Source organism: Methylomonas sp. 2F7 (genome assembly GCF_057126975.1).
Genome location: NZ_CP195203.1, coordinates 3054412 through 3284124, shown reverse-complemented (window position 1 = coordinate 3284124; position 229713 = coordinate 3054412). Strand labels below are relative to the sequence as shown.

The following is a 229713-nucleotide window of genomic DNA, read 5'->3' as shown; positions in this document are numbered from 1 at the left end:
TTTTGATGCGGCTGGTCAAGCCGGGCTTATCCAAAATCATTTACGAGGGAACAACATGAGTGCAGTTAAAATCATGGCCACGCTATTGATTATTGCCGGGGTATTGGGCCTGATCTACGGTGGTTTCAGCTATACCAAGGAAACGCAGCAGGCCACGTTAGGTCCGTTCGAACTGTCGGTGAACGATACTCAGACTGTCAATGTGCCGGTTTGGGCAGGCATAGCGACCATAGCGGTGGGTAGCGCGTTATTGTTTGCGGCAAGTAGGAAACATTAGGCAAGCGTGGCGGGCTTGCCAAAAGCCGCTAAACGTTAGCCCGGGTCTTCCGCTTTATTGGTAGTCCTAGTCTCGCGATTATGTCGCCGTGCAACAGCAGGTTTGCTTCGCGATTGCTGAAAGCGTTTCCTCAGCCAGGTTATCGGCAAGGCGTTGTATAACGAATGTGCCGAAAGCAGCAGGCTCAGAATAGTGCGTAAATGTGTGCTTGCCGCGACATTGCGATTTTCAGTAGGCTCCGGCAATGGGGCCGTGCGGGGCGGCGTCGGGCATTTACTGAGTTCGCCGGCTATAAATCCTATGCCGCTTGCCAACACCAGGGTGGCGGGCGCGGTCATTTGTTTGTAGATATTTTCCAGCAGGGACGTGGTGCGATGTCCGAGCGACTGGCGACGCTTCAACACTTGCCGTTCCGCAATTTTGATTTGCGCATTCAAAGAGCCGACAGGCTTTATTCGTTGCTTCCAGGCCGGCATCATCAGACGAGGTCCTTAACGGCATAGTCTTTAGACACGGGTTTAAGGCTGTGCTGTGTGGCCGGGAATTGTAGATAGCGGCTACGGCGGCGGATCACGCCAAACAGGATTAATGCCAGCAGTAAATTGCCTGCTACTGCCAGTAATATGGCGCTACTGGCCTGTAGATCATGCTCAATAAGCCACTGTACTCCGGCTGCCATTAAGCCTAACCAGGCGGCACTCAGCAGCAAAGCAAGCATCACAGCGGCCGCGAGCATCGTAGTCAGGCTTTGGCCGGCCCGCCGCGTTTCCAACGCGGCAAGCCGGAAGCGATCATGGCTTAAACCCTGTAAGTCTTCCCACAGCAGTTGAATGTCCGCCAATATGCCGATGTCGCTGGACGGCTCGGCATGCGTGGCGGACTGCCCGGCGCTTTCCTCGGTCCTTGCGGATGCATTCGGGTCCATGGACAACGGGGAGTTAGCGGCTACTCAACAGGCGGCTCAGCAGAAAGCCGCTGGCTACCGCAATCCCCAATGCCGTTACCGGATTGTCGCGGATATAGACCTGGCAGTTTTTCACGATGCGCTGCTCGGCGGTTTTTAGCTGTTCGCTTTTTTGGTCAAGCGATTCAGCGGCTTGGTGAGAGGCACTGGCGATTTTATCGACCGCTTCGTGGGCGAAGTTGGAGGCTTTATCAATGGTTTCCATAATGTTTTCCTAGGTTATTTAAGACGCATATCGTTTTTGACCGACTCTACGCCTTTGACACCGCGAGCAATTTCCACGGCTTTATTGATGTCGGCCTGGCTGCCGACGAAGCCGCTCAATTGCACGACACCTTTAAAAGTTTCCACGTTGATCTGGCCGGATCTCAGGTTGGGTTCGTCGAATAACATTGCTTTCACCTTAGTAGTGATGACGCTGTCGTCGACATATTCGCCGGTGCCTTCGTGTTTATGCGTCGATGCGCAACCGGAGGCAGCGAGTAAAGTGAGGGCCACAATAAATGCGACAAACAATCGGCTGAGGTTTTTCATAGGTAATTCTCCCGGACTAAAAATAAGATGAGGCTGTGCGGCTAATGCTTAGCCGTAATCTGGCGAATACTTGCAAGCGTAAATCGGACGAGTCCGGCGTGGCGGTTTAGGCGACTAACGGATACTCGCGCATGTGCGGCAAGTAAAGGCGGGGCTGAGGTGGTGAAACCTTGAATGAACTATAAGTACAAAGCCAGCCTTAGTCGGTGCGTTAGCGTACATACACCGCTAACGCCGGCCGTTGCAGAAGATGGGATTGGCAGCCGAATAACGCATGCCGGGAAATTTATCTGTTTGCCGCTTATGTGTGCTACCGCACCGACGGAGGGTTGCTGTTGCGAATAAGCTACTTATGAGCTTATTTACAACAATGCCATCCGTTTCGCGCTAGTTCTCCTTGCGGCAACCTGGTGTTAGTTACCCATTTCGATCTTTACCATAAAGGAATAATTATGCTTAACAGACATGTATTGCCGATAGCCGCCTTAGCTGGTCTGGCTATGGTGCCGCAAACCCAAGCCGCTGATCAATCGCAAGATAATCGCTGGTATGTCGCGCCGTTCGCGACGTTTATCAATAGCGGCGGCGACAGACGGGCGAGCGACGGTTGGGGCGGCGGTGTTGGCGTGGGCAAAATCATCGATCAACATTTTAACGTTGAGTTAAAAGGCTTTTATCAAGGTTTTGGCGGCGATAACGGCCCTTGGGATTTGGCCGGTGGTAGTGCCGATGTGCAGTATTATTTATTCCGCGACAAATTCTCGCCATATGCAGTACTAGGCTTGGGCGGTATGAACACCTGTGCATCCGCCAACTGCGGCATCGGTTTCATCGGCGAAGCCGGCGTCGGTGCCACTTACGAGGTGAACGATAATTTATTGATACGTAGCGATGTACGTTACCGCTACAACAATAATTTCAATGCTCATGTGCAGCCGGGTACTGATGAATTTCACGATATGACGGTCAATCTGGGTGTGGTGATTCCGTTTGGCGACAAACCTAAATACGCGGCAAAATCCGACGCTCGCATGGCTCCGCCGCCGATCGTGGCAGCATCTAAACCCGATTGCAGCGTACTGGATGCGGATGCCGACGGCGTTAACGATTGCTTGGATAAATGCCCTGGTACCATCAAAGGCGCCATGGTTGATCCGAAAGGTTGTGCGGTTCGTTTGATACTGAAAGGTCAGCATTTTAAATACGATTCCGCTGAATTGAGTTTAAACGCCAAAGAACTTTTGGATGGCGTCGCCAAAGACTTGATCGCATTCCCGCAGAAAAATGAAATTCAGGTGCAAGGCCACGCCAGCAGCGAAGGCAGCGATTCCTATAATATGAAGCTCTCGCAACGCCGGGCACATTCAGTCGTTGAATATCTGAAATTGAAAGGCGTCTCCAACAAATTGTCCGCAAAAGGCTATGGCGAAACCCAACCCATCGCCGATAACGAGACGGAAGCTGGTAAATCAGAAAATCGCCGGGTCGAGTTGATCTGGATTGAATAAGGATTGCCAATTGCCTAAATTGGGCTTTGTTGCATAACTTAAGTACTCGATAAAAGTTGCAAAGCCCAAATCAAAGGAAGTCAGCAAATTTCAGGGAAGAATTTAAAGGGCAACGGCTGAGAAAATCGAGTCCGTAAAGGAATAGACTTGAGATACTGGCGGATAGTTTTATAGCAAGATAAATTCAGGCAAAAGGAGGGTGTCCTGAATTTTTTTTGTAAACGGGATTTAATTATCGGTAGGGCATCCTGTCGTCAAACTGAATCAAAGCCGCTTTCCAGTCATGCAATGGCATCGTCCATTTTTGACTGATAGTCATCAGGGCCAAATAGAACAATTTCGATAAGGCCTCTGTAGTGGTCAACTCAAAATGGGGGGATTACCGGCAGAGCTCTAACTTGTACTAACTTTTAGACGTTACCATGTCTTTTTTGAGGACCTTACGCATCCTCGATTCGGCTACCATCGCGATGAATCCGGCGTCGTAACTATCAAGCGCCGTCGATTACACTTATCCATTTACGGTAGGACATTCAACCGTTGTTGGCAATAAGCTCTTATAGTGCACTGAAAAGCCGCTCCCGCATCACGACAGAGGCCATGGCGTGTTGCAGTTTCCTTAAATCAGGAATATTTTTTAGTATCGTCTTTATGGGTTTCAGTTGATCGTTTTGACTGGCTTGCCCCTCCCAACTTTCCCGAGCAGTCATTTCAATTTTTCCGAAAATCTAATTTCCATGGGCTGATTAAAGTTATCCCAGGCATTTTTGCATAAATCGATTTTGTCGTCGGCCAACATGTCAGCTAATCGGTCCGGTATGACCAGAGTCAGCTTGGTTGATGATTATCGGCATTGACTCGTTTAATTTCCAACGTTGACTATAATTTCCAGCGATTCCGGTTCTAATTGAAATAGTTTTAGGGTGTGTGGAGCTTCAAGCAATTGCGGCTTTTCTTGCTGTGTGGTGAATCTTTATTGGGAAGGCAAAATTATGGTGAAACGCTTAATGGGGTGTCTATTTGCTGTATTTTTTTCCGGCTGTGCAACGCTTAGCCAACAGGACTGCCAGCGGGGTGATTGGTTTGGTTTGGGGGTTCAAGACGGCCGTTCTGGTGCGACCAGTGATAGGCTAAATGATCACCAGAAAGCATGTTCCGAATACGGCGTCGCGGTGAATGATTCGCAGTATTTTGCTGGCCGCGAACAGGGTATAAGAGAATACTGTCGGATCGATAACGCTTTTGAAGAGGGTTTGCAAGGGCACGATTATCGCCATGTTTGCCCGCCATCTATTGACGGTGTATTTGGCCGGTACCACGCAGCGGCTTACGCTGTGCATAAAGAACGCGCCGAACTGGATAGGATAGATAATGAACTTTCCAGCAAAGAAATCAGCTTGGGGGATAACAAGTTAAACGACAAAGACCGGGCCAGAATTCGTAACGATATAAGTCACTTGAGGCGTAACCGAGATCGCGCGCGGGATGATCTTTACTACCACGAACGACAACTCAACGAGTTTCGCCATGAATCTCAGTCTTATCGCTGAGCCGCTTCTTGGGATTCGGGGGGATTCGTTGCAAGTATCCGGATGAAGCTTCCCCGAATCAAGCACAGATAACTCATGATCAAAACACGGTGTCTGTTACGCAAGACGGTCATTGATGACTTTTGACGTAACTCTGCGTTTAAGTTTCCGGGGATCGTCTCTGCCGCTAAAGCCGGGCTCGTTCAACCTCCAGGCAAACACACTGAAGCACTCGCCTATTCGCCGCGCAGGTATTTGCTAGCCGGCCGCTAAATTACTATCAACTAAGTTCTACTGCTGACAAAATATAAACTTATGACAGTCATACGTATTGCTTTGCGAGTATGTTGACGGAATCAAACTTAGTTGCTGTTAATAGAACAGGCCCTAAATTAACTCATTCCCTCGGTTCTGTTTTGCCGTCGCTCAGTCTTTCTTGCTTGTCTTTCTCGAACTCGTGTTTCACGAAAAACAGGCCCCCCATCAAACCCAACAACATCACGATTTCCAGTATTTCTCTCATCATTTCAGCCACCTTTAATTTAGGAAAAAGCCTTGTTACTTCAATGAGGTGACTAATGATTTTTGGGATGGGCTACAAGAATATGGTTTTTACAACATTAGTTCCCCGCGTCGCACAGATTACCCTGGGAATTTGCATAGTCAATTATTAACACGGTCCTTAAATACCGTTCGCCTTAATGCCCGTGAGGGTACTGAGTTTATCGAAGGGCCACCACCTCAGGCTTCGAGGCGCTCAGCCCGAACGGAACACCGGGGACAAATAGGGCCTGGTTAATAACCTAATCATTCAGCGGTCAATCAAATTAGCGATCCGGGTCCTGATCTACTGCAACAGCGGCAATAAACTCACCATGCCCCAGGCAATACCGCCGGCGGCGGGAATCGTCAAAATCCAGGCCCAAACAATCCGTTCGATCACGGAAAGTTTCAGGGTATAGGGATTTTTGGCAAAACCCACACCCATGATCGCAGTGGAGATGCTATGCGTGGTGGAAACCGGCATGCCGAAATGGGCGGCGGCCAACAGAATGGTTGCCGAGCTGGTTTCTGCCGCGAAGCCGTTTATCGGGTGTAGCTTGACCATTTTGTGGCCAAGGGTCTTGATAATTCGCCAGCCACCCACCGAGGTGCCGAGCGCCATGATCAAGGCACAGCTGAAAACGATCCAGGTGTCTATGTCCTTTTCTCCACCATCCGGACGCAAAAATTCGGCCCAACCCGGTAACTGATCCAGCGTGCCGGCGTTGTTTGCCGTAAAAATGGCTAGCGCGATGATGCCCATGGTTTTTTGTGCATCGTTGCTGCCGTGGGCAAATCCCATATAACCGGCCGATACCAATTGCGCTTTACCGAACAAGGCGTTGATCCATTTCGGCCGCGAAATTTGCCCCAACAGGCCTCCGGCGGCATTCATGCCGCTGATGATCGCCATCAACAAACCCATGATCAAAATGCCCAAGGTAAAGCCGGCAATCGGGGAACTAATCATCGGAATCACCACTTTCCAGAGCAGGCCTTTGTTTTCGGTCCACACTAATGCGGTTTTCGACCATATCAACACATCGGGATTATTGTGTCCCGCCGCCAGAGCTGCGCCGCATAAGCCGCCGATCAAGGCGTGGCTGGAAGAAGAGGGCAGACCCAAGGCCCAGGTAATCAGGTTCCAGATAATCGCCCCGGTCAGCGCGCAGATCAGTACTTCTGAGGTAATCGTCACCATGCCGGTATCGACCAGCCCCGAGGAAATGGTTTTGGCCACGGCGGTACCGGACAAGGCGCCGACCAAATTGGTTACCGCAGCCAGGATTACCGCCTGAGTCGGCGTTAGTACTTTGGTGGCAACCACCGTAGCAATAGAGTTGGCAGTGTCGTGGAAACCGTTGACGAACTCGAATATCAGTGCCGCCAGAATGACCAGCAAAAGCAATGTCAGCATGACGGAGCCACTAAGAATTTTTTAATACGATGTGGTAAACCACATTGCCGGCGTCGCGACAGCGGTCAATGGCTTTTTCCAGGATTTCGAACAAATTGGTTTTCACCAGATAACGGATCGGATCGGTTTCGTTGGCATAGACGTCGCGATACAACTCAAGGATTTGATCGTCGGCTTCCGCTTCAATAGTTTGCAGTTGATCGTTAAGTCTTTTGACTTCGTCCAAATCCATACCTTTACGCAACTGGGCAACCATTTGTTCCAAAACTTGGCAGGCTTGTTCCAGCATGGCAGCGCGGCTGTTGAAATCGACATCGCCGATGCGCTCCGATGCCAGGGTATAACGCTCGGCAAATTTTTCGACGATTTTAGGAATCTTATACAGCGCGCCGTTTAGGGCTTCAATATCTTCGCGGTCCAATACAGTCACGAAGGTATTGACTAACTCCTCGCTGATTTGGCCGAATAAATTCTTTTCCCGGCGCCGCGCCTGTTTAAATTTTTCTAATGACTGCTGGGTGGTGGGCGTGCTTAGCAGTTCTATCAAGGCCTTGGCCGAAGCGTGTGCCGATTCCGCACTAGCTTCAAGCAAGCCATAAAATTTATCGCCTTTGCCAAAGATGGTTTGTAGAGAGAACATGGTGTTCCTTAATTGTGACGGTTTTATTACATATTGTATAACAGCGTGGCGGCATGTGTAGAAGCCGTCAGCAATTTGCCAACCGCATGCTTAGCTGATGTTATCTGGCGCCACACTGCCGGGCGCGGCTTAATCGTGTTTTTGCAAAATGTCCTTAACCGCGCGAATTGCCGATTGGCTCGCGCCGTTGGAGTGGGTATCTTCGGTAAAATCTCCGGCAAAATAGACGCGGCCTTGCGGTTTTCTCAACGACTCGGAAAGGCTATCGAAGCGCGACCGGCCGACGGGCCATGACGCTATCGCGCGCGGATGGTAACGGTAAAAGCTCATCCGTTTGACCGATTGCCGGAAACCCGGCCACTGTTTGTCAAACGCCGCCAGCAAAGCTTCCCGAATCTGGTCCGGATCGCTCATCCGCGAGTTAAACCGCTCCGCGTCCGCACCGCTGACCAATAAATTCAACAGCGCATCTCCGCCGGATTTTGATCCGCCCTCATAAATCACCCCTAAAGGACTGTCGGTCATAATCGGCAATATGCCGTCGCCGTCGCGGGTCCAGAAGCTGCTGGCGGCCTTATCCACCGTGACGTGCGCGGTAAAGTAGGCGCCGGCCGATTGAGTTTGTATCGCCTGTTTTCGCTCGGCGCTCAACGGCGGAGCGAACTGAATGTCGTTGAGCCGGAATAATGGAATCGCAGTGATCAAGTACTTGGCGCGGAATATCTTTTGCCGCAAGCTACCTTGGTCGGACGTAAGCACTTCCACATTATTGTCGGTGGCTGTGATGTGGGTGACCTGCTGGTTCAGCAGGATGCGGTCCCGGCCGATAAAATTGGCCAGCGCTTGCGCGGCTCGTTGATTGCCGCCGACTACATGGCGGGGTGCCAGACCATTGCCGGAAAAATAATGCCATTCGGCAATGCCGTCCAGCGCGCTGATTTTTCGCCAGGAGGTAGCGTATTCCGGTTCGGTTTCAATGCGCACCAACTCTTGGGCTTTGGGCGACAGGCCGCTGGTGCTTTCGATCCAGTCGGCGAAGGAAATTTCTTGCAGCGCCAGCATATCCTCGGACAAGGGCCGCAAATCCAATTGCCGATAAAGCTCGGCCATTTTTGCGTCCCAGCGTTGATAGGCTTGCAATTCGTCGGTATCCAGCACCGATGCCAGAAACTCCGGATTGGTACTTTGCGTAAACGGATACAGCTTGCCCTGGTAATAAAAACTGGAAAAACTGCTGTAAGCCGTTTCCATTGGCACATGCAAATCCCGGAAAATCTCGATAGCCGGGTTATTTTCCCAAAATTCTTCCAGACCCACTTCGGCATGTGTGCCGTCCGGATAAGCAGCGGTGCGGATGCGGCCGCCGATATGCGGACTCATTTCCAGAATCACGGTTGATTTACCGGCTTTTTTTAAATGATACGCGGCGCTTAAACCCGATAGGCCGGCGCCGACGATCAATACATCGGCGGTAAGCGGTTCGGCGGGTAAGGCGGCGGAGGGCAGGATCAGCGACAGGGCCAAAGCAATGAAACAGATGGAACGGTTGAGTTGCTTGAGGGATAGGGTAGTCATCTGCGTCGCCTCTGCGTGTTTATGGGTTGTAAGCCGCTTAGCCATTGGAATCGGCAGCCAATTCTAGCTACGGTACGAGCTAAATATTGCAGGCAAGTGACTCGAACCTAACTGATCGTCTGCTGCCTGCCGCGTCACATAATAGTCACAAACTTGTCGTATTCTCGGATTTTCTCCCATCGTAATCTGCCTGACTGATGAATTATTCCGCAACCGCACAAGGCAAAAGCTTCCATTTTCGCGATTTGCGTGTCTTGTTGGCTAAGGCTACGCCGCGCCGGGCAGCGGATGAATTGGCCGGTTTGGCGGCGGATTCCGAAGTCGAGCGCGCGGTCGCGCAGCAGGTTTTGGCAGAGGTACCCTTGCGGCGATTTATCGAAGAGCCATTGCTAGCCCCGGAGCGAGACGAAGTTTCCCGCTTGATTCTGGAGCGCCATGATCCGCAGCGGTTTGCGCCGATTGCGAATTTAAGCGTGGGCGAATTTCGCGATTGGCTGTTAACCGAGGATAACGATTTGGCGGCAATCTCTGCCGGGCTGACGCCGGAAATGGTGGCCGCGGTCAGCAAAATCATGCGCAACCAGGATTTGATTGCCGTAGCGCGCCGTTGCCGGATCGTTACCCGCTTTCGCAGTACCATTGGCTTGCCGGGCCGCTTGTCCACCCGTTTGCAACCTAACCATCCGACCGACGATCCGCGCGGTATCGCCGCCAGTATTCTGGATGGTTTGCTGTACGGCAGCGGCGATGCGGTGATCGGCATCAATCCCGCCACCGACAATCTACACAATGTCCACACCTTGTTGAGTTTGTTGGACGAGATCATTGCGCAATACCAGATTCCCACCCAGTCTTGCGTACTGGCCCACGTCACCACCAGCATGGAACTGATGCAGCGCGGTGCGCCGGTGGATTTGGTGTTTCAATCCATCGCCGGCACCGAAGCGGCTAATCGCAGTTTCGGTATCGACCTGGCAATGCTGCGCGAAGCGAAAGCCATGGCTGAAGCCTTGGGGCGCGGGAATGCCGGCCGCCAGTTGATGTATTTCGAAACCGGGCAGGGCAGTGCCTTATCCGCCAACGCGCATCACGGCATCGATGCGCAAACCTCTGAGGCACGGGCTTATGCGGTAGCCAGGGAGTTTGATCCGTTGCTGGTCAATACCGTGGTCGGCTTCATCGGCCCGGAGTATTTATACGATGGTAAGCAAATCATCCGCGCCGGTCTGGAAGACCACTTTTGCGGCAAGCTGCTGGGTCTTCCGATGGGCTGCGATATTTGTTACACCAACCATGCCGAGGCCGATCAGAACGATATGGACACCCTGCTGACGCTGTTGGGTGTGGCCGGCTGCAACTTCGTTATGGGCATACCCGGTGCCGACGACGTGATGCTGGCGTACCAAAGTACTTCGTTTCACGATGCCTTGTATCTCCGGCAAGTATTGGGCTTGCGGCCGGCGCCGGAATTCGAGGCCTGGTTGCAGCGAATGGGTATTTTCGACGGTCAAAACCGCTTGGCCGTTGCTCGCAACGCTGCGCCATTGCTGAGCAACTTTCATGGCTTGCCGAGGGCTTAACGATGAACGATCCGTGGATTACCTTGCGGCAATTTACTCAAGCCAGAATTGCGCAAGGTAGGGCAGGGTGCAGTTTGCCGACCAAGGCACTACTGGATTTTCAACTCGCGCATGCCAGCGCTCGCGATGCGGTACAACAAGTCTGGGATGTGACGGCTTTTGCCGGGGAAGTGGAAAATCTGGCGCTGGAACCACTGATGTTGGCGACGCCGGTTGTAAGTCGCGAGCAGTATCTGCAACGTCCCGATCTTGGTCGTTGTTTGACCAAATCCGGCCATGAAATACTTGAAGCGCGGGCAACCCAGTCTATCGACGTGGCTTTGATTGTCAGCAACGGCTTATCCTCGACTGCTGTGGACGAGCATGGCTTGGCCTTGCTTCAAGCCGTGGTGACAGCATATGTCGAACGCGGATTGCGGCTAGGGCCGATCTGTCTGGTGCCTAATGGCCGGGTGGCCTTGGCGGATGAAATTGGGGCGTTGCTGAACGCACGGCTGGCGGTGATTATCGTTGGCGAGCGGCCAGGACTCAGTGCCGCCGATAGTTTGGGGATGTATTTAACCTATGCACCCAAGCCAGGCAATACCGATGCCGAACGCAACTGCATCTCCAACATTCGCCCGCCGACGGGTCTATCTTATAACGCGGCCGCAGCCAAGCTGGCCTATTTGAGCGAACAGGCCTTGCAACGCGGCTTGTCAGGCGTGGCTCTTAAAGATGATATGCCGGAACAATTGCTTACCGAGATTGGTGACGCAATTTTGTTGAAGGAATGAGTGGGTAAAGCATCAGTCATGATGCATCAGTTCGATAAGGGCGAACCCATATAGGCCTTGTCGGAAATCCCGCCCCATGACCTGCTTTTTAAACGGTTTGTATGGCGGACATCTTGGCCATCAATCATGAAAATGCAGTACTCGGCCAGGTTTTTACAATGGTCCCGGCATGATTCAAGAGCGTTCAGTATTTGTAGGACGGTTAATCCCGGTCCGACTTGACGTGGATCCTGATTGATAAAACCTAGTTGGTGCCGGACAGCTTCCCATGTGGCATTCTCGCCGTCGATATTGCTTTTCAGTAGCCTGTGAGCGTTGTTGGCGTCCAGGTTGTTCAGCACATACACCAGATGCTCCAGTGCTATGCGGATGTCATCGCTTATTTTTACAATATCTCTGACCAGTTGCGCATTGGGTACGCCGCTACGGGGTTCATACAAAGCCAGAATCAATTTGCCGATTTTTCGCGTTTCATTCGTTAAATAGAGCAGGGTTCCGGAAATTTTAGAGATAGACAAGACCACTCTCAAGTCCCGAGCCACCGGGTTTTCCTGGGCAAGTAAGTGCATAATGGCTTGATGGATTTGATTCTCGCGTGCGCGAATTTCTTTGTTGAGGGCGATGACCTCAAGCGCTGATTCCAAATTTGCCTCATCCATGGCTTCCATGACCAACTCCCATTGCACCAAAATCAAGCTGAGCATATCCACGCTTGAGTGATGTAGCCGGTCAAGCTCGACATCGACGTGTTTCAGGATATGGGGCATGGCTAAGAGATTATTTTCAGGTGTCATCGTAGGTACCTTATTCGCTGGGCGCGTTTCCGAATATTTCCCTCTCAAGCCTTACCAGCTGATTCGCCGGCGTATTGTTTAAACTACAGAGTGATCTTTTTCAGGGGCGCTAAACCAGGTCATCTTACTGTAACTTTAGAAATATATCTTTAGATAAGCTATGCAAGGACTTTCCGACGCGTTTTGCCATATTCGCCTACATTGCATTAATTCAGTTCATTACGATGTTTTTGCCAGACAAGATGCTAGAAGCAAACGCTAAAGTTGCCGGCCCCCAGTTACAGGCGATGAAAGAGCTGTCCGATGCCGAAACACCATCGGTTCGGCGCTTATTGCATTATGTTGCGCCCGTTGTTACCCAAGAACGCTGTATCGATGTGCTGGACCGTTTTGTTCAGGATAAAGAATTACTGGCCGTTGCGGTTGTCGATCATCAGCGGACCCCGGTTGGCATCGTGGATCGCGGGCTGATCAGTGAAATTTTCCTCAGACCATTTTCCCGCGATTTGTTGCACAACAAACGTGTCGTCGAGATTATGGATGCCAAGCCAATTATCGTGGATATTAACGCGGGCATCGACGATGTCGCGCAGATCATTATCGACGCCGGCATGCGGCATATGGTCAACGGCTTCATCATACTGGAGAACGACGTCTATGTCGGCATGGCAACCGGTCACGCGCTACTGGAAGATATTACGCATCGCCGCCAGCGTGATCTCTACGTACTGGCACATTATGACCAACTGACCGGTTTGCCGAATCGCTTGTTATTTAATGATCGTTTGGAGCAAGGCTGCCGCAATGCGCAGCGTAACCACAAAATGTTGGGCCTGGTTTTTTTTGATCTCGATCGATTTAAATATATCAACGATACGATGGGGCACAGCTTTGGCGATAGGCTATTGCTGGAAGTTGCCGCGCGATTATCGGCAAGCATCCGCCGCAGCGATACCGTCGCCAGATTGGGGGGTGACGAATTTGTGCTTATTTTACAGAATCTCGAAAGCGAAGCTGATGCCATTGTCGTGTTGACCGGGATTGTCGACAAGCTTCGGGAGCCGATGCCCATTTTCGAGCGCGAAATACAAATCACCGCCAGTTTAGGCATGGCTTTTTTCCCGGACCACGATCAAACCATTGATGGCTTGATTCGTAAAGCCGATGCGGCGATGTACGAAGTGAAAGAGCGCGGGCGTAACGCATTCCTGATTTACAACGCCAAAATGGATCATGGCAAAGTCGAACGCATGAGTTTGGAGACTCAACTGCGCATGGCGCTAAACAATGGCGAATTGTCCTTGTCTTATCAACCGCAGATCAAACTGCCCTCGCTGGCGGTGGTGGGTGTGGAAGCCTTGCTACGCTGGCATCATCCGCAATTAGGCGCGGTCCCGCCGAGCACTTTTATTCCGATTGCCGAAGAAACCGGCTTGATTATTTCCATTGGCGAATGGGTGCTCAGGGAAGCTTGCCGTCAGCATTCCAGTTGGATGGAAGAGGGTTTGCCGGCGCTGCGCATGGCTGTGAATATTTCCGGTGTGCAATTCAAGCAGCGGGATTTTTGCACACTGGTAAAGCGCTTGGTTGAAGAGGGCTGCATAGACCCGCAGTATCTGGAATTAGAGTTAACCGAAAGCGTGGTGATGACGCAGGCAGAGCACGCAGTGCAAACTTTAATGGATTTGCGGGCCTTGGGTGTCAAGTTGGCGATTGACGATTTCGGTACGGGGTATTCAAGCCTAAGCTATTTACGCAAATTTCCTTTGGATCGAATCAAAATAGATCAGTCCTTTATTCGACATATCAAAAATACACCGGCCAACGAAGCAATTGTGCGCGCCATTATTGCCTTGGGGGAAAGCCTGGGTCTGGAAACTGTCGCGGAGGGCGTGGAAAATAGCGATGAACTGGAATGTGTTACCAGTCATCACTGTCATGAGGTGCAAGGCTATCATTTTGCCAAGCCTTTGCCGGGGAATGATTTTAGTGTGTGGCACCGGCAATTTATTAGTTCCAACCGGTGTTCAGCCGGGAGTAATGTTTAAGTATCGCGCGCGCTCGGAAAAAATCAGGTTGATGGTTTTGCGTTAAGACCATAGTTTTTGCAGCCGACGTTTGTAGCGAGTGTGGGCTTTTTCAAATAGCCGATTAAGCCGGTCTTTTAGTATTGGAGGGGTGCAGAATCCATTTTGGTTGCAACGATTGCAATTTTGCTCAATTAATCGCCGGATGCTTTCTTGCAAACACCAGGCTTGTTCTACTAATTTTTTTACTGATACTTTCACGTAATATTCTTCTTTGATCAGGAGCTTGGTATGTCGGCGGAAAAAACAAAAGATGATAGAAAAAAAGTTTCTTTGAATAAAGAAACGTGTAAAACATTGAATGCGTTTTCCAGGTTAAACGCAGTAAAGCTGCGCTTGGTTATTGATTCCATGGTTGATATTGTCTTAAGTGATGAATATCTCAGCAGTCGGGTAATAGCACTTGCCTCGGAAAAAGAGACTATGGAAAAAGAATAGCAGAGTCAGAAAATTTAGCCCGAAGTATCGGTAAGCGTTGCGCAAATATACCTGATTCTGCCCCTAAACGTCCGCTAAATACTTGAGAAAATTTACCCGTCATCATCGCGTCATAATCTACCCAAATAATCGGTGGATATTTTTGTTGAATCAATAGCGAGAAAAGTCGTAGATGTTTAGTCGCAGCCGACGACAGTGTTGATATGTGTTGTATTTATTAGCCGGCAATTTGGCCGGTAAAGTCATTTTAAGCGGAACATATGCAAGCTATAGAGATAAGAGCGGAATGGAATAGCGATAAAGCTGCTTGGATCGCCACCAGCGGTCTATTCGACCAGTTTGAAATCGAAGCGGCTACCATCGACGAATTGATCGACTGCCTCAGAGTTCGTATCACGAAGGTTATAGGGCTAGAGCAGATTAGCCGCGCTCCGGCGAGTCACCGAACTTTTATCCTTACCAAAATCTGGCCGGTCAGTAGTCAGGTTTCTCTTATCTAGGATACGGCTTTAGGTTCAATCTCGGCGGATCAACAAATCAAGAATGATAGATCGGCCATGCAACTCTCGCTGCTAACTCTCAACCTGCACACCTATCAGCAGCATCCCCGACATTGCTGTTTCGACACCATGCATCAGCATGAGCGAGAAGTGCATATCATCGCTGAAGCGATAGCTCACTTGGGAATGGATGTCGTATGTTTTCAGGAGGTGGGCGAATATTTGCACGACCCCATCACTCAGCCCTATGGCGAATCGCCTTCCAATATGGCTTTCCGGATTTGTCAGAAATTACGTGGGTGGGGGCATTGGTACAATATTCATCAAGACTGGAGTCATATCGGTTTTCATCGCTGGCGGGAGGGCACCGCCATCATGAGTCGATACCCGATGCGACATAACTATTCGGCCTATGTCTCTGACGATTGGCGTAAAGACAATTACATGTCGCGCAATGTCACCGTTTCTTGCATTGATGTGCCTTGGTTCGGCTTGTTGCATGTCGCCAACGCCCATTTGAGTTGGGCGCATCACGGGTTTTTCCAAGAATATTCCCGACTCAAACAACTAGTCGATTCTCGCCGCTATTTCGGTGTTAGAGCCGATTTAATGGTGGGTGATTTCAATGTGCCGGCGGGAGAGCATGCCTATAACCACATTGTGGGTACCGGCGAATATGTCGATCAATTTTATGAATTACACCCTCAGCGATTTTACCAGCCTAGCTATCACGGCCGGATAGACGGCTGGAAACATAGCCCTCCCAAGCGAATCGACTATATCTTTAAAAGAAACGGGCATCCGCTACGAATCAAATCCATGGATATTATTTTTAATGATGAATTTTATCCTGTCGTTTCCGACCATTTTGGTTATTTTGCCAAATTCGATTTATTTTAAGTGTTGGGTTGCATAAAATTCTTCGGTTAGCCGTGGGGTGTGATTTATTTAATATAGATGAAATATTTTTCATGTTAAATAAAATCACGCTGGCAAAGCCATCTCAAAGCGCGGTTGTTCTATCGAGATGGCGTCTAATAGAGCTGGTGTTTACCAAGTTTTTGACGCAGGCACTGAGTAATTCATATGAAAATACGGTTTTTGGCTATTTTAATGATTATGGTCTTGCCGGCTTGCGGAACCTTAACGGCAAAAGACCCGATTTGGCCGGATGATTTGCCCAGGTATGCTTATTTTTTTAATGAATACCAGCGGGACGTAGTAAATACTAATAGTCAAACACTGGATCAATACTTAACCTGGGTGAAACGCTTTTATCAGGGGTGGGAGCTTTACCCCAGTGGCTGGAATAATATTAAACAAGATTTATTGCTGAGAATTAAAGACCCGGTTTTGGCGGGAGAAGTGAAAGAAAAAATGGATGATTTGGGATTATCCATTTCTCGCGAATGGGCAAAAAATAACGATACCCGCGTTATAAATACCCGGCATGTATCAATCTGGGGTAATGCCTTGCTGAAGTCTTTACAGCAAGGTGAAACCTTGGAAATTATCGAGCGGATTACTGCGGATGTACACGATTTAATTGCCAAGAAGATTTCTGCCGATGTGATCACTGAAAATCGTTTCTATGCAGAGGAAGACATTTTTAAAGATGTCAATTAACATGTCTTATACCGCGAGATGGTTTGCTTATGCCGGTATGGAAGGTGTCAATTCAAGGCGTATCCAACAGACTCTAAGGCATTAAACCCTGAACATTTAACACGTCTTGAAGCGACTCGAAACCGTCTACATGAAATGCCGTGATGCCAAGGTTTTGCGCGCTTTGGACATTGGCGGAACAATCATCGAAAAAATAGACTTCAGAAGGCTCAACCTCACACTGGCTTAAGGCCAATGCAAAGATCTCGGGATCGGGCTTAATAGCGCCGAGCAAATGCGAAAACAAGGTGATATCAAAATCGTCCTTAAGCTCACCAAAGTGTTGCCAATGCAGCGGATTCGAGTTGCTGAGGCAGCCCACCCTGTAGTTTGTACGTAAATCGCTAATGGTTTCGCGCGCGCCTGGAAAAAACTGCCGGGGCCAGGATGCAAACTTTTTCAGAAATATCCGCGGCGTAACCCGTAGCCCCCATTCGGCGATGAATCTCTCCGCAAACTCCTCGGGTGTGCTTTCGCCGCGCTCAAATTGCTGGACCGCTGGCGAATGTAACCAGCGCGTCTTGAGTGCCGAGTTTTCGAGAGGCTTGGGCAGCAGTCGATTCAAATGCTCGAACACGGAGCTTTCTATCAATACTCCGCCCAAGTCGAATAACAACAGTGAAGGAAAACGCATCTAAATCTCCTAGTATCAAACCCAGCTTGATTACGGCTAATTCGTCACCATGCCGCGCGTACATACTAGGAGAAGAATGTGTCTTGATTATTTCAACGAAGGCCTTTGAAAAAATATTGGTAACGACGGCCTGATGCGTCTGTTTTTTAAGCGAACGCTTGGTCTGATTTATTCGAGTTAGGTACTGTATTTTGGTCCCTACAAACTTGCAGATCAGGATCTAATTCGGCAAGGAAAATAACGCATTTTCTGATCTGAAGTTACGTAGTGAGGCTGGTTGCTGTTGTTAAAAAACTGTAACAATTGCCGGGTAAAATTGGCTCCTTGATTAAGCATCACCGCTTCTTTTGGAAGACAAAACTTTAAGTTAAAGCTTTATTGATATGGGGACCTTTAAAAGTTTAGAGATCCCATGAGATAAATCGCTGGTTGTGCCGACTTAATGGTATTGCTGCCAAAGAAAGAGGCTCTTTTAAGCGTAATTAACACAAACTTGATATGACCACCGAAACCCCAACCGTCCCCACTTTAACGATAGGCGATAAAACTCACCCTATCGACAGCCTTAGCGAGATCGCTAAAGCGCAAATCACCAATTTGCAAATCGTGGATGCCGAAATTCAACGGCTTCAGCATCAAATCGGCATTGCCCAAGTCGCCCGTGAGAGCTTTCTGGCCACGTTACAAACCGAATTTGCCAAACTGGGTTAACCCAAGTTTTTGGCCTTACCTGCTGTCACGATACTTACACACGCTCTTTATAAACTTGGCTGGGGTAGCGCGAGTCATGTTGCGCCGATGCTACCCGATAAACCGTCGCAGTCACCTGGCTAAGGTGGCGATGGTCAATAACAAACAAGTTTCTGGAGTAAGTGATGAAGACTATTAAAGCACTCGGCTGCTGTGTGCTGATTTTCGGTACTACGAATTGTGTTATGGCGGATGCGGATAATCGCCATGAGCGCCGGGAAGCGCCGCATGCCGATAAATTTTCCATCGCCTTGATCGGCGACCTGCCGTATTCCCCGGCGCAAGAACCCGAGTTTGTGAATTTGATGGCCGATCTGGATCACGCCAAGATCGCCTTTACGGTGCATGACGGCGATTTTAAAGGCGGCAGCGTGCCTTGTAAGGACGGTCTGTACCAATTGCGCTTGAAACAATTTAATGATTCCAAGCATCCGTTTTTCTACGTGTTCGGCGATAACGAATGGACGGATTGCCATAGAGCTGCTGCCGGCGGTTACAACCCGTTCGAGCGCTTAAGCTATCTGCGCAGCCTGTTTTCGCCTAACGATCAGCGCAGCATGGGGCAAAAACAATTGCCGCTGGAACGCCAAAGCGCCGAATTTCCGGAAAATATCCGCTGGAACTATGGCGGCGTTTTGTTTGTGGGTCTACACGTGCCTGGCAGCAACAACGGCCTGAGCACGCGTGCCGACTTTAAAGCGACCGCCGAGCAAGAGTATGCGCAACGTAATGCTGCCAATCTGCAATGGTTGCAAGACTCTTTCGCCTTGGCCGCCGAACAGCATGCCGCCGGCGTGATGTTGTTTGTCCAGGCTAATATGTGGGACTTTATTCCCGCCGCCAATCTGACCGGCTATGAAGATTTCATCGTGGCCTTAGCAGCCGAAACCAAGGCTTTCGGTAAGCCGGTGGTGCTGGTCAATGGCGACAGCCACTATTTCCGCATCGACAAACCGTTGCCGTCGAAATTGCCGTCTGAAGTTAAAGACAGTGAATTCCCGTTCATCATGCCATGGGAATCCAGCGCGCCAAGACTGCAAAACTTTACCCGTGTCGAAACCTTCGGCAACCCTAATTCGCATTGGGTGAAAGCTAATATCGATAGACACGATCCCAATGTGTTTTCTTTTGAAGAGCGCATTGTTAAGAAAAACATCGCTCCCTAAATGTTAGCTTGGGTCAAAAAGTGCTTGGTAAATAGGCATCGGCACCTTCTGAGCTGCTATCGACAAGGTTGGCGGTAAGTTCCTAAAATCCGGTTGCTTATTCGGTCGCAGAACTTGGCCGCCCAGTAGGTACTTTCTCGACGTTCTCTATGGCTTTTTTGAGTTCGTCGGGATTGGCCTGCGTCAACAAATACAAGCCAGCCCGGAGAATTTCACTTTTCTTCACATGAATTCCAGCCGCTAGGCAGGTTTTTTTCAGTTCCGAAATTTTCCGATAATCGTGTTCCGGGAAAGAAAAGCTATCCCGAATGACTTTGGTTTTTTGAGGTTTGCTTTTTTTAGGCAAAGGCTTTTCTTCGCTACCGATGGTTTCGGCGATCAGTTCGGGTTCGGGATTTATAGTTGATCCTTCAATATTGGCTTCGGTGGGCGTAGATTGACCGGCTTCATTTTTCGACTTCGATTTCTTGGTGTTCATCACGGTTTCCTATCGGGTGAGGGAGGTTAACAGTATAAACCGTATATACCATTTTTATAGAAATCTATTCAACTGAAAGATAAGCACAATTGCGTCCTCAGACTATTTTGGGTCCTTATCGAAGCGCACTTCGTATTTTTGAGGGGTTGCGCCATTCATCAAATTGTCACCAAGCGGTTTTAGACTCCGGAGTTGCCAACTCTGTCACGTTTTTTGTCTTAAATCCTTGGAGACCCTCATGAAATTTAAAGTAGTTCGATTAACCGCCGTCGCGACGCTGGTCGCTTTGGCCGGTAAAGCTCAGGCGGCATTGCCCAACGGCGTGGCCGCCGGCGATGTCAGCCAAGGCTCTGCGGTACTGTGGGGTCGGTCCGATACCATCGGCGATTTAAATTTTCAGTACGCGACCGATAGTGCTTTCACCCAGGTCATCGGTTCCAGTTTTAGAACGGTGAGTGACCCGTTGGCGCCGGTCAAATGGGATGTCTCGGGATTGTCCGCCGATACCACCTATTACTACCGCGCTACTGATAGTGTTGGAGCGGTCGCCAGCGGCCAGTTTAAAACCGCTGCGGCATTGGGAAACACTACCGGTCTGCGTTTTGGTGTATCCGGCGATTGGCGCGGCGAATTGCTGCCTTATCCGGCCGTGAAAAACGCCAGCCAGCGCAATCTGGATTTCTTCGTAGCAATGGGCGATACCATTTATGGCGACGTTGCCTCCAACGCCAACGGCGGTCAACAACAAGCCCAATCCCTGGCCGACTATCGTAACAAGCATGCCGAAGTATACAGCGCCAAGGGTGGCATGAACGGTTTGGCCGATCTGCGTCAATCCACCGCCGTGTTCGCGACGATAGACGACCACGAAGTGACTAACGACTTCGCCGGCGGCGCCGACGTAGCGACCGACGCGCGTTTCAACGCCGATCCGGCCGGTACTCGGATCAATGACAGTACCTTGTACAATAACGGTATCCAGGCTTTTCAGGAATACAATCCGCTTCGCAACGAGACTTACGGTGCCACCGGCGACGCTCGCACTGCCGGCGAAGTAAAGTTGTACCGCAACCAAACTTTCGGCAATGATGCGGCCTTGATGGTGTTGGATGCGCGCTCGTTCCGCGACAAAGAATTGGCTGATGCGAACCCGTTAAGTCAAGCTTCGGTTGGCGGCTTCTTGGCAAATGCGTTTGACCCGAGCCGGACTATGCTGGGCAAGCAGCAAGTCGCCGATTTGAAAGCCGACCTGTTGTCAGCCGAGCAAAATGACGTCACCTGGAAATTCATCGCCGTACCGGAACCGATGCAAAACTTGGGGGTGGTTGGCGCCGGCGACCGCTTTGAAGGGTATGCCGCCGAACGTACCGAGATATTGAAATTTATCGACGACAACAAAATCGATAACGTCGTGTTCCTGTCCGCCGACATCCACGGCACCTTGGTGAATAACCTGACCTACCAAGTCACGCCTTTTAGCGAGCAAAAAGCCACCAACGCCTTCGAAATCACCACCGGCTCTGTAGCCTACGATGCGCCATTTGGTCCAACGGTTGCGCAACTGGCGGCGGTGGTAGGTTTACTGACTCCGCAACAAAAAGCCTTCTACGACGCGTTGCCCAGCATCGCCGCCAAAGACAGTTTCATCAAGTCGGTGACCAATGGTGCCTTGACGCCGCTGGGTTACGACCCGCTGGGCTTGGACGCCAATCTGGCTAGTGCCGACGGCAAAATTCAAGCCGAATTGCTGCAAGGAGATTACGTCGCGACGCACACCTTCGGCTGGACCGAGTTTGAAATCGATCAGGTCACTCAGCAGTTGCTGGTCACCACCTACGGCATTCCAGCCTATAACGTGGGCGATATTGCCAACGATTTGAGCGGCATCGTTAGCCGCACGCCGCAAGTCGTCAGCCAATTCAGAATTACACCGACCTCCGTGCAGCCGGTACCGGTTCCAGGCGCGGCCTGGTTGTTTGGTAGTGCGTTGCTGGGCTTGGTGTTCGGCAAGCGCAAAAAAGCCTAGTTAGACGGTTGGCTGGGTATGTCTATTCGTTAAACGTTTGCGCAGTTCTTTCCCCTCTTTGAAAAAGAGGGGCCAGGGGAGATTTTATAAATAAATCCCCTGGTCCCATTAAAAAGGGCAAGCGCCTTAACTAAACGGAATCGGAGTCCTCCTCAGCCAGCCGATTGAGAAATTTTTAGATCAATAGCCAACTTAATTTAATCCGGAGAAACAATATGAAACTTCGCTATACCCTATCCGCCGTTCTGGCAGCGCTGCTCGGCAACACTGCTCAAGCCGCACCTTTTTCCTTGGACTATATTGGTCAAAACATCGTCGCCAGCGGCACCGTGTTCAACGGCACCACAGTGGGCGGTTTGTCGGGGATCGATTACGACAGTGCCAACGGCAGATATTTGGCGATCAGCGATGATCGCTCGGCATTAAATCCCGCTAGATACTATGATTTGAGCCTGAACCTTGCTCAGTTCAACAAGAATTCGGCGCCGGGCGCGGCCGGCGTGACATTTAATGGTGTCACAAATATTTTGACGCCGAGCGGTAGCACATTTGCGACAAACACCGTCGATCCTGAATCCATGCGTTTGCATAACGGTAGCTTGTTCTGGACCAACGAGGGTCAGCGGGCGACAGCAGGTTTTCAAAACCCCACCGTCCGGGAAATGAATCTGAACGGCAGTTATGTGCGGGATTTCGCCGTGCCAACTTACTACAATCCCAGTGGCAGTGTCAGCGCGCTGAACGCAGGCGATACCGGTATCCGCAACAATCTGGCGTTTGAAAGTCTGACTTTTTCCAACGATGGTAAAACGTTGTACACCGCGACCGAAAACTCGTTGGCTCAAGACGATGCCTTGCCGGCCTCCGTTCTGAACGGCTCCGAGAGCAGAGTATTGGCGTTTGACAGCGTTACCGGCAACGCGGTTGGCGAATACGTTTACACGACCGACGCAGTGGTAGATGTACCAAACCCAATCACCAATTTTGCCACCAACGGTTTAGTCGAGTTACTGAACATACCGGGCTTGAGCGATAGTTTTATTGCCGTCGAACGCTCGTTTTCGGCGGGAATTCCCGGCACCGGCAACAACATCCGTCTGTACCTGACCAGTTTAAGCAACGCCAGCAATCTGATAGGAGTTGACGATCTGGACAACGCGCCGGCCTACACCAGCATGACCAAGGAGTTGTTACTGGATTTGAGCACCCTCACCAACAGAGACGGCTCGGCCTTGGCTTTGGACAACATCGAAGCCATTACCTGGGGTGAAACCTTCAACGGCAATCCAACCTTGATCCTGGCCTCGGACAATAACTTTTCCGCTACTCAATTCACCCAGTTCCTGGGCTTCGAAGTAAAGGCCGTGCCGCTGCCAGCGGCTTTTCCGTTGTTCGGCACTGTGTTGTTGGGCTTGGGCGCCAATGGCTTGCGGAGAAAACGCCGGAAAATGGCGTAAGTTTTTTACCGTAGTCGATCGTTTTAAGGTGTGGAGGATGGATTCGGCTCCACACCTTCCCAAGTTCAGGCTACTTTCAAAAGTTTAGATTTTGAGGAGCCAGTTTTACGAAATTTGCACTCTTCAGGACGAGGCATTCAGGGGTCCTGCTAATAAGCCTAAGACAAACAAAAAATGTGCAAATTCTTCCTCAAGTTTTTCTAAAACTATTTCCGTAACTCAGGCGCCGCTTAAAAGCGGTTTTTGGGTCGACGCCTAACCACTCGCAAGCTTATTGCATCCGAGCATCGCTAGAGTATGTGATTTTATGCAGCAAGTAAGAGTAACAGGATCAGTTCTTAACTTCAGATTTTCGGTTATTGGCGCAATACCGCGATTTTGATAGAACTTGTTATTCTGCTTTTATACATTGGTGAACTAGTACATTTGTACTGGTACAGATGTGGCTTTGAATTTTAGCGAGTATCTGACTTATGATTAGGAAAATACACGTAACTAAAAAAATGCGGTAACCATAATGAACCCCGTTTTTTATCAGGTCTCAAAGATAACCTGGAGTTTGATACGAGGTTTAAAATATTTTTATCAATCTCTGATTAATGAGGTTTTTCAAGAAAAATTTATGCAAAAGTTATTTAATAGGGATTTAAGTTAATGGCTTGTTCATCGATTTGTCTTGAAAAACCGCATTAATCAGCGGTTCTCTAAGGTTCCTTAGAGTGGTTAAGCCTTAAGTTATTTTAATAACACCCAATACCGAAAAACTGATAAGGATAGGAACATGACTAGTCAATATAAAACGCTTGCTGAATATTTGTCAGTAATTTCGCTAATTACGTTACTGTTTGTAAGCTGGAACGTGTCGGCTGAGATGATCATTTCTGACATGAACCCGGAAAAGGCATCGCCTGGGCAGACAGTAAACATAACAGGACAAGGTTTTCCTGAAAAAGACAAACTCGAAATACATTTAAAAAAATCTTCAGGTCCAGACAAAAAACTTACTTTTGACATCAATCCAACGAAGGATATTATCACTGTCAATATACCTAGTGACAATGAAATTGTAGCTGGCACATATAGTCTAGAGCTTAAAGATACAACGAACAATGTTACAACGAAAACCCCAAAGAATTTACTGATTGAGCGCTATGAAGAAATTACAATTTCTGATCTGAAACCAGATAGGGCGCCGCGAGGGGGGGCTATAAAGATAATAGGGAAAGGCTTTCCAACTGATAAAAGTAAAATCAAAGTAAGCTTAAAACTCAGCAGCGGGGACAAAGAGCTTAATGTTGACAGGGTTGATACTTCTTCAAACTCAACGGAACAGATTATTGCTGTCAATATACCAAGCGATAATACGATTATAGCTGGGAAATATTCGCTTTCACTTACTTTCAATGGAGCTGGTGGCGAGTATTCTGTCCCGAAGGATTTAACGGTTTACCCACCAGTAACAGGAGATCGCACGCCGACCATAACCGGAGTGTATCCGACCGTGGTTTATCCAGAGGAAAACACAGGTACGTACTCAATAACTATATCAGGCGAAAATTTCAGCTCATATGGCTTCGATAACAAAATACACCGTTATGACTCATCAGGAAAATCGCTCGGCGAAATACAAGTGGCCTGTTGGAATAATAAAACGAAAGATGGCAAAGTATGCATTGAAGAACAAATAAAGGGAGAAATCGATGGCGACTCGCTCAAAATTTCTAACCTCCCTAAACAAGACAATAATGTGGGCAATCAAATTCAACTAAAGATCGCCGACAAAGAATCGTCACGCTCCACTCAAAAAATTACGTTCGCGTCCCGCAGTAAAGATTTTCCAAAACAAGTTGCAGTTACGGCAGCCATAGTTTTTTTTGCCATTTTACTGTTTGTTTATTTTGTTACCAAAGCAAAAAAAGGCACCCAGATTGCCGGCGAGGATAATAAATCCTCTTTTTTTGGTCGTTTATTTATAGAACCTGAGACCAACACCTATAGCCTATCGCGCATGCAGTTTTATATATGGACTGGGGTTGGAGTCTTTGGCTATGCGTATCTTGCCGGATCGAAGTGGCTGGTACAGGGCTTATGGACGACCCTCGTCGAAGTTCCGCAGAACTTGCCTGGGGTAATTTTAATTAGCACCCTCACTGGGATTGGCGGTTTACATCTGCAGGAGTCGCAAGCCAAGGGCGCCGGCCCTGAAAAACCAAGTCTAGGCGATTTTTTTATGACGGGCGGAGTGATAGCGCCGGAACGAGTGCAGTTCGTTGTCTGGACCGTGGTGGCTGTTATAGGATTTATAACCCAGTTGTTGGCTACCGACCCCGGAATTATTACCGATCTGCCTAAAATCCCCGATGGTTTTTTGGAACTGATGGGAATCAGCTCTTTCGGCTATTTAGGCGGTAGATTCATCCGCAAACCCGGACCGATACTAGAGAAAATAACTTCTTCGTCTAGCGGAAGCGATTTTAAAGTGGTGTTGGAGGGTAAAAATCTTCCGATTCCAGAAAATGCCACCTTCAAATTAGGCAATAAGACTTTGACGATAAAGCCTGATCAGTTCAGCGACCTGAAACCACAAGATCAAGGTTCGAAACTATTGAAGGCGCTGACTATAACAATCAAAAAAGGCGATAAAGACTGGGTTTCAGGAGGCGATTTTACTATCATCAACTCAGATGGTGCGCAAGAATCAACATTAAAACTAAATGTTATCGACATAACAGACATAACGCCGAACTCCGTGTCACAAAATTCGACAACGACTTTAGCCGTCGCAGGGGAGAACTTCTTGGAAGGTATTAAGGCGAGTTTTGAAATGCCTGTGGGCAATGTTGCAAAGGATTTCAAATCAGAAGTTACGTTTACAGATAGCAAGAGTCTAAAGATAAGTCTGACGACTCCGAGCGTTACTAACACAGCAAAAGCGACTTTAATCCTTACCAATCCTGGAGGTTCGGTAGCTAGAAAAGAATTTGAAGTCAAGTAAATCGGTAAGACGGTTTAAGGATGTAAGGATGTAAGGCGGATTCGCCGATAGGCAATCCGCCAGGATTTTAAAACCATATAATCGTTTTATGAATATTAAAATAAGATTTTTTCTATTGATTGGTGTTTTCTATTTTTTCGAAACCCCGAGTTTTGCTCAGGAAAAGCAATATCCAAAAGAAGCGTTGAGCATGATCGTTAGCAACTTTCCGGAACAATTCTGCGAAACTCCACTTGCTAAAAACTGTTTCAAGTTTTCGGGAAGTACTTGTCAGATTGAGGTCAAAACATCGACTGATAACTGTAATTCCAAATTAACGAAACCGTCCCAACTGACCCGCTCGGCGATAATAGCTTTTGGAGAAAACTTGGGTGGCTGTGTTGTACCGGATTTAGCTGAAAAGGGTTGGGCTATTGAAGGATCCTCCTGCAATACGGAGGTAGATAACCTGACTGATTCCAACCATGTTTCGGAATGGGATATTGCGATGATTAAAAAATCGTTGGCCGATGGATGCAAGCAGGGAAGCTCCAAAGGCAGAGATGATCCCAGCGCAGAACAATGTGAGTGCATTTCTCTTGACCTCGATAAATCCATACCCGGAGAAACTTGGGAAAAAATTGCCAAGGCAGTGCGGAAAGGCGCGCCAATAAATACTTTACCTGACTTTATGAGTGCTTTTAAAGAGTCGGTATTGAAATGCCGTCAAACTAATGCTCAATGATTTTTAGGACGACATTTCCGTGTACAAAAATATTTTTACTGAAACTGTTGCTCGCACGCTAGGCATTCCTGGGTCCAATGTTTTACATCTACACAGAGCCTAATATCAATGTCTGAAACTTACGCAGGCATCGTCCTAAACCCTGGCAGCAAATTGAGCCATGAGCGTTACGAAATTTTGGAGTTTTTAGGTGCAGGTTCGATAGGAAATGTTTACAAGGCTTTTGATAAGCAACGCAACCAACGAATTGCAATCAAAATCTTAAAATCTCATTTCACCGGCGATGGGCCGATTCGGCAGAATTTCTTGGATAAAGCGAAACTTAACCAGACTTTAGCGCACCCCTGCATTGTCAAAGTATTCGACGTTGGCGAGGACGGCCCCCTCGCTTTTTACACCATGGAGTTTCTCGAAGGAAAACCCTTGGGGCAATTTTTTCGAAACCTTCGGTCAGAAGGCAAGACTTTGGGGGTTAAAAGCGCGATAGCGCTAATAGAGCAAGCCTGTCAGGCGCTTGAATACGCTCATGGAAAAGGCATCGTACATGGCAGTGCATACATCGAGAATTTATGGCTCGGCAATACCGGCAAAATCAAAATAATGGAATTCGGCTTTGGCGCGCATGCAAGTTTTCTGACCCCGGAACAAAGCTATTGCTTCGATGGCAGTCAAACCAGTGATCAGCGAAATGACCAATTTTTATTGGCATTTGTACTGTGCTTGTTATTGACGGGCAATAAGCCGGCCGCATTGCCTTACTCAGGCTGGCCCAAGAATGTACCTAACAAATTGGGAAGCGTGGTGGAAAAGGCGTTGGCAATGCCTGACGAACGCTTCCAGACTATCCGACAGTTCCGTCTGGCATTGCGTGGTCAGCATGACTTCCAGAGTAGTCGGCTTGGGCGAATGTTCGCCTCGTTCACAAATTCCTGTTTGGGAACCCGGCCTTAAAAGCTCAAGCATTCAGTCGTTTGTTTGAGAAGCAAGAGCTTCCGAGCCGCTAGCGCCTGAGCTGGAGCTTGGGCTTGGGCGCCAGAGAAATGACATTACGGTCTAACAAGGCAGTAAGGCAATGGACTCGCCGATAGGTAATTCGCCAAGGCTAAAAAAAAGCCACACCAATGTATAAATTAATTTAAGAGCCGACTTTTCATGGAGAACAAAACAATGAGCTTTATAAAATACGACAAACATTTGCTTGTGGCCGTTTTGTTGTTTGGGCTAAACAACGCCTTTGCTGCATCATCGGCAACAGCAACTGCCGGTACCGATTCTTCGGGGAACATCAGTTGTTTCGCTGGGGAAGAATGTACCGAAGCGCATGCGATTAGCGGGGCGACGGCTTGGGCCGATGCCTTGGCGATAGCCGGACCCGGTTCGGCAAAAGCCATGGCGAGTGCAACGGCGATCAATACCGGACTTCAAGCAGCCGATGCCAGCGCGATGGTGGAAATTGTCGGAGGCGGAGTGTTGATCAGAGGGGGTGGGGGCATTGGCGATAGAGTAACTGTTAGAGGCAAGGTGGTTGTGGAATCGGCTCTGGACTATGGTTTGTCCGGTATCGCCGGCTCCAATGGCAGTTGTTGTTCAATCAACTCGTTTTTGTCCTTAAGGGTGGCTTTGGAACGAAAAGATCCGGATGTGGGCTATACGGGCGCTGCGGATTTTGAATTCGAGATCGCCGATACTTATGAATCAGTGGCGCCCGCTATCAATGTACCGTTTACCGGTACCCAAGCTGTTTCGATAGTTGAAAACGGCGATGGTGTTTTAAGTCCGAACGCAAAAGGCGCTTACATAAACGCTGACCCAATAACGTTTGCCTTCACGATGGGGTACGACGAAGAATTTCGGATTCGCGTCGGTTTGGAAGTGTCTGCCAAAGCCGACGCCAGCAAAAATCCCGGTTGTGTCATGTACGATCCGGCGTGCGTAATCGACTCCACTCTGGAAGACAATATTGCCTGGATCACGTTGGATGCCGGCCACTCGCTGTATTGGGTTGGTATGGATGCAACGGATGAACAAGGCAATCAGGTCGGTTTTGTTTCAAAAGCCGGTTTCGATTTGTCTCGAAGTTACATTCAACCCGTACCGTTGCCAAGCACTGCAATGTTTTTTATTTCCGGTGTTAGTTTGGTTTTCGGTCGCCGTAGAAAAATAGTAGCGTTATCGCCTTAACTTTTTCTAAGTATTTTGCGGGCTATCAGCCTTTCATCTTGGACTCACGATTTACTATGGATCAATTAACCCGAAATGACTCATATGCGCCGCTTCTGATGAAGTTGTGCTTTCTTTTGTTGTTAGTCACCAGTGCTCCGGCTGAAGCCAGAAGAGGAAGTGTTAGCGTTTGTTTTGGTACGACTGATCATTTTTACGATTTGGGTGAATTAAAAGTCTCGGATCAGCAAGTCAAACAAACGGGTATGCCGGTCGAATGGACTTCAAGTGAGCATCAATTTGGTATTCATTTACAGGATCACTGTCTGGTTGTTCGGACCAGCACAGAAGTAATCGGCTATGCAATCTATAAAAAAAATTCTAGCCAATATTGGGCTTTAGACGACACTACCATTCAAACATTGCAGAAGTTTGGCGTGCTTCCAAACCCCATGCCGCCACTGGAGGTGCCAGTGGATGAAACTGTCGGCGGCGAGTGGCTTTGGGCTCTGGCTATCTTGGCTGGTTTGGTTCTAATTGGCGCCTTGGTGACTTTTGTGTCCGATAAGCAGCAACGTCGTGTCGTCGCTAAAGTTGATAAAGTGTTGGCTGGTAGTTTTGTGCTGCTATTGCGCGAGGTGTTAGTTGATGTTGCGCGGATGGATAGGAGTTTTGATGCCAGTAAACTTCCGGCGATACTTGCTGTTATGCGAAGGCTGGGGGTTGCTGATAATTTGCTCTCTGCGGCTAATTCAGATGCGATTCCTTCAGGAAAATTATCAAGAAAGCTATTGCTCGCTTATATCAAGGCGGTTGCCGGTAATATCAACGATCAGCAAAGGAATATTGTACTAACCGGGATTGCGTCCGTGATTTCGGCGGAAGGTAAATTAGGCAGAAGTAAAAAAGCTGTGTTTCGGCAATATATTATCGCGTTGGGTTTTCCAGAAAATCAGGCGGAAAAGATCATGAAGATGGTACTCAGTGCTTAATTGGATGGCTTGGCCGCGTTCCCAGGCAGATTTAAAGTGGCTAAGGGTAAATTGCCAATCCATGCGGTTTTGAAACTCAATTTACCTAGCGGTTTAGGCAGTGGATTTTATTCTCTTGGGTACAAAAAGCGTGTCCCTTATTCGACGCATGCGCTATTCGGTTAAATTGAATCTACCCAAGCGGCTTTATTTTCGGTGTATCCATAAAAATCGTGAATCGGAGAAATCAAGTGATACCTAAATCCCCCATAACGCATTGTTTGGCTTTGGCTGGCTTGATGTTGGTCGGTTGTCAAAACACGCCCAAACCGTCGGCCGCCGTAACGGAAAAACCGGATGCCGATCTGGTGATGATGTCCGGTGTTGGAGGCCGGCAAGCAGCGGGTTCCGCGTTTGGATTAAAGCCGATGACCTTGGAGGAATTGACAGCGTGCGGCAAGCGCTTGGTCGCGATGAACCAGGAGTCGGCGCAATTGAAAGTACTTATTAAAAAATTGACCGCCAAAAAAGCTGACATTGCACGGCAAGTCGAAGAGCTGGAAGTGGAACGTTCGAAAGTCGATGTGGGTAGCCGGCAAAAAGTCGCCGATTTCAACCGTCGCCTAGAACAAAATCGAGACGTGATTTCCCAATACAATTCACAATCGGAAGATTATAACGGTAAGGTGAACGCGTTGAGCCTTGAAAGCAACCAGTTCAACGCCAATTGTGCCAGCCGAGCCTACCGTGCGTCCGATGCCGAAAAACTGCCCGCAGATTTATTAGCGGCGATGCGGGGTAACTCGCAAGTAACGGATATTCCTTTAATCGATGATGGGTTAAAGTCTGAGAGCCATCCAACTGAGGGAACTCATCTGCCTGGCACTTCATCCAGGCGTTAAAACACTGTGTACCTTTGGTTAAAAAGAAATTTTAGTTTTTACATCTTGGGGCTATTTTACTTTTCGGTTTAATTGCCACGGAAATGCGTTGGTTTCAGAATCTCTTCCAAAAATCGACAAGCTTTTGCTAAATTGGCAGCACAGCGTTCGCTTAATCCGGCGCCCAGTTCAAAAGCTTCGGCATGGATGCTTAATAAGAAGCAAGGGGGCAGGGGCTGTATGCTGACGGCTTGATAAACCGATAACAGCGCGTTAGGACTGAGCGCATGGCTGCTATAGCTGTGGTCTTGCGCGGGGCTGAGCGGGGTATAGGTGAAGCTATCAGGACAGTTTACCGAGGCATCGATAAACACCACTAACTCGCGATCTTGCAAATCCAGCGCGTGTTCGATTTGTAACTGAAAGTCGTTAAGCAGCTCGATAGCGCTCAAGTCGAGATGGTCGGCTAAATAGTCTAATAGCAAGGGGCCAACGGCATCGTCGCCACGGCTGGGGTTGCCGTAGCCGAACACCAGGATGGGTTTGCTCATTCGCTACCGTGAATAAATTCGCCGCTGCTATGCCGAATCAGTTTATCCACCAACTTGCCGTCGGCATCGACCAATTCCAACTGCAATGGCATCTTGCCGACCGCGTGCGTAGCGCAAGACAAACACGGATCGTAGGCGCGGATCGCCACTTCCAGGTTATTCAGCAGGGGCTCGGTCAACTCTCGGCCCGACAGATATTCCGCTGCGACTTGCCGCACAGATTCGTTCATCGCCGTGTTGTTGCTGGTGGTGGAGACGATCAGATTGGCTTTGGTGACGATGTCGTTTTCGTCGATTTGATAATGATGAAACAGCGTACCGCGCGGTGCTTCGATCACGCCTATGCCTTCGTAGCGTTTTTCGCCCTTGGCGACCAGATCGCTGCTCATCAGGTCCGGATCGTCCAGCAAGGTTTGTATGCTCTCCGCGCAATGCAGCAATTCGATCATGCGGGTCCAGTGGAAGGCCAGGGTGCTGTGCACCATGGTTTCTCCGCCATGCTGCTTGAACGCGACGCGGGCGGCTTCCGCCAGCGGTGTGTCAATAAAGTCGCAGTTGTTGACCCGTGCCAACGGTCCCACCCGGTACCAGCCGTCGGCTTTACCCAGCGAAGTCAGGTAAGGAAACTTCATATAAGTCCAGGAGCGGACTTCTTCGCGGATTAGTTCCGGGTAATCGCAGTAATCGTATTGGTCGACCAGCGTTCCACCTTGTTCGTCTTTCACCCGAATCCCACCGTGATAAAGCTCCAGCGCGCCGTTAGGCTTGGTTAGGCTCAGATATTTGCTGCGGATGGTGGCGAAGTCGTCGTAGTAGGGAAGGTGGGATGTGTGGACTTTTGTGACCAGTTGCAAAGCCGCTTGCGCCCAAATCACGATTTGCGCGATGTCTTGTTTTAAATAGTCGCGCTCTTCTTTGCTTAAGGCTTTGTTCATGCCGCCGGGAATGGCGCCGGTGCCGTGGATACGCTTGCCGGAGACCATGCGTATCACTTCCTGGCCGTATTTACGTAGTTTCACCCCTTGCAGGCCAATATCCGGATAATCGGCCAGCACTGCCATTACGTTGCGCTTGCCGATCTCACTTTCAAAACCGAACAACAAATCCGGGCTGGAGAGGTGGAAGAAATGCAAGGCATGGGATTGCAAGACCTGACCGAAATGCAGCAAGCGGCGTAATTTATCCGCTGCTGGCGGCAGATTAGCAGGATCGACGCCGACCAACTGATCGATGGCCTTGGCAGCCGCCAGATGGTGGCTGACCGGGCAGATGCCGCACAAGCGTTGCACCATCACCGGCAGTTCCCAGTAAGGGCGACCCTGGATGAATTTTTCGAAGCCGCGAAATTCGACAATGTGCAGCCGGGCTTGCTGGACTTTATTGTCTTCATCCAACAGTAGGGTCACTTTGCCGTGGCCTTCGACGCGGGAAACCGGGTCGACAGCGACCCGTTTTAACTTGCCGGCTGCCACTAAGGCCGGGTCGGCGGTTTCAAGGTATTCGTACACAGCGGTTCCCTATTAGTCGTAATGGACTAATGCATAAGGTAGAGTCGGGTCGCGGCCTTCGATCAATGCGCTGAGGTAGGTCCAAAACACATCGGCGGACGGCGGACAGCCGGGCATAAAATAATCGATCTTGACGATCTCGTGGACCGGCCGCACCTTATCCAGCAATAAAGGCAATTCCGGATCGTTGGGTATCTGCGGATTGTCCACGCCGATGCCGTCTTGGTAGGCTTCCAGCAGGCAGTCCTCAAGTTTGAAAAAGTTGCGTAGCGCCGGCAGGCCGCCGTTGATGGCACAAGCGCCGACTGCGACCAGAATTTTGCAGTTAGCGCGAAACTCGCGCAGCACGTGCACGTTTTCGGAGTTGCAAACCCCGCCTTCGATCAGACCGATGTCACACGGACCGCAGTGCTCGATGTCGGTCAGCGGCGAGCGGTCGAATTCGACGACGTCTGCCAAGCTCAACAAGCGCTCGTCAATATCCAGGAACGACATATGGCAACCGAAACAACCGGCCAGCGAGGTGGTGGCGATTTTAATCTTAGCGGCCATGTTTGATCTCCGGCGTGGGAGGCATGGTTGCCGCGTAGTGGGAATCGGGCCCTTCATTCTGCCGGGTCGGATCAGTTAGCTTAGCCTGATCGCAACTTGGGTAGCCAGTTGCCGCGCCGGTTTTGTGAACCGCCTTTTCGCAGGCCACTTCGCTGATGGGATGCCGGTCGTAAATGCGTTCGCCGATCGGCGCCAGGTACGCGCTGCGTTTGACCAGGATCGCGCCGGTCGGGCAGACATGGGCGGCCTCGTCGTTGACGCTAATATCGCTGTCTTTCAGCTTGCCGCTGGGGGAGTTGACGATTAGGCGTTTGTGGATGCCGCGCCCGGCGATGCCGAATACCTCTTTGCCGTCTTTTTCCTTGCTGGCGCGCACGCATAGATTGCAGAAAATGCAGCGGTCGTGGTCGATCAAGATATCCGGGTGTGAGGCGTCCAGTTCCCGCTGCGCATAAAAATGCGGGTAGTGGTTATCCAGCATGTTCTGATGGTAGGCCACGGCCTGCAACTGGCAATTGCCGGATTTTTCGCAGGATGGACAGAAATGGTTGCCTTCCACAAACAGCATCTGGGTAATGCGCTGGCGATCGTGTTGCAGGTCAGGGCTGTTGCTGATGACGGTTTGGCCGTCGGCGGCCGGCAGGGTGCAGGCGGTATTGGTGCGGCCATTGACTTTCACCGTACACAGTTTGCAACTGCCGTAAGGGGCGTAACCCGGCCGGTGGCACAGATAAGGAATGTAAACGCCGGCTGTGCGGGCTGCTTCGATAATAGTTTGGCCGTCGCTGAACGGGACGGCGATGCCGTCGATGCATAGAGTGCCGCTCATCTCAATTCTCCACTTGCGATAAATGCGCGTCGTCGTCGTCGCGCTGCGCCATACGGCGGGCCACGGCCAGGGTCGCGTCCAAATCAAAACCCGGTGTGAAACTGCTCTGTTTTAATTGATTCAGATACAGCTCCGGGTGGCTGGCCAGGGTGCTTAAAATCGGATTGGCGGCGGAGTCGCCTAGACCGCAATGACTGTTGTTTTTGACGATCAGGCATAACTCGCTGAGTTCTTCCAGATCGACCGCGGCGCCATTGCCTTCGACAATTTTCTGCAGCTGATTTTTCAAAAGCGTGGTGCCGACCCGGCACGGCGTGCAAAAGCCGCAGCTTTCATGGGCAAAGAAATCGGTAAAGTTCTGGACGATGTCGAAAATACTGCGGCTACTGTTGAACACGATGAACGAACCGGCGGTGGACAGGTCCTCGAAGGCCACACGCCGTTGCAGCTCCCGGTTGGAAATAAAGGTGCCGGACGGTCCGCCCACTTGCACGCCCATAACGTCGTCCGCGCCGCAGTCCCGCAAAATATTCTCGATTGTCGTGCCGAAAGGGTATTCGTAAATGCCGGGCCGTGCACAGTCGCCGCTGATGCTGAGCAGCTTAGTGCCGGTCGATTGCGGGGTGCCGCCCTCGGCAAACCATAGCCCGCCTTGAATAGCGATATGCGTGGCGGCGAAAAAAGTCTCGACGTTATCCACTACAGTTGGTTTGCGTTGATAGCCGCAGATCACCGAGTTGGGCGGTTTAACCCTGGGTATGCCGGGTTTACCTTCCAATGACTCGATTTGCGCGGACGCTTCGCCGCAGATGTAAGCCCCGGCGCCCATGCGAATTTCGATGTCGAAATCAAAACCAGGCCTGCCAAGGATGTTGCGACCCAGCAAACCGCTATCGCGGCGGCGCTTTAAGACACGCTGCAATTGTTCGTAGAGAAATAAATACTCAGCGCGCAGATACAGCAAACCCTGATCGGAGCCGATGATGGCCGCACATAGGGTCATGCCTTCAAACACTTGGTCTGCGTAAAGATCGAGCAGCATCCGGTCTTTAAAGGTACCGGGTTCGCCCTCGTCGGCGTTACAAATCACGTAATGGGGTTTGGCGTTCTGTTGGGCACAGGTGCGCCATTTCAATGCCGTTTTAAAGCCAGCTCCGCCGCGGCCGCGCAGATTGGAACAGTCCACTTCCGCCAGGGTTTCCGCCAAGCCACGGGCAAAAGTGGCCGCTATTGCCGCGCCATTATTGAACGGCTGGTTCAGCAGCAAGCCGGGTTTGCGGATCGGCTCGTCAACCGCAAAAAACTCTACGGGCCAATCGGTCAAAGGGGCTTGTTGTTCGATCAGTTCGGCGATGACATCAATTCTGGCAAAATCCAGACGCGTCAACGCATAGCCGTTAACCAAGCCGGCCGGGCCTTGGTCGCACATGCCGGTGCAAGAAGTGTTATTCAGACTGACCAGACCGTCCGCCCTGACTTGGCCGACTTTGACCTTCAGTTTTTCCGCCAGGTAATTCAACAATTTTTCCTTACCCAGCATTCTATCGGTAATCGAATCGCTGATATGAATGTCGTAACGGCCCTGCGGCGTTAAGTGCAGGAAACTGTAGAATTCCGCGACGGCAATAATCTGGGTGCGGGGGATATGCAGGGCTGCGGCCAATTGTTCGATGGCCGCCTTGGGAATATGCAGGTACTGCGCCTGCACGGCCCTTAGCATCTGCAAGAGCCTTTCGGGTTTATAGTCCGCCTGTGCCAGTACGGACTCAATAAAAGTATTCATCGTCGAGTTACTGGGCAGTTATGTTGAATCGTCGTGTCCCATTGCAATTGAAAAATCATGAGCCACCCCACGCACCATTCTTAAATCGGCGCTAGATTTTTCAAATCGTTCACTGGCAGTCTACCTGGAAGAGCGCCCCACAAGATTAGTTGTGGGAGTCGATACATTCCGCTTGCCAAGCGAAAGTGCCTGCCTTGTCTCTCTATGCGTCAATACACACAACTCAGCAGCGCAATGCCTATCGTTCTCGCTGCGGAAGATGCGCAAATTCGCCGTCATCCATGGCGCAATACTAAACAAATTAGCCGGGTGTGGACAGCAAAATATTGTCCATCAAAACGCGGCAATCGGGACGAAGGGCTTGCGGCGTTGGCAGGGAATACGTTTTTTACCAGACTCCCGGACGCATTCGTGCTTGCGGGTTTGATAACAGAGCACGCAACGGTTTAAGCGGCGCTGGTAACGCCCATAAGCATTGGAGACCAAGCGTTCCAGGCGTTCCAATGCACTGTGGTTGGGAGGGAGCAGGCTGGTTTGTCTGGCGTGTAATGCGGCATAAAGCTGCCGGGCTTGATCGATTAAAATGTCATTGTCCATTGTAATCACCTGACTTAATCGCTGATGAGTCGAAAACCGGCGTTGGCATGTGCGATTGAACATGCCGGGTTGAATTATTGCGTGTGCTTATGTTGATAGCTTTGATTTCAATCAACGCAGCTTAAAATTGTTGGTGACTTTGATATGCCTACGCTAATTAGCTTCCTCGGCATCGGCGGTAAGACACTGCTCGACGACGCGGCGGCTCAGAACCTCATCTTGCAGCATGATATCCACCATAGACGCCACCACCGTGCGGGTCTTTAACCCGTTAAAGCGGGAAAAGTTTTTCAGTTGGTCGTAAGTCGGTTCTTCCACCGCAATTTTCTTTCTGTCGTTTTTCGATTTATCGGCAGCCATGAGAGAGTGTTCCTTTGTAAGGTTAGGTAAAAGAGTCGTTGGGTAAACGCATGTCAATTTTGAATCAATCCGTGCTTGCGGAAATAGAGGGCCACATTGACCAAGGCGATCATCACCGGTACTTCGATCAATGGCCCAATCACAGCGGCAAACGCCGCACCGCTGTCAATGCCAAACACCGCCACCGCTACTGCAATAGCCAACTCAAAATTATTGCTGGCGGCGGTAAAAGCCAGCGTAGTGGTTTTGCCGTAACCGGCACCGATGGCTTTACCCATTAAAAAACTGAGCAAAAACATCACCACAAAGTAAATCAAAAGCGGTATCGCAATGCGCACCACGTCCAGCGGCAATTGCACGATCAAATCGCCTTTTAAGGAGAACATCACCACGATGGTAAACAGCAGTGCGATCAAAGTCAGCGGGCTGATTTTGGGGACGAAAGTTTGCTGATACCAATCTTTGCCCTTGGCTTTGATCAACAGAAAACGCGTGGTGAAGCCCCCAATAAACGGAATACCCAGATAGATGAATACACTCTTGGCTATCTCACCGATGGTGATTTCGACCAGGCTGCCTTGCATACCAAACAAAGGTGGCAACACGGTGATGAACAGCCAGGCGTACACGCTGTAAAACAGCACTTGAAATACGCTGTTAAACGCTACTAGCCCCGCCGCATAGTCGTTATCGCCGTTTGCCAGTTCGTTCCAGACGATGACCATCGCGATGCAACGCGCCAGGCCTATCAAGATCAGGCCGACCATGTAGTCGGGATAATCGCGCAGAAACACGATAGCCAGCACGAACATCAAGACTGGGCCGAGCAGCCAGTTTTGTACCAAGGACACGGCCAATATACGCCAGTTGCGAAATACGTCGCCGAGTTCTTCATAGCGGACTTTGGCCAGCGGCGGATACATCATCACGATCAAGCCGATGGCAATCGGGATGTTGGTGGTGCCGACCGAAACCGCCGCGTTGAAATCAGTTACTTCGGTCGGAAACAGAAAGCCGATGCCGACGCCAAGCGTCATGGCGATGAAAATCCACAGGGTCAGAAAACGGTCCAGAAAGGATAAGCGGGCATTGGGGCATTGTGGGGTGTTCATTGAAATCTCCAAGACAGCTGTTTACTGTTCCGCGCTATCGATTGATGATGGCTTACAGCAACTGCTGGCGGGTGCGAGTTGCACGACTTGATCGTCGCCGAATAAGGGAATGGTCTGCAAGGAATGGAAAGCCTCCCAGGCGATGCCTTGCGGATCGACGGTCCAGTATTTGTCGGACTGGGCATAGCAGCAGTTGGCTTGTTTTTGCGCCGCGACCGGTAACTCGGCGGCAGCCAGGTTTTGCTGGACTGCTTCCAGTTCCGCACCGGACTCGACTTGTATCCCCAAATGATCCAGGCCGGGCTGGCGACCGCGACTGGAAATCGCAAAATTGACGCGCGGATCGTCCAGCAGCCACTTGGCGTAATCGGCTTCGCGGACTGTCGGTGTGCTTTGAAACAATGCGTTATAAAAGTCGATGTTTTTCGCCAGATCATCGACGGCGAGATGGATATGCAGGCGCTTCATCGCGTTTACTCCGAGTGAAAGTGGGTAAAGGTGTACTGTTTTGTTAGCGTTGTTTACTAGTGTTTATTTACTATGGCCACCGGCTAATGCCAACAAGCGTTCGACGCCGGTCGGTTCGTCCTGCAACAATGGCACCAGCGCGTAGCGGCTGGCATGCCGATTGGCGACGGCAGCGATTTCCGGTAATTCATTGGCGGCGCGTTGGCGTAACAGCGACGAATGCACTGTGCTTGCGGCAACGCTATTGTTAATCACCCAGGCCCATGGCTCGATGCCGGCCCGGCGTAAATCGTCTTGCAAATGAGCAGCTTCCAGCACCGGCGTGGTTTCCGCCAGCGTCACTATCAGTACCTTGGTTTGACGCGGGTCCTGCAATTGCATCATCGGCGTGGTGAAATGCGTTTTGGAATCGCCCATTTGCCGCGACACTTCACGATGGTAAGCGCCGGTGGCGTCCAAGAGCAACAAGGTATGGCCGGTCGGCGCGGTATCCATCACCACGAATTTCTTCCCGGCTTCGCGGATGATTCTGGAAAATGCCTGAAACACCGCAATTTCTTCGGTACACGGCGAGCGCAAGTCTTCTTCCAGTAAGGCGCGGCCTTGTGTGTCCAGTTTGGCGCCTTTCGTTGCCAGCACGTGCTCTCGATAGCGTTCGGTTTCCGCATGCGGATCGATTTTGCTGACTGTCAGGTCCGGCAAAGCGCCGTTAAGTGTGTCCGTTAAATTGGCGGCGGGATCGGAGGTGGTGAGATGCACCGGCAAACCGCGTCGCGCCAGTTCCACCGCCAAGGCCGCGGCCAGGGTAGTTTTGCCGACGCCACCTTTACCCATCAGCATCACCAAGCCATGTCCATCGGCGGCAATCTCGTCCACCAATGCGGATAGATTAGGCGCGGGTATGGCCCGCATAACATTATTGTCAGGCATTGCTAGCGGTGCTGAATTGCTAAGCAATTGTCTGAGTGCCGTCAGTCCAACCAGATTGAAGGGCTTTAGTTCAATGCGGTCCATTGGTAAGTTTTTTAACGCTGCCGGTATGTCGGCCAAAGCATGTTGCTCGCGTTGGTAGATGGCGTTGGCTAGCGGGTCTTGTGCGGTGGCGCTTTCCGGCAAGATGCCATTGATGGCCAAATATTGTTGCGATAAGCCGATAGCGTTTAACTCTTCATGGGTGCGCGCCACTTCGTGCAAGGTCGATTGTTGGGGGCGGGCGACCAGGATCAAACGACTGCGTTGCGGATCGGCCAAGGCGTCGACGGCGGCTTTATATTGCGTGCGCTGTTTTTCCAAACCGGCCAAGGGGCCCAGGCAGGACGCGTCGCCTTTGCCTTGCTCTAAAAAGCCGCTCCAGGCACCGGGCAGTTGCAACAGGCGGATGGTGTGGCCGGTCGGTGCGGTGTCGAACACGATGTGATCGTAGTCGGCGGTCAAGGCCGAGTCGGTCAATAGTGCGGTAAATTCGTCGAACGCCGCAATTTCCGTGGTACAGGCTCCGGACAGCTGTTCTTCTATACCTTTGACGACGCTGTCTGGCAATACGCCGCGCACCGGACCGACGATGCGGTCGCGATAGGCTTGCGCAGCCGCTTGCGGGTCGATTTCCAAGGCCGCCAGACAGGGTACAGCAGGAATCGCGGTGATCTGATTGCCAATGACGATGCCAAATACCTGCCCCACATTCGAGGCCGGGTCGGTACTAACCAGCAAAACTTGTCTGCCGGCATCCGCCAATTGCATCGCCGAGGCGCAAGCGATGGAGGTCTTGCCCACGCCGCCTTTGCCGGTAAAAAACAGAAAGCGCGGCGCTTGATCGAGAAATTTGCGGTCGCTGTGCACGGTATCACCCGTAAAACTTAACAACAGCTGCTGCCGCTACAACAGCCCGACGGTGCTTGCTGTTCCGTTACGCTAATTGCCGCCCAACGTGCCAATTCGGCACGATTGGGGTAGCGGCCGGCTAGGGCGACTTCGCCATCGACCAAAATCAACGGCAAGGCATCTGCTCCGGAGCGTTCCAAAAACGCTTTTACCACCGGGTTTTCGGCAAACGCCAACGGGGTTTGCGCCAAATTAAAACGCTCAATGTCGGCGCCGTTTTGCTTAGCCCAATCGACATCGGCGGCAAAGTCCACCAGCTGTTGATCGACTTCCACACCGCAAACGCCAGTGCTGCAACACAGGGCCGGGTCAAACACATGAATACTGGTCATAAGGAAACTCCTTAACAACTAAGGCAACAAGGTGCCGATGCGATCCAACTCGGCTTTCAGACGCTCGGGATCGTGCTTAAATTCGTCCAACGGTAAGGCAAAAAACTGTTCGATGCGATGGCGCAGAATGCGATAAGCGACCATGAAGGCCGCGTCGATTTCCTCATCGGTACCTTCGACATGAACCGGATCTTCGACGCCCCAATGGCTGCGCATGACTGGACCCAGGTAGGCCGGGCAGGTTTCGTTTGCGGCATTGCCGCACACGCTGAGGACGATGTCCGGGGTTACCGGCAGATCGTTCCAGGACTTGCTGTAATAACCTTCGGTGGAGATGCCTTCTCTAGCCAGTAAGGCCAAGGAGCGGGGGTGGATCTTGCCGGTGGGCTTGCTGCCGGCGCTCAGACCATGCCAGCCGGCCGGTGCCAAGTGATTGAAAGTGGCCTCGCCGAGGACGGAGCGGCAGGAATTGCCGGTACACAGAAATAATACGTTCATAATGGATGGTCGGTCGGGGTTGAGGATAGAGAATCAGTGGTATCCGTGCTGTTTCCGGAACAGCCTGAGAGCGACAAGCAGGCATTACCGTTGCAACAGTTTTCGGTCAGGAAAGCCAGCAGTTCGTTCATTGCCGAAAAGTTGGCGGTATAGATCACGAAACGGCTTTCGTTGCGCGAGCTCACCAAGTTGGCGTAAGCCAATTCCTTCAAATGAAACGACAGGGAAGACGGCGCAATGCCGGTGGCTTCGCTGATTTTTCCGGCGGCCAAACCGTCCGGGCCAGCCTGGACCAAGGCGCGGTAAATAGCTAAACGGGATTCTTGGGCCAGTGCGGCCAGGGCGATCACAGCAGTTTTGTTTTTCATATTTCAACAATAATTGAAATATGGAATCGAGTCAATTTTTTTGCTCCTTGCCGTTCGGTTGTGGTGTAACGCTACTGTCACAAAGGCTATTTACCATTCGCAAGACTACCGTTCCGACGATGTCGGTGCGATACAGCTCACAAATCCTTAAATAGTCATCAGGCTCTTCAATATCGTCGCTCCCGCGAAGGCGGGAGCCCAGCGGCCGTGCTGGATTCCCGCCTTCGCGGGAATGACGAATTAAGGGCATGGTAAATAAACACTAAACAACAGTGCCTCAGGAGCATTTTCATGAAACACACTTCAATCGCCGCCGCCATCGCAGCTGTGCTGGCTTCTACCAATGTCAGCGCGGCCGCCGATTTCCAATGGGCGCATCAATGGACTTTTAATCACTCCGCTGCGAATGGTTCAAGTGCCATGGGTTCGGAAATAGTTTCCTACGATGCGGTCAACAATCGCTTGTGGGTAGCCGGAACCGATGCCAATCAGGCCAATGTTGGCCAAGGTGGCATCGACGTACTGGACATGAACGGCAATCTGCTGCAAAGCATCTCCACCAGTGCACTCGGCGGGATTAATAGCGTGGCGGTGAAAAACGGCCAAGCCGCCATTGCCTTGACTGCGCCGACGAAAACCGATGCGGGTTTGGTGCGCTTCTATAATGCGGCTGACTACACCCTGCAACAAAGCGTGACAGTGGGCGCCAATCCCGATGCAGTCACTTACACGCCCGATGGCAGTCGCTTGCTGGTGGCTAACGAAGGCGAACCCAGCAGTTATTTGGTGGGGCCTAGCGGCGATCCTGAAGGCTCGGTCAGTATTATCAACACCAATACCTTTGCAGTGCAAACGGCAGGATTTTCTGCTTACAACGGTGCGGCGGCGGCTTTGAAAGCCAGTGGCGTACGTCTGACCGGCCCGAATGCCACTGTCGCGCAAGATTTGGAACCGGAATACATTGCCGTTAGCCAAGACGGTACAAAAGCCTTTGCCACCCTGCAAGAGGCCAACTCGGTTGCCGTCATCGATATCGCCAGCGCCACTGTCACCGATATTAAAGCAATGGGTTTGAAGGATCATAGCTTGGCTGGAAATGGTCTGGATGCCTCGGACCGCGACGGCGCCGGCACTACGGCGTTAAAAGGCAATATCCGGAACTGGAATGTGATGGGTATGTATATGCCCGACGGCATCGCCAGCTTTAGCAAAGACGGAAATCAATACTACGTGACAGCCAACGAAGGTGACTCTCGCGAAGATTGGCCGGGCGGTGCGGAAGAAGTTCGAGTCGGTGCAGCCACTATTGATTCGGCACTGGACACCGCCATGAAAGCAGCGCACGGTAACGATTGGCAAACCAATAACGACAAACTGAATCGTCTGACCGTCTCAAAAAGCGGTGATACCGACAACGACGGCGACCTGGATCAATTGCAAGTATTCGGTGCACGTTCGTTCTCGATTCTGGATGCTAACGGCGCCATGGTGTTCGATTCCGGCGATAAGTTAGAGCAAACGATAAAAGCGCTGATCGCGGCGAATCCAGGCAATGCGGCTTTCGAAGCGCTGTGGGACGATGGCCGCAGCGACAACAAAGGCCCCGAGCCGGAAAGCGCGGTGGTGGGTAAAGTTGATGGCCGCGATTTGTTGTTCCTGGGTTTGGAGCGCTCCAACGCCATCATGGTGTGGGATTTGACCGACCTAAGTAGTCCTAAATTTTTGGACATGCTATTCACCGGCGGCGATGTCGGTCCGGAAGGTTTGAGTTTCTTCAACAACACCCAGGGCAGTTATCTGGCGGTTGCTAACGAAGTCAGCGAAACTACTTCGCTCTATAAAGTATCTGCCGTGCCGGTACCGGGCGCGGTGTGGTTGTTCGGTTCCGCGCTGCTGGGTTTGATAGGCATGAAACGCGGTCGCAAACACTAATATCCGCACTTTAAGCCAGGTGGGTCGATATTTATCGGCTCACCTGGCTTTTCGCGTTTTTGCGGCGAGAAATCTGATTTTGCCGGTAACACGATTGTCATATTCAAGCGCTAATGTTGCCGCTCCGAACATCGCTCTAGGGGCAACACATGAAAAAAACACATCCACAAAAATTGGCCGCAGTCGCTGTCGGCGCCTTCGGTTTTACCTTATCGGTAGCCGCAGTAGCCCACGATCATGCCGACCGCGATCATCATGGCTATCATAGACCTGCGCAATCCAGCCAAGTACCGACATCCGGCGTAGAGTGGTTCAAAGCCGGCGAAGCTGCGGTATTGGTCAATAAACGAGACGTAGAGCAACTGCGCAAAGCCAAAAATGTCATCTTGTTCGTCGGTGACGGCATGGGTATATCCACTGTCACCGCTGCTAGAATTTTGGAAGGCCAAATGGCCGGACGTGATGGCGAATTCAATCGTCTGGCGTTTGAGAAGTTTAACAATATGGCCCATTCCGTTACGGCCAGCGCGAACCAACAAACCTCGGATTCCGCGCCTACCGCTACAGCCATGGTCGCCGGTATCAAAACCAATGACGGCGCTATTTCCGTTGATCAAACTATCAACCGCACCGAGCCTAGCGCGGAAGTCACTGCTGCGAAAAGTGTGAAAACCATCCTGGAACGTGCCGAAGAACGCGGCATGTCCACCGGCGTAGTCACAACCGCCCGCTTTACCCACGCCACGCCAGCCGTGAATTACGCACATATTTCCAACCGCGATTGGGAAGCCGACAGCAACTTGCCAGCCGGCGCTACCGTAAAAGACATCGCCCGCCAGTTGCTGGAATTCCCTTACGGCGATGGCCTGGAAGTGGCTTTGGGTGGCGGTCGTAGCTACTTTATGCCCAATACTGTTGCCGACCCCGAATACCCAACCCAAAAAGGCCGCCGCGCCGATGGCCGCGATCTAACCTTAGAATGGACCGCGCAATACAATAATTCCGACTACGTCTGGAACAAAGCCCAGTTCGATGCGGTAAATCCAGCGTCTACCGATCATTTGTTGGGTTTATTCGAACGTTCGCACATGCGCTATGAAGCCGACCGCGCGCAAGACGCCGCCGGCGAACCGTCCTTGACCGAGATGACCGAAAAAGCCATCAAAATTCTGGAAAAAAACCGCAAAGGTTATTACTTGATGGTGGAAGCCGGCCGGATCGACCATGCTCACCACGCCGGCAATGCCTACCGGGCGCTAACCGATACCGTGGCGCTGTCGGATGCAGTGAAAAAAGCCAAACAACTGACCCGCGACGAAGATACTTTGATATTGGTTACTGCCGATCATAGCCATGTGTTCACCATCGCCGGCTACCCGTCGCGCGGCAATCCTATCCTGGGTCAAACCGCGGTTGACGGCGTTACCCTGAAGGATTCTTTGGGTTTGCCTTACACCACCTTGTCGTATGCTAACGGTCCGGGTTGGACCGGCGGCTTGCAACGCAAGGAATTTAATCCAGCCAACGAAGGCACCGTGGCCGCTGCTTATGCTGGCAGCAAATTGCGTCCTGATTTGACAGCGGTTGATACCGCCAACCCGAACTACATGCAGGAAGCCACCGTACCGATGAGTGCGGAAACCCACGCCGGTGAAGACGTTGCGATCTATGCCGATGGCCCTGGCGCTTATCTGGTCCGTGGTACGCTGGAACAAAACGTGATTTATCATGTAATGGCTGATGCGCTAGGCATGCGCAAATAGTCCGGGAACCTTTCCCAAAGCCGAATCAGGGACGCTAGCCGTCCCTGATTTTTTTGTAATTATTCACTACGAAGTACAAGAATCCCTCTCCAGCGGGAGAGGGTAGGGTGAGGGGATGAAAACAAAGTATTTTGCTAGTTTAATTCTCCTCTCCCCAACCCTCTCTATCAGGAGAGGGAGCAATTTCTCGGCGATTTACAGAGTTTTGCAATTCACTGAATAGTTACATTTTTTTGAATACCGTTAAAGTGCAGGAACCATGCTCAACACTATTTTCAGATTTCTAAGCAAATTGTTTGCTTTGGGCTTATTGATTGTTTTGGCTGCTTGCAGCCATCTGCCGCCCAAGCAGGCCGCCAACACGCAGATTGTCGAGCTATCTGCGGCAAACTTGCCGGCGGTAGCCGCCGAGTTTGTCACCACCCGCTCGGGTGACGAACATGAGCACGAACACGAAGAACACCAGGCATTGCCACCAGAAGTCAGCTGGCGCTTCTGGCGCGATAGCCAGCAGATCACCATCGAACGGCCGCAACTGGGCTTGGGCGAGTTGTGGCAGCGCGACGGCCAAGAGCTGATTCACCGTAAGCTCTATCACCAAGACCAACGGGCAATCGAGTTTCAAGCCGGCGATTTACGCATGCTGGACATCACCCCGTCCTGGCAAAAACTGGCGCTGTTGCTGGATAGCCAGCTGTTGGACAAACTGACTGCCGAAGAAATCGAATGGACCGACGGCATCCCGACTCGCGAATACCAAGGCACAGTCGCGGATACCCAATGGCATGTGGTGATGCGCCTGGACGTGGCCTTACCGGCGTTGATCGAACGTGAACATGGCGACTTTTCCGAGCGTACCAAATTGCTGAACACTTATCCGTTGAACGCCGCGCCCTGGCAACCTACACCAGTCAATGGCTACGATGTAATCGATTTTGCCGATTTGGGCGACAAGGAATCCGATCCGTTCGTGATTAAAGTGCAAGCCCAAATGGGGCATGAACATCAGCATTAATCCGGTCCTTAAAATCCCTGGATTCGTCATTCTCGCGGAGGCGGGAATCCGCCTGTTCGGCGTCCACCAACCAACGGCATAACCGTCATTCCCGCGCACGCGGGAATCCAATATAGCTGCTAGGCTCCCGACTTCGCAGGCGTGACGATAGTTGGGGGCCGAGTGAATAATCGAGTGTCGATGCCGTTTGCTGCTTGACTGAACAGGCAAAAAAAAGCCCGCTGTATCGCGTACCAGCGGGCCCGAGTAACACTACAGAGCTTACAACTAATCCATAAATCTTACGGAGCCGGCAAAATCCGATTTTGCGGGCCGGGGGCTACCGTACCGTTAACGGTAAAGTAGTTTTCCAACGCATCCAGATCCAGTGCGCCGCCCAAGCGGTTAGTGCCTTGCGTCAACACATAGTATTGGTCTCCACCGTCCGCCATGAAATTATTCACAGTAACTCGATAGCTGGCGGCTGGGTCGACTACGACACCATTGATCTTGATACTGGCTGGATCGACGTTATCGCAAGCCGTGCCTTTTTCTTTCCACTCGTAACTAAAGCCATTAGACACTTGCATGATACGGTTGAACGCTTGGCCCGCAACTGGTGCACCGGCCGGATAGCCGACGGTACAACCGGTGAATTGTTGCTCCAGCAAAGTGTGGATTTGCGTGCCGGTCAAGGTCAGTGTCACTAAGGTGTTGCCGAAGGGTTGTACGGTAAAGGCTTCGGCGTATGTCACTTTGCCGTCGCCTTCCGCAGCAGAGCTGGACGGAAAGGTCAAATCGGCGCGGATGCCGCCGGGGTTCATGAATGACACTACTGCTTCGCCAAATCCGGCATTTTGGGTCGCTAACAATTGCGCATCGGCAATCACATCGCCCAAAGCCGATTCGCCGGCAGCGCTAGCGGTTCTGGTAATCGCCGCGCTGATGCTGCCAATTACCCGATTAGCGATGGGGGTGGACAGCGCTTTGTAATTATCGACGATGGTTTTAATCGCCGCATTCGGTGTGATGGCCGTGTTGCTGCGATCAACGACAATGTTTTCGGCGCTGACGCTGCTGACTTCGCCGTTGGCGGTGCTGATAGCGACATCAATGTCGGTCAACACCCGGCCTTGCGAATTCGCGCTGGTGACTGAAATCAAGCGGCCGGCTTTGTTGGCGATTTGGCAGTTATAGGCTTGGTGTGTGTGGCCGGAGATCACCAAATCCACTTCGTCGTCCAATTGATTGACGATGGTTTTGATTGGGGAGCCGTTCAAGCCGTCATTACAGTTGTTGATGGTAGAGGCACTTTGGGTGACCGGTATCGTGCCGCCTTGGTGAATCATCACCACCACCGCTTCGACGCCGCGCGCGCGCAATTTTGGGATCAAGGCATTCACAGTCGCCGCTTCGTCTTTGAACTCCAGGCCGGCCACGCCGGTTGGGGTGACGATGGTCGGGGTTTCTTTCAAGGTCATGCCGATAAAGCCGACCCGCACGCCGCCGATGACTTTAATCGCGTATTGCGGGAACAAGGTTTTGCCGGAGGCAGTTTCGACCACATTGGCAGCCAGAAATTTGAAATCCGCGCCTTCAAACGGCACCGGCGTGCCAACTGAAGCGCCTTGGCAGGAGTTAGGATCGGTCGGATGACAGCCGCCGTTTTGCATGCGTTTTAATTCAGTCTTGCCTTCGTCGAACTCGTGATTGCCGACCGCGTTGAATTCCAGGCCCAGTCGGTTCATCGTTTCAATGGTCGGTTCGTCGTGAAACAACGCGGAAACCAGCGGCGTGGCGCCGATAATGTCGCCGGCCGAGACCACTACGGTGCTGGGATTTTGGTTTTTCAATTCGTTGATATAGCCGGCCATCCAATCCACGCCGCCGACCGGGATATTGGTGGATGCCGCGCTGGTGGGTGTTTGCCGGAACGTGCCCGGCGATTCCAATTGGCCGTGGAAATCGTTGAACGCGACGATTTTGATTGTGGTGGTGGGGATGGTGGTCACGGCATTGGCCGCGCCCAGTGTGCCCAAGCCCAATGCGATGCCTATGGCTAGTTTGTTTAATTTCATTGGTTTAACCCTTATTTAGTGGATTTGCGGCGACGAGAGACCAAGCCCAGCAGGCCGGCGCCGGCTGCATATAAACCGGCAGCGGCGGGCAGAGGTACTGCGGTTAGGCTGACAGCACCGACGGTGGCGTTAATCTCGGCGGAGGTATCGTCCAGAGCGGATTGGATCAGCAGGCCGCTGATTTGGTAACTGCCGGCACCCAGCAGAAATTCGCCGCGGCTGTAGTCTGAGCTGGCGTAAGCCAAGTCAAAATCGCTGTAAACAGAAGTTGGATAATTGTTAACGGCGGCCGATGTTTCACCGATTACGCTGGCCGTGTTAAAAATCTTGAATCTATCCCCAGCGAAGCCGGCGTCCACTACGCGCAAAATCGCCGAGCCGGTTAAGGTGAATTCAAAGCTTAAAGCATTGTTATCCAGGTCTATCCATTCCAGACCGCCGGAATTAGACACCGAATTGTCTACGTCGAACGCATGCCAAGCGCCGTCGGCATTAAGGGTAATCGCCTCGGCTTGCGTGCAGATTGCCGACAGCAAGGCCACGGCAAGAACAGATTTTTTGATCATTTAGAATGCTCCGATAAAGACAGCGCGTGCGTTTTTGTTATAAGTCACTGGCTGCTCGTTCATTTGGGGTTGAGAAATTTCCATCGCTATGGGTAAAGCAAGTACAGCCTAAGGAAATTTTGTGATGAACTTGTGATTGCTAAATGAAGATTTCGTGAAATGTAATACAAATGTGTTGCCGGCTTTCTAGCGGCGGTGGTTTCAGACTGTTAGGCCTGAATGTGAGCAATAAAATTTGGGGAATGAAGATATTTAAGGGTTGGGTGAATAGGGTCAGTGTCGCTATCGCGACAGGTGTTTTGAAATCGGTTCTCGGACCGACGACCGAGATACTTTCTTTTGCTCCGCCAAAAGAAAGTATCCAAAGAAAAGGCGGCCCGGATGCTGCTTTGATCCTGCGCTCCTCGGGTTTGAACGGGGTTGCCTGAAGGGGCCTCCCAGCCCCTGCATGCAACGCGCCGCATCCCTGCGGCGCCCCTAACGGGCTGATCCGTTCAAACCCTCCGGTGCTCGGCGCGGCATACGGGAGAACCCCCCGCCGCGAAGTTTGAAATCCAGCTAATATTTGTGCAGTTTTGTAGGGCGCATTAGCGATAGCGTAATGCGCCGAATGCTTTAAGGCCAACATGCGGCGCAATACGGCTACGCCTATTGGCGCCCTACGAATTGCGTCTTACGGCCTTGAGCGGATCCCGCCGGGTTGGCGCTTGGCCCGCGAAGCGCATGATGATCTGAACCGGTTCGGGGGCCAAGTGGTAAGCCCTCCGGTGTAGGTCAGCTCGGTCGAGGTGTTAGACTTCACTGCTGTACCAAGCCTGGTACTTGTTGGAAGTTGCAAGCCGCCGCTTGCCTTTGCTCAGGTTGCACGCTTGGCAGAGCAGCTGCAGGTTGGTGACGTCGTTAATCCCGCCTTCTGCCAACGGGATGATGTGGTCGTAGTGCTCTACGCTGCTGACAGAAACCAAACCACTGAGGTCGGTGTTGCAGGATGCGCACATGCCTCTGTCACGAAAGTAGACCGCCCGTCGTGCCCATTCTGGGATGTAGGCGCGAGTGGGTACTCCATCCTTCTGAAGGAGCAGAGCGTCATCGCCTTGAAGTTGATCGCGTCCAATCTCACCAACTACACCAGCGATGTAGCCATTGAGTCTTGCTAGGAGTGTTCGATTGCTGAAGAGAACATAGAACACTTCGTTCGCGAGTTGCGTCATGAGATCATCGAGTTCGCCGGTTAGTCGAAGGTCGGTGTGGTAGTCATGGACATCGTCTTCCGAAGCGTCGGCGAGCGATACGTTGCGCTGTGCAAGCCACTGGCGGAAACCCGGAGCCTCAATACCGTGGTGCTTCAGTGCTCGGTCGACCCATAGTTCAGCCTTTGGGTTGTTAGCCAAGGAGTCGAGAGAAACATCATCTAGAGTTTCGTACATCAGGTCCTCGATAACGTACTCGGAGAAGCTGTGCAGGACACTCCGCTTAGGAAATGGCCGCAAGAATAGCGAGACCTCACGGTCTTCGTGCCAACTGTGGAGGTTGCGGAGAAAGTCGAAGGTATCTCCGAGCACGTTGTGAACGATGTTCGCGTAGTAGTACGTCTCGTAGAACTCCATACGGAGTAGGGATTCGCGCATTTCCTGTGACGCCTAATGTAGAACTAACCGTGCGTGGCCCGGAAAGCTGAATAAACAAAGCCATATTATAACCGCGCTCCGGTTGAGTGCCATGTTAGGCCTAGCCACGGCCTCAAGTTGTGGCTTCGGCAAAATAGAAAGTAATGAAGTAGCGATCATTTTATCGGGAAAAGAGCGCATAGAAGAACAACGAGGAGTAACAGTCGGCTTAGTAGATCAAATATGCGAATTCCCACCACAGCACGCCCCACATAACCATACCAGCGCCGCGAACAATTAAATGCAGATCGCCAATAACAAATCAGTACGAAAAACATAAAAGCAAATTCAAGGACGCCCAAGGGAATTGAAACAGCGGGGTGCAGCTTGTATCCAAATGCAAACAGATTCGCAAACCCCAATTTGCTGCCAATTACCATTGCTAATATCCATGGTAATGCTGCAAGCAGGAGGAATGTAGGTAGAGCTTTTGCTTGGCCTTGCCATGCACTTCGTAGCCAATTCATCATGATATGCGCCTAACGTTGTAGGTAAAGTAGGGTAGGGTGGGCACGGTTTTGGTGCCCACGCGGCATTGAATATGTACATTTGATCGGTGGGCAGAAAAGCGTTGCCCACCCTTATATCTCGATTCTGACCGAAAAAAGCGGCAGAATCCCCGACTGATCATCGGGGGGCGATGGGGAAGACGTGCCCACCCTGAGGCTTGAAAGCCTGCCTTGTAGATAGTTCTCTCCATCGCCCGCACTCACTTTAAAGTTCGAACGGTATTCTAAGGGCTTGGTTCGCCTTGACCCTGTATTCATAAGGCTGAACTTTGCGAGTGTCCATTCTGATCAAGCAGTCTAAGTTTGTCATTTTTACCCAGAGATAGCGCTCATGACTTCTACTATCATCGGCATCGATATTGCCAAGCTCAAATTCGACGTAGCCCGGCTCGCCGAAGGCAAATATAAACATGCCAAGTTCGCCAACAACCTCGAGGGCTTTGCCGCGTTCGCCGCTTGGCTAGACGGTTTTGGCGACACCGACCGGCGCCTTTGCCTGGAAGCCACTGGCGCTTACGGCCTGCCCCTGGCAGAGTTTCTCGCCGACGGTGGCTACTTCGTCAGCGTGGTGAACCCCGCTCAAATTCATGCCTTCGGAAAAAGCGAGCTGAGCCGCGCCAAAACCGATAAGGCCGACGCCAAGCTGATTGCCCGCTATGCCCTGCAAGCCGACTTGGTTGCCTGGAAGCCGCTACCCGCGAATCTGCGCCAGTTGCAAGCCCTCACGCGTCGCTTGGAGCACTTGCTGGAGATGCAGCGCATGGAGCAAAACCGACTGGAGACAGCTGATACCGCTATTGTCCCTTCCATCAACACGGTACTGGCAACATTGGCGGCCGAACTGAAGGCTACCCGTCAAGCCATCCAAGACCATGTCGACAAGGATCCCGATCTCAAGCAGCAAAGCGATCTGCTGACCTCCATTCCGGGTATCGGCCCCGCCACGACCGCCTATTTGCTCGTGGCCTTAAGTCCTCACCATGGCTACGCCAACGCCAAACAAGTCGTGGCCCAAGCCGGCCTCGCACCCGCCATCCGACAGTCAGGACAATGGCAGGGCAAAACGCGTATTGCCAAGACCGGTGACGCTCGGTTGCGCAAAGCGCTTTATCTACCCGCTTTGGTCGCCTGGCAACATAATCCAGCCATTCGCGTCCAATGCCAACGACTAAAAGCTAATGGCAAAAACGGCAAGCTCATTGTCTGCGCCGCCATGCGTAAGCTCATTCATCTGGCTTTCGCTATCTTGAAATCCGGTAAACCTTTTGATCCTAATTTTTCCCTTGCATGAGCGGGTTTAAGACGGTATCTACGTTTTTTGATTTTTCGTTAGATTTCGGGAGTGGATTTTTCCCTTTATTCCGCCCCGAGCATCGGAGCTTTTGGCGAGAATAGCCCGTTAGGGGCGCGGCAGGGATGCCGCGCGTTTTCGGAGGGCCAGGGATGGACCTTCCGAAAACCCTCGGCAAAAGCGAGAAGCACAGGAAATTGGCGGAATGTCGGGTGGCCTTTTCTTTGGATACTTTCTTTTGGCCAAGCAAAAGAAAGTATCGCGGTTGTCGGTCCGCGAACCGACATTAAAATAACCGTCGCGTTAGCGACACAAAACCTTAACCAGATGGTATTCGACAAGCCTGGATTCACCCAGTTTTAACCACGTCTCCGTCGAATCCCCCCCAAACTCACCACCACCCCACTAACAAACATCAATAAAGACGGCGGCAACGGCACTGCGGTGATGTCGACGCCGATGCCGGCATTAATCGCCAACGGACTTTGATTTAAAAAGATCAAACCTTGATTGAGATCATTCAAATCACTGGTAATGGCGATATTCAAAGTTCCCGCTGTGACGGCTTGAAAATGCAAAACCGCTAAGGAGATTAACGAGCCCACTTCATTCAAGCTCAAACCAGGAAACGCCATACCAGCAGCAGCCAAGTTCACGTCATCTTGCGTTGAAATATCGGTGAATAATGAGTTGATAGTGCTTCCCAAAAACTGCGCGGCACCCGCGCCGCCGAGTTGGGTATTAACACCAAAGCCCAACACCAGTTCATCTGAGCTGGCGTTAGCCAACGGTGCGAATGCGAGCAATTCAACATCAAAATAATCACCAATGTGGGTGAGGCCTGAGGTATGTGGCAATGCCAAAAATGCGGGTCCGCTAGCCAACATAATGGCTGACGATGAAATTGATCCCGAATTTATTGGAGTTTGACCCGCTTGGATTTCTATACTGCCTCGAGGCAAAATTTGAATGTCGCCTCCCGCAATACTTGGTGGTTGTTTAGCTCTCAGATCTACCGGGGATTGACCTGTTCGGATCTCTAAATTGCCGCCAGAGAAAACTTGAATATCGCCGGATGTGCTAAGCGTACTCGCCTGGTTGTTACCAGACCAAAATACAACAGCAAGTAATAGGCCGTAACGCCATGTCATATTTTTCATAAAACCTTCTTCAACAAATAAAAATTAATCGGTAATTTATGCGGCGCTTATGGCTTGCTGATAGCCGCGTAGCTATTGAAATAGCCGTACCAAATCCGGTAGTCCGCCATGCTGACGCAACCTGACTTGTCGTAATCCGCTTCCCGGTTAAAGCCAACCCCGCTGCATTTGCCGACCTGAGCTTTGATCAGATTGGCGTCGTTGCTATCGACATCGCCGTCGTTATCCAGGTCGCCGGGCACGAACAGTTTGATTAACAAAGGATCGTGGTCGGATGACCGATAAGCATCGGCCGCGTAGAAACTGCTTACTTGATTCGCCGATTTGAACTCCGTGTTGTAATCCAGGGATCTCGGTTCGTCGGCATTGATATGCCATTCGCTGACGCTTTTGACTTGCGACGCTAGCGAGGCGTTTGCCAGAGCGTGATCCAGATAACCGGCCGCGCCGTCGAACACATAGCTGTATGCGGCTTGATTACCGACAAAGGTTTCCAGCAGATTTTGATAACCGGCGTTTTTCAAGGCGCTGATCGGGTCTTCCTGCGCATAGCTATTCAGGTCGCCGATGATCAAGGCGTTGCTGACACCGTTATGGGTAGGATCGCTGGCCAACCAGCTCGCCAGGGCTTGTGCGGCATCGGTGCGGGTTTGGTTGCAATTGCCTTGGCCGTCACCGGTGTCGGGGTCATTGACATCGTCGCAAGCCGAACCTTTGGATTTAAGGTGGTTCACGGCCACTGTCAGCAGTTTGTTGGAGGCTTTGTCCAAGAAGGTTTGGGCAAGGGCCGGACGATTTTTGGTGTCGATAAACAAGGGATTGACCGAGGAATCCAAAATAGCCACCGAGCCGGACGCCGACACTTTCGCGGGCTTATAAATAATACCCACGGCGATTTCGTCGGTGCCGACTTTGCTCAAGCTGGGATTGATGAAGGCGTAAGTACCGGCGCCGGCCAGTTGATTCAAACCGTTCACCAAATCGGCAATCGCGCTGTTGCTGCCGTAGCCGTCGTTTTCGATTTCCATCAAACCGATGACGTCGGCGTTGAGCGCATGAATGGCCGGAATAATTTTGGCGCGCTGGCGATTAAACTCCGCGAGCGTATCCGCGCCGCGAGAAGTTGGGAAGCCTGCGCCCAGGCCGTTACCGTTAAAGTAGTTCAACACGTTAAAACTAGCGACTTTCAGAGAACCCAAGCTTGATAAGGTCGGAGCCGGGCTGCGGCTGTTGTCGGCGACAAAGGTCAATGGTTGAGTCGGTTGCAGGCGGTACACGCCAAAGTCGTAAGCCAATACACCGGTAGCTCCAACTACTGAGTCGCCGCTGCGCAACGGAGTAGCGGCGCTCAAACCGGTCGGTTGTGGGTAAATCACCGGATCCGGATTTTGTACGTTGATGCCGTCGTCTACCAACAGTTGGTTGGCCAAGTTTTGCGCGGCAACATCGATAGCGGCCTGGCCGGGAGTGGCTACTTGCGTGGGTGTGAATAAGCGGCCGCCGGATGACAGCAAGAATTCGCCGAAACGGCCCAGGTTGAAGTTTTCGGTGACGGTCAGGGTTTGCGGAAGACTGATCAGCATGCCTTCCCAGCGCTCGGGATCATTGCCGGCGCTGTCGAAAGGCAGATTTACTTCAACTGCGGCTGGCAAGGTATTGCCGGAAGAACAGACATCGACCGAGCTGACGGCTTCCATGCGGGTCATAGAGAATGTTTCGGTCACGGTGCCGACGATGTGTACTTTGTCGCCGACATTAACCGGCAGGCTGGACGAGACGAACAAGCCTTCCGAGGTCGCGTCGTTAGCATCCGCACCGCTAACTTGTTGTACGAAAAAACCGTTTAAATTCGTGCTGCCTTGGAAATCGGCGCTAACAACGGCTTCCACATGTTGCACGCTGCCGCTCAAGGGACTAACGCCGCTTGTGCCTTGGATTGCGCTAATTAGCGTTGCGGCTTGGCCGCATTGGGAGACGGGTGGAGGAGGTGGAGGTGTGACGCCACCGAAATTTTGGCCAGTGTTGACAGCACCGAATGAGTTAGCCGAAGCCGTGGCCCAGGTGAAATCTTCGTAGCTGCTGCCACTGCCTTTCAGTTGCAGCGAATGGCCGACGGGTGTTGAATTGGTTTCGGTGACGCCAATGTCCTTACTCGTCATGCCGTTGGCAGGGCCGCCAACAGCTGCAAACGGTGAGGGTTCGTAGCTTAAATACTGAACTACCGTGCTGCCGTTGACTAAGGCTATACCGTCTGGTGATCCATTTTGGATGCCGTTGCTTGGGTAACTGAAACTCAGTGTTCCAAACCCGTTGCCGGTTTGGTCGGTAATGGTGCCGCTGAGGCTTTTGGTATTGTAAACCGCGCCGCCATTGCCGTTATACAGGACAATCGACCATCCGCTTAGGTCAGTGCCGGCTGGGCCGGCAATTTCTATAGCTTCGCCACTGTCGGCGGCACCGCTATCGTCATAGTGGATCTCGTTGATAAACACCGGCGTGGCAGCCTGGGCGTTGCCGAAGAAGCTGAGGGTACTCACTGCCGCCAGCAGCGGGTAGCTGCGGATATGCTTTGCGATCATGGTCGGATGGTCTCTGTGCTTAAAAATCAGTAAACAGGCCTTGGGCCTGAGCTGACTCGCAGAGAAACGCACTCGTCGGCCTAAGGGGGGAAGGCGACGAGCGCGTCATTGGGTAATTTCCCAAAATTCTGCAAGTCCGGTCACATTTTCCGGGATAACAGAGGCGGGAGGGTTAAGATACCGTGACGGTTTAGCGAAGTTTTTGTGACATGTAATACAAACGCCAATCAGGCCAGTCGTGCTAAGGGTTTAGCAATTAGCCGGATGACGGTTTAGCCAAGGTGCGGCAATTCTCCGTCATGCTGCTGCGTTAATTGCGGCGTTTCTTGCGCCAGCCAGCGGATCAATTCCAGTCTGCCGTCCTGATGTTCGACGATGGCCGTGCAACTTTCCACGAAGTCGCCGGTATTGACGTACAAGAAGCCTTCGATTTCCTTGATTTCGGCATGATGAATATGCCCGCAGATTACGCCGTCCAGGCCTTCGTTTTTTAGGGTGCGAACAATACTTTCCTCGTAGTCGGAAATAAATTGCACCACATTCTTGACTTTGAACTTCACAAACGCCGCTAATGAGAAGTGCGATTGCCTACCGAACAGGCGTCTAAACAGCCGCAGGAAACGGTTGATTTCGATCAGCCAGTCGTAGCCCAAGCTGCCGATCTTTGCCAGCCACTGGTGATGTTTGGCGATAGTGTCGTATTCGTCGCCATGCACGATCAGGAAGCGTTTGCCCTTTGCGGTGGTGTGAATATCCGAGTTTTTCACGACGATGTCGCCGAACACGTAATCGTCGTAATCGCGGACGTTTTCGTCGTGGTTACCGGGTACGTAGATAATTTGCGTGCCGTGTCTGGCTTTACGCAGGATTTTTTGAATGATGGTGTTGTGATCGCGCGGCCAGTACATTTTTTTGGACAAGGCCCAAAAATCGATGATGTCGCCGACCAGGTACAGTTTTTCGCTGTCGTTATGTTTTAAAAAATCCAGCAGGGCATCGGCTTGGCATTGGGTCGAGCCAATGTGCAGGTCGGAAATCCAGATGGTGCGATAAAAAGAGGTATTCATAAGCAAACGCCAAATATTGGTATCGGACGTAGGCTATTCTTGTCTGCGTTTATGACAACAGCATGACAGAGTCGGCTTGTCGCTTTTTTGCCGGTGAATGTGGGCGACGGATTTTTTTGGGGGCTTTTTGCAGGCTTTAGACTATGGCTGTTAGAAATATGTTTCTTAAAAACAATAGCTAACGAGCCACGTTTCGCGTGTCTGACAGGGTTATGTCACATTCCTGTAATGTACTTGTTCTAAGGTTTGCTTATTACCGAGACCCTGGCTAAACAAGCAAGAGAACTGACGATGACGAAGCAAACAGACACACCCAATAATGTGCATACCTTACATGCGTATGACACCGATTTGGGGCATATGCACAGTTTGATGCTGGATATGACGGACCTTTTGGTTTATCAGCTGGAGCAGGCGATGCAGGCCCTGGATTACGGCGACGGCGAACTGGCGCAAAAAGTCGTTTCGCGGCATAAAAAGGTCAAACATTTCGAAAGCAAGATTGATGGCGAAGTATTGAACATCATTGCCCGGCATTGTCCGGTGGCAAATGATCTGCGCTATGTGTTGTCAACATCGAAAATCGCGGTGGAGCTGGAGAAAATCGGTGTCGAAATTGTCGAGTTCGCCGAGCTGATTACGGTGTTGTTCGACCCGAACACTAGCGACCCCAATCAAAAGCTGCTGACGGACATAGTAAAAATGGGTGGTTTAATCAAGCTGATTTTGGATAAACTGATGGTGGTTTTCGAAAGTCGGGATTCCAAGCAGGCTTACGCCCTGTTGCAATGCGACAGGGATTGCGAGTCAGAATTGCAGGAGGGTATCAAGCATCAACTAACCTTAGTATTGCACGATGCCCGCATGATCCGCCGAGCTCTGGATGTGATGCAAATGATGAAAGCCATGGAGCGTTGCGGCGAGCATTGCCGGAACATCGCCGAGCACGCGATTTTCATGTTGGACGGTATTGATGTGCGGCATGGCGGTCTAGCGATTAAGGAAAGTTGCATTAACAATCCCAGCTGATTAAGCGGACAAGCCGACCGCTTGGCTTTAGAGGCGATCTTTGACAACGAATCCCGTTACCAAAAACACTTATTTGCAAGACGCCGTGGTCGATGAGGTCCTGAGAGAATTGATGGACATTCGCGCGGAAATGATTGCAGAAACCGCAGGGTGTCAGCAGCGCATCGATCAAGTGGAGGGCAATAACCGGGATAGCGCCCGTAATATGCTGCATTATCTAGCGCTACGCCGCCGCGACCTCAGGCCCTTGCAACTAAAACTGGCTGCCCTGGGGCTGTCGTCGTTGGGGCGAGCGGAATCGCACGTGTTGGCAACCATCGATGCGGTTTTGGAGGTTTTGCATCGCTTAACCGGACAGGATTGGGTGCCGCCTAATCAAGAGACGGTAGTGGTGGATTTTTCTGCCGGCGAGCGATTGCTGGTCGACCATACTCATTGCTTGTTGGGGGAGGCCGCAAATGGCCGTGGTGTGAGGATCATGGTGACCATGCCCAGCGAAGCGGCGGAAGACTATTCGCTAATTCATAATCTGCTTGAGCAAGGCATGGATTGTATGCGCATCAATTGCGCCCATGATGACACGGTGGCATGGATGCAAATGATAGCTCATCTGCGACAAGCCGAGCGTGCGCTGGGCAAAACTTGTCGTGTCGTGATGGATCTGGCCGGTCCCAAGTTGCGGACCGGCCCGCTCGATCCCCGATTAGCGGTGCTGCGAATTCGTCCGACGCACGACGACCACGGTCGACTCATCGCGCCGGCGCGCGTCTGGTTAACAGACATGTCGCAGCCCACTGCTCCGCCTTCACCCGCTAATGCCTGTTTGCTATTGCCAGGCGAATGGCTACGCCGTTTATACCTGGGTGAGCAACTGAAATTCACCGATGCCCGCGGCGCGAAACGAAACCTGACAGTGGTTGACATTACTGAGCAGGGTTATTGGGCGGAGGCGACGCAAAGCGCTTATATCGTTCCCGGCACGGTTTTGAATCACGAGCGTAAGGTGGCTCATGCCGATGATCGCCAAGTGACTATCAATCTGTTACCGCAAGCTGAAAATGCCATTTTGCTAAAACAGGACGATTTGTTGATCTTAACGCGTGACCTGGCGCCCGGTCGGCCGGCAACTTATGACAGTAGCGGCCAGGTGCTGACGCCGGCCATGATCGGTTGCTCCATTCCGGAGATTTTTGACGATGTTCGAGCGGGAGAGCCGATCTGGTTCGATGATGGCAAAATTGGTGGCGTGATCGATAGAGTTGAGTTTGCCCAAGTTCTGGTCAGAATCACCCATGTGCGTGCGCGCGGTGAAAAACTGAGAGGCGATAAGGGAATCAATCTGCCCGAGAGCAGACTAGGGATCAGTGCGTTGACGGCCAAGGATATCGAAGATCTGGGTTTCGTGGTCGAAAATGCCGATGTCATAGAATTGTCTTTCGCCAATAGCGCGCATGATGTCGAGTTACTGCATGAACATATGGCGCGTCTGGGGGATAGACGGCCGGCGATCGTGCTAAAAATTGAAACCAGGCGGGCGTTCGAAAACTTGCCGGCCATGTTGCTGGCCGCTATGCGAGCGCCTTGTTGCGGGGTGATGATTGCCCGTGGCGATTTGGCTGTCGAGTGTGGTTTTGAACGTCTGGCCGAAGTGCAGGAAGAAATATTATGGATCTGCGAAGCTGCCCATGTGCCGGTGATCTGGGCGACGCAGGTTCTGGAAACGCTCGCCAAGGAGGGGATGCCCTCGCGGGCGGAAATTACCGATGCCGCCATGGGCGACCGGGCGGAGTGTGTGATGATCAACAAGGGGCCGCATGTACTTAGCGCGGTGCGCGTTTTGGACGATATTCTCAGGCGTATGCAGCAGCATCAAGCCAAGAAACGCGCGATGCTTCGCGAACTGCGGCTGGCGCATACGTTGAAGCCCCAACAAGCGTCTATCAACGAGTGTAGCTTGACCGAAATCATTATTTAGCGCAGCTAGGGAGTATGGAAATGAGTCAGATGTTGCAGTTCCCGCTGCAAAATTTTGATGCTTACTGTCAAGATTTGCATAAATTGCAGCTTAATCCAGGGTATATCATGTATGCAAACCGGCATGCGGGTAATGATCAACCGGCAGCCCGTTTGATCCCGCCAAATCAACTCGAGGCCGCCTTGGTGCATATCGATGCACCTTCCGATGACACCTTTAAACGGCTGGTGCGGTTGGGTGTGTTATTGGACACGGAATGGGATCGCAGCACCGAAAATTGGGTGATCGTTTCTTTCGAAGGCTGGGAGGTGTTGCACAAGGCCTTTTGTCGGTTGAACATGAGGGTTGAGAAATCGATGATGGAGTTAATCGGGTAAACCCTACGTTCACGCACCGGTTTGTAGTGTCCTTTAAAACAAAAAAGCCAGCATTGCTGGCTTTTTTAATGTTGGTGTTTGCTAAATGGCTATTTGTGAATTTCCAAATGCAAGGCCCGGTATTCTTCGGTCAACTTATGGGTTGGCGCGTAGTGAATCAAAGGCTGAGCATCGCTATGCGACTCGCGGACTTTCACCGAGGTGGATATTTTGGTTTCCAGTACCGGCAAGCCTTCAGCTATCAATTCATCAACCAACTGGCGGGGTAAGTTGGCTTGTTTCTGATATTGATTAACGATGACGCCTTCTACTTCCAGTCTGTCGTTATGATCGGCTTTGACTTCAGCGATGGCGCGCATCAGTGTGTACAGTGCTTCGCGGGCGAAGGTGTCGCAGTCGAAGGGAATCAGACATTTTTCGGCGGCGATTAACGCGGACAGGCTGTAAAAATTCAGGATAGGTGGGGTGTCGATATAGATTTGATCGAAGCCTTCCAGCTTTTCTAGCGCCTCTTTTAATTTGTAAATTTTATGCCGCGATTCCAATCTGCTTTGCAGACCTTCCAAGTCGGAATGGGAAGGCAGCACGTAAAGATTGGGGAAAGGGGTTTCATGAATCAAACCGTCCAAGCCTTCCTTACCGCCACCGAACAGGCCGAGGCCTAGACTGTCTTTAAAAAAGTGGGCGATGGTCTTGTCGGAATCGGCGACCTTGTTGCCCAACAAGTATTGGGTGGAGTTGCCTTGCACATCGAGATCGATCACCAGGGTTTTTTTACCCTCGACGGCGCTGATGGCTGCCAGGTTACAGGTAATGGTAGATTTACCCACGCCGCCTTTCTGATTGAAAATCACCCTGCGCATAATCGCCCTCGATTGTTAAAAAATAAAAGCCCGCATTATAAGGTTAAAGCCTGCAATATCAAACGCGTGAGAAACTGTCGCCTTTGCACTCGGGGCAGGCCGGCATAATACTGGTGGATTTGAAGGCGATTTGTTTGCCGCAGGCATCGCAGACGAAAGTGCCGGGACCGGCTACTTCACCACTTTTATAAGGATGATAGAGCTTGGCTTCCATCTCCAATGCGGCCAGTTTGACCTTGGTTTTGTCGGCTATGTCCATGAATGCGTCCAAGGCAAAGTTTTCGATCAAATCAATGTCAAACTTCAACCACTCGGACAGCGAATTACTGTCGTTTTGTTGCGATGGCGCGGTAGCAACATGCTCGACGTCGCGCATTACATAGTCGGCGATTTTGTTGATTTCTTCTTGCGTATGCCCGCCCAGTGCGCTGGTTTTTTCCTTGGCTATTTCCAAGGCGTCGGCGACGGTGTGCAGCGTATCGTCCAAGGCCTCGTAAAGATGGCCCATCAGATCGTCGTACGCTTTGATCAGTTTGTTTTCGCCCATGGCTGCTCCCGGTGTTGTTTTAATTTTCACGCTTTAGCTTTAAGCGTCTCTAAGGTATTCTAGCGCCTTTTTACAGCAAAAGACGAATAGGATGGAAGAGCATTACAAGCCTTCGGCAATAGAGCAAAAAGTACAGGCCGACTGGGAAAAATCCGGGGTGTTTACTGCCTCTGAAGATACCGGCAAGGAAAAATACTATTGCCTATCGATGTTTCCTTATCCCAGCGGCAAGCTGCACATGGGCCACGTCCGTAACTACACCATCGGCGACGTGATCAGCCGTTTCCAACGGATGCAGGGCAAACATGTGTTGCAACCGATGGGTTGGGACGCCTTTGGTTTGCCTGCAGAAAACGCCGCCATGCAAAACAAGGTGCATCCGGCCGACTGGACCTATTCGAATATCGATTATATGCGTGACCAGCTGAAACGGCTGGGTTTTGGTTACGACTGGAGCCGCGAACTGGCGACTTGCGATCCCAGCTATTACCGTTGGGAGCAATGGTTCTTCCTGCGCTTGCTGGAAAAAGGTCTGGTTTATAAGAAAACCGCCCCGGTCAACTGGTGTCCGCACGACCAAACCGTACTGGCCAACGAACAAGTCATCGACGGCTGCTGCTGGCGCTGCGATACCCAAGTCGAGAAAAAGGAAATTTCCCAGTGGTTTTTGAAAATTACGGCTTATGCCGACGAATTGCTGACCTCGCTGGATAAACTGCCGGGGTGGCCCGAGCAGGTCAGAACCATGCAGGCCAACTGGATCGGCCGTTCCGAAGGCGTGGAAATGGATTTTGCTGTCGACGGCTTTGATGCGCCGATTCGCATCTATACCACTCGCCCCGATACCGTGATGGGCGTGACTTATGTCGCCGTTGCTGCCGAACACCCGTTGGCCTTGAAAGCCGCTGAAAACAATGCCGACATCGCCGCCTTCATCGAATCTTGTAAGCTGATGGAAACCTCCGAAGCGGCGATGGAAACCATGGAAAAGCGCGGCATCGCTTCCGGTTACCAGGCTATTCATCCTTTGACTGGCGAATCCGTGCCGGTGTGGATTGCCAATTTCGTGTTGATGAGTTACGGCACTGGTGCGGTAATGTCGGTACCTGCGCACGATCAGCGCGATTACGAGTTTGCCAAGCGATATGGCATTGCCATCAAGGAAGTCATTGCTTCGACCGATGGCGCCGACGATAGCGTTGCGGAAAAGGCCTTTACCGATAAAGGCGTGCTTAAAAATTCCGGTGAATTTGACGGTTTGACTTTCAAACAAGCCTTCGACGCCATCGCCGCCAAACTAGCTGGTCTCGGCAAAGGCGAGCGTAAAACCAATTTCAGATTGCGGGATTGGGGTGTTTCTCGGCAACGTTACTGGGGCGCGCCGATTCCGGTGATTTATTGCGATGACTGCGGTACCGTGCCGGTGTCGGACGCGCAGTTGCCTGTTACATTGCCGCGCGACGTGGTGCTGGACGGCTCGCAATCGCCGCTGGCCGCCCATCCGACCTTCCCGCATACCACTTGTCCGAAATGCGGCAAACCGGCGCGGCGCGAAACCGATACCTTCGATACCTTCATGGAATCGTCTTGGTATTTCGCCCGTTACGCCAGCCAGGATTGTGACACCGCGATGCTGGATCAACGCGCCAATTATTGGTTGCCGGTTGATCATTATATTGGCGGCATCGAACATGCGATTTTGCATTTGCTGTACGCGCGTTTTTTCACCAAGTTGCTGCGCGACGAAGGCCTGGTGGTTTGCGATGAGCCGTTCAAGAACTTGCTGACGCAAGGCATGGTGATCGCCGAAACCTTCTATCAAATTGACGATCACGGCCATAAGCGCTATTTCAATCTGACCCAGATTGATGTCGAACGCGACGCTAAAGGCAAGATTATCGGCGCCAAGTTATTGGAAGACGGTTCGCCGGTGACAGTTGGTGCAGTGGAAAAAATGTCGAAGTCGAAAAACAACGGCGTCGATCCACAGGTCTTGATCGACAAATATGGCGCCGATACCGTGCGCTTGTACACCATGTTTACTTCGCCGCCGGACCAATCGCTGGAATGGAACGATGCCGGCGTGGAAGGCGCCTTTCGTTTTCTGAAGCGTTTGTGGCGGCAAGTTTATCTGCACATTGAAGCCGGTTTGCCGAATCAGGCCCTGGACAAGGCCGCTTTGAGCGACGATCAGAAAGTGTTGCGTCGGCAGTTGCATCAGGCTTTGCAAAAAGTCAGCGACGACATGGCGCGCCGCCATACTTTCAACACCGCGATTGCCGCCAACATGGAGTTGGTCAACGCGTTGAATAAATTCGAAGACGATAGCGCAAATGGCAGGGCAACCCGTCAGGAAGTGCTGGAGGCCATCGTCTTGATGCTGGCCCCCATTATTCCGCATGCGGCGCAAGAGCTTTGGAACGAGTTGGGACACAACGATGACATCGTGGTTGCCGCTTGGCCGGTGCTTGATGAATCGGCGTTACAACAGGATGCCATCGAGATGGTGGTGCAGGTCAATGGCAAGTTGCGCGGGAAATTATCGGTAGCGGCGACGGCTTCCAAAGAGCAAGTCGAAGCGTTGGCTTTGGCTGACGAGAACGTGCAGCGTTATCTCGAGGGTAAGCCGGTGAAAAAGCTGATTGTAGTGCCGCAAAAACTGGTGAATATCGTTGTTTAAACGCTGGATTTTCGAGAAGCAGATGATTAATCACTTGAGCCGGATGGTCTTGTTTGGAACTTTGGCGCTGCTGCTTGGCTGCGGATACCATCTGCGCGGTTCGATAGAGATGCCGGAAGTGCTGAAAAACATGTATGTGTTTGGCGCTTCCGTGCCCTTACAGGGTGAACTGCAAGCCATCATGAAAGCCTCGAAAGGCAAAATCGTCGGCTCCCCCAACGATGCCGGCGTGGTGGTCAAGGTGCTACGGGAAGACATGCGTAACCGGGTACTGACCATCGGCTCAACCGGTAAATCCAGCGAATCCGAGCTGGAATATTATCTGCGCTTTCAATTTTTCGACAGCAAGGAAAATGCGTTGATGGATGAGCAGGTTATAGAAATTTCCAGGGAGTTTTTCAACGACCAAACTGCGGTGCTGGCGAAGGGCAACGAAGAGCAATTGATTCGTAACGAAATCTATAAGCAAGTGGCGCGGATGATATTAGCCAGAGCCAGGATAGCCGTCGATACGCAGAAAAAATAAGTATGCGCCTAAAGCTTGACCAGTTAACTGCCGCCTTACACAAAGAGCTGGTACCGGTTTATCTGGTTAGTGGTGATGAGCCTTTACAACTTGGCGAAGCAGCGGACGACATTCGGCGCGCGGCGCGCGAGGCTGGTTTTTCCACTCGCGAGGTCATTGCTGTCGATACCGGCAATGAGTGGCCGCAATTGACTCTCGAAGCCGAATCCCTTTCTATTTTTTCCGACAAAAAGCTCATCGATTTGCGCTTGCCTTCCGGCAAGCCGGGTTTGGAAGGCAGTAAAGCCCTAAGCGCGTATTGTCAGCATCCGCCCAACGATACAATATTGCTAATCACGGCCGGTAAGCTGGATAGTGCGGCGCAGAAGTCGCAATGGTTTCAGGCCTTGGATAAAGTTGCGTGCGTCGTGCAGGTCTGGCCGTTACAAGGGCCGGAGTTGTTGCAGTGGTTGCAGCGCCGGGCGGAGCGGAAGGGCATGCATTTGGAAGCGGATGCGCTAAAAAGTCTGGCAGTGCGAGTCGAGGGCAACTTGCTGGCCGCGGCCCAGGAGCTTGAAAAACTGTATATCTTGCATGGGGCTAATCGTATCAACAAACCCATGGTTGAGGACGATGTGGCTGACAGCGCTCGCTTCGACGTGTTTAAATTGATGGATGCTTTGTTGTCGGGCAAGGTGAATCGATCCGTTAAAATTCTTGCCGGGCTCAGAGCTGAAGGCGTCGCGGCACCGGTGGTGCTGTGGGCCATAAGCCGTGAAGCGCGTACGCTGATTAATATCAAGACCGAATTAAAGCGGGGTGGGAATCCAGAAGTCCTCTACAAAAAATATCAGATATGGGACAAGCGCAAGCAGTTGGTGCATGAGGCCTTGCAGAGATTGAAGGTCAAGGAATTGCAGGGTATTTTGCAGGCCAGCGCCAATGCTGATAGCCAGATCAAAGGCCAAATGGCCGGCGACGAATGGGAAGGCTTGTTTGGGATTTGTTTGTTGTTTTCCAAGGGATTACGGCTTTAGACGCCGGTCCGGAATAATTCATCGCCCAAGCGATAGGATAGCTTGGGCGATGAATTGGACGTGCTTTAGATATAGAGTTGTTTAAGCAACGCTGTTTTTGCGTTTGCCGGCACTAATCAAGCCGATCAGACCAGTGCCAAACAGCCATACGGCTGTCGGTACAGGAACTGCTGTCAATTGGATCGAGCCATCCACGGCAGCAAGTACGCCGGTGCTTTTGTTTTGGCCCAAAACGCTATTAATTCCCGACAGTAAAGATGAGTTGTTCAAATTGATCGAAAAAATTGAGTGGCCGCCGGTTATGCCTGGGGTGTAGACGTTGGAGTCGTAGCTACCAAAAATACCGGAAAAATTTAAATCCAGTTGCTCGGCGCCTACGCCTGCTGGCGATATGACCCCGGAACCGCCGGTTACGGTGCCGGATAAAATTGCAGCTCCGTTGTTGAAGCCGCTATCGCCCGTAAAACTGTAATCGGGTGTCGTGTCAAAATACAGGTTAACTGCTCCGCCCGAGAAGTTGAAGGATTGGAAACCTGAGAAATTACTGTAGGTGCCGTTCAGGGTTGCAGCCACAGTCAATTCAAAACCCGAGCCCGCGCCGGAGATATTCAATTCCGGAACATTGATGCCGGCATTATTCAGGAAATGACCATCCACCATGGTTTGGAAATAAGCAGTAAAGGTAGTTGCGCTGGTAAATTGCACCAAGGTAATGCCTGAACCAAAATCGTAAGTATCAAATGGGCCTACTATCGCTTCGTCGCCAGTAGCGCCAGTAGCGGCTGTATAATTCGCCGTTCCGGCCCATGTACTCGCCATTGAAACAGGAGCCACCAAGCTTAATCCCGCAGCCAGAAGCATGGTTTGCTTTAAACGATTTGTGAAAATATTCATATTTATACAACCTCAAAAAATAAAAAATTACTCCCCCTTTGCAGAGGCTTATACCTGTTTTTGTTATTCAATTCAAATAACGATTCTATTACACCGTTTGATCACTGGAAGAATACTGATTACAAGCGGTGTGCCGCAGGTTTTATGCAAATAAACTACTTGAGAGGTGAATAAAAATAGGCCTGCTGCTTGGATAGCTTTTCTAAGAAAGGCCGTCAGCGAATGGTTTTAGAATCCGGCACAATAGGTCGGGTCATTTTTCTTACACAGAGTAACCCCCGTATCCCACAGGAAACCCGCCATGCCCTCTTGGTACTCAGATAATTCCCAGTCGATAGGTCGAACGCCTTTGGTGCGGATCAACCATATCAGCCAAGGATTGAACGCGACGCTGCTGGTGAAAATTGAAGGCCGCAATCCGTCCTATTCGGTGAAATGTCGGGTCGGTGCGTCTATGGTCTGGGCCGCTGAGCGTCAAGGCTTATTAACGGCAGGTACAACTTTACTGGAAGCCACCAGCGGTAATTCCGGTATTGCGTTGGCTGCGGTGGCTGCCGCGCGTGGCATACCCATCACGTTAACGATGCCGGACAACATGAGCCAGGAGCGCCGCACATTATTATTGGCGTATGGCGCGAACCTGCTGCTGACCGATGGCGCGCTGGGTATGCGCGCGGCAGTGGAAAAGGCTGAGGCCATCGCCGCGGCCGACCCTGAGCATTATCTATTGCTGGAACAATTTAAAAACCCGGCTAATCCGGCGATACACGAACAAACTACCGGCCCGGAAATTTGGCGGGACTGCGGTGGTAAGATCGATATATTTGTAGCAGGCGTCGGCACCGGCGGTACGATTACCGGTGTGTCGCGTTATCTGAAAAAACATTGCGGTAGGCCGGTACTCAGTGTCGCTGTCGAGCCGGCCGGTAGTCCGGTATTAAGCCAGACCCGCGCCGGGTTGCCTTTGCAAGCCGTGCCGCATGGCATCCAAGGCATAGGTGCCGGCTTTGTGCCGCAGAATTTGGATTTGTCGTTGATTGACTTGATCGAGCCGGTGGAAGACGCTGAAGCCATCGCCTATACACGACGCCTTGCTAAGGAAGAGGGCATTATGGCCGGTATTTCCAGCGGCGCGGCGCTTGCTGTTGCAGTGCGTCTGGCCAAGCGTCCGGAACATGCCGGCAAGATTATCGTCGCGATGTTGCCGGATTCCGGTGAACGTTATTTGAGCTCGTCGCTGTTCGGCGAGTAAAGAGAATGTCAGGGATAGTCGCTGTTAGCGTGCGCGAGCAATTTTAAAATGAGTGTAAGCAGAGCGATTTTTATCGGCGTTAAAGTGCGGTAACCCTGGTTTGGTATTGCGGTTTCTGATTCAATACCGGATTTTTGGCAAGACTCACGCATGAATTATTTGACGATTTTATCCGCGCTGGCCGGGGGAGCAATGATCGGGCTAGCCGCCGCTTTATTGTTGTTTACCCATAAACATACCGCCGGCATCTCCGGCATCGCGGCAGGCATATTACCGCCTTGGAGCGAGAGCAGTGTCTGGCGTGGCTGGTTTCTGGCCGGCCTGCTGGCCAGCGCGCCCCTGTATCGCTTGAGCGGCGCAGACATTGCGCTGGACTTGGATGCCTCGCCCGGTCTGCTGGCAATTGCCGGCCTATTGGTGGGGTACGGTACGCGGCTTGGCGGCGGTTGCACCAGCGGACATGGTGTTTGCGGTATCGCCCGCCTGTCGGTGCGATCTATCGTGGCGACGCTGACCTTCATGCTGACTGCCGGTATCACAGTATTTATTGTTCGTCACTTGCTCTAAACCGGACTTTCTCGATGAAAAATACAGTTTATTTATTCGCTTATGGCCTGCTGTTTGGTTTGGGTTTGATTGTGGCCGGCATGAGCAATCCGGCCAAAGTGTTGGCGTTTCTGGATGTGGCGGGGGCATGGGATCCTAGTTTGGCGTTGGTGATGGCTAGTGCTTTGTTGACGCTGGGGCTGGCGCGCTATTTGATGCATCGCAATAATGACGCCGCTGATCGCGAGCAAGAACCTTCCGCTAGCGTACCGGCCGGTGTGGATGGCAAACTGATTGCCGGTGCGGCGATATTCGGCGTCGGTTGGGGGCTGTCCGGTTTCTGTCCAGGACCGGCTCTGCTGGGATTAAGCGCCGGGGTGTTGGGTAATTATGCGTTTGTTGCGGCGATGTTTGCCGGGTTTTGGTTGTTTCGCTTGTTGCATCAACGCTAGGTAAGCTGCGGTCTGATAGGGGTATAAAACGCTAGCGGCTGGTTTTGCCGGAGATGCAAAATTGCTCGAATATGCCGGTTTTGGCAAATAATCGGCTTGGCCGGAAAGGTGTTACTATTGGATGGTCAACCGCCCATTCGAATGATCAGGGATGGGGTAGAGTAAAGTAATAATTTTTGGAGATAACGGTGGCGGATAGTGTAAAACCGACATTGAAGGACGGTAAAGTCTTAGCAACTCAGGTAACCGACAAGATTTCCACGAAGATCGAGAAAGGTAATTTGGTAAACGTTCATGCAATTGTCGTTCACCAAACCGGCAGCAAAACATCGGCCTCGTCCTTCAGCAGCTACGAAAATGGAAAAAATGGCGCGCATTTTCTAATCGACGTTGATGGCAGCATTTATCAAACCGCGCGGGTAAATCAAAAATGTTGGCATGTCGGCGAAATTCGCAGCCGTTGTTATCAGTTTGGAAATTGCAGTACTGACGAGCTGAAAAATGTAAAAGCTATTCTTTTCGAGCAAAAGAAGTCTTACGTGGCGCGGGTAAATAAACTCTATCAGCACGAAAAAGCTAAAACGTATCCGGATCGCTATCCAACCAATGAAGATTCCATAGGCATAGAAATCGTATCCGGTTTTTCCGCCGATAAAGGTTATGATTTGGTAAGCGACGAGCAAAATGCATCGCTCAAATGGTTGATAAATACCTTGGAGGAATTGTTGGGGCTGACCGCCAACGACATCTATAAACACTCCGAGGTCGGTTATAAACAACCTAGCGAAGCAAGCTCCGCAAAGTGGTAAATGTGATGTGTTCGGTTCCGACACACACAGTACGCACCGCTTTTTGGGTTTTCGCGGCCATGTTCTCGTTAAATGCCTTTGCGATTGATGGGTTTACGCAGGTGCGGGTGGTAATGGCAGGTACCGACCAGCCTGGGGCGTTCTGCGAGGACTTTAAACTTTCCACGCCGAAAGCAAAAAGCGTTTTGCGCAAAGCCAGACCGATAACATCGGCGGAGTATCTGGACGGCTATCGCTATTTACCCTGTTTTGTGAAAGGAACTGCGAATTTTCACGGACGTCCCAGCAAATGGACGATACGCGCCGGTGGTAATATTTCCGTAACGCAAGACGATGGGCTGGAATTTTATTTGGGGTGCGAATCCTGCGCTAAAAGTTTTGGAATAAGCCGTTAGCGTCTCAGCAAACAGAGGAGTTGGATCGTTAGCCTAAGCCGACAATATAGATGCCAGTTTCGCGGCGGCCGGGTCCACCGGCCAATCGGCGGCATCCACCGAATCCAAGGGTAGATTGCGGATTTCAGCCTGCCACTTATGAATGAACTTCCCGTCTGGATCGTATAACCTGGTTTGTTTTTCCAGATCAAAATGCCGCTGGCCGCGCGGGTCGGTGCCCACCCCGGCTTGATATTGCCAATTACCCCAATTACTGGCCACATCGTAATCCAGCAAATGTTGCTCGAAATAAGCCGCACCAAAGCGCCAATCCACGGCCAATTCGTTGACCAGGCAGCTGGCGACGATTTGCCGACCGCGATTGGACATATAGCCGGTGGCGTTAAGTTGTTTCATGCAGGCGTTGACCAGCGGATAAGGCGTGTAACCGTGACACCATTTTTGAAAGCGTTCCGGATAGAAGCAGGTCAATGGCCGGCGTTGTTTGATGCCGCGAAACGCAAATAGCTGCTTGCCGTACTGGTGGGCGTACCATTGAAAATACTCCCGCCAGAGCAGTTCAAAATACAGCCAATAGGTTGATTCATTGGCGCCGTTCTCTTGTTCATAGCGGCGTAAACTGGAATAGATCTTTCGTACCGACAGATTGCCGTGGGCCAGCCAGGGCGAAAACTTAGTGGAATTTTCCCAACCGTCCAGTTCGTTGCGCTGGTCTTTGTAACGGCTGGGGTAGCTGCTGTGGAAATACGCTTTAAGATGTTTTTTGCCCGCCGTCTCGCCGCCATGAAACGCCATCTCCGTATCCAGCGCAGAACTGGCCGGTAAATACACCGGAAAATTCAGTAGCCAATCGGATTTGGGCTCGGGACTGGGCGGCAGAGCATCGGGCGGCAATAAGGGATGGTCGATGAGCAACTGCTCGACCCTGTCCTTGAATGGGGTAAAGGACTGCGGCAATTGGGCAAAGGGCAGGTCTTTCAGGTTGAACAGGGTTTGTGTGTCCGATTCGACAAAACGCAGGCCCGGCAAAAGCTTTTGCAGGCCCTGCCATTGTTGCCGTTCCTGAAATCCGCAGTGGCGGCTGCGATAAATTACCGAAACGCCGTGTTTTTTGACTAGCGTGCTGATAGACGTTGCGGATGCTTCGTAACAAACCAGTAATTGCTGACCGACTTGCTGGAGATTTCTATCCAGGTCCTGCAAGGCTTCTTTTAAAAACCGCCAACGCTGGGCCGACAGGTTGGCCATACCGTACTGGTTGGGTGCCAGCCAGGCCGGGTCCAGACAATAGACGCAAAGTAACTGGTCGACGACCGCGCTGGCTTGTTGCAGGTTGGGATTGTCATGCACCCGCAAATCATTACCAAACCAGTAAAGCCCTATTCTGCGCATTGTCGTCTCGTCCGAATAAAAAATGCCGGCATACCGCCGGCGAGAGGTGAGGTTTACAACACTATTTAGCGGATAGCAAGGCGCTGATCTTGGAATCCAGCTGTTCCGGCGTCACATCGCTGGGAAAGGCCGCCACGCTATTTCCGCTGCGATCAATCAAGTATTTGTGAAAATTCCAGGCTGGTGCCTGGCCGGTAGCTTTGCTTAATTTTTGGAAAAAGCCGTTAGCCGCCGCCCCCTTCACCTGGCTTTTTTCCAGCATGGGGAAGGTCACGCCGTAATTGATGTAACAGACATTGGCGGTTTTTTCCGCTTCACTAAACTCCTGATTAAAATCGTTGGATGGGAAGCCGACTACAACCAAACCTTGATCCTTATACTTTTGATATAAGGCTTCCAGACCCTTGAATTGGGGGGTGTAGCCACAGTTACTCGCAGTATTGACGGCTAGAATCACCTTGCCTTGAAAGGCCTGGCAAAAATCGATTTGCTCACTGGAGCGAAGCTTGGTCATTTTGTAATTCAACAATTCCGGGCAAGTCTCGGCTCCGGCTACCGACACGGAGCAAGCCCATAAGCTGGCGATTAAAAACGCGGTTTTCATCATTGTTCCTCTTGATCCATTATCCATGAGCATACCAGTACTGGCTAAAAGTCAACCTTGGCTGACTATCGCCATTAATGCGTTTGCAGCATGCCTTGCTTGACAATAAAGTCAGCGACCGCTTCCAAGCCATTGCCGGTTTTGATATTGGTAAACACGAACGGCCGCTCGCCGCGCATCTTTTTCGCATCGCGGTCCATCACTTCCAGCGAGGCGCCGACGTAAGGCGCCAGATCGATTTTATTGATCACCAATAAATCCGAGCGGGTGATGCCGGGGCCGCCCTTGCGCGGAATCTTGTCGCCGGCGGAGACGTCGATTACGTAAATCGTCAGGTCAGCCAGTTCAGGGCTAAAGGTGGCGCTGAGATTGTCGCCGCCGCTTTCCACCATTACAAAATCCAGCTCTGGCCAGCGCTCGCAGAGTTCGTCTACCGCTGCCAGATTCATCGACGCGTCTTCGCGGATGGCGGTATGCGGACAGCCGCCGGTTTCCACGCCAAGAATCCTCTCTTCCGGCAGCGCCTGGCTACGGATCAAAAACTGCTGATCCTCGCGGGTATAAATATCGTTGGTAACTACGCCGATTTCGTAATCGTCGCGCATCTTCTTACACAAGGCGTCCACTAGTGCGGTTTTGCCGGAGCCGACCGGCCCGCCGATGCCTACTCGTAATATTTGTTTATCAGTCATGTTTTCATCCAAGGTATTGAAGGTTGCTCAAACCTCGATTGCATCGAGGCTACGTTATGGTTATTTCACGATCTGAACAGCCGCGAATACTGCATCTCATGGCGGCTGCTGGCTAAGGCCAAGCCAAAACAACTGCCGCCGATCTCGGCGTCGTTTAGGTTTAAAGCACGTTCCACGAAAGACGGTAATTCATCGGCTAGATTTTTTAACAGTTGTTGCCCGGCCACCTGGCCCAACGGCACTAGCTTGACCGCACACAACACCTGATTCTCTAGCCAGCCCCACAAATAACCGGTGACGGCGTCGGCTTTGCCAATGTGCCAGCGTGCCGCCGCTAACGCAAACAAAGTCGCGAGGGTCGCGTCGGGGCGTTTTAGCCAGGCATTGGCCTCGGGCAATTCCAGATTCACCAGCAAACGGGCCAGAGCCTGGCCGGTTTGTTTGTCCTCCGCACGCAACTCGGCGGTTTCCCGGCAGGCGGTCAGGGTTTGGCTCCAATGATCTATGGCGGCCATATCGTTCTCATGCCAGGCATCATAAAGCCGCGCTAAAATCGGCGCATCGACCAAGCCCAAACCGTTTTGCAGCAAGCCGTGCAGCCAGTCGGCCACTTGCTCGGCGCTGGTAAGCCAGCCATCGTCTACCGCCCGCTCCAGCCCTTGCGAATAGCTGTACATGCCAATCGGCAAGCCGGGGCTGACCAGTTGCAACAGCCTTAACAGCGACAAATCAGTGACCATGGCTATGATACGCGCCGCTTTCTGGTTCGAAGGGCAGGGTGTGATGTTCGACCGTCAACCCCAAACCCACCAGCATCTGATCAAGCACATGATCGGCCAGGTAACGCAATTCGTCCGGCAGAATTTGCAGGGCGATATGGCGGTTGCCCAGGTGGTAACAGGCCTTGGCGAACAATAATTGGTCGCTGCATTTGACCACCGATAATTGCTCAGGCGCTGCGTCGATGCGTACTTTAAAGCCTTGGCCGTTGGTGAGGATTGCGCCGTGCTTTAGGGTTTGGCCCCTGGGCAGGAACACGCCGACTTGGATACCGCCTTTGGTGGTCGCCGGTTGCCGGGATTTTTGGCGGGCCTCGAAGGGGAGGGTTAGGGTGTCGTCGGCTTGTTCTTCGGTGTTGGTGGTTTCGGTGAGTTTTAGCATATTTGTTTGGTTAGATTTTGCTTGTCACGCTGGTTCCCAAGCTCCGGCTTGGGAACGATGTCTCGAAAGCTCTAGCTTTCATTGGGTTTGTGTCGCTGTCGCGACGGGTGGTTTATATGTCGGGTCTCGGCCCGACAGCCGAGATACTTTCTTTTGCTTGGCCAAAAGAAAGTATCCAAAGAAAAGGCCACCCGGAATTCCGCCAATTTCCTGCGCTTCTCGCTTTTGGCGAGGGTTTTCGGAAGGGCCATCCCTGGCCCTCCGAAAACGAGCGGCATCCCTGCCGCTCCCCTGCGGGCCGATCTCGCCAAAAGCTGCGATGCTCGGGGCGGAATAACGGGACAAAAACCATCCCAAATTCATAAGTAGATCGTAAAAACGTAGAGGCCGGTAGGTCCGATTAGCGAAGCGTAATCGGACGCATGTTAATCATCTCCATCCACGGTTATATCCAAATCCCCACCCCAATGCGCCGGATAAACGCCCTTTTCAACATAGCGATGAAAACTGGAATACGGCCAATCCTTGACTCGGGTAACTAACCCATGCTTAACCGGATTAACATGCACATAATCGACATGGCTTTCAAAATCTTGCTCGTCACGAATGCAATGCTCCCAAAAGTGCCGCTGCCAGATTCCACGCTCACCCGCCATCTTTCGCACATTCGACCGATACTCCGTTTTCGGCAATGCCCGCGAAAACCCGCTTTTGATCAATCGCCAACGCTTGCTGAAATCCGCATCACCAGGTGGCAACGTCCACACGGTATGCATATGTTCCGGCAACACTACCCACGCGTTGATTTGGAATGGGTAGCGATTTCGTACCGCCCGAACAGTTGCCCGTAACAAATCGATTTCGCGAACCAATAAATCGTTGTTTTTACGCGCCAGCAAATTCACCGTAAAAAACCATGTGCCACCGGGAATAAATGCGCGTCGGTAATTGGGCATGGCTTATTGCGATTTTTAAATATCGTTTGGTTTGACATTCGTCCGATTACGCTTCGCTAATCGGACCTACGCGGGCTCCGTAAATAAGTTTCGCCATTGAAATCTTGACCATAGATGGCTTTGATAGAGTAACTGAGTTGCCGGGTGTCTGTTGCTATAATAAATATTACATCTTCAATGTTGAAAATATGTTTTATTTTTTCCAATAACTCAATTGCAAAGTTTGGTCTGCATCTATCCAACTCATCAATAAATATAAATAAAGGTTTTTGCAATTTTTTATTTGATGGGTTCTCAATTAATGCGGAAATCGATTTTTTGAATTCCGCAATTAAATTTTCAGTTTGTTTGAAGTTTTCTAATAGCTCTTCAGTTAGTTTTCCAGATATATCTGCGATTGTATCTTCAGTATCCTTAGTAGTTTTGGAAAATTCTTCCAATCCATCCTCTCCAATATATTTTCTGAGGATTCCTTTGACTATCATGGGCGATAGTTTTTTTATAATCGCGCTGGACTTTTTTAGGAGGTTTGTTGTTGCTTCCGTTTGCTGACCTTCTTCATTTAAAGAAAGGATTTGACTGATAATGCTTGAGATAAGAGAAATTAACGGGTCGTTGCTGTAATCGTTTTGCCAAGCGTTAAAATAAACAGCCGGATGGTTTATTTTGATGTCTTGAAACCATCTTTCCATGAAAAATGTTTTTCCTGATCCCCATGGGGCAGTAATATTTATTACGCTAGAGCTATTTTTATTTATAAGGTACCTTGTGAGAAATAAAGCATACTTCCTTCTTTGCAGAACATCGCCTTCCCATTCAGTTATATTTTTCATAAGAAAGATTTTTGTTTGCCCTAGGAATTAGAAAATATGTTTATCGGTAGTCCGTAGGCTGGGTAGAGCAACGCGAAACCCAGCGATAAAGCTCAAAGCTGGGTTTCCACTATCGTTCCAACCCAGCCTACCAAATAACCTTTGCTACACAAAATAACCGTTGGAGTGGACTATTCCCGTTATTCCGCCCCGAGCATCGCTGCTTTTGGCGAGATTAGGCCGTAGGGGAGCGGCAGGGATGCCGCTCGTTTTCGGAGGGGCTGGGAAGCCCCTTCCGAAAACCCTCGCCAAAAGTAAGAAGCGCAGGAAACTGGCGGAATGTCGGGTGGCTTTTCTTTTGGTGACTTTTCTTTGGCCAAACAAAGAAAAGTCACTCGGCTGTCGGGCCGAGACCCGACATATAAAACACCCGTCGCGCCAGCGACACAAAAACCCAAAACCTAGCAAAGCTACGTCCACATAAAAGCGTGAAAAACCTCACACTTCTCCAGTCAACAAGTTAACAGAGAACACCCCTCGATTTCCCTAAATTAACACCGTCCCCGCTAATTACGCCGCCAGCAAAACAGCAGCGCAAATGCCGCCGGACATGCTGCCCTTGAATTTCAAAGTAAGCCAATTTTTACCCGAGAAGCAAGTACAGCGTTAATTCATCAACTCTCGTGTTTAATTTACAAAAGGTGAAGGTCATGAAAACAATCAAAAATCTATTCTTAATGCTATCTGTCGTTGCCGCTTCCATGTTCGGTGCCAGTGCTGCCAATGCGGCGAGTTGCAGCGGAGGTTGGACCTATGTATCCGGCGTCTACGAATATAATGTAAACGGTACGACATACGGTTATATCTACACCGTGCCGGAACACAACGTACTGCCAGCCTATACCAACTATTTCGTAACCTATAACAAAGAGGCTTTGATTCAGGCCAAAATGGCGCTGCAAAACCATCAAAGTCTGTATTTGTATGGCGACTCAGGTACTGCTGCCTGCCCAACCACCGGATCTTACCGCTACCTAGGCACTTTAACTTATCTGTACGAATATTAATCGCGGAATCCGATCATGCGGAATCTTTGGTCTGATTCATTCGGCCGAGATTCCGCTCCGAACAAACTCAACCTAGGTCACGATCATGAATAAACTTGTCTCAATACTCGGTGTGGCTAGCGTTTTTGCGAGCGGATATTTTGCCGGTCAGCAATTCCCCGGTCGCGGCGAGAGTCAGCGGGCGGCGTTGCCGGAGAATACCGCTTCAGTTTCCGCGCCTGTCATCGCGGTGGGCGCGAACAGAAAGCTCGATATTCCGCCGGCAAACGCCGCAATGTCTCCGGACACTCGATTACCCCCGCACGAGCGGCAGCGGCTGGCGCTCGCCAATAGCTTGTCGCCCGAGGATGAGGCGGCGCGTAGCGAAGCCAATGCCGATATGATTGCGTCGATGCGAGCCAATCACTTACCGGAAGAGCAGGTTGCACAGATGGAGCAGACTCTGAAAGAACAAGAGTCCGCCGCAGCCGTTCAGCCTGAAGAACCGGTACCCGAACGAACCAGCGCGGAATTGAGTGCTGAGTTGCGCGAAAGCCTAAAGCAATCCGGTGCTCCGCCGGAAATCATCAACGCTATGGCTCAGCAAATCGAAGCCGGCGTTACCACCACGGATGAACCGGTTCTACCGCACAAAAACCATACCCCAGGTTCCTAGTTTCAACTGATGGCAAATGCCGCCATCGCTTCCGCTTCATACAGTTTGTTTTCGGCAGGGCCACGGATGGCTCTACCGAAAACCCTGACCCTTCTCAAAACAAAAAATACCTCTGCGCCATCGGCAACACCACTGCCGGTTCGCAAACCAGCAACTCGCCATCCGCACGCACCTGATAAGTTTGCGGACAAACTTCCATCACCGGCTGGTAGTTGTTCAACTTCAAATCCGCCTTGCCAATGGTTCGGGTGTTCTTCACAGTACCTACCCGTTTTTGTAGCCCCAATTGCTCCGCCAAGCCGGAAGTCACCGCCGCTTGCGGCAAAAAGATCATCGAGGTGCTGGCGGCGGTGCGGCCAAAGCTGCCGAACATCGGCCGGTAATGCACAGGTTGCGGGGTGGGGATGGATGCGTTGGCATCGCCCATCGGCGCGGCAGCAATTAGGCCGCCTTTGATGATCAGGCTGGGTTTGACGCCGAAAAAGGCCGGTTGCCATAACACCATGTCAGCCAGTTTGCCGGCTTCGATGGAACCCACTTCGTGGCTGATACCGTGGCTGATCGCCGGGTTGATGGTGTATTTGGCAATGTAACGCTTGATGCGGAAATTGTCGCTTTGGGCGCTATCGCTGCCTAAACTGCCGCGCTGCGTCTTCATCTTATGCGCGGTCTGCCAGGTACGGATGATCACTTCGCCGACTCGGCCCATGGCTTGCGAATCCGAGGAAATCATCGAAAACGCGCCCAAGTCGTGCAAGATGTCCTCGGCGGCAATGGTTTCGCGGCGGATGCGCGATTCGGCAAACGCCACGTCTTCCGGGATGCTGGGGTCGAGGTGATGGCAAACCATCAACATATCCAAATGCTCGTCGACTGTATTGACCGTGTAAGGCCGGGTCGGGTTAGTCGACGACGGCAGCACATTGTTCAGACCGCAGGCCTTGATGATGTCCGGGGCATGGCCGCCGCCGGCGCCTTCGGTGTGGTAGGTGTGAATGGTACGGCCCTTGAAGGCGGCGAAAGTGTCTTCCACAAACCCCGACTCGTTCAATGTGTCGGTGTGGATAGCCACCTGCACGTCGTAATCGTCGGCCACGCCCAGGCAGCAATCGATGGCCGCCGGTGTGGTGCCCCAGTCTTCGTGCAGTTTCAATCCCATCGCTCCGGCCTGGATTTGTTCTTCCAGAGCGCCCGGTAGACTGGCGTTGCCCTTGCCCAGCAAACCGAAATTCATCGGCAAGCCGTCCAGCGCGGTCAGCATTTGTTGCAGATGCCACGGCCCCGGTGTGCAGGTGGTGGCGTTGGTGCCGGTGGCCGGGCCGGTGCCGCCGCCGATCATGGTGGTGACGCCGGAGCACAGCGCTTCTTCGATTTGTTGCGGGCAGATGAAATGGATATGGGCGTCGATGCCGCCGGCGGTGAGAATCTGGCCTTCGCCGGCGATGACTTCGGTGCCGGGACCGACGATGATGTCCACGCCGGGTTGAATGTCGGGATTACCGGCCTTGCCGATCTTGAAAATCCGCCCTTGCTTGATGCCGACATCGGCTTTGACGATGCCCCAGTAATCGATGATCAGCGCGTTGGTAATCACCAAATCCACGGCCTGATCGTTGCCTAATTGGCTTTGGCCCATGCCGTCGCGGATTACCTTACCGCCGCCGAATTTCACCTCGTCGCCGTAAACGGTGTAATCGGCTTCCACTTCCAAAATCAAATCGGTGTCGGCCAGTCGCAAGCGGTCGCCGGTGGTGGGGCCGAACATGTCGGCATAAGCCGCTCTCGAAATCTTGCTCATGCGGTTTTCTCCAATGCGCCCATTACCTCACCTCTAAAACCATAGACTTTGCGTTCGCCGGCAAAAGCCACCAACTGTACCTCGCGCTGCTGGCCCGGTTCGAAACGCACCGCCGTGCCGGCCGGAATATCCAACCTAAAACCCAAAGCCACGCTGCGCTCGAAATGCAGAGCCGGGTTGGTTTCGTAAAAATGATAGTGCGAGCCAACTTGTATTGGCCGGTCGCCGCTGTTGGCAACCAGGACTTTAACGGTGGCGCGACCGGCATTCAGTTCGATATCGCCGGCGGCAGGGAAGATTTCTCCAGGAATCATGCTTTGCTCCTATACGATGGGGTCGTGTACGGTGACTAATTTGGTGCCGTCCGGGAAGGTCGCCTCCACCTGCACCTCGGTCAACATCTCGGCGATGCCGTCCATCACATCGTCGATGCTTAATAACGTTCGACCATAAGCCATCAACTCGGCCACGGTCTGGCCGTCGCGCGCGCCTTCCATGATCGCGGCGGAGATATACGCCACGGCTTCCGGGTAGTTAAGTTTCAAACCTCTGGCTTTGCGGCGCTCGGCGAGGAGGGCGGCAGTGAAGAGGAGGAGTTTGTCTTTTTCTCTTGGGGTTAATTGCATGGCGTATGTCTTGATTTGGTGTCGCTGCCGCGACGGTTGTTTTTAATGTCGGGTCTCGGCCCGACAGCCGAGATACTTTCTTTTGTTTGGCCAAAAGAAAGTATCCAAAGAAAAAGCCACCCCATGCCGCTTGTATCCTGCGCGCCGAAGGGTTTGAACGGGGTTTTCGGAAGGGCTATCCCTAGCCCTCCGAAAACGCGATGCATCCCTGCATCGCCCCTGCGGGCTGTTCCGTTCAAACCCTTCGGTGCTCGGAGCGGCATCAGGGGAGAAAAACGTCTCGAAATCTTAACTTGTAAAATCTGGATCGGTAGACCTGATTAGCGCCGCGTAATCGGACGGATGTTTTTCTTTTCAATTGATTTACAAATGCCTAATAAAAATTATTTAATTTTCCTATGATTTATAAAATTTAAATAAATTGAGCATCCCATTCGCCCAATTATGGTTCGCTAACTGGGCGAGGCTGGCCAAGGCGACGTGACCGAGTGATAAAATAGGCTATAGTGCTATATAGTTGACTATTATCAGGGAATATTCCGTTTGTATCGAGATACAAGCAACGCCGATTTTTATTACCTTTGTCGTAGTACAAGATTTTTATAGAAGATAAGCCAAATCTGAGTGAGTTGGTACTCTTGTATTCGATAATGTCTTGCCACTCAATTTCAACTCTTGTTAGTAAACCATTAAATTTAAGTGATTTTCCGGTTGCAATAAAACGTGGAGATATTCTACAGGCTTGAGTAATAGAGTAAAAAAATAGGCTGAAATTTAAGACAGAAAATGTGAAAAATATAAATAAAGTCCAATATGAAATGTTTTGATATTTATTGTATGGAATTATTAAAAATATAGAGCTGAATAATGCAATTAAACCTAAAATTAAATAGCCAAAACGTCCCGAATAGCCTATGTGGAATAACAAAGTTTCATTCATAAATTTTTTCAAAATTTAGAGTCTATCCGTTAAGCCGAGTATATATGCCGAATAATGGAAGAGCATCGCCGGAGAGTCGCTATTTTTGCCGAAAGATTTTTTCGGGCATCCTGCTGGAAAAAAATCGGCAAATTCGCGACAGATGCGCCTCCTATCGTCGGCAGCATCCTACAATAGAACTTGATACCCAAAATACAAATTTATCCAACAACCATTCTTCGTGCGACGGGGTCAATCCCCTATGCCGCGCCGAGCACCGGAGGGTTTGGACGGATCAGCCCGCAGGGGAGCGGCAGGGATGCCGCTCGTTTTCGGAGGGCTATGGATAGCCCTTCCGAAAACCCCGTTCAAACCCTTCGGCGCGCAGGATAAAAGCGGCATGGGGTGGCCTTTTCTTTTTTGGCCACGCAAAAGAAAGTATCTCGGCTGTCGGGCCGAGACCCGACTTTAAAACAGCCGTCGCGGTAGCGACACCAAATTTGAAGCCCTCCGCCATCCTTGGCTTCTGGATTCCGGCAATCCATGCCGGAATGACGTGTTCATTAAGACCACTCCAAATCGATAAGACCACACCAGACAAAACAAACATGCTTACGTCGCCCAAATCCTTGGCGCACAAACCTCTTTCCCAACAACATCCCCCCTCACCAATCCCCAAACCCTCTCAAAAAAAACCTTCAACAAATCCGCCCTAAGATCCAAGCCCCGACAAATCAACAAACCCTCAATCAAAGTCGCCCCGCGATTAACCTCATCCCCTATCAATTCCTGCACCGCCGCCAACTGCAAAGCCGTAGCCGGATAAACAAACAGCGTTCCGCACGCCGAATGCACAAACAAACCCCAGCGGGCTTGAAAGGCTTCGGCATCCAGGCGCAAGCGTTCCATGTAAAGTAAGCGCCCGGCGCGGCTGATGTGCCAGTTTAAGCTCGCTGATCCGTTCTCAAAGCCTTCGCCGGCGGCCGGGCGGCCCAAGGCCAATATTTCCCAGCCGATGAAGTGGGCCTGATCGGCCAAATCGATATTCATGCTGGAATTTAAGCGCGCACCTTCGTAAACGATGGTTTCCTGCGGCAGCCATTCCAAACTGGCGTTTTCAGCAACCTTGAGGTTGACGGTTTGCTGCGCTTCGCCGCCACCGCTGCGATAAAACTTGCCGGCGGCAGGGGTGGTGATGAGTGCTTGGGCATCGTTTTCGACCGTCGCTGAGATAGTCAAATGATCGCCTGCCACGACGCCGCCGGGTGGGTGCAGCAAATACACGTGGCAGACGCCGCCTTCCGGATAGAAGGGGCGTTGCACGGTCAACGGGCCGCGGTGGCTGCGGTTGACCAAGGCGGTTTTGGCGCCGCGTTGACTAAAGCCCAGTGTTAATTCGGCTTCCCACACCGTGGTATCAGTTGAGGCCGCGGGATTGGCTGAAGCGACGCAGTTGGCTGGCATGGTGCGATTGGGTTACAAGTTTTTGGTCTTGGGCGCGATGGCCGAGTTTTCCGACAAAGGCGAATGCTGTGGTTTGTTTACGGCACGCTGTCGCATGATGTGCAATATAACCGGGCCGAACACGAATCCCAAAATTAAGATGCTGATCAGCAGGGTCGGTAGGTCCGGGATTTCAAACAAAGGATGCAGTGCGGCGCGGGTCAATTGCAATAGGTTGCCACCACCTTCCATCACAGCTTCGTAACTGGTATGTGCCTCGCTGCGCACTGACCACACCAATAACAAAGCACCCGCCGCCAGCAAAAGTTGTTCGGATTTCATCTTCCTTTCTCCCTGATCCTGCGTTGAATTAACACGATGGGCTATGCCCGTTTTGCAAATCTTCCTTTATGACCTTTAGGTTACTAGCCCCTCTTTTGCAAAGGGGGGAATATTCAGACTGTGAGGTAACGCTTGACCATGTCATCGGCCAACTCGTCCATTGCACCGACCGCCACATGTCGGCCACGGTCCATGATGCAAAACTGATTAGCCACCTTACGGGCGAACGGCAGTTTTTGTTCCACCAACAACACCGTTACCCCCAGTTCTTTATGGATGCGGTCGATGGCTTGATGGATTTCGCCGGTTTCCGGTTTGGGAATCGGTGTCGCCACGCCACGCGATTTGTTCAGACGAATAATCACGTCGCCGATTTCGCTGACGATGTTGGGCTGGATGCCTTCGGTCGGTTCGTCCAGAATCAACAATCTGGGATTTAAGACCAAGGCCCGACCAATCGCCAATTGCTGCTGCTGGCCGCCGGACAGGTCGCCGCCCCGGCGTTTGAGCATTTGTTTCAATACCGGAAAAATCTCGAAAATGCTGTCCGGGACTTTTTTGATACCGTGTTTGTTGGCGGCGCGCAGGCCGGTTTTCAGGTTTTCTTCCACGGTCAATAGCGGAAAGATTTCCCGGCCTTGCGGCACGTAACCGATACCAAGTTCGGCGCGGGATTCGGCTTTGGCTTTGGCCAGTTCCACGCCGTCGAACTGAATGCTGCCCTCGGCTACCGGCAATAGGCCCATGATGGCTTTCAGTAAGGTGGTTTTGCCGACGCCGTTGCGGCCCATCAGGCAGACGCAGGCGCCGGCCGGTACGCTCAAATCCAGGTCCCACAGGGTGTGGCTGGCGCCGTAGTATTGTTGCAATGCGCTGATATTTAACATCATCCCCCCAGGTAAACTTGAATCACGCGAGTATCGTTTTGCACTTCGTCCATGGTGCCCTCGGTGAGCACCGAGCCTTCGTGCAGCACCGTGACTTTGCGGGCGATGCTGCGCACGAATTCCATGTCGTGCTCGACGACGACGATGGAATGCTTGCCTTGCAAGGACAACAACAGTTCCGCGGTACGTTCGACTTCCTGATGGGTCATGCCGGCGATGGGTTCGTCGACCAGCATCACTTTCGGGTCTTGCATCAGCAACATGCCGATTTCCAGCCACTGCTTTTGACCGTGCGACAGCGCGCCGGCCAGTTGCCGTTGTTGGGCGGGCAGGGCGATGGTTTGCAATACATCCTGGATGCGGTCGCGTTGCTCGCCGTTGAGTTTATGAAACAAGGTCGGCCAGGTCCGCTTGTCAGTTTTTAAGGCCAGTTCCAGGTTTTCGAATACGGTCAACGCGTCGAACACGCTGGGCTTTTGAAACTTGCGGCAGATGCCGGCCTGGGCTATGGCCGGTTCGTCCAGTTCCAGCAAATCGATGGTCTGGCCGAAAAACACCGAGCCGCTGTCGGGCTTGGTTTTGCCAGTAATCACGTCCATCAGCGTGGTCTTGCCAGCGCCGTTGGGGCCGATCAGGCAGCGCAGTTCGCCGTCGTCGATGTATAGCGAGAGATGGTTCAGCGCCCGGAAGCCGTCGAAGCTTACGCTGACGTCTTCCATGTACAGAATCGGGCCGTGGCGGGCGTCGACCTCGCCGTCCAGCGGTAGGCTGGCGCCGCCTTCAGTGGTAGTTGCAGCCGAGATCATCATGCCGGTTGTCCTCCGGTAGCGTTAAGAGTAGGTTTGGGTTTGCTGCGACGGCGCAGCAGGCCGACGATGCCGTCGGGCATTAACAAGGTGACCAGGATGAAGGCGCCGCCCAGGCAAAACAGCCAGGCATCAGGCATCAGGCCGGTCAACACTGTTTTGGCGTAGTTGACCAGCACCGCGCCGATGATTGCGCCGTACAAGGTGCCGCGCCCGCCGACCGCCACCCAGATGACGATTTCCAGGGAATTGAGCGGTGAGAATTCGCTGGGGTTGATGATGCCGACCTGCGGCACATACAGCGCGCCGGCCAGTCCGGCCAACATTGCCGCGAACACGAACACCCAGAGCTTGAACAATTCCACCCGATAACCAAGAAAGCGCACCCGCGATTCTTGATCGCGAACCGCCGTGACCACCCGGCCCAGCTTGCTATTCACAATCCAGCGGCACAGCAGTAAAGCGCCGATCAAGCTCAGGCCGGTCATTAGTAACAATACCGAACGGACGGCCTCGGATTGGATATTGAAGCCCAGGATGTCTTTGAAATCGGTGAGGCCATTGTTGCCGCCAAAGCCCATTTCGTTGCGGAAGAAGGCCAGCAGCAGCGCGTAAGTCAATGCTTGGGTAATGATGGACAAATACACGCCGGTCACCCGCGAACGAAACGCCAGCCAGCCGAACACGAAGGCCAGCAAACCGGGGGCGAGGAATACCATCAGCATCGCGAAACCGAAGTTCTCGAAGCCGTACCAGTACCAGGGCAGTTCGGTCCAGTTCAGGAACACCATGAAGTCAGGTAATTCTGCGTTGCCGTAAACACCGCGGGTACCGATCTGCCGCATCAAATACATGCCCATTGCGTAGCCGCCCAGCGCGAAGAATGCGCCTTGGCCGAGAACCAGAATCCCGGCGTAGCCCCAGACCATGTCGAGTGATAGGCCGAGGAGGGCAAAGGTCAGGTATTTGCCGATTAGGGAGACTGAGTAAGCCGAGAAATGCAATGCGGAATCTTCGGGGAAGATTAGGTTGCAGAGGGGGATTAATAGGGTGACGCTTGCTAGGGCGAGTAGCACTGAAGCGTAGGTTTTGTCTTGGTTGAATATGTTCATATCTATTCCGTTAAACCAAATTTTGTGTCGCTATCGCGACGGTTTTTTGTAAGTCGGGTCTCGGCCCGACAGCCGAGATACTTTCTTTTGCTCCGTCAAAAGAAAGTACCCAAAGAAAAGGCGGCCCGGATGCCGCTTTGATCCTGCGCGCCGAAGTTTTTGAATGGGGTTGACGGAAGGGGCTTCCTGCCCCTCCGTCAACGCGATGCATCCCTGCATCGCCCCTGCGGGCTGATCCATTCAAAAACTTCGGTGCTCGGCGCGGCATACGGGGTTAAAACCATCAGCCGCCCGAATTTACGTAGGGTGGGCAACTTTGCCCACCTTTGGCTGTGGGCTCGGCTTGGGCGCTTATATAGTGTCCACCCTACGACTCTTATTCGAAATTACTTAAAATATTATTCAATTCTCTAATTTGTTGTTCAGCCATACCTGACTTGCAATATGTGTAGGATGATGCAACCCATGATGATGAACCTCCATTAATATCTGCCTTTACAGAGCAAAACTGTTCTCGATATTTCATCCAAGTCATTTGAGATACGACTAAATCATCAGCTTGTTTTTTATATGAATCGGACTTAGAAAGAATTTCTAATAACTTTTTATATGCAACATCTAGCTCTTTTTCTGCGGTTTCTAAAGATGATTTAGCATCACAGTCGGACCTTATTCCGCTACCTGTTGGAAGTTCGTCGCATTCATTTGAAAATGCGTTTGACGAAAATAACACTAGAGTAAATTGCAATACGATTAATCTCATTGGAAACCCCGTAACTTGAAATATGTTTCAACAGAGTTTAGGAGTTGTTTCCATGTTTTGTAAATCTTATAAACTTTCGCTTGTTCCAATTCGACGCATACAGGGATTCGCAGTTAGTTAAGCTATCGATCCACTTTAAATCTCGCTACGGGTTAATCCCCTCTGCCGCGCCGAGCACCGGAGGGTTTGAACGGAATAGCCCGTTAGGGGCGTCGCATGGATGCGGCGCGTTGCATGCAGGGGCTGGGAAGCCCCTTCAGGCAACCCCGTTCAAAACCGAGGAGCGCAGGGAATAAGCGGCAGCGGGGTGGCCTTTTCTTTGGATACTTTCTTTTGGCCAAGCAAAAGAAAGTATCGCGGTCGCCGGTCCGCGAACCGGCATTCAAACACCGTCGCGGCAGCGACACAAAAATTAAGATTCCGCCGCCCTCCCTTTCTGTGGAAACAATCCCCTCGGCTTCTTCTGAATAAACAAAATAATAAACACCAACACTAAAATCTTCGCCAACACCGCCCCCGCATAAGGCTCCAACACCTTATTGGCAATGCCCAATGAAAAACCCGCTACCAAAGTACCGAATAAATTCCCGACTCCGCCAAACACCACCACCATGAACGAATCCACGATGTAAGCCTGTCCCAAATTAGGTCCAACGTTGGTGATCTGACTCAAGGCCACGCCAGCCACGCCAGCTATACCGGAACCCAAGCCAAACGTCATCGCATCGACTCTAGCAGTAGGAATACCCATTGCCCTGGCCATACCGCGATTTTGCGCCACGGCGCGGACTTCCAATCCCAATTTTGTGCGTTTCAAGATTTGCAGCAGGGCGGTAAACACCAGCAGGCAGAAGATCAGGATGTAAAAGCGATTCCAGGTCAGCGACAGAAAGTCGTTGATCTGCCAGGAGCCGCTCATCCACTCGGGCGTCGATACGCTGCGATTTAAGGGTGAAAAGATCGAACGCACGGCTTGTTGCAGAAATAAACTCACGCCAAAAGTCGCCAGCAGGGTTTCCAGCGGTCGGCCGTACAAAAAGCGGATGATGCCGCGCTCGATGGCAATACCGACCAAGGCGGCGACGATAAACGCCATTGGGATCGACAAGATCAAGGCCGTGCCCAAATAATTCGGCATGATTTGTTGCATCACGTAAGTGGTGTAAGCGCCCAGCATCATCAGTTCGCCGTGGGCCATATTGATCACGCCCATTACCCCGAAGGTGATGGCCAGACCAATCGCGGACAACACCAGTACCGCGCCCAAACTCAAACCAAAGAACACGGTTTCGGCGACGGCGTAGGCTTGCATGCGTTCGCGGATTTTGATCAAAGCCGCTTCGGCCAGATTGCGCACGTCGCTGTCGGCTTCCAGGAAATTGCCGTCGGCATCTTTCTCGATAACCGCTTGCAGTTTGTTGACCACGTCCTGGCTATCCAGGTCTTTTAAGGCGGCGATAGCGGCGATGCGTTGGTCTTTTTCCGGGCTGTTGATGTCTTGCAATAACAGCATTTTGTTAATCGCGGTTTTGATGTCGGCATCGGTTTCGTTGGCCAGATGATCGCGTAATAAAATCACGGCTTTGTCGTCTATCTCATTGGCCAATGCTTGTACGGCGATCAGGCGCAACACCGGATCTGCGTCGTTCAATTGCAGCAACGCGATGGTTTTGCGCAGCACGCCGCGTAGCTTGTTGTTTAAATTGATTTTACCTACCGCGCCGCGCTCTACTTCCGCCAATGCCGCGCCGCTGAGCGGATCGCTGAGTTGGTAACCGGCGGCGCTTTCCTGCGCAAGGACCAGCTTGCCTTCCGCTTTGAAGTCGAACAGTTTGCCGTCCTGCAGGGCTTGCAATAATTTCAGGTTATTGCTGTCACTGCCTAGGGTTTCGATGGCGAGTTCGCGCTCTGTCATATTACCTGTTCTGAGTTGCTCCAACGCGCTACCCGCTTGTTGGGCGAGGGCTGTGTGCATATTGAGCAGCAGCATCGCCAGCAAGTAGCCGGTAAATTTGAGAAGCTGTTTAAAAACGCCGCCGACTGTTAATCCGGCCTGAGTAGAAGTTTTAGTCATCATGCTCAAGAAGCTGTCCTTGGGGGAACGATAAGCCGGGTGTGAGCCGGGCGGCGTTTTTAAACGGGTTCTAAAACGGGGTGTGTGCATCGTCTGTCCTCTTTTGGGGGGCGAGGCCCGCGGCATCCTGCCGTGAACCTCGCGGGTAACATCCGCTGTTAATAGTTCTGTCCTGAACACTTTTTGGTTTTGGTGTTGTAGTTGCCGCAGCTGATCGGCGCGGTCCAGTCGGCGATGATCGGTTTGCTGTCGGGCAGGAAGTCCGACCAGGCGTCGCCATCGACCAGTTTGTTGGTTTGCCAGACGGTGACGAATTGACCGTCGTCTTGAATCTCGCCAATCAACACCGGTTTGCTGATGTGATGGTTAGGCAGCATTTTCGACATACCGCCGGTCAGGTTGGGGTACTCGACGCCGATCAAAGCTTTTTGTACCGCGTCGGAATCCGTGGTGCCGGCTTTCTCGACCGCTTTCACCCACATGTTAAAGCCTATGTAATGCGCTTCCATCGGGTCGTTGGTCACGCGTTTCGGATTCTTGATGTAGTCCTTCCATTGCTGAATAAAGGCCGCGTTTTTGGTGGTATCCACGCTCATGAAGTAGTTCCATGCCGCCAAGTGGCCGACCAGCGGTTTGGTGTCCATGCCGGATAATTCTTCCTCACCCACCGAGAAAGCGATGACCGGGATTTTTTCCGCAGAGATGCCTTGGTTGCCTAGCTCTTTATAGAAAGGAATGTTGGCGTCGCCGTTGATGGTGGAAACTACAGCGGTTTTCTTGCCGGTAGAGCCGAATTTTTTGATGTCGGCGACGATGCTTTGCCAGTCGGAATGACCGAATGGGGTGTAGTTGATCATGATGTCCGCCGGTTTAACGCCTTTGGATTTTAAGTACGCTTCCAGGATTTTGTTGGTGGTGCGTGGGTAGACGTAATCGGTACCGGCCAATACCCAGCGTTGCACTTTCAGGTCGTTCATCAGGTAATCGACCGCCGGAATCGCTTGCTGGTTAGGCGCGGCGCCAGTATAGAACACGTTTTTAGACGATTCTTCGCCCTCATATTGCACCGGGTAGAACAGGATACTGTTCAACTCTTCGATCACCGGCAATACCGATTTCCGGGAAACGGAAGTCCAGCAGCCGAAGATGGATGCGACTTTGTCCTTAGTGATCAACTCGCGGGCTTTTTCCGCGAACAACGGCCAGTTGGAGGCCGGATCGACGACCACCGCTTCCAGCTTCTTGCCCAGCAAGCCGCCTTTTTTGTTTTGCTCGTCGATCAGCATCAACATGGTGTCTTTTAGCGTGGTTTCGCTGATCGCCATCGTGCCGGACAGGGAGTGCAAAACGCCAACTTTGATGGTGTCTTCGGCGCGGGCGGTCGATGCGCCCAGCAGCAGCGACGATAGCGCGGCGCCCAGTGCCAGTTTACGTAAGGGATTGCTCAGTAAATTCATCGTGATAGTCCTCTGTTATTAGAAAATTAAATTTGCCACTGGAAGCCGACCATGACTTGGCTGGCATTCTCGCCGCTGGCGGTGGATTTGTAGTTCAAGCCTTTGGTCAACAAATCGCCGTATTGGTAGCTGGCAAAAATCTTGGCGTTGTGGCCGTCGATGATGTAGTTGACGCCGCCTTCGTAAACTTCGCGGTTGGGGCTGTTATCCGGCGACACATTCACGTAGCGCAAAAACGGTTGGAATTGGCCGATGCCGATTTTTTGCGGGAACAGATACATGCCGCTGATATCGTAGGCGTTGCCTTCGAACATAGAGAACTGGGCCGGCGCGCCGACAGCGCCCTCTGCATCGCGGATGGCTTGGCTATACGGACCGGTAATGCCGTAGTTTTTGTACTCGCCGTTGAAGGTGACAACGCCGCCGCCCGGCAACACTTTTTCCATCAACACGTCGGCGGTGGTGCCGCGGAAGCTGCCGGGAGAACCCAGCGCACCAGCGCCATCTTCTTGATATTGGTTGGCTACGCCGACGGTCAGAATGTCGCCGCCTTTGCCGTAGTAAGTGCCGGAAGTGTAATAGCCTGGATTTTTCTCGACGTCCCAGAAGTTGTAAGCAAAGCGTTGCGCGTACATGATATTGTCGTCGACGTTGGCTCCGCCGCGCAGGCCACGGAAGAAACCGGCCGCATATTGGAAACGGCCGTCGAACACCGCGCCCCAGAAGGTGGCACCGTCGTCACGGCCGAATGAGCCGGCCGAGGTGCCGTCGGATTTGATGGTCAGGTTGTAGTCGGAAGGCTCGAACGGCGTGCCGGCGGAGAAGATGTTGTACACCGCGCTGTAGAACGGACCGTTCATCTCTCGGCGCTCCGCAGGGACCAGCATCCGGCCTACCCACAAGTTGGCGTAGGGTGTGACTTCGAATTTGCCGATCGCGTCCAGCACCCGCACTTCGCCGCCGTTGCCACAGGTTTGGCAGTCGGTGTTGAATTCTACTTTCAGATATTTATGAATCTGGCCGTTGATGTATAAACGAATATTGTCCAGATTAAAGTCGTTGCTCCATTTGTCGGCGTTCGCGCCAACCGAGCCTTCCTGGGCGCGGAAGCTGGTGCGCAAACCGGCACCGACGCTGACCCATTTGGTGTCGTCGATTTTAAACGTTGCGCCAGCCTGCGCCTCGGGCGCCTGTCCCAGGCCGATGGCGCCCAAGGCCACCCCGCTCAGCAAGCCGATGGTCCGGCTGCTTAATTTTTGTGGGTTAAAACCAGTCATTTGCATTCCCCTTTATCTGGATTAAACAAACCATTGCCGGCGGCGATGGCGATTGAAAACGTCGGGGAGATTGTTGAATTTTGCAGACAGCACCACAATCGGGTAAATGACTCATCAGTCATTTGACGTATGGCTGGGAAATTGGGGTTTACGTAGAGTGCGGCTTAACTTGGGAGATTTACGATGACGAACAAAACATCCAATTTTTATGGTATTGCAGGCTGGTGTGGATTGGCATTGCTGCTGATGCGCCCGGTCTCGGCCGAGCCGGTGGCAGACGCCGTTAAACCGTTGCAGGCGATAGAATTTGTGTTGGCGGAAGACAATTTACGGCAATTTGCCACGCCGATTGACACCGCGCCGATAGCCGAACGAGTGCGCGCGAATCTGACGGAGTGGGAATTCCCGCTAGCAGCCAAAGGCCCTTACAGCCACCGTTTGCAGGCCAAGCTGGGCAAAGTCTCCCACCGCGAAACGCCGGTGGGTTTTTCCTTTTCTAGCGGCAATTCCGATCCGCGTGCGACCGACTTTCAAAAAGCCGATGTGTTGCCGATTACTTGTACTTTGCGCGATGCCGGCAATCAGGCCGTTTTATTAGAGCGCGAATCGACGTTTAGCGCCCATGCCTTGGATAAAGATGTATTGCCGGCGCGGATTGTCGATAAATTGGTCGATCAGATTGGTACCGCCTGTCTGGATGTGTTGGAACATGCGCCGCTACCGAAACAGGCCGGTCGCGTGAAAACCGAGCTGTTTAAACCCAAGTGGATGCCGGATGTGCGGGTGGAAGTGAGGGAAGTGTCGGGTGCGGTTGATGCGAATGGCGTGGCGCAGCCGGCGGCTGTCGGCGACGAGCCGAAGAAGGAGATTATTATTCATAATCAGGGGACGCCGGTGATATTTCAGTTTGGGTATGAGAGGAAGTGATTGGTTGTCGTGCTCGCGGGGATGCGGGCATCTAGGGCCAGGGATGGTTGCTTTTTCTTTGTGTTTTAGAACTTGATGACCGCAATATTGGGAAGGTCTGTTGTTCCTTCTCCCTCAGGGAGAAGGCTAGGATGAGGGGGTACGAAGGTGTCGCTATCGCGACGGCTGGTTTTAATGTCGGGTTCACGAAACACATCCATGTGTTCCGCCCTCCGGGTGCTTCGCATGCAAATCGGCTATCCTGCCGATTTGTCGGCCCGACAGCCGAGATACTTTCTTTTGTTTGGCCAAAAGAAAGTATCCAAAGAAAAGGCCACCCGGAATTCCGCCATAATCCTGTGCTTTTACGAAAACCATCCATGGTTTTCGCCCTCCAGGCCAGCCTATCGGCTGTTCAAATTTGCTCCAGGCAAATTTGTCGCTTTTGGCGAGGGTTTTCGGAAGGGGCTTCCCAGCCCCTCCGAAAACGAGCGGCATCCCTGCCGCTCCCCTGCGGGCTGATCTCGCCAAAAGCTGCGATGTTCGGGGCGGAATAACGGGAATAGTCCACTCCAACGGTTATTGTGTGTAGCTAAGGTTTTTTGGTAGGCTGGGTTGGAACAATAGTGTTAACCCAGCTTCGGCCTATATTGCTGGATTTCGCGAAGCTCCCTGTCTACGGTCTTAATCTAAATACCCGAAAAATTCATGACTAAATTCTATTCCTTCATCGGAAAATACCTCCCTGAAATTATTGCTTTGAGTTCCTCCGCTTTAGCGTTTGTTTCTGGTATTTATCTTGGTAATAATTTCGATATTATGTGGTTGAATAGAGCGGGAGCTCTAATAACCATCGTTGCCATTATGCTGGCTGCATCAAGGTTTCATGACGAAGTTGCAAATGAGTCATTAGAATACTTAAAAAGAAATCATAGCGCTTATAGCCTGCCTGCTTTGGATGAATTCGAAAAAGAAAACGGTGTGGCACTTTCAGACGACGAACATCACATATATGCTCTCAGAATCATAAATATTATTCTTGAAAATTTGAATAACAAACAATGGTGCGTGGATTATGTCAGTTCAATTATCGAACCAGGTAAGCGCCGCATTAAAGTTTTGGAGTTTTATCTGGCTTGCTTCGGTACTTTTTTAAACGGGTTTGGCGATTATTTCCTTAATTTGCTGAAGGAACTAGCATCGTAGGGTGGGCACACGCTTTTTGTGCCCACGCGGGAAAACCACAACCCCCAATTTAATCGTCGAAAATTAACGATCAAAATGTCCCGTTACCGCCGTTCGCAAAATCCCGGTGCAACGTATTTTTTCACGGTGGTGACGTATCGGCGGCAGGCGATTTTATGCGATGAACCGATACGGGAGGCTTTGCGCAAGGCGATTGCAAGCGCTCGCGCGAAACGACCGTTTAACATCGACGCCTGGGTTTTGCTGCCGGATCATTTGCATTGTATTTGGACGTTACCGGTTGACGATGGAGATTTTGCAACCCGATGGAGCGTGATCAAACGGCAGGTGAGCGTGGTTTGTGGCGATGCATACTGGCGGGCCGAATGGATCAATGCATCGAAACAAAAACATAGGGAATCGACATTATGGCAACGCCGGTATTGGGAACATCAAATTCGCGATGAAACCGATTTTACCCGGCATATGGATTACATTCATTACAATCCGGTGAAGCATGGTTATTGCCACCAAGTCAGAGAATGGCCTTATTCAACGTTTCATCGATATGTTAAGGAAGGCGTTTATTCGATGGATTGGGGCGGTGATGGTGTTGATGATTTGGTTGCGGGGGAATGAGCGGTTTGTCCGCGTGGGCACAAAAAGCCGTGCCCACCCTACGCATCGGGATGGTTTTTGTCCCGTATGCCGCGCCGAGCACCGGAGCTTTTGAACGGATCAGCCCATAGGGGCGATGCATGGATGCATCGCGTTGCCGAAGGGGCAGGAAGCCCCTTTCGGCAACCCCGTTCAAAAGCGAGGAGCGCAGGAAACAAGCGGCATTCGGGTGGCTTTTTCTTTGGATACTTTCTTTTGGCCAAGCAAAAGAAAGTATCTCGGCCGTCGGGCCGAGACCCGACTTCAAAAACACCCGTCGCGTTAGCGACACAACATAAATGAAAGCCATCCACCAAAACATCACTAAAATCCGCCGCGACTACAACGCCCTGGTCGCCAACGAAACCCTGGAAGACTACGCGCTACGGTACGCGCCGCGCAGCTTCCGGAAATGGAGCGAGTTCCAGGTGGCTAACACCGCGTTCGGCTCGACTTCATTTCTGGTGCTGGAAGCTATCGGCGGCTTTTTGTCGATCAATTACGGCTTTACCAATGCCTGCTGGGCGATTCTGATCGTCGGCATCGTGATTTTCATCACCAGCTTGCCGATCAGTTATTACGCGGCCCGCTACCATATCGACATCGACCTACTTACTCGTGCGGCCGGTTTTGGCTATATAGGCTCCACCGTTACTTCGCTGATTTACGCCTCATTTACCTTCACGCTGTTCGCGCTGGAGGCTTCTATCATGTCGCTGGCGATTGAATTGTATTTCCAGATTCCGCTGGCCGTTGCGCATGTGGTCAGTGCGGTGATTGTGGTGCCCTTGGTGACTTTTGGTATTACTACCATCAGCCGGATGCAACTGTGGACCCAGCCGATTTGGCTCGCGCTGCTGATTGCACCTTACATAGCCGTGGCGCACGCCGAGCCCGAAGCGCTGATGACCTTAAAGACTTACTTCTGGATCGCCGGCAGCGGCGAAGGATTTGATTGGCTATTGTTCGGAACCGCCACCACCGTGGCATTTTCGATGGTGGCGCAAATCGGTGAGCAGGTGGATTTTCTGCGCTTCATGCCGGATAAAACCAAGGCCAATAAATTCAAGTGGTGGGCGGCGATGCTGGCGGCCGGTCCGGGCTGGATCGTGTTTGGGGTGGTCCGGCAAATCGCCGGCGCCTTGTTGGCGCATCTGGCGATTCGGCACGGCATCAGTCCGCAGCATGCCCACGAGCCGACGCAAATGTATCTGGTGGCGTATAACGAGCTGTTCGAGAATCCGCAATGGGCCTTGGCAACCACGACCTTATTCGTGGTTCTCAGCCAGATCAAGATCAACGTCACCAACGCTTATGCCGGTTCGCTGGCCTGGTCGAATTTTTTCTCAAGGTTGACGCATAGCCATCCGGGGCGGGTGGTGTGGTTGCTGTTTAACGTGCTGATCGCCTTGTTGTTGATGGAATTTGGCGTGTTCGGCGCGCTGGAAAAGGTATTGGGTTTGTTTTCGAATATGTCGATTGCCTGGATCAGCGCGGTGGCGGCTGAGTTGATGATCAATAAGCCTTTGGGACTCAGCCCGAAGGAAATCGAATTCAAGCGCGCGTATTTGTCCGACCTCAATCCGGTAGGGATGGTCGCGACGTTTGTGGCATCGGTGGTGTCGATTCTGGCTTACGTGGGGCTGTTCGGCGAATGGCCCAAGGCTTTTTCGGCGTTTATTGCGCTCGGATTTTCTTTCGTGCTGGTGCCGGTGATCGCAATGTGTTGTGCCGGCAAACATTATCTGGCTCGCGACCGGAAAAAGCATAATCGCAAATCGCATGATAAATGCTCGATTTGCGAGAACGAATTCGAGCACGACGACATGGCCTACTGCCCGGCTTACGCCGGCAGTATTTGTTCGCTGTGTTGCACGCTGGACGCGCGTTGTCTGGATGCCTGCAAGCCGGGTTTTCGCTTTGATGACTATTTGGAGAGTCTCGCCAGGACTTTGATGCCGGATTTTATCGGCATCACTGCGCGTTTGCGCTTGTTGCGCTTTGGCTTGCTGTTTGGTTTTCTGACGATCCTGACCGGGATATTTATCAGCATCATTTATTACCAGGATTTACTGAGCGTCCGACAGAATCAACCGGCCTTTGGCTTGTTGATCAACAACTTCCTGAAAATTTATGCATCCTTGCTGGTGTTTATCGGCCTTTGTACCTGGTGGCTGATTTTGAACGCGGAGAGCCGGCGGGTGGCGCATGAGGAAACCGCCAAGCAAACCCAATTGCTGCTGCAGGAAATCGAACAACACAAGCAAACCGATCTGAAGTTGCAGCAGGCCCGGCGGATGGCCGACGCCGCCAATCAGGCCAAGAGCCGCTTCCTGAGCAATATGAGCCACGAGATCCGCTCGCCGTTGAACAGCATCGTCGGCTACGCTCACATTTTAAATCAGGACCCGAATATCCCGGAAAACCGTCGGCAAGCCGTCGATACCTTAAAGCGCAGTGGTGAGCACTTGAGTGCGCTGATCGAGGATATTCTGGATATTGCCCGCATCGAGGCGCGCAAATTCGATTTCAAATACCAGCCTATCGATTTCCCCGGTTTTATCGAACATCTGGTGCATGTCTTCAAAGCGCAAGCCGAAGATAAGGGCTTGAGTTTTAATTGCCAATTGACCACAGTGCTGCCGCAACGCATCCGCGGCGATGAAAAGCGAGTAGGGCAGATCTTGATGAATTTGCTCGGCAATGCCATCAAATTCACCGGTCAGGGCGGCATTGTATTTCGGATCGGGTACAGCAGCGGCGTAGCCAGCTTTCAGGTGTCCGACACCGGTAGCGGCATTGACGAGCAGCAATTGCAAAATATTTTTCAGCCCTTCACGCGGCTGGATACACCGACCGGCAATGCGGTGTCAGGTAGCGGTTTGGGGCTGACCATCAGCAAAATTCTAACTGAGGTGATGGGCGGCGAGTTGGCGGTGCAAAGCCGAGTGGGCGAGGGTTCTACGTTCAGCGTAAGGCTGTTGTTGCCGAGTTTGGGTGTAGAAAATGAAACCGAATCGCACGGGCCTGTCATTGGCTATCAAGGCGCGCGCCGGCGGATCATGGTGGTGGACGACCAGCGAGAACATCGGGAGTTATTGTTGTCCTTGCTCGAGCCATTGGGGTTTTATCTGGAAGAGGCCGATTCCGGCGAGGCTTGCTTGGAGAAAGTGGTGGAACAGCAACCCGATTTGATCTTGCTGGATATTTCCATGAGCGGTATAGACGGTATAGAAACCGCGATGCGTCTGCGCGAGCGCGGTTTACAGATGCCGATTGTGGTGCTGAGCGCCAATGCCTATCCCGGTGATCGGCTGGCGGTGTTAAATGCCGGCTGCAACGATTTTCTGTCCAAGCCTATTCAGGTGCCGCAGCTGATGAGCAAGCTGAAGCTATATTTGTCACTGGCCTGGATCTATCAAGACGACGCCGCGCCGGCGGTTTCCGAAAAACTACCCGAACCGATGCTGGTGCCGCCGCCGGAATTGTTGCAAGCCTGCGTGGAATATGTACGAATCGGCGACTTGTTGGGCCTGAAGAAAGTACTGGCACAACTCGGTCAAACCGAGCCGCGCTACAGCGCCTTCTTTGCGAAGCTGATGGTTTTAGCCAACCAGTTTCGGGTGGGCGAAATCAGGAAGCTTTTGAATATGCACAAACAGGAGGTGTCCCGATGATGGACGTATCCGCCAGCAATGGCACGGTGTTGATAGTCGACGACACACCCGGCAATTTGGCCCTGTTGTCCGATACGCTGTCCGAAGCCAATTATCGGGTATTGGTGGCTACTGACGGTTGTTCGGCCATCGAACAGATTCAATACGTCAAACCCGACATCATTTTGTTGGATGTGATGATGCCGGGCATAGACGGCTTCGAGACCTGCAGCCGGCTGAAAGCCGATCCGACGACCGCGCCGATTCCGGTGTTGTTCATGACCGGTTTGAGCGAGCTGGACGATTTGCTGCGCGGCTTTGGCGAAGGGGCGTTGGACTACATCGTTAAGCCAATTCGGCCGGCGGAAGTGCTGGCGCGCATTGAAGTACATTTGACGCAAACCCGTAATTTACGGCGGGCCGAGAGCTTGCTGGACCATCACGATTTTGCCGCTATAGCCGCAGACGCACTCGGCCGTATCGTATGGTTGACGCCGGCAGCTAAAGAATGGCTGGATGATTTTTGCGAATTGCAGGGATTGGCTCGGGCTGCGAATGACATGCTCCCGGAGTCGCTGCGGGGCTGGTTTCAACGCTGGTTGCGGCAAAGCGGGCGAAATGATGCGGAAGCCGAATCCGAGGCACATCGTTTGGCGCCGGGTTTTACGCTTAGAGTCAGCGCCTGTCAGAATCCGGATGAATATCTGCTGCTATTGCAACGGGAAGACGCGCAATGGACGCCGGAAACCCTGCGCGACAAACTGAAGCTGACGTTTCGCGAGGCCGAGATTTTGATGTGGATTGCCCGCGGCAAAACCAATAAGGAGATCGGTATCATCCTCACCACCAGTCCCAGAACGGTGAATAAACATCTGGAACATATATTCGAAAAATTGGGTGTTTCCACGCGGGCGGCGGCGGTGGCGATGGTGTTGCAGCGCGGTTAGTTCAAAGCTAACAAAAAGGCCGGCAATCTTATGGATTGCCGGCCTTTTTTGGGTCTGGAGAAACGTTGCCGCCTTTAAGGCATGTACATGCCGCCATTCACATGCAAAGTTTCGCCGGTGATGTAGGAGGCTTGCTCGGAGGCCAGGAAAGACACCGCATGGGCAATTTCTTCCGGCTGACCCAAACGGCCCAGCGCAATCGAACCCAGCAGCGCATTCTTAATGTCTTCCGACAGTTCCTTAGTCATATCGGTATCGATAAATCCGGGTGATACGGTATTTACGGTGATGCCGCGCGAACCGACTTCTTTAGCCATGGATTTAGCAAAGCCGATCATTCCAGCCTTGGCCGCCGCGTAGTTGGCTTGACCGGCATTGCCGGTGGAGCCCACGACAGATGAAATGTTGATGATGCGGCCGTAACGGACTTTCATCATAGCGCGCAACACGGCTTTGCTCATCCGGAAGATCGAGGTCAGGTTGGTGTTGATAATGTCGTCCCATTCCTCGTCTTTCATCCGCATCAACAAGTTGTCGCGGGTGATGCCGGCGTTGTTGACCAATACTGCTGGGGTGCCGTAGGCGTCGCCGGTGGTTTTTATAAAGCTTTCGATGTCGGCGGCGTCGGCGACATTGAGTTTGTAGCCTTTGCCGTTCTCGCCCAGATAAGCGGAAATAGCCTCCGCGCCGCTGTCTGAGGTGGCGGTACCGACGACAAAAAAACCGTCGGCTACTAACTTTTCGGCAATGGCCCGGCCTATGCCGCGGCTGGCGCCGGTAACAATGGCGAGTTTTTTATCCACGGAGTTGCTCCACAACGTTGTTGATGGTTTCGGGGTCGTATAGTGTGTAATGCGCGGCATCCGGCGCTATGCGTTTGTTTAAGCCGACTAATACTTTGCCGGGTCCGCATTCGACAAAGGCGGTAACGCCTTGTTCGTGCATGAATTTGACGCTTTCCACCCAACGTACCGGTTTGAATAATTGTTCTTTCAACGCGTAGCGAATCACTTCCGGCGAACCGTGCGATTTGACGTCGGCGTTGTGGATCAGCGTGCTATTCGGCATCTCGACGTTAAGGCCTTGCAGTATTTCGTTTAGCTTGTCGGACGCGGCTTCCATCAGAGCGCAGTGGGACGGCACACTAACCGGCAACTTTAATGCGCGTTTGGCGCCGAGTGCCTTCAAGGCTTCCATCGCGCGTTCCACCGCAGCGGTTTCGCCGGCGATGACGACTTGGCCAGGCGCGTTGAAATTGGCGGCGGCGACGATGTCGCCATTGGCGACTTCGGCGCAGGTATTGACGACTTGATGATCTTCCAGGCCCAGAATAGCCGCCATCGCGCCTTTTCCTGTCGGTACCGCTTCCTGCATCAGTCGACCGCGCTCGGCCACCAGACGAATGGCGTCTTCATAGCCCAACGCGCCCGAGCAGACCAGGGCGGTGTATTCACCCAAGCTGTGGCCGGCCATCCAGGCGGGTTTGATGTCGGATTTTTCGCACCAGGCCCGCCATACCGCAACGCCGGCCGCCAGCATAGCCGGCTGGGTGTTATGTGTTTGGTTCAAGTCGGTGTCCGGGCCGTTCGCGACCATATTCCACAGATCGAAACCCAGCACGTCGGAAGCTTGTTCGAAAGTTTGCTTGACCAATGGGTTGGCGGCGGCCAGCGTGCCCAGCATGCCGACAGCTTGCGAGCCTTGTCCGGGAAATACGAATGCCAGATTGTAACTTTGTTCTATCGTCGTCATGTTTAGTACCTAATTAATGCGGAACCCCAGGTAAAGCCGGCTCCAAAAGCTTCCATTAATACGGTTTGTCCGCGTTGAATGCGGCCGTCGCGCACACCTTCGTTAAACGCCAATAACACGGAGGCGGAGGAGGTGTTGCCTTGGTTTTCCAGGGTCAGAATCACTTGATCCATGGACATGCCCAGTTTTTTGGCAGTGGCGGCGATAATGCGCGTGTTGGCTTGATGCGGCACCAGCCAATCGATATCGCTTTGCTGCAAGCCGTTGGCTTCCAGGGTTTCATCGACAATCCGGCCCAGCGTGTTGACCGCGACCTTAAATACTTCGTTGCCGCGCATGCTGATGTAAGCCATTTCGTTTTGTTTGGCGACTGCCGCTACCTGCGGATTGGGACAATACAATAAATCTTCGTAGCCGCCGTCGGAATGAATATGCGTGGACAAGATGCCCGGTTTGTCGCCTGAGGTCAGCAAAATTGCGCCAGCGCCGTCGCCGAACAGAATGCAGGTGCCGCGGTCGGTCCAATCGACAATGCGCGAGCAAATTTCCGTGCCCACCACCAGTACGTTTTTGGCAAAACCGGTTTTCAGGTATTGATCGGCGATGCTTAGCCCGTAGACAGAACCGGAGCAAGCGGCTTGAATATCGAAGCCGACACATTGCTTGATGCCCAGGCGTTCCTGCAACAGGCAGGCCGTACTGGGATAGACGCGATCCGGCGTGCCGGTGGCAACGATGATCATATCGATGTCTGTCGCAGCAATGCCGGCCGCCTCAATAGCTTGTCTGGCGGCGATTTCCGCCATGCTGGAAGCGGTTTCGTCGGGGCCGGCTATGCGGCGGCTTTTGATGCCGGTTCTTTCATAGATCCAGCTGTCGGACGTGTCCACCGTGGCGGAAATATCGTCATTGGTGCGTATGGTTTCGGGCAGATAGCCGCCCGTACCGATAACATGAGTCCAGCGTGTCATTCATCAACCTTTTGGGTCAGCGCGAGTTCTAGTTTTTCGCTGATTTTACGAATAACGCCCTGCGCAACTTCCACTTCCGCCAAATGGATGGCGGTTTCGAAAGCCAGTGCGTCGGCGCCGCCGTGGCTTTTGATTACCAGGCCGCGCAGGCCGATGAAACTTGCGCCATTATAGAGACGCGGGTCTATGCTGTCTTTAAAGCGCTTTAAAACCGGATAAGCAATCAGGCCTGCTAATTTGGTCAGCCAGTTTTGCGAAAAACTGTCCTTCAGTTTGCCGCCTATCATTTTTGCCGCGCCTTCTATCGATTTCAGGGCCACGTTACCCACGAAACCGTCGGCGACGATCAAATCGACTTTGACGCTGCCGGCGTTGATCGAGTTGCCTTCGACGTAGCCGATATAATTCAGCCCGGAATTTTCCAGTAATTTCGCGGCGGCTTTGACTTGTTCGTTGCCTTTCATGTCTTCTTCGCCGATGTTTAGCAAGCCGATGCGCGGGCGATCGATGTTTTCCACGGCCTTGACCACTTCTTCGCCCATGACGGCAAACTGGTACAGATGTTCGGCGCTGGAATCGACATTGGCGCCTAAATCCAGCATGTGGGTGTGGCCAAAAGTAGACGGCAGTGTGGAAATAATCGCCGGGCGTTCGATGCCGGGTATCATTTTCAGCACAAAACGGGCTGTTGCCATCAGTGCTCCAGTGTTACCGGCGCTGACGCAGGCATCGGCCTTGCCTTCCTGAACCAGATTAATCGCCACGCGCATGGAAGAATCTTTTTTATTCTTCAAGGCTTTTTGCGGCGCTTCATCCATTTCGACCACTTGCGAGGCGTGTTGAATACTGATCCGACCTTTAAACTCGACCAGCGCTTGGGATAGCAGGTTACCAAGAACCGATTCATCGCCAACCATGATCAGATTTAAGTCCGGATTTTTTCTTAAACAGGCCAGTGAGGCGGGAACGGTAACTTGAGGACCGAAATCCCCACCCATGGCGTCAATTGAGAGAGTTGAGCTCACGCTTAGGACTAACTCCAGTAGTTGAAAGGAGCCAACAGCTGTCCAGCGACGCGTTGGCTTACCCAGAGACTATCAATAAATCAAATATTACTGCCCGTCGTGCTGACGATTGCGCTGGAAAACGCGATACTTGCGGCCGGTCTTGGACTGAGGGCTGCTCGACTCGCCTTGCGAATGGGCAGCGAGTCGGCCTATGGCAGTTTAAAACGATTAATCTTCGTCGTTGCCGGCAATGATTTGACGGCCTTTGAAGAAACCGTCCGGCGTCATGTGGTGACGCAGATGAGTTTCGCCGGTCAATGGATCCTGAGCCAGGGTTTTGCCGACTAATGCGTCGTGTGAACGACGTTGACCGCGTCTGGAACGCGATACTTTGCTCTTTTGTACTGCCATTTCAATCTCCAGTTTTTTTAAGTTTTGCTAAAACAGAAAAAGGGTTGTTAGCCTTAGTCTGACTATCTATTGCGCTGTAATCGGCATCTTCCGAACGGTTGTGCGCGAGACAATCGTGTTCATGCCGAGGGTAGTCGGGCAATGCCAGCAGGATTTCGTCTTCGATCACGGCGTTTAACGATAGAGTGTCGCCGTCCAGTAATAGCGGTTCGCAATCGTCCAGTTGCTTTGCTTCCTGTAGCGAAGAGACAACAGCCAATTTAAAATCGATATCCAGCGGCCAAGTCAGTGCTTGCAAACAAGACTGACACGCCAATTCCACAACACCCTCGATATGGCCGGCAACCACGATGCGTTTGCCTTCCTTACCAAATTCGATCTTGGCGCTAACGCTGCCGCCATGATCGATCACGCTATCAGACAAGCGCTCGAGCGCAGCGATTTTTATATCCCCGGATAGCGCGCCTCGTCTTTCGGCGAACAATAAGGGATCGATATGGTCGGGAAACTTGTCTGACATAACTGTACAATCATACAGATAACTAACTGTTGCGTCAAACGCACACCTACTCAAACCACTAACTACCGATGACCGCCATAGTCCTTGCCTCGAGTTCGAAATACCGCCGCCAATTGTTGGAAAAACTGGGTCTGGATTTCCTTAGTTGCAGCAGCGACATTGACGAGAGCCCGCAATCGGGCGAATCGCCGGACGCTTTGGTACACAGATTATCGCAGGCTAAGGCTGAAGAAGTCGGCAAAACATACCCTAATCATTTAATCATCGGTTCCGATCAGGTTGCCGTGCTAGGCCAAGAGATATTGGGAAAACCCGGCGGGCGCGACGCGGCAATTCAACAACTTGCCAAGCAATCCGGCCGGACGGTGCAATTTTATACTGGTGTCTGTGTTTTGAATAGCGCAACGGGCCGAAGCTTAAGCGATATGGATGTTTGTAGCGTGCATTTCAAAACGCTGACATCGCCGCAGATTGAAAAGTACATCGATATGGATCGGCCCTTCGATTGTGCCGGCAGCTTCAAATCCGAGGGCTTGGGTATCGCGCTATTCAGTAAAATTGTCGGCGAGGACCCCAATGCGCTGGTCGGTTTGCCGTTGATAAAACTGGTGGTGTTATTGGAAGAATTTGATGTCTCTGTTCTTTAGTGGGCGGCGACACGCCGGGCTTGCTTATGCCTTTGTTTAAAGATTTATAGCCAATACCGCTAATGAAACTTCTTAGTCGGGCCAAGTAATTCAAACATCTGCAAAAATTCCTCCTCGACTTGTTCCATCATCGAGATGATTTGCTCTCGGGTTAAACGCACCAGCGTTAACGATTGATTGGAGAATTCCGCAACGGCTAATTCCAGGCCATCGGCTTGTTGGCCGCTATCGACCAAGCGCGCCGCCATATGCAGCAAATGAGCGTCCAATTTGTGCACTTGGGCATCGGCGGGTTCCAGATAGCAGCTTGTGGTTTCGTACAGGGATTCCGGTAAGCCCCAGGTTTTCAGCAATTCCCCGCCGACCTCTGCATGAGTAAAGCCGATCAGTTCTTGTTCGAAGCCGGCCAACAAGGCGCGGTTATGGTTGGCGGCAAGTAATGCTCTAAGATATTGCTCGGGCATTTTTTGACTGAGTAGCAGTGAGCCAATGTCATGCAGTAGACCGGCCAGGAACAGTCTTTCGGTATGCAGCACGGCGCTGGCTTTTGCCAGCAGACGGGCAATGACCGCGCAATGTATGCTGCGCATCCAGAACGAGGTCATGTCGATCAGTTCGTCGGGAATTTTTCCGAAGCGATCAACAACCGTGGTAGCCAATACCAGATTACTCAGGTCGTCGATGCCTATTACGGTAACGGCGCGGGAAATGGTGTCGATTTTGGCTTGAAAACCGTAGAAAGGACTATTCACTACCCGCAACAACCGTGCGCTCAGAGCCGGATCCTTGGCGATAACCTTGCCGATGTCAGCCAGTGAATAACGCGAATCGCGGATCATCTCGCTAAGTTGGAAATAAATGTCGGGTAGGGAAAATAGCTCGGTCGAGCCGGCAATCAATTGCTTGATGGCAGCAGCTTTCAATTAACTCTTCCGATACAGCGCCATGACGTGCTGCACGTAATTGCGGGTTTCGGGATAGGGCGGTACGCTATTATTGTATTTCATCACCGCGCCTTCGCCGGCATTATAACCGGCTACCGCCAAGGTCAGATTGGAGTTGAACATCGCCAGTAAATCTTTCAAGTAACGGGTACCACCGTCGACATTTTGCTCGGCATCGCGCCGGTCGGTGACACCGTAGCGGCGCGCGGTATCCGGCATTAACTGCATCAAACCCACCGCGCCGGCCGACGATACGGCATTGGGGTTATAAGCCGATTCGGCTTGGATCACCGCGTGCAGCAGTTTGGGGTCCATTTGATGTTTGGCCGCAGCCTTGGCAACCAAATCGTTAAATTTGAGTTTATTACCCGACATGAACTTTAGGTCGCGGCTGTATGTGCGCGGCCGGGTGCGGATGATCAAGCGGTAATCGAAGCCTTTTTTCGGCTCATCGGTGTAATACACTCGACCGCTAGGATCGGTGTATTTGAAAATGTCCGCCCCCGCATCGGTGATTAGCGTTATCGATAGTGTGACAATCAGCAGGGGTCTCATCGCGTCACCTTTTACCGATTGAACTCATTCAGTCACGCTAATCAGGCTGGCCGCCCGGACTGCTTTGGCTCGAGCCTCGCTGACGTTGTCGGCCGTGGCGAGTGCTACGCCCATGCGCCTTGACACGAAAGCTTCCGGTTTGCCGAACAGGCGAATGTCGGTATCGGCTATAGCCAATGCTTTTTCCAAGCCCTGATAGGTCACGGCTTTGGCGTCTATGCCGCCCAGAATCACCGCGCTGGCGGCGGTTTTATCCAAAGTGGTGCTGACCGGCAAGCCAAGAATGGCGCGGGCATGTAAATCAAATTCACTTTGCCGTTGGCTGGCCATCGTCACCATGCCGGTGTCGTGCGGTCGGGGACTGACTTCGCTAAACCAGACTTGATCGCCGTCGATGAACAATTCCACGCCGAATAAACCCAAGCCGCCCAAGGCAGTAGTCACTTTGTCGGCGATTTGCTGGGATAAGGTAATAGCCTTTGCGCTCATCGCCTGCGGTTGCCAGCTTTCCCGATAATCGCCGTTTTCTTGGCGGTGGCCTATCGGTTCGCAGAAATAGGTATGTACCTGGCCGTCTCCGTCCAGCGCGCGCACCGTGAGCAAAGTAATTTCAAAATCAAAATCGATCTTGGCTTCGACGATCACTTTACCGGTGTCGGCGCGACCGCCAGCCTTGGCGTAATCCCAGGCGGCTTGCAATTGATCGGCGCTTTTCACCATGGACTGACCCTTACCGGACGACGACATGGTGGGTTTGATAAAGCAGGGGTAGCCAATGCCACTATCGACTGCGGATTTCAGTTGTTCAAAGGTTTCGGCAAACGCGTATTTCGAGGTGGGTAGTCCGAGTTCAGCCGCAGCTAGCTCGCGTATGCCCTCGCGATTCATCGTCAATTGAATCGCTCTGGCGTTGGGTACGACGGTAGTTTGGCCTTGGACTTCAATTTCCGCCAGTGCATCGGTGGCAATTGCTTCGATTTCGGGGATGATGTAATGCGGCTGTTCGCTGGCAATCAGCGTTTTCACTGCATTTGCATCGGTCATGTCTATCACATGGCTGCGATGCGCGACTTGCATGGCCGGCGCACCGGCATAGCGATCAACTGCAATCACTTCCACGCCGTAGCGTTGCAGCGAGATGGCGATTTCTTTGCCCAATTCGCCGCTGCCCAGTAATAAAGCTTTGGTGGCGCTGACGCTGTCAGGGGTGCCTATTTTCATGATTTCGCTAAATAGTTATCGATGTCTTGCTTGGAAAAACCAATTTTTTTCGCCACACGGTCGGCGTGACTGACCCGGGAAATGCCGGCGATCAATTTAAAAGTCGGCAAGTCGTCGGCAAATTCCACTTGTTTGGGGACTGCGATTTTTCTTTTCACAAACTCGTCCACCAGTTGATGGTTATGGGTAATTAAAATGGTGCTGTTGCCTTTGCGGTAAAAACCGTCCAGCACGTCGATAGACGACTGCATCTTCTCTTCAAAGGTAGTGCCTTCCGCCATTTCGTCAAGCACCACCAAGCTTTTTGCGGTGCTGGCCAGGAAAATATCGCGAGTGCGTTTCAATTCTGTGCCGAAACGGCCTTCGCCGTCGTCGAGGTGACTAATCTCTGGGCATTGATAGAAAATCCGGTCGGCGACGCTCAAGCTGGCAGCTTGGGCCGGCACGAAACAGCCGATTTGCGTCAGCAATTGAATTTGGGTGACGGTTTTGCAAAATGCGGTTTTACCGCCGCTATTGGGACCCGTCACGCAAACCAGGCGCTCGTCGTCCATGCTGAAATCGTTGCCGACATAATCTGGGTTTTTTTGGCCCAGTACCGGGTTTTTCGCCGCGACTAATTTGATATTGTGATGTTCGTTGGCGTTCAGTTCCGGCAGCACCATCTCGCTACCGTAATCTTCGGCATACTTAATAAAGGCTAGCAATTCGTCGAGTTGGCCCAGGCCATCCAGCATATCGCCGAGCGCCTGTGAATTACGATAGATGTTGCGTAACGGAATGATGCAGTTGTCTCGATCATAACCGCCGATTACCGGAATATAAGCCAAGGCCAAGGGCAGAAAAAACACCGAAGCGACCGACAAGCCGTCACGGGTGACCTGAAACATATCGGTCGGGAAAATTTGCATCAAGCCCCAGATCGCGGCGATCAGCAAGCCGATCAACATCGGTTTGAACAAGGTGGGCCGGAAGATAGTCGCCGGCGAGAACGAGTTTTTGCGTTCCTCCTTGCTTTGCAGGCCTTTCTCACTGTTGTAGACCGGGCCGACCATCAGCGAGTATTCGTTGCTGTGCGAAAAATTGCCGATCTTCTCGAAGACGCTTTGCAGATAAGGACTTTGCGGCTTGCCGGAGTTGTAGATAGCACCGACCAGACTCAAGACCACGCGTACGCCGCGCACATATTGTTTGTAGCCGTAACCTTCGATTTGATGGTCTTCGCGCGCCGTGCCGAAACCACCGAGAAATTCGCCGAATAACAATAAATAAAGCCGGTTTTCCGCTGAGGCAGCGTTGGCGATAATATTTTCGACGTTGGCGCGCACATCCGGATTGTCTTGAATTTCCCGCACCGCTGCTTGTTTGGCGGCTATCGCATCCAGATCGTTCAAGGGTTGGCTTAGCGAGCGATACAGCACGGTTTTACCGGCTGTAGTGCTGGCGTAGTTGACGTAATCGAACAGTTCGTCCACTTCAATGGTGTTAAACGCGCCTTGATCAATGACGCCTTCACCGGTGGGCAAGGGTTGGCTCGACCGCACTGCCGGCCATTCGTCGTTCCAGCTTTGTAAGATGTTTTGTTGCATATTACCCCCGGTTTTTATGTGCCGCGCTTTATTTAGTGCACGGTTTTGATTAAATCAAGCATCACCTCGACATGTGCATAGCTGTCGTTTAAACACGGAATATAACGATATGTCTCGCCGCCGGCTTCCAGAAAAATCTCCTGGTTGGCGATGGCTATTTCTTCCAGTGTTTCCAGACAGTCTACCGAGAATCCCGGACAAATCACGTCCACGTTTTTGATGCCTAGTTGCGGCAATTCCTGCAACACTTCCACGCAATAAGGTTTCAGCCATTCCGCTTTGCCGAAACGCGATTGAAATACCAATTTCCATTGTTGGTCATTCAGTCCCAATTGCTCGGCGAGCAGGCGACCGGTGGTTTGGCATTGATAGAAATAGGGGTCGCCCCATTCGGTCAGCTTAGCCGGCAAGCCGTGAAATGACAGCAACAGCAATTCAGCTTGGCCATTGGCTTGCCAATGCTGGCGCACCGATTGCGCCAAGGCTTCGATGTAACTGGGGTGTTCATGAAAATCGCTGATGAAATGCAGGCCAGGCATGTGCCGCCAACTGACAAATTCCTCGGCCACCACGTCGAAAATCGAGGCGGTGGTGGTGGAGGAATACTGCGGATACAAGGGCAGAATGACGATCTCGTGGACACCTTGTTTCTGAAAGTTTTGCAGCTTTTCCCGCAAGGCTGGTTTGCCGTAGCGCATCGCGCAATCGATGACTAGATTGGAGCCGTCTACGCCCGCAAAACCTTGCAACTTGGCGGTCAGCATTTCGGTGAATACGATCAACGGCGAGCCTTGTTCGGTCCAGATTGATTGATAGGCATGCGCCGATTTTTTGGGGCGAAATGGCAGCACGAACAGATTCAAAATCAGCCACCATAAGGGTCTGGGCAGATTGACCACGCGTGGGTCGCCGAGAAATTCGCGCAGGAAGCGGCGCACATCGCCGGTTTTAGGGGAGGCGGGCGATCCTAGATTGACCAGTAAGACCCCAACTTTTTTCGCGCTTGTGTCGGTCATGTTTTTCAGCGGTTAATGAGGTTGAGGAATTCGGAACGGGTACTGATTTCTTCTCGAAAAATACCCAGCATCACCGAGGTAGTCATCACCGAGTTTTGTTTTTCCACGCCGCGCATCATCATGCACAAATGCTTCGCTTCGATGACCACCGCTACGCCGCGGGCGTCGATGGCTGTTTCTACCGCCTTGGCGATTTGCCGAGTCAATTGTTCCTGGATTTGCAGGCGGCGACCGTACATATCAACGATCCGTGCCAGTTTGGACAGGCCTAAGACTTTGCCTTTTGGTAGGTATCCGATGTGGCATTTGCCGATGAAAGGCAATAGATGATGCTCGCATAGCGAGTAAAGCTCGATGTCTTTTACGATCACCATATCCTCGGTGTCCGCTTGAAATATCGCGCCGTTCAGTACCTCTTCCAGGGTTTTATCGTAACCGTTATTCAGAAATTTAAAGGCTTTCGCGGCCCGTTTCGGCGTGTCCCGCAAACCTTCCCGATTCACGTCTTCGCCTATTGCCTGAATGATTTTGGAGAAATATTCTTCCATTGCCGCCCCCGAGTAAAAAAATGTCGTGAGTATACAGCATCAAACTGTAAATTCTAAGGCGTCCAAAATCACCTGACTGCCGGCTCCAAAACGAGTAGCGTTTTCGCTGAGATGGCGGCGCCAGGCCCGCGCGCCATCGACACCATGAAATAGTCCTAGCATATGCCGGCTAATGCAATGCACTCTCACGCCTTGTTGTAATTGCTGCTCTATATAAGGTAGCAGGGCTAATACCGTTTCTTGCCGCGATGGGATTGGATGCTCGTCGTTAAACAAGCGTTGGTCTACTTCCGCTAGTAAATACGGATTGTGATAAACCTCCCGGCCCAGCATTACCCCGTCAACTTGCGTCAATAGTTCCAGCGAGCTATCCAAGGATTCGATGCCGCCGTTGATAACTATATTAAGCGCCGGAAAATCTTGCTTCAATTGCAACACCACGTCATAACGCAGTGGCGGTACGTCACGATTTTGCTTGGGTGACAGGCCGGATAGCCAGGCTTTGCGGGCATGCACGATAAACGTCTGGCAACCCGCCGCCGCTACAGTATTTATAAAGTGTGTTAGTTCTGCGTAAGAATCGCGATCATCGATACCGATGCGCGATTTCACCGTTACCGGTATAGACACGGCTTGCCGCATCGCTGCCACGCATTGGGCCACCAAATCGGGTTCGGCCATCAAACAGGCGCCGAAGCGGCCATTTTGCACCCGGTCGCTAGGGCAGCCGACATTTAAATTGATCTCGTCGTAGCCATAGTCGGCGGCAATTTTTGCGCACTCTGCTAAATCCGCTGGATTGCTGCCGCCTAGTTGTAAAGCCAGCGGGTGTTCTGCTGAGCTGAACTGTAAATGCCGATCGCGGTTGCCAAATAATATGGCGCCGGTGGTGACCATTTCGCTGTACAGCAAGGCATGTCGGGATAAGGTTCGATGGAAATACCGACAATGTCGGTCAGTCCAATCCAGCATGGGGGCTACAGAGAATCGGCAGTCTAGGTTTTTGTCAGCTTTGGGCCGGATATGGTCGCGGTCAGCGGTCATCGATGGTTAAAGTGGTTGGGAAGTTCAATGTCATTCTGCGGCCCTATTATACTGCGCCGGGCTGATTAACAATCGCTGTATAAAAGACGGCTGTGATGGAGTAAGAATGAAGCGAAAGGATAGGAGAATATCAGCTGGCTTTATCGTTATAGATTTTGTCCACTAGCTCTTTAAACCAACGCGGCCTGAAAATCACTACGTATAAACCGATGCTGCTGGTAATCGGGATGGGGCCGATGCTAAACAGCATAAACACGATAAAGACAATCGCACATTTGATTCTGGTCAGGCTGGTCGGATGCATATTGGCCCGCTGCTATTCAGAGCAAAAAAATCCTCGGTGGCGTTTTGACACAGCCTTGTCGAGTTGCTTGGGTTCGGGATGACTATTTGGGTTGTCCGCGCGGACATTTCAATACTATACAGATAGCCGATAAACGCTCATTTGTATTGTTTGCTCGCTTTGTTTTCTGTCAGGCTACCGGCGCATTGGCTGTAAGCTTGTTTGGTATGAAAATGATGGAGCGAATTACTGACCGGCTGGACCAAAGGGCGAGTGCCGGGTTTAAGCGGGCGTGAGGCAAGCGCGTTAATTGTATCCATACTGCCCATGCATTGCTTGTGCTTCGGGATGGTGGCGGCGGGGGCGTTTTGGGTGGCCAGAAATACGCCGATAATGATTAGCACGAAGCTTATGCCGCAACGCTTCAGTTCGCGTACGCAGGTTTTCAGTATTTCTTCTGAATTCATAGTGTGTCTCCTTATGTTGGGGTTATAAAAACTTAGCGAGCTGACCTTTTTGATGCGCAAACAGCTGCGCATTTTGTGGGATTCGCGCCAATCGGTTCGCTGCGACCGGCAAAGACGTTGAATAACGACGCTATTTCGCGACCCGGTTGAATGTGGTCCCAAGCCTAACGATAGTTATCGGCAGTCTTTTATTGTGGTGCGGCCAGCCTTATAGCAAGGCAATGCTTAAACCAATCTGAAGTGAATTTTTGCCACGCGATTTTTTGCATGTATTTCTTGGTGCATTTCTAATGCTTCGCTACGCATGTGGTCGCAAAATGCACAGAGGCCTTCGTGGGCGGTATGTGATTTTTCATGGGCTGACAATAAGTCGCCGCACCGTTTGCAACGAGTAATCTGCTGGAGTGTTTTCATGGTGATCGCCTCGTAATCGGAATGTGTGAAAATAATGCGCTATGAGTTTGTTCGGTATCCGGCTCTTTGTAATTGCAGAGCTACGCTACACATCGCAAAACCAATGCCACTAGAAAATCGGGTGCGCCGTAATTATTCTAAGTAATTGTTTATGCATTATTTTATGGGCTGATCATTCTGAAAAATAGTGAAAAAATGCACAAGAAATTGTTGATTTCAGCACTAAATATCGTATCGCTTACGAAATGTCGTACAAGGTATGCGGAAGAGTCAATGATCCAGGGGCGGTAGAGGCTTTTGCAGGTTGTTGCTCAATTAAAAGTCGGTATAAAGCTTTGGGTGTATGGGGATCTCGCCAGCGCCGAAGCGAGGATTTTTAGGCGGCGAGGGTGTAAATGGTGGATGGCTAAATCGCCATCGAACTGGTTTTATTGACTCCGCCCCTAAATATCGCCGCTTCGGCGCTGGCGAGAGCCCCGCGCCTATATGGGATTCTCTGCGTGGTCTAACGGCGTCGCGGGAATGACGATTCCAAGGAATTTACAGGCCGGGTTAATAGAAAATCCAACCGGTCTTTAGTCATGCTGCTCAGGCGTTTTACCGGAGGTTAAGTTTTGACGAAATATCGTCAACCATTCAAAAATATGTGATACATTTCGCTTTAAACGTATCGGGAGGATATTCCCATTTAACTAGGTAGTGTAGGTGTCCTACCGATGAAATGCTTGAGAGTCAGCATGCGGCAACGATACTATCCGTCCATACTCAAAACGCTAAACGGCGCTATCGTTTCTTGTGTCTGCGCACTCGCCAACCTAGTGCCTGTCACAGCTGTTGCCGCGGGCCATATGGGACATATGTCCAGCCATGGCGCCACCGGGCTACCGGGTGACTTATTATTGTTTCCGGCCTTGACCGGTATCGTGCGTTTCGATCAAGAGCCTCAAAAAAAGCTCAGTAATAGCGACGTTATCCCCGAAATTAACGTGTTTTACACCACCGACTATCAGCGCTTTCGGTTTCTCGGCGAATGGCTGGTCAGCACCAAAACCCATAATCTGGAAAGATTCCAATTAGGCATGCACGTCGGGGACGAAGCCACTCTCTGGCTTGGCCGCTTTCACAACCCGATCGGTTACTGGAACATGCAGTTCCACCACGGCGCGTTTCTGCAAACCACTATCAGTAGACCCGGTATTATGGCGTTCGAAACGGCCGGCGGCGTGATACCCAATCATTTGACCGGATTTTTATGGGAAGGCGTTCATGATTTGGGTGAGGGCGGCCTGTATTACACGGTTGGAGCGGGTGCGGGCCCGCAAATTAATAAAGGTTTGGAAGCGTTCAATCTGGTGGAGCCGGGAGGTTCCCGTCGACCCGGTGTGTCGTTTCGGCTGGGCTATCAACCCATCAGCTTCGGTGTCGACGAATTTGGTATTTCCGGAGCGTATAACCAAATTCGCTCCGATGAGCCCGCCGTTAGAAACGTCAGTCAATTCGTCGCCAGTGCCTACGCCAATAAACAAATCCAAGCAGTGCGGCTACTAAGCGAAATTGTCTATGTGAACAATACCTTGGAAAGTCCGTTGGGCGGCAAAACCCACGACGATTTTCTCAGTACTTACGGGCAAGTCGAATGGGACCTCAATCCGGCCTGGACTTTGGTCGGGCGCGTCGAAGGCACTTTTGGCGGCAAGGACGATCCCTACCTGGCGATGTTTCCCAAATATGTCGAGGACAGGTTTCTCGGTGGCATACGCTACAAACTCAACCACACGAATGCCTTAAAGCTTGAAGCCTCGCGCGATCATTTGCGCGACGATCATTTCGGGCAAGTGATGTTTCAATGGAGCGCGGTGTTTCCATGAACTTGCTTCGCGGGCTTTGCATCGTTGGTTTGCTATTGCTGCTTGGAGCGCAGAGCCTATGGGCTATCACTCGCCATTCTCTGGTATTGGCCACCAGCGCCAACTCGTCGATACCGGCTTTAACCGTGCAAGAGGCCAGAAAATTGTTTCTTGGCGTACCGCTGGAAAAGGGCGGTGAACATCCCGTGCCCTTACTGAACATCAGCGATCCGTTAATTTTCGAAGTATTTCTGCAAAAAGTGGCCTTCATGTCGGCGAATGCCTATGAAAGCCAAACCATATCGGTGGTTTTCCGCCTCGGCGGTAAACGTCCGGAGAGTTTTAACGATCTGAAGAGCTTGGTCGATACGCTGCAACAGAATCCGGGCACGGTGACCTATTTGTGGGAAGATCAAGTTCGGTCCAATCAAGGCCTTAAAGCGGTGAATGTGTTATGGCAGGGAGCCCTGGAATGAGTCGATTTTTTCATAGTTTTAACGGCCGAATGATTCTGGCTGTTGTCGGCATTCATTTACTGCTGGTGCCGGTGTTGTTGTTCGGCATTTATCGGGTGATTAAACCCAGTTTGGAAGCGCAGTTTGTCAATTACGTCCGCTCCGATGCCTTGCTGTTCAGTAATCTGGTTACGCCGAGGCTGGAGCATAGCAAGGCCGGCGAATTGCAAGGCTTGTTAGGCGAATTTCTGTTAAATGGCCGTTTGGCGTTTGCGGAAATCGCCACCGAGCGCGGCAATATTCGCGCCGACATCGAACTGAACGCTCAGCAGCAATTTCAGGAAGATTTTTTCTTCGGCGAGCACGACGACGATATTTATTTTCTGGCTGTACCGATTCTAAATCCGGAAGACGGCTCGCTGGCGATGTTAAGGCTGGGCTACGACGAACGGCAGATTCAACGCGACATCGCCACCATCTATCAGCGTAGCGCCTATTTTGTGGCGGTTTACATGGGCTTGACGCTGTTGGTGGTTGGACTGTTCGGGCGCAAACTGGTCATGCCGCTGGAACGCTTGCGCGACGAAGCCGAACAAATCGCTGCCGGCAATCACACCGGGCAATTTAATTCCGGCACCAAGATTACCGAAGTGGCGGCGTTGGCCGAGCATTTGGAAAAAATGCGCCAAGCCTTGCTTTCCGCCCGCGACGCGGCGTTGCAGGCAGCCGGTGCGAAGAGCGAGTTTCTGGCGAATATGAGCCACGAAATCCGCACGCCGATGAACGGTATCATTGGCATGATAGGCTTGGCCTTGCGCACCGAACTCACCCCGCAGCAGCGCGAGTTTCTGGGGATGGCGAACAGCTCGGCGGATGCTTTGCTGCGCATAGTCAACGATATTTTGGATTTCTCCAAGATCGAGGCGCGTAAGCTCGAACTCGATCATGCACCGTTTAAAGTCCGTGAAAGCCTCGGCGACACATTAAAACTGCTGGCCGGCCACGCCCATGAAAAAGACCTGGAACTGATGCTGCGTATCGATCCGGAAACCCCGGACGATTTGCTTGGCGATGTTGGCCGCTTGAATCAGGTAATCATCAATTTGGTCGGCAATGCCATCAAATTTACCCAGCACGGCGAAATCGTGGTGCAGGTCAAGCCTGAATCGGTCGACGAAAATAAAGTTTGTCTGCAGATTGCAGTCAGCGATACGGGCATTGGCATTTCCCCCGATAAACAGCAGTTAATTTTCGAAGCTTTTGCGCAAATAGACGCGTCTTCCACCCGTAAATTCGGCGGTACCGGCTTGGGATTGTCGATTTCTTCGCGCCTGGTCGAGTTGATGGGTGGGCATTTATCGTTGGAAAGCGAGGAACATAAAGGCAGCACTTTTTTCTTTACCGCCGTGTTTGACCGGCACACTAAAAGTGAGTTGGATGCGCCTTTCCAACCGCTGATAGACGTCAAAAACCTGCCGGTGTTGATCGTGGACGACAATGCCATCAATTTACGAGTGTTCTCGGAAATCTTGAATCATTGGGGCATGCGGCCGACTACCGTCGATAGTGGTGAGGCCGCCATCGCCGCATTGCGGAATATGGCGGAAACCGGGGAAGCCTATGCCTTGATTTTGCTCGATGCGATGATGCCGATCATGGACGGTTTTATGGTGGCGCAAGCCATCAGAGAGGATCAACGCTTCGAGCCGGTGACCATCATGATGTTGTCGTCTGCCGACCGTCCGGACGATTGCGAACGTTGCCACGATTTGGGCATTAATCTGTACGTGCGTAAACCGGTCAAACATTCGGAATTGTGGAATGCCATTCAATCGGCGTTGGGTAAATCCGCCAAAGCCTCTGAAGCCTCGCTCACAGTATTGGCCGAGCCGCCTCGTAAATTAAGAATTTTGTTGGCGGAAGATAATCCGGTTAACCAATACATGGCGGTGGTGTTGCTGGAAGAGCGCGGCCATACCGTCAAGGTGGCCAACAACGGCCGGGAAGTGCTGGATATATTGGCTACCGATACTTTGTTCGATCTGATCTTAATGGACGTCCAAATGCCGGTAATGGATGGTTTTCAGGCTACCGAAGCGATTCGGGCCGGCGAGCGCGAGACGGGTAAACATATGCGGATTATCGCGATGACCGCACACGCCCTGAAAGGTGATAAGGAACGCTGTTTAGCCGTTGGCATGGACGATTACATCGCCAAACCGGTGCAGGAGCAGGATTTGTTGGCAATGGTGGAGTGCTGGAATATGGCTGGAACAGAACAAACGGATAACAACAGCGTGGCGTCGGCGCTCTTGGCCGAGCCGGCACTGGATTGGCAACAAGCCTTAAATCGGGTGCGCGGCAGACAGCAGATGTTGTGCAAAATGATGACTTTATTCCAGGAACAGTCGGCGCCGCTTCTGAATGACATGGCCGATGCGATACAACGCCAGGATGCTGATTTATTGAGGCTATCCGCGCATACGCTAAAAAGCTCGGCCAACAGCATCGGCGCCTTCCCGTTCGGCAAGATCGCCCAGCAACTGGAGACGATGGGCCACGAGGCTGCCTTTGCTGATGCGGCCGCCAGTTACGAGTTACTGCAACAAGCCGGCATCCGGCTGGAGCCGGCAATTCAGGACTATTTGCACGAGTTTCAGGAATAATGCTGCCGCCGATGTTTTGGATAGCTTAAGTTAAGGAGATAGGCATGACTCATAAGCGCCAGCGCGATAAACCGTTAATCTTGATGTTGGACGACAATCCGGTCAACTTGGAAGAGTTGGCAGGCTTGGTCGATGAAGCCGGGTTTGACGTGTTGCGCGCGGAAACGGGAGAAATTGCCCTGGTCCAAGCCGTGGCCCAATTGCCCGACCTGATTTTGCTGGATGTGCTGATGCCGGGCATGGACGGCTTTACCGTTTGCCAGACCCTGAAAACCATTCCGACGACGCGCGATATTCCGGTGTTATTCATGACCGCCTTGGCGGATACCGCCGATAAATTAAAAGGTTTTCAAGTCGGGGCGGTCGATTACATCACCAAGCCGTTTCAGTACGAAGAAGTGCTTGCGCGTGTGCAAACCCACCTGACGCTGCAAAAGTTAAAGTTAGAGTTGCAAGAAAAAGAGCAGCGCCTGTCGCGGATTTTCGAGAATGCGATGGATGCGATTCTGACGCTGGATGAAGCCGGGCGGATCACCTTATTCAACAACGCAGCAGAACAGATGTTTCGTTGCAAAGCCGCCGACAACATCGGCCGGGCGGTGGATCGATTTTTGTCGCCCGAGCTTTACAAAACCCTGACTAATTTTCGCAACGGCGTACCGGCGGAGCAGGCGATTTGGGTCTCGGAAGGCATGAGCGCGGTGCGCGCCGATGAGAGCACTTTTCCTATCGAAGCTACCATTTCCCGCGTGGAAGCCATCGGCCAGAAACTGTATATCCTGATTTTGCGCGACATCAACGAACGCAAAGCCCGGCAACAGGCGGAAGCCGAATGCAATACCTTGCGCGGCATCAATCTATATCTACAAGAAGAGGTCTTGGCCAGCCGGGACGGCGAGGAATTGATTGGCAACTCCCCGGCATTGCATCAAGCCATGGATCTGGTCAGGCAGGTAGCTAATACCGACGCAACAGTCTTGATTACCGGAGAGACCGGTACCGGCAAGGAATTGATCGCCCGGGCGATTCACAATCTCAGTGCCCGCAAAGACAAGACTCTGGTGAAATTGAATTGCGCGACAATCCCGGAAAATCTGGCGGAAAGCGAGTTGTTCGGTCACGAGAAAGGCTCGTTTACCGGGGCGATTGCCCGCAAATTGGGACGTTTCGAACTCGCTAACGGCGGTACTTTGTTTCTGGATGAAATCGGCGAATTGCCGTTGGAGATGCAGGCCAAGTTGTTACGGGTTTTGCAAGAAGGCGAGTTCGAGCGGGTCGGTGGCACGCAAACCCTGACTTGTGATGTGCGGGTCATCGCCGCCACTCACCGGGATTTGGCGCAATTTTCTCAGCAAGGTAAATTTCGGGCCGACTTGTATTATCGTCTGAATGTCTTCCCCATCAATTTGCCGCCGCTGCGCGAGCGCAAGGAAGACGTGCCGTTTTTGGTGAAACATTTCATCGATAAGTACGCGGCAAAATTCGGCAAGAAAATCCAATCGATTCCGGAACGGATGATGGCCGATCTGCAAAGCTATTTCTGGCCCGGCAATATTCGCGAACTGCAACACATCATCGAGCGCGCGGTGATTTTAACCAAGGGCAGTCAACTGGCCGCCGTCGATTGCGTGAATGTGATGGGTGCCGGCGCACCGACCGCTGCACCTATCGTCACGCTGGACGAAGCCGAGCGCGCGCATATTTTGAAAGCGCTGGAAGCGACGTCCTGGCGAATTGCCGGAAATCAGGGGGCGGCGAAGATTTTGGGCGTGCCATCCACGACTTTGCGGTCGCGGATGGAAAAGCTGGGGATTAGTAAACCAGCCTGATACTGGTTAGTTTTCGAACACATCCACGCCTTTCGGCGCTTTGAAATTAAACAAGGCATCGTCCAGCTTGGGATTGAGCTGGATGTTGGAAAAATAAATCCGGGTTAATTGTCCGAAATTGTCGCTCAGTTCCATACCGCCCAATTGGTTGCCGTTCAGGCCGATCAAAATGTACTTGAACCCGCTTTCTTCATTCTTGGGCGATAGTTTCACCCAGTTCATCCCGTCGTCTTCTTTGCCTTGTTCCTGTAGGATAAACTTTTCCTCTATATCCACTTCGCCGGTCAACAACAGGGCGGGAGTGGAGCCTAGCGAATCGTCCAACTGTTTGACCGTCACCTGTTCCAAATCGGCATCGTAAAACCAGACTTTGCCGGCATTCGACACAATCTCTTGCACAAAGGGCTTTTGGTAGTTCCAACGAAATTTACCGGGTCGGCTTAGATAAAATTTGCCGAGGCTGTTTTGCGCCGGACGGCCGCTTTTATCGAAGCTGATTTGTTTAAAATCAGCCGATAAGGCAGCGCTACTGGCTAAAAAATTTTTCAGCCGAGTAATCGGCGCATCGTCGGCCCAGGCTGACTGGGCGGTGGCGATCAGGAAAATCAGAGCAAAAATGTGTTTAAGCAACATAGTTAAAAAGGGTTCAGGTTATTAAGCCAGCTTTCGCCGGATTCCGGACTTGCTCCGCAGTCGGCAAATTGGCTGGGTCCGGAGCCATCCACGAACGGCATCAATTTAGCGCCGGGGCAGCCTTCATTGCTGAGCAAGCCGCTGGCAGTATCTATCCAGGTCATCTGTACATTATCAGGCGGTACCAGGCTGACCGGCTTCTTCGACACTTGCCGCATCAGCTCGGACCAGATTTGCAAGGCGCCGGTTCCACCGGTCAAGCCGGTCGGTTTATTGTCGTCGCGGCCAACCCACACCACGGATAGAAAATCGCCGCTAAAACCGGCAAACCAGCTGTCGCGCAATTGATTGGTGGTGCCGGTTTTACCGACCAAGGCCATGTTTTGCGGCATATAGTTATACGCGGAATGGCCGGTGCCGGCGTACATCACTTCTTGCAAAATCGTGTTGGTAATAAAGGTGGCGGCAGGGTCGACCGCTTGACGCACGGTAAAAGGATAACTTTGCAGGGCTTTGCCGTCGGCGGCGTTTACCGCGCGGATCGAGCGCAGCGGCGTGGCAAAACCGTCGCCGGCCAGGGTTTGGTAAAGCTGCGTGACTTCCAGCGGCGTCAAAGGTTGCGCGCCCAACAGGAAGGACGGAAACAAATCCACCGGCCGGCTGACCCCCATGCTTTTTAAGGTGTTGGCGACTTTGGCCAAGCCAATGTCCATGCCAATCCGCACCGTCGCCATATTGTAGGAGTGGGTGAGGGCGCTATGCAGCGGCACGATGCCGTGTTCCTGATTGTCGTAATTGTCCGGCGACCAGGTTTTGCCTCTTTCGGCTGGAATTTCCAGGCGGGTATCGCTGATCGGCGTGGCGATGGTGTAGCGGTCCGGGTATTCCAGTGCGGTCAAATAGACCACCGGTTTGATCAGCGAACCTATCGGCCGTACAGCGTCCAAAGCGCGATTGAATCCGGTGTCCTCGGCGTCGCGGCCACCGGCCAGTGCGACAATTTCGCCGCTATCGCGACGGGTTACAATGGCGGCGGTTTCCAGATCGTTACTTTTCGGGCTTCTCTCTAAATGCTTCAGTTTGCTGGCAATGGATTTTTCCAATGTGTCTTGGATGCGGGTATCCAAGGTGGTGACGATGCGCAGACCTTCCGAGGTCAGATCGTCTTCTTTATATTCCTGTTTCAGTTGGCGTTTCACCAGATCGATAAAACCCGGATAGCGATTGGCGGAGCGATGAATCACTGTCGCGACGCCAATGGGTTGTTTTTTGGCTTCGCTCAGTTGCTGCTCGTCGATAAAACCTTCAGTGTGCATCGCATCCAGCACGATGTTTCGGCGCTCTAAGGTGTGCTCAGGATTGCGGCGTGGATCGTACTCGGACGGTCCGCGTACCAAAGCCACCAAAGTGGCGACTTGATGCAGATTCAGGGTTTTTAAAGATTGACCGAAATAAAATTCGCTAGCCAAGCCAAAGCCATGCACTGCACTGGCGCCGTCCTGGCCCAGGAAAATTTCGTTCAAATAAGCTTCCAGAATTTCGTCCTTACTGTAGCGATATTCCAGAATAAACGACATCAACGCTTCCTTAAGCTTGCGACGCAGCGTACGTTTGGGATTCAGGAAAAAGTTTTTCACCAACTGCTGGGTGATGGTACTGCCGCCTTGCACCATGCCGCCGGCTTTCACGTTCGACCACATGGCGCGGACGATGCCCTTGGGCGAGATGCCGAAATGGTTGTAAAAATCTTTGTCCTCGGTAGACAGCAGGCCTTGCACCAGGGTTTGCGGCGCTTCGTCCAGTTTGATCAGAATCCGGTCTTCCTTGCGGGTCGGGTAAAAACTGCCGATTTGCACCGGGTCCATGCGCACGATAGCTAAGCTCTCGCCGGTGCCGGAGTCGGTAATACTGCCGATGCCGCCACTAGTGAAACTAACGCTGATTTTGCGGCTGTCCTGAGGCGTGTTGCCAAAATTGAAGGCGCGGGTACGGATATTGATCTGGCCGCCCTTGATGTAATACGAGCCTTCGCCAGCCAGTTGATTGTCCTGACGGTAATGCAATTCAAGCAATAAGTCTTCCAGGTTTTTGCTGGAGATTTCATAACCGGCGTACAACTCGACCGGGCTGGCATATACGCGGGCTGGAATGGACCAACGCTTGCCCTCGAATTGCTGACGCACCGTGTAATCTAGGTAGCTGACATACACCGCCAATACGAAAGCCCCAATTAGCACCAGCGAAACCAGCGAGCGTTTCAGCCATGATGCTTGGGGTTGCGATTTTCTGCGTCTAACGGTCGATTTGCTGCTTCTGGGTCGTCTAGGCATTAAGTCGGTATCTGATCTCGCCAGCAGCAGTTAGCGGCGGCTGTGTGAATGGGGCGAAAATGGCACCGGCTGGTTCGGCGCAGTTCATTTAACTTGTTATTATCTAATAAAATGCGTACTTCCGCACAGATTGCTGGAGTTATTGAGGAGGATAGGCGAGTGCTGATACTAAAACTGTTTCCGGAGTGCTTGGCTCAGCTACCGTCGATACTGATGCGTTTCGGTTTGGTGCTGGTGCTTGCGTTGGCAACCATGCCGACTGTCGGCGCGGTCGAAAACCGGGTTGATATTGAAGCCTTTGTGCGTAACGGTTGTCCGCATTGCCAACAAGCCGAACAATTTTTGGCGGACCTGCAAATCGAGCAACCCGATTTAAGAATCGTTATTCGCAATATCTCTGCCGAGCCGGCCGCTTTGGAACGATTGCAACAGATTGCCGAATCCCGGCAAGCCGGGCCAATCAGATTGCCGACATTTCTGGTGCGTGGCGAATATATCGTCGGTTATTCCGCAGAAGCTGGTAGTAGCGGTTTGATTAGGAATGCCTTGCTTGCCGGTGCGCCGCCGAATGAAGCGTCCGATGCGGAGGCCGGTAGCTGCGAAGTACAGGTCAGCGAGTCGTGCGACGTGCCGGTTAGCCAGCCGGCGCCGCCCGAACCGGACGTTTTTGCCGTGAATTTGTTCGGCCGGCGGATCGGTCTTGACGAGGTCGGCTTGCCGGCCTTCACGCTAGCCATGGGCTTGCTGGACGGCTTCAATCCCTGTTCGATATGGGTGTTGATTCTGATGATTTCGATGCTGGCGCCTATGCAAAACCGGCCCAGGATGTTGGCGGTGGCCGGCACGTTCATTGTGGTCGAAGGGTTGGCTTATTTCGTGTTTATGGCCGCCTGGTTGAATCTGTTTTTACTGATAGGCTTATCGCGGGCCTCGGAATTGGCTATTGCCGGCATTGCCGTGTTGGCCGGTGCGATCAATCTGAAAGATTTTTGGGCGTTTGGCGTGGGTGTTTCCCTGTCGATTCCCGCCGCCGCCAAACCCGGCATTTACAACCGGATCCGGCGGATCCTGCAAGCCGACAATTTGGCGGGCGCGATGTTGGGTGCCGTGGTGTTGGCTCTGTTGGTACAGATCGTTGAGTTGCTGTGTACCTCCGGATTTCCAGCCCTTTACACGCGCATACTCACCTTGCGGGAATTGAACGGCTTGGACTATTACGGTTATTTATTGTTGTACAATCTGGCCTATATGCTGGATGACGTCGTTGTGCTGGGTGTGGGGGTCGTGACACTGAGTCAGCGCCGCTTGCAGCAAAAAGAAGGTCGTTGGCTGAAATTGCTTAGCGGCTTGGCGATGGTAAGTTTGGGATTGTATTTAATTATGCGCGGTTTAGGCGAGTAGATGGCAGGTTGGCGCGGGTCGCTAATTATCAGCGGTTGCCTTTATCACTACACTTGCGATAGAACCGAAACGAGATAGGAGAATTCGTGATTGATAACAAGCGCCGGCACCCGCGCCTAAAGCATCGTGCCAAAATTAAAATGACGGTGCCGGCTTCAGCGCAGGGTGTGGTTTTGGATATGCGGGATTTTTCCGAAACAGGCTTGTTTTTACTCTGTGCCAACGAATTGATCCCGCCGATAGGCGCGCTAGTGGAAGTGCAAACCACCGAATTTGACGATGCGCCGATACAAACGGCTATCGTGGTGAGGGTGGAGCCGGACGTAGGCTTCGGTCTGGAGTTTGCGCCGCGTTGATCAGGCGGTCAGGTCGAGGAGTTCGCCGTTACGGCTGGGTTGTTTTTGCGAATTTAACAATTCCCCGCGGGCTTTATTGGCCATAGCCGCAGCCTTGGCGGCGATGCTTTGATCCGGGCCTGATGGACTGGCCGGCGCTAATGCCGCGCGGCGGATAGTTTCCGCTTTACGCAGGGTGGCTTCCGGGTTACCGGAAACCTCCGAGACATCAATACTCACTTCACCGCCGGTAGCGTAACGTTGACCATCCGGCCCCGTCACAAAAGTAAAACGAGCCCCGCTGACGGCGATACCGCCGGCGGCACTTAAATGAGCTTGTTCGTGAGCTCGAACTTCCTGGTCGCGGGCTTTAAGCTCGGCAATTTGGCTTAGCTGTTCCGGACTGTATTGGCCGGATTGGGCGCTTCCGCTTTTCGCGGCTTGGGCGAGGGGTTCGGCAGACGCTTGTGCGCCGGTCGCGGCTAGGCTGCGGCCGGTCAGCCGATATAGCGAGGTTTGATTGGAAGAGGCGGTGACCAGCATGTTTGGCCTCGAGCGGATTCTGTTAGCTGGGTCTAAGAATACACCTTGACTTCATTTGACTTCAAGTAATCAAAGCATGTTTAGCCTGAGTTTTTGCGGTAAGGGGCGGCTATCAGTCTAGTGTGTTAATCTCTCGTACTCGCCATTTCTGGGGTTGTGGGCATCCCGTTTGTTAATTGCACTGGGCTCCTGCTTGTGCTGGAAAGACGATTATGAATTATCAGAAGTTCCCGCTAAATGCTCAGACTGGCCAATTTCTGCAAAGCCCATTGTGTATGCTCGCGGACCATCTCCGAATCGTTACTCAATCTGCCGCTCAATGCCGTCTTAGCCGCGTCGGTTGCTTTGCCATTACCCAGTGCCACGGCGATATTGCGCAGCCAACGCTGATGGCCGATGCGGCGAATGGCCGAGCCTTCGGTTTTTTGCAGAAATTCGGCTTCAGTCCAGCTAAATAATTCAAGCAAAGTCGCCTGATCCAAACGATGCCGGGGTTTGAAATCGCTTTCTGCGCTGAGTTTGGCGAAGCGATTCCACGGGCACACCAACTGGCAATCATCGCAACCGTAAATCCGATTGCCGAGCAAAGGCCGCAATTCCACCGGAATGCTGCCGTGCAATTCGATAGTTAAATAGGATACACAACGGCGGGCATCGACCTGATAGGGGCCGACGATGGCCTGCGTCGGGCAAATATCCAAACAAGCCCTGCATTGTCCGCAGTGGTTGCCGACTGGCTGATCGCTAGGTAAGGCCAAGTCGGTATAAATTTCCCCGAGAAAAAACCAGGAGCCGGCGCGGCGATTGATTAGATTGCTGTGCTTGCCTATCCAGCCCAAGCCGGCTTTCTCGGCGATGGCTTTTTCCAAAACCGGTGCGCTGTCGACAAACGCCCGATAGCCGAACGGACCAATCTCCTCGGCGATTTTGTCCGCCAGTTTTTGCAATCTATTCCGCAGCAGTTTGTGGTAATCGCGCCCCAAGGCATACCGGGATACGAAGGCGGCGGTCGGGTCGTCTAATAATTGCTTGCTGGTTGCCGATGCTTCCGGCAAATAATCCATTCGTGCCGAGATAATACTGCGCGTACCTTCCTGCAACAAAGCCGGCCGACTGCGTTTCAAACCGTGTGCGGCCATGTATTGCATCTCGCCGTTAAAGCCCTTATCCAGCCAGTTGTGCAGATGCTCTTCGGCGGTATTCAAATCCGTATCGCTGATACCAATCTGCTGAAATCCCAATTCCTCGCCCCAGTGCTTGATACGTTGGACAAGTGCTTTAAGATCTTCTGCTGGGGGGGGAGTGTTCAATTAGCAGCGCCTTGGGAAATAGTGGGGGACATTGTCGTGGTCTAATAAGGAAGGGCACCCGAAGAGGTTGATAAGCTAACCTTTTCAACCATGAAGATCAACCGCATCGGCGCTAGTTTTTGCTTATTCACCCGGCCCAGAATTAGGGCCGGGTGAATAATAGTGTGTCGCGCTCCAAGCGCTACATTACTTAAGTCACTTGTAACGAATCCACGTCAGTCACGACAGAGTGTGTAGAAAAACTAAGTTGGCTTGCCGCGCTCGTTTTATTATTGACTGGAAAGGCGTGGTGACATCCGCATCAAGTAAAACTTGGACGACCGACTATGACAATTCTCCTGTACCCGGCTCATATCAGCGCCAGATTGACATTGGTGACGCATAAACTATTGCTGTGCCTGGCAATTTTGCTGCCGCATCATCCAGTGATTGCCGATAATAAACTACCTATCGGCGAGTTCAGCCAGAATCGTCTGGAGGGCTGGGAACATAAAAGCTTTAAAGGCGAAACCCAATACCGATTGCAAACACTCGACGGCGTGACCGCGCTGGTGGCCGATAGCCACGCCGCCGGTTCCGGCCTGTTCAAGGCGCAACGGATCGACCTAACGCAAACGCCATTCCTGAACTGGTCGTGGCGCATCGGTAATCGTTTATCCGGCTTGAACGAACAAAGTAAGGTTGGTGATGATTATGCGGCGCGGGTGTACGTGGTGATCAGAGGCGGTCTGGCGTTTTGGCAAACCAAGGCCATCAATTATGTCTGGACCGGCAACAGCAAAAAGGACAGCGTCTGGCCGAATGCTTTTGCCGGCGATCATGCGATGATGATGGCTTTACGCGATCAGGAAGCACCTTTGAATGTCTGGGAACACGAAAAACGCAATGTCCGGGCCGATTTCAAGCAATTCTTCGGTGAAGACCTGTCCGCCATCGATGCCGTCGCCATCATGACCGATACCGACAACAGCGGCGGCCAAGTCTCCGCCGCTTATGGCGACATCTGGTTTTCCAAGGATTAAGCATGCACGATACGAAATCTTTGCTGGTCAACAGCGATTTCCCGGCTATTTTTCGCAAGCCATTGGAGATTTTGCAAATCAATCTGGGCTATCGATGCAACTTGAGCTGCGTGCATTGCCACGTCAACGCCGGCCCCAAACGTACCGAGATGATGAGTCGAGAGACTATCGATCAAGTGCTGGCGCTGGCCGAAACCGCCAACATTCACACGCTGGATTTAACCGGCGGCGCGCCGGAAATGCATGCCGATTTTCGATACTTGGTAAGAGCCGCGCGTGATCGAGGCATCGAGGTGATTGATCGTTGCAATCTGACCATTCTGGAAGACCCGGAATACGCCGATCTCGCGACGTTTCTGGCCGCGCAGCAGGTCAACATCGTCGCCTCCCTGCCGTGTTATCTGGAAGAAAATGTCGACAAACAACGCGGTAAAGGCGTGTTCAAAGACAGCCTGGCGGCCTTGCAGCGGCTGAATCGGCTGGGTTATGGCCAGCCGGACAGCGGACTGGAATTGAATTTGGTGTTCAACCCGCAAGACGCAGTGTTGCCGCCCGATCAACATAATCTGGAACTGGCCTACAAACAGCACTTGCAGCAACACTACGGTATCGTCTTCAACCGCCTGTTTGCCATCGCCAATATGCCGATTCAGCGTTTCGGTAGCGCCTTGGTCAGTCATGGCCGCTTCGAATCTTATCTGAGTTTATTGAAAAACAGTTTTCGCGCCGAGAACCTTGAAAATTTGATGTGCCTGAATACCCTCAGCATCGACTGGCAAGGCTATGTCTACGATTGCGATTTCAATCAGATGCTGGATTTGCCCTTGGGCGCCGTAACCAAACCCAAAACTCATATCAGCGAGTTGCACCTGCACCCACTGCAAGGCGCCCCCATCGCCACCGCCGCCCATTGTTACGGTTGCACGGCCGGCCAAGGCAGCAGTTGCCGCGGGGCTTTGGCCCGATGAATCATTCCTTTTCGGCAATTGCTTGACACATCGGACGGAACTGGCCGCCAAAGTTTTGAATTGTTGACGTCCAAATACCAGCGAAGCAACAAGATGATCTTGCCCGGATTTCACAGACATCCAGTTAAGAGATTATTCTCTGATCCTGAGGAGTCTTATGAAAACGAACAAACCTGAAACCGAAGCCACCAAACGCAATCGCTATACCCTTCAGTTTAAAGAGCAAGCCATCGATTGGGCGCAACGAGATGGTGTTCCGCAAGCAGCCAAGGATTTAGGCATTGCCCAATCGATGCTGTATGGCTGGCAATCTAAAAGCCGACATACAGGCCAATCCTTCGAAGATCAAAAGCAGCAACAAGCTGAACTTGCGCGACTCAAACGTGACAATGCGCGTCTGGAAGAAGAAGTCGCTTTTTTAAAAAAGGCGGCGGCGTATTTATGCCCTGTGGGTACTTTGCGAAACAGTCCCGGTGAGGTACGCCATGATTCAGCAACACGAACAGGAATTTTCGGTGGGTTTGATGTGCCGACTTTTATCGGTTTCCAGGAGCGGTTATTATCAATGGAAAAAGCGCCCACCGTCGAAACGCCACCAAATTCGCGAGGCATTGGCGGTCGAAGTGAAACGTATTTTTGAGGACGAAAAAAATCGTGTCGGTTCGCCCCGAATCGCCAAGCGATTGAACGACGAAGGGCACCGAGCCAGTCGACATGCTGTCGCCAAGATTATGAGAAGGCATGGCTGGCGAGCCAAAGCCGCTAAAAAATACAAAGCCACCACCAACAGTAATCACAGCTTACCGGTGGCGCCAAACCTATTGGCGCAGAACTTTGAGGCGACGGCTCCCGATCAAAAATGGGTATCCGACATTACCTATATCTGGACTGAGGAAGGCTGGCTGTATTTGGCTGTCGTCCTGGAATTGTATTCACGGCGCGTGATCGGTTGGGCCATTGCCGAACGAATGACCGCAACGCTCGTTTGTGATGCGTTGATCATGGCGCTCTGGCGACGCCATTTGCCCAAGGGCGTTATCGTTCACTCGGATCGCGGAAGTCAGTATTGTTCGGCGGCTTACCAAAAACTGCTCAAGAAACACCAGCTGGTTTGCAGCATGAGCAAGAAAGGCGATTGTTACGACAATGCCGCGATGGAAAGCTGGAACCACAGCTTAAAAGTCGAGGCGGTTCATGGCGAACGCTTTATGACTCGTGCAGAGGCCAAGCAACAGGTCTTCGACTATATCGAAGTGTATTACAATCGAAAACGGCTTCATTCCAAATTGGGCTATCTATCCCCTGAAGCTTTTGAACTTAAAAATGTCGCTTAGCAATGTGTCTGTGAAAAACGGGCGAGATCAATGGGTTACCGCAACCGATTGCATTATTCCAATCTACCCGGAAAACCGGAGTTTTGGAAAAAGAAACTTGCAGATAATCAGAGCAGAGATAGTAGGAATATTATCGACCTTAAGAAACTAGGTTGGAACGCTTTAGTTATTTGGGAGTGTCAAATTGGAGATTTACAGTCGCTGGCTGAAAACTTGCATTCTTACCTGCAAGCCAAAAATGAATAGTCTTTTTGAGAAAATGTAACTACATTTCTACGCCAACCTTCGGGAATGATAAAAAATTCGAATCCTGCAAACGCCTTATCGTGGCTACCATTAGGAGACCAATCAAATGAACATCGCCGACACCATTTACCAACACGTCAAAACCCTACCCCAAGACAGAGCGTTGGAAGTCCTGCATTTTGTCGAGTTTCTGGAATCAAAATCCGATTCAACAATCGAACCCGGCGCAAACGAGGCTGTGTTGAGTTTCCTGCAAAGCCTGCCGGTCGCCCAACGCAGCGACTCGGAAATTGACGCTGAATTTCAGGCCTTACGTGACGAATGGGATAGGCCATGAAGCTGTTTCTGGATGCTTGCAGCATCATTTATTTGATCGAATCTCAGCAAGAACAAGGCCGGAAAACCCGTGTGCTGGTTCATGAAGCACTGAAATCGAACGGACAACTGGTCGTATCGCGTTTGTCTTTTCTGGAATGTCGAGTATTGCCGTTGAAATCAAAAAACTCTGCATTGTTGGATTCTTATGACCGTTTTTTTTGGTTGCCGGGCTTGGAAGTGGTCGAACTTGATGCCAACGTTATCGACGTAGCCACCGAGTTGCGCGCCAATCATCCCGGTTCCTTACGCACACCCGATGCCATTCAACTGGCTTGCGCTATAACGTCCGGCGCCGATCAGTTTCTGACGGGCGATAAAAATTTGGCGGCTATTCAGGAAATTAAAGTCACTGTTGTTTGACCATCACCTAAATGCTGAAAATTTGAGCATAGGTTATCCTTTTAAACTTCAAAGACAACCGACAGCTTTTTGGCGATTTGGGCGGTTTTGACAATGTCCGCATTGCCAAATCAGCATATCCGCACGTTCCAGGTCTCGATCCAGTTCCTCCAAATCCTCCAACAATCCCCGTATTCCGGTACGAAAATCAGTCTGGAGCGGCTGCATAACCGCTGATGCTACTTTGCCGGAAGCACATTACCGCCGCGTTTGGGTGAGCTTTTGAGCCGATTACAGTTCGATGGACACGGCCAAGCTGCTAAGCGATAGCCATGCGTTTCAAATCTTTCCGGGCATAAAGACGTGTGCCGCCCTCGTTACGGTCGGGAGCGGCCAGTTCGCCGATTTTAAGAACATCGCGGTGTTTAGGCGGCAGGCGCATAATGAGCGACAAAATATAAGTAGACGTCGTATCGTGTAGGTATTGCGCCAACCGAATACAAATTCCGGCTCCCGGCAACCATTGCCGGTTGCTTGATCTACCGGATGGCGATGTTTATTAAATCAGGGTAAGTAGCGGTTCTGAGGCTTTTGTCAGGCATTACCGGCAAATGCGACTAACAGGCAAGCGCAATTGTATTTAAGGAACACAGATGTTTAGCCATTCGACATGCAAATACCCAACTAAACCTAGCCTGCCCGGAATCGGTAGTTCAGTATGAAAACCCCCAGAACATTATTATTGCTGGGTATTGCCGTATTGGTGGCGACGTTTTTTGCGCTGGATTTGCAGCATTATCTGACGCTGGAACATTTAAAAGCGCGGCAGACCGGTATCGCTTATTACCGTCAGTCTCACCCGGTACTGGCTATGGCACTGTATGCTGCGTTGTATATCGCGGTCACTGCGCTGTCATTACCGGGGGCGACGATATTGACACTGGCCGGCGGCGCGGTCTTCGGTGTGTTATGGGGAACCTTGATCGTCTCGTTTGCCTCCAGCATCGGCGCTACCCTGGCGTTTCTGGCCGCGCGTTTTATGTTGCGCGACTGGGTCAAATCCCGCTTCGGCAACCGCTTGCAGGCCATCGACGACGGCCTGAGCCGTGATGACGCATTCTATTTATTTACCTTGCGCCTGCTGCCCTTGTTTCCGTTTTTCATGATCAATTTGGTTATGGGGTTGACGCCGATCAAGACCCGCACCTTTTACTGGGTCAGCCAGGTCGGGATGTTGGCCGGCACACTGGTTTATGTCAATGCCGGCACCCAGTTGGCGAAAATCGATTCCCTATCCGGTATTCTCTCTCCTGCTTTGTTGGGTTCGTTTGCCTTGCTCGGTCTGTTTCCATTGGGGGCGAAGAAAATGCTCGAAGTCTTTCAACAACGCAAAGTCTACGCCGGCTGGACTAAACCCGACCGTTTCGACAACAATCTGATCGTGATCGGCGCCGGTGCCGGCGGTTTGGTGTCGGCCTATATTGCCGCCGCCGTCAAAGCTAAAGTGACGTTGATCGAAAAACACAAAATGGGCGGCGACTGCCTGAACACCGGCTGCGTGCCGTCGAAGGCGCTGATTCGCTCGGCAAAGCTGTTGTCGCAAATCAAGCGCGCCAAGGAATTCGGCATCGCCAAAGCCGAAGCCGAGTTTGATTTCGCCGAAGCGATGGAGCGGGTGCAGCGGGTGATAGAAACGATAGCGCCGCACGATTCCGTGGAGCGTTATACCGCGCTGGGCGTGGAAGTGATTGCAGGCAACGCCAAAATCGTCTCGCCCTGGACGGTGGAAGTCACGTCAGCCGACGGCGTCAAAACCATATCCAGCCGCGCTATCGTCATCGCCGTCGGCGCCCGACCGTTTGTGCCGTCGATTCCGGGCTTGGACAAAGTCGATTATCTGACTTCGGATAACGTCTGGAGCTTGCGCGAATTGCCCAAGCGCCTGCTGGTGCTGGGTGGCGGGCCGCTTGGCTGCGAACTGGCGCAAACCTTTAATCGCCTGGGTAGTCAGGTCACGCTGGTGGAAATGGCTCCGCGCCTGATGCTGCGGGAAGATGCGGATGTATCGGACATCGTCCGGGCCCGCTTCCAGGCGGAAGGCGTGGTGGTCAACGTCAATCACACCGCCAGGGAATTCATCGTCGAAAACGGCGAACACATTTTGCTGGCGGAAACTGACGGGCAAATCACCAGAATCCCGTTCGACAAAGTGTTGATCGCCATTGGCCGCACCGCCAATGTGACAGGCTATGGCGTCGACGAACTGGGCCTTGCCTTGTCGCCACGCAAAACCCTGGAAACCAACGCCTTTCAGGAAACTAATTATCCGAATATCTTCGCCGTCGGCGACGTGGCGGGGTCTTATCAATTTACCCACACCGCCGCGCATCAAGCCTGGTATGCGGCGGTCAACGCCTTGTTTGGGCAAGTCAAAAAGTTTCGCACCGATTATTCGGTGATTCCCTGGTCGACCTTTACCGACCCGGAAGTGGCGCGCGTTGGTTTGAACGAACAGGAAGCGCACACACAGAATATCGCTTACGAAGTATCGACCTACGCCATGGCCGATCTGGATCGGGCGATTGCCGACGGCGAAGCCCATGGCTTCGTCAAAGTGTTGACCGTGCCGGGTAAGGACAGGATTCTCGGCGTCACCATCGTCGGCGAACATGCCGGCGATTTGCTGGCGGAATTCGTGCTGGCGATGAAACACGGCATCGGTCTGAATAAGATTTTAGGCACCATACATATTTATCCAACCATGGCGGAAGCCAATAAATACGCGGCGGGCGTCTGGAAGCGCAATCACGCCCCCCAGGGGCTGTTGAAATGGCTGGGCCGTTATCACGCTTGGCGGCGCAAGGTTTAAGCCATGCCCACGCTGTATCCCGATAGCGTACTGTTGATTTTTTGCAAAGCGCCGACTCCCGGCCAAGTCAAAACCCGGCTGCAACCAGCCTTAAATGCCGAACAGGCTGCCGCAGCACACCGACAACTGACTTATATGACCCTGGATCGCGCCTTCCAGCAGCCTTTGTGTGCGGTTGAACTGCACTGCGCGCCGGACGCCAGCCATGATTTTTTTCAGGATTGTGCGCGGCGTTTTCCGCTGACATTGAAGGTGCAACACGGCGCCGACTTGGGTGAACGCATGCACCGTGCCTTTGCTGATGCGTTAGGCAGATACCGCCATGCCTTGCTGATGGGTTGCGACTGTCCCAGTCTTTCTAGTGACGATTTGCTTCGCGCATTGACGGTGTTACGCGAAGGTCATGATGCGGTTATCGCGCCGGCCGACGATGGCGGGTATGTGATGATCGGCTTAAACGCAACACAACCGAGACTGTTCAGCGACATGAGCTGGGGCCATGACCAGGTCATTGCAGCCACCCGCAACCGGGCAAAGGACATCGGTTTGAACCTTTACGAACTGGATAGCCAATGGGATGTGGACACTTACTCCGACTGGCTGCGCTATTCGGCTATGTAAAAATTGCATGACTAGCAAGATCTTCAGCTATGCGTCATACCCGCATGGAAGCCGGTATCCAGTGCCATGTATGGTGGGCTTCGAATCATCCCTGAAGCCTGGATTCCGGCAATCCCTGCCGGAATGACGATCTTTTGGGCACTAGCTAAAATCAGGAAAAATTATGAGCGGAACCCAACTTGATGCGCAATATTGCCGAGCAGGATTTGTCGGCATTCAGGCATAGGCTGCAAAGCGAATTGGCCGCTACTTGATGAGAACGGTTCACTGGCTATCAGATCGCCCAATGTCGTGTAGCAAAACCGACAATTGAACATCTACTGAGCTGTTTCTGGCTGATTTTTAAGGAATTTTTGTTGGCATAACGCTTGCTTTTGGATTTATAGCCTCTGCCGGTCACGCTTTAGTTCCTCTGCAATCGCGCTTTTCCGATAGCTTGGGAGTAATCGGGAGACTGAAAATTGATCGGCCACGATCTTCCATTCAACTGTTAACTTCCGGGACAGAATATGCCAGCCACTTTTCAACTTAAAGCCAACGACGACAATCAGTATTCCTTTTCTTTTGTGAACAGTAAGGGCGAACTGATTCTGATCAGCGGCGATTACGACAACAAAGAAGAAGCTCTCCAGGGCATTAAAGAAGTGCGAACCGGCTCCTTAATGAGCAACCAGATTGCCGCCAGCAAGGTTCCTGAAGGCGATACTTTTTTTGTGATTAAAGATGCGGCCGGCGCCATCATTGTCAAAAGCGTTTTATTCAACTCGAACATGGTATTCGACAATGCGCTGCACACGGTTAAAGACAATGCCTGCGTTGCCGAAATCGTCGATCTGACGCTGTAAACTTGGGCTGAAAGCGCGGCTTTAATTTTTACATAGCGAAAATAGGTAAAGACAATATGGGTGTCGAGCTAAAAATTGTTCGAGAATTGGCCACGGTATGCGTTACTGCAAGCGAACTGGTGGCAATTGAAAATCTGATTAAAGGCGAACTGGCCAAGCCGGCATTCATCGAGCAATTCGACAAAATGGCAAACTCAATCAAGGAGTGTTACGGCGTAAGCACCGCGAGTTTGCAGACTTGGCTGGCGATGACCACCGAAACCGAATTTTGCGAAAAATTCGATGCCGCCTATGCCCACCACAAAGCCACTTACCTCAGTATTACCAACCGGCCACGGGTGGCATCGGAGCGGGCTTACCTAGATTACATGCTGCTCCGGGAATTTAAGGAGACCCAAACCGCTTATCCGCTGCTAAAACTGACCTTCGCACGGCTGGATGAGTTTATCGATAAATGGATAACAAACGATGCCTGGCTGGCGATGTCCATCGAGAATTTGGTAAAAATGCTGTATCGATTTCTGACCGAAGTCGCCGAGCTTAAGCAAAAAGACCCAACCGATGCATTCACTATTTATCAAACGCTGATGGCCGCGTTGCGCCCTTATTGCGCCTTGCTTGAAAATAACTGGAAAGTCCTGGAAGAACCCGTTGCGGAGACAGAAACGGTATAAAGCCATTTCAGAAACGCCGTCACGGGGTAGGGGACGGCTCAAGTGTTTTATATTGAAGGGGCGCGTTGTTATTGGGCAAACAGCTTGCGTATCGTCCGCAGATTAAGGCCCATCGCCACGGTTTCGGCTACAAACGCCGGCCAGGCTTGCCAGATATAATCGTTGCTTATCCATGCCACACTGGAAGCCAACAGTGCAACGCGCATGCGGCGATTATCCAGATAAAACAAAGCCAGTGTGGTGTTGATTACCGCAAAGGCCGGCAGTAAAGAGATCGGGCCTTGCCAAGAGAATGCCGTAAGCCCGCTAAACAAGGCCACGAACCCTGCCGCCGCCCAGCGCTTGTACAAACCTTTCTCCAGACGGTTGGACAGCATGGTGCGCAGGGCGGTACTGGCCATGGTCAAGCCGGCGGTCCAGGCATCCAGCAACAAGTATTGCACGGCCCACAGCACGGCCCCGGCCGCGGACCAGCGCCGAAACGCCAGGCCATCCGGCAGACAATAAGCCCGCCATTCCACCAGAATGCCAATCCCGCCAATCAGGTAAGCGAGATTCAGCAGATTCAAATCTAATTGCAAGTGCTAAGTCTTACCGCTGAGCCTTCTTAGTGGGGAAATTCCATCAATTTGTTACCGCTGCCCCGGCATATTTGCAAGGCAGATACTCGGCTTTCCAGAGATTGGCTTTAACGTAGGCTTCCAGATCAATGCCCACTAAATCCTGCCGCGTCGCGGAGCCGTCTTCCAGGGCTTTAGCCAATACCCGATTAGCCACAAATAAACTGACTTGTTTTAGATCGCCCACCGGCGGGAAGATCAGGCCGGCAGTCAAACAATTCTCCGCGATGTAGTCGGCCAAGGTATAGGCAGACTCCAAGACCATCGCGTCGCTAATCCGGCTGCACTCGCCCAACACCGCGGCAAGGCCCAAGCCGGGAAATATAAAGGCATTATTGCCCTGCCCAATCGGATAACGCCGGCCTTGATATTGTACGTCGGCGAATGGGCTGCCGGTTGCAACCATTGCCGAGCCTTGCGTCCACTCCAAAATGTCTTCCGGCGTGGCTTCGCAATTGGCGGTGGGGTTGGATAAAGGGAAAATAATGGGGTGAGCGTGGTTTGCCGCCATGGTTTTAATCACGGTTTCGGTGAACAATCCCGGCACGCCAGTTAGTCCGAGCAATACGGTGGGCTTGGCATGAGTGACCACTTCCAGCAGGTTGGGTACCCTATCATCGGGAATATCCCAGTCGTGATAACTTTCCTGAGTATGCGACAGCGGCAATTTGTAAGCCTCGGTGGTGGCTTCCTTGACCACCAGACCATGGGCATCGACCACGAAAATCCGCTGCAGAATTTGCTCCATGGTTAAACCTTCGCGCAGCATGCCTTTTTTAATGGTACTGGCCACGCCAAATCCGCCGGCACCGGCGCCTACCACTACCACGGTTTGCTCTGCCAGGGTTTCGCCTTTCTTACGGCAAGCCGACAGCAGGCCAGCCAAGGCCATCGCTCCAGTGCCTTGGATGTCGTCGTTAAAACAGGGCATAACATCTTTGTATTTCGCCAATAAATCGAAGGCCACGTTTTTGGCAAAATCTTCCCATTGGATAATGGCTTTTGGCCAGACTTTCTGTACCGAGTTAACAAATTTATCGACCAATTCGAAATAAGGCTGGTCGTGCAAGCGCTGGGTGTGTGCACCTAAATAAAAAGGATCGTCCAGCAATTCGGCGCGGTTGGTACCCACGTCCAGATTGACCGGCAAGGTTTGAAACGGACACATGCCGCCGCCGACGGTATACAGCCCCAATTTGCCGATGCAAATCGCCAAGCCGCCCATGCCTTGGTCGCCGATACCCAGAATCGACGAGGAATCGGTCACCACAATCATGCGAATATCGTGCAAGGGGTAGTTTTGCAAAATGGTTTCGGCCCGGTCGATATTGGCTGCCGAAAAAGTCAATCCGCGTGTGGTGGTAAAGTTGGAGCTGAACTGCTGCACCGCCAAGCCTATCGTTGGGGTGTAGACTATCGGCACCATTTCGTCCAGATGCCGTTCCAACAGCGCGTAAAACAGTACTTCGGTGCGGTCTTGCAGCGCCCGGAGAAATTGATACTTGGAAATATCATCTGCTTGTTTTTGATAATTGGCGTATAGCCGTTCGAGCTGGTGTTCCATATCCGTCACTTGCGGCGGCAGCAAGCCATCCAAGCCCAGTTCGATGCGTTCCTGCACACTAAACGCTGTGCCTTTATTGGTTGCCGGTAGCCTGAGTAAAGTCACGCCCCGAATCGAAACTTCTACATATTTGTTACCGTCGGCATCTAGCCGGTAGTCGAAATAATCGCTTAGCGTTGTCATTAAGTTTCCTTGAAAATATTTAATCGAAATCCAGGGGCTAACCAGGAGTTCGAATAGCGCAAACTATGGCGCGTGTTCCCTTTATAACAGCCTAATCGGCGATGCGGTAGCCGAAAACATGCTGAATGGGCACTTTTTTTGTCGCTTATAGTTGCCGTGTTTCAAGGCGGTGCATTTACTGAGGGGTTACCGCAAAAATGCCCCAGATTGGCGCTTGTGAGATGATGTTCAACACGCTTTCCAAAGAAACTAACAACACTTTTCCCACGTGAATAAAAAAAAACTGTTTGGTCATCCCATCGGCTTGTTCGTGCTGTTTTTCACCGAAATGTGGGAGCGATTTTCCTATTACGGGATGCGCGCCTTGCTGGTGTTGTACATGACCCAACATTTAATTCAAGCCGCGCAAACCAATACGTTGGTATTCGGATTTGCGCCGCTACAGACGGGTTTGCAGGGATTGTTCGGGCCGTTGTCCACGCAAGCCTTGGCCTCGCAGATTTACGGTTTATATACCGGCTTGGTGTACTTCACCCCGCTGTTCGGCGGGATTTTGGCCGACCGAGTGTGGGGGCCGCGCAAATGTGTGATAGTAGGCAGCGTGTTGATGGCTATCGGTCATTTTTTGATGGCTGCCGAAGCGTTTTTCCTGTTGGCGTTGCTGTTTTTGATTCTGGGTAACGGCTGTTTCAAGCCCAATATTTCGACTCAAGTGGGCAATTTATATCCCCCCGACGATCCGCGCCGTGACGGCGCGTTTACGATTTTTTATATGGGCATCAATCTGGGGGCGTTTTTCTCGCCGTTGATCTGCGGCACCTTGGGCCAGCGCTACGGCTGGCATTACGGCTTCGGCGCCGCCGGCTTCGGGATGCTAATGGGTTTGCTGGTCTATCTGTTTGGGCAAAAATATCTGGGTGCGGATCAATTTGTTAAACCTGCGGCTTACGTGATCAAGCCTGAACCGCTGACTACTAAAGAATGGCAGGCACTAGGCGGATTAATGGCTTTAGCAGTGCTGAATATTCTGTTCTGGGCAGTTTACGAGCAGCAAGGCAACACACTGCAACTGTTCGCCGAACACAACACCGATTGGCATATCCTGGGCTGGGAAATGCCCTCCACATGGTTTCAATCCCTGAATCCGGCCTTCATATTCCTGTTGGTGCCGCTAATCGACCGAATATCCAGGTACCGTGCCAGCCAGGGCCGGCAAAGTTCCAGTGTCGGCAAAATGGCATTCGGCTCGATATTGCTGGGCGCATCGTTCTTGGTGCTGATTTTCGCGATTAGCGATGTGCAATCCGCCGAAAAAATCAGCTTTCTGTGGTTGGCGCTGTGTACCTTGATTTACACGCTTGGCGAACTTTATTTATCGCCGGTCGGTTTGTCGCTGGTCAGCAAAGTCTCGCCGCCGCGTTTGGTAGGGATGTTGATGGGCACGTGGTTTCTGTCGACGTTTTTCGGCAATTATTTGTCGGGCTACATCGGCAGTTTTTACGAGCAAATGCCAAGACAGGATTTCTTTCTGTTATTGGCAGTGATGGGCGGCGCTACCGGCTTGGCGATTTTTGCTTTCAAACCGCTGTTAAAAAAAGCGGTCGGGGCGGATTAACTATTGCGGATCAGTGTTGGTCGGACAGTTGCCATTGACAGGTTTGGGGTCTGGCTGCTTTTAGCCGGTACTTGGCAATTATTTTGATTCTTCTCTATTCTTTATCCAACCGGTTTTGCAACTGTCGGTATAGCGATGCTCGCTTTATTGCGGCAACTCGAGCACATCATCACATGAACACCAATCGCTACCCGTTCGCTCAAACAGAACGGCTTTTCCAAACCCACTGAAACCAGGTCGGTAAAGTTTACTGTTAACCCGGTTCCTGAAGTGCAGCCGACAACAAAAGCTTCAGCTATAACCTGTTGGGCCGCAAAACCGGCGCCAACAAAACCGGCTCCGCCATCGGCTATATCTGTGGCAACGCCGGCGGCAAAATCCTGGCCTATCTGTATGATCCGGCCGATATCCGCTCCCGCACACCTGGCTGGAAGCCACAGCGTTCCGAGTCGCCGCCAGGCACTACACTCTCACTGTTTGATCGGATGAGCCCATCTCAGCAACAGGCGCTGTCAGTCTTGACGGCTTCGCTGCCGGGGCCGGGCGAGCAATTGAATAAGCCGAAATGCCGGGTCTTGTCGCCCAATACTCGGAAGTGTTCGCCATAGCGGCTACCCGCGAGCATGTCGGCGGTGTTACCGCAGACTCTTAACGGCCGGCCGGTTTCGAAATGATGATGATCGTCCAAATCGAAGCTGTGCGGGTGTTGCTCAATAGTGCCCAAATAAGTCGCGACTTGGCCGAAGTCCTCGCAACGATCTTCCAATGGCATTTTAAAGGCGCGCACTGTCACTGAATCGAACTTGATCATGCCGATTTTTGCGAATACTTCCGGGTCGTCGATGCTGATGGGATTTTGTTTGACCTTGCGGACATCGGGGCAGCCTAAGTCTTGCAAAATGCGCCGGAAGTCTTCCCAATACAAAGCGCCACCCAGGCATTCGCCCAATAAAACCGGGTCTTGGCGCAGTCCGAATGGGATGCGGCGGTCGGCAAATACATCGGAAAAATACAGTTCGCCGCCGGGTTTCAATACCCGGAATATTTCCGCCAGCACACTGGGCTTTTCCGGCGATAGATTGATCACGCAGTTGGAGACTACTACGTCGATGCTGTTATCGGCGATACCCACGGTGTGCAGGTTTTCGATGTGACCGTGCAAAAACTCAACATTGGCAAACCCAAAGCGTTCGGCGTGCCAGTTGCGATGACGCACGGCAACTTCCAATTGCTCGGGTGTCATATCCACGCCAATTACCCGTCCTGTCGCGCCGACCAGTTTCGACAGCAGATAGCAGTCGCGGCCGGTGCCGCAGCCCAAATCCAGCACCGTTTTACCAGTCAACGCGGGGGGTAATGGTGATCCGCAGCCGTAAAACCGTTCCAAGATTTCGGGATGCAGGTTGACCACCAAGGCTTTTAAATAGTTCGGCATGGCGTCGATGCTGCAACAGGCGCTAGTTTTTAGATCCTTGCTGGATTGCAAGACCTGGCCGTAGTAATGGCGGACCGATTCGCTGATCTCGATACTGGTAGTCATGAAAAGCCTCGTATTTTTATTATTGAAGATAAGTGCTAGGCGTATGAAATGGCAGCGGAACAGATAGCCATGCAGGGTAAGGTCAGCAGCAAGGATAAGGCAATCGATGCGATCGCTCCAGTATTGGCCTTGCCGCGGCCAAGCCGATACCGAATAAAGAACCCACCGAAACGTGGGGGGAAACCGGCATCCCAAATTTGCTGGTGAAAATTACCAATAATGCGCTGACCAGGTTGGCCGGCAAACCTTGAAGTTGTCATGGTCACCGTTAGCATAGGCGTCTGCCGAGTAAGCTTGTGCGCAAATCGGCGGTATAACCGCTAGATTTTTTATCGACTTTGGAAGACGCGATGGGATGAATTCTCAGCGAGGCCTGGCTTAGCAGATACCCGTCGACGTCTCTCCATCCCGACACCGAACGTCCCCTCGATTCTCTTTAACTTTACCATACAAGCCTATCTAAGGGCACACCCGCCCGGGCTTCGACGAGCTCAGCCTGAACGGAATACTCGTGATAAATAGGGCCGGGTTAATACATAGTTAAACCCCTAAGTCATGAATAGATATGGCCGAGACGAGATGACGGCATTAAAGCCTTGAGCAACTGGATATTGCCGGTACAGCCCAATGCCTCAGCAAACGCTAACCGACTGGGAGCATTGCACCGGTTCAAAATTCCGACATCGCGCGATTTTTATCCCGTTTGCCGGGACTGTGCTTGGTGTAATGCCACGAAGTCGGACATCGCCAGGCTACCGATAACGTTGGCATCGTCGTCCAGTATGTCGTAAAGCACCCCGGTGCCGCGGATGCTGAACAACAGGATGACGTCAATGTCGCCGCCGCCTTCCCGGTGCGGCACGTCGCTGGCCGGGCTGAGGGTGTAGCTGCCGACCGGCCTGATTTCCTTCAATGTGCCGTCGGCGTGGTAGATTCTATGTTCGCCTTGGATGACAAAAATGTGGTTTGGCGCTTTGTGTCGGTGCAGCACTATTTGTTGGCCGGCGGCAAATTTGAACAAGACGTCGGCAATGTTGGCGTCGGCGTCGATGTTCAGAATGAAATAGCGTAAATGCTCAAATCCCTCCAGGGTTTGCCAATCGATACGGCGGTCGTCGAAAAGATATGTGTTCATGGCGATGTTTTCTGTTTGATAGTGGCTGGGTGTGCGACTGATACGCAGGCTGATGTTTGGGCTCTGAATATCGCGAACTGTTGCAGTTTAGGCGAGACGGCGGCTTGGGTAAGCTGATATTTGCCCGAAAAAGTCGGGCAAATTGCCCGCGCTTACGTGGCTGTCGAGCTGCTTGGCCGACATCAAAGGCGGGCAGTTAGCCAACGCTGCGGACTCTGCGCGGCTGGCGATAACGGCATAGGGTTTGGCTGCCAGCGGCTGTTTGTTGTAGGATTTAAGTGTGAACCGGCCAGCCGTTTACGGCAGGCTCCTAAAATGAACGCGTCCATAAGCGTGGCGCAACTCAACTCAACATAGTGAATTATGAAACAGCCGGAGATGAGCATCGATGCTCGCAAGCAGGAATTGGCCCACTATTTGGATAAACAACCTTATATGACGGAGTTGGATGGCATTAACTTGAAGATTGCCAAAAATGTGTTTCCGTCCGATTTTGGACTAACCAGCTCTTTTTTCGGGAATTTCATTCTGCAACAGCCGCCCGCTGAAATGGCTTTGGATATGGGCTGCGGCAGCGGCTATTTCGCGTTTTTGTTAAAAAAAATGGGCTGCGAAAGCGTGATGGGGGTGGACTTTAATCGGGATGCGGTGCATTGCACCTTGGAAAACACGCGTTTGAATCCTGAATTGGCGCCTATCGATTTTCTGCACAGCGATTTATTTGCCGATGTGCCGCACACGCTGTTTGACCTAATTGTTTTTAATTTCAATTATTACCCGTCCGACGGCACCTTCGGGCTGAACGAAGACGGTGGGCGCGATATATTGAAACGGTTTTTCCACCAAGTTAAAGACTACATTACCGAGCACACGCGGATTTATATTCCCTATTCGGAATTTGTCGGCGAGGAGCACGATCCGAAAAATATCGGCCCGGATTTCGGTTTCTCGGTTACCGTGGAAGAAAGCACCGTTAATCATGCCGGCGCGCATCATATTTATAAGGTCATGAAAGCGTGATTCTTTCGTGACATCTGTAATGTCATTTTCGATGGCACGGGGCCAGCATTTAGCCATAGCGGTTTGCTAGGTGCTTTTAGGAATTCCTTTAACGTCTTTTATCTAATGGTGGAACAATGATTGTCGCTAGCTGGAACATCGAAAAGAACGGGCAGGGCTCGGCAATAGAAAAGCAGGCTTTGGTTTCAGGTTTTATCGACAATATGCTCAAACCTGCCATAGTGGATGTGCTTTTTATATGCGAGGTGCATGGGGCTCGGGAAGATGCTTATGTCAATTTCCTCGATAAAGTATACAACCAGACCGATTGGCCCAGTTATTGTGTGCAGTGCTTGCACGGTGGGCATAGCAATAGCTATGTTGTGGCGATTCGTCGTAAACCTGGCCTGGACTTTGGCTTTCAGGGGGATTTTCTAGGCCTGAACCGAGGGTTGTTTTCGGTCCACGCACATGCATTCGCTCACTATAACGGTTACCTTCATTTTGGTCACTTCAAGTCCGGTCAAACCGGATTGACAAAGTATCAATTGAAAACAGCCGCAAGTATGCAGGATGCAACCTGGGCGATCACCGGGGATTTGAATTGGGAAATCGGTAACCACGCGAATTTGGACATTCAGGGATCTCATCCACACGATGTCTGGCAGGGGCAAGGTACGCATAAAGCCAATAGCGGATTGGTTAATACCTTAGACTGGGTTTTGGCTAGCAATTTGGTGCGGATTGAGCCGATTCCGCTCGATCCGAGAGTTTATGATATGGATGCGCCCGATCATCGTCCGTTGCTCTTCAATATAACCTCTGCGGACCAAATTATCTTCTAAAGCACCGGTATCGAAAAATATGCGGCTTGCGGATTCGAGGTGGATAGCTCCCGTTCTCGGCATTAAACATCTTGTGGCCGATTTTTTGAGTGATGCTATGTGGGCGGGGTTAAATGCGGCTCTAAGCCGCGCCGCCTAGCTGTTTGTTTGGCGGCTTTTTGCTCGCGGATGGCCGCCAGTTCCAGCATTTCCGCTTCTATCATCTCGGGGGTTTCCAGGGTGATTTGACCCAAGGTGCCGGCGCGCAGTTCGTTCATTAATAGCTTGGCGGCTTTGTCCAGTTCGACGATGCCGCCGCTACGCAAACAGCCGCGTTTCGCGCCGATGGCTTCTAGTAGTGCAAGTGGTTCTTCGGGCAAGGGTGCCAAACGATAGCGCTGACTTAACTGTTCTGGGTAGGCTGTACGCAGATATTCCAGTGCATAAAGCGCGATGTCGTCGTGTTGGAAAGCAGTATCCTTGATGGCGCCGGTTACCGCCAGACGGTAGCCGCTGTGGCGGTTTTCCACATTGGGCCAGAGTACGCCGGGAGTGTCGGATAGTACGATGTTATTACCCATATTGATGCGTTGCTGCTGCTTGGTGACGGCGGGTTCGTTGCCGGTCTTGGCGATGGTACGCCCGGCCAGCACATTAATAATGGTGGATTTGCCGACGTTAGGGATGCCCATGATCATGGTGCGGATGACCTTGTTGGCGGCGGTTTTCTCCGGCAGCATCTTGGCGCACAAGTCAATAATCTGTTTGATCTTGTCCGGTTGTTGGGTAGTGACGGCCAGGGTTTTGACGGCCTGTTCCCGTTCCAAATAGGCTTGCCATTTTTTAGTCAGTTCAGGATCGGCCAAATCGGTTTTGCTGAGGACGCGGATGGTGGGTTTGTCGCCGCGCAGACTGGCCAGCATGGGGTTTTGGCTGCTGTAAGGAATGCGGGCGTCGAGTATTTCAATCAGCAAATCGATGTCGGGCAAGGCGTGCTTGATCTCCTTGCTGGCCTTGTGCATGTGGCCGGGATACCATTGAATCTGCATGGGTTGTGCTGCGGTAAGTGGAAAGTTGACAGGATTGTACCTTTTATTGAGCCGGCGCTATTGATTACTGGTATTCCGCTCAGGCTTGCCGAAGCCGGATGTTGAGCGGACTTCAACAGCACAGCGCCCACACGAGCTTAAAGATGATGCGGGGTGAATAGTGTGGATTTCTGCCAGCCGCAGCGCGCCGCAGCGGTAGACGTAGAGGGCTGGTTGTTGCTACAATCCAGTCTATTTTTGGTGCTTTTGGCACATCTCGACGCAAGTCTTTCACACTCATCCCGGAGAAAACTCTATGGCAATTAAAGTTGCAATTAACGGTTATGGTCGTATCGGTCGCAATGTCATGCGCGCTTTGTACGAATCAGGTCGCACCAACGAGATCCAAGTTGTCGCTATTAACGATTTGGGCGATTCCAAAACCAACGCACACTTGACCAAATACGATACCGTACATGGTAAATTTCCGTTCGATGTTTCTGTCGACGGCGATTACATCGTGATCAACGGCGATAAAATCCGCGTATTTGCCGAAAGAGATCCCGCAAAACTGCCTTGGGCTGAATTGGGTGTTGACGTCGTTCATGAATGCACCGGTTTCTTTACCAGCAAAGCTAAAGCGTCTGCGCACATTACTGCCGGAGCAAAAAAAGTCATTATCTCCGCTCCTGGCGGCAATGATGTCGATGCAACCATTGTTTACGGTGTTAACCACCAAACCCTGAAAGCATCCGACACCGTTATCTCCAATGCCTCTTGCACCACCAACTGCTTGGCGCCATTAGTCAAGCCTTTGATGGACACCATCGGTGTTGATCACGGTTTGATGACGACTATCCACTCGTATACTAACGACCAAGTGTTGACCGATGTATACCACAGCGACTTGCACCGCGCGCGTTCCGCTACGCAATCCATGATCCCCACCAAAACCGGTGCGGCAGCGGCGGTTGGTTTGGTATTGCCGGAAATGAAAGGCAAACTCGACGGTTTTGCGATGCGCGTACCGACCATCAACGTTTCTGTGGTGGATTTGTGCTTCCAAGCTTCACGTAACACTACCAAAGAAGAAATCGACGGCATTTTGCGCGAAGCGGCTGCAGGTCCATTGAAAGGCATTTTGGCGATCAACGACGAGCCATTGGTGTCTATGGACTTCAACCACAACCCACATTCTTCAATCTACGAAGCGGGTCTGACCAAAGTCACCGGCGGCAATTTCGTGAAAGTCCTGTCCTGGTACGACAACGAATGGGGTTTCTCAAACCGTATGCTCGATACCACGGTTGCTTTGTTCAACGCTAAATAAGGGTTTACATGCTGCTACGAAGAACGAAAATCCTGGCTACGCTGGGACCTGCTACGGACAAGCCCGGTGTACTTGAAGAGTTGTTCGAGGCTGGAATCGATGTTGTAAGGCTTAATTTCTCGCACGGTTCGGCGCAGGATCATATTGATCGCGCCAACCGCGTTCGCGAATTAAGCAAGAAAACCGGCCGTAGGGTCGGTATTCTGGCTGATTTGCAAGGTCCCAAAATCCGTATCGAACGCTTCAAAGACAACAAAGTCTGGCTGGAAGAAGGTCAGGATTTTGCCTTGGATATTAATCTGGGCAAACTTGACGGCGATAATACCCAAGTGGGTATCAGCTACGAACCTTTGGCTCGCGAAGTTAAACCCGGTACTCGTTTGTTGCTGGACGATGGCCGGGTAGTCCTGGATGTGGTCGATGTGATCGACAATACCCGCGTCAACACGAAAGTGGTAGTGGGCGGTGATTTGTCCAACAACAAAGGTATCAACTTGTTGGGCGGCGGCTTGTCCGCAGCGGCCTTGACCGATAAGGACAAGGAAGACATCAAAACCATTGCGGTGATTCAAGCCGATTACGTGGCGATTTCCTTCCCGCGCACGGCAGCTGATATGAACGAAGCCCGTGAGCTATTGCAAGCAGCCGGTTCTTACGCCGGCTTGGTTGCCAAGGTAGAGCGCGCGGAAGCGATGGAAGTCATCGACGAAATCATCTTGGCCTCTGACGCGATCATGGTCGCGCGTGGCGACTTGGGGGTTGAAATCGGCGACGCCAATCTGCCAGCCGCTCAAAAACTGCTGATCAGTCGTTCGCGTGAACTGAACCGGGCCGTGATTACCGCGACACAGATGATGGAATCGATGATCGAGAATCCGATCCCAACCCGTGCGGAAGTATTCGATGTGGCCAACGCTATTGTCGACGGTACCGATGCGATCATGTTGTCCGCGGAAACTGCCTCCGGCAAGCATCCGGTGAAAACCGTGCAAGCCATGGTGCGTATCTGTCTGGAAACGGAAAAGCAACCTAGCGTGACCAAATCCATGCACCGGATGACCGACAAGTTCGAACGGATGGACGAAGCCATTGCGATGTCTGCAATGTATATGGCGAACCATACCAAAATCGCCGGTATTGCGTCTTTGACCGAATCGGGCTCCACGCCGCTATGGATGTCACGGATTAGCTCGGATATTCCTATCTTTGCCTTCAGCAGCCAGGAGCGCACTCTGGGTCGTGTGACTCTTTACAAAGGTGTATTCCCCATTCCGTTTGCCAAGGAAAAGATGGAGTCGGCCAGTGTGACTCAAAGTCTGATCAAAGCCTTGAAAGCGCGTGGTGTTGTGAAACCGGGCGATGCGCTGATTCGTACCAAAGGCGACTTGACCGGCGCCAGCGGCGGCACCAACTCTCTTAAAGTCATCACTGTCACCGACTAATTTTTAGTCGGCTTGCCTTGTTTCGTGGCGTTCGGTTTATCCGAACGCCACGATTTCAACATGCTCTAAACTACGCCGCATCCAGCTTGGCGTAAGCCAGCATCAGCCATTTGATGCCCGCATTGCGGAAATTGATCTGTACCCGCTCTTGTTCGCCTTCTCCTTCCATTTGCAGGACCACGCCCTCGCCAAATTTTTCGTGCCTGACAGGCTGACCCAGTTTGTAAGTACCCTTGCCGCCCAGGCTTGTGGTTTGTGGTGCACTATTGCTGGCCGGTCTGCTGACATTGGCGCGGAGCCTGATTTCTTGAATCGACTCCTGCGGCAGTTCGCGCAAAAATCGAGAGGCGCGCGGATAACTGTCTTTGCCGTACAGGCGCCGGGATTCGGCGTGGGTTAGATACAGCTGTTGCATCGCTCGAGTTATACCTACGTAGCACAGCCGGCGCTCTTCCTGTAAGCGGCCGGCGTCGTCCAGCGCTTGCTGAGAAGGGAATAGGCCTTCTTCCAAGCCCACTAGAAATACCAGCTTGAACTCCAAACCCTTGGCCGAATGTAGCGTCATTAATTGCACGCAATCTTCATCGACCTCGCCTTGCATTTCACCGGCTTCCAATGCGGCGTGTGCTAAAAACATGTCCAGCTCGCCCATGTTCTCGGCGTTTTCGCTGTCGTAATCGAACAATCTCGCGGCGTTGACCAGTTCCTCCAGGTTTTCTACCCGGGCTTCGCCTTTGTCTTGTTTTTCTTTCTTATAAAGTTCGATCAGGCCGCTGGTCTCGACTACTTGTTTGACGGTTTCATGCAGACTCAGCTCTTTCGTCGTTTCGCCGAGCGCAAGAATCAGGTTTAAAAAGCCGCGCAAAGCATTCGCTGCGCGGGCCGGCAACTGATTTTTCTCCAACATCACCAAGGCTGCTTGCCATAGCGACAGCTGTTGTTCGCGGGCCAGAATCCGCATGTCGTCTAGGGTCTTGGCGCCGATGCCTCGGGTTGGCGTATTCACTACCCGTTCAAAGGAAGGATCGTCGTGTGGATTAGTCGACAAACGCAGATAGGCGAGGGCGTTTTTGATTTCCATGCGCTCGAAAAAGCGTAGGCCGCCGTAAACCCGGTAGGGCGTGGCGGTGGTCATCAAGCGTTCTTCGAATTGCCGCGATTGGGCGTTGGAGCGATACAGAATCGCTGTGTCGCTACGCAAGCCGCCATCCTTAACCCATTGCCGAATTTTCTCGACCACGAAATAGGCTTCGTCTTGCTCGTTAAACGCCGAATATAGAGAAATGGCCTGGCCTTCACCGGCATCGGTCCATAATTCCTTTCCCATCCGGTTGTCGTTGTTGGCGATCAAGGTATTGGCGGCTTTCAGGATATGGCCGCTGGAGCGATAGTTCTGCTCCAGGCGGACGATGCCGTGTTCGGGATAATGCTTTTGGAAATTGAAGATGTTTTCGATTTTGGCACCGCGCCAGCCGTAGATCGATTGATCGTCGTCGCCGACCACGAATAGATTGTTGTTGCCTTCGGTGAGTAAGCGCAGCCAGGCGTATTGAATGGTGTTGGTGTCCTGGAATTCGTCGACATGGACTTGTACGAAGCGCTGCCGATAAAACGCCAATAAATCTTCGTTATCGCGCAGCAATTCGTGAGCTCTGAGCAGTAATTCGGCAAAATCCACCAGGCCGGAGCGTTGGCATACTTCTTCGTACGCCAGATAAACTTGCTTCATCTGCCGGTTATAAAAATCGCTGCTGTCCTGCATGTGCTTGGCGCGGATGCCTTCGTCTTTTTGCGCATTGATAAACCATTGCGCTTGCTTGGGCGGCCATTTGCTGTCGTCCAGATTCAGGTTTTTCATCAGCCGTTTGATGATGCGCAATTGGTCGTCGCTGTCCATTACCTGGAAGGTTTCTGGCAGATTGGCTTGCTTGGCGTGTTGCCGCAGTAAACGGTGAGCCAGGCCGTGGAAAGTGCCTATCCACATGGCGCGGGCTGGAGTCTCCAGTAACTCTTCGATACGGTTACGCATTTCGTTGGCGGCTTTGTTGGTAAACGTTACCGCCAGGATGTTATAAGGCGAAATCTGGTTGACCTGGATGTGCCAAGCGATGCGATGGACCAGCACCCGGGTTTTGCCGCTACCGGCGCCGGCCAGTACCAGCATGGCTTGCATCGGGGCAGAAACGGCCAGACGTTGATCGTCGTTTAGAGAGGTGATGATAGAAGAGACGTCCATTTTTTATAACTTGCAGATTTTGAAGAGCTGTGTATATTTGCTTGCCTTTAAGGGAAAGCCGTGCGTCGGGACTAATAACTACAACACAGAGAGGATTGGAAATGAGCTTCGATTATAAACGTTTGATCAAATTTGAGCACAACATCGGCGAGAAAGATAAGAAAGTCCGCATGGTTTCAGGGGTGGTACTGCTGAGCGTTTCGCTGTTTACCGCCAGCATATTGATGTTGTTGGTTGGTTTGGCCTTGGTTGCGACCAGTTATTCAGGCTGGTGCCCGGCATATTCGAGTTTGGATAAAAGTACCTTGGGTAGCAATACGGCTTCCGAGGGCTAATCAGCCTTAGTTGCTGGCTCCGAATCCGCGATTCCGGCGCGGATTCGGATTCAAGAGACTTTGTTAATCTTGTTTGTTGTATTCGCCTTCGATAATAGTCTGCGAATTGCGTGCTTGTTGAAATACCGGGCCCACCTGGGTTTGCAGCAAATGGTGCTCGATGATGTACTGAGCAATCTTTCTGCGTAAGGTCGGGATTAGGCAAGCGAAGCCGAGCATGTCGGTGAAAAATCCCGGTGTCAATAACAGCGCTCCGCCTACCAGCAAAATGGGGCCTTCGATCATTTCATAAGCCGGAATTTCGCCTTGCGCCAACCCGGACTGGAAGCGCTGCCAGGTGGCGAAACCTTGGCGACGCAGCAGCCAAGCGCCCAATACAGCGGTAAACACCACCAGCAAAATAGTGGGGAAAGCGCCGATCAAGCCGCCGACTTGCAGTAGCACGTATATTTCCACAAACGGCACGATCAAAAAAGCGATAAACAGAATTTGCATGGTTTTCATGGTGAGTCCGGTTGCGGTAAAAAGCCGCTAATACTAAGAGCATCTTGGTGCAAATTCCAGGATAATATCGCGATGTATCAATTGATTCTTTGTACCTGTCCGGATGCCGAGGTTGCCGATAAGCTCTCACGAGAGCTGATAAGTCAGAAACTGGCGGCTTGCGTGAACATATTGCCCGGTGTTCGTTCTGTTTATGAATGGCAAGGCGAAATCGAAACCGCTCAGGAACATTTACTGCTCATCAAAAGTCATCAAGACCGCTATGCGGCGATTGAAGCGACGCTGAAAAGCCTGCACCCCTACCAACTCCCGGAAATTATTGCGGTCGCTATAGAAAGCGGCTCGCTGGACTATTTGAAATGGATAGACTCATGCCTTGGCATCGACTGATTTTATTATGTTTGTTGGCTGTTTTTTTGCGAACTGCGGCGGCGCTGGATAGTCAAGATTTTTTGCCGCCGGAGCAGGCTTTCAAGCTAACCGCTACTGCCGAAACTGCCGATAAAGTCGAATTGCACTGGCAGATAGTCGAGGGCTATCACCTGTATCGCGATAAAACCAAGTTCCAGTCGCAAACCGCAGCGATTCAGCTCGGTCAGGCAACGATGCCGGATGGGGCTACCGAGCATGACCCGAGTCTGGGCGAAGTAGTGGTGTATCGGAACGCGCTCGATGTCGAATTACCGTTGATTAATCCAAACCGTGAAACCCAGTTGCAGTTGTTGGTTAAGTATCAAGGTTGCGCGGATGTCGGCGTTTGTTATCCGCCGCAAAAAGTGGTGCTGGATGTGGCCTTGCCTGCAACTCAGCCCGTTGCAAACAGTGGGGCGCTTAACCAATTTGTCAAAGGTCTAAAGGGTTTGACGCCCGGTTTGTTTTCCGAAGAGTTATTGCCGCCGGAGCAAGCGTTCCAGTTTTTTGCCAGTCTGAAAGATCCGCATACCGTGCAAGCGACCTGGCAAATTGCCGAGGGTTATTATCTCTATAAAGATAAGTTGTCAGTCAAAGTGGAGGGTTCTGCCCAGACGCGTCTGACACCGTTACAGCTTCCAGAGGGTGCCGCATACCACGACGCAGAGTTTGGTCAGGTGCAAATCTACCGTAACCAGATCAGCGTTGATATCCCGCTGTTACGAGATAGCACGGCTGCCGAAACCATTAAATTGCTGGCAAAGTTTCAAGGTTGTGCCGACCGTGGCGTTTGCTATCCGCCGATGCAAGCCGAAGTGAGTCTGGACTTGCCGTCTGCGGACGCCCTGCCGCCAGCCAAGCCGACTGCGGTAGTCGAGTTGTCGGAGCAGGACAAAATTGTCAATGCTTTGCGGCATGATAGTTTAGCGTTGACTTTATTCAGTTTTTTTGGATTCGGTTTGTTGTTGGCCTTTACGCCCTGTGTATTTCCGATGATCCCCATTTTATCCGGGATCATCGTCGGTCATGGCGACCAAATCGGTACGCGCAAGGCCTTTTTGCTGTCTTTGAGTTATGTGTTCGCTTCGGCCTTAATGTATACGCTGTTCGGCATCCTGGCGGCTTTGTTCGGCAGCAATCTGCAAGCGACCTTTCAAGAGCCGTGGGTCATCGCAGTGTTTTCGGGCTTGTTCGTGGTGTTATCGCTGTCGATGTTTGGCTTTTATCATTTGGAGCTGCCGAAATCCTTGCAATCCGCTTTGCACCACTCTAGCGATAAACATCGAGATGGCTCTTATTTAGGCGCCGGCATCATGGGGGCGCTATCCTCGCTGATCGTCGGGCCTTGCGTGGCCGCACCGCTGGCAGCGGCATTGATTTATATCGGTCAAACCGGCGATGTGGTGTTGGGCGGCTCGGCATTGTTCGTGATGGGCCTTGGCATGGGCGCACCGTTATTACTGTTGGGCGCATCGGCGGGAAAGCTGCTGCCCAAGGCGGGTGATTGGCTTAATGCCACCAAATCCGTATTCGGCGTGGCGATGTTGGCCGTGGCGGTGTGGATGCTGTCGCGGATTTTGCCGGCAGCGGTGACGATGTTTTTGTGGTCTGTATTATTGGTTATTCCCGCTATCTTTCTTGGTGCGATTGACCCGCTGCCGGCATCGGCCACCGGCTGGCGGAAGCTTTGGAAAGGGCTTGGTATGATCATGTTGGTATTCGGCATATTGCAGTTGATCGGCTTGAGCGCTGGAAACAGCAATCCGCTGCAACCGCTGCAAGGTATGGGGTTGAATGCTCAAGCGCAGCCGGTTGAGGGGCTCGGTTTTCAACGGGTGGGGTCGGTCACGGAACTGGAGCAACGCATCCAGCAAGCATCGGCCAGTGGCAAACCGGTGATGCTGGATTTCTATGCCGACTGGTGTATTTCCTGTAAGGAGATGGAGGCTTATACCTTCACCGATCCGCAGGTAAAGCAGCAATTGGCTAACTTCGTGGTGTTACAGGCTGACGTGACCGCTAACAATGAGGCGGATAAAGCCTTGTTAAAACGTTTCGAACTGGTTGGGCCGCCGGGCATTATATTTTTCGGTGCCGATGGCCGGGAACGGGCCGCGCAGCGGGTGATTGGCTATCAGGATGCCGCTACTTTTCTAAACACTTTGCAACAACTATGAATAAAAAAATCATACTGATCGTCGTCGCCATTGCCTTTATCGCGTTAGCGGCCGGTCTGTTTGCCAGACAATATTTTTCTGCTACCGAGACCAGTCAACCGGCGCTACAATTGAATTTCAGCTTGCCTGACCTGACGGATACGCCGCAGTCGGTCACGCAATGGCAAGGCAAAATATTGATTATCAATTTCTGGGCAACCTGGTGTCCGCCATGCTTGAAGGAAATTCCCGAGTTCATCAAGCTTCAGGACGAGTATAAAGACCAAGGTGTGCAGTTTGTCGGCATAGCCATTGAAGAGAAGCAGCCGGTAGAAGATTACCTGAAGCGCATCAAGATCAATTATCCAGTTTTGATTGGCGGCGAAGGTGCAACGATGTTGGCTCAACAACTGGGTAATGTAATCAATACCGTGCCGTTCACGGTGATCATTAATCAACAAGGGCAAATCGTGCATCATCAGTTAGGCGAATTGACGCGAGAGAAAGTGTTGGAGGTGATTGACCCATTGTTGACGGCAAAATAACTGAAAAGTCGCTAAAACGCGGGCTAATGAAGTGAAAAGCGGTTTATCTGGACAAAAACCTACAAATTAGGCAGAATTCCTATTTATTTAGTATTTTTGTTCAGCATCGGCAATGGCAAACCTCACTGTTCTCAATGGACCCAATTTAAATTTGTTAGGTGTTCGAGAACCAGGGCTATACGGGAATAGAACATTGCAGAGCATTCAGCAGGCAATGGAGCAATTGGCCCAAACGCTTGGGCATCAATTAAGCTTTTTGCAAAGCAATGCAGAGCACGAAATTATTGAACACATACATCAAGCGTATCGGCAGGGTGTTGATTTTATCATTATCAATCCCGCCGCATTTACCCATACCAGCGTGGCGATTCGCGATGCTTTGCTGGCAACCAAGATTGCATTCATAGAAGTACATTTATCGAACGTGCATGCCCGTGAGCCTTTCAGGAAGCATTCGTATTTTTCGGATATCGCCGTTGGCGTTATCTGTGGATTGGGGGCGAACGGTTACGAATTGGCTTTGCAAGCCGCTCATCAGATATTACTAGAGAGAACTCAGAACAATGGATATTAGAAAAATAAAAAAACTGATTGATCTTATCGAGGAATCCGATATTGCTGAAATAGAGATTCGCGAAGGCGAAGAATCAGTGAAAATCAGCCGTTATTCAGCGGCGGCGCCTGTGCAATACGCAGCGCCTGTTGCTGCGCCCGTGGCGGCGGCACCAATTGTCACTGCCGCTCCAGTTGAAGAAAAAGTCAGTGGTCATGTCGTGAAGTCACCCATGGTCGGGACTTTTTACCGATCTGCATCGCCCGGTTCAGCGGCATTTGTCGAGATTGGACAGTCGGTTAGCAACGGTCAAACTTTATGCATTATCGAAGCGATGAAAATTTTGAATCAGATCGAAGCCGATAAAAGCGGCAAAATCAAACAAATTCTGGTTGAAAACGGCCATCCGGTCGAATACGGCCAACCTTTGTTCATCATCGAATAACGGACAAAGGGGCTGGACTAATGTTTGAGAAAATTGTTATCGCCAATCGCGGCGAGATTGCTTTGCGCATTTTGCGGGCATGTCGCGAATTGGGCATTAAAACCGTGGCTGTGTATTCCGAAGCGGACCGCGACTTAAAACACGTAAGACTGGCCGATGAAGCCGTCTGTATCGGTCCCGCGGCATCCGCCGGCAGCTATTTGAATATCCCGGCGATTATCAGCGCCGCCGAAGTGACGGATGCCGAAGCCATCCACCCCGGCTACGGCTTTTTATCCGAAAACGCCGATTTTTCCGAAAAAGTCAGCCAAAGCGGCTTTGTATTCATCGGTCCCAGACCTGAAACTATTCGGATGATGGGTGACAAAATCGCCGCGAAAAAAGCCATGCAGGCGGCGGGGATTCCTTGTGTGCCGGGTAATGGCGATCCTTTGGGTGAAGACGAGGAAACCAATCTGAAAATGGCGCGGGAAATTGGTTACCCGGTCATTATCAAAGCGGCTGGCGGCGGCGGCGGTCGCGGCATGCGCACCGTGCATACCGAAAGCGCGCTGCTGAATGCCATTGCGATGACCAAGGCCGAAGCCGGTACAGCGTTCGGCAATAGCACCGTCTACATGGAAAAGTTTCTGGAAGATCCGCGCCATATCGAATTTCAGGTGTTAGCCGATTCGCACGGCAACGCGATACATTTAGGTGAACGCGATTGCTCTATGCAGCGTCGCCATCAAAAAGTGGTGGAGGAAGCTCCCGCTCCAGGCATTACCGAAGAGCAACGCAAACAGATGGGCGAGCGTTGCGCATTGGCTTGTCAGGAAATCGGTTATTTAGGTGCGGGTACTTTCGAGTTTCTGTATGAAAAGGGCCAGTTTTATTTCATAGAAATGAATACGCGGGTCCAGGTCGAGCACCCGGTCACCGAGATGATTACCGGCTTCGATATTGTGAAGGAACAGCTGCGTATCGCCGCCGGCGAGCCTTTGTCGATCACGCAAGAGCAGGTGAAGTTTACCGGTCATGCAATCGAATGCCGGCTGAATGCCGAGGATCCGAAAACCTTTATGCCCAGCCCTGGCGTGATCGATCAATTCCATATGCCAGGCGGGCCTGGCATCCGTTGCGAAACGCATATCTATAACGGCTATAAAGTCCCGCCGTATTACGATTCCATGATTGGCAAGCTGATTGCGCACGGCGACGATAGGGCGAGTGCGATTGCCCGGATGAAGACCGCGCTGAGCGAAATGGTGATAGACGGCATCAAAACCAATATCCCCTTGCAACAAAGTATTATGGCTGACGCGGCGTTCGCCCAGGGTGGGCAAAATATCCACTATCTGGAAAAGAAATTGGGTATCCATTAATCGGCTTGGGGGAGGGTATTGCGAAAATGGCGTCTCCTTTCCCAGCTAAAAGCTTTATATAACTATGGCCTGGCATCAGCTTTCCGTTATCACCGACGAAACCACCGCTCCTGATATATCGGAGTTTTTCAGCGAATTGGGCGCGGTTTCGGTGACTTACAGCGACGCCGATGATGAGCCGGTTTACGAGCCGGCCATCGATCAAACCAAAATCTGGACCCGTACCCGGGTCACCGCCTTGTTCGAGCTCGATACCGATCCGGATATCGTACGCAACTTGCTGTTCAATCAATTCATAGGTCAGCCTTTGCAGGAATGGGTAGCCGAGGTCTTGCAGGATCAGGCTTGGGAACGGGCGTGGATGGAGCATTTCCAGGCAATGAAGTTTGCCAATCGTTTGTGGATTTGTCCCAGTGGTCAGGAACAGCACGAGCCCGGCACGGTTTGCATGACTTTGGATCCGGGCTTGGCGTTCGGTACTGGAACGCATCCGACTACTGCATTATGTTTGGAGTGGTTGGCCGGTAACGATATTAAAGACAAAGTATTAATCGACTACGGTTGTGGCTCGGGGATTCTTGCCGTGGCCGCGCTGTTATTGGGCGCCAAGCAGGCGCATGCGGTGGATATCGATCCGCAAGCGTTGACCGCCAGTCAATACAACGCCGAAAAAAACCAGGTACAGCAACGAATCGATTATTATCTGCCCGAACAGTTTTCCGCGTTTGCAGCTGATCTGGTACTCGCCAATATTCTCGCTAAACCGCTGATTGAGCTGGCCGCAACTATTGGCGCATTGGTCAGGCCGGGCGGGCAGTTGGTTTTGTCGGGAATTTTGAACGAACAAGCCGAATCTGTAGCAGCAGCTTATCGCGAGCAGGGCTTCGTTGTTGCGCCGCCGGTCAGTCAGGAAGACTGGTGTCGATTGGACGCCTATAAAACTGACTGAATAGATGTATAGCCGATGTCCGCATTGCGCTAAGCAGCACGAAGTTACCGTCGAGCATTTGCGGCAATCGCGTGGGTTGTTGGATTGTAAGGTATGCGGCAATTCTTTCGATGCGTTGCGATTCCTTAGTGAAGATGAGGATGTGGTGCTAGCGGATGAGTCGCCATATCCGGATGATCAAATTTCAGAAAAGCGGCCGCAGACTCCGGCGGTTTGGTTTGTCGCAACCAACTTGGCGTTGCTGTTATTGCTGGCGCAAATCCTGTATTTCGAGGGCTATCGTTTAACTATGCAGCCGCAGTTCAGGGCGGGTTTGGATAAAGTCTGTGCAGCCTTTGCTTGCCGGTTAGCGACGTATAAAAATATTGAGGAATTCAGCGTTTCGCATAGCGATTTGCGGGTTCAGAGCGATAGCAGCTATTTGTTTAGCGCCGTGCTTAGCAATCAGGCACCATTTGCGCAAGTGGCGCCGGATTTGAAGTTGAGTGTGTTGAATTTTAATGGACAGGTTATTGCAGAGCGGGTGTTTCGCACTACAGAGTACCTGTTAAGACCAACGGGACTAGCCCCAGAGCAGACGGTCGAAATCCGTTTGGCTATTGTGGCGCCTGCCGCGTCAATTGGCGGTTACACCTTTACCTTACTTTAGGGCAATATGAGCTACCCGGAACTGTTTCTGAAAAAAAACGAAGACAAACGCCTGCGGCAAGGGCATTTGTGGGTGTTCAGTAACGAGGTTGATAGCCAGCGCAGCCCATTGGAGCATTTTACGGCCGGCGACCTAGTCCTTGTCCACGATTCCGGCGGTAAGGCTTTGGGCATAGCTTATGTCAATCCTCATGCACTCATTTGCGCGCGCTTGTTGACGCGTAAAACCAATATCAAAATCAGTGAAAGTTTTTTTAAAGCGCGCTTGATTCAAGCTTTGGGTTTACGCGAGCGCTTGTTCGATAGACCCTATTATCGCTTGGTGTTTGGCGAAAGCGATGGCCTACCGGGCTTGGTGGTTGACCGCTTCGGCGCTGTGCTTTCCGTGCAAATTACTACTGCGGGAATGGAGCGGTATAAGGATTTGCTGGTCAAGGTTCTACTTGAGCTGCTGGCGCCAACCGCTATTCTGCTGAAAAACGATAATAGTCAGCGCCAGTTGGAAAGTCTGTCCTTGGAACCGGAACTGGCTCACGGTGAATTGCCTGAGCAGTTAATAATCGAAGAAAACGGCCTACGTTTTATAGTCAATGTCGCAGAGGGCCAGAAAACCGGCTGGTTTTACGATCATCGCAACAGCAGGGCGCAGCTTGCGCAAGCTTGTCATGGTTTAAAGGTGTTGGATTTATTCAGTTATGCTGGCGCCTGGGGTATTCCCGCCGCAGTGGCAGGCGCTGCGGAAGTGTGTTGTGTGGATAGTTCAGAGAGCGCGTTGGCTTTAGCCGCGGCTAGTGCCGAGTTGAATCAGGTGCGGGATAAAATGCAATTCGTGCGCAGTGACGTCTTCGAGTTTTTGAAGCAAGCACGTGAACAGCAGCAGCATTACGACGCGATCATACTGGATCCGCCAGCGCTGATTAAACGCAAAAAGGATTTCAAAGCCGGGTATGAAGCCTATCGACGCTTGAATCATTTGGCGCTACAAGTTTTGTCGAATAATGGTATTTTGGTCTCGGCGTCATGTTCGCATCATTTGAGTAGAGATAATCTGCATGAAATTCTGCGCTCTTCGGCGCGCCACATTGATCGACACCTGGTGTTTTTCGGTGCCGGTAGTCAAGGCCCGGATCATCCGATTCATCCCGCCTTGCCGGAGACCGATTATTTGAAAACCTTTTTTTGTGCAGTATCCAGCCGGCTATAGTCAATCATGGTGGATTCCAAGCCCCAATGCGGTTTGTGCGGTCAGCGGGTGTTGATTCCCGGTTTTGAGCTCAATACTTTGCTGGGCGAAAAAAAATTCTGTTGCGAAGGTTGTCGCAGCATTTTTCAACTGCTCAATAGCGAGCAAATAATAATAACGACTCCAGAGGAGAAAGAAACATGAAAGCCTGCGAATCTTGTGCAGACCGCGTCAATATCGGCTGCCATCATAAACAGATGCCGGTAATATCCAGAGCTATCGGTTTGCTGTTTATCTATTTGCCGATTTTGACCTTGCCGTTTGTGATTACCAGTGCTTATTTGACTTATTTCAGTCTGAAATTGGTCGGTGCGGAAAATGTCAAAAAATGGGGAGATTTTTTACCGGCCAGGGCGAGTCACCGGTATGATTTAAAAAATCAGATTACGATGGACGGATCATTCAAATTCAGCATGGCGCAATCGAAATTATTCTGGATTTTGAATTGCACTTGGTATTGTCCGGTGAGCGTGGGCTTATTCGAATGGCATGCTTACTTGGTGAAGGTGGTGGAAAACTGGTGGTGTCCATTTACCCATGACCGTAAAAACAGCTACACAGACGGTGCTATCGATCAATCTTTTTGGCATATTTACCCTGAAGAAAAAGCTAAATTGAATGAAGAAGACAAAAGAAACCCGATTTTCACTGTCGACCCCGATGCCTAAAGGTATGTTATTTGCCCGTAATGATGTGTCACTTGGCTTTAATAAAGCTCGGGGATAATGGTTAGATTTACCGGTCAGCGCTATTGCGATTGCTCGGGTTAGTAAGTAGGACCAAATTTCCATACCGCGTAACAAATAGTGCCGGTATGGGAGAAATTTAAACATCAATTCTTATTTTCGACACGGAATGAATACAGAGAATACGAAACCGGCCATTGTCTGGTCATTATGGGGTGCGGCTTTATTGCTGCTGTGCGTGGTGTTCAGAGATAGCCTTATCGAAATGGCGACGACATGGACTAACGTCGAAGAATACAGCCACGGCTTTTTCATCCCTGTCATCACCATTTATCTGCTGTGGGCGCGGCGCGGCGAACTGGTTTTGGTCGAAGGATTTAATGCATCGCTGCCCGGGCTTGGCATTATAGGCTTAGGATTGATTCTTTTTATTCTGGGCGGGTTGGCAACCATAAAAACCATGGAGCAGTATGCGTTTCTGGTGGTTTTGACGGGGATGTTTGCCAGTGCTTTTGGTCTACGCGGGTTGCGGGTTGGCGCTATCCCCCTGTTGTTTCTAATTTTCATGGTGCCGTTTCCATCCTTCATACTGAATAACTTGTCTTCAAAGCTGCAATTGATTTCGTCCTGGCTGGGCGTGGAATTCATACGGGCTTGCGACATCATGGTTTACCTGGAAGGGAATGTTATCGATTTGGGCAGCTATAAGTTGCAAGTGGTCGATGCCTGTAGCGGATTGCGTTATTTGTTTCCGTTGGCCAGTTTGGCTTTTCTGTGCGCATATTTGTTTAAAGGCCCTTTCTGGCAGAAATTGCTGATTTTTCTGTCCTCGATGCCGTTGACTATTTTCATGAACAGTTTCCGGATAGGTGTCATCGGGGTCCTGGTCGATAACTGGGGTACGGAGATGGCTGAAGGGTTTCTACATGATTTCGAAGGCTGGGCGGTGTTTTTACTCTGCATGCTGCTGCTATTTATCGAGATGTGGGTGTTTAGCCGAATTAGCGGTAGGAAACTGGCAATGGGCGAACTAGTGCAGATTCCGGAAGAATGGAGCCACACGGCAAGTCGAAATATTGCCGCGATATTGAACAAATCGGTTTTCGCTGTGCTGCTATTGCTTTGTATAGGCGCAGGCGCTTCAGAGGTCTTTAAGGGGCGAGAAGACATCATTCCAGCGCGAAAAGCGTTTTTAACATTTCCGACAACGTTGGGAAGTTGGCAAGGACGGAATGACTATTTAACCCAATTTTATCTAAACGAGTTGAAATTGACGGATTATGTCATTGTCAATTTCGTTCAGCCTGAAACCCGGAACAGCGTTAATTTTTACAGCGCGTATTACCAGTCTCAACGTAAGGGCGCCGTGGTGCATTCGCCACGCAGTTGTATTCCTGGAGATGGTTGGCAGATTAGCAGTTTCGAACAGCGAGAGTTCGCTGATTTGCAACTGGATGGCCAGGCATTGCAGCTTAATCGGGCCATCATCCAAAAAGGCGAAAGCAGGCAATTAGTGTATTTTTGGTTTCAACAGCGCGGCCGGATGATAACCAACGAATATATGGTCAAATGGTATTTATTTTATGATGCCATCACTATGAATCGCACCGACGGGGCGTTGATTCGCTTGGTAACCCCTGTGGACAAGGCGGAAGATATTGTCGTCGCCGACAAACGGCTGCATCTATTTTTAAAAGATTTGTTGCCTGAGTTGCCCTCCTATTTGCCGGGTAAGGTCATTGAGCCCGTTTATTCGGCTTTGCCGGGCTAACCAATCAAGACGTCGGTTTAATTGACCGACGACTTTAAGGCCGTTTTACGTCGAATTGACTCAAAAGAAAAGGAGCTGTAAATGAGTAGAAAAAAAGCATTGATCACTGGCATAACCGGGCAAGACGGATCCTATCTTGCCGAGTTTTTGTTGGAAAAAGACTATGAAGTGCATGGCATCAAACGGCGCTCTTCATTATTTAATACCGAGCGCGTCGATCATATCTATCAAGACCCGCATATCAAAGATCCGCAATTTTTTCTTCATTATGGCGATTTGACGGATAGTTCGAATCTCACCCGTATCCTTAGCGAAATTCGTCCGGATGAAGTCTACAACTTGGGTGCCATGAGCCACGTCGCTGTATCGTTCGAATCTCCCGAATATACCGCAGACGTTGATGCTATGGGTACATTACGGCTTTTGGAAGCCATTCGTTTTCTCGGTATGGAGAAAACTACGCGTTTTTACCAGGCATCAACTTCCGAATTGTACGGTTTGGTCCAGGAAATACCGCAAAAAGAGACTACGCCGTTTTATCCCCGTTCGCCTTATGCGGTAGCCAAACTCTACGCCTATTGGATCACCGTTAATTACCGTGAAGCCTACGGTATGTATGCGTGTAACGGTATTTTGTTCAACCACGAATCGCCGCGCCGAGGCGAAACTTTCGTGACACGTAAGATTACTCGCGGTCTCAGCAACATCGCTATTGGCTTGGACAAATGTCTGTATATGGGCAATATGGATTCGCTCAGGGATTGGGGGCATGCCAAGGATTATGTACGGATGCAATGGATGATGTTGCAGCAAGACCAGCCCGAGGATTTTGTGATAGCCACTGGCGTGCAGTATTCGGTAAGACAATTTATCGAAATGTCGGCTAAAGAATTGGGTGTGTCTATTCGTTGGGAAGGCGTGGGAGTAGACGAAAAGGGTTATATCGATGCTATTGTCGGTGACAAAGCGCCTGGAATGGCGGTTGGTCAAAACATCGTCGCTATCGATCCGCGCTATTTTAGACCGGCCGAAGTGGAAACGCTGTTGGGTGACCCTAGTAATGCTAAGAACAAATTAGGTTGGGTACCGCAAATTACCTTACAGGAAATGGTATCCGAAATGGTGGCTTATGATCTTGAGCAAGCGCAGAAGCATGCTTTGCTGAAAAATCAGGGCTATAACGTGGCGGTCAGTAGGGAGTAACGGTATGCTCGATAAGCAAGATAAAATTTATCTAGCGGGCCATCGAGGTATGGTAGGTTCGGCTATTTATCGGCAATTGATTGAGGCCGGTTATCAAAATATTGTGGTGCGTACGCATGCTGAATTGGATTTGACCGATCAAACGGCTGTGCGGGTCTTCATGGAACAAGAACGTCCGGATCAGGTGATTCTCGCGGCGGCCAAGGTCGGCGGTATTCATGCAAACAATGAATATCCTGCCGAATTTATCTATCAAAATCTGATGATGGAAGCCAATGTGGTTCATCAGACTTGGCGGGTTGGATGCAAGCAACTGCTGTTTTTGGGTAGCTCTTGTATCTATCCGAAATTCGCTGAGCAGCCGATGCGAGAAAGTGCGCTGTTGACAGGCGTTTTAGAGTCGACCAATGAGCCCTATGCAATTTCCAAGATTGCCGGGATTAAGTTGTGTGAGTCATATAACCGGCAGTACGGCGTAGATTATCGGTCGGTGATGCCGACCAATTTGTATGGTGAAAACGATAATTTTCACTTGCAAAATAGCCATGTTATCCCGGCATTAATCAGAAAGTTTCATGATGCCAAGATTAGTAATTCTCCGACTGTCACCGTGTGGGGAACCGGCAAGGCTATGCGCGAATTTTTGCACGTCGAGGATATGGCGGCTGCTTGTCTGCACGTGATGGCCTTGGGCAAAGAGCAATATCAATCTTGCACTGAACCCATGCTGTCGCATTTGAATGTTGGAACGGGCGATGATGTAACTGTTCGCGAATTGGCTGAAACGGTCAAAGCTGTTGTTAGTTATCAAGGTCAAATTAGCTGGGACAGTACCAAGCCGGATGGTACTCCGCGAAAACTGATGGATGTCTCAAAGCTTAAATCTTTGGGTTGGCAACCAAAGATACCACTGAAAAAAGGTTTGGAGCTTACCTATCAATGGTTTATAGAGCATCAAGGCCAGTTTAAGGCAGAATAGTCTTGCCCAAATCCCTGCGCCGGCCACGCATGTTTATCAGGTAGGCAAAAGAAAATTTGCGCGGATAGAAATAATATCTTGACGCGGGGTGTATGGGTGATTAAAATGCGCGGCTCTTCACTGCTTTAGCTTTTTGGGTTTGGCGGTGAAGGAGTCGGCTGGGTTCGGCGGGTTTAAGGTTGTGAGTGGCGGGTTTGTTTTGAGTGTTTCGGTTTTTTGAAATGATCTAAAAATAAATTTGACAGGAACTGAAAACGCTGTAGAATATGTCGGCTCAACAGGGCGAAATGCTCTGGCTCTTTAACAAACGAAATCGAAATAATTTGTGTGGGTATGTGTAGCGACTATGTGCTGTTTAAAAATAGTCGACACAGAAACCACGTCAATTCGCAAGAAAAGATGTTCTGTAGTCGAGCCAAGATTGGTCACTAATCTTATTTAGAGACAAGTTAAAATTAAACTGAAGAGTTTGATCATGGCTCAGATTGAACGCTGGCGGTATGCTTAACACATGCAAGTCGAACGGTAGCAGGCCTTCGGGCGCTGACGAGTGGCGGACGGGTGAGTAATGCATAGGAATCTGCCTATTAGTGGGGGACAACGTGGGGAAACTCACGCTAATACCGCATACGCCCTACGGGGGAAAGCTGGGGATCTTCGGACCTGGCGCTAATAGATGAGCCTATGTTGGATTAGCTAGTTGGTAGGGTAAAGGCCTACCAAGGCGACGATCCATAGCTGGTCTGAGAGGATGATCAGCCACACTGGGACTGAGACACGGCCCAGACTCCTACGGGAGGCAGCAGTGGGGAATATTGGACAATGGGCGAAAGCCTGATCCAGCAATACCGCGTGTGTGAAGAAGGCCTGAGGGTTGTAAAGCACTTTCAATAGGAAGGAATACCTGCCGGTTAATACCCGGTAGACTGACATTACCTATACAAGAAGCACCGGCTAACTCCGTGCCAGCAGCCGCGGTAATACGGAGGGTGCAAGCGTTAATCGGAATTACTGGGCGTAAAGCGTGCGTAGGCGGTTGTTTAAGTCAGATGTGAAAGCCCTGGGCTTAACCTGGGAACTGCATTTGATACTGGGCAACTAGAGTTTAGTAGAGGGGAGTGGAATTTCAGGTGTAGCGGTGAAATGCGTAGAGATCTGAAGGAACACCAGTGGCGAAGGCGGCTCCCTGGACTAAAACTGACGCTGAGGTACGAAAGCGTGGGTAGCAAACAGGATTAGATACCCTGGTAGTCCACGCCGTAAACGATGTCAACTAACTGTTGGGTTCTTAAAGAACTTAGTAGTGGAGCTAACGTATTAAGTTGACCGCCTGGGGAGTACGGCCGCAAGGCTAAAACTCAAATGAATTGACGGGGGCCCGCACAAGCGGTGGAGCATGTGGTTTAATTCGATGCAACGCGAAGAACCTTACCTACCCTTGACATCCAGAGAATCTGTTAGAGATAGCGGAGTGCCTTCGGGAACTCTGAGACAGGTGCTGCATGGCTGTCGTCAGCTCGTGTTGTGAAATGTTGGGTTAAGTCCCGTAACGAGCGCAACCCTTATCCTTAGTTGCCAGCGGGTCATGCCGGGAACTCTAGGGAGACTGCCGGTGATAAACCGGAGGAAGGTGGGGACGACGTCAAGTCATCATGGCCCTTATGGGTAGGGCTACACACGTGCTACAATGGCCGGTACAGAGGGCTGCGAACTCGCGAGAGTAAGCGAATCCCAAAAAGCCGGTCCCAGTCCGGATCGCAGTCTGCAACTCGACTGCGTGAAGTCGGAATCGCTAGTAATCGCGGATCAGAATGCCGCGGTGAATACGTTCCCGGGCCTTGTACACACCGCCCGTCACACCATGGGAGTGGGTTGCAAAAGAAGTAGGTAGTTTAACCTTCGGGAGGGCGCTTACCACTTTGTGATTCATGACTGGGGTGAAGTCGTAACAAGGTAGCCCTAGGGGAACCTGGGGCTGGATCACCTCCTTACAAAGACGGCACACCGTTACACGTACTCACAACAAATTATTTCGATTGAAAGACGCACCTGGGTCTGTAGCTCAGTTGGTTAGAGCGCACCCCTGATAAGGGTGAGGTCGGAGGTTCAACTCCTCCCAGACCCACCAACGCATAAAAGGCGAAAGCAATAAGGCGGAAAACGATCAGACAACACTCCTGGTTAGAAATAGGTAGGGTTGTGCATAGTTGGGTTTCGGCTTGAGTCTTGGTCTTTAGTCTGTTTTAGGGGCCATAGCTCAGCTGGGAGAGCGCCTGCCTTGCACGCAGGAGGTCGGGAGTTCGATCCTCCCTGGCTCCACCATCACGCTGAACGCTGAGGGTAAACCAGTACGTCACCAGTAGATAGTCGATGTTAGAACATCAGCGCTATGAGGTTTTATCGTAATCAAGAGATAAAGACTTTATAGCATTGGTATTCGTACCGATAGCTCTTTAACAATATGGAAATCTGTAACTATAGTAATGATCAGCAATGATCAAAACTAAAACGAGTTGCGGTTTGAATAAAGTCATTCTCGAAGGAGAAAGGCGGAAAGCAAACAGCATGTCGTTCTCAAGCAGAAAAAATCAGCGAAAATGTCAGCTGACAGTATAACCAAAGTACAGACGTATTCGGGTTATATGGTCAAGTGAATAAGCGCATACGGTGAATGCCTAGGCAGTAAGAGGCGATGAAGGACGTTGTAGCATGCGAAAAGCTTTGGGGAGCCTGCAAACCGGCTGTGATCCAGAGATGTCCGAATGGGGAAACCCGGCGTGCATCAGCACGTCATCTTTGAGTGAATACATAGCTCACTGAAGCGAACCCGGAGAACTGAAACATCTAAGTACCCGGAGGAAAAGAAATCAACCGAGATTCCCTAAGTAGTGGCGAGCGAACGGGGACTAGCCCTTAAGCTAGGATAAGGTTAGTGGAACGGTCTGGAAAGTCCGGCGATACAGGGTGATAGCCCCGTACACGAAAACCTTTTTTTAGTGAAATCGAGTAGGTCGGAGCACGTGAAACTTTGACTGAATATGGGGGGACCATCCTCCAAGGCTAAATACTCCTTACTGACCGATAGTGAACTAGTACCGTGAGGGAAAGGCGAAAAGAACCGCGGAGAGCGGAGTGAAATAGAACCTGAAACCGTATGCGTACAAGCAGTGGGAGCCCCTTCGTGGGGTGACTGCGTACCTTTTGTATAATGGGTCAGCGACTTACATTTTGTGGCAAGCTTAACCGAATAGGGGAGGCGTAGCGAAAGCGAGTCTTAATAGGGCGTTTAGTCGCAAGGTGTAGACCCGAAACCGGGCGATCTATCCATGGCCAGGCTGAAGGTTGGGTAATACTAACTGGAGGGCCGAACCCACGTCTGTTGAAAAAGACGGGGATGAGCTGTGGATCGGAGTGAAAGGCTAATCAAGCTCGGAGATAGCTGGTTCTCCTCGAAAGCTATTTAGGTAGCGCCTCGTGTATCACTGCTGGGGGTAGAGCACTGTTTCGGCTAGGGGGTCATCCCGACTTACCAACCCGATGCAAACTCCGAATACCAGCAAGTGCAAGCACGGGAGACACACGGCGGGTGATAAGGTCCGTCGTGAAAAGGGAAACAGCCCAGACCGTCAGCTAAGGTCCCCAAATCTATGCTCAGTGGGAAACGATGTGGAAAGGCACAGACAGCCAGGAGGTTGGCTTAGAAGCAGCCATCCTTTAAAGAAAGCGTAATAGCTCACTGGTCGAGTCGGTCTGCGCGGAAGATTTACCGGGGCTAAGCATAGTACCGAAGCTACGGATTTACGCGTTAAGCGTGAGTGGTAGAGGAGCGTTCCGTACGCCTGCGAAGGTTCATTGAGAAGTGGGCTGGAGGTATCGGAAGTGCGAATGCTGACATAAGTAACGATAAAGGGGGTGAAAAACCCCCTCGCCGAAAACCCAAGGTTTCCTGCGCAACGTTAATCGACGCAGGGTTAGTCGGCACCTAAGGCGAGGCTGAAAAGCGTAGTCGATGGAAAACAGGTTAATATTCCTGTACCAGTAGTAACTGCGATGGGGTGACGGAGAAGGCTATATCAGCTGTCGGTTGGAAGTGGCAGTTTAAGCAGGTAGGCATGCATCTTAGGCAAATCCGGGGTGCTTTATGCCGAGACGTGATGACGAGCGGTTCGAAAGAACAGCGAAGTGATAGATGCCCTGCTTCCAGGAAAAACCTCTAAGCTTCAGGTTACTAGTGGCCGTACCCTAAACCGACACAGGTGGGTGGGATGAAAATTCTAAGGCGCTTGAGAGAACCCAGGTGAAGGAACTAGGCAAAATGATACCGTAACTTCGGGAGAAGGTATGCCCTCATTACGTGAAGGTCCTCGCGACTGGAGCGGAAGGGGGTTGCAAAAAATCGGTGGCTGCGACTGTTTAGCAAAAACATAGCACTCTGCAAACACGAAAGTGGACGTATAGGGTGTGACGCCTGCCCGGTGCTGGAAGGTTAATTGATGGGGTTATCTTCGGAGAAGCTCTTGATCGAAGCCCCAGTAAACGGCGGCCGTAACTATAACGGTCCTAAGGTAGCGAAATTCCTTGTCGGGTAAGTTCCGACCTGCACGAATGGCGTAACGATGGCCACACTGTCTCCACCTGGGACTCAGTGAAATTGAAATCGCTGTGAAGATGCAGTGTACCCGCGGCTAGACGGAAAGACCCCGTGCACCTTTACTATAGCTTGACACTGGACTTTGAACCTACTTGTGTAGGATAGGTGGGAGGCTTTGAAGCGGGAACGCCAGTTCTCGTGGAGCCAACCTTGAAATACCACCCTGGTATGTTTGGAGTTCTAACCTCGACCCGTTATCCGGGTTAGGGACAGTGTCTGGTGGGTAGTTTGACTGGGGCGGTCTCCTCCTAAAGAGTAACGGAGGAGCACGAAGGTACCCTCAGCCTGGTCGGAAATCAGGCAATGAGTGCAAAGGCATAAGGGTGCTTGACTGCGAGACGGACAAGTCGAGCAGGTACGAAAGTAGGTCTTAGTGATCCGGTGGTTCTGTATGGAAGGGCCATCGCTCAACGGATAAAAGGTACGCCGGGGATAACAGGCTGATACCGCCCAAGAGTTCATATCGACGGCGGTGTTTGGCACCTCGATGTCGGCTCATCACATCCTGGGGCTGAAGCAGGTCCCAAGGGTATGGCTGTTCGCCATTTAAAGTGGTACGCGAGCTGGGTTCAGAACGTCGTGAGACAGTTCGGTCCCTATCTGCCGTGGGCGTTTGAGATTTGAGGGAAGCTGCTCCTAGTACGAGAGGACCGGAGTGGACGAACCTCTGGTGTTCCGGTTGTCATGCCAATGGCATTGCCGGGTAGCCACGTTCGGACAGGATAACCGCTGAAAGCATCTAAGCGGGAAGCCCCTCCCAAGATGAGATCTCACTGGGACTTTAAGTCCCCTGAAGGGCCGTCGGAGACTACGACGTTGATAGGCACGGTGTGGAAGCGCAGTAATGTGTGAAGCTAACGTGTACTAATTGCCCGTGAGGCTTGACCATATAACACCCAATGCGTTTGGGTAAAGTCAAAAGACAACAGTAGCTGAACACGCAAGAGAACGACAAACTCAATACAGATTTCCATGAAAGCAGGTCAAAGCGAAACGCTTAAAACCTGCGCATGACGGCTGCAACAACAGCCTAACCAGTTTGCTTGGTGAACATAGCAAGCGTGAACCACCCGATCCCATCCCGAACTCGGAAGTGAAACCGCTTAGCGCCGATGATAGTGTGGCAGGTTGCCATGTGAAAGTAGGTCATCGCCAAGCGCCTATCCCAAAAGCCCTGCTAGTAATAGCAGGGCTTTTTTTTGTATCAAAATCCCATTCAGATAATCACGCTTCAATTTTGCAGTAGTGGTTGTTAGAATCCCATCTCATCAATGTCTAGCGAGAAAAATCATGAGTGCAATAGACCGAATCCAAGCTCAATTAGCCAGTCATCCCGTAGTCTTGTACATGAAAGGCACCCCTGATTTCCCCCAATGCGGGTTTTCCAGCCGGGTGGTGCAAGCCTTGGAAGCCTGCAACGCTGACTACGCCCACATCAACATCTTCGAAGATCCTGAAGTGCGTGAAGCCCTCAAAGAATACTCGCACTGGCCCACCTATCCCCAACTCTACATCAACGGCGAATTAGTCGGTGGTTGCGACATCGTTATTGACCTGTTTAATAAAGGTGAACTGAATAATATGCTGGCTAGTATTGGCTCGAAACCTTAGTCTAAAAGAACATCCCAGATACCTACACTAGCGATCCTATTCCTCTGGGTCGCAATGAGCTTTCTGCCGATACTTAACAATATGTTTGACTGTAATGTGTTCTAAGTCGCTAATTGAGTAGATTTATGTCGCTTCGTACTCGCTTAATTTTTTCCACCGGTTGATAATCAGGCAAAACAATTCTGCGGTTTGTTCGGCATCGTAGAGTGCTGAATGTGCTTTCTCGTTATCCCAGATAATCCCGGCGGCTTGAGCAATTTTTGCTAAAACTGTTTGGCCGTACATTAGTCCACCTAGTGTGGCAGTGTCGAAGCTACTAAATGGATGAAACGGGCTTCGTTTGTAGTTGGTTCGTTCGATAGCGGCGTTCAAAAAGTTGATATCGAAAGCTGGGTTGTGACCAACCAAAATGGCCCGCTTGCATTCATTACGTTTTACCGCGGCTTTGATAGGGGTAAACAGCTTGGTAAGTGCATCCTTCTCTTCTATAGCCATGCGGAAAGGATGATATGGGTCGATGCCGGTAAATTTGAGTGCAGCATCATCCAACTCGGAATTTTTGAAAGGAATAATATTGCAATGATGTTTTTCGGTGATATGTAACCAACCATCGGTGTCTGGTTCGACTATCACGGCGGCGATTTCCAATAGTGGGTTTTTTTTCGAATTAAAGCCAGCGGTCTCTATATCGACAATAACAGGAAGGTAACCTCTGAAACGGTTGCCTAACGGATTTAGGTTTATTTCCATTGAGTTGTGGTTGGCTAGAAAAGTCGGTTGTGCGTTATGTTACGTGAGTTTTGGATAGGTATAAACAATATTCAATTGGAGAGGTGAAGTTATGCTAGACGGGAAAAAAAGTTGGGTTATCTTAGGGTTACTGACTGTATTAAGCGGCTGTGCCACAACCCGCGGTGTTGATCCTAAAGATCCATGGGAGGGCTGGAATAGAGGAGTGCAATCGTTTAATGACGGTGTGGACGATTATGTCATGAAACCGGTTGCGAAAGGCTACGATTGGGTTATGCCTGATTTTGCGGACCAAGCCGTTACTAATTTTTTCAGCAATGTCGATGACATAGGTGTTTGTACCAACGATGTTTTACAGGGAAAACTACTGCAATCGGGTCAGGACGGTGCGCGTTTCTTGGTGAACAGCACAATCGGTGTTGCCGGTCTTATAGATGTTGGGACGATGATCGATTTGCCGAAGCATAATGAAGACTTTGATCAAACCTTAGGCTATTGGGGAATACCTACCGGTCCTTACTTGGTGCTACCGTTTTTCGGACCTAGTTCGCCGCGTGGTGTGTTCGGATTGGTTGGCGATGCCGCGATGAATCCGTTTACTTATGCCGGTATCTATATAAATCCAAATTGGATTGGCGCGGCTGTTTCAATTGGACCTGGCGCATTGAAAGTCATCGATGCACGTTCAGATTTATTGGGCATGGAAAAAGTCGCCACCGAAGCAGCACTGGATCGTTACGAGTTTTTCAAAAACGCCTATCTTTCCAGACGTAATTATCTAATTCATGATGGTAAGGTTCCGGACGAAGATGTCTTGAAATTCGATGAAATGCAGGGCGGCGGGCGAGGGCCGCTTGATCCGAATCCGTATTGATTTAAACTGTCCGCTCTTATGGGAAAAAGCCGCCAAGCAAACAGCTTTGCGGCTTTTTTATGGCGTCAAGTCAAACGTACCAGCACGAAATCCTGTTTAGCTTCGATTAATTCTCCCGCCACCATCCTATTTTCCAGAATGAAGCCAGGTACTACGTCGCACGCTACCCTTAGATAATTCGGCGTGTAACCGAAATGGCGGATAGTGCCATTACTCTGCGCCTCTTTTTGCCCTTCCCATAAAATATTGGCCTGCTCGCCGAGGTTTTCGGCAATGAACCTGCGCTTCATTGTGGCGGCTAATTCATGCAATTGCTTGCTGCGCTGTTTCTTAGTGTTCTGATCGATTTGATCCGGCAAGCCCGCGGCTTTGGTACCTTCGCGAGGCGAATAGCTAAAAATGTGAATATGACCAAACCCCAGGCTTTTGATGTAATCAAAACTTTCCTGCCATTCCAATTCGGTTTCGCCGGGAAAGCCGACTATGATGTCGGTAGTGATATTGAAATGCGTGATCGTCGCGCGGGCCAGTTTAACGATCTGGCCGAATTCCTCCGTTTTACAGCGTCTGGCCATGCGTCTTAAGACGCTGTCGCTGCCGCTTTGTAATGGCAGATGTAGGTGAGGCATCAGTCTTGGATTTTTGAACAGTTCGAAAAAACCGTTTGGCAGCTCCCAAGGTTCCAAAGAACCCATGCGCAAGCGAGGAATCTCAGTCTTATTTAGAATTTCGGTGATCAATTCGACCAGATTGCTGTTGATGTCACTGCCGTAACCGCCTAAATGCACACCGGTGATGATGATTTCCTGTATACCTTGAGCGTGCAACTCGTTAATCTCGTCAATGACCGCTTGAATGGACCGGCTGCTTTCTTCGCCGCGAGCAACGGTGACGATGCAGAAGGTGCAGCGGTAGCGGCAGCCGTCCTGGACCTTGACGAAGGCGCGCTGACGGCCACGGCTGAACAAAGACACTTCGCCGGGTTCGGTCGACATGGCCGGCATGCTGTCCAGATTCAGCTCGGCCAGGGTTTTTTCCACCAGCTGGTTTTTATCCTGGTTGCCGACGATCAAGTCCACGCCCATTAATTGCGCGGCTTCTGTTTCGTTCAGGGTCGCGTAACAGCCGCTGACCACTAGTTTGGCTTGCGGATTGTCACGGTGGATGCGGCGTATCATTTGCTTGGATTTTTTCACCGCATCTTGCGTGACCGCGCAGGAATTGATAATGACCAATTGTGCGTCATTCAGATTGCGAGTAATACCGTGGCCTTTGGCCTGAAACGCCTGTGCCCAAGTTTCCAATTCAGCTTCATTCAGGCGGCAGCCAAGGGTTTTTAAATGTATTTGCATGTCTGTATCCAAAAAACGTAGGGGCGAATTTACTTGTACCCTTTAGGGTTTTCGCCCTGTCGGCCTTAGCCGAAAAACCAATAAGTCACAAAAATAGCGGTAAGGATGCCGCCGAAGTCGGCAATGATGCCGCAGGCTGCGGCATGACGTATCTGCTTGATGTTCACAGCGCCGAAATAAACCGCCAATACATAAAACGTCGTCTCGGTGCTGCCTTGCACCACTGATGCCAGCCGGCCGGCGAATGAGTCGGCGCCGTTAGTCTGCATGGTGTCTATCATCATCGCCCGCGCCCCGCTGCCGCTGAACGGCTTCATCAAAGCGGTCGGCAGGCCGTCGATGAAGCGGTTGTCGATGCCGGCATAGTTGACCAACAGCCTTACGCCATCGGTAATCAATTCCAACGAGCCGCTGGCCCGGAATACGCCGAAAGCCACCAGCATCGCCACCAGATAGGGAATGATGGTGATCGCGGTCTGAAAACCCTGTTTGGCGCCTTCGACGAATAACTCATAAGCATTCAGCTGTTTGTAAGCGGCGGCAGCGATGAAGGAAATCACCAGACTGAACAGAATCACGTGACTGACCAAGGCCGATTGCTGCAACATTTCCGCCTGATCCAATCGGGCGAAATAAGCCAGAATGCCGACGACCAGCGCGGTGATGCCGCCCAGATAAGCCAATACCACCTTGTCCAGCAGATTGATCTTCTGCACGGCAGCGACCGCCAACAAGCCGGTAAACGTCGACATATAGGTTGCAATCAATATCGGGATGAACACGTCGGTTGGGTTCGCCGCGCCGAGCTGTGCTCGATAAGCGAAGATCGTCACCGGAAACAGCGTCACCGACGCAGTGTTGATCACCAGAAACAAGATTTGCGCATCGGTGGCCCGCTCGGGATGCGGATTCAATGTCTGCATTTCCTGCATCGCCTTGATGCCCATCGGCGTCGCCGCGTTGTCTAGCCCCAGCATGTTGGCGGCGATGTTCATCACCATCGCACCGAGCGCCGGATGATCCTTCGGGATCTCCGGCATCAGCCGGCTGAATAATGGATTGAGAGCCTTGGTCAACAAATCGATGAAGCCGCTATGCTCGCCGATTTTCATGATGCCCAGCCACAAGGCCAGCACGCCGCTCAGTCCCAGCGAAATCTCGAACGCGGTCTTAGCCAGGCTGAACATCGCATTCATCAAGTCGGAAAACACCTTGGTGTCGCCCAGCACCAGCAGCTTGAAGGCGGCGGTGGCGAATGCGCTCAGGAAGAAGAATATCCAGATGAAGTTCAGCAACTACCTGTCCTGAGGGTTAGCCGATTTTCTTGGCTAAATCTGCCGCGTAACCGGTGTAGCTGTGCGGTGTGAGTGCAAGCAGTTCGGCTTTGGCTTGGGTTGGAATCTCCAGTTTCTCGACGAAAGCGCGCATGCCCTCGCCGGTGACACGATTGCCGCGGGTCAATTCTTTTAATTTTTCGTAAGGCTTTTCGATCCCGTAACGGCGCATTACGGTCTGGATTGGTTCCGCCAGTACTTCCCAGTTCTGATCCAGATCCTGGTCGATCAAAGCAGGGTTGATTTCCAGTTTGGAAATGCCTTTCAAGGTCGACTGGATGGCGATGCTGGTGTGGGCGATGCCGACGCCGATGTTGCGCAACACGGTGGAATCGGTCAAATCCCGCTGCCAGCGCGATACCGGCAGTTTGTCGGCCAGGAAGCCGAAAATCGCATTGGCTAATCCCAGATTGCCTTCGGAATTTTCGAAGTCGATCGGGTTGACCTTGTGTGGCATCGTCGAGGAACCTACTTCGCCGGCCACGGTTTTTTGTTTGAAATAACCCAGCGAGATATAGCCCCAGACGTCGCGGTCGAAATCCAACAGGATAGTGTTGAAGCGCGACAGGGCGTGGAAAAACTCGGCCATGTAATCATGAGGTTCAATCTGTATCGTGTAAGGGTTGAAGGCCAAACCTAGCGACTCAACGAAGTTTTGCGAGAATTGCGCCCAATCAACATCCGGATAGGCGACGCTGTGCGCATTGTAATTGCCGACCGCACCGTTGATCTTGCCCAGTAGCTCTACCTTGGCCAATTGCTCGCGCTGGCGTTGTATGCGGGCGACGACGTTAGCGAATTCCTTGCCGACCGTGGTCGGTGTTGCCGATTGGCCGTGAGTGCGAGACAGCATAGGCTGATCGGCGCTAGCCAAAGCCAGTTTTTTGATGGCGTCTATGGTGGCGTCTATTTCGGCCAGAATCAGGCTGCGGCCTTCCTTCAACATTAAGGCGTAAGACAGATTGTTAATGTCTTCCGAGGTGCAGGCGAAGTGGATGAACTCGTTGACGGCATGCAGTTCGGCGTTACCTTTGATCTTTTCTTTCAGAAAATACTCGACCGCCTTGACGTCATGGTTGGTGGTCTTCTCGATGTCTTTTACGGCTTGGGCGTCGGCTTCGGAGAAATTGCTGACGATGCCGTTCAATACCGCAATTGCATCGGCCGACAAAGCCGGTACTTCGACGATCTTGGCTTCCGCGGCCAACGCTTGCAGCCAGCGTACTTCTACTTTTACGCGATAGCGGATCAAACCGTATTCGCTGAAAATGGGGCGCAAAGCGTCAACTTTGCCGGCATAGCGGCCGTCGATGGGGGAGATGGCAGTGAGTGTCATGATGGTTTCCTGTCTTAAGTATGGGATGGACTTAATTTTATTCAGCCCATCCGGCATGGAGTTATCGGTTGTATTTGGATTCGATGATGCCACCACCCAAGCAAATTTCGCCGGCATAAAATACGACGGACTGGCCTGGCGTTATTGCACGTTGCGGTTCGTCGAAGCGGACTTTGACGCGGATGCCGCCGGTTATGGGTTCGACGACGCAATCCTGATCGGGCTGGCGGTAACGTGTCTTGGCAGCGCAACGTAGCGGTTCGGTCAAGGGTTGGTTGCTACACCAGTCCAATTGTCCGGCTTCCAGCATGTTGTGCAGCATCAAGGGATGGTCGTGGCCTTGGCCGACGATCAGCACGTTGTTGTCCAGGTCTTTTTCCAGCACGAACCAGGGTTCGTCCGGGGCATCTTTGACGCCGCCTATACCCAAGCCTTGGCGTTGGCCGAGGGTGTAGTACATCAGACCGTGGTGTTTGCCGATATATTGGCCTTCGGGGGTGCGCATTTCGCCGGGTTGGTGGGGCAGGTAGCGTTGCAGAAATTCCTTGAACTTGCGTTCGCCTATAAAGCAGATGCCAGTGCTGTCTTTCTTGCGACTGTTGGCAAAACCGGCCTTATCGGCCAGCGCGCGAATTTCCGGTTTGTGCAGGTGGCCGATCGGGAACAGGGTTCGAGATAAAGCTTTCTGGCCCATCGCATATAAAAAATAGCTTTGCTCCTTGTTGGGGTCTAAGCCTTTTAATAATCTAAATTCGCCGTTGTGCTGATCGACGCGGGCATAGTGGCCGGTGGCGATGTATTCGGCGCCCAGATCTTCGGTGGCATAGTCCAAAAAGGCTTTAAATTTGACGTGTTTGTTACAAAGGATGTCGGGATTGGGGGTCCGACCGGCTTTAAACTCCGACAAGAATACTTCGAACACGTCGTCCCAGTATTCGGCGGCAAAGTTGACAGTCTTCAGCTCTATGCCCAGTTTGTCGCAAACCTGCTGTGCGTCGGTCAGGTCTTCCATTGCCGTGCAATATTCGGTGCCGTCGTCTTCTTCCCAATTTTTCATGAACAAACCGGTGACCTTATGGCCTTGTTCTTGCAGGATTAATGCAGTGACGGACGAGTCGACGCCGCCGGACATGCCGACGATGATGTGTTTACTCATTCTAAATCGATAAAAGACTGTAAGATGGTAAGCGGGTAACGGTGACCTTTCAGGTATTCGTCCACAGTGGTTAAAACCAAAGGGCTGCGCAATTGTTGGCGTTTTGCGTAAATTTCATTGCGGCTTAACCAGTGAGTGTCGATAATGCCGTCATCGAGAGGTTGTTCTGTGTTGTGGTTGTTGACCGTGCCGGAAAAACAGAAGCGAACAAAACTGGGCATATGTGGATTTCTGCGCCATAGTTGTGTGGCGATTAATGCCTCCGGTTCAAATTGCCAAGCTGTTTCCTCGCAAACTTCGCGTTTGACGGCACTGATTAAATCTTCACCTTCTTCCAAATGACCTGCGGGTTGATTGAACGCAAGGCCTCGTGCCGTTGTCTCTTCAACCAGCAGAAAGCGACCGTCTTTTTCAATCACGGCGGCGACGGTGACGTGAGGTTTCCAAACCATGATGTAGATAGAAAACGGTAAAAGGCGCGCATTTTACTCGAAATGTTTTTTATATGCCCAAAGATTGAAATTTAATGTTGAAGACGCTATTTTTAAGACCACAATGATTCACAGCACCAAAGCTTATGTCAGATTTTGAACCCTTGAAAGATGGCGACGGTAACACCGCGCTGCAAGAAGCCAAGCCGCAGCTGAAAAGACCGCCACTGTATAAGGTTATGTTGCTTAACGACGACTTTACGCCGATGGATTTTGTCGTCGAAATATTGACTGATTTTTTTAACATGAGCCAAGAGAAAGCCACTCAGGTGATGTTACAAGTGCATACACAGGGCGTCGGTGTTTGCGGTACCTATACTAAAGACGTTGCTGAAACGAAAGTACATATTGTTAATGAATATTCCCGCGAGCATCATCACCCGCTGATGTGCACGATGGAAGAGGCGTGAGGGGTAACCATGCTAAGTAAAGAACTTGAAGTGACATTGAACGCTGCTTTTACTGGAGCTCATGCCAAAAGACACGAATTCATCACGGTCGAGCATTTGTTGCTGGCCTTGCTGGATAACGTCACGACGATACCGATTTTGATTGCTTGCGGCTGCAATGTTAATGCGTTGCGGGCCGAATTAACCCGGTTTATAGACGAAACCATTTCCCTGATTCCAGAAGGCATACAGCGAGAAACCCAGCCCACTTTAGGTTTTCAGCGCGTTTTACAGCGTGCGGTGTTTCATGTACAGGCTTCCGACAAAAAAGAAGTGACCGGCGCCAATCTGTTTGTGGCCTTGTTTAGTGAACAGGATTCACACGCGGTTTATCTGTTGAACAAACAAGACATCACCCGCTTGGACGTGGTCAATTACCTGGCGCATGGGGTTTCCAAAATCGAGCAGTTCAGAAAAGAGAGTAGTGAAGAGCCGGAAGCCGACCGTGGCAGTAATGAAGCTTTGTCCAGCCCATTGGAAAAATACGCAACCAACTTGAACGAAGAAGCCCTGAAAGGCAACATCGATCCTCTAATTGGCCGCGAGCTGGAAGTGGAAAGGACCATTCAGGTGCTATGCCGCCGCCGCAAAAATAATCCGCTATTAGTAGGGGAGGCTGGGGTCGGTAAAACCGCTATAGCCGAAGGTTTGGCGAAACGAATTGTCGAAGAACAAGTGCCGGATATATTGTTGAATAGTGTCATTTATTCCTTGGACATGGGCGCACTGGTTGCCGGTACCAAATATCGCGGCGATTTTGAAAAACGACTAAAGGCTTTAATTAGCCAGCTTAAAAAAGAACCCGACTCAATTTTATTTATCGACGAAATTCATACCATTATTGGCGCGGGTTCCGCTTCCGGTGGGGTGATGGATGCGTCCAACTTGATCAAACCGGTGTTGGCATCCGGACAATTGCGTTGCATTGGGTCCACTACTTATCAAGAATATCGTGGTATTTTCGAAAAAGACCATGCTCTAGCGCGGCGATTCCAGAAAATCGATGTGATAGAGCCATCGATAGAAGATACCGTATTAATCCTGAAGGGCTTGAAGTCACGCTTTGAAGAGCACCATGGCCTGAAATATACCCAAGAAGCGTTGCGACTAGCGGTGGAATTATCAGCACGCTATATCACCGACAGGCATTTGCCGGACAAAGCCATTGATGTGATCGACGAGGCTGGAGCCAGACAGCGGTTGTTTGCCGGTATCGAGCGTAAAGATCTAATTGATACTGCCGAGATTGAAGAAATTGTCGCCAAAATTGCCAGAGTGCCCGCGCAATCGGTGTCGTCCAACGATATCGATAAGCTATCCAACCTGGAAAAAAATCTGAAAATGCTGGTGTTCGGTCAAGACGAGGCTATTTCGGAGTTGGCTTCAGCTATCAAATTGTCACGGGCGGGTTTACGCGATACCACTAAAACCATCGGTTCATTCCTGTTTGCCGGCCCTACCGGTGTCGGTAAAACCGAAGTGACGCGCCAGCTAGCCAAAGTATTGGGCATAGAATTGATTCGTTTCGATATGTCAGAATATATGGAGCGGCATACCGTATCGCGTTTAATCGGTGCGCCTCCCGGTTACGTTGGGTTCGATCAGGGCGGATTACTGACCGAAGCGGTGACCAAGCATCCCCATGCAGTATTGTTGTTGGATGAATTGGAAAAAGCCCATCCGGATGTGTTCAATCTATTGCTACAGGTGATGGATCACGGCACCTTGACCGACAATAACGGTCGTAAAGCCGATTTCAGAAACATCATTCTAATTATGACTACCAACGCCGGCGCGGAGGAAAGCAGCCGGGCCTCTATTGGCTTCACTCAGCAAAATCATGCTTCCGATAGTATGAAAGTGATCGAGCGCGGTTTTTCGCCGGAATTTAGAAATCGTCTGGATGCCATCGTGCAATTCAAACCGCTGGATATGGCGGTGGTCGGTAGTGTGGTCGATAAGTTTATTTTCGAGCTGGAAGCCATATTGGCCGATAAGAACGTTACATTGACTTTGGAACCTGCCGCGCGGTCTTGGCTGGCCGAGCACGGTTGCGATCCGAAAATGGGCGCAAGGCCAATGGCGCGTTTGATTCAGGAAAAGATCAAAAAACCGTTGGCGGAAGATTTGTTGTTTGGTCGTTTAGCGAATGGCGGTCACGTACGAGTACATGTCGAGAACGATGCCTTGGCTTTTGCCATCGAGAGCAAACAACTTATCGTTTCGGAATTAAATCAAGTCGTGTAGAACGAGGGAAGCAATCGCTTTCCCGGAGACGGGTTAGCGATTGCGGAAAGTGATACGGCCTTTAGTTAGGTCGTAGGGAGTCATTTCTACGCGGACTTTATCGCCAGTTAGGATGCGGATATAGTGCTTGCGCATTTTGCCGGAGATATGGGCGGTAACGATGTGACCGTTTTCTAGCTCGACGCGAAACATAGTATTGGGCAGGGTGTCGATGACCTTGCCATCCATTTCAATCTGATCTTCTTTTGCCATAGTTAAAGCTCTAAATTTAAAACGGCTATGTTAGCATGAATCGTCTGCCGAGCCGCTAAAAAAGTCTTCCGGATAGTCGAAGTTACGATGATTCAGACTTTCCTCCTCACTTCAATAATATTCGGCAAATGACTGATACGTGTCAGCACCAAACTGAGCTGCTCGGTATTTTCAATTTGAATGGTCATAGTCAGAATGGCGGACAAGTCGTCGTGGGTCTTCAATGACGCATTGCTGATATGTACTTTCCCGGCGGCTAGTACCTGAGAAACGTCGTTCAGCAAATTTTGCGCATTAAAGGCGTGAATCAAAATCGGCACGCTGTGATGTACGGTTTGTTGACCACTCCAATCGGCTTTCAACAATTGCAGTTGCTGTTCTGGTGATAAATGCCGGATATTCTCGCAATCGCGGCGATGAATAGTGATGCCGCGCTTATGCGAGATAAAACCGATTATCTCGTCGCCTTTTACCGGCGAGCAACAATGCGCCAGCGTGGTGACCACGTTATCGATATCGTCGATAGTGATCGCCGATTGGGTCGGGGATTTGCTTGGCACCAACTTAATCGGCGTAGGTTCCAATTCCGGAATTTTCAGCGCGCCGGCCAATTGCCTGTTGTTGATGTCGCCGTGTCCTAGCGCTTCGTAAAAATGTTCTATGTCCGAGAATTTAAAATGCCTTAAAAGCTCGTTGATATCGACGGTTTTTAATCCCAGCCGCTTACTCTCCTTATCCAGCAGCAATTTGCCGGCGGCGACATTTTCGGCCTGCTGTTGTTGCTTGAACCAGCTTTTTACCTTACTGATCGCGCGGGGGGTCTTTAAGTAACCGAGGTTGGGATTCAGCCAGTTGTGATTGGGCTGGCCGTTTTTGACAGTGATAATTTCCACCTGCTCCCCGGAACAAAGCTTGTAGGTCAGTGGCTTGATCTGACCGTTAACCTTGGCACCGCGGCAGCTATGGCCGACTTCGGTATGAATTGCATAGGCAAAATCCAGTGGAGTAGCGCCCTTGACCAAGTCGATCAGCTTACCGGCCGGGGTGAGTACGAATACCCGATCAGAAAATAGCTCGGTATGAAAGTTTTCCAGTAAGCTGTCGGCGTTATCCTTGTCTTCCAGCAGTTGTCGGAGCGACGCGATGTTCTTCTCGGTGGCAGCGTTGAACTTGCTGCCTTCCTTATAGCGCCAGTGTGCTGCTACCCCCAATTCGGCGAAGTCGTGCATGGCTTTGGTACGGATTTGAATTTCGATACGGTTGCCGTCTTCATCCAAAACCACGGTATGCAGCGATTGATAACCGTTTTCCTTGGGGTTGGCGATGTAATCGTCGAATTCGCGTGGAATATGTTGCCATTGGCTGTGCGCCAAGCCCAGCACCATGTAGCAGGCAGACAAACTGTCCACCACCACCCGCACTGCCAATAAGTCGTAAAGCTCATTTATCGCCAGCTGCTTGCGGTGCATCTTGTTCCAGATGCTATAGATGTGCTTGGGTCTGCCGTAGACCTTGGCCTGTATGCCTTCCTGTTTTAAACGGTCGTTAAGGGTCGTTACAAAGCGTTCGATAAAGGCTTGGCGTTGTTCGCGATTGACCGCCAATGATTCGGTAACGAAGCGGTAATGCTCCGGATCGGCATAGCGAAACGCTAGATCTTCCAATTCCCATTTAAATTGATTAATGCCCAGGCGATTGGCGAGAGGCGCATAAATATCCAGAGTTTCCCTGGCAATAAAGCGGCGGATATTTTCTTGCTCGTGTTGTAGTCCGCGCAGCCGTTGAATGCGGAAAGCCAATTTAATCAGCACCGCTCGCACGTCGTGGGTCATCGCCAGCAGCATGCGCCGCAAGATCTCGGCTTGATTGGGCTGGTTTGCCATGTCGGTACTGTAAATGCTGACATGATTCAGCCAGCTCACATCCTTAACCAAGTCGGCGACCACCGGCCCGAATTGCTCTCGTATTGCCGAGTCGCTAAGTTTGCCGGCAACGCGTGAATCGCTGAGCAGCGCCGCCAGAATAGTTTCCAGGTCGATATGCACACTCATTAAAATCGCTGCGACATCGACGCCTTTGGGGCGGACGGTGTCGTGGTAGTCCACCGAAAGTTGCTCGACCAGCTTCAGTGCTTGGCCTATCTGTAAGCTATCAGCGTCTGAAAAGCCGGGAAACAGTTTGGCGATGGAAGAATTATTTTGAGTCATACCGATATTGTAAGACCAGCAAGGTGGGGCGGAAAATAGCGGATTTGCTGTGAATTGGATTTTGAATCCAGGAATCAGAGTAAACGGCTAGCGATGTGCTTTACTCTGTCCGCTTCCTCCGCGTGTCGATGGTGCTGCCGTTAGTAGTACCGGGCGTCGGCAAAGGCAGTCGGCTTAGAGATAAGAAAAACACTGATGAGAATGGCCGGAATTTACTAACCCGGCCCTCAATATCGTCGCTCCCGCGTAGCGCGTAGGCGGGAGACCATTTTTCACGCTGGATTCCCGCTTACGCGGGAATGACGGAACCAGGGAATTTAAGAGCCCGGTTAATGGGTCGGAAGTCCTAGGATTCCGGAATAACATGCGTGGAGAGTGAGTGTTTAGTAGGCATCTTTGTCCGTGATTTTGCCTTTGTCGTTGACCGCAACTTTCCATTTGCTGCCGCCCACTTCGATAAACAATTCGTATTCTTCGCCCACGCCGTTCGGGTTAATCACCAATTCCGCCTTATGCAGCTTATAGCCGGGGAAGTTATCGGCCAGCACTTTGGTCACATCAGGCGATATTTCCAGGCCGTTTGCCAACAGGATTTCGTTCGCAAACAACGCGCCGTCCGCTCTAAATAACTCATGCTTCAGTTCGTCTTCAGTATCTTTAAAGCTGACTTCCAGCAGCTGTTGACCAAAGTGGGTTTCCTGAGTCGCTTTCAGGTCCTGTGCTTGCGGGTGTCGTTTCAAAATATTGGCCCTGACTTTATCCGGGACTGCCACGCTAGCGGAATCTTGGGCTTGAGCTGTTGATAAGCTGCTGTAAAAGGCGGTAGCGGCAAGTAAGGAAAGTAATAATGTGCGCATGTGTGCTCCTGCTGTGTTGGATTTCCCAATGACTTAAATCGCTGGGGATAGTTTCATCGTTATTTTTGCGGTGTTAGCAAAGGGTGGACGTTGGAAAATTCATTCAAAACCAGAACGTGCTCCCTGATAGCTTGGAGCATTCTTGGCGCTTAACCGTGGTCGATTATGCGATAAAAATAAAAATCGCCGGTAGGATTTTTCCGCGAACTTGGCATAGATCAATATTTGCATATCGATTATTCTAAAAGCCATTTGATGCCATTGAGTAGCTGGGGAGCCGCTCTGGCTTGTTAGAGGCTTCCTCAGCGCCAGTCTAGCACCATGGATCGTGCCCACTTTGTCTTTTTCTTAGTCGCCTATGCCCAAACAATATCGCCGTTTTCGAGATATTTCCACCAGTGAGAAAATATTAAACACCGTATTCCTGTTGACCATCGGCTTAGGCTATCTGATGGCTTTGGTGAATTTGTATTACACCCATCAAGGCCGCGACGGCAAGCGCGGGTTGTCAATCGACGATATCGTCATTATGTACCACGGTTCCACCACTCAATCGCGACTGGGCGCGGCGATCAACGGCATCATGGAGCCCAATCTGAAATACAAAAGCGATAAAGAAGTTATTTTGAAATGGATTCAGGATGGCGCTGAGCAACAGCCTTACGAGCAACAGATTGCGCCGATTTTGAGCCGTGATTGTATTCATTGTCACAATCCGGCGGCCAACCCGAGTCTGCCTAATCTGACCCATTATGAAGGTGTTGCCGAAGTCGCGCATAAGGGCGGGGCGTCGACGCCGGCGCTGGTAAGGGTGTCGCACATTCATTTGTTCGGCATTGCTTTCATCCTGTTTTTTATAGGCAAAATTTTTCTGCTCTGCGACATGAATATTTACGTCAAACGGGTGGCGCTGGTGATTCCGTTTTTTGCGATGCTATTGGACGTGGTGTCCTGGTTTGTGACCAAGCATATTTCTGAATTTGCCTATGTGGTAGTCCTCAGTGGTGCGTTGATGGGCTTATCGATGGGCGTGCAAATATTAATGAGTGTTTATCAAATGTGGTTTTACCAAAAGGACTGATATTTTGACTGTTTCTCCCGTTTTATCCACGACTACCGACCCGTGTAATTGTCCGGCTATGTTGATCAGCGCTCCGGCTTCCGGGCAAGGCAAAACTACCGTCACCGCCGCGCTGGCTTATCACCATAGGCAGCAAGGCCGCCGGGTAAGGGTGTTCAAAACCGGCCCGGATTTCATCGATCCGCAAATTTTGGCTTTCGCTTGCGGACAGCCTGTTTACCAGCTGGATTTATGGATGATGGGCGAGGCGCATTGCCGCGAGTTGTTGTACCGAGCCGCAGGCGAAGCGGATTTGATATTGATCGAAGGGGTGATGGGTTTGTTCGACGGCGATAGCAGTAGCGCCGATCTGGCCCAGGCCTTGGCGATGCCTGTCGCGGCGGTGATCGACGCGCAAGGCATGGCGCAAACCTTTGCTGCCGTGGCTTACGGCTTAGCCAATTACCGGCCTGGTTTGCCGTTTGCCGGCGCGATAGCCAACAAGGTCGGCAGTGCCGGTCATGCCAGGATGCTTCAGGAAGCCTTGCCGGCGGGCATGCCTTTGTTGGCGGCAATCAGTCGAGACGACGCGGTGGGTTTGCCGTCCCGTCATTTGGGTTTGCTGCAAGCCGATGAAATTGGCGATCTGGATGCCCGGCTGGCGCGCGCCGCGGAATTATTAAACAGCTTTACGTCCTGTGTTTTGCCGGCCCCAGTCGCGTTTGCCAACGTTTCCGCCAATCCGCCGCCGCGCTTGCTGGCAGGTAAACGCATCGCGGTGGCGCGCGATGCGGCGTTTTCGTTTATCTACCAAGCCAATCTGGATTGTTTGCGAGCGATGGGTGCCGAGTTGGCATTCTTCTCGCCGCTGGCCGATAGTGTCTTGCCGGCGGTCGATAGCGTTTATTTGCCGGGCGGCTACCCTGAACTGCATCTGCAAGCGTTGGCAGGCAACGTGGCGATGAAGCAGGCTTTAGCTGCGCATCATCGCGCTGGTAAAGCCATCTATGCCGAATGCGGCGGTTTTTTGTATTTGCTGGATAGTCTGGCGGACAAGGAAGGCCAGCGAGCGGCGATGGTAGGTTTGTTATCCGGTAGCGCCGCCATGCAAACTAGGTTAGCCAACCTCGGTATGCATAGTCTGCAATTGGAGCAGGGCGAGATTCGCGGCCACAGCTTTCATTTTTCCAAACTGGAAACCGCTCTGGAACCGTTCGCTACCTCCACCGCGCAACGCAGCTTTGGGCATGGCGAAGGCTTTTTCCGCTGCGGCTCCTTACAAGCCTCATATCTGCACTTGTATTTTCCTTTCAACCCGCAACTCGCTGCCGGCTTTTTCTACGGTTTGTAGAGCGATTAAAACTGTTTCACAGCCAGGGTCTATGGGATAATGCGCGGCTTTCACCGGCCAGACAACAGCAGGTACTAAAATGGACGAAAACAAGAAAAAGGCGCTGGGCGCCGCGTTGATGCAGATCGAAAAGCAATTCGGCAAAGGCTCCGTGATGCGGATGGGCGACGTCGCCGCCAGTCGCGATATCGAAGTGGTGTCCACCGGTTCGCTGTCCTTGGATATTGCCCTGGGTGTCGGTGGTTTACCTCGCGGTCGGGTCATCGAAATTTACGGACCGGAATCGTCCGGTAAAACCACATTAACGCTGCAAACCATCGCGCAAATGCAAAAACTGGGCGGCACGGCGGCGTTTGTCGATGCCGAGCACGCGCTGGACCCGGTTTATGCGCAAAAGATCGGCGTCAATATCGAAGACCTGCTGGTGTCGCAGCCCGATACCGGCGAGCAAGCCCTGGAAATCACCGACATGCTGGTGCGCTCCGGCGCGGTAGACATTGTCGTCATCGACTCGGTGGCAGCCTTAACCCCAAAAGCCGAGATAGAAGGCGACATGGGTGACTCGCATATGGGCTTGCAGGCGCGATTAATGTCGCAAGCCTTGCGTAAACTCACCGCCAACATCAAACGTTCCAATACGCTGGTGATTTTTATCAACCAATTGCGGATGAAAATTGGGGTGATGTTCGGCAACCCGGAAACCACCACCGGCGGCAATGCCTTGAAGTTTTATGCCTCGGTGCGTCTGGATATTCGCCGCATCGGTTCGATCAAGAAAGGCGACGAGGTAATCGGCAACGAAACGCGCGTCAAAGTGGTTAAAAACAAAGTCGCACCGCCGTTTAAACAAGCCGACTTCGAAATTCTGTACGGCGAAGGCGTGTCTTTCTTCGGCGAGTTGGTGGATTTAGGTGTGGAGTTTGGCTTCGTGCAAAAGTCCGGTTCCTGGTATGCCTACAATAACGAGAAAATCGGCCAAGGCAAGGACAATGCCAAGCAGTTCTTACGGGATAATCCGGACAAAGCCGCCGAATTGGAAAAAGCTATCCGCGAAAAAGCCTTTGCCAAGTTAGCGGCCGCACCGGCAGCAGTCAGTGAAGACGACGATGCCGAGTTTGTCGACGGCGATTGAGCGTCGGCAACAAATTGAAGCAGTCTGCCTAAGGTTGTTGTCCCGGCGCGAACATAGCCGCCGGGAATTACTGGACAAATTGGCTTTGCGTGGATTTAACCGCGATGAAGCTGAGCCGGTCATCGATGGGATGGCCGAGCTGAATTGGCAAAACGACGAACGCTACACCGAATGTTATGTTCGGCAGCGTATCCGTAGCGGATACGGGCCAGTGCGAATTCGTTATGAGCTACAACAGCGCGGTATCAACGATGTCGATCTGGATGCGCATGCCGAGGAGCTGGGCGGATGGCAAACCGTGCTGCTGGAGGTGTATTCGCGTAAATACGACGACGAAAAATTGCGGAGCCAAAATGAATGGTTGAAGCGTAGTCGCTTTTTACAGCAACGCGGTTTCAGCGGCGAGATGATTAAACGCTTGTTTGCGGAATTGAAGATTAAGTTGCGTAGGGCTGACGCCAGTTAGGCGAACAGCCGAATGATGAAATATAGTTACCCAATCAATCTGCCGTCATCAATATAAATAAAATGCGCAATTTTTTCTTAGTAACGCTTGCCATTATTTTTTCAGTGAATGCTTGGGGCGATATTAATATTGTTCCGATTGAAACGGTATTTAATGTTAAAAATGCGATTTACGCTGGAAACGACATATTAAAAATTGAAAATACGGAAAAAACATACGTTATAAAAAGTATCAGAGCGGACAGGAAAATTTTGGACGCAAGATTTGTTGTGTTAAGTAGCGTTAATAGCAAAATTGCGTATTTAATGGATGAATCGTATGTGTTTTACGATAAAAATGTTGCCGATCTTGGCGACGGAAGAGTTATTTTAGTGTTGCAATCTGGTGGCAATCACTGCTGTAGCGCTTTTGTGTCTTTAATTAAAAACGAAGTCTCAGGGGAATTAGGCTTAGGTGGTGCCAGAATGGTTGATCAACCTGAAGGAGCTATTCTGAAAGATAATTTACGTTTGGATTCCGAAGGAAATATTTTTATCGCAGTATCCGGATTTACAGATCATGTTGAAGATGACGCCAATGGATTGAGGTATTACCCAAATTTTAGGTACTTTATAAAAACCTCTAAAGATGGTGGCATCGCGGTAGACAGAAATGTCGGTAACTATGAGTCCATTATCAATGGCTTAAAGATTCAGTTGTCTGAGAGATACGATTTTGAAAAATATATAGAACTGATATTCATCAATCGTTTGTTGGCATTAGGTCTTTCGGAAGATTTTTACTTAAGAAACGCTTCTGAAAATGAAGTTAACTTTGCGCAAAAACAAATTAAGTGGTTTTTTGAAGAGCTGAATTTCTTTAAATCAATTGATGATAATGATTTTGTTATAAAAAAATTAACTAACAAATTTGGCATGTAGGTTTAATCACGCTACATTAATTCAGCCACTCTTGCATAATGAATAAAAAACAACCGAAGACTGATGCGTCTCCTTACGCCGGTACATCCTACAAACATTTGTTAAAACAAAAAAATTGAAGCCAGCTCCGAATAGCGAAGCGTATTCGGAGGAAAAAAGTCATCAAATAGGTAGGAGAATAAGTTTATGGAATTATCAATAAGCGACGAAAAAACCAAAGAGTTACTCACCGAGGTGATGATCGACTTACTCAAAACCAAGCGGGATATATTGTACGACGTGGTTTTGGAGGCCTTGGAGGAAGTTGGATTAGCTAATGCTATTGCCGAGGGTAGAAAAGATCAATTTGTATCCGAAGATGAGATTTTTTCTATTCTCGATAATGGCGCAAAATGAAAGTCCGGTTCGAAGCCAAATTTGCTAAAGACTTACGGAATATCAAAGACGATAAATTGCTGGCAAAGGTTAAGGAGCTCATTATTGATTGTCAAAAAGCCGAGTCGTTGGTCGAGCTAAATCATGTCAAAAAACTTCAAGGCTATGAGAGCTTTTATCGGATACGGATTGGCGATTTCAGAATCGGACTGGAGTTTGTGAGCGGCGAGCTAATTTTTACCCGTTGCTTACACAGAAAAGATATTTATAAATACTTTCCATAGGCGCCGACCTTGGAAAGGTAGTGAATTTAAATTGCAACATACGACTAAGCACAATGAAAAAAATGACCAGCGCCGAATTGCGGGCCGCCTTTTTGGAATTCTTTCGCCAACACGGCCATGCCGTGCAACCGTCTAGCACTTTGGTGCCTGGCAACGATCCCACGCTGTTGTTCACCAATGCCGGGATGGTGCAGTTTAAAGATGTATTTCTTGGGCGGGAGAAACTGGGTTTTACCCGCGCGGCTACCAGTCAGCGTTGCATGCGGGCCGGCGGCAAGCATAACGATTTGGAAAATGTCGGCTACACCGCGCGCCATCACACCTTCTTCGAGATGCTCGGCAATTTCAGCTTTGGCGATTATTTCAAACGCGATGCGATTCATTTTGCCTGGGACTTCTTAACCAAAGAGCTGGGTATTCCTAAGGAAAAACTGTGGGTCACGGTGTTTGATGAAGATTCCGAAGCTGAAGCGATTTGGCTGGAAGATGTCAAACACGACCCCAAGCGCTTCTCACGGATTGGCGCTAAAGATAATTTCTGGTCGATGGGCGATGTGGGTCCGTGCGGTCCTTGCACCGAGATTTTCTACGATCACGGCGAACATGTAGCTGGTGGGCCTCCCGGTAGCCCCGACGAAGACGGCGACCGTTACATCGAAATCTGGAACTTGGTGTTCATGCAATACGATCGAGACAAGGACGGTCACTTGACGCCCTTGCCAGCGCCATCGGTCGATACCGGCATGGGCCTGGAGCGGATTTCGGCGGTGATGCAAGGTGTGCATAGCAACTATGAAATCGACCTGTTCCAAAACCTGTTAAAAGTTGCCGCCCAGCTAGCTAGCACCAACGATTTGGCGAATAGTTCGTTGCGGGTAATTGCCGACCATATTCGTTCCTGTGCGTTTTTGGTGGCCGATGGCGTATTGCCTTCTAACGAAGGCCGCGGCTATGTATTGCGCCGCATCGTGCGCCGGGCGATTCGCCACGGGTACCGCTTGGGTATTCAAGACACCTTCTTCTACAAGCTAGTTGCGCCGCTGGTCGCTGAAATGGGCACGGCTTATCCCGAGTTGGCTAAGGCGCAGGAACAAGTTGAACGTGTGCTAAAAAAAGAAGAAGAGCGCTTCGCGGAAACCCTGGAGCAGGGCATGAAAATTCTGGAAGCCTGTGTCGCTAAGTTGGACGGTCATGTCATCCCCGGCGACGTGGTGTTCTTGTTGTATGACACTTACGGCTTCCCGGTGGATTTGACCGCCGATTTTGCCCGCGAACACCAACTCAGTGTGGATCATGCCGGTTTCGAAGTTGAAATGGCCGCACAGCGCGATCGGGCGAGGGCTGGCGGTAGCTTCGCAGCCGATTACGATCAAGACATCAAACACGACAGCAGTACCGAATTTACCGGCTATTTCCATCTGGACGGCTCGGTGCAAATTCTGGGCTTGTTCAAGCAAGGCCAGCCGGTCGATGCTTTGGAAGCCGGTGACGAAGGCGTGGTGATTTTGGATCAAACTCCGTTCTATGCCGAGTCCGGCGGCCAAGTCGGCGACACCGGCCGCATCGAATGTGGTGACGCGGTTTTCGAAGTTCTAGATACCCAAAAACAGGGCGGCAAACTATTCCTGCATAAAGGTAAAGTGTTGCGCGGCACCCTCAGCGAAGGCCAAGCTTGTGAAGTCAGCGTCGATGCCGAGATTCGTAAAGCTACCGAACGCAACCATTCCGCCACGCATTTATTGCATGCCGCGTTGCGGGCGACCTTGGGTGAGCATGTGGCGCAAAAGGGGTCGCAAGTTAATTCCGAGCGCTTGCGTTTCGACTTCTCCCATTTCGAACCGATGACGCCGACGGAAATTGCTACCGTCGAACGTTTGGTAAATGAACAAATTCGTTTGAATAACCCGGTCGCTGCCGAAATCATGGCGAAAGACGATGCCGTGAAAGCCGGCGCGATGGCCTTGTTCGGCGAGAAATACGGCGACGAAGTAAGGGTGCTTAAAATCGGCGATTTCTCCACCGAGTTATGCGGCGGAACGCACGTTGATAGAGCCGGCGACATCGGCTTGTTCAAAATCGTCGGCGAAACCGGCGTCGCTGCCGGCGTCCGCCGTCTGGAAGCCGTCACCGGTCAAGGCGCATTGGAATGGATCGATCAACGTGAAAAAGCTCTACTCAGCATTGCCGGCTTACTGAAAGCCGCGCCGGATAAGGCTGCCGATAAAGTCCATCAACTGATGGAAAAAACCCGTGGCCTGGAAAAAGAGCTGGAAAAATTGAAGGCTAAATTAGCCAGCTCGGCGGGCGATGAAATGACCAGCCAAGCGGTGGATGTCAACGGCGTGAAAGTACTAGCTGTGAAGCTCGACGACGTCGATCCCAAGGCTTTACGCGATCTGGCTGACCAGTTAAAAAACAAATTAGGCAGTGCGGCTTTAGTATTAGCGGCGGTCAGCGGCGATAAAGTCAGTCTGATCGCCAGTGTGTCGAAAGATGCGATGGATAAAGTCAAAGCCGGGGAATTGGTGAATTTTGTCGCCACCCAAGTCGGCGGCAAAGGCGGTGGTCGGCCGGATATGGCGCAGGCTGGCGGGAATGATCCTGCCGGATTGCCGGCGGCGCTGGCGGCTGTGCCGGAGTGGGTGAGGGAGCGGCTGAGTTAATCGTTACGGTGGGGGTTATCGTCTACCGTAAAGCTTTTGTTGGGAGATGACAATGAAAACGGTTGAATATACTTGCTGGAAAGACGGCGATTTTTATTTGGGTTTTCTGAATGAATATCCTGATTATTTAACGCAAGGCGAATCCAAGCAAGAATTGCAGGAAAACTTGTTGGATTTGTTTAAGGACTTTGAAACGCAGGAGATTCCTTTTCTTCGTAAAGTGGAGACTTTGCAGGTCGCCTGATGAAAAGACGGGATTTGCTAAAAATTCTTGAAGAAATGGGTTGTCGTTTATCCAGGCATGGTGGCAATCACGATTGGTATACCAACGAAGAAACGCGGCAATCTCAGGCTGTGCCGAGACATAACGAAATTAACGATTATCTGGCGAAAACTATTATCAAGAAATTGAGTGGTAAATAGGCTGTTGGTTTAGTTGTGTCGCTATGGCGACGGTTTTTTGATGTCGGGTCTCGGCCCGACAGCCGAGATACTTTTCTTTGCTTGTCCAAAGAAAAGTATCCAAAAGAAAAGACACCCGGACGCCGCTTGTTTCCTGCGCTCCTCGCCTTTAACGGGGGTTGCCGAAGGGGCTTCCTGCCCCTTCGGCAACGCGATGCATCCATGCATCGCCCCTACGGGCTGATCCCGCCAAAAGCTCCGGTGCTCGGCGCGGCATACGGGATAAAACCCTCCCCAATGTAGGTTGGGTTAGCGATAGAGTAACCAAATATTTCGGAGCAGCAGTAGTTTGGTTATGGCTAATATCTAATCCAACCTATGAGACTAATTTTGAATATTTGTCGAACTGTCAGTGTCAACAAAAATAATTTGGAAGGGAAAATCTAGTGGCATCTTTATTTTTAAATCGATTGAGTACAGACGACAGGCAGGTATTAGAAATTAAACTGCATCGCATCCAAGGAGGGAATTGCTTTATATGTGAGCAGGCAATCGATTTGCAAGTACACAAAGGAGCGGTAGATATTGACCATGTTGTTCCTTTGAAACTTGGCGGTAAAGACGATGAAGATAATTTTGCTTTAGCTCACGCAAGTTGCAATAGAAGTAAACAAGCTTCTAACCTCAAAGTTGCGAGAGTGCTTCAACGTTTCGCGCGATTAAAAGAAATTTTGGAACCAGAAAATCGTAGCCCAAACCTTGGCGACATTCTCAAACAGGTTGGGGGTGGATGTCATGAGCTGGGTTTCAACCTAGCTGATGGGGTCTTTACCTACAGTCTGAGTGAATTAGGAAATAATACCCTCTTCAACGTGCCGGTGTATGAAGATGAGATGAGTGGTTTTCGGTATTTCTTCGCCAGAATCCCAATTGAATATCTTGCGCATGACAACCATATCAATCCACGGTCAATTGGTCCTAACATCTCAAAACTTATAGAAGAGTTTTATCAGAAGCGTCCACAATTACATGTGCCATTGGGTTGGATTCGGTCAGATGACAACAAATGTGCAATCCACATCTTTGATGGTCAACATAAGGCCGCTGCTCAAATCATGCTGGGTGCACGATACTTACCCGTTCGAGTATTCATCGACCCTGATCCAGACACGCTGATTACGACGAACACCAACGCGGGAACAACTCTCAAGCAAGTAGCATTTGATAAATCAGTACAAAGACATCTTGGTAGTTCGCTATATCACGACCGCATAGCCCGTTTTCAAAAGGAAACGGGGCGTAGTGAAGATGATCTTGGATTTTCGGAACGGGACCTGGTGAATCACTTCAAAGGACAGTCTAGGGAAATTAAACGCTATATCCTTGATGCGTTGCGTGATGGTGTAATTTCTGATCCAGATAATAAGCTACGAGACTACATCGATTTTGGCGGTCGAGGAAAAGAGCGTCCACTGTCATACAGTACCATCGAGAAGACCTTTTACTCGTTCTTCGTTTATCAGGAAGTATTGGAGACACCTATAAATTTTCATCTTGAAGAAGGTTCCAATCCACGACAACTGGAGCGAGAGCAAATTCTCAGATTGATGAATCTGGCGGCTGAGGAAATTTACGTTGATAAATTTGATCCAGAGATTGGTACAGATAAAATCGAAAACCGATTGCAAAATGGTGAATCATTTGCTCATGATCATTTGCGGGCTTTTCGCATGAGCAAGGAGGAGATCGTATATAACTGGCTGCAATATTCTGGTCAGATTGCTAGACAGTATTTCATTATGCAAGGTCGTCCCGATCCGCAAGGACGACTTTTTCAATATCCGTTTCCAGAGCAGGTTTGGGAAAATATGCGCAAGTTTCTACAGAACCTGGCTTCCCTTCCGCTTTGGGTGAATACTGATCTTTCCGCCACAGTATTTGGTGGAAAACAAAACAATAGTTTCTGGAAGACCGTTTTTGAGACTGGAAGAACGCCGCAAGGCATGGAAGTGCTAGCAAGGCCACTCAACTTAATTGAGATGATCAAATAAACGAACGTAAATTGCATTCATTTTAGATCTTGAATTTTGGGATGGTTTACATCCCGTATGCCGCGCCGAGCACCGGAGCTTTTGGCGGGATTAGCCCGAAGGGGCGATGCAGGGATGCATCGCGTTGCCGAAGGGGCAGGAAGCCCCTTTCGGCAACCCCCGCCAAAAGCGAGGAGCGCAGGGAATAAGCGGCGTCCGGGTGTCTTTTCTTTTGGATACTTTTCTTTGGACAAGCAAAGAAAAGTATCTCGCCTGTCGGTGCGAGAACCGACATTAAAATAACCTGTCGCGATAGCGACACTAAAATTAACGAACATTGAAAATCAAGTGATTACCAAACACGATCTGCTTGAGCTCGAAACCGATCTACGTCGGGACATTAAGCAATCTGAATTACAGCTTCAAGCCAAAATGTCGGAAAATAAAGCCGAAATGGTACGCTGGGTTGTCGGTGTCGGTATGCTGCAAATTATGCTGATTACGGCGTTATTGTTGCGCCTTCTGCCGGGATAGGCTAAATCATTTATATCGTTTGTCGGTGTATGCCGGCATTAAAAAATCAGTCGCGATAGCGACACATTATTCCCCTCACCCTAACCCTCTCCCTGAGGGAGAGGGAATTTAGGGGCGTTAGAAAGCCTAGAAGGTCAATAAAAACATGGCATTGTACGTCTATAAATTTGGCGGCACTTCCGTTGGTACGGTGGAACGTATCAAGGCGGTCGCCGAGAAAGTGAAAAAAGCCCGCGATGCGGGCGATCAAATTGTGGTAGTGGTGTCCGCGATGAGCGGGGAGACCAATCGCCTCGTGGCCTTGGCAAAAGAGTTGCAGCCGCAGCCGACCGACCGGGAGTTGGACGTGTTGTTGTCCACCGGCGAGCAAGTCACCATCGCTTTACTGTCGATGGCTTTGCATCAGTTGGGTTGCGAGGCGCGCTCTTATACCGGCGCGCAAGTGCGGATTCTCACCGATAGCGCGCATACCAAGGCGCGGATACGGGAGATCGACGAAGCTAATATGCGTGCTGATCTCGATGCCGGTCGGGTGGTGGTGGTGGCCGGATTCCAGGGCGTGGACGAGCACGGCAATATTACGACCTTGGGACGCGGCGGCTCGGATACCACGGGCGTGGCGTTGGCGGCGGCCTTGAAGGCTGACGAATGCCATATCTACACCGACGTGGACGGTGTGTATACCACCGATCCGCGCGTGGTGCCGAAAGCCCGCCGCCTGGATCACATCACTTTTGAGGAAATGCTGGAAATGGCCAGCTTGGGCTCGAAAGTCTTACAAATCCGTTCGGTCGAGTTCGCCGGCAAATACAATGTCAAATTGCGCGTGTTGTCTTCGTTTATGGAAGGCAACGGCACCCTTATTACCTACGAGGAATCAGAAATGGAAAGAGCGTTAATTTCAGGCATCGCGTTTAACCGGGACGAGGCCAAGCTGACCTTGACCGGCGTGCCTGATCTGCCGGGCGTGGCGTCGAAAATCCTGGGACCGATCGCCGCCGAGAATATCGAGGTGGACATGATCGTGCAGAACATTTCCGCACATGGCACGACCGATTTCACCTTTACGGTGAATCGCAACGACTTTGCCCGCGCGCAGAAAGTGTTGGAAGGTTTGCGCGCCGACTTGGGCGGTAACACGACCATCATTGGCGATAACAGTATCGTCAAAGTGTCGATTGTCGGCGTCGGTATGCGTTCGCACGCGGGCATCGCCAGCACCATGTTCAAAGTATTGGCCGACGAAGGTATCAATATCCAGATGATCTCGACATCCGAAATCAAGATTTCCGTGGTGGTTGACGAGAAGTACCTGGAGCTGGCGGTGCGCGCACTGCACAAAGCGTTTGGCCTTGATCAGGAGTAGTTCTGACACGCTGATTTTTGCTCGTTGCGAGCGCTAGACAATCAATAGTCCCCGGTTTTTGTATCGCATTCAGATACAAGGCTGGGGATTTTTTTTGAATGCTCTTTACAAAAACTATGTTAAATAACTTAAAAATAACGAGGCATTTCCCTTGTTTTTGCTGGTTTTTTAAAACGTTTTTACTTTTAGTCAATATAATCAAATGATTATATTTTGGCATCTTTTATGCTCTTTACCTCCGGTGGATTTTTAATTTTTTCTGCGTGAGGTATGTTAATGGCTCAAGAATTAATTGTTGTAAATCAAGAAGTCGTGGCACAGCAAATCAATACTGCCGGCTTGGTGCTGGGGGCAGGTTTGGCGGTGGCGTCAATGATATTGGTACCTGCCTTGGCGATGCGTCTTGGTTTGAGCGCAAGTTTGACTGGTGCCCTGAGAATTGCGTTGATGAAGGCATCTAGCCGAGCCGCACACGGCAAACGATGACCGCACAGATGTATCTACCTGTTACTGGCTTGGTAAGCGTTAGGGCTATCGATAATTTCCTATTTTTACAGGTCTTGGCGGTGCTTGTTTTGTTTTTGCGCCTGGTGTTTACCAGGTTTATTTAGGCGCTATAATCCTGCAATGTGCACAGGTAATAAGTGAGTTCGTGTAACAATGGATGATAATAAGAAAAGCTGCGATCTTTGCGGGTTAGCCGTTGAAGTGGAAGGGTTTAGATTAAAAACCCTGCAAGGCGACAAGCGCTTTTGCTGCGAGGGCTGCAAGGGGATCTACCAAATGTTGCACGAAGCACAGGTTTTACCTGAAGACGCCGACGATTCAAACCAGCCCCGGTCTTAACCAGCAACGAGGACGCATATGGCCCATGTTCACAATTCAAAGAAGAGCTCGAACGATTCATCCATGACTAAGCAGGTGGTGGCTGGTACACTAGCCACTGCAACTGTAAACACTGGAGGAAAATTGATGACTAAATTAGCGAAGCACCCTCTATTGGTGTTCGGTGCAGGCATGGTGGCGGGCTATTTTGTTTACAAATACAGAAAGGAAATTATTTCCAGCGCCACAAAAACGATTGATGCCGGCAAGGATTTTGTGTTGCATCAAAAAGAAAATCTCGAAGACATCGTTGCCGAAGCGAAAGAAGGCAATTAACCCCGTTCGATTCTTGGACATTTGGCTGTAACTTGAAACGGGTGGTCGCTGCTAAAGCAGGGCCGCCCGTTTTACTTTCCCCTGTTGACTATGGCTATCCAAAAAGAATTTGTACTACGTTACCGCCATGACGGTCATGTGCGTTTTCAGGTGCCCACGCAAGCTTGTCAACCGACGGTGGCAACATTGATAAGCACCAAGCTTGGTGCGATCAACGGCGTCCAATCCGTGAGCCTGTATCGCAGGCAGGGCAAATTATCAATCAGATACGATGAGGCTATCTGTGGCTTTACCAGTGTAGCGGCACAGCTGTTTCAAATTCTTGCCGAACTGGAGCAGCAAGAGTTTTTCGAAAGTAAACCGCTGGCTGAGAAGGCTAAAAAGTCTGTTCTCGGCATCAAAAAGCGATTGAAAGGTACCCGGATTGGCGGGTGGTTCAATGATAAATATCAAGCCGGCAAGGAAACGGTACAGGCGGCCAAAATTATCGGTAAGGTCAGTACCAAAGGCCCGAAAGCTCTGTTTAAAGATCCCGAAAAAGCCACGATAGATTTTTTGAACGATGTGCTGGTCTTGTATTTGATAAAAACTCACTGGACCCGCATCACGCAAGAGTGGTTGGTCAAACCCATCGTGCATCGTTACGAGTGGATGGCGGTGTTTTATATGTTTTTCTTATTAGTGCGTTCGCGCCGGCCCAAGTAGAGATTGTCAACGCCAATCCTATGATTTCCATAGGATTGGCTCGCTAGCCCATCAAATCCTCAGTCGCCCATGGAAACCGATACTCTAAATTACGTGCATTTTTCCGTTCGACATCAGCTAAAAAGTCGTATCCGGATCATTACGCCGGTGTTACTTAACGACCCTGAGCGCAGTTATATCCTGGAAATACTGCTGAAAAAGCGCCCGGAAATTAAAAGTGTGCGCTCTGTATTTGAAATCGGTTCAGTGGTGATTGAATTCGATTCCAATCGTTTACCGGCAAAAAACTTGCTGATCATGTTGGACGCAGTGTTGGGTAATATCGCGTTAAAGCAGACTGAGTTAAAAAAAGACAAGAAAAAAGCATTCGACGGGCCCCTGCAAGAAGTTGATTTAGCCGTGCAAGGCATGAGTTGCGCGTCCTGCGCCCTATTGATCGAAATGGTGTTAAACCGCGACGAACGGGTTAAAAAAGCCGGCGTCAATTTTGCCACCGAAACCGTTACGGTGCAGGGCCAGATCAGCAAGGCAGAGGTGATCGATAAAATCGAAAAACTGGGTTATAGCGCGATGCCCATTGATACGCTCTCGCAGCGGAAAAAGCTTATCGAAAAGGAGTTGCAACGAATTGACGTAGCCCGGCGTCGATTTGTATGGGCAGGGCTGTTAACCACTCCGGTGGTGACGATTGCCATGACGATGGGCGGCCGCTCCTGGATGCATTGGTTGCAGTTTGCGCTGACCACGCAGGTGGTATTCGGCACCGGCAGCCAGTTTTTCAGCAAGGCCTATAGGCTGGCCAAACAGCGCGCGGCTAATATGGACAGCTTGATTGCGCTGGGCGTGGGCTCTGCTTACGGCTACAGCATTCCATCTCTGTTCCGGCGGCGCGGCCATGTGTATTTCGAAGCGGCGGCGGCGATTATCACTTTTGTACTGCTGGGTCGCTATCTGGAAGAGCGGGCCAGGGGCAAGGCCGGCGAAGCGATCCGTAAATTGGTCGATCTGCAACCGCAAACCGCGACATTGTTGCTGGATGACGGTAGCGAACGTATTGTCGATGTTGACGACATCAAGATCGAAGATGTGATGCTGGTCAGGCCGGGCGAAAAAATTCCCACCGACGGTGTGGTGATCGCTGGTCTTTCCACGGTCGATGAGGCGATGATTACCGGCGAAAGCATGCCGGTGGTGAAGAGTTTTGGCCATGCGGTCATTGGCGGTTGTGTCAACGGTAACGGCGTGTTGCATATCAAGGCCACAGCGATAGGTATGGATACCGTGCTGGCAGGCATCGTACATATGGTCGATCAAGCCCAGGCTGCGAAACTGCCGATTCAGAAGCAGGTCGATAAAATTTCCGCGGTATTCGTGCCGGCGGTGATGGCTATTTCCGGCGCGACGCTGGTGGGATGGCTGTTGGCCGGCGCGCCGTTCGCGTTTGCTTTCGGCAATGCCATCACCGTTTTGTTGATCGCTTGCCCATGCGCGTTGGGTCTAGCAACACCAGCGGCAATCATGGTCGGTACCGGCCAAGCAGCCAAGCAGGGCGTGTATATCCGCAACGGCGAAAGCCTGGAGATTGCCAGTAAACTGAATGCTATCGTCTTCGATAAGACCGGCACCATCACCGAGGGTAAGCCCAGGGTGAGTAAGGTCTACAAATTATCCCGTCTGGCCGAGAATAAACTAGTGATGTTGGCGGCATCCGCCGAGAACAATTCCGAACATTTTCTCGGCAAAGCTGTGGTGGCATTCGCCCGCGACGCGGGTGTCGAGTTGCAGGATTGCGCTTATTTTTACAGCGAAACCGGCCACGGCATTCGTGCCGAGGTGGACGGTTACAAATTGCTGCTGGGAAATCGGGGGTGGCTGGAGAATCAGCAAGTTGATGTAAGCCGCTTAGTGGAGCAGGCCGACAATTTTGCCGATCAAGGGCAAACCCCGGTGTACATGGCGATCAACGGCAAGGAGGCTGCGGTTTTTGCAATCGCCGATAATCCGCGTCCGGAAGCTGCGGCAGCTATTGCACGTCTGCATGAACTGGGTATCAAAACCATGATGGTGACCGGTGACACCGAAAGAACTGCGTTTTACATAGCGGATAGAGTAGGCATAGCCGATGTGGTTGCCAACGCCAAGCCCGAGCAAAAGTTGCAAATTATTCGCCAGTTGCAGGACGAAGGACACAATGTCGGCATGATCGGCGACGGCATCAATGATGCGCCGGCGCTGGCCGCTGCCAATGTTGGTTTTGCAGTAGGTAGCGGTACCGATATTGCCATCGAATCCGCCGATCTGACCCTGGTGCAAGGCGATATCGGTAAGGTCACCGATACTATCGAACTTAGCGCGTTTACCATCCGCGTCATCAAGCAAAATCTATTCTGGGCGTTCGGTTACAACACTATAGCGATTCCGGTGGCGGCGCTGGGCAAGCTCAATCCGATGATCGCCTCCGCGGCGATGGCTTTGAGTTCTGTGTCGGTCATCGTCAACTCACTTCGATTGAACAAATAAATGGAACACAATATGGAAGGTATGGATCATGCCATGCACGGCATGACCGAAATGGCTGCGGCCACGGGATTCGATTACTCCCTGGCGTTCGTTGCCGGATTCTTGGGCAGCGGGCACTGCTTGGGGATGTGTGGGGCGCTAGTATCCGGTTATTTCATGCGGGCCGGGAAAAGCCGCAGTTATCTACCTTATATAGCTTATCAAGCCGCGCGAATTTCCGTGTATACCTTGATCGGCGTATTAGCTGCTTCTTTGGGCGTGGTGCTGGTATCCAGCGGCTTGTTCGGCAAGATCCAGAGTATCCTACAAATGTTGATGGGCGCGGTCGTGATTGTGTTGGCGCTGGGCGTACTGGGCTGGATACCCTGGCAAGGCTCGATACGCTTGATTCCCATGCAAGTGTTACGCAAAGGTTATGCTGCGGCTAATCAAAAAGGACCATTGCTAGGTTCAGTTATCGCTGGCCTGTTGAATGGTTTGATGCCATGTATGTTGACGTTTGCTATGGCTGTGAAAGCCACCACTGCTGCTACGTTGCTTGAGGGTGGGGCGTTGATGTTGGCATTTGGCGCAGGGACTTTACCGATGATGCTGTTTATCAGCGTCGCCTTCGGCAAAATGAGTGTGAAACTACGCGGTTTAATGTTGAAAGCTGCGGCATTCATCATGTTGTTGATGGGGGCCAATACCATTAACAACGGTTTGAGTTTTTACCAAGATCAAAACTTCAACCACAGTCATTTCCTGGTGTTTGTGCAAGATAAACTGGATGAGCTAATTGTTTTTCTGCATGAAACGCTCAATTACATTGGCAGTATGCTGAGCAGTATTCAAGGGGTGTGACTGCAATTCGACGAGCCAACTAAACTTAATGCTGGAAAAGTTCGAAATTACAGGTATAATGCGCAAATCATTTGCTGGTGTAGCTCAGTTGGTAGAGCAGCTGATTTGTAATCAGCCGGTCGCGGGTTCGAGTCCCATCGCCAGCTCCATATTTAATTAAGGGAATCAATGACATATAACATCATTGATTCCCTTTTTTATTGCCCCTAATTTTCCGTTGCGTGAATTTTGCGTGACTTGGTTATGCAGACTTTTTCCGCCGCAGCGATCAAGTTGGCTAGTTCTGCCGACGAATAGTGATCGGTGATACGGCTGGATTTATGACCCAACAAATCCTGCCGGTCTTCAAACGATACATTCGCCGCCCTTAAACGTCGCCCGAAGGTGTGCTTCAGGTCGTGAATTCTGACCTGTTGCAAACCCACGCGTTGTCGTTGCGTTTTCACTGTGCGGCGGTCATACAAGGCCGTGGTTTGCAAGTGCTCATGGCCGGCCAATTGCCGAGTAGTGTTAAAGTCCACACCTTGTTCCAACAACTTGCTGATAAACGTGCGACGTAAATCGTGCGGTGAACAGGGCTTGAGCTTCGCCTGCCGGCAACGCCGCCTGAGCAGTGCATACACTTGATGGGCGTTGATCGGTTCGGTCGGTAAACAACCCTGACGGCTTCGGTTTCGCTGGACATGATCTTGATCAGAACAGCGCTGGGTTTTCGCCAATTGGCAAAACAACGGCCCCGGCATTCCTCCGCGTCCATGCAACCAGCGCTTTAATGCCTGTTTGGCCTGGGTCGGCAACAGCAATTCACGCGGCTTCTGCCCTTTTAGTCAACGTGGCCGTTACGTGATTTATTCTGCGCTGGTCCATTGGCGACTGTGGGTCTAATCGTTATTTAAAATGGGTTGCCACTGATTCTAGCAGACACAAAAAAAGCCCCTACAGTAATTAGCTGTAGAGGCTATTGAGTGTTGCGGCTAGGAGGAGCCGCGAAGTACAACGAGGGAGGTTACAAAAATTAAATACGAGCAGGCATCGCCAAGTTCAGATTACTAGCTAACGATGCGGCACCAAACAACAGCGTGGAGAGGATAAACTGACCTGACATAAAGCTCAGTACACCGGTTGCAAAAAACAATCCGGTCATTACATCTTTGTGTAAGCTTTTTGAAGTATTCATCTGGTTCACCTTGTCTGTGTTTGGTCGCTTTGTAAGTACGACTTAACTATATACCTATTCAATTAATAAACAATAAGGTATTTATTGTTTTATTTGTTTATTTTATGGAAACAATACGGATGGGCTTTTGCAAGAAGCACAGCAGTATTACAATAATTAGCTGTCTATACTGAATGACTTACGCCGTTACTGCCCTAGTTCACTAACGAACTACCATGACCAAATCCGAACTGATTGCCGCCATTTCCGATAAACAACCCCATCTGCTGCAAACAGATGTCGAGCTAGCGATTAACAATATTCTGGATGTATTGACGACCACTTTAGCCAATGGCGAAAGGATTGAAATTCGTGGCTTCGGTGGATTTTCAATGGTTCGACGTGACCCACGCACCGGGCGTAATCCCAAAACCGGTGAGAGGGTCAGCGTCCCGCAACGAGCAGCACTGCATTTCAAGCCAGGACTCGATCTGCGCCAGAAAGTGGATGCCTCGCGACTTACTTCGACAATGCGCTAAACGTTACTAGCTGATGGACTTTGCGGCAATCGCATAACACCGGAGTTATTTATGGTCGTTAGAGAAGTTTTATTTACAACGCTATTACTGTTTGTAACAACGGGCCTTGCAGCCATAGGCGATGGTGACAGATTTGATTTTCTTCCGGTCCCAGGCGAATTCTGCAATTCAGCGAGTGACCAAAAGCAGCGAGACCTATTTAAACACTACCCCGATGATGAAGGCATCATCAACCTTTACGCGCATTATTTAGGCTTATGCCAATTGGTACAGGACGGCAGCATTACCGAACAGGCTGCAAGCGTTTTATGGTTAGAGCAACGTAACAGCCTGATTGAAAAGCGCAAGAAATAAGCGGTTACAAATCGTTAGCGTCGGTTAGGCGAAACCCGATAGTAGACACCTACAGGCTAAACGATTTATCTCGCCTGGCAGAGCAACTACGGCCAATTCCTGACACAGGACAGTCCTTTGTCAACGACTGCAAACTGGCTCATGACCGCCAACGATTTGAATTGGGTCAAAAATTCAGCGGGCTTTTAGCTTCTTTAATCGTCACACTGAGCGCCGTTTGGGTGTTGAACGTCTGACTCAGGGATGCGGGAACAGTCAACATGACACCCTCCAATTTCACCTATTGCTTCAGTTTGGATGATATACGGAGGGGAAAAATCCTTGTAGTTCACAAATTTATTGTTGCGACCCAAGTTTAGTGGTAGATATACTGTTGACAGCTTAATAACTAGTTCAGCCACATGTCGCTGAAGTACGTCCGATTCCAGGATCGTCCTCAATCGGCGGAGGTCCCTAATGTCCTGAGCAACAGAGGAGGATATAAGTGCCAAGAATTTACCTGTACTTCCCATTTACGAACTGGGAAGAAGATAGTGTCCTGAAGAACGATGTCAAGGGATTCAAGAAAGTCGGCCTCGAATTCGAACTGGCAGAACGTTCCACCGAGAAATGTCTCGCGCCCGTCAATGACGATGACCTCCTGATCATCTCTGGACACGGCGGCGTGGGGAGTGCCAACATCTCCATGGTCGGCGCTACCGGCCGCGTCCGCCTGCCGGCAAGCAGTTTGGCTGATCTGCTCGCGACTGATGGCCTACCAAAGACGCATCAGAGTATCTTGCTAATCACGTGCTATGGGGGCGGGATGTCGAGCATCACGTCCGCGGAAGGTAACGCAGATCTGTCAGGTTCCGAGCAGTCCAGCGTCCCATCCAAGGCCGCCTCAACCCGAGTCGCCGCGAAGAACCTCGAGTTGATAAGCAACAAGGCAGGCGAGTGCCTTGCATCGATCCTCGCCAAGGGCCTTGGTATGAAGGGTTACTACAGCATCTTGGTCGGCGGATGGCCAGGTGCCTTCGCGACTGCATCATCGGCGACTTCGGGGACGGCCTCCGTTTTCAAGGCAGGTCCCGACAAAACGCCGGTATTGGCACAACTCGATCACATTCAGTGGTACGATGCCCGCGGCAATCTCCAGTGAGGGGATCGCCGCGGGCAGGGTCGGCGAGTAGGCCGAACCATCCGCTGCAGCAAACCTGGCCCGCCACTTCGGTTCTGCGGACGTGTAAGCCGCGTAGGGTACGCACCGCGTACCATTTTCAACGCTTTCCGATGAGTCAAGCCTTCGAAAGGTACCCGGTGCGTATCCTACATGGCTGTTTTTGTTTGGGCCATTAAATCGGCTCCTAAACCGTGATTCAAAATGTTTTTTTAGCGGCAGGTTGGCCTTCCTTGGGCGTTATCCTCGGCCTAACAAAACGGTCAAAGGGACGCGCCGCTCTGATGCGGTTTTGAAGGTTGGCTTTTTAATCAGGTTCTGCGGCTTCGCTCGGCTTCTTGGAGCGGCGCGCCCCTTACCTTTACGTTGAATGACTGCTAATTCAAGCCCTCCTGACATTGAGCATAAGGGTTCGAATGTCAACTATGGGTCGGCATCTGCCTTCTGTCGAATCAATGACAGCGCTAATCCAGTGGTTGTGCACTGTACCAAAATTGTACCAGCGCATGTTGTTCGAGTCCTGCAACTTAAGTATGAATGGGGTAGGTTTGGTATAAGCGAAGCCGGCAAGTTATTGATATACAAGGTTATCGCCTTTATTGTCAGGCTTTGTAATCAGCCGGTCGCGGGTTCGAGTCCCATCGCCAGCTCCATATTTAATTAAGGGAATCAATGACATATAACATCATTGATTCCCTTTTTTATAGAGGTGGCCCCAAACCTTTAAACAGCAATTCCCAAAATTAAAGTGAAATCCCTGCTGTTGGTTAGGCTGCCATTTTGACCGGTGGCAGCAAATCGGTATAGGCCTGATGAGGCTTTTTTCGGTTCAAGCTGGAATGGGGTCGCTTGTGGTTATACCACTCGAAATAATCCAGAATCGAGGCTCTGGCTTGGCCGACGGAATCGTACGCATGTAGGTAAACCCGCTCGTATTTGACCGATCGCCACAATCGCTCGACGAAAACATTATCTCGCCAGGCGCCCCGTCCGTCCATGCTCAACTGGCAACCCTGATTTTTCACGGCATCGACAAACGCCTTGGCGGTGAATTGGCTACCCTGGTCGGTATTAACGATCTCCGGTTTACCATACAGCCGAAACGCCTGTTCCAGCACATCGACGGCATGACAGGCTTCCAGTGTAATCGCGACCTTGGCTGCCAAGACCTTCCGACTGGCCCAATCCACAACCGCAGTCAGGTAAACAAAGCCTTTTGCCATCGGAATATAGGTCGTATCCAGGGCCCAAACCTGATTGGCTCGGTTGATGGTCATGCCGCGCAGCAAGTAGGGAAAGATTTCGTGCCCTGGCGTTTTCTTGCTCGTATTAGGCTTGCAATACACGGCTTCGATGCCCATCCGCTTCACTTGTGCCCTGTGGGTATCAAGGTTTTCACATGCTTACGGCCAGTGGTGATCCCTTGTTCATTCAACTGATCTCGCAATTGCCGGGCGCCCATGAAGGGATGTTTCATGTGCAATCGATCCAGGCGTTTCATGATGTCCAGATCGCGCGCTGATAACGGCTTGGGCAGGTAGTAAACGCTACCTCGACTGATCCCCAACAGGTGCGCTTGCTGGCCAATCGACAGTTTGGATTCACGGTCTATCATCGTTTTGCGCTCAGCAATCCCGCCTTGGTGAGCGCGTTCCCTAAAAAATCGTTTTCCAAGGTCAGTTGGCCGATTTTCGCATGCAGGGCTAACAGGTCGACTGGCGGTGATTCGGGCTCCGCGGGTTTCCCAAACACCTCGGCAGCCCGTTCGGTCAGCTGTTTCTTCCAGTCGACAATCTGGTTTTGATGAATCTCAAACTCCTGGGTCAACTGCGCCAGGGTTTTATCACCCGTCAAAGCGGCCAAGGCGACTTTGGCCTTGAAGGCCGGCGAATGTTTTCTTCTCGGTTTTTTGGACATCTTCTGCTCCATTGTTTTGTCCTTACGGACGATCAAAAGTAGCAGGGATTTTCACTTAACCGGCTGTTCAATTTTTCGGGGCCAGCTCTGTCTTCTGTGACATTCGCGCCCAGTTTTCGACCGCGACCTTATTGCTCTAAAGCTTAAGAATCAGTACTGGTTTTGTTACGCCAAACTTTTGGTAGAGACAGGATTGCAAATATCCGCTATCGAGCGTCTTGTTGCCTAATTGCCATGCTGAGTCCCTGATGTGCATGGCTTTTGTCGACGGGTATCGTTGGGGATTGGATATTTGCTAGGTTGAAGGCAGGGGGGCTGCAAGCGAGAGTAGATAAGTTGATTTTAGTCGCGGCAAGCTGGGTTCTAGAGGCGTATTACATGTCACGAAAACTTAACAGAACTGCAACTTTAATTTCTTGAGCGCTGGTTAACATTCTTTCTGCAAATTCTGTGAGGCAGATTTTTGCGGAAGACCAAAAACAATTAACCGACTTTGCTTTAGGAATGTTTATTTTATGAAAGCTTTTAAATTAACTCTGATCGCAGCGGCAGTAGCCTCTGTTGTTTCGCCTTTGACCGCTCACGCGGCAGACACTTGGTTTGATAATTTTACTCCGCTGACAAGCTCGGCTGGTCCGACCGCTAACGAAGCAACCCCAATTACTTTGTCAAACCCAGGCTTTACTCAAGTCACCATCGCTGATCGTGCCACGCAAAACACCTTGGTACCTGGCTCAAATTCAGGCAACTGGGACATGATCACTGCTAACGAAACCGGCGCTAACGCGGGTCGTTATTTGTTCATGCCGTTTGAAACTGGCACCGGTGGCGTACAACGTATCGATTTGCAAGACAGCAACTACAATACTCGCACTACTACTATCGTTGCACCAGGTACTCAAGGCTTTGTATCAGGTGATGCGTCACGCTGGACACCTTGGGGTAGTTATTTAACTGCCGAAGAATCTTGGGGCGCAAACAGCAGCAAAGGTCGTTTGTTCGAAGTGACCAACGCTACGACTGCAGCAGCCAATGGCGGTAACTTCATTCAACGTTCTGTGGTACCGCACGTTTCTCACGAAGGTCTGGCTTTCGACAGCAGCAACAGCATGTATTTTATCGACGAGTTGAATGGCGGTTCGATTTTTAAATACGTGTCAGCAAATCCGTTAGCAACCACTGGCGACGACTTTTTCGCCGCAGGCCAAACTTTCGCCATGAAAGTGGGTGCTGGTAGCCAGTTCGAAGGTAACAACGGTCCAGCTATTACGGGTGGTTTTACTTGGGAAGCTATCACAAACACTAGCGGTAGCGCGTTAACTGGTGTTTCTGTTCTGGCTAAAGACGGAAATATCGATGGCCGCGCTTCAGCTACAGCAGTGAGTGCTACCGGCTACAACCGTCCGGAAGATTTGGAAGTTCAAAATTTGGGCGGCAATCAGTTGATTTATTTTGCTACTACAGATTCTGACACCAACGCCAATACTACAGATGGCCGTAGCCGCATTTATAACTTCAATGTAGCTACAAACACCGTTAGCCTGTTTGCCGATTCCAACACCATTGATTTGGCAACCGGTTTGGCGGTGGGTGGCGGCTTGAGAAATGCCGATAACTTGGCAATCGATGCCGAAGGCAATATGTACATCATCGAAGACCGCGATGGTGCTATCGACGACGATATTTGGTTTGCCAAAGACATCAATAAAGACGGTGATTTGTTGGACGCAGGCGAAGGTCTGGCTCGTTGGGCTTCTAACGGCACTGTAGGTTCCGAGTTCACTGGCTTGTACTTCGATAAATTCAACGCAAACGTCGCTTACGTCAACATTCAACATCCTAACAGCGGTGTTGATCGCACGATGAGGATCACCGCAACGCCAGCGGCTGTGCCAGTACCTGGCGCGGTTTGGTTGTTCGGTTCAGCATTGGCTGGCTTCGTTGGCATGCGTCGCCGCAAAGCTTAATTGCTTAGGGAGGCAGGAACGCCTCCAATTTTAATGAGGGCTCGGCATTTGCCGGGCCTTTTTTGTATTTCTGAATGACTAGCCGACTTGCCTTTGTTAGGCAAGCGAGCACTCAAAAACTGGAGAATCTCATGTTACGCAAAGTTTTAGCTGCGGCAGTGCTGATGGCCGCTGGCGTTAATGCGCACGCTGCTTTATCAACTGGCGACATCGCATTTACTTCCTTTAACGCTGATGAAGATGGTTTTTCATTCGTGACTTTCGTTGATCTTGGTGCCAACACCGTGATTCACTTCAACGACAATGAGTGGAACGGCAGCGCGATTGGTGCGGGCGGTGCTTTCAATACCGGCGAAGGTATTATGTCCTGGAACAGTGGCGCTTCGACCATTGCTGCCGGAACTGTCGTGCGTTTCAGCAAATATGATCAACTATCGCGCTCAGTATCGGCGGGTTCTTTGTTCGGTGCGTCCGGCGACAATGGTATGAACGCCACTAACGAAACGATTTATGCCCTATTAGGCTCAACTGCGAATGCACCAACGACATTCTTGGCTGCGGTTTCTAATGGAGGGTTTGGCAGTAACGGTACTTTGACAAATACTGGTTTGGCGGTAGGTACTAGCGCAGTCCAATTGAACAGCAGCACCGACTATGCCGGGTATAACGGCGTACGCAGCGGAAAAGCCACTTTCGCAGAATACAAAGCTTTGGTGAATACTAACGCGAATTGGACTAACCTGGGTGACGGTGTTTTCGCAGCGCAAGTTCCAAATACCACTAACTTCACGGTCACCGCTGCTCCTGTGCCAGTCCCTGGCGCCGTCTGGTTGTTCGGTTCCGCATTGTTAGGTTTTTTGGGCGTTCGTCGTAAAGCTTAAGTTATCAGCGGATTCAAGCAAGCTTTGAACCGGTTGATTCCGATTGAGGTTAGGCAAACTTACCAAGAACGGAATCAACAACATACCTTTCGTTTTATACCCTTGTGGGTATTGAGTCTGTCACAGAACTAAATCACCGTAGTTCAAGATCTTGGCAATTTCTTTGGAAATGGCGATTTGAGGTGGCTTGCTTCAAATCAGTTGGCAACTGACTGATCAGGAAATGACTTTATTGGTGTTGAATTGATCGCAGGTGAAACTGAAGACTTTTTAACGCCGTGCCTGTGAATTCAGGCACGGCGGAGATAGTTTGAGAGTTAGGAGTAGATTACGTGAGGTTTACCGTCACCGGCGACGATTTCGCCGATGCTGAATGCGGTTTCGCCTTGCTGTGTCAATATTTCCAGCGTGGCGGCTTCATCTTCCGCCGCGACGCAGACAATCATGCCGATGCCGCAGTTGAAAGTGACCAGCATGTCGGCCAGTTCCACGTTACCTTGTTGTTGCAGCCAGACGAAAATCTCCGGCAATTGCCAGGCCGATAGTTGCACATTGGCGTTCAGACCGTTGGGTAACACGCGCGGCAGGTTTTCGGTAATGCCGCCGCCGGTGATATGGGCCATTGCATGCACCGGCACGGTTTTTAGCAGTTCCAACAGTGGTTTGACGTAGATGCGAGTCGGAGTTAGCAGGGTCTCGCCGAGTGGTTTGCCGTTGACGCTATCGGTCCAGGCCAGACCACTACGAGCGACGATTTTGCGAATCAAGGAATAGCCGTTGGAATGCGGGCCGGACGAGGCCAGAGCGATCAGTTTGTCGCCGGCTTGCACTTTGCTACCGTCGATGATGTGGCCTTTTTCGACGATACCGACGCAAAAGCCGGCCAAGTCGTAATCGCCATCCGCGTACATGCCGGGCATTTCCGCAGTTTCACCACCAACTAATGCCGCGCCGGACTGTTCGCAGCCTTTACCAATGCCTTCGATGACACTGGCGGCGGTGTCGACTTCCAGCTTGCCGGTGGCGAAATAATCCAGGAAAAACAGCGGCTCGGCGCCCTGGACGATAATGTCGTTAACGCACATGGCTACTAGGTCGATACCGACGCTGTTGTGGATGTTTAAATCCAGCGCCAGCTTTAATTTGGTGCCGACGCCATCGGTGCCGGATACGAGTACTGGGTGTTTGTAACGATCCAGCGGTAATTCGAACAGCGAACCGAAGCCGCCTAAACCGGCCATGACGCCCGCATTACGGGTTTTGGCCGCGATGGGTTTGATGCGTTCGACTAAAGCGTTGCCGGCTTCAATATCGACGCCCGCGCTTTTATAATTCAGGCGGTCTTGTTGTTGTTCGCTCAATGTCAGTCTCTCGTTAAAGTTAAGGTTGAAACGGGCGATATTGTACTATAGTTCCCATTAATGCACTGTCAGGGTAGGCTTGTGGTCAAGGTTTTTATGAAGGGTAAATCCGGGTTTTTAAGGCTGTGTTTGTGGGGATTGTTGTGCAATTGCCCATTAGCAGAGGCTGTCGAGGTAAAAGGCTTGTATGAGATTGAGCTGATAGCCAATAGTCAGTCCGCCGAGGATAGAACGCAAGCGATCAAGCAGGCCATGTATGCCGTTCTAAGTCGGGTCTTGGTGTCGGAGGATATTTCCAAAATTCCGGTGGTGCAGCAGGCTTTGTCCAGTGCGCAGAACTACGTCAAGCAATCGCAATTTTCCTTGATTTCCGCCGACGAACTGCCCGACACCGACGCGCGTTTACTCAGAGTGCAGTTTGATGAAGACCAATTGATGGAAGTCATGCGCAAAAGCCAAGTAGGCATTTGGAGCGAGATCAGGCCGGAAACCCTGGTGTGGCTGGTCGTCGATGACGAAGAGGGGCGGCGGTTTTACAACGCTGACAGCATGCCGGAATTGGAAAGCGCATTGGCGTTTGCGTCGAAAATTAAAGGCGTGCCGATGATATTTCCGATGTTGGATTTGGAAGAACAGCAAAAAATCTCGCTGAGCGAAGTGCTAAGCGCTGATTCACGCAATTTACTAGCGGTATCTGCCCGCTACGAAGTGACGTCGGTGATGGCCGGTCGCATTGCTAAGAAAGGCGATTGCTGGCAGGGGGAATGGGCGTTTTATTTTGACGGCAAGATCAAGCAATGGAGCGGGGCTTGTTTACCTTTAAAAGCGGCAGCGGTTGTGGGTGTGCAAGGTGCCTACGACGTGCTGTCCAATTATTACGGCGTTAAACCGGAAGCCTCAGCCGCCCACTAGGCTGTAGATGCCGTAAGCGCCGCCGTAAGTGGTTAAAAAATAAAACAAAGATACCACCAGGCTGGCTGGTGTATTCACTTGCAATACGTCCTTAAAGATCCGCGCGACGATTGCCATGTCCCATAGGAAAAACAAAGCCAAGGTTGCATAGCTGGGCGTATCTTCCGCCACGGTTACCCAAAACACGATAGGGATCAGAAAGATCGCGACGACATTTTCACAAAACAAAATGGCCGACGCGACTTGTATGAAGGTATAAAAGGTTTTATTCAGTACTAACACCAGCGCGATAAAGCCCAGGGTTAGCAATACTTCCAAGGCTACCTCGAAGATTGCGTCGATGTCGTCAGACATGTTGAATTGAATAAAAAACACGGCGATAAAATAAAAAATCGCATTGTTTTTAAAAAAGCGCGTCGATCTGGGCAGGTCCAAGACCGAGACATTGAACCAGCACAGCGGGAAATAATGTCTGAAGATTTCCATTACGATGCACGCTACTTAATCAGTTTTCCTCAGAGTCGGCATAAGGATACGCGTCGTATTGGCTGCGATATTCCGGTTGCTGACTATGGCTGAACTGGTCGTTCAGAGCTTGCACCAAATCTTTGCTTTGCTCGATAAGACCGTTTAGCTTTTTACGGTTTTTCTTGGTTTTACCGACCGGGTCGGTGATCGGCATCAAAATTCGCCAGAAGCTCAGGCTTTTTTCAAACAACCCCGCCAAATCTTCGCTGAGATTTAACTGTTTTTGCCGCTTGTGCAATTGCTTGATCAGGAATTTGGCATGCACCCGGCTGACGACTATATGTAGCGGCGTCAACACGCCGATCAACACCGCGAGAATGGCTGGGCCTATCAGCGGATCGATCAGTAATTCGAGGATGCCCACGGCGATTTCTGCAAATAACATCAACATCACCACAAAACCCAGCACGATTAAGGTGGAGGCGTTGCATCTATCTTTCCAGGTGGTCAAGGCTTCTTCCACTTCCGGGAAAATGGTGTCGTCAATTGCGCGGATACTGTTTTCTAGTGTGCCGAGTATGCGGTATGAGCGATCATTATTAATGTTGTTGAAGCGCTGATCGAACAGCGAGGTATCGCCGGATTGCGATAACACAATGAATTGGCCGGTGTGGATGCCCAGTTCGGCCAGGCGGCGTTGCCAGGATGCGGCGATTTCCTGGCTTTTCAGCGCATCGATAGTGATTTCGGAATGATCGATGACGAATATAAATTTGTTGGCATCCTGGTGGGCAACGATCTCTGCCAGGGTGTCCTTGATCAAATCGGCGTCGGCTTCGAATAAGTCGTTAAATACCAGTACCAGATCGGAGATGCCTATTACGTATTTCCGCAGTAGGCCGGACACCGGATTTTCCGCCGCCGGATTTAATACCGGAGTGTCGATCAACAGCTTATTTTTCAATTTGCCGCTATTGACGGTGACCAGTTCCAGATAACCGTTAAGTTTGCTGCCTTCGCCGTTGGCGGCCAAATCGATTTGACGGCTGATTTGATAAAACGGCAAGCGGTGGTCGGCGTCCAATGCGGTACCGGGTAGGGTAGCGGTATTGGTTTGCGGTGTATATTGCAGTACGGTGAATTTATGGCGGGCGGTGTGCAGTTGTACGCCCAGGTAGCGATTGACAAAGTCTGATTTGGCTGGTGAGTAACCGCCCAAGGTGCTGACAATTGGCCACCAACTGGTTTTGCGCGCGGTAGTCTCGTCGTTATCGATCAAACCCAGTTCAAACTCGATTTCATCGAGATCCTGAAATATCTTGGCGGTTTTTTGCAAAACCGGATCGTTCGCCGCGAACTGTCTTTCAAGATTGGTCAGGTGTTTACTTACCGTTTTATCCGCCATTAGATATAAACCTTCTCTGCTTGTTATTGAGGTTAATCAGACGGCGGGAGTATACACCGAAGGCATTTAAACGGATAAAAAAACCTGCCGGTTTTTGCCGGCCAAAATGCCTCAGCAAACGGCTATCGAGGACGCCCCGCTGTGCAGGAAATGGCGGTTTCCCGGCAGCGGGGGCGCTTATTCTTTAATATCTAGCTCCTTGATTTTGCGGGTCAAGGTATTACGACCATAGCCCAGCAACAGTGCTGCTTCGTGTTTGCGACCATGCGTATGATTCAAAGCCGCTTCAATCAACAGAGTTTCTAAGGTGGGAATAGCCTGTTTGGCGATGTCCACTTTGCCGGTCGTTAATTGTTGCTTGACCCAGTTTTTAAACTGGCTTTCCCAATCTCCCGGTGTTGTTTCGCCGGATGCGGAATCGCCGCTATTGTGGGTCAGTTCCGGCGGTAAATCTTCCAGATGAATTTCCCGGCCGGAGGCCATCACCGTCAGCCAGCGGCAGATATTTTCCAGTTGCCGCACATTACCAGGCCACTTCAAACCGCTTAAAAATGCCTCGGTTTCCGGCTTTAACAGTTTGATCTCGGTATTCAGTTCCTTCGCGCTTTGATACAGATAATGCCGCATCAACAAGCCTATATCCTGCCTGCGTTCGCGCAATGGCGGAATATGAATCCGAATCACGTTCAGTCGGTGAAACAAGTCTTCCCGAAACCGGCCCTGGGCCACCAGCGCTTCCAGGTCCTGGTGGGTGGCGGCGATGATGCGCACGTTCACTCTTACCGAGGTGTGAGCACCTACGGGATAAAACTCATTGTCCGCCAGTACCCGCAGCAAGCGGGTTTGCAATTCGGCGGGCATGTCGCCGATTTCATCCAGAAACAATGTGCCGTTGTTGGCTTGTTCGAATCGACCGATACGCCGGGCTTGGGCACCGGTAAACGCACCTTTTTCATGGCCGAATAGTTCGGATTCCATCAAGTCTTTAGGAATGGCCGCCATATTCAGGGCTATGAACGGTTGCTCGGCGCGCGGACTGTGGCGATGCAGGGCCTTGGCGACCAGTTCCTTACCTGTGCCGGATTCGCCGTTAATCAGTACGGTGATGTGCGAGCGCGCCAGACGGCCTATCGCCCGAAACACTTCTTGCATGGCCGGCGCTTCGCCGATGATTTCCGGAGTTTCCTCCACGGTCGGCGGGGCTTGCACAATGTCGCTTTGCCGTTGTTTGCTGTGAGCGCAGGCGCGTTGTACGGTTTCGACGACTTCGGTGACATCGAAGGGTTTAGGCAGGTATTCGAACGCCCCGCCGTGAAACGCCGACACCGCGCTTTCCAGGTCGGAATGAGCGGTCATCACGATCACCGGTAAATCCGGATAACTGTTTTGAATGTTCCGCAACAACTCGAAGCCGTCCATGCCCGGCATGCGAATATCGGTGATCAATACTTGCGGCAGCCCGCCAGGTAGTGATTTCAACAATTCGTTGGCGCTAGCGAAGCTTTGCGTATGCACGCCGGCTTTTTGCAAGGCTTTTTCAAGTACCCAGCGGATGGATTTGTCATCATCGACAATCCAGACCTTGTCAGGTATTTGCATGATTCGTCTCCAAAGGTAGGTAGATGGAAAATACGGTGTTGCCCGGCTCGCTTTCGCATTCGATCAAGCCGTTGTGTTGGTTGATCAAAGATTGAGCAATAGATAGGCCAAGTCCGGTGCCCTCGGCACGGCCAGTAATCATTGGATAAAAAATCTGTCCCATCAGCTCGGGTTTGATACCCGGGCCGTTATCGATAATGTCGATTTTTACGGTCAGTTTGTAGCGTTTGCGACCTATGGTCATATGCCGTTGCACCCGGGTTTTCATGGTAATCACACCGTGGTTCTGTACTGCCTGCACGGCATTACGGACGATATTCAGAATGGCCTGGATCAGCTGGTTTTTGTCGGCGAAAATTTCCGGGATGCTCGGGTCGTAATTGGTATGCAGCATAATGCCGTGTGCGGCTTCTACCGTGACCAGATGTCGGACGCGTTCCAGTACTTCGTGAATATTCAGCTGGCTTTTATGCGCGGGTTTGTTGGGGCCGAGCATTTTGTCCATTAGATCCTGCAAGCGGTCGGACTCGGCGATAATGATTTGCGTATATTCCTTTAATTCAGGATCTTGCAGTTCCAGGTCCAGCAATTGCGCCGCGCCGCGCAAACCGCCCAGCGGATTCTTGATTTCATGCGCTAAGCCGCGCACCAACATGCGGCTGGTGTTTTGCTGGGCCAGCAATTGTTCTTCCTTGGTAATGCGTAAATGCCGGTCTACCTGTTGCAGTTCGATCAGGATTTCGCTTAATTTTCCATCCTCGAGCAACGGAGTGGCGCTTAGGTTAACCGTAATCGATTGACTTAGCCGCTCTAGGATTAATTCTCTATCGACCAGCGGCTCCAGCAAATACAAACGCGGCAGCAAATCGTTAAATAGGGTGTTATGCGCGGTTTTGAATAGTTTGTGCGCCGTTTGGCCAAGCAAATGTTTGGCGCTGTCGGCAAGCAGCATCTCGCCGGCGGGATTGATATAGGTCAGGCGCAAGTCCTTGTCAAACAGCAGGATTGCTTCGTTTAAATGATCCAGTATCTTTTTGTGCACGGGCTAATTTAAGTTTTAAGGGTTATAGTGAATAAGCAATTTGTACGCCAAGCCTAAAGTTGCCTTATCGGCCCATTTACCGGGTAAAAAACAGCTCGAATGCACAATATTAGTGCGTTCGCCCGAATTGATGGTTCATGTTAGTGCAAAGGTGGGCTAGGGCTGGGGTTTTTATCACTATCCCGGCTTTAAGCCTTATGCGCTGGTATAGGATCAATATCGATCACGGCGGCAAAAATGTTTGAGAAGCCTATCAGCAAACTCCGATACTCGGCTATGCGCTATATGTCTGCACTATATTGGTGCTAGTGAGTTTGATTTGAGTCAAGCGAAGTTCCAGGGTGATAGCGGTCAAGTCTAGCCGTTTGCATCAAGTATGCTGGCCCCTGTGTCTGCGGAAATGACCGCACCATGGGTTGAGGGAGCTGGTTAATAAACCGGTTGGGGCGCTTGGGTGATAAGATTTTTTATAGGGTATTTCCCTGTCGATGACAAACTTTGATCTGAATTGGTGCGCCTGTCAGCACGAGTAACCAGGCTGGTGCGTCAATCGAACAGCTGTGTCGCTAATTCGGTGCACTTGTCGATTGGCGACTAGTCAGCGTAATCGACGATCAACGGCGCATGGTCGCTGAAGCGTTGCTCTTTAAAAATGCTGGTTGACTGCGCTCGGCTGGCAATGCCCGGCGTGGCGACTTGATAATCGATGCGCCAACCGACATTCTTGGCCCAAGCCTGGCCGCGATTGCTCCACCAGGTGTAGCAGGCGTCGGTAGCGTCTGGATGCAGACGGCGATAGACGTCCACCCAGCCCAACTCATCGTAAACTTGGGTCATCCAGGCCCTTTCCGCCGGTAAAAAACCGGAGTTTTTCTGATTGCCGCGCCAGTTTTTCAAATCGGCTTCTTTGTGGGCGATATTCCAGTCACCGCAAATTACTACTTCCCGGCCGCTGGCTTTCAGTTCGGCAAGATGCGGGTTGAAGCGCTCCATCACGCTGTATTTGACCGTTTGCCGCTCCTCGCTGCTGGAGCCGGACGGTAGATACAGGGAAATGACCGATAGATTACCGACTTGCACTTCCAGATAGCGGCCCTCGCTATCGATGTCGGCATGCCCTAAGCCTGCTATTACTGCATCTGCCGGCTGTTTGCTGTAGATGCCTACGCCGCTGTAGCCTTTCTTTTCAGCATAATGAAAATAACCGTGTAGACCTTTCGGAGTCAGCATCTCGGCTGTCATATCGCCGGCCTGGGCTTTGAGTTCTTGTAGGCAGACGAAGTCTGGATTTTGGGTGTCTAACCAGTCGTAAAAACCTTTTCTGGTTGCCGAACGAATGCCGTTTAGATTGACGGAGATGATGCGGAGCATGGATAGTGGGGGATCTAAGGGCTAGGTTAATAAACTGCGTCGCAGTTTAACAGTTTCGATGCCATCGCCCCAAAAGCGCTTACTGACTTTTGGCCGACACACTCCGCGCGCGTCTGCCGGTAAAAAAGGCTTTAGCCCTTACTCAACAATTGCCGGGCGCGGCTGTCCGCACCGGAAGGCAGCTGGTTCGGGCCGGATTTAATCCAGGCCACTATGTCCTGCCAGGCGGTAGGGGCTTGTAGGTCGCGGAGCAGCATGTGGTAACCGTTCTGGTAAATAGCCACGGTTTTTTCTGCTGTATCGGTGGTCAACATTTGCTGCAAGAAAGCGTAAGTCGGCTCCTTGGGGATGACTTCGTCTTTCTCGCCGTACAGCATCAGCGTATGCGCCCGCAGCGAGCCGGCGCTGTCGAACGCGGCGTCCATCAGGTTGGTTAAGCCGTATACCGTTTCCACGCGGGTGGCCTTGATCACCATCGGATCGCGGCCCATCGCCCGCAGCATGTCGATATTATCCGACGGCATGATCTCCAGCCCGCTACCGGTCAAGGTTAGCCAGGGCAGACTATGCGCCAGCGTCCATAACAAACTGGTTTGATACCAAGGCATGGTCGACCTGGCCCATAGCGCCGGCGCGGCGAGGATGATGCCGGCCACATCCGGCATATCGTCCTGCTGCACGGCGGTAATCACAATCGCGCCGCCCATGCTTTCGCCCAGTAGGTAAAGCGGTTTGTTCGGGTAGCGCTGTTTCAGCAGGCGGGTTAATTGTTTTAAATCCTGTGCGTAAGCCTCGCTGCCCGCCCACAGCCCACGCTGCGGTGCTGCGCCGAAACCGCGTTGGTCGTAAGCGAAACAGGCTATGCCGAGTTTGCTGAAATAATTGCCCGGCGCATCGAAGAAGTGGCTGTAATCGTTAAAGCCGTGCAGCGCAATGATCACTGCGTTGGGTTCGGTGTCGGGCAGCCAGCGGCGTAGCGGTAGACTGGCGCCGTCTTCGGTTAGAAAAGTATTCTCGCCCAGCTGCGCGGTATTGGTCTTAGCGCCGGGTGGATAGCTCATCGGCATACAGCCGCTCAGCGAGAGCAGCAATACGCCAGCCAACGGCGGCATGCGTTTCCGATACGGTTTGCGAGCGTTCACTATTTTCAAAATAAGATTTTTCATTGCTAACACATTATTTCAGCATTGAATTTCCCAAAGTTTCCCCCGCTTATGATTCGCTAAGCGGAGGATTGTTCCAGTCAAACTTATCTTAGCTGACGCGGGCGAATGGTTTTATGACAATTCAGGAATGGCTAGTTTCCTGTTATCGAACTATTCATCGTCCCACAAAATAGGAAAGGCTTTACGCACCCGTTCGATGGCCTCCTGATCGACGTTTTTGCCGCGCAAGGTCAGCACCAAGGCGTAAATATCCTGGGTGCTGACTTTAAACGTGCGTTTGGGATCGGCTTTAACCGAGCTGGATAAACGTTTGATCGTTGTATGGAAGGGTAGGGGTTTGGCAACGGGCTGCGCGGGTCGGGACAGTTCGCTTTCGATAATGTCTTTTTCGTTGCCGGGCGGTGCGTTTAAGGCTTTACGCAAGATGTCGCGTGCCCTGGCCCAGGACAGCTCGCCGCCGGCCAGTTTTTCGCGCATTGTTTCTGTGGTCAGCGGTGCGTAGCGAATGATATCGTCGATCCAGCTGACACTTTTGTCGAAGAATTCGGCGATGCGCTCCCTGGACCAGTTGGCATTGTTCAAGTAAATGACGGTCTGGAAATAATCGGTGATGCGGGTGTCGACGCGGTCGGAATTCAGTTTTAGATTCAGCGCCTTGATTTCATCCGGGTCGCCGGTGACGATTCTGACGTCCACTCTATCGAAATAGCCGGGATTGGCGCGGCGGATGCCTTGAATGGCCTCCATGCGATGAAAGCCGCCTACCAGATAATATTCGCGGTTGTTACGCTCCCAAACCACCAGTGGCTCGAACAAGCCATTGACCACGATGTCTTTTTCCAGATGCGCGACCTTGGCCCGATCCAGTTCTCTATGGTTGGTGAGCGTGTGATGAAATTCAATCTGATCGATGGGTAAATATTCGTAGCGTTTGGTAGCGAGCATAGGCGGTTCTCTGGGTTGTCAGGTGTCTATAAAAAGACTTAAGCGAGCTTAAGCCAATATCTTACTAACGCTGGATTTACGGTACCACCATCGCATTTTTTTATACGAAATTCAATCGCGTAGGTCCTCTTGCCGGAGATGCTAACGGTCTAAAATGGAATTGCCCTGTTAGCCAAGCACCTTCAGCACGATCGATAAGTAGTCGGTGTAGCCGATGGCGGCGGCCATAATGATTAACAACACGCCCTGAAAAATGGGGCGTTGTACAAAAGGCTTATAAGTGTCCTCGGCATAGCGTTCAGCCAAGTCAGACAGACTTGCCAGTTTGCCGGCTAGTGGAGGGTTGTCGGCGTTACCTTGATTGGCTATGGACAGGCGGCGCAGATTTTTCAGAGATTCGTGTTCGGTTTTATCCGCCACTGCTTTTAGGCGAAAATCACAATAGAACAAATAGGCGATGCAAACGCCGATCACGATCAACAATCCGGGCGGTGTATGCCAGTTATCAAAATAACTCATTCGTGCCAACACCATAAGGGCCGCAGCGAATAGCGGGTAAGAGATCAGGCGGCTGGCTTGTTGCGTCATATCGCCCACTAGACGGATCGTCACCCAATCCTGCAGGTAAGCATTATCAATATTCAGCGTGGCGCGATATTCTTCCGTCATCGATACCGGCCAGGGCTCGGCACGTGGGATGGAGCGGATAAACTGGATGATCGCTTGCGCTGCTTCGGTGACGCTAATCATCAAAAACAAATAGGTCGGGACTAGCACCAATCGTAACAATATAAAGTCAAGGTGATAGACAAACTCGCCACGATAAGGTGTAAACGGTACACCCAGTGACAGAATTATGGCAAAGGTGAGTAGCCAGGCTGCTAGCGTCAAGATGCCAACTCTACCCATACTCAAGTTTCGTTCAAGTCGTCTTTGTAATGATTGATCATGCGCATGGCAACGATTATCAGCAGACACACCAAACTTACCGCTGAAATTCAGCCGTTCCCAAAATAACCGCGGAAACTTGACGGTTTCGATTACCCAAAACACCGTAGTCACCAGTGCCGCGAATCGGATCGCCTCAGTTGTCCACATGCTGACACCCTCTATTAGCGCTATAGGTTCGGTCTGTTCAGTGTTCAGCACGAATGCCGTTAGTCCGCAACCCACTAGCAGACAAAACAGCAGCCAAGTTCGTTGCAAACTTAGTACGCTGACTTCTATCGGCAGTTTGGCAGCATCCGCGATATTTATTTTGCGATGAAAATAAAGCCACAGGCAGGCAAACAACAAGGCGCAGATTAGAATTTTCAGCGCGATGCGGAAAAACTTTAAAAAGGGTTGATCCGCTAATAATGGTTGCTGCTCGATGTCCATTCTTTGGGCCTTATCCCTAGTGTTGCCGGCTGCCTGGATAAATCTGGCCATAGGGCCAAGCACTTTGCAATCCTTACGTCTGGTTTGAGGTTCGGAATTCGCATGGCTGAGCGGGAACGCCTTGGTACGACCGATTTCGTGTATCGCTGGGTGACTGAACACTGTTTGGTCTAATACGATTTGACTGTCTATGGTATTGCATATTTCCGTTACCGAAGTCGGCTCAGAGGAAGTGGGATTGGAGTCCCATAATGCCATTTGCGCGGCTAAAAAATAGGCGGTTTGGTAACTGTCGCGGAATGGCGGAATGCCGTGTTGCAATTCCTGTGGCAGTTGTAAGCCGAAACTGGATACCACAATCAGGTTCCGCGCCCACTCGTTTTGATCGGGGTGTAAAAACCGGGCATCCATGACGTTCGTGAAATACCAAATGTCCGGAAACTTCGCGTGTAGAGCTTGTAAAACCAAAAGCTTGTCGTAGACATCGCTACCTAGGATGCCGATGGCGCCAATGCTGTGGTTGCTGTCTTCAAGCTTCTCTTCTATGTCTTGGATCTGATTGGTCAGCCGGCGCATGTAGTCGAATTGACTATCGCCGTCAGCATGTTCCATGGCTTTCGATGTATCGGAGGAACTTCCGGATTCATTGTCGCCGGATTTGGTAGCGGTACTCGATGAGCTTTGGCCCCGCAGCGTTTTGCCGTCCAATCCGCGAAAATAAGTGTATTGGTGTATGTATCGGCGCAGGCAGTCTGATTTTGGGGTTGGTTGGCCATTGCAATCCGTAACCGGATTTTCTCCGTTCATAGCCGTTTTAACCAAGGCATCCGCAAATGTGGTGCCTATATGGTAGGCATACAATGATTCGGTTTCGGAAATCAATACCACGTGCTTAGTGGAATTAGCCAAGTTGGCGCGGTTGCCGATTCGGACGCCGCGTAGTGCCAATTCCTTACTCAAGGCCGTGGCTAACTGGCTGTCGGTTGCGGTTGTACGAATAAAAGGCAGGCCGTCTCCGAAATGCTGGGTCAAATTGCTGGGTTCATTCGTGTCTGGAGTCCTGGCGCCAAACAGCAATTTACCTTCATCGACGGTCGCTCGAGGCGAATATATTCGAAATAAGGGCTTTCCATCGGATTTAGCGGCCTGCTTGACCGCCCGAGCCATGGTTTGCAATTCGTCAGACGTCGCCGGCCCCAGCACATTGAATTCCAGATTGAATTGACTGTTTTTCAGATAAATCTTGCGGAGATTCTGGAACAAGTCGCGCAGCGGCTGATAGCCGAACAGCTTGTTGTCCAGGTATAACACTAAGATCGGCGGATGTTTATCGTCATCCCGAAGTGAGTACACTGGATTGGGTTTCCACACCAGAGATTCGAAGGCGATTAAGGTACTGGTATCGTTAAGCCGGTAATTGACGTAGCCAATATGCTCAGCGTCACTAGGCGCATACTCGTTGTTTTGGTCGGCTGTCAGTCCGGACAGCACCGCATAGCGGATACGCCGGCGGGTTTCTACGTCTTCCTGATAGTGACCATTCGGCATCAGAGTGGCCATCACAATTTGCCGCGTGTCGCGTAATTCACCCAACTGCTTTTGAACGGTTTTTATCACTTCTTCAGTGTTTTTATATTGCTGATAATTCTCGCGGTTTAAATTTTGGTTGGCAATGGCTTCGAATGGGTCTTGCCACAAACGCGCGTCCACGTCCGATTTAAACCCTGCTTGCTGCTGCGGTATCGGTGCTTTGTTAGGTCTGGAATCGTTGAAGGGGCTTTGACCGACGAACAGGCTGCCACCCAGAATGATCAAGAGCAAACTTAATACGTTTGGCGAAATCAGCGAGGATTTGTTTTCTTTGGACATAAGCGCCAAGCTTTGATTGATATGGAGAGATAGTGGGACATACCCGGTTGTGCTACTAGACTAACACTAGAAGTTTTCGGCTTCAAAGGCAGAAACTAACAACGATTTTTGTAAAATTACACTATCTAGCAGGGTGCGGAATCCAAATTTCGCGAACCGAGGCCATAAAATCCACGTTTATTTCCGCAACAACCAAGGATTGCCGCCGATGGCGGTGAGGTTGGTGGTGACGGTTTGTTCGTTGGCGAAGCGTTGCAAGTAGTGGGGGCCGCCGGCTTTCGGGCCGGTGCCGGATAAGCCCATGCCGCCGAACGGCTGCACGCCGACTACTGCGCCTATCATGTTGCGATTGATGTAAATGTTGCCGACCCGCGCGTGTTGCTGGATGTAACGCATATTGGCGTTGATGCGGCTGTGAATACCCAGCGTCAAGCCGTAGCCGCTGGCATTGATGGCTTCGACCACTTTTGCCAGCTCGTTGGCTTGGTAACGGACAATATGCAGGATGGGGCCGAACACTTCGTGGTCAAGGAAGGATAGTGCCGGTATTTCCGCCAACGTGGGTGAAAAAAAGCAGCCGTCTGCCAGATTGGGAGGTATGGGCAATTGATACAACAGCTTGGCTTCGTGTTTAAGCTTTTCGATGTGGTTCAGTAGTTTGGCTAAGGCGTGTCTATCAATGATAGGGCCGACGTCGGTGGCTATATCCATTGGCGAGCCAAGCCGGAGCAAGCGCATCGCACCGATTAAGCGGGCGATGACGCTGTCGGCGATAGCCTCCGGCAGAAACAATACCCGCAACGCCGAGCAGCGTTGGCCGGCGCTGTTAAACGCCGATAGCAAGGCGTCCGCGACCAGTTGTTCCTGATGCGCGGAGCTATCGGCGATCATCACGTTTTGCCCACCGGTTTCGGCAATCAAGCTGGCGATGGCGCAGCTACGATTCGCCAGTTGCCGGTTGATGTGCTGCGCGGTGGCGACGGAGCCGGTAAACGCGACGCCGGAGACGCGTTCGTCACTCAACAAGTGCCGGCCAATCTCAGCGCCGTCGCCGGGTAAAAACTGCAATACCTGTTCCGGGACCCCGGCGCTATGCAACAGGCGTAGGCAAGCCATGCCTGTTAACGAAGTCTGCAAAGCCGGTTTGGCGATCACGGTATTGCCGGCCGCCAGCGCAGCGGCGATTTGGCCGATGAAAATTGCAATCGGAAAATTCCATGGGCTAATACAGACAAACACGCCGCGTTCGATCTGAAGCAACTGATTATCTTCGCCGGTGGGGCCTGGCAGTTGCTGGGGCTGAGCGAATTGCTCGACTGCGCAGGCCGCATAATAGCGGCAGAGATCGACCGCTTCCCGCACCTCTGCCAGCGCGTCGAGCAGGGTTCGACCGCCTTCGCGGATGCACAGCGCCACCATTTCCAGGCGCTGCTGTTCCAATAAGTCCGCTGCTTTACGCAGATACCCGGCGCGGGTTGCGACTGGGCATAAACGCCAGTCATTGAACGCGCTGGCTGCTTGTTGCAAGGCTTGTTCTATATCACTTTGGGAACTGAATACCACTTCGCCAACCAGTCTATGTCGGTCATGCGGACTATAAACAGGATGCGGTTCGCCAGGAGTTTGCCGACCGGCGACCATTGGCGCAGCTTGCAATTTGTGGTCGGACATTGCGGCCAAGTCCTGTTGCAACTGCTGCAATACCTCAGGATTACTCAAATTCAGCCCCTGCGAATTCCGGCGTTGCGCGCCAAATAACTCGCTGGGTACAGCCAACGGTTCAGAATCGACTTGATTTAACTGAGCCGACGGATCGCCGGACAGCATAGCCGAGCTAAGTGCCGGATTTTCGATTTGATTGATGAACGAGGTATTCGCGCCGTTCTCCAGTAAGCGTCTGACCAGATAAGGCAACAAATCCCGGTAATTGCCGACCGGTGCGTACACTCGGCATTTGATAGGGCGCTGATTTAACAACTCGTCATACAAACCGCTACCCATACCGTGCAGGCGCTGGAATTCAAATCCCGGATGGCCTTTGCCAAACTCGCAAATCGCCGCTACGCTGTAGGCGTTATGCGTGGCAAATTGCGGATAAAACGCCTGCGGCTTTGACAGGATCAGTCTGGCGCAAGCCAGATAAGACAAGTCGGTGGCGGCCTTGCGGGTAAATACCGGGTAATCGTCCCAGCCGTTTTCCTGGGCGCGCTTGATTTCGCTATCCCAGTAGGCGCCTTTCACCAAGCGAATGGGGATGATACGCTGCTGTGTTTCGGCCAATACCGCCAGCCAATCGATCACTGCCACGGCGCGTTTTTGGTAAGCCTGCACCGCCAAACCAAAACCCGGCCAGCCGGCCAGTGCCATATCGTTAAATACCGCCGCGAAAATATCCAAAGACATGTCCAGCCTTTCGGCTTCTTCCGCATCGACAGTCACGGAAATATTCGCGGCGCGGGCCAGCTTGGCCAAGGCCAACAGCTTGCTGCTGATTGCCGGCACTGCGCAGCGATGCTGCAAGGGTTCATACCGTGGATAAAGTGCCGAGAGCTTGATGGAAATGCCGGGGTTGGCAAATAAATCCGCGTTAGCAGATTCGGCCAGCGTTTCAATTGCCTGGCGATAGGCCGCGAAATAGCGCTCAGCATCCTCTTCGGTCAAGGCCGCTTCGCCGAGCATATCGAAGGAATAGCGGTAGGCAGGGTTGCGACCACCTTGTGCTATAGCGCTTGTTATATCTTCTGCGATCACGAAATGCTCGGCCATTTGCTGCATGGCTTGCTTGATGGCTGTGCGGATCAGCGGCTCGCCCAGCCGGCTTAACACGCCAGCGAAAACCCGTTGTTGAACCAGCGCTTCCATTTTGCCGCTCACCCACAACGCGCTGCTAGCCAGATTGACCGCTACTGAATCACTGTGCAGCCAGTGACTATACCAGTCGGCATCGGCCAGTTTGTCGCGCAAGAACAGGTTTTGTGTATCGCTGTCGGGTATCCGCAGCAAGGCTTCGGCGATGCTCATCAACACGATGCCTTCATCGCTATTAAGGCTGTATTCATACAAAAAGGCTTTGAAAATGCCGGGCTGTTTGTGCTTGGCGCGCACCGCTTCTATCAATGCCTGCGAACACGCGCTGATGGCCTGACTATCGTAATCTCCCAGCGTAGCGATTAGGCCGGAGATGGCTTGCGGTTCTGCTTGCGTAAAGACTTGATTGATATGCTGGCGCAGTTCGGCTAAACGGTTGGCGTGGCTCATTGCTCTCACCTGTTGGACTGACAGCTATAAGCATACCGCTATCCGGAAAAACCGGTTGGCTTGTTGGACGGGGCTTGCTCTGCTACTGTTGATGGTAAAGCGTTGAACGCGCGAGGAGAAAACATGTCAGGCAGAATTGATTTTACGATGGGTTTTAACGCGGGAAAAACCGCCAAGACCGGCGGCGGCGACAGTAGCTATCGGGTTTATGTGTTCGGAAATTTTTCCGGTGCCTCCGCGCCCTGGGAGCAAAGTAAAATCCGCAAAATCGATGTCGATAACTTCGAGCAAGTGATGGCGCAAATCCTGCCAGCGCTGGAAGTCAGCCCCGGTATCAGCTTGCAATTTGCGACGTTGGAGGATTTTAACCCCGATGCCTGGTTAGGAAAAATAAAACTGTTGGCCGATTTGCGGATTTTAAAATCCGAACTGGGCAATCCCAATACCGCGGCACAGGCGGCGGCAAAAATTCAGGCGTTTTTTCCGGCGGTAGCTGTGGTCGATCCGGTCGCACCTGCTCCTGCCACGGAAAGCCAGGACGATATGCTGGAGCGTTTGTTGGGTAAAAAGCCGGAAGGCGCAGTCGCTGCGTCCGACTCTTTGGATAGTTTGTTGAAACAAATTGTGGAACCGCATGTCGCCAAGGACGCCAACCCGCAGCATCGGGCTTTAATCGATTTGATCGACACCGCGACGGCGCAGCTTGTGAAAGCCTTATTGCACCGGCAGGACTTTCAAGCACTGGAAGCCTTGTGGCGAGCAACAGATGGCTTGGTGCACGAAGAAGCCGCCGACGCACAACAGCTTTATTTGCTGGATATTAGCCAAGCCCAGTTGCTGGCAGAGTTGGAAAAAGGCGGCGAGAGCGTGGTCCAGCGTTTGCAACAACATATTCAAACCGGCGACGGCGAGCAGGACGTATTGTTCGTGGCTGATTATGTGTTTTCCGACAATGCGGAGGACAAGGCTTTGCTGGGTTTTTGTGCCGAATTAGCTGCAAAATGTGGAGCGGGTTTTCTGGCCTCCGCTGGAAACGGTTTGGTGGTCGGGGCTTTGCAGAACGCGTCGGATTGGTTGGCATATCGTCAGGAAATCGCGGCAGACAGCGTAATTCTGGTTTATCCGCGTGTGCTGATGCGTTTGCCTTACGGCAGCAAACGCGAACCGCTGGAAACCTTTGCGTTTGAAGAATGCGACACTGTTCCGCAGACCGATGAATTGCTATGGGGGAATCCGGCCTTTTTGGCGACTAGGGTTTTGTTGAGAGCTGCTCAGGATGAAGCGACAGCAGAGCAATTCTTTTTTGCCGATGTGCCGGCGTTTAGCTACGATTTGGACGGCGAGCAGGTATTACAGGCGGCTACGGAAGTAGTGTTGAACGAAGCGCAAGCAAACAATCTTTTGGCACAAAACATCATGCCGGTGATTGGCTATCGGCAGCGTCAAGGCTTACGCTTGCTGGGTTTAGAAACCTTGAGTTGACAGATCTGGCCGCAACTGTGCCTGCATTTTTTCCCTATCCAGCTCGCCTTCCGAATGCGACACCACTATCGTCGCCACCGCATTACCGACGATGTTGGTTAAGGCCCGCGCTTCGGACATAAAGCGGTCTATCCCCAGGATTAACGAAAGAGCCGCGACCGGCACTGCCGGCACCACCGCTAGGGTTGCCGCCAGCGTGATAAAGCCAGCGCCGGTGACGCCAGAAGCACCTTTGCTAGTCAACATCGCTACCAATAACAGTGTCAATTGCTGGCTCAGGCTTAAATCGACATTCAGGGCCTGAGCGACAAACAACGCGGCCATGGTCAGATAAATATTGGTGCCGTCCAGATTGAACGAGTAGCCGGACGGTATCACCAAACCCACCACCGAGCGGGAGCAGCCCAGTTTTTCCAGCTTAGTCATCAGCGGCACCAGCGCCGATTCGGATGATGAGGTGCCCAGTACCAAGAGCATTTCTTCCTTGATATAACGCAGCAGTCGAAAAATATTGAAGCCGGTCAGCGCGGCGATACTGCCCAGTATCAAGACGATGAACAAAGCGCAGGTCAGATAAAAACTACCCATCAGCGCAGCCAGCGGTTTTAAGGCGGCGACACCGTATTTGCCGATGGTAAACGCCATCGCCGTGCCGGCACCGAACGGCGCCAGTTTCATGATCACATTCATCATTGCAAAAAAGATATGTGAGCATTCCTCTATAAACACATACACCGATCTGCCGGCGCTGCCCATTTGTTGCAAGGCAAAGCCGAAAAGTACCGCTACCAGCAATACTTGCAGCAAATCGCCGGAACCGGTGAAGGCATCGGTGAAGGTTTTGGGGATGATATGCAGCAGAAAATCGGCGGTACTTTGCTGGTTGGCTTGTTTCACGTAGCCGGACACCGCCTGCGCATCCAGCGTGGCCGGATCGACGTTAAAGCCTTGGCCAGGCTTGAGCAGATTGGCCACCAGCACGCCCAGCGCCAGCGCGAAAGTCGAGACAATCTCGAAATACAGCAAGGCTTTTACCCCAACTCGCCCGGCTTTTTTCATATCATCGGCGCCGGCGATGCCCAGCACGATGGTGCAAAATACCACTGGGCCAATCAGCATCTTGATCAGGCTGATAAAGCCGTCGCCGATGGGTTTTAGCGTCACGGCATGTTCGGCGTCCAGATAACCGAACACGCCGCCGGCAACAATAGCCAACAATACCCACAGATAAAGCCGGGCGGAGGGACTCGCGGGTTTTGGCGATAGCGGGGTACTGAGATTTTCCGGGTTCATGGTTTAGCGCAGGTTTTGAGTGCAATATCGTTTAAAAGCTACGCATAACGCAAGGATAAGTTACGGGTCCAATAGCCCGTCTTACGATGGCATTTAACCAGTCGCCGACATCTGTTCCAACTTAAACTACGAGGCTATGGCGGGCTCAAATGGTGGTGGATCCCGATTAAAAGGCTACCGGAATCTTTTCAACTTCGACAAAGCGGCGGTTAGCGCCTTCCGCTTATTTTTCTTCCTTCTGGTCAAACACCCCGCTAAAACTAAAGCCAATATCGATTTTGCCGATTTCTTCGATCACTTTCTGGCTCAATTCAGCCACCGGCTTATCGGAAAACACTGCGTAGCGCATCAGGTTTTCCGTGTAGGTTTGCTTGTCTTTATATTGGCTGTAAAACGCGAACATCAACGCCGCGATGCCGGTAACGGTGGTTTGCACAATCGCCGATTTATACCATTCGCGCTCGCCCAGGCGGTCTTTCATCAACACCCCTAGCGACGGCCACAGAAATACCGCCACCGCGGAAATCAGCGAGAGCCAGAAAAATACTTTATTTAAAATCGCATAGCTTCTGGCTTTGGCATACAGATCATAAATCAACACCAACTTGCGCTCTTCGTCTAATGTTGTCGGATTAGCTTCGCCTGCCGGGCCAGTTTTACACACGGCGGTTTTGGCATAATCCATCAGCAATTTCGCACTGGTTTGATTGGGATTGAGGATGTTGATGACATCCTTATCGCAGGATTCCGATGCGCATCCGCTCAGCGCAATCAGTGCCACGATGATCAACAGAAACTGACGCATGGTTTTGCTCCATATCGATTTAGTGGGGTAATTGTTGCATAATCGACTCGGTAGTGCGTGGGGGAAATTGCGGTGGGTGCTACTTTCCTCTAGTTCAATTGGCGGCAGTTTGTCCAGTTTGTGCGGCTAACCGGTGAGCCAGCGGTAAGATAACGAGATTGAATATTTTACTAGCGGGCTGATGACGTATTTTTCTTTGTCGAAAGACATTTTCTCTCCTGGAAGGCGTGGATATGCTACTAAACTCGTTTATTAAACAGCTGCTCTTTTCTCGTTATCCTACCCGGCCTACAGCCCGTATCCTGACTGCTAAAATCATGAACCTAAATGTGCATAAAGTTGCCGAGTTAATACTCATAAGTAACCTCATATGGATAATCCATGAACCCGTTCACGCGGCAAGTTTTGATTGTTGGCGGGCTAACACGCCGCGCGAACATTTCATATGCAGTAGGCCAGAACTGTCTGCGCTAGATAGTCAGCTAGGTAGCGTTTATCAGGAAAAAAAGTTGCTCCTCAGTCCACAAGGTGCTCAATTATTACAACGCGCGGAACTCGGGTGGCTACGTTACCTTGCGCTAATTTGTCCTCTGA

At 51.4% G+C, this 229713-nt stretch carries 213 protein-coding genes, 3 tRNA genes, 3 rRNA genes and 4 pseudogenes; 115 read left to right on the top strand and 108 right to left on the bottom strand.

Features of this window, described 5'->3' with window-relative positions; translation table 11 throughout:
• Nucleotides 1–55 precede the first annotated feature (55 nt).
• Complete coding sequence (locus ACR64Q_RS14695) at nt 56–277, top strand: hypothetical protein (protein WP_313732068.1); 222 nt, start codon at nt 56–58, stop codon at nt 275–277.
• Between the two features lie 35 nt (nt 278–312).
• Here ACR64Q_RS14695 and ACR64Q_RS14690 read toward each other — a convergent pair whose 3' ends face one another.
• Genes ACR64Q_RS14690 through ACR64Q_RS14675 form a run of 4 tightly spaced genes read right to left on the bottom strand, consistent with a single transcriptional unit; the run spans nt 313 to nt 1775 of the window.
• Nucleotides 313–756: a hypothetical protein gene (locus tag ACR64Q_RS14690; protein ID WP_313732069.1), complete on the bottom strand. Its 444-nt coding sequence runs from the start codon at nt 754–756 to the stop codon at nt 313–315.
• Complete coding sequence (locus ACR64Q_RS14685; protein ID WP_313732070.1) at nt 756–1202, bottom strand: phage holin family protein; 447 nt, start codon at nt 1200–1202, stop codon at nt 756–758. Before ACR64Q_RS14685 ends, ACR64Q_RS14690 begins: the two co-directional genes overlap by 1 nt.
• A gap of 13 nt (nt 1203–1215) precedes the next feature.
• Nucleotides 1216–1446 carry an ElaB/YgaM/YqjD family protein gene (locus tag ACR64Q_RS14680; RefSeq protein ID WP_020482737.1) on the bottom strand — a complete coding sequence of 77 codons (231 nt, stop codon included), beginning with the start codon at nt 1444–1446 and terminating at the stop codon, nt 1216–1218.
• Nucleotides 1447–1460: 14 nt separating this feature from the next.
• Nucleotides 1461–1775, bottom strand: coding sequence for a BON domain-containing protein (locus ACR64Q_RS14675; RefSeq protein WP_026601586.1), 315 nt, complete (start codon nt 1773–1775; stop codon nt 1461–1463).
• A 452-nt stretch (nt 1776–2227) separates the two neighbouring features.
• Here ACR64Q_RS14675 and ACR64Q_RS14670 point away from each other — a divergent pair, with 452 nt between their 5' ends.
• The gene (locus ACR64Q_RS14670; protein ID WP_020482735.1) at nt 2228–3283 is read left to right on the top strand and encodes an OmpA family protein; all 1056 of its coding nucleotides are present in this window, start codon (nt 2228–2230) and stop codon (nt 3281–3283) included.
• 992 nt (nt 3284–4275) lie between these two features.
• A complete protein-coding gene (locus ACR64Q_RS14665) occupies nt 4276–4833 on the top strand; it encodes a DUF2799 domain-containing protein (protein WP_313732071.1) in 558 nt (185 codons plus the stop codon).
• A gap of 376 nt (nt 4834–5209) precedes the next feature.
• Here the strand turns inward: ACR64Q_RS14665 and ACR64Q_RS14660 are convergent, their stop codons facing one another.
• The 4 genes from ACR64Q_RS14660 to ACR64Q_RS14645 form a co-directional block, all read right to left on the bottom strand.
• Nucleotides 5210–5338 carry a hypothetical protein gene (locus ACR64Q_RS14660; RefSeq protein WP_268743566.1) on the bottom strand — a complete coding sequence of 43 codons (129 nt, stop codon included), beginning with the start codon at nt 5336–5338 and terminating at the stop codon, nt 5210–5212.
• A gap of 321 nt (nt 5339–5659) precedes the next feature.
• Nucleotides 5660–6772, bottom strand: a complete 1113-nt coding sequence (locus ACR64Q_RS14655; protein WP_313732072.1) for an inorganic phosphate transporter — start codon at nt 6770–6772, stop codon at nt 5660–5662.
• 10 nt (nt 6773–6782) lie between these two features.
• Nucleotides 6783–7412 (bottom strand): DUF47 domain-containing protein, encoded by a 630-nt coding sequence (locus tag ACR64Q_RS14650; protein ID WP_026601582.1) that lies wholly within the window; start codon nt 7410–7412, stop codon nt 6783–6785.
• A gap of 129 nt (nt 7413–7541) precedes the next feature.
• Complete coding sequence (locus ACR64Q_RS14645; protein WP_313732073.1) at nt 7542–8987, bottom strand: flavin monoamine oxidase family protein; 1446 nt, start codon at nt 8985–8987, stop codon at nt 7542–7544.
• 197 nt (nt 8988–9184) lie between these two features.
• On the opposite strand from ACR64Q_RS14645, the gene ACR64Q_RS14640 reads away from it, so the two are divergent.
• Nucleotides 9185–10567 carry an ethanolamine ammonia-lyase subunit EutB gene (locus ACR64Q_RS14640; RefSeq protein ID WP_313732074.1) on the top strand — a complete coding sequence of 461 codons (1383 nt, stop codon included), beginning with the start codon at nt 9185–9187 and terminating at the stop codon, nt 10565–10567.
• A 2-nt stretch (nt 10568–10569) separates the two neighbouring features.
• The gene (eutC, locus tag ACR64Q_RS14635) at nt 10570–11343 is read left to right on the top strand and encodes an ethanolamine ammonia-lyase subunit EutC (protein WP_313732075.1); all 774 of its coding nucleotides are present in this window, start codon (nt 10570–10572) and stop codon (nt 11341–11343) included.
• 26 nt (nt 11344–11369) lie between these two features.
• On the opposite strand, the gene ACR64Q_RS14630 is transcribed toward eutC, so the two are convergent.
• Complete coding sequence (locus tag ACR64Q_RS14630; RefSeq protein ID WP_313732076.1) at nt 11370–12137, bottom strand: phosphate signaling complex PhoU family protein; 768 nt, start codon at nt 12135–12137, stop codon at nt 11370–11372.
• 242 nt (nt 12138–12379) lie between these two features.
• Between ACR64Q_RS14630 and ACR64Q_RS14625 the strand changes: the two genes are divergently transcribed.
• The 5 genes from ACR64Q_RS14625 to ACR64Q_RS14605 all read left to right on the top strand — a co-directional run bounded on the left by ACR64Q_RS14625 (nt 12380) and on the right by ACR64Q_RS14605 (nt 16788).
• The gene (locus ACR64Q_RS14625; RefSeq protein WP_313732077.1) at nt 12380–14185 is read left to right on the top strand and encodes a putative bifunctional diguanylate cyclase/phosphodiesterase; all 1806 of its coding nucleotides are present in this window, start codon (nt 12380–12382) and stop codon (nt 14183–14185) included.
• 270 nt (nt 14186–14455) lie between these two features.
• Complete coding sequence (locus tag ACR64Q_RS14620; RefSeq protein WP_313732078.1) at nt 14456–14662, top strand: hypothetical protein; 207 nt, start codon at nt 14456–14458, stop codon at nt 14660–14662.
• Nucleotides 14663–14922: 260 nt separating this feature from the next.
• Nucleotides 14923–15162: a DUF1902 domain-containing protein gene (locus ACR64Q_RS14615; protein WP_313732079.1), complete on the top strand. Its 240-nt coding sequence runs from the start codon at nt 14923–14925 to the stop codon at nt 15160–15162.
• Nucleotides 15163–15219: 57 nt separating this feature from the next.
• Nucleotides 15220–16062: an endonuclease/exonuclease/phosphatase family protein gene (locus ACR64Q_RS14610; protein ID WP_313732080.1), complete on the top strand. Its 843-nt coding sequence runs from the start codon at nt 15220–15222 to the stop codon at nt 16060–16062.
• Between the two features lie 186 nt (nt 16063–16248).
• On the top strand, nt 16249–16788 hold the full coding sequence (locus ACR64Q_RS14605) for a hypothetical protein (protein WP_026601575.1): 540 nt from the start codon (nt 16249–16251) through the stop codon (nt 16786–16788).
• 73 nt (nt 16789–16861) lie between these two features.
• Here the strand turns inward: ACR64Q_RS14605 and ACR64Q_RS14600 are convergent, their stop codons facing one another.
• Nucleotides 16862–17461 (bottom strand): HAD family hydrolase, encoded by a 600-nt coding sequence (locus ACR64Q_RS14600; RefSeq protein WP_313732081.1) that lies wholly within the window; start codon nt 17459–17461, stop codon nt 16862–16864.
• A 498-nt stretch (nt 17462–17959) separates the two neighbouring features.
• Here ACR64Q_RS14600 and ACR64Q_RS14595 point away from each other — a divergent pair, with 498 nt between their 5' ends.
• Both ACR64Q_RS14595 and ACR64Q_RS14590 read left to right on the top strand, forming a co-directional pair.
• The gene (locus tag ACR64Q_RS14595; RefSeq protein ID WP_313732082.1) at nt 17960–18172 is read left to right on the top strand and encodes a DUF6447 family protein; all 213 of its coding nucleotides are present in this window, start codon (nt 17960–17962) and stop codon (nt 18170–18172) included.
• Nucleotides 18173–18336: 164 nt separating this feature from the next.
• Nucleotides 18337–19377, top strand: coding sequence for a hypothetical protein (locus ACR64Q_RS14590; protein ID WP_313732083.1), 1041 nt, complete (start codon nt 18337–18339; stop codon nt 19375–19377).
• A gap of 97 nt (nt 19378–19474) precedes the next feature.
• Here the strand turns inward: ACR64Q_RS14590 and ACR64Q_RS14585 are convergent, their stop codons facing one another.
• Nucleotides 19475–19855 (bottom strand): hypothetical protein, encoded by a 381-nt coding sequence (locus tag ACR64Q_RS14585; RefSeq protein WP_313732084.1) that lies wholly within the window; start codon nt 19853–19855, stop codon nt 19475–19477.
• A 238-nt stretch (nt 19856–20093) separates the two neighbouring features.
• Here ACR64Q_RS14585 and ACR64Q_RS14580 point away from each other — a divergent pair, with 238 nt between their 5' ends.
• The 8 genes from ACR64Q_RS14580 (at nt 20094) to ACR64Q_RS14545 (ending at nt 31090) form a co-directional block, all read left to right on the top strand.
• Nucleotides 20094–21881, top strand: a complete 1788-nt coding sequence (locus ACR64Q_RS14580) for an alkaline phosphatase D family protein (RefSeq protein WP_313732085.1) — start codon at nt 20094–20096, stop codon at nt 21879–21881.
• A 215-nt stretch (nt 21882–22096) separates the two neighbouring features.
• On the top strand, nt 22097–23338 hold the full coding sequence (locus tag ACR64Q_RS14575; RefSeq protein WP_313732086.1) for an esterase-like activity of phytase family protein: 1242 nt from the start codon (nt 22097–22099) through the stop codon (nt 23336–23338).
• Between the two features lie 781 nt (nt 23339–24119).
• Nucleotides 24120–26333, top strand: coding sequence for a hypothetical protein (locus ACR64Q_RS14570; protein ID WP_026601568.1), 2214 nt, complete (start codon nt 24120–24122; stop codon nt 26331–26333).
• A gap of 88 nt (nt 26334–26421) precedes the next feature.
• Entirely contained in the window at nt 26422–27057 is a 636-nt protein-coding gene (locus tag ACR64Q_RS14565) for a hypothetical protein (protein WP_483823338.1), read from the top strand.
• Between the two features lie 177 nt (nt 27058–27234).
• On the top strand, nt 27235–28008 hold the full coding sequence (locus ACR64Q_RS14560; RefSeq protein ID WP_197026937.1) for a serine/threonine-protein kinase: 774 nt from the start codon (nt 27235–27237) through the stop codon (nt 28006–28008).
• A 216-nt stretch (nt 28009–28224) separates the two neighbouring features.
• Nucleotides 28225–29238: a hypothetical protein gene (locus ACR64Q_RS14555; RefSeq protein WP_026601565.1), complete on the top strand. Its 1014-nt coding sequence runs from the start codon at nt 28225–28227 to the stop codon at nt 29236–29238.
• 56 nt (nt 29239–29294) lie between these two features.
• On the top strand, nt 29295–30209 hold the full coding sequence (locus tag ACR64Q_RS14550; RefSeq protein WP_155931097.1) for a hypothetical protein: 915 nt from the start codon (nt 29295–29297) through the stop codon (nt 30207–30209).
• Nucleotides 30210–30439: 230 nt separating this feature from the next.
• Complete coding sequence (locus tag ACR64Q_RS14545; RefSeq protein WP_026601563.1) at nt 30440–31090, top strand: hypothetical protein; 651 nt, start codon at nt 30440–30442, stop codon at nt 31088–31090.
• A gap of 68 nt (nt 31091–31158) precedes the next feature.
• Here the strand turns inward: ACR64Q_RS14545 and ACR64Q_RS14540 are convergent, their stop codons facing one another.
• The 13 genes and pseudogenes from ACR64Q_RS14540 to ACR64Q_RS14480 form a co-directional block, all read right to left on the bottom strand.
• Nucleotides 31159–31620, bottom strand: a complete 462-nt coding sequence (locus ACR64Q_RS14540; protein ID WP_026601562.1) for a hydrogenase maturation protease — start codon at nt 31618–31620, stop codon at nt 31159–31161.
• Nucleotides 31617–33128, bottom strand: coding sequence for a Ni/Fe hydrogenase subunit alpha (locus ACR64Q_RS14535; RefSeq protein WP_026601561.1), 1512 nt, complete (start codon nt 33126–33128; stop codon nt 31617–31619). Before ACR64Q_RS14535 ends, ACR64Q_RS14540 begins: the two co-directional genes overlap by 4 nt.
• Before the next feature lie 12 nt (nt 33129–33140).
• A complete protein-coding gene (locus ACR64Q_RS14530) occupies nt 33141–33680 on the bottom strand; it encodes an NADH-quinone oxidoreductase subunit B family protein (RefSeq protein ID WP_026601560.1) in 540 nt (179 codons plus the stop codon).
• A gap of 142 nt (nt 33681–33822) precedes the next feature.
• A pseudogene (locus ACR64Q_RS14525) lies at nt 33823–34509 on the bottom strand (2Fe-2S iron-sulfur cluster-binding protein); the annotation flags it as partial.
• A gap of 1 nt (nt 34510) precedes the next feature.
• Complete coding sequence (locus ACR64Q_RS14520) at nt 34511–36292, bottom strand: NAD(P)H-dependent oxidoreductase subunit E (RefSeq protein WP_036275700.1); 1782 nt, start codon at nt 36290–36292, stop codon at nt 34511–34513.
• A 333-nt stretch (nt 36293–36625) separates the two neighbouring features.
• Nucleotides 36626–36889: a hypothetical protein gene (locus ACR64Q_RS14515; RefSeq protein ID WP_026601557.1), complete on the bottom strand. Its 264-nt coding sequence runs from the start codon at nt 36887–36889 to the stop codon at nt 36626–36628.
• A 153-nt stretch (nt 36890–37042) separates the two neighbouring features.
• Nucleotides 37043–37249: a hypothetical protein gene (locus tag ACR64Q_RS14510; RefSeq protein ID WP_026601556.1), complete on the bottom strand. Its 207-nt coding sequence runs from the start codon at nt 37247–37249 to the stop codon at nt 37043–37045.
• 53 nt (nt 37250–37302) lie between these two features.
• On the bottom strand, nt 37303–38361 hold the full coding sequence (arsB, locus tag ACR64Q_RS14505) for an ACR3 family arsenite efflux transporter (RefSeq protein WP_313732089.1): 1059 nt from the start codon (nt 38359–38361) through the stop codon (nt 37303–37305).
• A 21-nt stretch (nt 38362–38382) separates the two neighbouring features.
• Nucleotides 38383–38829: an ArsI/CadI family heavy metal resistance metalloenzyme gene (locus ACR64Q_RS14500; protein WP_313732090.1), complete on the bottom strand. Its 447-nt coding sequence runs from the start codon at nt 38827–38829 to the stop codon at nt 38383–38385.
• Between the two features lie 63 nt (nt 38830–38892).
• Nucleotides 38893–40668, bottom strand: a complete 1776-nt coding sequence (gene arsA, locus ACR64Q_RS14495; protein WP_313732091.1) for an arsenical pump-driving ATPase — start codon at nt 40666–40668, stop codon at nt 38893–38895.
• A gap of 17 nt (nt 40669–40685) precedes the next feature.
• Nucleotides 40686–41042, bottom strand: coding sequence for an arsenite efflux transporter metallochaperone ArsD (arsD, locus tag ACR64Q_RS14490; protein ID WP_313732092.1), 357 nt, complete (start codon nt 41040–41042; stop codon nt 40686–40688).
• Nucleotides 41043–41060: 18 nt separating this feature from the next.
• Entirely contained in the window at nt 41061–41540 is a 480-nt protein-coding gene (locus tag ACR64Q_RS14485) for an arsenate reductase ArsC (RefSeq protein ID WP_313732093.1), read from the bottom strand.
• Nucleotides 41537–41908: an ArsR/SmtB family transcription factor gene (locus tag ACR64Q_RS14480; RefSeq protein ID WP_313732094.1), complete on the bottom strand. Its 372-nt coding sequence runs from the start codon at nt 41906–41908 to the stop codon at nt 41537–41539. The genes ACR64Q_RS14485 and ACR64Q_RS14480 overlap by 4 nt, the downstream gene beginning before the upstream one ends.
• 291 nt (nt 41909–42199) lie before the next feature.
• Here ACR64Q_RS14480 and ACR64Q_RS14475 point away from each other — a divergent pair, with 291 nt between their 5' ends.
• The 3 genes from ACR64Q_RS14475 (at nt 42200) to ACR64Q_RS14465 (ending at nt 46618) form a co-directional block, all read left to right on the top strand.
• Nucleotides 42200–43840, top strand: coding sequence for a choice-of-anchor I family protein (locus ACR64Q_RS14475; protein WP_313732095.1), 1641 nt, complete (start codon nt 42200–42202; stop codon nt 43838–43840).
• 149 nt (nt 43841–43989) lie between these two features.
• Nucleotides 43990–45603, top strand: coding sequence for an alkaline phosphatase (locus ACR64Q_RS14470; RefSeq protein WP_313732096.1), 1614 nt, complete (start codon nt 43990–43992; stop codon nt 45601–45603).
• A gap of 259 nt (nt 45604–45862) precedes the next feature.
• On the top strand, nt 45863–46618 hold the full coding sequence (locus tag ACR64Q_RS14465; protein WP_313732097.1) for a hypothetical protein: 756 nt from the start codon (nt 45863–45865) through the stop codon (nt 46616–46618).
• A gap of 281 nt (nt 46619–46899) precedes the next feature.
• Here ACR64Q_RS14465 and ACR64Q_RS14460 read toward each other — a convergent pair whose 3' ends face one another.
• Nucleotides 46900–48675, bottom strand: coding sequence for a bifunctional metallophosphatase/5'-nucleotidase (locus ACR64Q_RS14460; RefSeq protein ID WP_313732098.1), 1776 nt, complete (start codon nt 48673–48675; stop codon nt 46900–46902).
• 11 nt (nt 48676–48686) lie between these two features.
• A complete protein-coding gene (locus ACR64Q_RS14455; RefSeq protein WP_020482689.1) occupies nt 48687–49241 on the bottom strand; it encodes a hypothetical protein in 555 nt (184 codons plus the stop codon).
• Between the two features lie 221 nt (nt 49242–49462).
• On the opposite strand from ACR64Q_RS14455, the gene ACR64Q_RS14450 reads away from it, so the two are divergent.
• Nucleotides 49463–49669: a hypothetical protein gene (locus tag ACR64Q_RS14450; RefSeq protein WP_313732099.1), complete on the top strand. Its 207-nt coding sequence runs from the start codon at nt 49463–49465 to the stop codon at nt 49667–49669.
• 363 nt (nt 49670–50032) lie between these two features.
• On the opposite strand, the gene ACR64Q_RS14445 is transcribed toward ACR64Q_RS14450, so the two are convergent.
• Together ACR64Q_RS14445 and ACR64Q_RS14440 are read right to left on the bottom strand one after the other, a co-directional pair.
• Nucleotides 50033–50869: an HNH endonuclease gene (locus ACR64Q_RS14445; RefSeq protein ID WP_313732100.1), complete on the bottom strand. Its 837-nt coding sequence runs from the start codon at nt 50867–50869 to the stop codon at nt 50033–50035.
• Between the two features lie 155 nt (nt 50870–51024).
• Nucleotides 51025–51378, bottom strand: a complete 354-nt coding sequence (locus ACR64Q_RS14440; RefSeq protein ID WP_313732101.1) for a hypothetical protein — start codon at nt 51376–51378, stop codon at nt 51025–51027.
• 370 nt (nt 51379–51748) lie between these two features.
• Here ACR64Q_RS14440 and ACR64Q_RS14435 point away from each other — a divergent pair, with 370 nt between their 5' ends.
• Nucleotides 51749–52708: an IS110 family RNA-guided transposase gene (locus ACR64Q_RS14435; protein ID WP_026601506.1), complete on the top strand. Its 960-nt coding sequence runs from the start codon at nt 51749–51751 to the stop codon at nt 52706–52708.
• Between the two features lie 359 nt (nt 52709–53067).
• Here ACR64Q_RS14435 and ACR64Q_RS14430 read toward each other — a convergent pair whose 3' ends face one another.
• The 3 genes from ACR64Q_RS14430 to ACR64Q_RS14420 all read right to left on the bottom strand — a co-directional run bounded on the left by ACR64Q_RS14430 (nt 53068) and on the right by ACR64Q_RS14420 (nt 57514).
• The gene (locus tag ACR64Q_RS14430) at nt 53068–53868 is read right to left on the bottom strand and encodes a hypothetical protein (protein WP_313732102.1); all 801 of its coding nucleotides are present in this window, start codon (nt 53866–53868) and stop codon (nt 53068–53070) included.
• Between the two features lie 47 nt (nt 53869–53915).
• Nucleotides 53916–56447 (bottom strand): ExeM/NucH family extracellular endonuclease, encoded by a 2532-nt coding sequence (locus ACR64Q_RS14425; protein ID WP_313732103.1) that lies wholly within the window; start codon nt 56445–56447, stop codon nt 53916–53918.
• Nucleotides 56448–56719: 272 nt separating this feature from the next.
• Nucleotides 56720–57514 (bottom strand): UDP-2,3-diacylglucosamine diphosphatase, encoded by a 795-nt coding sequence (locus ACR64Q_RS14420; protein ID WP_020482678.1) that lies wholly within the window; start codon nt 57512–57514, stop codon nt 56720–56722.
• 291 nt (nt 57515–57805) lie between these two features.
• On the opposite strand from ACR64Q_RS14420, the gene phoU reads away from it, so the two are divergent.
• Genes phoU through ACR64Q_RS14405 form a run of 3 tightly spaced genes read left to right on the top strand, consistent with a single transcriptional unit; the run spans nt 57806 to nt 60895 of the window.
• The gene (gene phoU, locus ACR64Q_RS14415; protein ID WP_313732104.1) at nt 57806–58543 is read left to right on the top strand and encodes a phosphate signaling complex protein PhoU; all 738 of its coding nucleotides are present in this window, start codon (nt 57806–57808) and stop codon (nt 58541–58543) included.
• A 40-nt stretch (nt 58544–58583) separates the two neighbouring features.
• Entirely contained in the window at nt 58584–60518 is a 1935-nt protein-coding gene (locus ACR64Q_RS14410; RefSeq protein WP_313732105.1) for a pyruvate kinase, read from the top strand.
• Nucleotides 60519–60538: 20 nt separating this feature from the next.
• The gene (locus ACR64Q_RS14405) at nt 60539–60895 is read left to right on the top strand and encodes a hypothetical protein (RefSeq protein ID WP_313732106.1); all 357 of its coding nucleotides are present in this window, start codon (nt 60539–60541) and stop codon (nt 60893–60895) included.
• 89 nt (nt 60896–60984) lie between these two features.
• Here the strand turns inward: ACR64Q_RS14405 and ACR64Q_RS14400 are convergent, their stop codons facing one another.
• Nucleotides 60985–61758, bottom strand: coding sequence for a ParA family protein (locus tag ACR64Q_RS14400; RefSeq protein WP_020482674.1), 774 nt, complete (start codon nt 61756–61758; stop codon nt 60985–60987).
• Between the two features lie 58 nt (nt 61759–61816).
• A complete protein-coding gene (locus tag ACR64Q_RS14395) occupies nt 61817–62305 on the bottom strand; it encodes a zinc ribbon-containing protein (protein WP_313732107.1) in 489 nt (162 codons plus the stop codon).
• A gap of 91 nt (nt 62306–62396) precedes the next feature.
• On the opposite strand from ACR64Q_RS14395, the gene leuS reads away from it, so the two are divergent.
• The 3 genes from leuS to holA are packed head-to-tail and all read left to right on the top strand — an operon-like array spanning nt 62397 to nt 66527.
• Nucleotides 62397–64985, top strand: coding sequence for a leucine--tRNA ligase (gene leuS / locus ACR64Q_RS14390; RefSeq protein WP_313732108.1), 2589 nt, complete (start codon nt 62397–62399; stop codon nt 64983–64985).
• A gap of 22 nt (nt 64986–65007) precedes the next feature.
• On the top strand, nt 65008–65511 hold the full coding sequence (locus tag ACR64Q_RS14385) for an LPS-assembly lipoprotein LptE (protein WP_033157977.1): 504 nt from the start codon (nt 65008–65010) through the stop codon (nt 65509–65511).
• A gap of 2 nt (nt 65512–65513) precedes the next feature.
• Nucleotides 65514–66527: a DNA polymerase III subunit delta gene (gene holA / locus ACR64Q_RS14380; protein ID WP_313732109.1), complete on the top strand. Its 1014-nt coding sequence runs from the start codon at nt 65514–65516 to the stop codon at nt 66525–66527.
• 81 nt (nt 66528–66608) lie between these two features.
• Here the strand turns inward: holA and pepA are convergent, their stop codons facing one another.
• On the bottom strand, nt 66609–67421 hold the full coding sequence (gene pepA / locus ACR64Q_RS14375; RefSeq protein WP_313732110.1) for a flocculation-associated PEP-CTERM protein PepA: 813 nt from the start codon (nt 67419–67421) through the stop codon (nt 66609–66611).
• Nucleotides 67422–67722: 301 nt separating this feature from the next.
• Between pepA and cysK the strand changes: the two genes are divergently transcribed.
• From cysK to ACR64Q_RS14350, 5 genes are all read left to right on the top strand, one after another.
• Nucleotides 67723–68673 (top strand): cysteine synthase A, encoded by a 951-nt coding sequence (gene cysK / locus ACR64Q_RS14370; protein WP_313732111.1) that lies wholly within the window; start codon nt 67723–67725, stop codon nt 68671–68673.
• A 150-nt stretch (nt 68674–68823) separates the two neighbouring features.
• On the top strand, nt 68824–69240 hold the full coding sequence (locus tag ACR64Q_RS14365; RefSeq protein WP_313732112.1) for a YeeE/YedE family protein: 417 nt from the start codon (nt 68824–68826) through the stop codon (nt 69238–69240).
• A 14-nt stretch (nt 69241–69254) separates the two neighbouring features.
• A complete protein-coding gene (locus ACR64Q_RS14360; protein WP_313732113.1) occupies nt 69255–69671 on the top strand; it encodes a DUF6691 family protein in 417 nt (138 codons plus the stop codon).
• Between the two features lie 188 nt (nt 69672–69859).
• Nucleotides 69860–70480 (top strand): peptidoglycan recognition protein family protein, encoded by a 621-nt coding sequence (locus tag ACR64Q_RS14355; protein WP_313732114.1) that lies wholly within the window; start codon nt 69860–69862, stop codon nt 70478–70480.
• 59 nt (nt 70481–70539) lie between these two features.
• Nucleotides 70540–70875, top strand: a complete 336-nt coding sequence (locus tag ACR64Q_RS14350) for a hypothetical protein (RefSeq protein ID WP_313732115.1) — start codon at nt 70540–70542, stop codon at nt 70873–70875.
• 33 nt (nt 70876–70908) lie between these two features.
• On the opposite strand, the gene ACR64Q_RS14345 is transcribed toward ACR64Q_RS14350, so the two are convergent.
• From ACR64Q_RS14345 to ACR64Q_RS14315, 7 genes are all read right to left on the bottom strand, one after another.
• Complete coding sequence (locus tag ACR64Q_RS14345; protein WP_313732116.1) at nt 70909–72267, bottom strand: DASH family cryptochrome; 1359 nt, start codon at nt 72265–72267, stop codon at nt 70909–70911.
• A 61-nt stretch (nt 72268–72328) separates the two neighbouring features.
• Nucleotides 72329–72874, bottom strand: coding sequence for a glutathione peroxidase (locus tag ACR64Q_RS14340; protein ID WP_313732117.1), 546 nt, complete (start codon nt 72872–72874; stop codon nt 72329–72331).
• Nucleotides 72875–72945: 71 nt separating this feature from the next.
• Nucleotides 72946–73563, bottom strand: a complete 618-nt coding sequence (ureG, locus tag ACR64Q_RS14335; RefSeq protein WP_020482661.1) for an urease accessory protein UreG — start codon at nt 73561–73563, stop codon at nt 72946–72948.
• A 65-nt stretch (nt 73564–73628) separates the two neighbouring features.
• Nucleotides 73629–74303 (bottom strand): urease accessory protein UreF, encoded by a 675-nt coding sequence (locus tag ACR64Q_RS14330; RefSeq protein WP_313732118.1) that lies wholly within the window; start codon nt 74301–74303, stop codon nt 73629–73631.
• The gene (gene ureE, locus ACR64Q_RS14325) at nt 74293–74724 is read right to left on the bottom strand and encodes an urease accessory protein UreE (protein ID WP_313732119.1); all 432 of its coding nucleotides are present in this window, start codon (nt 74722–74724) and stop codon (nt 74293–74295) included. Before ureE ends, ACR64Q_RS14330 begins: the two co-directional genes overlap by 11 nt.
• A 425-nt stretch (nt 74725–75149) precedes the next feature.
• Nucleotides 75150–75680, bottom strand: a complete 531-nt coding sequence (locus ACR64Q_RS14320; protein ID WP_313732120.1) for an REP-associated tyrosine transposase — start codon at nt 75678–75680, stop codon at nt 75150–75152.
• A gap of 56 nt (nt 75681–75736) precedes the next feature.
• Nucleotides 75737–76513 carry a KAP family P-loop NTPase fold protein gene (locus tag ACR64Q_RS14315; protein ID WP_313732121.1) on the bottom strand — a complete coding sequence of 259 codons (777 nt, stop codon included), beginning with the start codon at nt 76511–76513 and terminating at the stop codon, nt 75737–75739.
• A gap of 689 nt (nt 76514–77202) precedes the next feature.
• On the opposite strand from ACR64Q_RS14315, the gene ACR64Q_RS14310 reads away from it, so the two are divergent.
• Nucleotides 77203–77559: a hypothetical protein gene (locus tag ACR64Q_RS14310; RefSeq protein WP_020482657.1), complete on the top strand. Its 357-nt coding sequence runs from the start codon at nt 77203–77205 to the stop codon at nt 77557–77559.
• Between the two features lie 85 nt (nt 77560–77644).
• A complete protein-coding gene (locus ACR64Q_RS14305; protein WP_313732122.1) occupies nt 77645–78214 on the top strand; it encodes a hypothetical protein in 570 nt (189 codons plus the stop codon).
• A gap of 94 nt (nt 78215–78308) precedes the next feature.
• Here the strand turns inward: ACR64Q_RS14305 and ureC are convergent, their stop codons facing one another.
• From ureC to ACR64Q_RS14235, 14 genes are all read right to left on the bottom strand, one after another.
• A complete protein-coding gene (gene ureC / locus ACR64Q_RS14300) occupies nt 78309–80012 on the bottom strand; it encodes an urease subunit alpha (RefSeq protein ID WP_313732123.1) in 1704 nt (567 codons plus the stop codon).
• A complete protein-coding gene (locus ACR64Q_RS14295) occupies nt 80009–80326 on the bottom strand; it encodes an urease subunit beta (RefSeq protein WP_026601520.1) in 318 nt (105 codons plus the stop codon). The genes ureC and ACR64Q_RS14295 overlap by 4 nt, the downstream gene beginning before the upstream one ends.
• 9 nt (nt 80327–80335) lie before the next feature.
• Entirely contained in the window at nt 80336–80638 is a 303-nt protein-coding gene (gene ureA, locus ACR64Q_RS14290; protein WP_026601519.1) for an urease subunit gamma, read from the bottom strand.
• A 442-nt stretch (nt 80639–81080) separates the two neighbouring features.
• On the bottom strand, nt 81081–81578 hold the full coding sequence (locus tag ACR64Q_RS14285) for a hypothetical protein (protein WP_313732124.1): 498 nt from the start codon (nt 81576–81578) through the stop codon (nt 81081–81083).
• A 319-nt stretch (nt 81579–81897) separates the two neighbouring features.
• The gene (locus ACR64Q_RS14280) at nt 81898–82167 is read right to left on the bottom strand and encodes a hypothetical protein (protein ID WP_313732125.1); all 270 of its coding nucleotides are present in this window, start codon (nt 82165–82167) and stop codon (nt 81898–81900) included.
• Nucleotides 82168–82169: 2 nt separating this feature from the next.
• Entirely contained in the window at nt 82170–83021 is an 852-nt protein-coding gene (locus ACR64Q_RS14275) for an urease accessory protein UreD (RefSeq protein ID WP_313732126.1), read from the bottom strand.
• 12 nt (nt 83022–83033) lie between these two features.
• Entirely contained in the window at nt 83034–83342 is a 309-nt protein-coding gene (locus tag ACR64Q_RS14270; protein ID WP_026601515.1) for a hypothetical protein, read from the bottom strand.
• Nucleotides 83343–83455: 113 nt separating this feature from the next.
• The gene (locus ACR64Q_RS14265) at nt 83456–84229 is read right to left on the bottom strand and encodes an ABC transporter ATP-binding protein (protein ID WP_313735018.1); all 774 of its coding nucleotides are present in this window, start codon (nt 84227–84229) and stop codon (nt 83456–83458) included.
• Nucleotides 84229–85038, bottom strand: coding sequence for an urea ABC transporter ATP-binding protein UrtD (urtD, locus tag ACR64Q_RS14260; protein ID WP_313732127.1), 810 nt, complete (start codon nt 85036–85038; stop codon nt 84229–84231). The genes ACR64Q_RS14265 and urtD overlap by 1 nt, the downstream gene beginning before the upstream one ends.
• Nucleotides 85035–86147, bottom strand: coding sequence for an urea ABC transporter permease subunit UrtC (gene urtC / locus ACR64Q_RS14255; protein WP_313732128.1), 1113 nt, complete (start codon nt 86145–86147; stop codon nt 85035–85037). The genes urtD and urtC overlap by 4 nt, the downstream gene beginning before the upstream one ends.
• A 376-nt stretch (nt 86148–86523) precedes the next feature.
• Nucleotides 86524–86910: a lysozyme inhibitor LprI family protein gene (locus ACR64Q_RS14250; protein WP_081733769.1), complete on the bottom strand. Its 387-nt coding sequence runs from the start codon at nt 86908–86910 to the stop codon at nt 86524–86526.
• 412 nt (nt 86911–87322) lie between these two features.
• On the bottom strand, nt 87323–88987 hold the full coding sequence (gene urtB, locus ACR64Q_RS14245) for an urea ABC transporter permease subunit UrtB (RefSeq protein ID WP_409521185.1): 1665 nt from the start codon (nt 88985–88987) through the stop codon (nt 87323–87325).
• Between the two features lie 155 nt (nt 88988–89142).
• Nucleotides 89143–90441: an urea ABC transporter substrate-binding protein gene (urtA, locus tag ACR64Q_RS14240; protein ID WP_026601510.1), complete on the bottom strand. Its 1299-nt coding sequence runs from the start codon at nt 90439–90441 to the stop codon at nt 89143–89145.
• Between the two features lie 26 nt (nt 90442–90467).
• Nucleotides 90468–91724 carry a hypothetical protein gene (locus ACR64Q_RS14235; protein WP_313732129.1) on the bottom strand — a complete coding sequence of 419 codons (1257 nt, stop codon included), beginning with the start codon at nt 91722–91724 and terminating at the stop codon, nt 90468–90470.
• A gap of 177 nt (nt 91725–91901) precedes the next feature.
• Here ACR64Q_RS14235 and ACR64Q_RS14230 point away from each other — a divergent pair, with 177 nt between their 5' ends.
• The 5 genes from ACR64Q_RS14230 to ACR64Q_RS14210 all read left to right on the top strand — a co-directional run bounded on the left by ACR64Q_RS14230 (nt 91902) and on the right by ACR64Q_RS14210 (nt 99069).
• Complete coding sequence (locus ACR64Q_RS14230; RefSeq protein ID WP_313732130.1) at nt 91902–92645, top strand: hypothetical protein; 744 nt, start codon at nt 91902–91904, stop codon at nt 92643–92645.
• A 687-nt stretch (nt 92646–93332) separates the two neighbouring features.
• Complete coding sequence (locus tag ACR64Q_RS14225) at nt 93333–93830, top strand: hypothetical protein (RefSeq protein ID WP_313732131.1); 498 nt, start codon at nt 93333–93335, stop codon at nt 93828–93830.
• A gap of 75 nt (nt 93831–93905) precedes the next feature.
• A complete protein-coding gene (locus ACR64Q_RS14220; RefSeq protein ID WP_026601505.1) occupies nt 93906–94448 on the top strand; it encodes an REP-associated tyrosine transposase in 543 nt (180 codons plus the stop codon).
• 317 nt (nt 94449–94765) lie between these two features.
• Nucleotides 94766–98143, top strand: coding sequence for a hybrid sensor histidine kinase/response regulator (locus tag ACR64Q_RS14215; protein WP_313732132.1), 3378 nt, complete (start codon nt 94766–94768; stop codon nt 98141–98143).
• Nucleotides 98140–99069: a response regulator transcription factor gene (locus ACR64Q_RS14210; protein ID WP_020482636.1), complete on the top strand. Its 930-nt coding sequence runs from the start codon at nt 98140–98142 to the stop codon at nt 99067–99069. Before ACR64Q_RS14215 ends, ACR64Q_RS14210 begins: the two co-directional genes overlap by 4 nt.
• Nucleotides 99070–99143: 74 nt before the next feature.
• Here ACR64Q_RS14210 and fabG read toward each other — a convergent pair whose 3' ends face one another.
• From fabG to ACR64Q_RS14180, 6 genes are all read right to left on the bottom strand, one after another.
• On the bottom strand, nt 99144–99872 hold the full coding sequence (gene fabG, locus ACR64Q_RS14205; RefSeq protein WP_020482635.1) for a 3-oxoacyl-ACP reductase FabG: 729 nt from the start codon (nt 99870–99872) through the stop codon (nt 99144–99146).
• Nucleotides 99865–100821, bottom strand: a complete 957-nt coding sequence (gene fabD, locus ACR64Q_RS14200) for an ACP S-malonyltransferase (protein WP_020482634.1) — start codon at nt 100819–100821, stop codon at nt 99865–99867. The genes fabG and fabD overlap by 8 nt, the downstream gene beginning before the upstream one ends.
• Before the next feature lie 2 nt (nt 100822–100823).
• A complete protein-coding gene (locus tag ACR64Q_RS14195; protein ID WP_026601503.1) occupies nt 100824–101792 on the bottom strand; it encodes a beta-ketoacyl-ACP synthase III in 969 nt (322 codons plus the stop codon).
• Nucleotides 101789–102817 carry a phosphate acyltransferase PlsX gene (gene plsX / locus ACR64Q_RS14190; RefSeq protein ID WP_081733767.1) on the bottom strand — a complete coding sequence of 343 codons (1029 nt, stop codon included), beginning with the start codon at nt 102815–102817 and terminating at the stop codon, nt 101789–101791. Before plsX ends, ACR64Q_RS14195 begins: the two co-directional genes overlap by 4 nt.
• Nucleotides 102818–103027: 210 nt before the next feature.
• Nucleotides 103028–103210: a 50S ribosomal protein L32 gene (gene rpmF / locus ACR64Q_RS14185; protein WP_020482631.1), complete on the bottom strand. Its 183-nt coding sequence runs from the start codon at nt 103208–103210 to the stop codon at nt 103028–103030.
• 1 nt (nt 103211) lies between these two features.
• Nucleotides 103212–103730: a YceD family protein gene (locus ACR64Q_RS14180; RefSeq protein WP_020482630.1), complete on the bottom strand. Its 519-nt coding sequence runs from the start codon at nt 103728–103730 to the stop codon at nt 103212–103214.
• Between the two features lie 68 nt (nt 103731–103798).
• On the opposite strand from ACR64Q_RS14180, the gene ACR64Q_RS14175 reads away from it, so the two are divergent.
• Nucleotides 103799–104377 (top strand): Maf family protein, encoded by a 579-nt coding sequence (locus tag ACR64Q_RS14175; protein ID WP_026601501.1) that lies wholly within the window; start codon nt 103799–103801, stop codon nt 104375–104377.
• Nucleotides 104378–104436: 59 nt separating this feature from the next.
• Here the strand turns inward: ACR64Q_RS14175 and ACR64Q_RS14170 are convergent, their stop codons facing one another.
• The 10 genes from ACR64Q_RS14170 to ACR64Q_RS14125 form a co-directional block, all read right to left on the bottom strand.
• A complete protein-coding gene (locus ACR64Q_RS14170; RefSeq protein ID WP_026601500.1) occupies nt 104437–105300 on the bottom strand; it encodes an HDOD domain-containing protein in 864 nt (287 codons plus the stop codon).
• Entirely contained in the window at nt 105301–105876 is a 576-nt protein-coding gene (locus tag ACR64Q_RS14165; RefSeq protein WP_026601499.1) for a lytic transglycosylase domain-containing protein, read from the bottom strand. It abuts the gene before it with no gap.
• A gap of 24 nt (nt 105877–105900) precedes the next feature.
• Nucleotides 105901–107097: a formate-dependent phosphoribosylglycinamide formyltransferase gene (gene purT, locus ACR64Q_RS14160; protein ID WP_026601498.1), complete on the bottom strand. Its 1197-nt coding sequence runs from the start codon at nt 107095–107097 to the stop codon at nt 105901–105903.
• Nucleotides 107094–108686, bottom strand: a complete 1593-nt coding sequence (locus ACR64Q_RS14155) for a MutS-related protein (protein ID WP_026601497.1) — start codon at nt 108684–108686, stop codon at nt 107094–107096. The genes purT and ACR64Q_RS14155 overlap by 4 nt, the downstream gene beginning before the upstream one ends.
• Nucleotides 108687–108718: 32 nt before the next feature.
• Nucleotides 108719–109702 (bottom strand): ferrochelatase, encoded by a 984-nt coding sequence (hemH, locus tag ACR64Q_RS14150; protein ID WP_313732133.1) that lies wholly within the window; start codon nt 109700–109702, stop codon nt 108719–108721.
• A gap of 5 nt (nt 109703–109707) precedes the next feature.
• Nucleotides 109708–110250 (bottom strand): GTP cyclohydrolase I FolE, encoded by a 543-nt coding sequence (gene folE, locus ACR64Q_RS14145; RefSeq protein ID WP_026601495.1) that lies wholly within the window; start codon nt 110248–110250, stop codon nt 109708–109710.
• A 39-nt stretch (nt 110251–110289) separates the two neighbouring features.
• Nucleotides 110290–111294 (bottom strand): tRNA dihydrouridine(20/20a) synthase DusA, encoded by a 1005-nt coding sequence (gene dusA / locus ACR64Q_RS14140; RefSeq protein WP_313732134.1) that lies wholly within the window; start codon nt 111292–111294, stop codon nt 110290–110292.
• A 130-nt stretch (nt 111295–111424) separates the two neighbouring features.
• Nucleotides 111425–111598, bottom strand: coding sequence for a hypothetical protein (locus tag ACR64Q_RS14135; RefSeq protein WP_020482620.1), 174 nt, complete (start codon nt 111596–111598; stop codon nt 111425–111427).
• A 137-nt stretch (nt 111599–111735) separates the two neighbouring features.
• Entirely contained in the window at nt 111736–112044 is a 309-nt protein-coding gene (locus tag ACR64Q_RS14130; protein ID WP_026601442.1) for a hypothetical protein, read from the bottom strand.
• A gap of 225 nt (nt 112045–112269) precedes the next feature.
• Nucleotides 112270–112458, bottom strand: coding sequence for a hypothetical protein (locus ACR64Q_RS14125; protein ID WP_155931089.1), 189 nt, complete (start codon nt 112456–112458; stop codon nt 112270–112272).
• A gap of 716 nt (nt 112459–113174) precedes the next feature.
• Between ACR64Q_RS14125 and ACR64Q_RS14120 the strand changes: the two genes are divergently transcribed.
• Genes ACR64Q_RS14120 through ACR64Q_RS14105 form a run of 4 tightly spaced genes read left to right on the top strand, consistent with a single transcriptional unit; the run spans nt 113175 to nt 119255 of the window.
• On the top strand, nt 113175–114326 hold the full coding sequence (locus tag ACR64Q_RS14120) for a hypothetical protein (protein WP_155931088.1): 1152 nt from the start codon (nt 113175–113177) through the stop codon (nt 114324–114326).
• Nucleotides 114323–114781 (top strand): hypothetical protein, encoded by a 459-nt coding sequence (locus ACR64Q_RS14115; protein ID WP_026601440.1) that lies wholly within the window; start codon nt 114323–114325, stop codon nt 114779–114781. Before ACR64Q_RS14120 ends, ACR64Q_RS14115 begins: the two co-directional genes overlap by 4 nt.
• A complete protein-coding gene (locus ACR64Q_RS14110) occupies nt 114778–117426 on the top strand; it encodes a response regulator (protein WP_313732135.1) in 2649 nt (882 codons plus the stop codon). The genes ACR64Q_RS14115 and ACR64Q_RS14110 overlap by 4 nt, the downstream gene beginning before the upstream one ends.
• Nucleotides 117427–117470: 44 nt before the next feature.
• Nucleotides 117471–119255, top strand: a complete 1785-nt coding sequence (locus tag ACR64Q_RS14105) for a sigma-54-dependent Fis family transcriptional regulator (RefSeq protein WP_313732136.1) — start codon at nt 117471–117473, stop codon at nt 119253–119255.
• 6 nt (nt 119256–119261) lie between these two features.
• Here ACR64Q_RS14105 and lolA read toward each other — a convergent pair whose 3' ends face one another.
• Both lolA and mrcB read right to left on the bottom strand, forming a co-directional pair.
• Nucleotides 119262–119888, bottom strand: a complete 627-nt coding sequence (gene lolA, locus ACR64Q_RS14100; protein WP_020482613.1) for an outer membrane lipoprotein periplasmic chaperone LolA — start codon at nt 119886–119888, stop codon at nt 119262–119264.
• Between the two features lie 2 nt (nt 119889–119890).
• Nucleotides 119891–122218 (bottom strand): penicillin-binding protein 1B, encoded by a 2328-nt coding sequence (gene mrcB, locus ACR64Q_RS14095; protein WP_313732137.1) that lies wholly within the window; start codon nt 122216–122218, stop codon nt 119891–119893.
• Nucleotides 122219–122377: 159 nt separating this feature from the next.
• Here mrcB and ACR64Q_RS14090 point away from each other — a divergent pair, with 159 nt between their 5' ends.
• Nucleotides 122378–123619: a glutaredoxin family protein gene (locus tag ACR64Q_RS14090; RefSeq protein WP_313732138.1), complete on the top strand. Its 1242-nt coding sequence runs from the start codon at nt 122378–122380 to the stop codon at nt 123617–123619.
• A gap of 86 nt (nt 123620–123705) precedes the next feature.
• Nucleotides 123706–123975: a PilZ domain-containing protein gene (locus tag ACR64Q_RS14085; protein WP_313732139.1), complete on the top strand. Its 270-nt coding sequence runs from the start codon at nt 123706–123708 to the stop codon at nt 123973–123975.
• Here ACR64Q_RS14085 and ACR64Q_RS14080 read toward each other — a convergent pair whose 3' ends face one another.
• Complete coding sequence (locus ACR64Q_RS14080; protein WP_313732140.1) at nt 123976–124497, bottom strand: putative metalloprotease CJM1_0395 family protein; 522 nt, start codon at nt 124495–124497, stop codon at nt 123976–123978.
• 233 nt (nt 124498–124730) lie between these two features.
• Nucleotides 124731–125807 (bottom strand): tRNA epoxyqueuosine(34) reductase QueG, encoded by a 1077-nt coding sequence (gene queG / locus ACR64Q_RS14075; RefSeq protein ID WP_313732141.1) that lies wholly within the window; start codon nt 125805–125807, stop codon nt 124731–124733.
• 326 nt (nt 125808–126133) lie between these two features.
• On the opposite strand from queG, the gene ACR64Q_RS14070 reads away from it, so the two are divergent.
• From ACR64Q_RS14070 to ACR64Q_RS14045, 6 genes and pseudogenes are all read left to right on the top strand, one after another.
• On the top strand, nt 126134–126829 hold the full coding sequence (locus tag ACR64Q_RS14070; protein ID WP_313732142.1) for a DUF3047 domain-containing protein: 696 nt from the start codon (nt 126134–126136) through the stop codon (nt 126827–126829).
• Nucleotides 126830–126831: 2 nt separating this feature from the next.
• Nucleotides 126832–127797 (top strand): arsenosugar biosynthesis radical SAM (seleno)protein ArsS, encoded by a 966-nt coding sequence (gene arsS / locus ACR64Q_RS14065; RefSeq protein ID WP_313732143.1) that lies wholly within the window; start codon nt 126832–126834, stop codon nt 127795–127797.
• A 157-nt stretch (nt 127798–127954) separates the two neighbouring features.
• A pseudogene (locus tag ACR64Q_RS14060) lies at nt 127955–129131 on the top strand (IS3 family transposase).
• A gap of 30 nt (nt 129132–129161) precedes the next feature.
• Nucleotides 129162–129377, top strand: coding sequence for a hypothetical protein (locus ACR64Q_RS14055; protein ID WP_313732144.1), 216 nt, complete (start codon nt 129162–129164; stop codon nt 129375–129377).
• 106 nt (nt 129378–129483) lie between these two features.
• Nucleotides 129484–129714: a DUF2281 domain-containing protein gene (locus ACR64Q_RS14050; protein ID WP_313732145.1), complete on the top strand. Its 231-nt coding sequence runs from the start codon at nt 129484–129486 to the stop codon at nt 129712–129714.
• Complete coding sequence (locus tag ACR64Q_RS14045; protein WP_313732146.1) at nt 129711–130115, top strand: type II toxin-antitoxin system VapC family toxin; 405 nt, start codon at nt 129711–129713, stop codon at nt 130113–130115. The genes ACR64Q_RS14050 and ACR64Q_RS14045 overlap by 4 nt, the downstream gene beginning before the upstream one ends.
• A gap of 298 nt (nt 130116–130413) precedes the next feature.
• On the opposite strand, the gene ACR64Q_RS14040 is transcribed toward ACR64Q_RS14045, so the two are convergent.
• Nucleotides 130414–130587, bottom strand: coding sequence for a hypothetical protein (locus ACR64Q_RS14040; protein ID WP_155931087.1), 174 nt, complete (start codon nt 130585–130587; stop codon nt 130414–130416).
• Between the two features lie 225 nt (nt 130588–130812).
• On the opposite strand from ACR64Q_RS14040, the gene ACR64Q_RS14035 reads away from it, so the two are divergent.
• The 4 genes from ACR64Q_RS14035 to ACR64Q_RS14020 all read left to right on the top strand — a co-directional run bounded on the left by ACR64Q_RS14035 (nt 130813) and on the right by ACR64Q_RS14020 (nt 135103).
• Nucleotides 130813–132963 carry an FAD-dependent oxidoreductase gene (locus ACR64Q_RS14035; RefSeq protein WP_313732148.1) on the top strand — a complete coding sequence of 717 codons (2151 nt, stop codon included), beginning with the start codon at nt 130813–130815 and terminating at the stop codon, nt 132961–132963.
• A gap of 3 nt (nt 132964–132966) precedes the next feature.
• Nucleotides 132967–133584 (top strand): TIGR04282 family arsenosugar biosynthesis glycosyltransferase, encoded by a 618-nt coding sequence (locus ACR64Q_RS14030; protein WP_313732149.1) that lies wholly within the window; start codon nt 132967–132969, stop codon nt 133582–133584.
• Between the two features lie 509 nt (nt 133585–134093).
• Nucleotides 134094–134429: a DUF1508 domain-containing protein gene (locus ACR64Q_RS14025; RefSeq protein WP_020482603.1), complete on the top strand. Its 336-nt coding sequence runs from the start codon at nt 134094–134096 to the stop codon at nt 134427–134429.
• A gap of 56 nt (nt 134430–134485) precedes the next feature.
• Nucleotides 134486–135103 (top strand): hypothetical protein, encoded by a 618-nt coding sequence (locus tag ACR64Q_RS14020; RefSeq protein WP_313732150.1) that lies wholly within the window; start codon nt 134486–134488, stop codon nt 135101–135103.
• Nucleotides 135104–135171: 68 nt separating this feature from the next.
• On the opposite strand, the gene ACR64Q_RS14015 is transcribed toward ACR64Q_RS14020, so the two are convergent.
• Entirely contained in the window at nt 135172–135684 is a 513-nt protein-coding gene (locus ACR64Q_RS14015) for a YgjV family protein (protein ID WP_313732151.1), read from the bottom strand.
• Between the two features lie 43 nt (nt 135685–135727).
• A complete protein-coding gene (locus ACR64Q_RS14010) occupies nt 135728–137470 on the bottom strand; it encodes an NAD-dependent malic enzyme (protein ID WP_313732152.1) in 1743 nt (580 codons plus the stop codon).
• 268 nt (nt 137471–137738) lie between these two features.
• Here ACR64Q_RS14010 and ACR64Q_RS14005 point away from each other — a divergent pair, with 268 nt between their 5' ends.
• On the top strand, nt 137739–139085 hold the full coding sequence (locus ACR64Q_RS14005) for a peptide MFS transporter (protein WP_313732153.1): 1347 nt from the start codon (nt 137739–137741) through the stop codon (nt 139083–139085).
• Nucleotides 139086–139581: 496 nt separating this feature from the next.
• Here the strand turns inward: ACR64Q_RS14005 and ACR64Q_RS14000 are convergent, their stop codons facing one another.
• The 3 genes from ACR64Q_RS14000 to ACR64Q_RS13990 form a co-directional block, all read right to left on the bottom strand.
• Nucleotides 139582–140625, bottom strand: coding sequence for a methyltransferase domain-containing protein (locus tag ACR64Q_RS14000; protein ID WP_313732154.1), 1044 nt, complete (start codon nt 140623–140625; stop codon nt 139582–139584).
• Between the two features lie 35 nt (nt 140626–140660).
• Nucleotides 140661–140900, bottom strand: a complete 240-nt coding sequence (locus tag ACR64Q_RS13995) for a hypothetical protein (protein WP_313732155.1) — start codon at nt 140898–140900, stop codon at nt 140661–140663.
• 419 nt (nt 140901–141319) lie between these two features.
• Nucleotides 141320–141760: a cupin domain-containing protein gene (locus tag ACR64Q_RS13990; RefSeq protein ID WP_313732156.1), complete on the bottom strand. Its 441-nt coding sequence runs from the start codon at nt 141758–141760 to the stop codon at nt 141320–141322.
• Between the two features lie 378 nt (nt 141761–142138).
• Between ACR64Q_RS13990 and ACR64Q_RS13985 the strand changes: the two genes are divergently transcribed.
• Together ACR64Q_RS13985 and ACR64Q_RS13980 are read left to right on the top strand one after the other, a co-directional pair.
• Nucleotides 142139–142780, top strand: a complete 642-nt coding sequence (locus tag ACR64Q_RS13985; RefSeq protein ID WP_483823337.1) for a methyltransferase — start codon at nt 142139–142141, stop codon at nt 142778–142780.
• A gap of 116 nt (nt 142781–142896) precedes the next feature.
• A complete protein-coding gene (locus ACR64Q_RS13980) occupies nt 142897–143604 on the top strand; it encodes a hypothetical protein (protein ID WP_313732158.1) in 708 nt (235 codons plus the stop codon).
• A gap of 95 nt (nt 143605–143699) precedes the next feature.
• Here the strand turns inward: ACR64Q_RS13980 and ylqF are convergent, their stop codons facing one another.
• Nucleotides 143700–144632 (bottom strand): ribosome biogenesis GTPase YlqF, encoded by a 933-nt coding sequence (gene ylqF / locus ACR64Q_RS13975; RefSeq protein WP_313732159.1) that lies wholly within the window; start codon nt 144630–144632, stop codon nt 143700–143702.
• Between the two features lie 295 nt (nt 144633–144927).
• Here ylqF and gap point away from each other — a divergent pair, with 295 nt between their 5' ends.
• A complete protein-coding gene (gene gap, locus ACR64Q_RS13970; protein WP_313732160.1) occupies nt 144928–145941 on the top strand; it encodes a type I glyceraldehyde-3-phosphate dehydrogenase in 1014 nt (337 codons plus the stop codon).
• 8 nt (nt 145942–145949) lie between these two features.
• Entirely contained in the window at nt 145950–147383 is a 1434-nt protein-coding gene (gene pyk / locus ACR64Q_RS13965; protein ID WP_313732161.1) for a pyruvate kinase, read from the top strand.
• A 70-nt stretch (nt 147384–147453) separates the two neighbouring features.
• Here the strand turns inward: pyk and uvrD are convergent, their stop codons facing one another.
• Nucleotides 147454–149619, bottom strand: a complete 2166-nt coding sequence (gene uvrD, locus ACR64Q_RS13960) for a DNA helicase II (protein WP_313732162.1) — start codon at nt 149617–149619, stop codon at nt 147454–147456.
• 101 nt (nt 149620–149720) lie between these two features.
• On the opposite strand from uvrD, the gene ACR64Q_RS13955 reads away from it, so the two are divergent.
• Nucleotides 149721–149954: a YgaP family membrane protein gene (locus ACR64Q_RS13955; RefSeq protein WP_313732163.1), complete on the top strand. Its 234-nt coding sequence runs from the start codon at nt 149721–149723 to the stop codon at nt 149952–149954.
• 63 nt (nt 149955–150017) lie between these two features.
• Here ACR64Q_RS13955 and ACR64Q_RS13950 read toward each other — a convergent pair whose 3' ends face one another.
• Nucleotides 150018–150458 carry an FxsA family protein gene (locus tag ACR64Q_RS13950; RefSeq protein WP_313732164.1) on the bottom strand — a complete coding sequence of 147 codons (441 nt, stop codon included), beginning with the start codon at nt 150456–150458 and terminating at the stop codon, nt 150018–150020.
• A gap of 72 nt (nt 150459–150530) precedes the next feature.
• Between ACR64Q_RS13950 and cutA the strand changes: the two genes are divergently transcribed.
• From cutA to grxD, 19 genes are all read left to right on the top strand, one after another.
• Nucleotides 150531–150848 carry a divalent-cation tolerance protein CutA gene (cutA, locus tag ACR64Q_RS13945; RefSeq protein ID WP_313732165.1) on the top strand — a complete coding sequence of 106 codons (318 nt, stop codon included), beginning with the start codon at nt 150531–150533 and terminating at the stop codon, nt 150846–150848.
• Complete coding sequence (gene dsbD / locus ACR64Q_RS13940; RefSeq protein WP_313732166.1) at nt 150830–153046, top strand: protein-disulfide reductase DsbD; 2217 nt, start codon at nt 150830–150832, stop codon at nt 153044–153046. Before cutA ends, dsbD begins: the two co-directional genes overlap by 19 nt.
• Nucleotides 153043–153570, top strand: coding sequence for a TlpA family protein disulfide reductase (locus ACR64Q_RS13935; RefSeq protein ID WP_313732167.1), 528 nt, complete (start codon nt 153043–153045; stop codon nt 153568–153570). The genes dsbD and ACR64Q_RS13935 overlap by 4 nt, the downstream gene beginning before the upstream one ends.
• Nucleotides 153571–153682: 112 nt before the next feature.
• Nucleotides 153683–154144: a type II 3-dehydroquinate dehydratase gene (aroQ, locus tag ACR64Q_RS13930; protein WP_313732168.1), complete on the top strand. Its 462-nt coding sequence runs from the start codon at nt 153683–153685 to the stop codon at nt 154142–154144.
• Nucleotides 154134–154568 carry an acetyl-CoA carboxylase biotin carboxyl carrier protein gene (gene accB, locus ACR64Q_RS13925; protein WP_313732169.1) on the top strand — a complete coding sequence of 145 codons (435 nt, stop codon included), beginning with the start codon at nt 154134–154136 and terminating at the stop codon, nt 154566–154568. The genes aroQ and accB overlap by 11 nt, the downstream gene beginning before the upstream one ends.
• 20 nt (nt 154569–154588) lie before the next feature.
• Nucleotides 154589–155932 (top strand): acetyl-CoA carboxylase biotin carboxylase subunit, encoded by a 1344-nt coding sequence (gene accC, locus ACR64Q_RS13920; protein WP_020482567.1) that lies wholly within the window; start codon nt 154589–154591, stop codon nt 155930–155932.
• 64 nt (nt 155933–155996) lie between these two features.
• Nucleotides 155997–156881, top strand: a complete 885-nt coding sequence (gene prmA, locus ACR64Q_RS13915) for a 50S ribosomal protein L11 methyltransferase (RefSeq protein WP_313732170.1) — start codon at nt 155997–155999, stop codon at nt 156879–156881.
• Between the two features lie 4 nt (nt 156882–156885).
• Nucleotides 156886–157530 carry a zinc-ribbon and DUF3426 domain-containing protein gene (locus ACR64Q_RS13910; protein ID WP_026601402.1) on the top strand — a complete coding sequence of 215 codons (645 nt, stop codon included), beginning with the start codon at nt 156886–156888 and terminating at the stop codon, nt 157528–157530.
• A 6-nt stretch (nt 157531–157536) separates the two neighbouring features.
• The gene (locus ACR64Q_RS13905; protein WP_026601401.1) at nt 157537–158733 is read left to right on the top strand and encodes a class I SAM-dependent rRNA methyltransferase; all 1197 of its coding nucleotides are present in this window, start codon (nt 157537–157539) and stop codon (nt 158731–158733) included.
• Between the two features lie 179 nt (nt 158734–158912).
• Complete coding sequence (locus ACR64Q_RS13900) at nt 158913–159440, top strand: hypothetical protein (RefSeq protein ID WP_020482562.1); 528 nt, start codon at nt 158913–158915, stop codon at nt 159438–159440.
• A 187-nt stretch (nt 159441–159627) separates the two neighbouring features.
• Nucleotides 159628–161229, top strand: coding sequence for a VPLPA-CTERM-specific exosortase XrtD (gene xrtD / locus ACR64Q_RS13895; RefSeq protein WP_026601400.1), 1602 nt, complete (start codon nt 159628–159630; stop codon nt 161227–161229).
• A gap of 81 nt (nt 161230–161310) precedes the next feature.
• Nucleotides 161311–162432 (top strand): GDP-mannose 4,6-dehydratase, encoded by a 1122-nt coding sequence (gene gmd / locus ACR64Q_RS13890; RefSeq protein ID WP_313732171.1) that lies wholly within the window; start codon nt 161311–161313, stop codon nt 162430–162432.
• A 4-nt stretch (nt 162433–162436) separates the two neighbouring features.
• The gene (gene fcl / locus ACR64Q_RS13885; protein WP_026601398.1) at nt 162437–163411 is read left to right on the top strand and encodes a GDP-L-fucose synthase; all 975 of its coding nucleotides are present in this window, start codon (nt 162437–162439) and stop codon (nt 163409–163411) included.
• Between the two features lie 457 nt (nt 163412–163868).
• A 16S ribosomal RNA gene (locus tag ACR64Q_RS13880) occupies nt 163869–165402 on the top strand.
• 60 nt (nt 165403–165462) lie between these two features.
• Nucleotides 165463–165539, top strand: a tRNA-Ile gene (locus ACR64Q_RS13875).
• A 118-nt stretch (nt 165540–165657) separates the two neighbouring features.
• Nucleotides 165658–165733: transfer RNA gene (locus ACR64Q_RS13870), tRNA-Ala, on the top strand.
• A gap of 322 nt (nt 165734–166055) precedes the next feature.
• Nucleotides 166056–168951 (top strand): 23S ribosomal RNA (locus ACR64Q_RS13865).
• 153 nt (nt 168952–169104) lie between these two features.
• Nucleotides 169105–169220, top strand: a 5S ribosomal RNA gene (rrf, locus tag ACR64Q_RS13860).
• Together the 16S, 23S and 5S rRNA genes with 2 tRNA genes alongside form the textbook arrangement of a ribosomal RNA operon.
• Nucleotides 169221–169352: 132 nt before the next feature.
• Nucleotides 169353–169673 (top strand): Grx4 family monothiol glutaredoxin, encoded by a 321-nt coding sequence (gene grxD, locus ACR64Q_RS13855; RefSeq protein WP_313732172.1) that lies wholly within the window; start codon nt 169353–169355, stop codon nt 169671–169673.
• Nucleotides 169674–169796: 123 nt separating this feature from the next.
• On the opposite strand, the gene rnt is transcribed toward grxD, so the two are convergent.
• Nucleotides 169797–170423 (bottom strand): ribonuclease T, encoded by a 627-nt coding sequence (rnt, locus tag ACR64Q_RS13850; RefSeq protein WP_026601396.1) that lies wholly within the window; start codon nt 170421–170423, stop codon nt 169797–169799.
• A gap of 91 nt (nt 170424–170514) precedes the next feature.
• Here rnt and ACR64Q_RS13845 point away from each other — a divergent pair, with 91 nt between their 5' ends.
• Nucleotides 170515–171297 carry an MlaA family lipoprotein gene (locus ACR64Q_RS13845; RefSeq protein WP_036275677.1) on the top strand — a complete coding sequence of 261 codons (783 nt, stop codon included), beginning with the start codon at nt 170515–170517 and terminating at the stop codon, nt 171295–171297.
• Nucleotides 171298–171362: 65 nt separating this feature from the next.
• Here ACR64Q_RS13845 and mtaB read toward each other — a convergent pair whose 3' ends face one another.
• The 5 genes from mtaB to ACR64Q_RS13820 form a co-directional block, all read right to left on the bottom strand.
• Nucleotides 171363–172649, bottom strand: a complete 1287-nt coding sequence (mtaB, locus tag ACR64Q_RS13840) for a tRNA (N(6)-L-threonylcarbamoyladenosine(37)-C(2))-methylthiotransferase MtaB (RefSeq protein ID WP_313732173.1) — start codon at nt 172647–172649, stop codon at nt 171363–171365.
• Between the two features lie 65 nt (nt 172650–172714).
• Nucleotides 172715–173944, bottom strand: coding sequence for a nucleoside recognition domain-containing protein (locus ACR64Q_RS13835; RefSeq protein WP_313732174.1), 1230 nt, complete (start codon nt 173942–173944; stop codon nt 172715–172717).
• A gap of 16 nt (nt 173945–173960) precedes the next feature.
• Nucleotides 173961–175319: an adenylosuccinate lyase gene (gene purB / locus ACR64Q_RS13830; protein WP_026601392.1), complete on the bottom strand. Its 1359-nt coding sequence runs from the start codon at nt 175317–175319 to the stop codon at nt 173961–173963.
• Between the two features lie 61 nt (nt 175320–175380).
• The gene (gene mnmA, locus ACR64Q_RS13825; protein ID WP_313732175.1) at nt 175381–176475 is read right to left on the bottom strand and encodes a tRNA 2-thiouridine(34) synthase MnmA; all 1095 of its coding nucleotides are present in this window, start codon (nt 176473–176475) and stop codon (nt 175381–175383) included.
• On the bottom strand, nt 176472–176927 hold the full coding sequence (locus ACR64Q_RS13820; protein WP_026601390.1) for an NUDIX hydrolase: 456 nt from the start codon (nt 176925–176927) through the stop codon (nt 176472–176474). The genes mnmA and ACR64Q_RS13820 overlap by 4 nt, the downstream gene beginning before the upstream one ends.
• Nucleotides 176928–177052: 125 nt before the next feature.
• On the opposite strand from ACR64Q_RS13820, the gene clpS reads away from it, so the two are divergent.
• The gene (gene clpS, locus ACR64Q_RS13815) at nt 177053–177376 is read left to right on the top strand and encodes an ATP-dependent Clp protease adapter ClpS (protein ID WP_020482550.1); all 324 of its coding nucleotides are present in this window, start codon (nt 177053–177055) and stop codon (nt 177374–177376) included.
• A 9-nt stretch (nt 177377–177385) separates the two neighbouring features.
• Nucleotides 177386–179662: an ATP-dependent Clp protease ATP-binding subunit ClpA gene (gene clpA / locus ACR64Q_RS13810; protein WP_313732176.1), complete on the top strand. Its 2277-nt coding sequence runs from the start codon at nt 177386–177388 to the stop codon at nt 179660–179662.
• A 33-nt stretch (nt 179663–179695) separates the two neighbouring features.
• Here the strand turns inward: clpA and infA are convergent, their stop codons facing one another.
• The 3 genes from infA to ACR64Q_RS13795 all read right to left on the bottom strand — a co-directional run bounded on the left by infA (nt 179696) and on the right by ACR64Q_RS13795 (nt 182978).
• A complete protein-coding gene (gene infA / locus ACR64Q_RS13805) occupies nt 179696–179914 on the bottom strand; it encodes a translation initiation factor IF-1 (RefSeq protein WP_013819653.1) in 219 nt (72 codons plus the stop codon).
• A gap of 92 nt (nt 179915–180006) precedes the next feature.
• Nucleotides 180007–182121, bottom strand: coding sequence for a RelA/SpoT family protein (locus ACR64Q_RS13800; RefSeq protein WP_026601388.1), 2115 nt, complete (start codon nt 182119–182121; stop codon nt 180007–180009).
• Between the two features lie 383 nt (nt 182122–182504).
• A complete protein-coding gene (locus tag ACR64Q_RS13795; RefSeq protein WP_020482547.1) occupies nt 182505–182978 on the bottom strand; it encodes a hypothetical protein in 474 nt (157 codons plus the stop codon).
• A 358-nt stretch (nt 182979–183336) separates the two neighbouring features.
• Between ACR64Q_RS13795 and ACR64Q_RS13790 the strand changes: the two genes are divergently transcribed.
• The 20 genes from ACR64Q_RS13790 (at nt 183337) to ACR64Q_RS13695 (ending at nt 200939) form a co-directional block, all read left to right on the top strand.
• Complete coding sequence (locus tag ACR64Q_RS13790; RefSeq protein ID WP_026601387.1) at nt 183337–184059, top strand: hypothetical protein; 723 nt, start codon at nt 183337–183339, stop codon at nt 184057–184059.
• A 58-nt stretch (nt 184060–184117) separates the two neighbouring features.
• A complete protein-coding gene (locus ACR64Q_RS13785) occupies nt 184118–185389 on the top strand; it encodes a cobyrinic acid a,c-diamide synthase CobB (RefSeq protein ID WP_026601386.1) in 1272 nt (423 codons plus the stop codon).
• Nucleotides 185390–185468: 79 nt separating this feature from the next.
• Nucleotides 185469–186521 (top strand): recombinase RecA, encoded by a 1053-nt coding sequence (recA, locus tag ACR64Q_RS13780; RefSeq protein ID WP_020482544.1) that lies wholly within the window; start codon nt 185469–185471, stop codon nt 186519–186521.
• Nucleotides 186496–186987 carry a regulatory protein RecX gene (locus ACR64Q_RS13775; protein ID WP_026601385.1) on the top strand — a complete coding sequence of 164 codons (492 nt, stop codon included), beginning with the start codon at nt 186496–186498 and terminating at the stop codon, nt 186985–186987. Before recA ends, ACR64Q_RS13775 begins: the two co-directional genes overlap by 26 nt.
• Nucleotides 186988–187049: 62 nt before the next feature.
• Entirely contained in the window at nt 187050–187907 is an 858-nt protein-coding gene (locus ACR64Q_RS13770; RefSeq protein WP_026601384.1) for a hypothetical protein, read from the top strand.
• 186 nt (nt 187908–188093) lie between these two features.
• On the top strand, nt 188094–188303 hold the full coding sequence (locus ACR64Q_RS13765) for a hypothetical protein (RefSeq protein WP_026601383.1): 210 nt from the start codon (nt 188094–188096) through the stop codon (nt 188301–188303).
• A complete protein-coding gene (locus ACR64Q_RS13760; RefSeq protein WP_026601382.1) occupies nt 188300–188566 on the top strand; it encodes a type II toxin-antitoxin system RelE family toxin in 267 nt (88 codons plus the stop codon). The genes ACR64Q_RS13765 and ACR64Q_RS13760 overlap by 4 nt, the downstream gene beginning before the upstream one ends.
• A gap of 53 nt (nt 188567–188619) precedes the next feature.
• The gene (gene alaS, locus ACR64Q_RS13755; protein ID WP_313732177.1) at nt 188620–191229 is read left to right on the top strand and encodes an alanine--tRNA ligase; all 2610 of its coding nucleotides are present in this window, start codon (nt 188620–188622) and stop codon (nt 191227–191229) included.
• A gap of 52 nt (nt 191230–191281) precedes the next feature.
• Nucleotides 191282–191473: a hypothetical protein gene (locus ACR64Q_RS13750; protein ID WP_026601380.1), complete on the top strand. Its 192-nt coding sequence runs from the start codon at nt 191282–191284 to the stop codon at nt 191471–191473.
• Nucleotides 191473–191652, top strand: a complete 180-nt coding sequence (locus ACR64Q_RS13745; RefSeq protein ID WP_026601379.1) for a type II toxin-antitoxin system HicA family toxin — start codon at nt 191473–191475, stop codon at nt 191650–191652. The genes ACR64Q_RS13750 and ACR64Q_RS13745 overlap by 1 nt, the downstream gene beginning before the upstream one ends.
• A 425-nt stretch (nt 191653–192077) precedes the next feature.
• Nucleotides 192078–193682 (top strand): HNH endonuclease, encoded by a 1605-nt coding sequence (locus ACR64Q_RS13740; protein WP_036275675.1) that lies wholly within the window; start codon nt 192078–192080, stop codon nt 193680–193682.
• Between the two features lie 327 nt (nt 193683–194009).
• Complete coding sequence (locus tag ACR64Q_RS13735) at nt 194010–194195, top strand: hypothetical protein (protein ID WP_026601376.1); 186 nt, start codon at nt 194010–194012, stop codon at nt 194193–194195.
• A gap of 145 nt (nt 194196–194340) precedes the next feature.
• Complete coding sequence (locus tag ACR64Q_RS13730) at nt 194341–195561, top strand: aspartate kinase (RefSeq protein ID WP_026601375.1); 1221 nt, start codon at nt 194341–194343, stop codon at nt 195559–195561.
• 276 nt (nt 195562–195837) lie between these two features.
• Nucleotides 195838–196047, top strand: coding sequence for a hypothetical protein (locus ACR64Q_RS13725; protein WP_026601374.1), 210 nt, complete (start codon nt 195838–195840; stop codon nt 196045–196047).
• Between the two features lie 174 nt (nt 196048–196221).
• Nucleotides 196222–196407, top strand: a complete 186-nt coding sequence (locus tag ACR64Q_RS13720) for a heavy metal translocating P-type ATPase metal-binding domain-containing protein (RefSeq protein ID WP_036275673.1) — start codon at nt 196222–196224, stop codon at nt 196405–196407.
• 63 nt (nt 196408–196470) lie between these two features.
• Nucleotides 196471–196722, top strand: a complete 252-nt coding sequence (locus ACR64Q_RS13715) for a hypothetical protein (protein ID WP_225587427.1) — start codon at nt 196471–196473, stop codon at nt 196720–196722.
• Between the two features lie 90 nt (nt 196723–196812).
• Nucleotides 196813–197427, top strand: a complete 615-nt coding sequence (locus tag ACR64Q_RS13710) for a hypothetical protein (RefSeq protein WP_026601373.1) — start codon at nt 196813–196815, stop codon at nt 197425–197427.
• Nucleotides 197428–197496: 69 nt separating this feature from the next.
• Nucleotides 197497–199947, top strand: a complete 2451-nt coding sequence (locus tag ACR64Q_RS13705) for a heavy metal translocating P-type ATPase (RefSeq protein WP_313732178.1) — start codon at nt 197497–197499, stop codon at nt 199945–199947.
• Complete coding sequence (locus ACR64Q_RS13700; RefSeq protein WP_026601371.1) at nt 199948–200790, top strand: sulfite exporter TauE/SafE family protein; 843 nt, start codon at nt 199948–199950, stop codon at nt 200788–200790.
• 73 nt (nt 200791–200863) lie between these two features.
• Nucleotides 200864–200939: transfer RNA gene (locus tag ACR64Q_RS13695), tRNA-Thr, on the top strand.
• 57 nt (nt 200940–200996) lie between these two features.
• Here ACR64Q_RS13695 and ACR64Q_RS13690 read toward each other — a convergent pair.
• Nucleotides 200997–201605 (bottom strand): annotated as a pseudogene (locus tag ACR64Q_RS13690) (tyrosine-type recombinase/integrase); the annotation flags it as partial.
• Between the two features lie 200 nt (nt 201606–201805).
• Nucleotides 201806–201967 (bottom strand): hypothetical protein, encoded by a 162-nt coding sequence (locus ACR64Q_RS13685; RefSeq protein WP_197026933.1) that lies wholly within the window; start codon nt 201965–201967, stop codon nt 201806–201808.
• Nucleotides 201968–202182: 215 nt separating this feature from the next.
• Between ACR64Q_RS13685 and ACR64Q_RS13680 the strand changes: the two genes are divergently transcribed.
• The 3 genes from ACR64Q_RS13680 (at nt 202183) to ACR64Q_RS13670 (ending at nt 203980) form a co-directional block, all read left to right on the top strand.
• Complete coding sequence (locus ACR64Q_RS13680; RefSeq protein WP_026601365.1) at nt 202183–202485, top strand: integration host factor subunit beta; 303 nt, start codon at nt 202183–202185, stop codon at nt 202483–202485.
• A gap of 51 nt (nt 202486–202536) precedes the next feature.
• On the top strand, nt 202537–202839 hold the full coding sequence (locus ACR64Q_RS13675; RefSeq protein WP_026601364.1) for a hypothetical protein: 303 nt from the start codon (nt 202537–202539) through the stop codon (nt 202837–202839).
• Nucleotides 202840–203323: 484 nt separating this feature from the next.
• Nucleotides 203324–203980 carry a hypothetical protein gene (locus ACR64Q_RS13670; RefSeq protein WP_026601363.1) on the top strand — a complete coding sequence of 219 codons (657 nt, stop codon included), beginning with the start codon at nt 203324–203326 and terminating at the stop codon, nt 203978–203980.
• Nucleotides 203981–204765: 785 nt separating this feature from the next.
• Here ACR64Q_RS13670 and ACR64Q_RS13665 read toward each other — a convergent pair.
• Nucleotides 204766–205915 (bottom strand): annotated as a pseudogene (locus ACR64Q_RS13665) (IS3 family transposase).
• Between the two features lie 515 nt (nt 205916–206430).
• Here ACR64Q_RS13665 and ACR64Q_RS13660 point away from each other — a divergent pair.
• Both ACR64Q_RS13660 and ACR64Q_RS13655 read left to right on the top strand, forming a co-directional pair.
• Entirely contained in the window at nt 206431–207882 is a 1452-nt protein-coding gene (locus ACR64Q_RS13660; protein ID WP_026601362.1) for an alkaline phosphatase PhoX, read from the top strand.
• Between the two features lie 131 nt (nt 207883–208013).
• Nucleotides 208014–208763: a PEP-CTERM sorting domain-containing protein gene (locus tag ACR64Q_RS13655; RefSeq protein WP_026601361.1), complete on the top strand. Its 750-nt coding sequence runs from the start codon at nt 208014–208016 to the stop codon at nt 208761–208763.
• Between the two features lie 317 nt (nt 208764–209080).
• On the opposite strand, the gene purM is transcribed toward ACR64Q_RS13655, so the two are convergent.
• Nucleotides 209081–210124, bottom strand: a complete 1044-nt coding sequence (purM, locus tag ACR64Q_RS13650) for a phosphoribosylformylglycinamidine cyclo-ligase (protein WP_026601360.1) — start codon at nt 210122–210124, stop codon at nt 209081–209083.
• Between the two features lie 96 nt (nt 210125–210220).
• On the opposite strand from purM, the gene ACR64Q_RS13645 reads away from it, so the two are divergent.
• Complete coding sequence (locus ACR64Q_RS13645) at nt 210221–211036, top strand: DUF2066 domain-containing protein (RefSeq protein ID WP_231499593.1); 816 nt, start codon at nt 210221–210223, stop codon at nt 211034–211036.
• Here the strand turns inward: ACR64Q_RS13645 and ACR64Q_RS13640 are convergent.
• The 9 genes from ACR64Q_RS13640 to putA all read right to left on the bottom strand — a co-directional run bounded on the left by ACR64Q_RS13640 (nt 211022) and on the right by putA (nt 225539).
• On the bottom strand, nt 211022–211522 hold the full coding sequence (locus ACR64Q_RS13640) for a hypothetical protein (RefSeq protein ID WP_026601358.1): 501 nt from the start codon (nt 211520–211522) through the stop codon (nt 211022–211024). The genes ACR64Q_RS13645 and ACR64Q_RS13640 overlap by 15 nt on opposite strands.
• Nucleotides 211523–211541: 19 nt before the next feature.
• The gene (locus ACR64Q_RS13635) at nt 211542–212909 is read right to left on the bottom strand and encodes a P-loop NTPase family protein (RefSeq protein ID WP_026601357.1); all 1368 of its coding nucleotides are present in this window, start codon (nt 212907–212909) and stop codon (nt 211542–211544) included.
• A 177-nt stretch (nt 212910–213086) separates the two neighbouring features.
• On the bottom strand, nt 213087–214508 hold the full coding sequence (gene ntrC / locus ACR64Q_RS13630) for a nitrogen regulation protein NR(I) (RefSeq protein WP_026601356.1): 1422 nt from the start codon (nt 214506–214508) through the stop codon (nt 213087–213089).
• Entirely contained in the window at nt 214495–215550 is a 1056-nt protein-coding gene (gene glnL, locus ACR64Q_RS13625; protein WP_020482512.1) for a nitrogen regulation protein NR(II), read from the bottom strand. Before glnL ends, ntrC begins: the two co-directional genes overlap by 14 nt.
• Before the next feature lie 594 nt (nt 215551–216144).
• Nucleotides 216145–216921, bottom strand: coding sequence for an exodeoxyribonuclease III (locus tag ACR64Q_RS13620; RefSeq protein ID WP_313732179.1), 777 nt, complete (start codon nt 216919–216921; stop codon nt 216145–216147).
• 131 nt (nt 216922–217052) lie between these two features.
• Complete coding sequence (locus ACR64Q_RS13615) at nt 217053–218033, bottom strand: alpha/beta hydrolase (RefSeq protein WP_409521187.1); 981 nt, start codon at nt 218031–218033, stop codon at nt 217053–217055.
• Nucleotides 218034–218237: 204 nt separating this feature from the next.
• On the bottom strand, nt 218238–219032 hold the full coding sequence (locus tag ACR64Q_RS13610) for a ParB/RepB/Spo0J family partition protein (RefSeq protein WP_313732181.1): 795 nt from the start codon (nt 219030–219032) through the stop codon (nt 218238–218240).
• Between the two features lie 168 nt (nt 219033–219200).
• Nucleotides 219201–222281 (bottom strand): hypothetical protein, encoded by a 3081-nt coding sequence (locus tag ACR64Q_RS13605; protein ID WP_313732182.1) that lies wholly within the window; start codon nt 222279–222281, stop codon nt 219201–219203.
• A gap of 177 nt (nt 222282–222458) precedes the next feature.
• Entirely contained in the window at nt 222459–225539 is a 3081-nt protein-coding gene (gene putA / locus ACR64Q_RS13600) for a bifunctional proline dehydrogenase/L-glutamate gamma-semialdehyde dehydrogenase PutA (RefSeq protein ID WP_313732183.1), read from the bottom strand.
• Nucleotides 225540–225662: 123 nt separating this feature from the next.
• On the opposite strand from putA, the gene ACR64Q_RS13595 reads away from it, so the two are divergent.
• A complete protein-coding gene (locus ACR64Q_RS13595; protein WP_313732184.1) occupies nt 225663–227021 on the top strand; it encodes a type VI secretion system contractile sheath domain-containing protein in 1359 nt (452 codons plus the stop codon).
• Here the strand turns inward: ACR64Q_RS13595 and dctA are convergent.
• Both dctA and ACR64Q_RS13585 read right to left on the bottom strand, forming a co-directional pair.
• Nucleotides 227004–228314, bottom strand: a complete 1311-nt coding sequence (dctA, locus tag ACR64Q_RS13590; RefSeq protein ID WP_313732185.1) for a C4-dicarboxylate transporter DctA — start codon at nt 228312–228314, stop codon at nt 227004–227006. The genes ACR64Q_RS13595 and dctA overlap by 18 nt on opposite strands.
• A 223-nt stretch (nt 228315–228537) precedes the next feature.
• A complete protein-coding gene (locus tag ACR64Q_RS13585) occupies nt 228538–229119 on the bottom strand; it encodes a lipoprotein (RefSeq protein WP_313732186.1) in 582 nt (193 codons plus the stop codon).
• Nucleotides 229120–229713: the final 594 nt, after the last annotated feature.

What these genes read in the sequence shown, in the direction of transcription:
- ACR64Q_RS14695 (WP_313732068.1), top strand. Translation starts at nt 56, where the DNA reads ATGAGTGCAGTTAAAATCATGGCCACGCTATTGATTATTGCCGGGGTA.
- ACR64Q_RS14690 (WP_313732069.1), bottom strand. Translation starts at nt 756, where the DNA reads ATGATGCCGGCCTGGAAGCAACGAATAAAGCCTGTCGGCTCTTTGAAT.
- ACR64Q_RS14685 (WP_313732070.1), bottom strand. Translation starts at nt 1,202, where the DNA reads ATGGACCCGAATGCATCCGCAAGGACCGAGGAAAGCGCCGGGCAGTCC.
- ACR64Q_RS14680 (WP_020482737.1), bottom strand. Translation starts at nt 1,446, where the DNA reads ATGGAAACCATTGATAAAGCCTCCAACTTCGCCCACGAAGCGGTCGAT.
- ACR64Q_RS14675 (WP_026601586.1), bottom strand. Translation starts at nt 1,775, where the DNA reads ATGAAAAACCTCAGCCGATTGTTTGTCGCATTTATTGTGGCCCTCACT.
- ACR64Q_RS14670 (WP_020482735.1), top strand. Translation starts at nt 2,228, where the DNA reads ATGCTTAACAGACATGTATTGCCGATAGCCGCCTTAGCTGGTCTGGCT.
- ACR64Q_RS14665 (WP_313732071.1), top strand. Translation starts at nt 4,276, where the DNA reads ATGGTGAAACGCTTAATGGGGTGTCTATTTGCTGTATTTTTTTCCGGC.
- ACR64Q_RS14660 (WP_268743566.1), bottom strand. Translation starts at nt 5,338, where the DNA reads ATGATGAGAGAAATACTGGAAATCGTGATGTTGTTGGGTTTGATGGGG.
- ACR64Q_RS14655 (WP_313732072.1), bottom strand. Translation starts at nt 6,772, where the DNA reads ATGCTGACATTGCTTTTGCTGGTCATTCTGGCGGCACTGATATTCGAG.
- ACR64Q_RS14650 (WP_026601582.1), bottom strand. Translation starts at nt 7,412, where the DNA reads ATGTTCTCTCTACAAACCATCTTTGGCAAAGGCGATAAATTTTATGGC.
- ACR64Q_RS14645 (WP_313732073.1), bottom strand. Translation starts at nt 8,987, where the DNA reads ATGACTACCCTATCCCTCAAGCAACTCAACCGTTCCATCTGTTTCATT.
- ACR64Q_RS14640 (WP_313732074.1), top strand. Translation starts at nt 9,185, where the DNA reads ATGAATTATTCCGCAACCGCACAAGGCAAAAGCTTCCATTTTCGCGAT.
- eutC (WP_313732075.1), top strand. Translation starts at nt 10,570, where the DNA reads ATGAACGATCCGTGGATTACCTTGCGGCAATTTACTCAAGCCAGAATT.
- ACR64Q_RS14630 (WP_313732076.1), bottom strand. Translation starts at nt 12,137, where the DNA reads ATGACACCTGAAAATAATCTCTTAGCCATGCCCCATATCCTGAAACAC.
- ACR64Q_RS14625 (WP_313732077.1), top strand. Translation starts at nt 12,380, where the DNA reads ATGCTAGAAGCAAACGCTAAAGTTGCCGGCCCCCAGTTACAGGCGATG.
- ACR64Q_RS14620 (WP_313732078.1), top strand. Translation starts at nt 14,456, where the DNA reads ATGTCGGCGGAAAAAACAAAAGATGATAGAAAAAAAGTTTCTTTGAAT.
- ACR64Q_RS14615 (WP_313732079.1), top strand. Translation starts at nt 14,923, where the DNA reads ATGCAAGCTATAGAGATAAGAGCGGAATGGAATAGCGATAAAGCTGCT.
- ACR64Q_RS14610 (WP_313732080.1), top strand. Translation starts at nt 15,220, where the DNA reads ATGCAACTCTCGCTGCTAACTCTCAACCTGCACACCTATCAGCAGCAT.
- ACR64Q_RS14605 (WP_026601575.1), top strand. Translation starts at nt 16,249, where the DNA reads ATGAAAATACGGTTTTTGGCTATTTTAATGATTATGGTCTTGCCGGCT.
- ACR64Q_RS14600 (WP_313732081.1), bottom strand. Translation starts at nt 17,461, where the DNA reads ATGCGTTTTCCTTCACTGTTGTTATTCGACTTGGGCGGAGTATTGATA.
- ACR64Q_RS14595 (WP_313732082.1), top strand. Translation starts at nt 17,960, where the DNA reads ATGACCACCGAAACCCCAACCGTCCCCACTTTAACGATAGGCGATAAA.
- ACR64Q_RS14590 (WP_313732083.1), top strand. Translation starts at nt 18,337, where the DNA reads ATGAAGACTATTAAAGCACTCGGCTGCTGTGTGCTGATTTTCGGTACT.
- ACR64Q_RS14585 (WP_313732084.1), bottom strand. Translation starts at nt 19,855, where the DNA reads ATGAACACCAAGAAATCGAAGTCGAAAAATGAAGCCGGTCAATCTACG.
- ACR64Q_RS14580 (WP_313732085.1), top strand. Translation starts at nt 20,094, where the DNA reads ATGAAATTTAAAGTAGTTCGATTAACCGCCGTCGCGACGCTGGTCGCT.
- ACR64Q_RS14575 (WP_313732086.1), top strand. Translation starts at nt 22,097, where the DNA reads ATGAAACTTCGCTATACCCTATCCGCCGTTCTGGCAGCGCTGCTCGGC.
- ACR64Q_RS14570 (WP_026601568.1), top strand. Translation starts at nt 24,120, where the DNA reads ATGACTAGTCAATATAAAACGCTTGCTGAATATTTGTCAGTAATTTCG.
- ACR64Q_RS14565 (WP_483823338.1), top strand. Translation starts at nt 26,422, where the DNA reads ATGAATATTAAAATAAGATTTTTTCTATTGATTGGTGTTTTCTATTTT.
- ACR64Q_RS14555 (WP_026601565.1), top strand. Translation starts at nt 28,225, where the DNA reads ATGAGCTTTATAAAATACGACAAACATTTGCTTGTGGCCGTTTTGTTG.
- ACR64Q_RS14550 (WP_155931097.1), top strand. Translation starts at nt 29,295, where the DNA reads ATGGATCAATTAACCCGAAATGACTCATATGCGCCGCTTCTGATGAAG.
- ACR64Q_RS14540 (WP_026601562.1), bottom strand. Translation starts at nt 31,620, where the DNA reads ATGAGCAAACCCATCCTGGTGTTCGGCTACGGCAACCCCAGCCGTGGC.
- ACR64Q_RS14530 (WP_026601560.1), bottom strand. Translation starts at nt 33,680, where the DNA reads ATGGCCGCTAAGATTAAAATCGCCACCACCTCGCTGGCCGGTTGTTTC.
- ACR64Q_RS14520 (WP_036275700.1), bottom strand. Translation starts at nt 36,292, where the DNA reads ATGAATACTTTTATTGAGTCCGTACTGGCACAGGCGGACTATAAACCC.
- ACR64Q_RS14515 (WP_026601557.1), bottom strand. Translation starts at nt 36,889, where the DNA reads ATGGACAATGACATTTTAATCGATCAAGCCCGGCAGCTTTATGCCGCA.
- ACR64Q_RS14510 (WP_026601556.1), bottom strand. Translation starts at nt 37,249, where the DNA reads ATGGCTGCCGATAAATCGAAAAACGACAGAAAGAAAATTGCGGTGGAA.
- arsB (WP_313732089.1), bottom strand. Translation starts at nt 38,361, where the DNA reads ATGAACACCCCACAATGCCCCAATGCCCGCTTATCCTTTCTGGACCGT.
- ACR64Q_RS14500 (WP_313732090.1), bottom strand. Translation starts at nt 38,829, where the DNA reads ATGAAGCGCCTGCATATCCATCTCGCCGTCGATGATCTGGCGAAAAAC.
- arsD (WP_313732092.1), bottom strand. Translation starts at nt 41,042, where the DNA reads ATGACCAGTATTCATGTGTTTGACCCGGCCCTGTGTTGCAGCACTGGC.
- ACR64Q_RS14485 (WP_313732093.1), bottom strand. Translation starts at nt 41,540, where the DNA reads ATGAACGTATTATTTCTGTGTACCGGCAATTCCTGCCGCTCCGTCCTC.
- ACR64Q_RS14480 (WP_313732094.1), bottom strand. Translation starts at nt 41,908, where the DNA reads ATGAAAAACAAAACTGCTGTGATCGCCCTGGCCGCACTGGCCCAAGAA.
- ACR64Q_RS14475 (WP_313732095.1), top strand. Translation starts at nt 42,200, where the DNA reads ATGAAACACACTTCAATCGCCGCCGCCATCGCAGCTGTGCTGGCTTCT.
- ACR64Q_RS14470 (WP_313732096.1), top strand. Translation starts at nt 43,990, where the DNA reads ATGAAAAAAACACATCCACAAAAATTGGCCGCAGTCGCTGTCGGCGCC.
- ACR64Q_RS14465 (WP_313732097.1), top strand. Translation starts at nt 45,863, where the DNA reads ATGCTCAACACTATTTTCAGATTTCTAAGCAAATTGTTTGCTTTGGGC.
- ACR64Q_RS14460 (WP_313732098.1), bottom strand. Translation starts at nt 48,675, where the DNA reads ATGAAATTAAACAAACTAGCCATAGGCATCGCATTGGGCTTGGGCACA.
- ACR64Q_RS14455 (WP_020482689.1), bottom strand. Translation starts at nt 49,241, where the DNA reads ATGATCAAAAAATCTGTTCTTGCCGTGGCCTTGCTGTCGGCAATCTGC.
- ACR64Q_RS14445 (WP_313732100.1), bottom strand. Translation starts at nt 50,869, where the DNA reads ATGCGCGAATCCCTACTCCGTATGGAGTTCTACGAGACGTACTACTAC.
- ACR64Q_RS14440 (WP_313732101.1), bottom strand. Translation starts at nt 51,378, where the DNA reads ATGATGAATTGGCTACGAAGTGCATGGCAAGGCCAAGCAAAAGCTCTA.
- ACR64Q_RS14435 (WP_026601506.1), top strand. Translation starts at nt 51,749, where the DNA reads ATGACTTCTACTATCATCGGCATCGATATTGCCAAGCTCAAATTCGAC.
- ACR64Q_RS14430 (WP_313732102.1), bottom strand. Translation starts at nt 53,868, where the DNA reads ATGAAAAATATGACATGGCGTTACGGCCTATTACTTGCTGTTGTATTT.
- ACR64Q_RS14425 (WP_313732103.1), bottom strand. Translation starts at nt 56,447, where the DNA reads ATGATCGCAAAGCATATCCGCAGCTACCCGCTGCTGGCGGCAGTGAGT.
- ACR64Q_RS14420 (WP_020482678.1), bottom strand. Translation starts at nt 57,514, where the DNA reads ATGAATACCTCTTTTTATCGCACCATCTGGATTTCCGACCTGCACATT.
- phoU (WP_313732104.1), top strand. Translation starts at nt 57,806, where the DNA reads ATGACGAAGCAAACAGACACACCCAATAATGTGCATACCTTACATGCG.
- ACR64Q_RS14405 (WP_313732106.1), top strand. Translation starts at nt 60,539, where the DNA reads ATGAGTCAGATGTTGCAGTTCCCGCTGCAAAATTTTGATGCTTACTGT.
- ACR64Q_RS14400 (WP_020482674.1), bottom strand. Translation starts at nt 61,758, where the DNA reads ATGCGCAGGGTGATTTTCAATCAGAAAGGCGGCGTGGGTAAATCTACC.
- ACR64Q_RS14395 (WP_313732107.1), bottom strand. Translation starts at nt 62,305, where the DNA reads ATGGGCGAAAACAAACTGATCAAAGCGTACGACGATCTGATGGGCCAT.
- leuS (WP_313732108.1), top strand. Translation starts at nt 62,397, where the DNA reads ATGGAAGAGCATTACAAGCCTTCGGCAATAGAGCAAAAAGTACAGGCC.
- ACR64Q_RS14385 (WP_033157977.1), top strand. Translation starts at nt 65,008, where the DNA reads ATGATTAATCACTTGAGCCGGATGGTCTTGTTTGGAACTTTGGCGCTG.
- holA (WP_313732109.1), top strand. Translation starts at nt 65,514, where the DNA reads ATGCGCCTAAAGCTTGACCAGTTAACTGCCGCCTTACACAAAGAGCTG.
- pepA (WP_313732110.1), bottom strand. Translation starts at nt 67,421, where the DNA reads ATGAATATTTTCACAAATCGTTTAAAGCAAACCATGCTTCTGGCTGCG.
- cysK (WP_313732111.1), top strand. Translation starts at nt 67,723, where the DNA reads ATGCCCTCTTGGTACTCAGATAATTCCCAGTCGATAGGTCGAACGCCT.
- ACR64Q_RS14365 (WP_313732112.1), top strand. Translation starts at nt 68,824, where the DNA reads ATGAATTATTTGACGATTTTATCCGCGCTGGCCGGGGGAGCAATGATC.
- ACR64Q_RS14360 (WP_313732113.1), top strand. Translation starts at nt 69,255, where the DNA reads ATGAAAAATACAGTTTATTTATTCGCTTATGGCCTGCTGTTTGGTTTG.
- ACR64Q_RS14350 (WP_313732115.1), top strand. Translation starts at nt 70,540, where the DNA reads ATGTTCTCGTTAAATGCCTTTGCGATTGATGGGTTTACGCAGGTGCGG.
- ACR64Q_RS14345 (WP_313732116.1), bottom strand. Translation starts at nt 72,267, where the DNA reads ATGCGCAGAATAGGGCTTTACTGGTTTGGTAATGATTTGCGGGTGCAT.
- ACR64Q_RS14340 (WP_313732117.1), bottom strand. Translation starts at nt 72,874, where the DNA reads ATGATGAAAACCGCGTTTTTAATCGCCAGCTTATGGGCTTGCTCCGTG.
- ureG (WP_020482661.1), bottom strand. Translation starts at nt 73,563, where the DNA reads ATGACTGATAAACAAATATTACGAGTAGGCATCGGCGGGCCGGTCGGC.
- ACR64Q_RS14330 (WP_313732118.1), bottom strand. Translation starts at nt 74,303, where the DNA reads ATGGTCACTGATTTGTCGCTGTTAAGGCTGTTGCAACTGGTCAGCCCC.
- ureE (WP_313732119.1), bottom strand. Translation starts at nt 74,724, where the DNA reads ATGCTAAAACTCACCGAAACCACCAACACCGAAGAACAAGCCGACGAC.
- ACR64Q_RS14320 (WP_313732120.1), bottom strand. Translation starts at nt 75,680, where the DNA reads ATGCCCAATTACCGACGCGCATTTATTCCCGGTGGCACATGGTTTTTT.
- ACR64Q_RS14315 (WP_313732121.1), bottom strand. Translation starts at nt 76,513, where the DNA reads ATGAAAAATATAACTGAATGGGAAGGCGATGTTCTGCAAAGAAGGAAG.
- ACR64Q_RS14310 (WP_020482657.1), top strand. Translation starts at nt 77,203, where the DNA reads ATGAAAACAATCAAAAATCTATTCTTAATGCTATCTGTCGTTGCCGCT.
- ACR64Q_RS14305 (WP_313732122.1), top strand. Translation starts at nt 77,645, where the DNA reads ATGAATAAACTTGTCTCAATACTCGGTGTGGCTAGCGTTTTTGCGAGC.
- ureC (WP_313732123.1), bottom strand. Translation starts at nt 80,012, where the DNA reads ATGAGCAAGATTTCGAGAGCGGCTTATGCCGACATGTTCGGCCCCACC.
- ACR64Q_RS14295 (WP_026601520.1), bottom strand. Translation starts at nt 80,326, where the DNA reads ATGATTCCTGGAGAAATCTTCCCTGCCGCCGGCGATATCGAACTGAAT.
- ureA (WP_026601519.1), bottom strand. Translation starts at nt 80,638, where the DNA reads ATGCAATTAACCCCAAGAGAAAAAGACAAACTCCTCCTCTTCACTGCC.
- ACR64Q_RS14285 (WP_313732124.1), bottom strand. Translation starts at nt 81,578, where the DNA reads ATGAATGAAACTTTGTTATTCCACATAGGCTATTCGGGACGTTTTGGC.
- ACR64Q_RS14280 (WP_313732125.1), bottom strand. Translation starts at nt 82,167, where the DNA reads ATGTTTGTTTTGTCTGGTGTGGTCTTATCGATTTGGAGTGGTCTTAAT.
- ACR64Q_RS14275 (WP_313732126.1), bottom strand. Translation starts at nt 83,021, where the DNA reads ATGCCAGCCAACTGCGTCGCTTCAGCCAATCCCGCGGCCTCAACTGAT.
- ACR64Q_RS14270 (WP_026601515.1), bottom strand. Translation starts at nt 83,342, where the DNA reads ATGAAATCCGAACAACTTTTGCTGGCGGCGGGTGCTTTGTTATTGGTG.
- ACR64Q_RS14265 (WP_313735018.1), bottom strand. Translation starts at nt 84,229, where the DNA reads ATGTTAAATATCAGCGCATTGCAACAATACTACGGCGCCAGCCACACC.
- urtD (WP_313732127.1), bottom strand. Translation starts at nt 85,038, where the DNA reads ATGATGATCTCGGCTGCAACTACCACTGAAGGCGGCGCCAGCCTACCG.
- urtC (WP_313732128.1), bottom strand. Translation starts at nt 86,147, where the DNA reads ATGAACATATTCAACCAAGACAAAACCTACGCTTCAGTGCTACTCGCC.
- ACR64Q_RS14250 (WP_081733769.1), bottom strand. Translation starts at nt 86,910, where the DNA reads ATGAGATTAATCGTATTGCAATTTACTCTAGTGTTATTTTCGTCAAAC.
- urtB (WP_409521185.1), bottom strand. Translation starts at nt 88,987, where the DNA reads ATGATGACTAAAACTTCTACTCAGGCCGGATTAACAGTCGGCGGCGTT.
- urtA (WP_026601510.1), bottom strand. Translation starts at nt 90,441, where the DNA reads ATGAATTTACTGAGCAATCCCTTACGTAAACTGGCACTGGGCGCCGCG.
- ACR64Q_RS14235 (WP_313732129.1), bottom strand. Translation starts at nt 91,724, where the DNA reads ATGCAAATGACTGGTTTTAACCCACAAAAATTAAGCAGCCGGACCATC.
- ACR64Q_RS14230 (WP_313732130.1), top strand. Translation starts at nt 91,902, where the DNA reads ATGACGAACAAAACATCCAATTTTTATGGTATTGCAGGCTGGTGTGGA.
- ACR64Q_RS14225 (WP_313732131.1), top strand. Translation starts at nt 93,333, where the DNA reads ATGACTAAATTCTATTCCTTCATCGGAAAATACCTCCCTGAAATTATT.
- ACR64Q_RS14220 (WP_026601505.1), top strand. Translation starts at nt 93,906, where the DNA reads ATGTCCCGTTACCGCCGTTCGCAAAATCCCGGTGCAACGTATTTTTTC.
- ACR64Q_RS14215 (WP_313732132.1), top strand. Translation starts at nt 94,766, where the DNA reads ATGAAAGCCATCCACCAAAACATCACTAAAATCCGCCGCGACTACAAC.
- ACR64Q_RS14210 (WP_020482636.1), top strand. Translation starts at nt 98,140, where the DNA reads ATGATGGACGTATCCGCCAGCAATGGCACGGTGTTGATAGTCGACGAC.
- fabD (WP_020482634.1), bottom strand. Translation starts at nt 100,821, where the DNA reads ATGACGACGATAGAACAAAGTTACAATCTGGCATTCGTATTTCCCGGA.
- ACR64Q_RS14195 (WP_026601503.1), bottom strand. Translation starts at nt 101,792, where the DNA reads ATGACACGCTGGACTCATGTTATCGGTACGGGCGGCTATCTGCCCGAA.
- rpmF (WP_020482631.1), bottom strand. Translation starts at nt 103,210, where the DNA reads ATGGCAGTACAAAAGAGCAAAGTATCGCGTTCCAGACGCGGTCAACGT.
- ACR64Q_RS14180 (WP_020482630.1), bottom strand. Translation starts at nt 103,730, where the DNA reads ATGTCAGACAAGTTTCCCGACCATATCGATCCCTTATTGTTCGCCGAA.
- ACR64Q_RS14175 (WP_026601501.1), top strand. Translation starts at nt 103,799, where the DNA reads ATGACCGCCATAGTCCTTGCCTCGAGTTCGAAATACCGCCGCCAATTG.
- ACR64Q_RS14165 (WP_026601499.1), bottom strand. Translation starts at nt 105,876, where the DNA reads ATGAGACCCCTGCTGATTGTCACACTATCGATAACGCTAATCACCGAT.
- purT (WP_026601498.1), bottom strand. Translation starts at nt 107,097, where the DNA reads ATGAAAATAGGCACCCCTGACAGCGTCAGCGCCACCAAAGCTTTATTA.
- ACR64Q_RS14155 (WP_026601497.1), bottom strand. Translation starts at nt 108,686, where the DNA reads ATGCAACAAAACATCTTACAAAGCTGGAACGACGAATGGCCGGCAGTG.
- hemH (WP_313732133.1), bottom strand. Translation starts at nt 109,702, where the DNA reads ATGACCGACACAAGCGCGAAAAAAGTTGGGGTCTTACTGGTCAATCTA.
- folE (WP_026601495.1), bottom strand. Translation starts at nt 110,250, where the DNA reads ATGGAAGAATATTTCTCCAAAATCATTCAGGCAATAGGCGAAGACGTG.
- dusA (WP_313732134.1), bottom strand. Translation starts at nt 111,294, where the DNA reads ATGACCGCTGACCGCGACCATATCCGGCCCAAAGCTGACAAAAACCTA.
- ACR64Q_RS14135 (WP_020482620.1), bottom strand. Translation starts at nt 111,598, where the DNA reads ATGCATCCGACCAGCCTGACCAGAATCAAATGTGCGATTGTCTTTATC.
- ACR64Q_RS14130 (WP_026601442.1), bottom strand. Translation starts at nt 112,044, where the DNA reads ATGAATTCAGAAGAAATACTGAAAACCTGCGTACGCGAACTGAAGCGT.
- ACR64Q_RS14125 (WP_155931089.1), bottom strand. Translation starts at nt 112,458, where the DNA reads ATGAAAACACTCCAGCAGATTACTCGTTGCAAACGGTGCGGCGACTTA.
- ACR64Q_RS14120 (WP_155931088.1), top strand. Translation starts at nt 113,175, where the DNA reads ATGAAATGCTTGAGAGTCAGCATGCGGCAACGATACTATCCGTCCATA.
- ACR64Q_RS14115 (WP_026601440.1), top strand. Translation starts at nt 114,323, where the DNA reads ATGAACTTGCTTCGCGGGCTTTGCATCGTTGGTTTGCTATTGCTGCTT.
- ACR64Q_RS14110 (WP_313732135.1), top strand. Translation starts at nt 114,778, where the DNA reads ATGAGTCGATTTTTTCATAGTTTTAACGGCCGAATGATTCTGGCTGTT.
- ACR64Q_RS14105 (WP_313732136.1), top strand. Translation starts at nt 117,471, where the DNA reads ATGACTCATAAGCGCCAGCGCGATAAACCGTTAATCTTGATGTTGGAC.
- lolA (WP_020482613.1), bottom strand. Translation starts at nt 119,888, where the DNA reads ATGTTGCTTAAACACATTTTTGCTCTGATTTTCCTGATCGCCACCGCC.
- mrcB (WP_313732137.1), bottom strand. Translation starts at nt 122,218, where the DNA reads ATGCCTAGACGACCCAGAAGCAGCAAATCGACCGTTAGACGCAGAAAA.
- ACR64Q_RS14080 (WP_313732140.1), bottom strand. Translation starts at nt 124,497, where the DNA reads ATGCTGGTCACCGCCTCTTCCAATCAAACCTCGCTATATCGGCTGACC.
- ACR64Q_RS14070 (WP_313732142.1), top strand. Translation starts at nt 126,134, where the DNA reads ATGACAATTCTCCTGTACCCGGCTCATATCAGCGCCAGATTGACATTG.
- arsS (WP_313732143.1), top strand. Translation starts at nt 126,832, where the DNA reads ATGCACGATACGAAATCTTTGCTGGTCAACAGCGATTTCCCGGCTATT.
- ACR64Q_RS14055 (WP_313732144.1), top strand. Translation starts at nt 129,162, where the DNA reads ATGGGTTACCGCAACCGATTGCATTATTCCAATCTACCCGGAAAACCG.
- ACR64Q_RS14050 (WP_313732145.1), top strand. Translation starts at nt 129,484, where the DNA reads ATGAACATCGCCGACACCATTTACCAACACGTCAAAACCCTACCCCAA.
- ACR64Q_RS14045 (WP_313732146.1), top strand. Translation starts at nt 129,711, where the DNA reads ATGAAGCTGTTTCTGGATGCTTGCAGCATCATTTATTTGATCGAATCT.
- ACR64Q_RS14035 (WP_313732148.1), top strand. Translation starts at nt 130,813, where the DNA reads ATGAAAACCCCCAGAACATTATTATTGCTGGGTATTGCCGTATTGGTG.
- ACR64Q_RS14030 (WP_313732149.1), top strand. Translation starts at nt 132,967, where the DNA reads ATGCCCACGCTGTATCCCGATAGCGTACTGTTGATTTTTTGCAAAGCG.
- ACR64Q_RS14025 (WP_020482603.1), top strand. Translation starts at nt 134,094, where the DNA reads ATGCCAGCCACTTTTCAACTTAAAGCCAACGACGACAATCAGTATTCC.
- ACR64Q_RS14020 (WP_313732150.1), top strand. Translation starts at nt 134,486, where the DNA reads ATGGGTGTCGAGCTAAAAATTGTTCGAGAATTGGCCACGGTATGCGTT.
- ACR64Q_RS14010 (WP_313732152.1), bottom strand. Translation starts at nt 137,470, where the DNA reads ATGACAACGCTAAGCGATTATTTCGACTACCGGCTAGATGCCGACGGT.
- ACR64Q_RS14000 (WP_313732154.1), bottom strand. Translation starts at nt 140,625, where the DNA reads ATGACTACCAGTATCGAGATCAGCGAATCGGTCCGCCATTACTACGGC.
- ACR64Q_RS13995 (WP_313732155.1), bottom strand. Translation starts at nt 140,900, where the DNA reads ATGCTAACGGTGACCATGACAACTTCAAGGTTTGCCGGCCAACCTGGT.
- ACR64Q_RS13990 (WP_313732156.1), bottom strand. Translation starts at nt 141,760, where the DNA reads ATGAACACATATCTTTTCGACGACCGCCGTATCGATTGGCAAACCCTG.
- ACR64Q_RS13985 (WP_483823337.1), top strand. Translation starts at nt 142,139, where the DNA reads ATGAGCATCGATGCTCGCAAGCAGGAATTGGCCCACTATTTGGATAAA.
- ACR64Q_RS13980 (WP_313732158.1), top strand. Translation starts at nt 142,897, where the DNA reads ATGATTGTCGCTAGCTGGAACATCGAAAAGAACGGGCAGGGCTCGGCA.
- ylqF (WP_313732159.1), bottom strand. Translation starts at nt 144,632, where the DNA reads ATGCAGATTCAATGGTATCCCGGCCACATGCACAAGGCCAGCAAGGAG.
- gap (WP_313732160.1), top strand. Translation starts at nt 144,928, where the DNA reads ATGGCAATTAAAGTTGCAATTAACGGTTATGGTCGTATCGGTCGCAAT.
- pyk (WP_313732161.1), top strand. Translation starts at nt 145,950, where the DNA reads ATGCTGCTACGAAGAACGAAAATCCTGGCTACGCTGGGACCTGCTACG.
- uvrD (WP_313732162.1), bottom strand. Translation starts at nt 149,619, where the DNA reads ATGGACGTCTCTTCTATCATCACCTCTCTAAACGACGATCAACGTCTG.
- ACR64Q_RS13955 (WP_313732163.1), top strand. Translation starts at nt 149,721, where the DNA reads ATGAGCTTCGATTATAAACGTTTGATCAAATTTGAGCACAACATCGGC.
- ACR64Q_RS13950 (WP_313732164.1), bottom strand. Translation starts at nt 150,458, where the DNA reads ATGAAAACCATGCAAATTCTGTTTATCGCTTTTTTGATCGTGCCGTTT.
- cutA (WP_313732165.1), top strand. Translation starts at nt 150,531, where the DNA reads ATGTATCAATTGATTCTTTGTACCTGTCCGGATGCCGAGGTTGCCGAT.
- dsbD (WP_313732166.1), top strand. Translation starts at nt 150,830, where the DNA reads ATGCCTTGGCATCGACTGATTTTATTATGTTTGTTGGCTGTTTTTTTG.
- ACR64Q_RS13935 (WP_313732167.1), top strand. Translation starts at nt 153,043, where the DNA reads ATGAATAAAAAAATCATACTGATCGTCGTCGCCATTGCCTTTATCGCG.
- aroQ (WP_313732168.1), top strand. Translation starts at nt 153,683, where the DNA reads ATGGCAAACCTCACTGTTCTCAATGGACCCAATTTAAATTTGTTAGGT.
- accB (WP_313732169.1), top strand. Translation starts at nt 154,134, where the DNA reads ATGGATATTAGAAAAATAAAAAAACTGATTGATCTTATCGAGGAATCC.
- accC (WP_020482567.1), top strand. Translation starts at nt 154,589, where the DNA reads ATGTTTGAGAAAATTGTTATCGCCAATCGCGGCGAGATTGCTTTGCGC.
- prmA (WP_313732170.1), top strand. Translation starts at nt 155,997, where the DNA reads ATGGCCTGGCATCAGCTTTCCGTTATCACCGACGAAACCACCGCTCCT.
- ACR64Q_RS13910 (WP_026601402.1), top strand. Translation starts at nt 156,886, where the DNA reads ATGTATAGCCGATGTCCGCATTGCGCTAAGCAGCACGAAGTTACCGTC.
- ACR64Q_RS13905 (WP_026601401.1), top strand. Translation starts at nt 157,537, where the DNA reads ATGAGCTACCCGGAACTGTTTCTGAAAAAAAACGAAGACAAACGCCTG.
- ACR64Q_RS13900 (WP_020482562.1), top strand. Translation starts at nt 158,913, where the DNA reads ATGAAAGCCTGCGAATCTTGTGCAGACCGCGTCAATATCGGCTGCCAT.
- xrtD (WP_026601400.1), top strand. Translation starts at nt 159,628, where the DNA reads ATGAATACAGAGAATACGAAACCGGCCATTGTCTGGTCATTATGGGGT.
- gmd (WP_313732171.1), top strand. Translation starts at nt 161,311, where the DNA reads ATGAGTAGAAAAAAAGCATTGATCACTGGCATAACCGGGCAAGACGGA.
- fcl (WP_026601398.1), top strand. Translation starts at nt 162,437, where the DNA reads ATGCTCGATAAGCAAGATAAAATTTATCTAGCGGGCCATCGAGGTATG.
- grxD (WP_313732172.1), top strand. Translation starts at nt 169,353, where the DNA reads ATGAGTGCAATAGACCGAATCCAAGCTCAATTAGCCAGTCATCCCGTA.
- rnt (WP_026601396.1), bottom strand. Translation starts at nt 170,423, where the DNA reads ATGGAAATAAACCTAAATCCGTTAGGCAACCGTTTCAGAGGTTACCTT.
- ACR64Q_RS13845 (WP_036275677.1), top strand. Translation starts at nt 170,515, where the DNA reads ATGCTAGACGGGAAAAAAAGTTGGGTTATCTTAGGGTTACTGACTGTA.
- mtaB (WP_313732173.1), bottom strand. Translation starts at nt 172,649, where the DNA reads ATGCAAATACATTTAAAAACCCTTGGCTGCCGCCTGAATGAAGCTGAA.
- purB (WP_026601392.1), bottom strand. Translation starts at nt 175,319, where the DNA reads ATGACACTCACTGCCATCTCCCCCATCGACGGCCGCTATGCCGGCAAA.
- mnmA (WP_313732175.1), bottom strand. Translation starts at nt 176,475, where the DNA reads ATGAGTAAACACATCATCGTCGGCATGTCCGGCGGCGTCGACTCGTCC.
- ACR64Q_RS13820 (WP_026601390.1), bottom strand. Translation starts at nt 176,927, where the DNA reads ATGGTTTGGAAACCTCACGTCACCGTCGCCGCCGTGATTGAAAAAGAC.
- clpS (WP_020482550.1), top strand. Translation starts at nt 177,053, where the DNA reads ATGTCAGATTTTGAACCCTTGAAAGATGGCGACGGTAACACCGCGCTG.
- clpA (WP_313732176.1), top strand. Translation starts at nt 177,386, where the DNA reads ATGCTAAGTAAAGAACTTGAAGTGACATTGAACGCTGCTTTTACTGGA.
- infA (WP_013819653.1), bottom strand. Translation starts at nt 179,914, where the DNA reads ATGGCAAAAGAAGATCAGATTGAAATGGATGGCAAGGTCATCGACACC.
- ACR64Q_RS13800 (WP_026601388.1), bottom strand. Translation starts at nt 182,121, where the DNA reads ATGACTCAAAATAATTCTTCCATCGCCAAACTGTTTCCCGGCTTTTCA.
- ACR64Q_RS13795 (WP_020482547.1), bottom strand. Translation starts at nt 182,978, where the DNA reads ATGCGCACATTATTACTTTCCTTACTTGCCGCTACCGCCTTTTACAGC.
- ACR64Q_RS13790 (WP_026601387.1), top strand. Translation starts at nt 183,337, where the DNA reads ATGCCCAAACAATATCGCCGTTTTCGAGATATTTCCACCAGTGAGAAA.
- ACR64Q_RS13785 (WP_026601386.1), top strand. Translation starts at nt 184,118, where the DNA reads ATGTTGATCAGCGCTCCGGCTTCCGGGCAAGGCAAAACTACCGTCACC.
- recA (WP_020482544.1), top strand. Translation starts at nt 185,469, where the DNA reads ATGGACGAAAACAAGAAAAAGGCGCTGGGCGCCGCGTTGATGCAGATC.
- ACR64Q_RS13775 (WP_026601385.1), top strand. Translation starts at nt 186,496, where the DNA reads ATGCCGAGTTTGTCGACGGCGATTGAGCGTCGGCAACAAATTGAAGCA.
- ACR64Q_RS13770 (WP_026601384.1), top strand. Translation starts at nt 187,050, where the DNA reads ATGCGCAATTTTTTCTTAGTAACGCTTGCCATTATTTTTTCAGTGAAT.
- ACR64Q_RS13765 (WP_026601383.1), top strand. Translation starts at nt 188,094, where the DNA reads ATGGAATTATCAATAAGCGACGAAAAAACCAAAGAGTTACTCACCGAG.
- ACR64Q_RS13760 (WP_026601382.1), top strand. Translation starts at nt 188,300, where the DNA reads ATGAAAGTCCGGTTCGAAGCCAAATTTGCTAAAGACTTACGGAATATC.
- alaS (WP_313732177.1), top strand. Translation starts at nt 188,620, where the DNA reads ATGAAAAAAATGACCAGCGCCGAATTGCGGGCCGCCTTTTTGGAATTC.
- ACR64Q_RS13750 (WP_026601380.1), top strand. Translation starts at nt 191,282, where the DNA reads ATGAAAACGGTTGAATATACTTGCTGGAAAGACGGCGATTTTTATTTG.
- ACR64Q_RS13745 (WP_026601379.1), top strand. Translation starts at nt 191,473, where the DNA reads ATGAAAAGACGGGATTTGCTAAAAATTCTTGAAGAAATGGGTTGTCGT.
- ACR64Q_RS13730 (WP_026601375.1), top strand. Translation starts at nt 194,341, where the DNA reads ATGGCATTGTACGTCTATAAATTTGGCGGCACTTCCGTTGGTACGGTG.
- ACR64Q_RS13725 (WP_026601374.1), top strand. Translation starts at nt 195,838, where the DNA reads ATGGCTCAAGAATTAATTGTTGTAAATCAAGAAGTCGTGGCACAGCAA.
- ACR64Q_RS13720 (WP_036275673.1), top strand. Translation starts at nt 196,222, where the DNA reads ATGGATGATAATAAGAAAAGCTGCGATCTTTGCGGGTTAGCCGTTGAA.
- ACR64Q_RS13715 (WP_225587427.1), top strand. Translation starts at nt 196,471, where the DNA reads ATGACTAAGCAGGTGGTGGCTGGTACACTAGCCACTGCAACTGTAAAC.
- ACR64Q_RS13710 (WP_026601373.1), top strand. Translation starts at nt 196,813, where the DNA reads ATGGCTATCCAAAAAGAATTTGTACTACGTTACCGCCATGACGGTCAT.
- ACR64Q_RS13705 (WP_313732178.1), top strand. Translation starts at nt 197,497, where the DNA reads ATGGAAACCGATACTCTAAATTACGTGCATTTTTCCGTTCGACATCAG.
- ACR64Q_RS13700 (WP_026601371.1), top strand. Translation starts at nt 199,948, where the DNA reads ATGGAACACAATATGGAAGGTATGGATCATGCCATGCACGGCATGACC.
- ACR64Q_RS13685 (WP_197026933.1), bottom strand. Translation starts at nt 201,967, where the DNA reads ATGAATACTTCAAAAAGCTTACACAAAGATGTAATGACCGGATTGTTT.
- ACR64Q_RS13680 (WP_026601365.1), top strand. Translation starts at nt 202,183, where the DNA reads ATGACCAAATCCGAACTGATTGCCGCCATTTCCGATAAACAACCCCAT.
- ACR64Q_RS13675 (WP_026601364.1), top strand. Translation starts at nt 202,537, where the DNA reads ATGGTCGTTAGAGAAGTTTTATTTACAACGCTATTACTGTTTGTAACA.
- ACR64Q_RS13660 (WP_026601362.1), top strand. Translation starts at nt 206,431, where the DNA reads ATGAAAGCTTTTAAATTAACTCTGATCGCAGCGGCAGTAGCCTCTGTT.
- ACR64Q_RS13655 (WP_026601361.1), top strand. Translation starts at nt 208,014, where the DNA reads ATGTTACGCAAAGTTTTAGCTGCGGCAGTGCTGATGGCCGCTGGCGTT.
- ACR64Q_RS13645 (WP_231499593.1), top strand. Translation starts at nt 210,221, where the DNA reads ATGAAGGGTAAATCCGGGTTTTTAAGGCTGTGTTTGTGGGGATTGTTG.
- ACR64Q_RS13640 (WP_026601358.1), bottom strand. Translation starts at nt 211,522, where the DNA reads ATGGAAATCTTCAGACATTATTTCCCGCTGTGCTGGTTCAATGTCTCG.
- ACR64Q_RS13635 (WP_026601357.1), bottom strand. Translation starts at nt 212,909, where the DNA reads ATGGCGGATAAAACGGTAAGTAAACACCTGACCAATCTTGAAAGACAG.
- ntrC (WP_026601356.1), bottom strand. Translation starts at nt 214,508, where the DNA reads ATGCAAATACCTGACAAGGTCTGGATTGTCGATGATGACAAATCCATC.
- ACR64Q_RS13620 (WP_313732179.1), bottom strand. Translation starts at nt 216,921, where the DNA reads ATGCTCCGCATCATCTCCGTCAATCTAAACGGCATTCGTTCGGCAACC.
- ACR64Q_RS13615 (WP_409521187.1), bottom strand. Translation starts at nt 218,033, where the DNA reads ATGCCGCCGTTGGCTGGCGTATTGCTGCTCTCGCTGAGCGGCTGTATG.
- ACR64Q_RS13610 (WP_313732181.1), bottom strand. Translation starts at nt 219,032, where the DNA reads ATGCTCGCTACCAAACGCTACGAATATTTACCCATCGATCAGATTGAA.
- ACR64Q_RS13605 (WP_313732182.1), bottom strand. Translation starts at nt 222,281, where the DNA reads ATGTCCAAAGAAAACAAATCCTCGCTGATTTCGCCAAACGTATTAAGT.
- putA (WP_313732183.1), bottom strand. Translation starts at nt 225,539, where the DNA reads ATGAGCCACGCCAACCGTTTAGCCGAACTGCGCCAGCATATCAATCAA.
- ACR64Q_RS13595 (WP_313732184.1), top strand. Translation starts at nt 225,663, where the DNA reads ATGTCAGGCAGAATTGATTTTACGATGGGTTTTAACGCGGGAAAAACC.
- dctA (WP_313732185.1), bottom strand. Translation starts at nt 228,314, where the DNA reads ATGAACCCGGAAAATCTCAGTACCCCGCTATCGCCAAAACCCGCGAGT.
- ACR64Q_RS13585 (WP_313732186.1), bottom strand. Translation starts at nt 229,119, where the DNA reads ATGCGTCAGTTTCTGTTGATCATCGTGGCACTGATTGCGCTGAGCGGA.